The sequence below is a fragment of the Amycolatopsis sp. NPDC000009 genome (genome assembly GCF_055563465.1).
This window is the reverse complement of the sequence record NZ_JBVHDI010000010.1, coordinates 57505-281464: the sequence shown is the minus strand read 5'-3', so window position 1 is coordinate 281464 and position 223960 is coordinate 57505. Positions and strand designations below refer to the sequence as shown.

Sequence of the window (223960 nt, the reverse complement as noted above, 5' to 3'; positions counted from 1 at the left end):
GCCGCGTGTTCGCGGTCCAGGCCTGCCCGTCCCACCACCGGTACAGCCGGGGGTTCTGCCGGTCCGGATACCAGCCGGCGGGCTGTGGGGAGCTCGTCATGGCAGGTCAGCGTAATGCGCTCAGTGCCGTCTCGGGCTCGTCGACGGCAATTGCGTCGAATGTCCGTGTCCTCCCCCGCCCCGCCGCCCCGCACACTCGGACCAAGGGGAGAATCCGGGTGTGAACGAACGACCTTGGCCCCTTGGCGCGGCCACCGCGATCGGTTCCCTGCCCGGTACCGATCCGGTCGAGGCCGCTTCGATCGTGTTCGGCGAACTGCCCGAATTCCCCTGTATGCCCGAACTTCCCGCCCGTGGCGTCGGTGCCGACATGATCGGCCGGACGGCGGCACTGCTGGTCGACCTCGCGGTCGAGGTGGTGCCGAGCGGTTACCGGGTCGCCGCCCGTCCCGGGCACGACCACCGCCGGGCCGTCGACCTGATGAACTGGGACCTCGACGCGGTCCAGGAGGCGCGGGAAAAGGCGGGCGCCGCGCCGCCCGCCTTCAAGATCCAGGTCGCCGGGCCGTGGACGCTCGCCGCGAACGTCGAGCTCCCGCGCGGGCACCGGATCCTCACCGACAAGGGCGCGCTGCGCGATTTCGCCGCGTCGCTGCTCGACGGGCTGGCCGGGCACGTCGCGGAACTGAAGTCGCGGCTCGGCGCGCCGGTGGTGATCCAGTTCGACGAACCGTCGCTGCCGGAGGTACTCGCCGGTGATCTCCCGACGGCGTCCGGCTACGGCACCGTTCCCGCCGTGCCCGCGCCGGAGGCACGCGAACTGCTGTCGACGGTGATCTCCGGCGCGGAGCGGATCACCGGTCAGCCGGTCGCGGTGCACTGCTGCGCCGAAAAGCCGCCGATCTCGTTGCTGCGCGCGGCGGGGGCGCGGGCGATCGCCTTCGATTTCACTCTGCTGAGGGGCGCCTCGCCCGCGCAGCTCGACGAGATCGGCGAGACGCTGGACTCCGGGGCGACGCTGATGCTCGGGCTCGTCCCCACGACCGACCCCGGTGTCCCGGTGGAGCTGCGCGACGTGGTCACGCCCGTGTTCAACCTCGTCGACCGGCTGGGTTTCCGCCGCGAGATCCTCGCCGAACGGGTCGTGCCGACCCCGGCGTGCGGTCTGGCGGGCGCCACTCCCGACTGGATGCGCCGCGCGCTCACGCTCAGCCGTGAGTCCGGCAAGGCTTTCACCGAACCGCCTGAAGGCTGGTGAGCGGCGCGGTAGCGTGCCCGTCATGCGTTTGTTCCGCCGCTCCCGCAAGACCGAGGACGTTCCCGACCCCCGCACCGCCTGGCCGGAGCAGCCGGTCCCCGAGGACGCGGCCGCCGCGGCGGAGAAGTTCTGGGAGGCCTGGTTCGCGCTCCTGCCGGAGGTCAGCGCCGCGCTCGGCGATCGTGAACCGCATCGGGTGGAGCACGACCTCTGCACCATCGTCGAGGCGCTGCACCCCCGGCTGCACTTTTCCCTCGATCGTGGGCACCGGGCGATCTATTCGCTGGTGCTGACCGGCCAGGAGGACCCGGAACTGCGCCCGTACACCGACGCGTGGAAGGCCGCGGCGCCGCCGGAGGACGCGATCTGGGAGTACCACGACTCCGTGCCGCCGGTGCCCGATCCGAGTGAGGTCACCGTCAACCTCGGCGAGACCCGGATCGCGCTCGCCGACGTCCGGGTGACCGCGAAGGTGGACGAATCAGCCGGACGGGTGGACGTGACCGTGTTCCACCCGCTGATCGGCGAGCTCGCGCCGGAGACCCGGACGACCATGACCTTCCTGCCACTGGACGCCACGCTGGGTGAGCGGGTCGCGGCCGAACGGCTGGGCAAGGTCGAGCTGGTGGCCGAGGCCCAGGAGGGGCAGCTGACCCTGCCGGAACTGCGCGAGGTGGTCGGCAGGCTGTCCGGAAATGTCGGTACCTCGGACTAGGGTTACCCCCGTGAGCAGCGAACTTCCCGAAAACCCCGAGCCAGCCGAGGATTTCACGGACGTACCGGCCGACGTCCGTGAAAGGCATGCCGCACTGGCGGAGGAGATCCGCGGTCACCAGTTCCGGTACTACGTGCTGGATTCACCGATCGTGTCCGACGGCCAGTTCGACGAGCTGCTCAACGAGCTGCAGGCCATCGAGGACGAGCACCCCGGGCTGGTGACGCCGGAGTCGCCGACGCAGAACGTCGGCGGAACGTTCTCCACCGAGTTCGTCGCGCACGACCACCTCGAGCGCATGCTCAGCCTGGACAACGTCTTCGACACCGGCGAGTTCGAGGCGTGGGTCGAGCGCGTCCAGAAGGAGATCGGCGCGACGAAGTACCTCGCCGAACTGAAGATCGACGGGCTCGCGATCAACCTGCTGTACGAGAACGGCCGGCTGACCCGGGCGCTGACCAGGGGCGACGGTCGCACCGGTGAGGACGTCACGCTCAACGTCCGCACGCTGGAGCAGGTGCCCGAGCGGCTGACCGGGACGGACGAGTTCCCGGTGCCCGCGCTGGTCGAGGTCCGCGGCGAGGTGTTCTTCCGCGTGGAAGACTTCCTGGCCCTGAACGCGAAGATGGTCGAGGCGGGCAAGGATCCGTACGCCAACCCGCGCAACACCGCCGCCGGGTCGTTGCGGCAGAAGGATCCCAAGATCACGAAGTCCCGAAACCTGCGGCTGATCTGCCACGGTCTCGGCAAACGTGAGGGGTTCGAACCGAAGCGCCAGTCCGAGGCGTACGACGCACTGGCCGCCTGGGGCCTGCCGGTCTCGCCGCACAGCAAGGTGCTCGGTTCGGGCAAGGACCTGCTGGACCACATCGAATACTGGGGTGAACACAGGCACGACGCCGAACACGAGATCGACGGCGTCGTCATCAAGGTCGACGAGGTCGGGCTCCAACGCCGTCTCGGCACGACGTCGCGGGCTCCGCGCTGGGCGATCGCCTACAAGTACCCGCCGGAAGAGGCGATCACCACCCTGCTCGACATCCAGGTCAACGTCGGCCGCACCGGGCGGGTCACCCCGTTCGCGGTGATGGAGCCGGTGAAGGTGGCCGGGTCCACGGTGGCGATGGCGACGCTGCACAACCAGGAAGAGGTCAAGCGCAAGGGCGTGCTGATCGGGGACAAGGTCGTCATCCGCAAGGCGGGCGACGTCATCCCCGAGGTGCTCGGCCCGGTCGCCGACGCGCGCACCGGCGAGGAGCGCGAGTTCGTGATGCCGTTGCGCTGCCCCAACTGCGACACCGAGCTGGCGTATCAGAAGGAGGGCGACATCGACATCCGTTGCCCGAATTCGCGATCCTGCCCGGCGCAGTTGCGTGAGCGGCTGTTCCATTTGGGCGGCCGGGGCGCGTTCGACATCGAGGTGCTCGGCTACGAGGCGGCGGTCGCGCTGCTGGACGCCGGTGTCGTGCACGATGAGGGCGACATCTTCGAGCTGGACGAGGAAAAACTGCTCCAGGTGGAGCTGTTCCGCACCAAGGCGGGGGAGCTGTCGGCCAACGGGCGCAAGCTGCTGGACAACCTGGAAACGGTGAAGGACCGTCCACTGTGGAAGGTCATCGTCGGCCTGTCGATCCGGCACGTCGGCCCGACGGCGGCGCAGGCGCTCGCGCGGGAATTCGGTTCACTGGAACGGATCGAGAACGCCTCGGAGGAGGAGCTCTCCAGTGTCGACGGCGTCGGCCCGACCATCGCGCGCGCGGCGAAGGAGTGGTTCGAGGTCGACTGGCATCGCGAGATCGTCGAGAAGTGGCGCGCGGCGGGCGTGCGGATGGAGGAGGAGCGCGACGAGTCCATCCCGCGCAACCTCGAAGGCCTGTCCATCGTCGTCACCGGTTCGCTGAACGACTACTCCCGCGACGAGGCCAAGGAATTCATCATGGCCCGCGGCGGGAAGGCGGCCGGTTCGGTGTCGAAGAAGACGGCGTTCGTCGTCGTCGGCGACGCTCCGGGCACGAAGTACGACAAGGCCGTCCAGCTGAAGGTGCCGGTGCTCGACGAGAACGGTTTCCGCGTGCTGCTGGAAAGCGGCCCCGAGGCCGCGGCCGAGCTCGCGCTGCCGACGGAGGAGCCCGCCGGTGAGTGACCTGGAGATCCGTCCCGTCCGCTCCGAGGAGCTGACGGCGGTCGGAGAGCTCACGCTCGCCGCGTACTCCGCGGAGCGAAGCCTTGTCGACGGAGTCGGTTATGCGGCGGAGCTCGTCGACGCCGCCAAACGAGCGGAGCTGGCCGAGCTCCTGGTCGCGGTGGACGGGGACGGCACCCTGGTCGGCACGGTCACCATCGCCCGGCCGGGCACCGAGTTCGCCGAGCTGTCCCACGAGGGCGAATTGGAGTTCCGGATGCTCGGCGTGCTGCCCTCGGCGACCGGACGCGGTATCGGTGAGGCGCTGACCAGGGCGGTCATCGCACGGGCGCGGGAACTCGGCGTGGCGAGGGTGGTGCTGTGCAGCCTGGACACGATGGAGCGGGCGCACCGGCTCTACGAGCGGCTCGGCTTCGTCCGGCTGCCCGAGCGGGACTGGGAGCCGCATCCCGGGGTCACCCTGATCGCCTACGGCCTGGAACTCGCCTAACCTCCCGCATTTCGTCCTCTGAATGCGGTAGTTCGTAACGCCAACTACCGCATTCAGAGGACGAAACGCGAAGGTCAGCTGTCCAGGACGACGGCGACGATCCCCGCGAAGTGCGCCAAACGCGCCACCTCCGCGGCCCGGAAGTTCGGCCCGCCCGGACGCGCGACCAGCAGCGCCTTCCCGGGCTTCCCCAGCGGTGTCGCCGCGAGTTCGGTCCCCAGTTCCTTCCACGTCTCCGGCACCCAGGCCTCCTCGGCGTCGAGGATGGTGGCGCGTTCCAGCGGCAGCCACGGCAGGTCGGTGATCGGCGTCTCGGGCGCGGCGTTGGACGACGCGAGCCGGATCGCCCCGGCCTCGGCGTGCTCGACGACGACGGCCCAGCCCGCCCGGATGATCCGCGGCACCCCTTCGGCGAGGATCTCCAGCCCCGAAGCGGGCTTCGCGGCGATCTCCTCGACCAGTTCGAGCTCGCGGTGGGTGTCCAGGACCCCGGCGTACGGGCGGACGGCGTCGACCTCGACCCCGTCGACGCTTTCGGCGGCGGTGATGAGCGCGTCCGGCAGCCTGCCGGACGGGATTTCGACGACGAGGTCGTCGACGGCGACACCGCCGCCGCGTTCGACCACGTCCACGCTCAGGATGTCGGCGCCGACGGTGCCGAGCGCGGTGGCGACCGCGCCGAGGGTCCCCGGGGTGTCCGGTAATTGGACCCGGATCAGGAACGACACACGCGCCCCTCTCGCCTCAGGCGTCCCAGCCTCGCCGTGGAACGCGCTACGCCGGGCGCCGATTGTGACAGACCGGACGAGGTAATGGGGACCGACGTCCGGGGCGCGGGATAACGAACCAGGCACTCCTTACCCGACATGGGAGCGCAGGCCGCGGCATAACCCAGTCGAGTCCGCCGACGCCGCCACCATAGACTTGCAGCTTCCGACAGAACCCGCACAGCACACCCCGGGAGTCACCCGCGTGCCCAACATTTCCCGCGACGAGGTCGCACACCTCGCCAAGCTGGCCAGGCTTGCCGTCACCGAAGAGGAGCTGGACGTCTTCGCAGGCCAGCTCGACCAGATCCTGGACTCGGTGGCCAAGGTGAGCGAGGTCGCAGGCGAGGATGTCCCGCCCACGTCGCACGCCGTGCCGCTGACCAACGTGTTCCGTGAGGACACGGTCCGACCGGGGCTGACCCAGCAGCAGGCGCTGGCCGGTGCGCCGGCCAGCGAAGAGGGTCGTTTCCGGGTGCCGCGGATTCTGGGGGAAGAACAGTGACCGAACTCATCAAGCTGACCGCCGCCGAGCTGGCGGAGAAGATCCAGTCCCGTGAGGTCTCGGCCGTCGAGGTCACGCAGGCCCACCTGGACCGGATCGCCGAGGTCGACGACCACATCCACGCGTTCCTGCACGTCGACACCGAGGGCGCGCTCGACGCGGCCCGCGCGGTGGACGCCGACGTCGCCGAGGGCAACGCGCCGAAGTCGGCGCTCGCCGGGGTCCCGCTGGCGCTCAAGGACGTGCTGACCACCAAGGGCATCCCGACCACGGTCGGTTCGAAGACCCTGGAGAACTGGCTCCCGCCGTACGACGCCACCGTGACGCGCAAGCTGCGCGAGGCCGGTGTCGTGGTGCTCGGCAAGACCAACATGGACGAGTTCGCGATGGGCTCCTCCACGGAGAACTCCGCGTTCGGCCCGACGCACAACCCGTGGGACCACGCCCGGATCCCGGGCGGTTCCGGCGGTGGTTCCTCGGCGTCCATCGCGGCGTTCGAGGCCGCGATCGCGATCGGCACCGACACCGGCGGTTCGATCCGCCAGCCCGGCGCGGTCACCGGCACCGTCGGCGTGAAGCCGACGTACGGCGGCGTCTCCCGCTACGGTCTCGTCGCCTTCTCGTCGTCGCTCGACCAGGCCGGTCCCTGTGCGCGGACGGTGCTCGACGCCGCTCTGCTGCACGAGGTCATCGCCGGGTACGACCCGATGGACTCGACCTCGATCGACGCGCCGGTCCCGCCGGTGGTCGCCGCGGCCCGCCAGGGCCTGACCGGGGACCTCAAGGGCGTCCGTGTCGGCGTGGTGAAGGAATTCGCCGGCGACGGCTACCAGCCGGGCGTGTTGCGGTCGTTCGAGGCCGCCGTCGAGCAGCTGCGCGCGCTCGGTGCCGAGGTCGTCGAGGTCTCGTGCCCGAACTTCACCTACGCGCTGCCCGCGTACTACCTGATCGCGCCGAGCGAGTGCTCGTCGAACCTCGCCAGGTTCGACGCCATGCGCTACGGCCTGCGCGTGTCCGACGACGGCGAGCACAGCGCCGAAGAGGTCATGTCGCTGACCCGCGAGAAGGGCTTCGGCCCCGAGGTCAAGCGCCGCATCATGCTCGGCACGTACGCGCTTTCCTCGGGTTACTACGACGCGTACTACGGCTCGGCGCAGAAGGTCCGCACGCTCATCACGCGCGACTTCGAAGCCGCCTACGAAAAGGTGGACGTGCTGGTCTCGCCGACCACGCCGACCACCGCGTTCAAGATCGGCGAGCGCGTCGACGACCCGATGGCGATGTACCTGGCGGACCTCTGCACCATCCCGTCGAACCTCGCCGGCAACGCCGCGATGAGTGTCCCGAGTGGACTGTCGCACGAGGACGGCCTGCCGGTCGGCCTGCAGATCATGGCCCCCGCGATGGCCGACGACCGGCTGTACCGCGTCGGCGCCGCCTACGAGGTCGCGCGCGACGCCGCCAACGGTGGCTCGCTGGTGCACGAGGTTCCGGAGCTGGGAGGAAAGAAGTGACCGCCGTGGTTGAGTTGATGGACTACGCCGACGTCATCGAGCGGTTCGACCCGGTGCTGGGCCTCGAGGTGCACGTCGAGCTGAACACGAACACCAAGATGTTCTGCGGCTGCGCCAACGAGTTCGGCGGCGAGCCGAACACCAAGGTGTGCCCGACCTGTCTCGGCCTGCCCGGTTCGCTGCCGGTCGTGAACGGCAAGGCGGTCGAGGGCGCGATCCGCATCGGCCTCGCGCTCAACTGCGAGATCGCCGAATGGTGCCGGTTCGCCCGGAAGAACTACTTCTACCCGGACATGCCGAAGAACTTCCAGACCTCGCAGTACGACGAGCCGATCGCCTTCAACGGCTACCTCGACGTGACGCTGGACGACGGCGAGGTCGTGCGCGTGGAGATCGAGCGCGCGCACATGGAGGAGGACACCGGCAAATCGCTGCACGTCGGCGGCGCCACCGGTCGTATCCACGGCGCCGAGCACTCGCTGCTCGACTACAACCGCGCCGGCGTGCCGCTGATCGAGATCGTCACCAAGACGATCGAGCACACCGGCGGCCGCGCCCCCGAGGTCGCCCGCGCGTACGTGAGCGCCCTGCGGGATCTGCTGCGCGCGCTGGACGTCTCCGACGTCCGCATGGACCAGGGTTCCCTGCGCTGCGACGCGAACGTCTCGCTGATGGCCAAGGACGCGACCGAGTTCGGCACGCGCACCGAGACCAAGAACGTCAACTCGCTGCGCAGCGTCGAGCGTGCCGTGCGCTACGAGATGACCCGCCAGGCGGCGATCCTCGCCGAGGGTGGTTCGATCAAGCAGGAGACGCGGCACTTCCAGGAGGCCGACGGCACCACGTCGCCGGGCCGCACCAAGGAGACCGCCGAGGACTACCGGTACTTCCCGGAGCCCGACCTGGTCCCGATCGCGCCGTCGCGCGAATGGGTCGAGGAGCTGCGCAAGACGCTGCCGGAGATGCCGTCGGAGCGCCGCAAGCGCATCCAGCAGGAGTGGAGCCTGACCGACGAGGCGCTGCGCGACCTGCTCAACGTCGGCGCGGTCGACCTGGTCGCCGCCACCGTCGAGGCGGGCGCGACCCCGGACGAGGCCCGCAGCTGGTGGGTCAACACGCTCGCGCAGGAGGCCAACTCCCGCGAGATCGAACTGGCGGAGCTGGCGATCACCCCGGCGCAGCTGGCCGAGGTCATCGCGCTGGTCAACGCCGGCGAGCTGACCAACAAGCTGGCCAAGGAGGTCGTGCAGGGCGTGCTCGCCGGCGAGGGTTCGCCGTCCGAGGTCGTCGAGAAGCGCGGCCTGAAGGTCGTCTCCGACGACTCCGCGCTCATCGCGGCGGTCGACGAGGCGCTGGCCGCACAGCCCGACGTCGCCGAGAAGATCCGCGGCGGCAAGGTGGCCGCGGCCGGGGCGATCGTCGGTGCGGTCATGAAGGCCACCAAGGGCCAGGCCGACGCCAAACGCGTGCGCGAACTGATCGTCGAGCGAGTCGGTGCCTGATCTCGCTCTGAAGAAGGTCACCTGGCGTGAGTGGCTCGGCCTCGCGGCCGGGCTGCTCGCGTTGGTGGCCTTGTTCCTTCCGTGGACGACGCTGACCGCCTCGCGCCCGGAAATCGAGGACGTGCTGACGACGTTGCCCGCCGGCGACGTCACGCGCGACGCGTGGCACTCGGGTTTCCTCGCCTGGGCGCCGCTCTTCCTCCTGTTCCTGCCCGGCGTGGCCGTCGTGCTGTTCGGCCGCGTCGACACCGTGCGCCGCGCGGGCCTGCCCCACCTGTGGCTGATGGCGGCCATCGGCGCGCTGCTGCTGATGGTGCTCGGCTGGACCACCCTCGACTGGCAGTTCGACGCCGACCAGCGCGGGATCTTCTCCGCCGCCGGTATCGAGATCAGGACCGGCCTCGGCCGCTACCTCGGCCTGGTGGCGGCTGTCGTCTCCGCCGTCGTCGCGTTCTTGGACGTCCGCCGGACCCGTACCCGGCGCCGCTGAGGCCACCGTGTTCCCTCTTCCCGGAGGCATCGGCCTCTCCCATCTGTGCGCCTACGAATGGGAAGCCGCGGACGGGGTGTGCGGCGGCAGCCCGCATCTGCACCTCGCCTGCACCGAGGCCTACGTCGTCACCGGCGGCCGCGGCGCGGTGCAGACGCTCGACGTCGGCGGCTATCGGGAGACCGAACTCGAACCCGGTGTCGTCGCGTGGTTCGCGCCCGGCACGGTCCATCGGATGGTGCAGCGCGAAGAGCTGCGGATCACCGTGCTCATGCAGAACAGCGGGCTGCCCGAAGCGGGCGACGCCGTCTTCACCTTCCCGCCGCCGGTCCTCGCCGACCCGGCCGCGTACGCGGAGGCCGCCGCGATGCCGGAGGACGACGATGCGGCCCGCCGTCGCCGTGATCTCGCGATCGAGGGCTATCTCCCGATCCGGGACGCGCTCGTCTCGGGAGATCCCGGACCGCTGAGGGACTTCCACCGCGCGGCCGCCGCGCTGGTCGCGCCGAAGGTCCAGGCCTGGATCCCACGCTGGCGGGCCGGCGCGCTGGCCGCCGCCGAGTTGACCGGGGAACATCTGGAAGCGCTCGCGAACGGCGACGCGAGTCACCTCGAACGGTCCGGGGTCCGGGTCACCGGTCCGTCCGAAGTGGACGGTTACGGGATGTGCGGGCGGCGGACGGAATACCGCATGGACACCTGAGCCCGCTCAGTCCTTGCCGCTCCCGCCGGAGCTGGCCGACGGCGTGATGATGACGACGCGGTCGTCGCTCGAAACCGGGGTGCCGCCGTCCTTGTTGACCGTCCCGGCGAGCGCGATCTGCGGATTGACCATGCTCATCGCGGACAGCCTGCCGAAGGTCTTCGGCGGCTTGCCGACCTTGCCGTCCATGAAGACGTTCGGCTTGCCGGTCACCGCGCCGTCGGGGGTGACCGGCAGGTTCTGCAGGTTGCCCGCGATCGACGTCGTGACCGTGAGATAGCCGGTGGCGCCGACGAAATCCGCGCAGCCCGCCACGCCGGGTTTGTCGGTCCAGCTCCAGGCCGGGGCGGTCAGGGGCTGGCCGCCACGAAGCCGGTACAGCACGTCCTTGTCGGCCAGCCGGTCGGTCAGCCATACGCGGGAGCCGGTCTGGTCGCGGCAGATCCCGCCGGGGGAGTGCACGCCGGTCGAGAAGACCGCCGAACCCGGCGTGGGATTGCCCGACGCCGGTTTGCCCGACGTGTCGATACGCAGCACCTTCCCGGCGAGCGACGCGGGATCGGCCGCGAGCCCGGGGTTGCCCGCGTCGCCGGTGGCGACCAGGAGCGCGCCCTTGGCGTCGGTGCCGATCGCGCCGCGGTTGCCGGTGGGTCCCTTGGGAATGCCGGTCAGCACCGGTTTCGGTGCCTGGCCCTTCGCCAGCCGGACGACCCGGTTGTCGGTCGGGGTGGTGATGTAGGCGAAGACGAGCTGGTCCTCGGCGAAGCCCGGGGAGAGGGCGAGCGAGGTGAGGCCGCCGTCGCCGGAACCGTCCACGGGGACGGTCGCCCAGTCGGCCGGGTCCTTCTCCGCGGCGGCGAGCAGGATCCGGCCGCTCTTGCGTTCGCCTGCGAGCGCGCTGGGCGCGGTGCCGTCACCGGGGATCGCGGCCACGGCGGCGACGGTGTCGAGGCAGGTCGCGATGACGGCCTTGTCGAAGTCCTTGCACCCCTGCGGCGGCGGGACCGGCGTCGGCGCCCGGTTCGGCCCGTTGCCGCGACCGGGGCCGGTGTCGCCCGCTTCACCGCCGGGCCCGATCTGCGGCGGGACCTCGGGGGACGGCGGGTTGACCGGGGTGAACTTCTGCCCGGCGGCGGTGTTGTCGAACTCGGCGCATCCGGAGAGCATCAGCGCGCCGCAGGCCAGCATGGCCAGCGGCGCGGTCCATTTCCGCCGGTACCGGGTACGCACGGGGCAAGCCTAGGTGGGCGTACGTGAGCCACGGGTAAGAGCCTCTGGATACCGTGGTGATCATGACTGTGACCGTTCTCGTGCCCGACGAAGAGGGAGTGGCCGCGCTTTCGGAGATCGACGGCGTGCGTCCGGTGGTGTACCGCCGCGGGGAGCCGGTGCCCGCCGAAGCCACCGAGGCCCAGGTCCTCGTGACCGGTGACGGGCCCAGCGCCGAACTCTGGCGCGAACTGCCGAACGTCAAACTCGTGCAGCTGCTGGCGGCGGGTGCCGAGGACTGGGTCGGCAAGGTGCCCGACGGCGTCCTGCTCTCGACCTGCCGCGGCGCGCACGGCGGAAGCTCGGCCGAATGGGTGGTCGCGGTACTTCTCGCGATCTACCGCGGTCTCGACGGCTTCGCCGATGGCCTGCGGCGGAAACACTGGGAACGCCGGACCACCGACACCCTGCAGGGCAAGCGGGTCCTCATCATCGGCGCGGGCGACCTCGGCAGGCATCTGCGCCGCCGGCTGGAGACGTTCGACGTGCGCTGCACGATGGTGGGCGCGAACGCTCGCGAAGGTGTCCACGGCACCGACGAACTCCCCGCCCTGCTGCCGGACCACGACGTCACGGTGCTCATGGTGCCGCTCACGCAGCACACTCGGGGCATGGTCGACGCGGAGTTCCTGGCCGCGATGCCGGACGACGCGATCCTCGTGAACGTCTCGCGGGGCCCGGTCGTGGTCACCGGCGCGCTCGTCGCGGAACTCACGTCGGGACGGTTGCGCGCCGCGCTCGACGTGACCGACCCGGAGCCGCTGCCCGCCGGGCACCCGCTGTGGGACTGTCCGGGACTGCTGCTGACACCGCACGTCGCGGGCTCGGTGAGCGGGAGGCGGCAGCGCGCCTACGCGGTCGTGGTCCGGGAACTGAGCCGCTATCTGGGTGGGGAGCTGCCGAAGAACCTGGTCCACGGCGAATACTGAGCATCGTGGCGAATCTTCATGTCGGCTGCGCGATGTGGACGCACAAGGCGTGGGCCGGGCGGTTCGTCCCGCGGTCGCTGCCGCCGGGGGAGCGTCTGCGGGCGTACGCCGGCTGGTGCAACGCGGTCGAGGGCAACACCACCTTCTACGCGACCCCCGCACGGGACACCGTCACGGCGTGGGCGCGGCAGACCGGGCCCGGCTTCCGGTTCGTGGTCAAGCTGCCCAAGGTCGTCACCCACGAGAAACGCCTCGCCGGTGTCGAGACCGAGATGCGGGCGTTCCTGGACGCGGTCGAACCGCTCGGTGACCGGGCGGTCCTGTGGACTCAGCTGCCCGGCTCGTTCGGCCCGCCGGACGCCGAGGCCCTCGGCCGTTTCCTGCGCCGTCTTCCCGCCGGCCTCCGGCGCGCCGTGGAGGTGCGTCACCCGGCGTTCTCCACCGACGCCCAAGCGACGTCGCTGCTGGAGAGGACCCTCGCCGAGGCGGACGCCGAGTGGGTGCCGTTCGACACCACGGTCTTCTTCTCCAGCCCGCCGGTCAGCGAGGCCGAACAGGACGCCTGGGCCAAGAAACCCCGGCTGCCGCGGCGGACGCGGGCGCTGACCGACCGGCCGATCGTCCGCTACCTCGGCCGGGATTCCGCCGAGGAGACCGCGCGGGGATGGGAGCCGTGGACCGAGGTGGTCGCCGGGTGGCTGGGGGAGGGCCGGTCGCCGACGGTCTTCGTGCACACGCCCGACAACGACGACGCCCCCGCGCTCGCCCGCCGGTTCCACGACGACGTGCGTGCCCTGGTGCCCGGCCTCGACCCGCTGCCCGAGCCCGAGCCGATCGAACCCGCGACCCTGTTCTGAGCCGCCGCGTGATCGGACGGACGACACGCGTGTCCAGATGGACGACACGCGTGACTGGATGGACGACACACCTCGAGGTCGGTTCGGTCGCCTGACGGGCCGGTTTCCCCTACCCTTCGCGCGTGAGCGATGACTACCAGACCAGCATGATCTCGGACGTGGCCGACGCCGACAGCGGCCCCGGACCGGTGGAGACCAGGGGCGGGATCGATCTCGGTCTGCTCGTCCTGCGAGTGGTGCTCGGCGTGACCATGGGCGCGCACGGGCTCCAGCATCTCTTCGGCGCTTTCGGCGGACCCGGGGTCGGCGGTTTCGCCGACGTGCTCGGCGAATTCGGCTACACCAGCCAGACCACGCTGCTTTCGTGGATCACCGGGATCAGCGAGGTGGTCGGCGGCGCGCTCGTGCTGGTGGGGCTGTTCACCCCGATCGGTGCCGCCGCGCTCCTCGGAGTCTGCGCCAACATCGTCTACGTCAAGTTCGGTGGTGGGTTCTTCCAGAAACAGGGACAGGGCTTCGAGTTCGAGCTCCTGCTCGCCGCGGCCTCGCTGACCGTGCTGCTCGCGGGCTCCGGGCGGATCGCGCTGGACGTCAACACCCCGTGGCGGAAACGTCCGCTCTCGTTCGGGTTGATCGGGCTCCTGCTCGCCGCGGCCGCCTCGGTCGTGGTGATCGTCCTGTGCCGCTGACACGCGACGCATTCAGAGGACTAAATGCGCTTGAAGGGCGCATTTAGTCCTCTGAATGCGGGTCACTTGTTCGGGTCGCGGACGGCGCCGGTGTCGGCCGAAGTCGCCATCCGCGCGTAGGCGCGCAGCGCGGCGGTGACCTTCCGGTCCCGCGAGACCGGCTGCCACGGCCGCTCGCTCGCCTCCATCTTCGCGCGCCGCTCGGCGAGGACCTCCTCGTCGACGAGCAGTTCGAGACGGCGCTCGTGGACGTCGAGCAGGATCCGGTCGCCGTTCTGGACCAGGCCGATCGCGCCACCCGCGGCGGCCTCGGGCGAGATGTGCCCGACCGAGATGCCCGACGAGCCGCCGGAGAACCGGCCGTCGGTGATCAGCGCGCACTTCTTGCCCAGTCCCGAGCCCTTGAGGAACGCCGTCGGGTGCAGCATCTCCTGCATCCCCGGGCCGCCCGCCGGGCCCTCGTAGCGGATCACCAGTACCTCGCCGGGCTGGATCTCCTTCTTGAGGATGGCGGAAACCGCCTCCTCCTGGCTTTCCAGCACCCGGGCCGGGCCCTCGAAGTGCCACAGTTCCTCGTCGATGCCCGCCGACTTGATGACGGCGCCGTTCTCGGCGAGGTTGCCGCGCAGGATCGCGAGCCCGCCGTCCTTGGTGTACGCGTGCTCGACATCGTGGATGCAGCCGTCCGCGGCATCGGTGTCCAAAGAGGACCACCGGTTCTCGGTGGAGAACGCCTCCGTGGTGCGGACCCCGCCCGGCGCCGCGTGGAACAGCTCGATCGCCCGCTCCGACGGCTCCTCCGCGCGGATGTCCCAAGTGGACAGCCACGACTCGAGGTCCGGCGAGTGCACGGAGTGGACGTCGGTGTTCAGCAGGCCGCCGCGGTACAGCTCACCGAGGATGGCCGGGATTCCGCCCGCGCGGTGGACGTCCTCCATGTGGTAGTCCGAGTTCGGCGCGACCTTCGACAGGCACGGCACGCGGCGGCCGATGGCGTCGATGTCGTCGATGGTGAAGTCGACCTCGCCCTCCTGCGCGGCGGCGAGGATGTGCAGCACCGTGTTGGTCGAACCGCCCATCGCCATGTCGAGGGCCATCGCGTTCTCGAACGCCTTCTTCGACGCGATCGAGCGCGGGAGCACGGACTCGTCGTCGTTCTCGTACCAGCGTTTGCACAGCTCGACGACCGTGCGCCCGGCGTCTTCGAAGAGCGCCTTGCGGGCCGCGTGCGTGGCGAGGGTGGAGCCGTTGCCCGGCAGCGAGAGCCCGAGCGCTTCGGTGAGGCAGTTCATCGAGTTCGCGGTGAACATGCCCGAGCACGAACCGCAGGTCGGGCAGGCGGAGCGCTCCACAATGGACAGCCCGTCCTCGTCGACCTCGCTGCTGGCCGAGGCGGCGATCGCGGTGATCAGGTCGGTCGGCGCCTGCGCGACCCCGCCGACGACCACGGCCTTGCCTGCCTCCATCGGCCCGCCGGAGACGAACACGACCGGGATGTTCAGCCGCATGGCGGCGTTCAGCATGCCAGGGGTGATCTTGTCGCAGTTGGAGATGCAGACCAGCGCGTCGGCCTGATGCGCGTTCACCATGTACTCGACCGAGTCGGCGATGATCTCGCGCGAGGGCAGCGAGTACAGCATTCCGCTGTGCCCCATGGCGATCCCGTCGTCGACGGCGATCGTGTGGAACTCACGGGCGACCCCGCCCGCCTCCTTCACCGCGCCGGCCACGATCTCGCCGAGATCCTTGAGGTGCACGTGCCCCGGCACGAACTGGGTGTAGGAGTTCGCGATGGCGACGATCGGCTTGCCGAAGTCGCTGTCGGTCATCCCCGTGGCGCGCCAGAGCGAGCGGGCGCCCGCCGCGTTGCGGCCGTGGGTGGTGGTCCGGGAACGGAGTTGAGGCACGGCTGACTCCAAGGTTCGGGATGGGGACCAGGGCGAACGAGCGCCAAACTGGTCCTACCAATCCTACTCCCCGGAATCGCCGCTCTTCTCCGGAGCCTCGCCGATCTCGTCGGTCAGCCCGGAGGGATCGGCCATGCGGCCCGCGCTGACCAGCGAGATCACCGGCAGATGACGGGTGCGCACGGCGGGAAGGGGGATCTTGGACTCGTCCTTCAGCACCGCCTGCACCTTTGCCTTGTCGGTGATGGCGAGGCCCTTGAGCGAGGTCCACGGCAGGTCCCGCCGCCCGAACATCGTGCGGACCTCCAGCCCCTTGGCGGTCGCCGTCGTGCGGGTCCGGATGACGAACACCGCCAGCGCGATCGGGAAGATGTAGAGCCACTGGAGATACGGCACACCGCCGAACGCGACAGGCGTCACACAGACGACGAGGAAAGCGATCGCCAGCAACGCCGTGTTCGGAATCTTGAAGACGGCTTTGGGAGCCTCGTTCGCCTGTTCCTGCTGCTTTTCTTCTGCCACGTCAAAGATGGTGCACCGCCGCCTCGAAGGCTCCGAACGCGGGTCGCGTCACGCCCCGAAGGTGTCCAGCATGCGGAATCGCCGTCCCGCAGAGTTGACACTCTTGACGGCGACCGGCTAGCTTCACTCTCGTGACAACGCAGACCGGCCTCGTACTTCCCAAGCGCGTCGACGCTTAGGGAAGTCTCCGCTGCGTCGACGCGCGACCCTCGTGCGACCACTCCGGTCGGCGGGGGTTTTTTGTTGCCTGGAACAATTTCACTGCCGAACCAGCCAATGAATACCCGAACGAGTGACTAGACAAAGACGAGGCAAACAGCGATGACCAGTGCCACCTCGCGAGCTGATGCGAACACCGGTACCCCCGGTGCCCGACCCAAGCCGGCGCCGCCCGCCGGGACCCCGGTGCGGGTCACGGGCGCGCAGTCGCTCGTCCGCTCGCTCGAAGCGGTGGGCGCGGAGGTCGTGTTCGGTATTCCCGGCGGCACCATCCTCCCGGCGTACGACCCGCTGCTCGACTCGACGAAGGTCCGCCACGTCCTGGTCCGCCACGAACAGGGCGCCGGCCACGCCGCCACCGGGTACGCGCAGGCGACCGGCAAGGTCGGGGTGTGCATGGCCACCTCCGGTCCCGGCGCGACCAACCTGGTCACTCCGCTGGCCGACGCGAACATGGACTCGGTGCCGGTCGTCGCCATCACCGGCCAGCAGACCCGTGCGCTGATCGGCACGGACGCCTTCCAGGAAGCCGACATCTGCGGCATCACGATGCCGATCACCAAGCACAACTTCCTGGTCACCGACCCGGCGGACATCCCGCGCACCATCGCGGAGGCCTTCCATCTCGCCTCGACCGGCCGCCCCGGCCCGGTCCTGGTGGACATCCCCAAGGACGTCCTGCAGGAGATGACCTCCTTCTCCTGGCCGACGGAGATGCGGCTGCCGGGCTACCGGCCCACGCTGCGCCCGCACGGCAAGCAGGTCCGCGAGGCCGCCCGGCTGATCAGCAAGTCCCGGCGCCCGGTCCTCTACGTCGGCGGTGGCGTGGTCAAGGCCGACGCCTCGCGCCAGCTGATGGAACTGGCCGAGCTGACCGGGATCCCCGTCGTCACCACGCTGATGGCGCGCGGCGCCTTCCCCGACTCGCACCCGCAGCACCTCGGTATGCCGGGCATGCACGGTTCGGTCGCCGCCGTCGCCGCGATGCAGCGGGCGGATCTGCTGATCGCCCTCGGCGCCCGCTTCGACGACCGCGTCACCGGGCAGCTGTCCTCGTTCGCGCCGGACGCCGCCATCGTCCACGCCGACATCGACCCGGCCGAGATCTCCAAGAACCGCAAGGCGGACGTGCCGATCGTCGGCGACTGCGCGGAGATCATCACCGAGCTGATCGAGGCCGTCCGCGCCGAGACCGACAAGTCCGCGAAGCCGGACCTGGCGGACTGGTGGACGCAGGCGAAGGCCTGGCGCGACGACTACCCGGCCGGCTACGAATGGCCCGAGGACGGGACGCTCTCCCCGCAGTACGTCATCGAGCGCATCGGTTCGCTCGTCGGCCCGGACGCCGTCTACACCGCGGGCGTCGGCCAGCACCAGATGTGGGCCGCGCAGTTCGTGAAGTACGAGAACCCGCGCACCTGGATCAACTCCGGCGGCCTCGGCACGATGGGCTTCGCCGTCCCCGCCGCGATGGGCGCCAAGTTCGGCGTGCCGGACAAGCAGGTCTGGGCCATCGACGGCGACGGCTGTTTCCAGATGACGAACCAGGAACTGGCCACCTGCGCCATCGAAGGCGCGCCGATCAAGGTCGCCGTCATCAACAACGGCAACCTCGGCATGGTCCGCCAGTGGCAGAACCTCTTCTACTCCGAGCGGTACTCCAACACCGATCTCGGTACCCACAAGCACCGCATCCCCGACTTCACCCTCCTCGCGGAGGCGCTCGGCTGCGCCGGGCTCCGCTGCGAGACCAAGGAGGACGTCGACGCCACCATCCGGCGTGCCATGGAGATCAACGACCGCCCCGTCGTGATCGATTTCGTGGTGGGGAAGGATGCCCAGGTGTGGCCCATGGTGGCCGCGGGCACCGGTAACGACGAAATCATGGCCGTGCGCGGGATCCGCCCGCTCTTCGACGACGACGAGGTCGCCGCCGAGGCGGAGCTGAACGCCGCCACAGAAGGAGACGCCCGATGAGCGTGCACACCCTGAGCGTTCTGGTCGAGAACAAGCCCGGTGTCCTCGCGCGGGTTTCCGGACTGTTCTCCCGGCGTGGGTTCAACATCGAATCCCTCGCCGTCGGGCCCACGGAGAATCCCGAGGTGTCCCGGATGACGATCGTGGTCGCCGTTGAGGAGCTACCGCTCGAACAGGTGACCAAACAGCTCAACAAGCTGGTCAACGTCATCAAGATCGTGGAACTGGAAAAGTCCACCGCCGTGCAGCGTGAACTGCTGCTCGTCAAGGTCCGGGCCGACAACACCGTGCGCAGCCAGGTCCTCGAAACGGTGCAGCTCTTCCGCGCGAAGGTGGTGGACGTGTCGCCCGAGGCGCTCACCGTCGAAGCCACCGGCACCTCGGACAAGATCGGTGCCCTGCTGCGGATGCTGGAGCCCTATGGCATCCGCGAACTGGTCCAGTCCGGAATGGTCGCGGTCGGCCGGGGCGCCCGGTCCATCACCGCCACCTCCGCTCGATAACTTTGTAAGTCAGGAAAGGAAGTAGTACCCCTCATGGCAGTGGAAATCTTTTACGACGACGACGCGGACCTTTCGATCATCCAGGGTCGCAAGGTCGCCGTGATCGGCTACGGCAGCCAGGGTCACGCGCACTCGCTGAGCCTGCGCGACTCCGGCGTCGATGTCCGCATCGGTCTGCCCGAGGGCTCGAAGTCGCGGGCCAAGGCCGAGGAGCAGGGTCTCCGCGTGCTCACCCCGGCCGAGGCCAGCGCCGAAGCCGACCTGATCATGATCCTCGCGCCGGACACGAAGCAGCGCTTCATCTACGAGCAGGACATCGCGCCGAACCTCAAGGACGGCGACGCGCTGTTCTTCGGCCACGGCTTCAACATCCGCTACGACCTGATCAAGCCGCCGTCGAACGTGGACGTCGCCATGGTCGCCCCGAAGGGCCCGGGCCACCTGGTCCGCCGCCAGTTCGTCGACGGCAAGGGCGTCCCGGCGCTCATCGCGGTCGAGCAGGACGCCTCCGGCAACGCGCAGGCGCTCGCGCTCTCCTACGCGGCCGCCATCGGTGGCGCCCGCGCCGGTGTCATCAAGACGACCTTCACCGAGGAGACCGAGACCGACCTCTTCGGCGAGCAGGCCGTCCTCTGCGGTGGCGCGTCCGCGCTGGTGCAGACCGGTTTCGAGGTGCTCACCGAGGCCGGTTACGCCCCGGAGATCGCCTACTTCGAGGTGCTGCACGAGCTGAAGCTGATCGTCGACCTCATGTACGAGGGCGGCATCGCGCGTCAGCGCTACTCGATCTCCGACACCGCCGAGTACGGCGACCTGACCCGCGGCCCGCGCGTCATCTCGCCGGCGGTCAAGGAAGAGATGAAGAAGATCCTCGGCGAGATCCAGGACGGCACCTTCGCCCGCGAATGGGTCGCCGAGGACGAGGCCGGGCGGCCGAACTTCACCAAGCTCGAGGAGCAGGGCAACCAGCACCCGATCGAGGAGACCGGCAAGAAGCTGCGCGACCTGATGTCGTGGGTGGACCGGCCGATCACCGAGACCGCCTAGTTGTCGGGCCGAAGGGGCCCTTCACCGCATCTGATGCGGTGAAGGGCCCCTTCGTTTTGCATACCGGAAAGCGATAGCGTGGACACCATGAGTGAGCAGCCGGTGGACGACAAAGCTCATGTCAGGCCCGATCTGGACCTGAGCGACGCGGTGTGGATCAGGGCCGAACCCGAGGGTGCGAACCTCGAAGACCGTGCCGAGTACGCGCTGGTGCCGCATACCGACGGCGTCACCTACACCGCGATACGGCAAGCCTCTGATCCGGACGGCCACGTCCTCGTGTTCACGCCGACGGAATGGGACGCCTTCGTGAAAGGCGTGCGGGACGGCGAATTCGACCTTCCCGCCTGAACCCGGATCAGTAGGGCAGGACGTACGCGTGGCTCATGTCGGAGTCGTGCGTGGTGGCCGAGCCTTCCGAGTCGGTGAGTCCGGTGGCCGTTCCCTGGACGCCGGCCGCCTCGCCGCCCAGCCACTCGGCCTTGACGTAGGCGTTGAACCGGGGGACGCAGCCCGGTGCCTTGCTCACGGTGAAGTCCGCTTTGTTGAGCGGCACGTATTTGTGGTGCACCCAGTACGGCACCTCGTGCGTGACCTGGACGCTGCTGTCGCTCTTGCAGAGTGTGCCGTCCGCCTTCCACTGGTTGACGAAAAGCGTGAACTTCACCTTCGTGGACTTGTATTTGTCGCAGGTGATGCCCCGTAGGCAGACCTGCAGCTCGACGTCGCCCACCACGTTGAGGCCCTGCACGGTCGAGGGGAGGGTGAAGTGGTCGAGCGCCGGCTCCCACACCTTCGGGGAATCGGTGTGGAGACCACGGACTCCCGTGCTCACGCTGGACTGCACCGGTTGCCCGTCGGTGGCGTTGGTGACCGAGGTGTCGGCGAACGTGAGGTACCCGCTGACCAAGCGGTAGGTGGCGTCACTGGTCGGGCTGAGCGAGTTGCCCCGCACGTTCGCGGTGCAGGTGACCGTGCCCGCGACGCCGGGGTGGACGAGGAAGCGGGTGTAGAGCGTCACGTCCTGGTTCGGGGAGCCTGAGTTCACGTCGTAGACGTTCTGCCCGATCACCATGTTCTTGCTCCAGCCGCCCGGGCCCCGGCAGACGATTTCGTTGTCGAAAAGGCTGCGGATCGTGGCGGCGTTGACCCGCATTTTCGAGACCACGTACGCGGTCTGCGTGGCGGTCATGTCCAGCGAGACGGTGCCCACGGGGGTGACGCTGTGCACGACACCCGACTCCGGGAGCTTGGGTACCGAGATCGTTCGCGGGGTGAAGGTGACCGATGTCGCCGCTTGCGCGGGGGTGGCGGCCAGCAGGCAGGCGGTCAGTGCGAAGACCGCTGTCGCGGCGAGAGAACGGACTTTCAAGGGAAACCTCCTATGTCTGTGCTTCTTGCGGTGTGCCGCGCGGTCAGTTGTCCGGCGGCGTTCCCACGGAAGGACCGGAGCAAGCGCTCAAGGTGCGGAAGCAGGTGAAGTATTCGAGGCCCTTGGCGGGGTCCTCGGTGGTCATCCAGACGTAGACCTTGTTGGCTCCGCCGTCGATGTCCGCGCTGACGGTGAGGTGCGCCGGTCCGGACTCGTTGCACCAGGTGCTGGAGCTCTGCCAGCCCAGCCAGGCGCTGCCCGCCCTGGCCTCCGCGTAGATCCGGCGGCACCCGCTGGCTTTGAACGCTCCGTCGACGCCGACCGACCGGTTGTACCAGGTGACCGTGCCCTTGTAGTAGCTCGCTCCGACCACGATCGCGAAGGAACTGGTGGGGTAGGCGGTGACCGCGGCGCCGGCCGGCGCCGCCGCGAAGACCATCCCGCCCGCCGACGCGACCGCGGCCACCGCCGCGGCGGCTTTTCTCGTGCGGTTCTTCGCCTTCGATCTCATCATGACGACCACTCCTGGATTCTTCGAGTTAGGGGTGCACGAACGATGTGTTGCCGTCGCCACTCAACCGCTGGTGGACTCGCGCCGGAAAGAATTCGAGCCCGTTCGAATCCGCCGCGGCGACTGCTAGCGTCGGCGTAGTGCTCACATTGCGGGTCGACGCCGACACGGTGTCCAGGACGCGGTTGTCACCTTCCCCCGCGTCGGAGTCCATGGCGTGGCTGAAACTCGCCGCCGCGTCGGGACGGCACCCGGTGTTCGGCGACCCCGGACCGCTCGCCCGCGCGTCACTCGCCCATCCGGACGTCGCCCTGCTCACGGATCTGTTGCCGCGCAACGGCGACACCTACACACCGGACCTGCTCACCCCGCAGCCGGGCACGGGTACGCGGCGCCGCGACCTGATCGACGAGCAGATCGCACAGATCGAGGCGACGGCCCAGGACGACCTCGAGCAGCAGCTTTTCACCTACCCCCGGACCCACTGGAGCAGGCCGCTGCGGGCCACGACCCTCCGGATCGCGGAATCGGGACGGATGCAGAGGCGGCTCGCCAACGGTCTCGCCCGTTTCTGGCGGGACTCCCTCTCCGACGGCTGGCCGGAACTGCGCTCGATCCTCGACCAGGACATCGCCCATCGCGCGACGGCCATGGCCACCCACGGTGTCGGCCGGGCGCTCGGCGCACTCCACCCCGACATCGCCTGGACCGGCGACGCGATCAGCATCGCCAAGTCGTGGGACGGCGAAATCGAGGCCACCGGCCGGGATCTGGTCTTCGCGCCCAGCGTGCTCGGCCGGCCCGGCGTCATCATCCAAGTCGACACACCTGGGCAGCTCGTCCTCTACTACCCCGCCCAACGGATCGGAACCAGCCGGGACCGCCGGTCCGGAAACCTCGCGGAGGTGGTCGGCAACGCCAGGGCGGCCCTGCTCGCGGATCTCGAAACCGCCCGATCCACCACGGAACTAGCCACCCGGAGCGGCTACGCCCCGGGCACCGTCTCCTATCACCTCGGCGCCTTGCACCGCGCGGGACTCGTCACCAAGGTCAGAGCCGGACGCTATGTGCTGTACCAGCGGACCGCGGAGGCGGCGGCCATGCTGGAAGAAGCCCGCGGCTAGCCGCCGCGGAAACCGGACATGGACCGAATCCGGCCACCCGATCACTCCGCGACGGACAGCACGACCTTTCCCGTGGTCTTACCCGCCGCCACGAGTTCTTGCGCTTTTGCGGCCTCCTCCAGCGGGAACACCGTGTCGATGGCCGGTTTGAGGCGTCCGCTGTCGACGAGTTCGGCCAGTGCGAGCAGTCCGGCGCGGTCCGGCTCGGCGAGGGTGAACCCGGCGGTGACTCCGGCGGCGTCGGCGAGTTCCGGCAGCCGCTCGTCGTTCGTGCGGGTGAGCTGGACGAGCCTGCCGCCGCGGCGAAGCGTCTTGAGCGACCGAGGCCCGTACTCCAGGCCGATCGTGTCGAGGACGACGTCGACGTCACGGACCTCCTCGGCGAAGTCCGTCGTGCGATAGTCGATGAGCTCGTCCGCGCCGAGATCGCGAAGGAATTCGTGCTTGGCCGCGCTGGCCGTCCCGATCACGTACGCGCCGCGCGACTTGGCGATCTGGATCGCGAGATGCCCGACCCCGCCCGCCGCCGCGTGGATCAGAACCCGTTGCCCCGGCTGGATGTCCGCCGTGTCGACGAGGCTCTGCCAGACCGTCAGCCCCGCGAGCGGGACCGCGGCCGCGTGCAGGTGGTCCAAAGTGGACGGTTTGCGCGCGAAGTGACGGCTCGGCGCGGCGACGTACTCGGAATACGCGCCGGCCTGGAACGGGAACGACGGCATGCCGAAGACCTCGTCGCCGGGGGAGAACAGGGACGCGCCCGCGCCGACCTCCTCGACGACGCCGGACACGTCCCAGCCGAGGATGAACGGCGGATCGCCCATCGGGCCGATACCGCCGGTCTCGCGGGTCTTCCAGTCGACCGGGTTGACGCCGGCGGCGTGCACCCGGACCAGGATCTGGGCCGGGCCGGGGACGGGTCTTTCGACGTCGACGAGTTCGAGGACTTCGGGGCCGCCGAGGCGGTTCTGGCTGATCGCTCGCATGGGCGCCATTGTTCGGCGAGCGTCGTACTTCCGGCGAGGTTCCGGTGGGCCAAGTGTCGTCAGGATCGGGACAGCTGCTCATGCTGCCGGGGGCCAGGGCCGTCTCGCCTGCTGCAGGGGTTGCGAAAGCCACTTTCGCAACCTCCAACGTTGCGAAAGTGGCTTTCGCAACGCGGCGGCAGGTCGCGACACTCGTGCGGGCGGGTGCCCACATGCCAGCGCGCGCTCAGGCGCCCCGCAGCACCGCAGCGATCTCCGTCTGCTCGAAATGCTCGGCCCACCCCAGCGCCGACGACGAGTACAGCGAATCCTCCAGCGAAGGATCCGCCCCCACGTCGAGCAAGGCCCGCACCGCGTCGACGTGCCCGCCCTGCACGGCCAGGTGCAGCGCGGTGACACCTTCTCCGTGCGAATGCCCGCCGAAGGTGCCCTGACGGTTCACCGATGCGCCGAGCTCCGCCAAGGTCCTGATCGCCGAAGCCTTCCCCTGGGCGGCGGCCCACGTCAGCGCCGTGCCGCGGTAGACGTCGGCGTCCACCGCCGCGCCCCGCTCCACGAGGGTGCGCACAGCCGAGGACCGGTCGTTCCGCGCGGCCCACGCAAGCGCCTCGTCGACGATCTCGGCCGGATCGTCGCTCGGCCGCCATTCCGGGAAACCGCTGTGTGGCCGGTGGAACTCGCGATGCGCGCCCGCCGCGGGGGAGAGCGTGCCGTCCGGCGCGAGCAACTCGTCGAGCAGGTCCGCCCGGCCGAGCCCGGCGGCGACGCGCAGGTTGCCGGGGGAGACGCTGCGCGAAGCCAGCAGCTCCGCCGCCTCGCGATGGCCCCAGAACAGCGCGACCACCAGCGGTGTCCCGCCGTCGCCCCGGGCGGGAACGTCGACCGGCGCGCCCGCGTCGAGCAGCATCGTGACCAGCAGCGGCAGCCCGGCGTACCCGGCCTGGTGCAACGCCGTCCAGCCGTGCACGTTCGCTGAAGCAGGATCGGCGCCGTGGTCGAGCAGGATCCGGCACAGCCGCTCGTCGCAGGTCGCGGCGGCCATGCCGAGCAGGTCGTTCCCGTTCTTCCCGTGCGCGTGGACGAGCGTGGGCAGGTCACCGATCAGGCGCGCGAGCCCGGCGAGGTCTCGCGCGTCGATCAGTTCCCGTGCCTTCTCGAAGGCGAGTTCAGCCGGTGACGTCACGCTCCCGCACGCTACCCCCGACCCCCGACAGAATCCGCCATTCGGCCAGCGGGATCCGCTCGTCCCCGGTCAGGACCTGCAGGCAGACGTGATCCGCGCCCGCGTCCAGCTGCGCCCGCACCCGAGCGTCGATCTCGTCCTCCCCGACGGCGACCAGCGCGTCCACGAGCTTGTCGGAGCCGTAGTCCTCCTCGGTGAACCCGAACCGCCGCAGATTCGCCCGATGGTGGGCGGCGAGGTCCAGGTACATCGACACGTGCCGCCGCGCGATCTCCCGATCCGTCCCGAGGACGACGGCCTGCTCGACGGCGAGGAAGGCCGAAGGCCCCATGGCCTCCCGCGCCAGCGCCGTGTGCTCGACGGGGACGAAGTACGAATGCGCCCCATCGGTGCGTTCCGCGGCCAAGGCGAGCATCTTCGGCCCCAGGGCGGCCAGCACCCGCCGTCGCGGGGAGTCCGGTGTGGACAGTTCGGCCCCGTCCATTTCGTCGAGGTAGCCGCGCATCGCCTCCAGCGGCTTCGTGCCCGGAAGGTGCCCGCCCAGTCCTAGAACGAACCGGCCGGGATAGGCCTCGGCGAGGGTCCGCTCGGCGGCCGCCGCGGCGACGGGTGCCCGGTGCGAGAACCGCGCGATCCCGGTGGCGACGTTCAGCCGTGACGTCGCCGCCAGCAGCAGTCCCGCCTGCGTGAACGCCTCCCGCCCCAGGTACTCCCCGAACCACAGCGTGTCGAAGCCGAGTTCCTCGACCTCCGCGGCCGCCTCGCGGACTTCGCCGATTTCCTTGCCGTCGAACGAGAACGTCCAGATTCCCACGCTCATCGGGACACCTCCGCCAGCGCCGGGGCGAGCCGTTCCAGCTGGTCCACGATGGACGCGAGATCGTCCCCGGCGGGATGGAGGAGCACGGTGTCCGCGCCGGCGTCCACGAGTTCCTTGATCCGCCCGGCGATCCGCTCCTCGTCGCCCCACGCGGTCAGCCCGTCCACGAGGCGGTCGCTGACGTCGTCGATGTCGGCGTCGGTGTAACCGAGCCGCTTCCAGCCCTTGAAGTAGTGCTGGACGCCGTACTGCTTCATCAGCCCGATGTTCTTCGACACACTCTCCCGCGCTTGTTCGTGGTCGCCGAGCAGCACCGAATGGGTGGGGATGAGCAGCTTGTCCCTGCCGAGGATTTCGCGGGCATACGGCGTGTGCTCGAAGGGCTGGGCGAACGGATGCGCGCCGTCGGTGAGATCGCGCGCGAGTTCGAGCATCTTCGGCCCGACGGCGGCGAGGACGAGCGGAAACGGCACCGGCGAAGGGAATTCCTCCGCCGCCGCGGACATGGCCGTGAGGTAGTCACGGGTCTGTTCGAGCGGCCGGTAGTCCGAGCCCGCCTGCACCGCCTGATACGAGTGCCCGATCCCGACGCCGAGCACGAACCGGCCCGGGAAGGCCTGCGCGAGCGTCCGCCCGCCGCTGTGGGTGGTGTACGCGGGCCGCGACCAGATGTTCGCGATCCCGGTGCCGACCACCACCCGTTCGGTGGCCGCGAGCGTGATGGCGCTGTACGCGAACAACTCCCGGTTCCCCGGCCCCTCGCCACCCCAGACGGTGCGGTAACCCAGCTCTTCCAGGCGTCGTATCGCCCGCCGTTCCTCGTCGGGCGTCGGCGCGAACATGCCGACCGGCAGCCAGACACCCACCGGGCCCAGCCGCTCACGGGTTTCTTCGATCAAGGTCATTCTCTCGTCTCCCCAGCTAACATGAGGCACCCTCCGGTTACCTCGGCGACTATACGGAGGGTGCCTCCGATTTGTCGAGACTAGGCTCGGGAGCGCGATGGACACCCAGAAGAAGCCGCTGCGGGCGGACGCCCGGCGCAACTACGAGCGCCTCCTCGACGAGGCGAGGCGAGCTTTCGCCGCGCACGGGGTCGAGGCGTCGCTGGAAGAGATCGCCCGCCGGGCCGGGGTCGGTATCGGGACGCTCTACCGGCACTTCCCGACGCGGGAGGCACTCGTCGAGACGGTGCTTCGCGAAGGCTTCGACACGCAGGCCGCGGCGGCCCGCGAACTCCTGGACTCCCCGGAGCCGCTGGACGCGCTGAAGGCCTGGCTCGCCGGGATGGGTGAACAGTCGGCCCGCTACCGCGGACTACCCGAACTGATGGTCGACGTCCTCAACGACGAGACTTCGCCGCTCTACGCGTCCTGCCACGCCATGCGGGACCAGGTGTCCCACCTGGTGGAAAGGGCGAAGGCCGCGGGGGAGCTCCGGGCGGACGTCACAGTGCCCGAAATCCTGGTGATGCTGCACGCGCTTTCCTGGGCCAGCGAATATCTTTCGGGTGACAAGGGCCTCGAACGCCTCCTCGACCTCGTCTTCGCGGGATTACGGGCGAGTTAACAATCCCCTGTCACCAGGTCTAAACTGCGGCGCAACCGGGCACAACGGCGTGACCGTCAACCGCAACCCCGAGTCGCAGGCACAGACCAGATAGTGGGAGCCGTATCGTGACCAAGCCGAACAAGCCCGTCGTCCTCATCGCCGAGAAGCTCGCGCCCTCCGTGCTGAGTGTCTTCTCCGACGAGGTCGAGGTCCAGCATGTGGACGGCACGGACCGCCCCGCGCTGCTCGAAGCCGTGAAGACGGCGGACGCGCTGCTGGTGCGGTCCGCGACGAAGGTCGACGCCGAGGTCCTCGGTGCCACCACCTCGCTCAAGGTCGTCGCCCGCGCCGGCGTCGGGCTGGACAACGTCGAGGTCCCCGCCGCCACCGAACGCGGTGTCCTGGTGGTCAACGCGCCGACGTCGAACATCGTCTCCGCCGCCGAGCACGCCGTCGCGCTGCTGCTCGCCGTCGCCCGCCGGGTCCCGGCCGCGGACCAGAGCCTCCAGGGCGGCGCGTGGAAGCGCAGCGCCTACTCCGGCGTCGAGATCCAGGGCAAGACCATCGGTGTGGTCGGCCTCGGCAAGATCGGCCAGCTGTTCGCGCAGCGGCTCGCCGCGTTCGACACCAAGCTCATCGCGTACGACCCCTACGTCTCGGCCGCCCGCGCCGCGCAGCTCGGCATCGAGCTGGTCACCCTGGACGAACTGCTGGAGCGCGCCGACGCGATCTCCATCCACCTGCCGAAGACCCCGGAGACCAAGGGCCTGATCGGCGCCGAGGCGCTCAAGAAGACCAAGCAGGGTGTCATCATCGTCAACGCCGCGCGCGGTGGCCTGATCGACGAGCAGGCGCTGGCGGACGCGGTCAGCTCCGGCCACGTCGGCGGCGCCGGTATCGACGTGTTCGTCACCGAGCCCACCACCGAAAGCCCGCTGTTCGGCCTGCCGAACGTCGTCGTCACCCCGCACCTCGGCGCCTCGACCGCCGAGGCGCAGGACCGCGCGGGCACCGACGTCGCGAAGTCCGTGCTGCTCGCGCTGCGCGGCGACTTCGTGCCGGACGCGGTGAACGTCGCGGGCGGCGGCACGGTCGGCGAGCACGTCCGGCCGTACCTCTCGCTCACCCAGAAGCTCGGCACCCTGCTGACCGCGCTCAACCCGAAGGCCCCCGCCTCGGTCACCGTCGTGGTCAAGGGCGAGCTGTCCACCGAGGACGTCAGCGTGCTGCCGCTCGCGGCCGAGCGCGGCGTGTTCTCCGGCGTCGTCGAGGACCAGGTCACCTTCGTGAACGCGCCGCGGGTGGCCGAGGAGCTGGGTGTCCAGGTCGATCTGGTCACCGAGACCGAAAGCCCCAAATTCCGCAGCCTGGTCACCCTTCGCGCGGTCCACGCCGACGGCACGACCCTTTCGGTCTCCGGTTCGGTCACCGGCAAGGACGAGGTCGAGAAGCTCGTCGAGGTCAACGGCCGTCACTTCGACCTGCGCGCCGAGGGCAACGTGCTGCTGCTCGAATACCCGGACCGCCCGGGCATCATGGGCCGCGTCGGCACGCTGCTCGGCGAGGCGGGCCTCAACATCGAGGCCGCGCAGATCAGCCAGACCACCGACGGCGCGGACGCGGTGATGCTGCTGCGCGTGGACCGTTCCGTCGACTCGCACCTGCTGGAGCCGATCGGCGCCACCGTCGGGGCGCACACGATCCGCGCGGTCAACTTCGGCTGACCTCCAAGTACATGAAGGCCCCCTTCCTTGCGCCTAGGTACAGGAAGGGGGCCTTCATGTACTTCTTCGCAATTAGCCGACTAAATGCGGTCGTTGTGTGTGCAAGGTTCGCGAGATCGCAGAGCAAGATTCAATAACGGTGAAAAATGCCTACTGAAGTCGGGCTGGTCCCCGGATAGGTTCTTCCGGCGAGGCCGAACCATCGCGTCGTCAAGGGCACGGCGCGGCGCCGGGGCTCACCGTCGGGGGTGTGTTCGAGCGGTAGGCAGGTTCCGAGTCCAGGCCTCGAGTGAGGGCACGTACTCATGAACAGATCCCGCGTACCCCGATGGGCGATCCGCTCATCGGCCGCGGTCTTCGCCGCGTTGCTCGTGACGTCCGTGACCGGGGCGTCCGCTGCCGCGCAGGATGTCCCTCTCGCGGACGGCGTCACGCCGGCGAAGATCGACCGTAACGGATTCCAGGGGAAGGTCGAGCCGAAGCTCAAGGCCGCCCAAGGCAAGATCACCGCCTTCGTCGAGCTGGCAAAGCAGCCCGCCGTCGACGCCTTCAACGCCGAGCAGAACAAGGGCGCGGGCAAGGAAAAGGCGAAGAAGGCCGCGAAGGACGCCAAGGCCGACGCCGCCGCGACGGTGAACTCCGTCGTCGGGCAGCTCAAGGCCGCCGACGCCGGCACCCAGCTGGTCACGCAGACCGCCAACGCGGTCGCCGGCGCGGTCGTCACGGCCGACGCGGCGAAGATCCGCGAGCTGGCGAAGCGGCCGGACGTCGTCTCGGTCAAGAAGGTCGTGCCGAAGACCCGCACGAACTCCAGCGCGGTCCAGCTGACCAACACGCTCGCCTCCTGGCAGCAGACCGGCCGCTACGGCGACGGCATCCGCGTCGGCGTGATCGACGACGGCATCGACTACACCCACGCCACCTTCGGCGGTCCGGGCACGGCCGAGGCGTACAAGGCGATCAACCGCGACCAGGCCACCCCGGCCTTCCCGACCGACAAGGTCGTCGGCGGTATCGACCTGGTCGGCGACGCCTACGACTCGGGCAGCGACGACCCGGCCCTCAACACCCCGAAGCCGGACCCCAACCCCATCTCGTGCGGCCACCACGGCACGCACGTCGCGGGCACGGTCGCCGGATTCGGTGTGGACGAAGCGGGCAAGACCTTCACCGGTGACTACAAGAAGCTGAACAAGAAGAAGATCGAAGCGATGCAGATCGGCCCGGGCACCGCGCCCAAGGCCCTGCTGTACGCCATCAAGGTCTTCGGCTGCGACGGTTCGACCAACGTCACCTCGCAGGCGCTCGACTGGTCGCTCGACCCGGACGGTGACGGCGACTTCACCGACCACCTCGACGTCGTCAACCTCTCGCTGGGCGGCGACTTCGCCACCCCGGACGACCCGGACTCGCTGTTCGTGCGCAAGATCGCCGCGAACAACGTCGTCCCGGTGTTCTCCGCGGGCAACGGCGGCGACCTCAACGACGTCGGCGGCGCGCCGGGCAACACGCCCGAGGCGCTGACCGTCGCCAGCAGCCGTGACGCGTCCGTCCTGCGCGACGCCGTCGAAGCCGTCGCTCCCGACGGTGTGAAGGGCGCGAAGACCGGCCAGTTCAGCCAGAACTACGCGGCCTACGACACGCTCGACGTCACCGCGCCGGTGGTCACGCTGTCGGCCGACAACGCCGCCGGCTGCAAGCCGTACTCCGAAGCCGACAAGGCCAAGGCCGCGGGCAAGATCGTGTTCCTCGAATGGGACGACAACGACGCGACCCGCGCCTGTGGTTCGGCGGGCCGGTCGAACAACGCGCAGGCGGCCGGTGCCAAGGGCGCGCTGTTCTCCTCGACGCTGGAGCACTTCTCGGCGGGCATCGCGGGTAACGCGGCCGTGCCGACGTTCCAGCTGACCGGCAGTGCGACCGCCTCGGTCCGCCCCGCGGTGGCCGCGGGCACGCTGCAGATCCGCATGACCGGCAAGGGCCGCGTGTCCGTGCCGACCTTCGACAAGTCCATTGTGGACACCCCGAGCTCGTTCACTTCGCGTGGCGGGCGTGGTCCGGCCGTCAAACCGGACGTCGCGGCGCCCGGTGACTCGATCGCGTCCGCGCTGAGCGGCAGCGGGGCAGGCCGCCTGGTCATCTCCGGGACGTCGATGGCGGCCCCGCACACCTCGGGTATCACCGCCCTGATCCGTCAGGCGCACCCGGACTGGTCGGTCGAGGAGGTCAAGGCCTCGGTCATCAACACCGCCGGTCACGACATCCGTGACGCGTCGGGCCGGGTCTACGGTCCGCAGCGCGTCGGCAGCGGCCGGATCGACGCGAAGGCCGCGCTGGACAACCAGGTCCTGGCCTACGTCGTCGACAACCCCGGGTTCGTCTCGGTCAACTTCGGCGTCGTCGAAGCGGGCGGCCCGGTCACCCTGACCAAGACGGTCAAGGTGGTCAACAAGGGCATCAAGCCGGTCGAGTACTCGGTGGGCTACGAAGCCGTGAACGCGCTCCCCGGTATCGAGTACACAGTGGACAAGCCGACCGTGAAGCTGAGCCCGCGCGGTATCGCGCTGGTGAAGGTGACCTTGAAGATCGCCGACCCCAAGGCGCTCCGCAAGGTCATGGACCCGACCATGGCGGCCACGCAGGTCGGCCTCGCCCGGCAGTTCGTGGCGGACGCCTCCGGCCGGATCGCGTTCACCCCGAAGAGCGGCACGACCGTTCCGCTGCGGCTCTCGGTGTACTCCGCGCCGAAGCCCGTCTCGTCCATCAACACCCCGGGCAACGTCAACTTCGGTGCCGGCCAGACCCAGGCCGTGCTGAACCTGACCGGCAAGGGCGTGGACCAGGGCTCCGGTGCGCAGCGGTACCGCTCGCTGATCAGCGTGCTCGAACTGCAGGCGGAATCCCCGCAGCTGCCCGAGTGCGACGGTGACGTCACCACCGACTGCACCCTGAACCAGACGGCCAAGGGCGCCGACCTGCGCTACATCGGCGCGGCGTCGACGGCCCCGCTGGCCAAGGCGCAGGGTGAGCCGGAGAACGCGTTGCTGGCCTTCGGTCTCACCACCTGGAGCGACCTGGCCAACCTGGGCAGCAACACCTCGCCGTTCGTGGACATCGACACCACGGGCGACGGGCAGCCGGACTTCGAGACCTATGTGACCAAGGTGACGTCGACCGACGTCCTCGTGGCGGTCACCGTGGCGCTGAAGCCGGGCTTCCCGCAGGTGGACATCCAGCCGATCAACGGCCAGCTCGGCGACGTCGACACGAACGTGTACGACACCAACGTCGTCGTCCTGCCGGTGAGCATCGCGGCGCTGGGCATCGACCCGAACGCCGCGTCGCACAAGATCAGCTACACGGTCGGGACCTCCGGGTTCTACGCGGCACCGGGTGCGGACTCGTCGACGATCGACTACGTCGGCACGCCGCTCTCGTTCGACGCCTTGGCTCCCGCGTACACCGTCCAGGGCGGCGGCGACTCCGCGCTGGGCTACGTCGCGAAGCCGGGCACGGCGCTGGTGGTCAACCGCAACGCGGCCGCGCAGGACACCGTGCTGGGTCTGCTGGCGATCGAGCACCACAACGCCTCGGGCAACCGGGCGAACGTGGTGAAGATCCAGACGAACAACGGCAACGGCAACACGGGTGTCGACCGGCCGGGCAACGGCGGGCGGCACACCGGACGTCAGCCGATCGGTGTGGGCTGACGCGGTAGTGCGGTAATCCGCGTTCGATGAGGTGAGGGACGCCCTGGCGGCAGGCTTTCCGCCAGGGCGTCCCTTCTTGTTTTCACTCTTTCGGCTGTCTCGCTCTGTGGGAGATTCCGGCATAAGGGTGGTGCGGCTACGGCTACCGGGCTACGGCCGGTAACCTTCCGCTGCTGGCGTTTTCTTGCGGATGGGCCATCCGGACTGCCGGTGGCCTGGTCTACGGAGGTGTGTGGATGCGGCTCGCGGTGATCCCAGGAGACGGGATCGGGCCCGAAGTGGTCTCCGAGGCGCTCAAGGTGCTCGGTGAGGTCGTACCGACTGCGGAGATCACGAACTACGACCTCGGCGCCGCCCGGTGGCACTCCACCGGCGAGCTGCTCCCGGAGTCGGTACTCGGTGAACTCCGTCAGCACGACGCGATCCTGCTGGGCGCGGTGGGCGACCCGACGGTGCCGAGCGGCATTCTGGAGCGCGGGCTGTTGCTGCGCCTCCGGTTCGAGCTCGACCACCACGTGAACCTGCGTCCCGCCCGGTTGTACCCGGGGGTGCGCGGACCGCTCGCCGAGGCGGGCGAGATCGACATGGTCGTCGTGCGTGAAGGCACCGAAGGCCCGTACGCGGGCAACGGTGGCCTGCTGCGCAAGGACACCGAAAACGAGATCGCGACGGAGGTCAGCGTCAACACGGCGTTCGGCGTCCGGCGCGTGGTGACCGACGCGTTCAACCGGGCCGAGGCGCGGCCGCGCAAGCACCTGACGCTCCTGCACAAGACGAACGTGCTGGAGTACGCGGGTTCGCTGTGGTCGCGGATCGTCGAAGAGGTCTCATTGGAGCACCCGGAGGTGACCGTCGCCTACTCCCATGTGGACGCCGCGACCATCCACCTGGTGACCGACCCGTCCCGGTTCGACGTCGTGGTGACGGACAACCTGTTCGGCGACATCATCACCGACCTGGCGGCCGCCGTGACCGGCGGCATCGGGCTGGCGGCGAGCGGGAACCTCGACATCACGCGGCGGAACCCGAGCATGTTCGAGCCGGTGCACGGCAGCGCGCCGGACATCGCGGGCCAGGGTCTCGCCGACCCGACCGCCGCGGTGCTGTCGGTGTCGCTGCTGCTGGACCACTTGGGACAGAAGGAGGCGGCGCGGCGGATCGAGGCCTCGGTGGCCTTCGACCTCGCGACCCGCGACCAGGCGTCGCCCGGTGCGACGCACGCGATCGGTGACCGGCTGGCGGCCCTGGTGTCGTCGAACGTGCGCCCGGTCACTCAGTAGTTCTTGGAAGTACGTGAAGGCCCCCTTCATTGCGCTGGACGCAGTGAAGGGGGCCTTCACGTACTTCGGGGCTGGCGACCTGGGGGTGTCGCGAAAGCCTCTTTCGCAACGCCGGCGGCCCGGGAGCGCGTCCCGGAGTGTGGAATATTCCGCCCGGCTTGTGGACGACCGGCGAAGCGTGTGCCATGATGCGTCCGTGACCTCCTGCACCATCATTATCGCCGAGCGCGCCGGATAACAGCTCCACAAGAGCCCCCGGCGCGCAACCTCTCGCACCCATGCGGGAGGTTTTTTTGTTGCCTGAACACGTTTTGCCCCACCACGAGGAGATTCCCGTGACCCGCAAGGAGCCCGCCGATACGCCGCTCGGCGACGCCTTCCACCTGTACGACACGACGTTGCGCGACGGCGCGCAGCGCGAGGGGATCTCCTACTCCGTCACGGACAAGCTGGCGGTGGCGAGGCTGCTCGACGATCTCGGGGTCGGGTTCATCGAAGGCGGATGGCCGGGTGCGCTGCCCAAGGACACGGAATTCTTCGCCCGCGCGGCTTCGGGCGAACTGAAACTGCGCCACGCCGCGCTCGTCGCCTTCGGCGCGACGCGGAAGGCGGGCGCCAAGGCCGAGCAGGACCAGCAGGTGCGGGCCCTGCTCGATTCCCAGGCGCCGGTGGTCACCCTGGTGGCCAAATCGGATCTGCGGCACATCGAACGCGCGCTGCGGGTCGACGTCGACGAGGCGTGCGAGATGGTGCGCGACACCGTCGCGTTCCTCGTCGGCGAAGGACGCCGCGTCTTCCTTGACGCGGAACACTTTTTCGACGGCTACGCGTTCTCCCCGGACACCGCGCTGAAGGTGCTCGACGCGGGAATGAACGCCGGCGCCGACGTCGCCGTGCTGTGCGACACCAACGGCGGCCAGCTGCCGCTTGGGCTCGCGGAAACCGTCCGCGAGGTCAAGGAAAGGACCGGATTCCGGCTCGGAATCCATTGCCAGGACGACACTTCCTGCGCGGTGGCGAATTCCGTCGCCGCCGTGCAGGCCGGCGTGACGCACGTCCAGTGCACCGCCAATGGTTACGGCGAACGGGCGGGTAACGCCGATCTGTTCGCCGTGACGGGAAATCTGGTGACCAAGCTCGGTATGGAGGTGCTCCCGACCGGAGGCGCCGCCGAGCTCACCCGGGTCTCCCATGCCCTTGCCGAAATCGCGAACATCGCCCCCTACACCCACCAGGCTTACGTAGGGGCGTCGGCCTTCGCCCACAAGGCGGGACTGCACGCGAGCGCGATCAAGGTGGATCCGTTGCTGTACAACCACATCGATCCAGCTTCCGTCGGCAATGACATGCGGGTACTGGTCACCGAGATGGCCGGCAGGGCCAGCCTGGAGCTCAAGGGACGTGAGCTCGGGGTCGACCTTGCCGGCCAGCCCGAGGCGCTGACGAGCGCCGTCCGGAAGGTGAAGCGCCTCGAATCCGAAGGCTGGTCCTTCGAGGCCGCGGACGCTTCACTGGAACTGCTGCTGCGGCGAGAGGTCGACGGCCCGCAGAGCGACGTCCTCGACGAACCGCCGTTCGAACTCGAGTCGTACCGGGTCGTGCTGGACCACCGGTCCGACGGCGAGGTCGTGTCCGAGGCGACGGTGAAGGTGCACGTCGCCGGGCAGCGCGTGCTCGCGACCGCCGAGGGCAACGGCCCGGTGCACGCGCTCGACGCCGCCCTGCGCGAGGCGCTCAGCCCGCATCTGTCCTGGTTGGACAGTGTGGAGCTGGCCGACTACAAGGTGCGGATCCTGCCCGGCCATCCGGGCACCGACGCCGTCACCCGCGTACTCGTCGAGACCAGCGACGGCGAGCGCGAGTGGACCACCGTCGGCGTGCACGGCAACATCGTCGAGGCGAGCTGGCTGGCGCTGTGCGACGCGCTCGTGCACAAGTCCCTCAGGGAGGGCCCGGCGTGAGGAGTCGTACAGTGGGGGAGTGCGTCTAGCCCGAATTGCTCATCCCGGTGGTGTCGCGTTCGCTTCGATCGAAGGGGACGGCGACGACGCCCAGGTACTGGAAATCGCCGAGCACCCCTTCGGCAACCCCAACTTCACCGGCAAGCGCTGGCCGCTCGCCGACGTCCGGCTGCTCGCGCCGATCCTGCCGTCGAAGGTGATCGCGGTCGGCCGGAACTACGCCAAGCACGCGGCCGAGTTCGGCAACGAGGTCCCGCAGGACCCGATGCTGTTCATCAAGCCGTCGACCACGGTGATCGGGCCGAACGTGCCGATCCGCCGTCCGCGCGGCGTCGGCCGCGTCGACTTCGAGGGCGAACTGGCGATCGTCATCGGCCAGCCGGTCAAGAACGTGCCCGCCGCCCGCGCGGCGAGCGCGATCCTCGGCTACACCGTGGCGAACGACGTCAGCGCGCGTGATCTGCAGAAGTCCGACGGCCAGTGGGGCCGGGCGAAGGGGTTCGACACCTTCTGCCCGCTGGGCCCGTGGATCGAGACCTCGCTCGACGCGGCCGACCTCGCGCTCAAGTCCGAGGTGGACGGTGCCCTGAAACAGGACGGCCGGACGTCGGACCTGGTGCACAAGATCCCCGAGCTGGTCGAGTTCGTGTCCGGCGTGATGACCCTGCTGCCCGGCGACGTCATCCTGACCGGCACGCCCGAAGGCGTCGGCCCGATCGAGGACGGCCAGTCGGTCTCGATCACCATCGAAGGCATCGGCACGCTGACCAACCCGGTCCAGGACGTCTAGCGCGCTATGAACGGGCCGGTCCTTTCGCGAGGACCGGCCCGTTCACGGCGTTCGGGACCGATCAGCTCCCGGCCGGCTCCATCGCCCGCCGCGCGAAGGCCGGGGCGTGCTCGGGCCGCAGCCCCAGGCCCAGCAGCCGCGCGGGAACGTAGGACAGCACGGGGAACCGGCCGAACAGCCTCACCATCACCGCCGGCGGACCGTTGCGCCTGCCCTCCATGACCGGCTTCATGACGTTCTTGTGCAGCATCCGCTGCAGCCCCTGCACCAGCATCGTCGGCGCGAGACGGCGCTTGCGGACCTTCGCCAGATCCGCCACCGACGGCCTGCCCCGGCGCAGCGGCTCGGCGAGCAGGGTGGCGGCCGCGACCGCGTCCTGCACCGCGAGGTTGATGCCGACCCCGCCGACCGGCGACATCGCGTGCGCCGCGTCACCGATGCACAGCAGCCCGTCGACATGCCACTTCCGAAGCAGATTCATCTTGACGTCGAGGAATTTGACGTCGTCGGTCGTCTTCAGCTCGTCGACCCGGTCGGCCAGGTCCGGCAGGATCGCGGCCACGTTCTCCCGGAACGCCTCGATGCCGTTTTCGCGCAGATCCTGGCCCTTGGGGCTGAGATAGGCGACCTGGAAGTAGCCCTTGCGTGGCAGCGGCACGGCGAAGCGGCGATCCCGCATCTTCGGGGTGAGCATGCCCTCGCGTTCGCCGTCCCGCCGCGAGATCCGGAACCACCACGCGTCGAACGGGATGGGGTAGTCCTTCGTCATCAGCCCGGCCTCGCGGCGGGCCAGTGACCAGCGCCCGTCGGCGGCGATCACCAGGTCGGCGCGTAGTTCGCCGGTCTTCCCGTCGGCGGCGCGGTAGCGGACCCCGCTCACCCGGCCCTGTTCGAAGATCAGCCCGGTCATCTCCGTGCTCTGCCGCAGCGTGAACGTGGGCTCCTTCGCGCCGGCGTCGGCGAGCAGGTCCAGGAAATCCCACTGCGGGACCATCGCGATGTACGGGTGCGCCACCTTCAGCCGGGTCAGGTCGGCCAGGCGCATCATCGTGCCGTCCTCGGCCGGGAAACCGGCGTAGGAGATCTCGCTGTGCGGCAGGTTCAGGAACTTCTCCCCGAGGCCCAGTTCGTCGAGCAACGTCAACGTCGACGGGTGCACGGTGTCGCCGCGGAAATCCCTCAGGAAGTCCTTGTGCTTCTCCAGCACCGTGACCTCGACCCCGGCCCTGGCCAGCAGCAATCCGGCGACCATGCCCGCGGGGCCACCGCCGACGACCACGCAGTTCGTGCGTTCGTTCATCCGTCCCACCCCTTCGAAACCCTTATTCATCACTTGTTGAATAAGCTCAGCATGCACCTGCCCCGCCGGTGCGTCAAGCGCCATCCGGGCGGATACGCCGTTCGGGTTATGACCGGGGTCTCACCGGTCCGTGTGCCGGGCTGATCGTCCAAAAAGGACGAAAAACGGAGCGGGAAAAGTCCTGGAAGGACGGCGATCGCGGAAATGCCCTTGTGGACGGTCCGCGACTCGAAGCCGGGTAAGGATTTCGTTGTCGTCACAGGGTGTGCGCGCCGCGAATCGGACCGGGGGCGACGGGTTCGCATTTCACCCGGCCGCCCGCGTTAGCCGTTGTCCGGTAACTAAAACACGTCGTCTCACCAACTGGGAGTAGAGTGCCCGCGCCGGAACAGACCAGCCTTAATCACCTCATCGGCAGAGTCGCGATCGCGCTGAGTGCCCTAGCCTCACTTGGTGGATTTCGCTCTCGTGCCCCGGACCCCGTCACGAACCACGCCGGTCGCTCCGGAGGGAGCGCCGTGGGAGCCGCCTGAGTTGCGGTTGGTGTGCCTGGACATCGATGACACGTTGATCGACTGCACGGCGGCGATCCGGCTCAGCCTGAGCGCGCTCACCGGCCAGAACGACCTTTGGCCGCTGTGGGATCTGATCACCGAAGAGCATGTCGCGCTGGTGGTGGCGGGCGAAATCGATTACGCGACCATGCATCACAAGCGTACTGAATGTTTCCTGGCGGAGATCGGCATTTTGGCCGACGAAGACCAGGTCAAGGGCTTCGAAAGACGTCGCCGTGAAATTCTCACCCGTTCGTGGCAATTGTTCGAAGATGTCCTCCCCTGTCTGGAATGGTTGAGAGCCGCGGGCGTCCTCGTCGCCGCCGTCACGAACGCCTCCGGCGCGCATCAGCGCAAGAAGATCGCCGACCTCGGGCTCGCCCGGTTCTTCGACCACGTCGCCATCGCCGGTGAACTCGGAGTAGCCAAACCGGATCCGGCGATGTTCCACTCGGTCTGCCTCGGCCTCGGCTGCGACCCGGCCCAGGCGGTCCACGTCGGCGACAAACTCGACACCGACGCCATCGGCGCCCGCGACGCCGGCCTTGGCGCCGTCTGGCTCGACCGGGACGGCATCGCCGAGCGCGCCCCGGCGGGCGTGCACACCATCTCCGGCCTCGACGAGCTGCCTGAGCTGCTCGTTTCCGAGTTCGCGAAGCTCGGCGTCCCTGCTCAGCGCGCTACGGAGACCCCCGCTTTCACGGTGCGGAACAGCGTGCTCTAGTATTCTTTCTCGTGCGGCACCGAGCCGGTCAAGATCGGAACGGTACCTCACTGGGGTATGGTGTAATTGGCAGCACGACTGGTTCTGGTCCAGTTAGTCTAGGTTCGAGTCCTGGTACCCCAGCTGGAGAACTCTCCGGAGTGGAACACAGAGTGACCCCCCTGCGAAGGCGGGAAACCCGGTCTGGTAAGTTTCTCCGCAGCAACACAGCAGGTGAACAACTGAAAATCTCCTTCTGAAGGAGAAAGTTCCTAGCCCCCGTCGTCTAGCGGCCTAGGACGCCGGCCTCTCACGCCGGTAGCGTGGGTTCGAATCCCATCGGGGGTACGTACAGCTTCCACCCAAAAAGTCTCGACCGTAGCGGTCGGGACTTTTTGTATTTCGGTGGAGGTCATCGCGTCGTTGATCCTTTCTGCGGTGACGGCTGTCTCCGGTACCTGATCGACCGGAAGCTTTATGGTAATCGTCACTTGGTCACCAGTGCCATGGACCTTCACGGTGAGCTGGGTGATTTCGAAGAGTTGACGAAGCAGCGCCTGAGGTGCCTTGGCCAGATTGAGCTGGAGATGCGGGAGCCCTTCGAGGCGGTCCAGGTCTGACGAGGTGGGCTTCGCCGGCTGCTTCTCGTCCTCGGCGTCGAGATGCGCGATCGCGGCCAGCGCCGCGGACTTGTCGTCCTCCAGCTTGTTGTAGTTCTGGCGAAGTGCCTTGGCGAACGGATCGTCCGGGGCACCGTCCTGTGCTTGCCGAAGAACCGAATCCTGCCGTCTGGCCACATCGGCCAGTTGACGTTGAAGGCGCTCGCGTTCCGCTCGGCGCTCCTGAGCTGCGCTGTCGTCCACAGTGGCCAGATCGGCTTCGATGATGCCTCGCCGCTCCGGGCCGAAGAGGCGATCGGCATAGAAAGCTGAAACGGCTTCAAGAAGCTCGTCCTCGCGGAGCCGGATCGCCGCTGGAAGCCCGGCATGGGTTGTGTTTCGTGTCACCGGCCATGCGCCGTCCGCAGCTGTGGACGACCATACCGCGGAAGAGGTAGGTGCGCTCGGCGCTGGGGTTGCTGTTCGGTTGATCGTCCGCGCGGGACCCGCCGTCGATGCTCGAGACTTCGCCAAGCCGCTGGGCGAGACCGGCTACGTGATCGCCACCGTCAGCTGTGAGATCAGATTCGGCGACCTCATGATCCCGGGTTCTCGACTCGCGGCCGCGGAGTTCCGGTCACCGATCGATCGCTACGGAGCCCGCCGATGATCCGCTTGCGTGATGAACGCGGCTCTGTTTCGGTGTGGTTGGTCGGGCTGAGCCTCGCCCTGATCATCGCGATCGGGTGGGCGGTCGACGGCAGTCGTAAAGCCCAAGCCCATTCGGAGGCGACCTCGGTCGCCGAAGAGGCCGCGCGCGCAGCGGGACAGGCGTTGCGCACGCAGGCTCTCGCCTCGGGTCAAATCGCAGGCGTCAACCCGCAGCAAGCCGTCGCCGAAGCGGAGCGTTACCTCGCGGCGACAGGCATGGCCGGAACCGTTGTCGTGCAGGGTAACCGGATTGTCGTCGACACCGCGGTCACCAGGAGCACGATCTTCCTCGGCATCATCGGAGTTTCGGAGTTCTCCGTGCGCGGCCATGGTGTCGCTGATCTGGTTTCCGACGGATAGGAGCCCTGTTATGCGAAGGTTCCTGCGGCTCATCCTCGGCGTCCTGGGACTGGTTGTGCTCATCGTCGGGCCGCCGCTCCTCCTGTGGACGTTCAAGTCGGCGTTCGTGCCGGACCACGTGCCGGATTTCCGCGAAGTCATCGGCTGGATCACCGACCGAGACTCCGGGCAGGTGTTCCTCCTCGTGGTGGCGGCCGCCGGCCTGGTCGCCTGGTTGCAGCTCGTTGTCGCTGTCGTGCTCGAATGCGTCGCGCTTGCGCGTGGCGTGGCGGCGCCGCGGCTGCGTGGATTCCGCTGGGCGCAACGACTAGTGGCGGGTGTCCTCTTCGGGTTGGTAGTCGGTACGACGGTTGCCGAGGCCTCGCAACCTGCCGTCCCGGCTTCCATCGCCGCCCCGCAGGTCGCAAGGCAAAGTAGCCATCAGCCCCCGGTTCAGGCAGAGCCTTCGCCCTCAGGTGGTTACAGAGTCGTTCCCGGTGACTCGCTGATGAGCATCGCGGCTGAGCAGCTCGGCGACGAGAGCCGCTATCAGGAGATCTTCGATCTGAACCAGGGCCGGCGTCAGGCAGATGGAGAGGTGCTCCGAAGCGTCGATTTGATCAAGCCGGGTTGGCATCTTGCGCTGCCTGTCGAACCGCACTGTATCGAGGTCGTCGTCAGGGAGGGGGACACGCTGACGCAGATCGCTCAGACGCGCCTCGGCTCGGCTGCCCGGTACGTCGAGATCTTCGAGCTCAACCGAGATCGCCCGCTGCCTGGAGGCCGGATCCTCGACGACCCGGATCGGATTCATCCCGGCGATGTCCTTCGACTTCCGGGAGCGGCCACGCCTGCACACGGCGGAGGAGCAGCGGCTGGGGCCTCGGCTCCTGCTCCGGTCGCTTCACCTGGCTGTGAGCCCGAGCCTGAGCCTGCGCCACCAGCTGCCCGGCCGCAAGAACCGAATTCACCTGTGCCGGAGCGAGTGCCGGCACCAATCCCTGACCCGGCGCCCGCAGAGGTCGCTCCCGCCGTTGACGACAGCGTGATACCCCTGGTCGCCGTTGGGCTTGGAGGGCTGCTTGCCTCCGGCATCCTGGCGACCGTCGCTCGGCGCAGGATGCTTGCGCAACGACGTCGTCGGCCTGGGCAGCGAATTCGCCGCCTGCCGTCCACGGATCTGGAGACGGCACTCAGGAAGGCCGAGGAACCTGCCACTGCTGAGGCTCTTGACGTTCTGTTGCGCAGTCTGGCCCATCGTGCCGGAGAAGAGGGCACCTCACTGCCGACGGTCCGGTCCGCAGTGGTAGGTGGCCGAGGTGTCGTCCTGTATCCGCAGGGACGCAGCGAACCCTTCGCCGAGTCACTGGACGCCGAGGAGCTGGATGGAGTTCCCGCACCGTATCCGGCTCTCGTCACGGTCGGCCACGACCCTCGCCGTGACCTTGTCATGGCCAATCTCACCGAGATCGGCACGATCACGCTCGACGGAACCATGGAGGAAGTCGAGCCTGTCCTGTTGGCCATGGATTGGGAACTGGCAACGTCAGCTTGGACTGAGTCCGTGCCGGTGACTTTGGTCGGCTTTGGTCGATCAACTGCTGCGCAAAACCATGATCGATTCCGCCACTTCACATCGGTGGGCGAGTTGTCCGCGGCGGACCCGGTCCCGGCGGGTGTCATCCTGTCTGCTGAACCTTTCGACGTGGAGCAGCCTGAGTGCCTTGCCGCTGTGATCGCTTCCGGCTCGTCGGTGTCGGATGGCTGGAGGCTGGACGTATCCGGGAAGTCCACGTCGATCGACGAACTCGGCATCGAGGTCGAGCCCCAGCGTCTGACGGTCGATCAGGCGGAAAAACTCATCGCGACGCTCGCTGCCGAGGCCAACGCCGAGCAGGTACCTGCGGATGAGTTCCCGGCCGTTCCCTTCGTACCGCCGTCGGCAACGGGACCCGAGCTGAGACTGCTCGGTCCGGTCGGGCTGCACAACGTCGACCCGATGAACGTCGAGGGCAAGAAGATCAACCGGCTCACCGAACTCGCCGCGTTCCTGTTGCTTCACCCCGGCGCGACCGCCGACGAAATCTCCCGGCAGCTCGGAACGGACACGCGTCCGTGGTCCGCGGCGACGCGGCAGGGCTACATCTCCCGGTTGCGGACCTGGCTCGGCCACGACGGAGAACGGGGACCTCTACCTGCCGAACGTCGAGGCCAACGGAGGCGGCTACCGCCTGTCGAAGTCGATGAACAGCGATTGGCATCGGTTCCGGCAACTCGCCGGCTCCGGGCCGAACCGTGACGCGTCGGATCGGCGGGCTCGACTTGAAGCCGCATTGGAACTCGTCACCGGCATGCCCTTCAGCAATATCGGGCCGGGCCGATACGCCTGGAACTCGTGGCATCAGCGGGAAATGATCGACGCCATCATCGACGTCGCCCACTCGCTGGCTGAAATCTGCCAACAGGCCGGTGACCTGCCAGCGGCACGTCGCGCGATCTTGCGCGGTCTCCTCGCCGAACCCGTCAGCGAACTCCTCTACCGAGACCTTCTCCGCGTGGAGCACCGGGCCGGAAACCTCGTCGCGGTGAAAGCCACCGCCGAGAAGTTGGCTGACCTCGCGGCCGCACTCGATGTCGACCTCGACGAGGAAACCGCCGCGCTCGTGGGCACCCTGGTGGGCCCTGGTGAAGGCAGACTCACCAGGGATTTACGTTGCACTCACCCGAATACGTCGCGATAGGCATGGTCTTGCCTTCCCTCGAAGGCGAGAAACCTTTAGGAGAGAACATGTCTGTCGCAACAAAGATTCTGCCCATTGGCTTCGCTTTTGCGGCTGTCTTGGGAGTCAGTGAGGCCCAGGCTGCGGCCTCGCCGCGCGAGGAGCTCTATCAGTGCATCGTCCAGGACAACGTGCCGCTGTGGTACCACGGCGTAATTCTCCGGTTCGTCAACAAAGGGCAGGGACTGTACGACATACTCGACTTCGGTGGCCAGAGGATCTGGGGAACACTCTGGGGCGGTGGCATGTCGTACCAGATCGACCGGTGGAACGTCGGCTGGTGCTAGGAAGCGACGTTACGGGGGCTAGCTCCTGTGGCGGACGCCCGCTGGCCTTGTCGTGGCGAGCCGGGAGGCCATTTCAAGCGGGACGCGGACATGGGAAGGACCGCGGGTGCGCCAACCGCAGCGACAGGCGGCGACGAACTGACGGGTCATCATCAGTGCGCGGCGGGTGGCACAAGGGAAATGGCAGATCCGCTGAGACCTTCGACGCGCGGGTGGGGGTGGGCGGGTCACCATGTGACGGGGAGTGCGGTCAGGCCGCCGGTGAGGACGTCTCGTCGGATTTTCAGGTCTCCGACGGGTACGGCAAGGCGCATGGCCGGGAATCGTGGGATCAGCTGGCAGAACACGGCTTGGAGTTCCATGCGGGCCAGGGGGGCGCCGATGCAGTAGCGGACGCCGTGCCCGAAGGTCAGGTGCGCCGTGGCGTTGCGGGTGATGTCGACGTGGTCGGGTTCGGTGAAGACGGCGGGATCGTGGTTGGCGGCGCCGGTGTCGAGCAGTACGAGGTCGCCCGCGCGGATGCTGATGCCGTGGATCTCGAAGTCCGTTCGCGCGTAGCGAGGGATTCCGCCGCCGTTTTTCCCTGGTGCTCGGAGGAGTTCTTCGATCGCGTTCGGGAGGAGGCCGGGATTGTCGAGTAGGGCGTTCCATTGGCCGGGGGTGGTGAGCAGGAGCAGTGCGCTCAGGCCGATCTGGACCACGGTGGTCTCGTGACCGGCGAACAGCAGCGCCATCGACAGCATGGCGGCCTCTTCGTCGGAGACTCCGTCGGTCGCGCACAGCCGGGAGATCACGTCGTCTCCGGGTGTCTTCCGTTTGGCGGTGACGAGGCGCATGCCGTAGCCGAACAGTTCGCCCAGTCCTTGCTCGGATCGCGCCCGGTCTCGGATGTCGGCGGCTGCTTCGGACCAGGCGCGGAACTGGTCACGGTCCTCGTAGGGGACGCCGAGCAGGTCGCAGATCACCAGGATCGGCAGCGGTAAGGCCAGCGCGGTGTGCAGGTCGGCGGGGTGCGGGCGGCTGCTCAGGTCGTCGAGCAGTTGTGTGGTGAGTGCGTCGATGCGTGGTCTGAGCGCGCGCAGGTGTTTGGGGGAGAAGTGCGGTTGCAGCAGGGTGCGCATCCGGGCGTGGTCGGTGTGCTCGGTGTCGAAGGCGCCCTGCGGGCCACCGAACAGCGCCGACTCGCCGGTCCGCGCCGCGCTCTCGGGTTCCCGGTGGGATCGGCCCAGCCGGTCGTCGGTGAGCAGGCGTCGCACTTGCGCGTGGTCGGTGACCAGCCAGGCGTCGTCGCCGACGGCCGTGCGGATCCGGTGGATCGGTCCCTGGGCCTGCAAGGCGCGCAACTGGGGCGCGACCCCCAGCAGGTCCGGTTGGTCGAAAGGCAGCTGGGCTGGAGCGCTCACGATGAACCCCTTTGTGAACTCGTAGTTGTATATGTTGCTGTTAACAACCGTACTTGTATACTCTGGTGTTGACAAGTGGAGGTGTGATGGTGGCTGAACCGAAGACCGTCCGGCGCATGCCGCGCGCCGAACGGCGCGAGCAGATCCTGGACGCGGCGACCCGGGCGTTCGCGCGCAGCGGTTACGCCGCCACGGGTCTGGACGACGTGGCAGCCGAAGCGGGAATCACGCGTGTGCTGCTGTACCGGCATTTCGACTCGAAGAGCGACATGTATCGGGCCGTGCTCGACCGGGCGTGCGCTCGGCTCGGCGCCACGGTGGGGTCCGGGGACTACGACGAGGGCAGCCTGCCCGCGCTGCTGCGCAGCGCCGCAGACGATCCGGACGGTTTCCGGCTGCTGTTCCGCCACGCGGTGCGGGAACCTGAGTTCCGCGATGTGGTGGACGGCATCCGGTCCGGCTCCGCCGAGGTCACCCGCAAGGAGCTCGCCGCCGCGATCCCGGACGGCCCGTGGCTGGACTGGGCGGTCCAGGTGGTCCCCGCGGTCACGCTCGAGGCGGTGATCGCCTGGCTCGACGCGGGACAGCCGGATCCGGATCAGGCCGCGGGCCGCATCGCCCGGATCGTGCACACCATCGTCGACGTGGCCGGGGCTGTTGACCGGCCGGAGGGATCAACGGCATGAGTGACGAACACGGCACTGAACGACTTCGCGAGGCGTGGGATCGCTACGCGGGACGCTATGACCGGGATATCGGCGTGATGGAACGACTGCAGTTCGCCGGCGGCCGGGAGTGGGTGTGCGGTCAGGCGAGTGGCGACGTGCTGGAGGTCGCGGTCGGTACCGGGCTCAATTTCGCGCACTATCCGGCCGGGGTGTGGCTGACCGGTGTCGACCTGAGCCCCGGCATGCTGGAGATCGCCGGGGGTTCGTGCGCGTGAGGTCGGACTCGATGTCGATCTGCGGGAGGGCGACGCGCAAGCCCTGCCGTGTCCGGAGGGGTCCTTCGACACGGTGGTCTGCACGCTGGGGTTGTGCGGTGTCCCGGACGAGCGCGTCGCGGTCGCCGAGATGCACCGTGTCCTGCGCCCTGCCGGAACACTGTTACTGCTCGACCACGTCGGAAGCCAGCACAGGGTGCTCAGGTTCGGGCAGCGGCTGCTGGAGAAGTTCACCGTCCGGATGATCGGTGACTACCAGACCCGTCGTCCGTTGCCGCTGCTCGCTCCGGCTGGTTTCGAGGTGACGCGCAGCGAGCGGCGTAAGTTCGGCACGGTCGAGCGGGTCGCGGCGGTCAAACGCCGCGGCCCGGCCAGCTGACCGTCACCAGAACGCGGCCGGACGAGCCCAGATCCGGCGGCAGCGCGGGATCCACGCCGAGTTCGCGCACCGCGACGGCCACCTCGGACTCGGCGTCGGCGGGCAAACAGAGCCGCCTACGGGTGACGTCGACCAGTTCGGCGAAGGTGGCGTACTCCGCCTCCGGGAGGCGCCGCCACTGGGCGACCGCGGGTTCGATACCCAGTTCGCCGAGGACGGCGAGGAAGTCGTCGGCGGTGGGTCCGGTGGGGCGGTCGATGCCGTGGAAGTGCCGCCACAGCGGGTTCAGCTCGGTGAGCGGGTGTGCCGCGGCGACTTCGACGATCACTCGTCGCCGGGCGTGTGTGGTCAGCGCGTGCACGAAGGGAGCGAGGTCGGCGACGTTGTAGACGACGTTGCCGCACACCACGACGTCGGCGACCGGGGTCTCGTCGGCGAGGTCCGGCCATCGTCCGGAAAGGACGGTCGCGGGCAGGCCGAGATCGGCCGCCCGTGCGGCGAACCCGGCCAGCAGGTCGTCGTCCGCGTCGACCGCCGTCAATTCCCGGACCGGGCACCGGCTCAGGAGGGGCAGGCTCGTCGCCCCGGCGGCGGCGCCGACGTCGAGCACCGAGCCGGGTTCGGCCAGGGCCGCGCGGGCGGCGCTGTGTGTGGCGCCGGTCGGCGCGGCGATCTGGGTGTCGGCGCGCCGCTGGAACACCTGGCGGGGCAGGACCCACGGTGATTCCGGTGCTGCCGCGAGGATGCCGGGCGGGATGGCCCAGGAGGCGAGCGCGTCCGCCCATCGGTGCAGTGCGGTCACTCGGCCGTTCCTTTCCGATTTTCCTTGGCGGGGAGGAAGAACACGATGGTGAGGGCCAGAACGCCGCCGCTGACGGCCAGGAAGCCGAAGCTGGTCGCGGCGGTGACGATTCCGGAGGCCAGTCCGCCGGTGGCTCCGGCGATCGCGATCGAGACGTCGACCAGGCCCTGTGTCTTGGCGCGGGAGGCGAGGGGAACGGTGTCGGTGATGATCGTGGTGCCCGCGACGAGCCCGAAGTTCCAGCCCAGGCCGAGCAGCGCCAGCGCGAGCGCGAGTAGGGGGACCGACTCGGCGGGTGCGACGGCGGCGAGTATTCCGGCGGTCAGGAGCGTGACACCGGAGGACGCCGCGATCGCCATCGTCCCGAACCGGTCCACGAGCATTCCCGTGACCGGCGACGGCAGGTACATGGCGGCGACGTGGATCGCGATGACGAGCCCGGAGGCGGCGGTGCCGTGGCCGTGGTGCTGCATGTGAACCGGCGTCATCGTCATGATCGCCACCATGACGAGCTGGGTGAGCACCATGACCACCGCGCCGAATCTGACGCTGCCCGAACGCCTCGCCCCTGATCCCGGCCTCGCGGTGGCGGGTTGGGCTGGTCCTGAACCGGCGAGCTCGCGGGCGAGCAGCAGCGGATCGGGGCGGAGCCAGATCGCCAGGACCAGCGCGGCGGTCCCGTAAGCGGTCCCGGCCAGCAGGAACGGTCCGGCCAGATGCGGGATACCGAGCCCGTCGGCGAGCGCGCCCATCGGGGAGGCGAGGTTGGGCCCCACGACACCGCCGAGAGTGGTCGCGACGAGCACGGTGGACAGCGCCCGGCCTCGGCGGGCGGGGGTGGCCAGGTCGGCCCCGGCGTAGCGGGCCTGGAGATTCGTCGCCGTCCCGGCGCCGTAGACGACCAGTGCCGTGAACAGCAGGACGGGGGAGTCGAAGACGGCGGCGAGGACGACACCGGCGCTGCCCAGTGCCCCGGTCAGATATCCGGCGGCCAGTCCGGGACGACGGCCCCGGTACTGCGACAGGCGGCCGACTGCGACTGCGGCGACCGCGGAACCGGCGGTGTAGAGAGCGCTGGGTAGTCCGGCGAGGCCGGTTGTGCCGAGCATGTCCTGCGCCAGCAGGGCGCCGACGGTGATCCCGGCGGCCAGGCCGGCGCCGCTGAGGATCTGGGAGAGGAACAGGACGGTGAGGACACGCCGCTGCGACGGATTGTCCTGTGTGGACAGAGGAGTGAGGGGAGTGCCAGTGGTCATGAAGGATCTTTCAGCGAGTGGTCCGCCCGCCTCAGCCGAGACGGGCACCGGCGGATCTCGGGTGTCGATCGGCGGTGGAGCTGAAAGCGAACGTCGAACGGGTGCGAAGCGGGTTGCGGATGGCTCCCCCGGCGTTCACCGGCGTGCACGCTGGGAGTGGACGATCCCCGCGTCGTGGGCCCGGTCATCCCTCCTCCCGGTCGGTCGTGAAACCATCGGTGACCGCCTTGGCCAGTGCGGTCGCCGCGATCTCGATGTCGTCTGCCGTGCTCCAACGGCCAAGGGACAGCCGCAGCGCCGAGAGCGCCCGTCGAGGTTCGATCCCCATCGCGGTCAGCACGGGGGAGGGCGAGTGGATGCCGCTGTGACAGGCGGACCCTGTCGACGCGGCGATGGTGGGCGAAGCGGCGAGGATCTCGTGTCCCGCGGTTCCGTCGACGCTGATGTTGAGCGTGTTCGGCAGCCGGGCACCGACCGGGCCGTTGAGCTGCACCCTGCCGGGCAGCGCGCCGTCGAGACGGCGGTGCAGTTCGTCGCGCAGGGCGGCGATCCGGTCCGGTGAGCCGTTCGCGAGGTCGTCGGCGGCGAGTTCGGCGGCCGCTCCGAGCGCGACCGCGAGGGCGACGTTCTCGGTGCCCGCCCGCAGTCCGTGTTCCTGTCCGCCGCCGTACACCACGGGTTCCAGTCGGACGCCGTCGCGGACGTAAAGCGCCGCGGCGCCTTTGGGCGCGTACATCTTGTGGCCCACGATGGTCAGCAGATCCACCCCCAGCGCGTCGACGTCGACCGGGATCTTGCCGATCGCCTGCGCGGCATCACAGTGGACCAGGGCCCCGGCCCGCCGGGCGAGCGCGGCCAGCTCACGGATCGGTTGCAGGGCACCGGTTTCGTTGTTCGCGGCCATCACCGAAACAAGTGCGGTCTCGGCGGTCAGAGCGGCTGCGAGCCCGGCCGGGTCTACCCGGCCGTCGGCGTCGACCGGGAGCAGCGTGATCCGGGCGCCGTGCAGGCGTTCGAGGGCTTCGCAGGTCTGCAGGATGGCGGGATGCTCGGTGACCTGGGTGATGACGTGGGGACGCGGCAGGCCGGAGGCCAGGACGGCGCCGCGGACCGCGAGCAGGTCCGCTTCCGAACCGGACGCGGTGAACACGATCTCCCGTGGTGCGGCGCCGATCAGGCTCGCGACCTGCGATCGCGCGTGCGCCAGCGCGGCCTTGGGTGCGCCGGCGAACGCGTGGCCGCTGGAGGGGTTGCCGAAGTACTCGGTGAGATGCGGCAGCATCCGCTCGGTCACCCGGGGATCGACCGGGGTGGTGGCGTTGTAGTCGAGGTAGACCGGGCCACTCGCCAGGCCGGGGTGCGACGGGGTCACGCGGGCGCTCCCGCGTCCACGGGCAGATCCGCCAGGCGCCACTCCAGCATGCCGTCGTGGAGCCGGATCGCGCGGCGGCCCCGCTCGGTGAGCAGGCGGACCGCGTCGTAGGCGAGAACGCAGTACTCGCCGCGGCAGTAGACGACGATGTCGGTCTCGTCCGGAAGTTCGCCGATGCGGTCGGCGAGTTCGCCGACCGGGATCGAGATCGCGCCAGGGATATGTCCGGCCAGGTATTCGGCCACGGGCCGCACGTCGAGCACCACCACGTCACCGGCGGCGGCGCGCTCGAGAAGTTCCTCGCGGCTCAGTTCACCGCCCTCGTCCTTACCGAGGAAGGCCTCCCGCGCCGGCGCGACGGCGGCCTGGTGCGCCTCGGCGACCTTGCGCAGCAGCGCGAACAACCGGGCGACGTCCTCACCCGCCAGCCGGTAGTGGATCCGGACACCGTCCCGGCGGGTGACCACGAACCCGGCCTGCTTGAGCGTCTGCAGATGAGCCGACGCGGTGGTGAGGTTCAGCCCAGCCGCCTTCGCCAGCGCGTCCACGGTGCGCTCGCCCTGCGCCAGGAGATCCAGCAACTCCAGGCGTTTCCCGCTCGCCAGGGCCTTCCCGCTGGCCGCGAACGCGTCGTAGAGACCCGCCTTCGAGCCGGTCATGCTGTCCTCCACAAAAGACTCTTCCATTGATCTATGGATTATTGCATCTTGGCGCCACGCTCGGATGTGATGCAGGTCTCATTGAAGGTTGTACCGAGGTACGGGCTTAGCGTTGTGGTGTTGGTACCGGCCGCAGGGATTCCGAGGTGGGCGATGACGGTGGAAATCACGGAAGCGACGTTCGAGCACGAGGTCGGCGCGTCACCGGTGGTGGTCGAGTTCACTGCGACGTGGTGCGGGAATTGCCGCCGGATCGCGCCGGCTCTCGACGACCTGGCCGCGCAGTTCGAGCCCGGCGTGCGGCTGGTGAAGGTCGACGCGGACGAGAATCCGGGCCTGGTGGCGCGGTTCGGTGTGACGTCGACCCCGACCTTGTTCGTGCTCGCCGGTGGGGAACCGGTCGCGTCGGTGGTGGGCGCCCAGCCGATGCCTGTCCTGCGCGCGCTGTTCGAGACGGCGGCCAGATCCACGCCGGACACGGGCGGCGGGTGCGGTTGCGGTCCGGAACGCGAGGCGCCGGAGCTGCCGAACCCGACATCACGAAGTGCGGCTGGACCGCTGGCGGCTCGGCAGAGGCCGTGGTTTTGGGAAGGTGGTCGTCGGCGCGTGCCTGGAAGGTCGATCCTTGTTGTGGGGCAAGAACAACAGCTCCTAAAATACCCTACGGGGGTAATGTCACTGTGGCAGCGTGACGGCGAACGGATCGCCGCGAAGTGAGTTGTCGAACCGAACGGTGAGAGCTGATGGACAGCACTGTGTACACGGTCAAGGGCATGACCTGCTCGGGCTGCATGACCAAGGTGACGACGGCGGTGAGCGGTGTCGCCGGGGTCAGTGACGTGGACGCGGACATCGCGACCGGCGAAGTGACTGTCGTGAGCGAGGGGCCGGTCGACGAGCAGTTGGTGCGATCCGCGGTCAAAGAGGCGGGCTACGAGGTGGTCGGCTGACGTCGATGGCCGCGGAGAACGGAGCTGAACCAGCTGTCGTGATCAAGGTCGTGAACAACGGGCCGTATCAGGTGAAGGGGCCTGTTCGGCTGGTCGACCACGACGGCGAAGAATACGAACTGACCGGACGCACTCAATTGCTGTGCCGGTGCGGGAATTCGGCGAAAAAGCCGTTCTGTGACGGCGCGCATGCCCGGACCGGGTTCATGGCGACCAGGGCAGTCGTTGAGGCGGAATAGGAAGTGGGCGGGTGGCGAGGAGGTCACCCGCCCGCTTGTCGTGACGCAGAAGTCAGGAGCGCACCAGGCGTGCGATCGCTTCGGACGCTTCCCGGATCTTCCTGTCCGCCTCGGGGCCGCCTTTCGCGGCGGCTTCGACGACGCAGCCGGCCAGGTGTCGTTCGAGGAGTTCGAGGGAGAACGATTGCAAGGCGCGGGTCGCCGCGGAGACCTGGGTGAGGACGTCGATGCAGTACTTGTCCTCTTCGACCATCTTCTGCAGGCCCCTGATCTGCCCCTCGACGCGTCGTAGGCGTTTGAGCTGGCGCTCCTTGTCGTCGCCGTGATCGGCCACGCTCACTCCTCGAGTCGGGATTCCGCGTACCTCTCAATCATGCCCGGTCGGGAGTCGTACGTGCAGGCGGGTTTCAACGCTTTTGGTGGCCGCATGAGGTCCAGGGTGGCGTGGCATACGTCACGGGGGTATGCCCATTGCCCTACCCCCCTAGGGTATGTAAAGTCGGTCCCAGGAGGACACGAAATGCACGGATACACGCAAGGCAAAGAGGAATACCTGACCCGGCTGCGGCGGATCGAAGGACAGATCCGGGGTCTGCAGCGGATGGTCGAAGAGGACAAGTACTGCATCGACATCCTGACGCAGGTGTCCGCGGCCACCAAGGCGTTGCAGTCGGTGTCGCTGGGGCTGATGGACGAACACCTCAGGCACTGCGTTTCCGATGCCATCGCCAAGGGCGGCACCGAGGCCGACGAAAAGATCCAGGAGGCGAGCGACGTCATCGCCCGCCTGGTCCGTTCCTGAGACCACGTACCGAAATCGCCAGGAGAACCACGATGAGCGAGACCACCTACACCGTCACCGGCATGACCTGCGACCACTGCGTCCGTTCCGTCACCGAAGAGGTCGGCAAGATCAACGGTGTCACCGGCGTCCGGGTGGATCTGCCCACCGGCGCGGTGACCGTGACCAGCTCGCAGGAACCCGAGGTCGCGGATGTCCGTGCGGCCGTCGAAGAAGCCGGATACGAGCTGACCGCCTGATTCGCGGTCCGGCTCCCGATGGCGGGGATCACCCCGCACTAAGGACTTCACGATGAACACAGTTGCGAAGCTCTCCGCCTACGGTGTGGCGCTTGCCCTGGTCGCCGGTGGCGCCTGGGCCGCAGGCACCGCTGTCGGTCCTTTCGCCGGCGCTGCCGGCCTTCCCGGTGGCGAGGACGCCGGGGATGGGGACGCTCACAGCGGCACCGTCGCGGAGGCGGCGCCGACCGACGAGCCCGGCGGGCTCGCGTCGTCCAGGGGCGGCTACACCCTCACGCCCACCACCACGACGCTCACCGCGGGCACGACCCAGCCTTTCTCCTTCAAGATCCTCGGCCCTGGCGGCACGCCGGTCACCGCTTACGACGTCGAGCACGAGAAGCGGATGCACCTGATCGTCGTCCGCCGTGACACCGCCGGTTTCCAGCACGTGCATCCCGAACTCGCGCCCGACGGCGTGTGGAGCGTCCCGCTGGCCCTGCCCCAGGCGGGCAGCTACCGCGTTTTCGCCGATTTCAAGCCGACGGGCGGTTCGGCCACGACACTCGGTGCCGACGTCGCGGTGGCCGGCGATTTCACCCCCGCCGAATATCAGCCGTCGCGCGTCGCGGACGTCGATGGCTACCAGGTCCGCCTGGACGGCGACCTGGCACCGGGCAAGTCGTCGAAGGTGACCTTGACGGTGATCAAGGACGGCCGTGAGGTGACCGATCTGCAGCCGTACCTGGGCGCTTACGGGCACTTGGTGGCGCTGCGCGGTGGCGACCTCGCGTATCTGCACGTCCACCCGGACGGCGAGCCCGGAGACGGCCGTACGAAGCCCGGCCCGACGGTGACCTTCTTCGCCGAAGTCCCCTCGGCGGGGACGTACCGGCTGTTCCTGGACTTCCAGCACCAGGGCAAGGTCCGCACGGCCGAGTTCACCGTCGCCACCGCCGGCACACCTGCTCCGGCCCCTCCGGCGCCCCAGAACCAGACCCCACCCCCGGCGGCCGACGACGGCCACGGCGGACACGGCTGACCGCGAGCCGGAAAGGAGTGACCACGATGACTTCCGATCTGGACCAGGCCACCACGGCCGAGGTCGAACTCGCGATCACCGGGATGACCTGCGCGTCGTGCGCGATGCGCATCGAGAAGAAGCTGAACAAGCTGGACGGCGTCACCGCCACGGTCAATTACGCCACGGAGAAGGCGAAGGTCACCTACAGCGGGGACATCGAACCCCAGCGGCTGATCGAGCAGGTGGAGGCGGCCGGTTACGCGGCCGCCCTGCCCGCTCCGCCGAAGCAGGAGCAGCCGGACGGGCCCGCCGAGGAGGCCGATCCGATCGCGCCGTTGCGGCAGCGGCTGATCGGTTCGGCGGTGCTGTCGGTGCCGGTGATCCTGCTGGCGATGGTGCCCGCGTTCCAGTTCACCTACTGGCAATGGATTTCGCTGACGCTGGCCGCGCCGGTGCTGGTGTGGGCGGCGTGGCCGTTCCACAAGGCGGCGTGGGCGAATCTGCGCCACGGCGCGGCCACCATGGACACCCTGATCTCGATGGGCACGCTCGCCGCGTTCCTGTGGTCGCTGTACGCGCTGCTGTTCGGCAGCGCGGGAACGCCGGGCATGACGCACGCCTTCGAGCTGACCGTGGAGCGGATGGCCGGGGACGGCAACATCTATCTCGAGGTCGCCGCCGGGGTGACGACGTTCATCCTCGCCGGACGGTACTTCGAGGCGCGGTCCAAGCGCCGGGCCGGTGCCGCGCTGCGGGCCTTGCTGGAGCTGGGAGCGAAGGACGTCGCCGTTCTCCGTGACGGCAAGGAAGAGCGGATCCCGGTCGACCAGCTCGTCGTCGGGGACCGGTTCGTGGTCCGGCCGGGGGAGAAGATCGCCACCGACGGTGTGATCGCCGAAGGCAGCTCCGCCGTCGACGCGAGCATGCTGACCGGCGAGAGCGTCCCCGTCGAGGTTGGGCCCGGCGACGCCGTGGTCGGTGCGACGGTCAACGCGGGCGGGCGGCTCGTCGTCCGTGCGACGCGGGTCGGCGCGGACACGCAGCTGGCGCAGATGGCGAAGCTGGTGGAGGACGCGCAGACCGGCAAGGCGCAGGTCCAACGACTGGCCGACCGGGTTTCGGGTGTGTTCGTGCCGATCGTGATCGCGCTCGCCGTCGGCACGCTGATGTTCTGGCTCGGGGCCGGTGGCTCGGTGGCGGCGGCGTTCACCGCGGCGGTCGCCGTGCTGATCATCGCCTGCCCGTGCGCGCTGGGCCTGGCGACCCCGACCGCGCTGCTGGTCGGCACCGGACGGGGTGCGCAGCTCGGGATCCTGATCAAGGGCCCGGAAGTGCTGGAGTCCACGCGTTCGGTCGACACGGTCGTCCTCGACAAGACGGGCACCGTGACCACCGGGCAGATGTCGCTGGTGGCGGTCCACGTCGCCGAAGACGTCGACGAGGAGAAGACACTGCGCTTGGCCGGTGCGCTGGAGAACGCGTCGGAGCACCCGATCGCGCAGGCCATCGCCCGCGCGGCACGGGAACGGGTGGGCGAGCTGCCCGCCGTCGAGGAGTTCACCAACGTCGAAGGCCTTGGCGTGCAAGGGATTGTCGACGGAAAGGCGGTGCTGGCCGGACGCAGCGCGCTGCTGGAGGAGTGGGCGCACCACCTGCCGGCGGACCTCGCCGAGGCGAAGGCGGCCGAAGAGAAGGACGGCCGTACCGCGATCGCCGTCGGCTGGGATGGGAAGGCCCGCGCCGTACTCGTCGTCGCCGACACGGTGAAGCCGACCTCCGCCGAAGCCATCACGCAGCTGCGGGCGCTCGGCCTGACGCCGGTCCTGCTCACCGGGGACAACGAGGCCGTGGCCCGTGCGGTGGCCGCGGAAGTCGGGATCACCGAGGTGATCGCGGAGGTCCTGCCCAAGGACAAGGTCGACGTGGTCAAGCGGCTGCAGGGCGAGGGCAAGGTGGTCGCGATGGTGGGCGACGGCGTCAACGACGCGGCCGCGCTGGCACAGGCCGACCTCGGCCTGGCCATGGGCACCGGCACGGACGTCGCCATCGAGGCGTCGGATCTCACCCTCGTCCGCGGCGACCTGCGGGCGGCGGTGGACGCGATCCGGCTCTCGCGCCGGACGCTGCGCACCATCAAGGGCAACCTGTTCTGGGCCTTCGCCTACAACGTCGCGGCGCTGCCACTGGCCGCGGCGGGGCTGCTCAACCCGATGATCGCCGGCGCCGCGATGGCGTTCAGCTCGGTCTTCGTGGTCACGAACAGCCTGCGGCTCAAGGGATTCCGCAGCACAGCGAGCTGACCCTCGCCCGATTCGAGGCGCTCGCGCGACACTTTCCGGTGCCGCGCGAGCGCCTCTTGTGGCGTCAGGGCCAACGATCCTGTCCTTAGTGGACGGTCCTGGCCACTCCGCCACCGAAGCGTGCCGCGAAAGCCACTTCCGCGACGTCTGAGGTCCCGAAAGTGGCTTTCACGACGGGGCGGAGCCGCCAGGCTGTTCTAGGAACCGTGGTGATCAGCGAGGAACCGGCGGATGGCGGGCGCGAACGCGTCGGCGAGGTCGTCGGCGGTGCGCAGGGTATCCGACAGGGAAACGGGCGCGAGATGGCCGTTGGGCATGACATGGGCGGCGTTCTCCGCCAGCGCGGTCGGATGCCGCTGGTCCATCCCTGGGAAGACCAAGGTGGGTGTGGTGATCGCGGCGAGCTCGTCTACGAAGCGGAACGAGCGATCGTGGCCGATGGCGGCCGCGGCGGCGATACTCGCGGGGTCGGAGCGGGGGATGGCGTCACGCACCAGCGCGCCGATGACCGGAGCCAGGTCAGGCAGGACGGGCGCCCAGGCCGCATCGATACCGTCGGTCCGGATTCGCTCGGCGAACGCGTCCATGAACGCGATCTCGGCCTGCTTGGCCTCGTCGTCTTCGATGTCTTCGACGCTGATGAGAAGGGCGGCGCGGACGCGGCCGGGATGTTCGAGGCAGGTGCGCTGGGTGATGGTGGCACCGAGCCCGGTTCCGCCGACGACGGCGCGCTGTTCGCCCAGGTGGTCGAGAAGCGCGGCAACGTCGGCGGCGTAACGGCTCCAGGTGTGCCGGCCGGGATCGGTGCAGACCGATCGACCGTAGCCGCGCACATCCGGCAGGATGACCGTGTAGCGGTCCGCCAGCTGCTCGGCCAGCGGGATGAGACTGTGATGATCCGGGCCGCCCCCGTGCAGAAGCACAAGGAGCGGCCCGGATCCGATGGAGATCGCGTAGAGCGGGCAGCCGTCGCCGTCGTACGTGAAGGTCTCCATTCTCGAAACTGTCAGTGGTGGTAGGCGTGCACGACCGCGTGCCCGGAGCCACGGCCGATGAGCCACTTGTTCACCGGCGTCGTGAGAACGAAGGCCACGAACAGGGCGAAGGCGAGCGCACCCCAGAACAGCCAGCTGGCGAGCCCGGCTTCCATCGCACCGGGAACGGCGATCATGACCCCGTTGTCGACGATCTCCATGACGAGGATCGACACGGTGTCCGCGGCGAGGGCGATCTTGAGCGCCTGCTTGAAGCCGACGCCCGCGCGCAGCACGCCGCGCATGGTCAGCGCGTAGCCGAAGACGAACGCCAGCGCGACGGCCAGCACGATGGTGGCCACGTTGCCCCAGCCCAGCGCGGTGCCGATCACCATGCCGAGCACCTCGCCGATGGCACAGCCGGTGAGGCAGTGCAGGGTGGCCGACGCGGCCGTTCCCCACGAGGCCTTGGCTGCGTGGTGCTCGTGACCGCCGTGGTTTCCGTGGCCGTGGTGTTCGTGCTCAGTGGACATGAGCGGGTTTCTCCTTTGTGGACTGCTCGGCAGGCGCGGGTTCGAGTCCTGCGACGAGATTGAACGAACCGGTCAGCAGGTTGAGCGCAACCAGTCCCACCGTGTCGGCGATGATCTGATCGCTCCAGCCGTGCGCTCGCAACTCGGCGACGTCTTCATCGCCGAGTGAAGCCGGTTCGACGAGAATCCGGACCGCATAGGCGATCAGCGCGGCTTCCCGCTGGTCGGTCGAGGTGCCTTGCCGGGCGAGGGCGACGTCGGTCTCGCTGAGCCCGGCTTTGCGGCCGGCCAGGGTGTGCGCGTCCAGGCACAGGGCGCAGCCGATCCACTCCTGGAGAGCGAGAGAGATCTTTTCGCTGAGCGCACGGGGAATCTTGACGCGTTTCATGGCCCGCGAGAAGTCGAGGTAGCCCTGGAGGAGTGCCGGGGAATGGGCCATCGCGGACACCATCGGGCCTACCGAGCCGCGACGGCCGATGATGTCGCCGAGCAGTTCGGCGGACTTGGCCGGCGCGTCTGCCGGATCGAGCGACTCAAGACGCTGCACGACTCCTCCTGGCGTTCCCTGACTGCGGCGCGAACTGAACAATATACCCGTATGGGGTACCTGTCCAGTGTCGGCGGTTCCGCTGGTGAATGACCGAGGACGGGCCCGACATTCCGGGCGGGCTTCGCACTTGTACGCGACGACTTCCCGTTGGGCAAGCGGTTTTGCGGCGGTCGGCGAAACTTGTGACAAGCGCGACATGTATACCCCCTAGAGGTACTTGCGCGGCGAGGTTCAAGCATCTACCTTCAAGTTCCATCACATACCCCTTGGGGGTAATGTGTTCTCGAAAGGACGGTCGTCATGGCGGAGACAACCCCGGACCCACGACGGTGGTGGGCGCTGGGACTCATCGCGCTGGCCCAGTTCATGGTCATCATGGACACCTCGATCATCGGCGTCGCACTACCCGCCATGCAGCAGGACCTCGGGTTCTCCCCGGGCGACCTGTCGTGGGTGTTCAACGCCTACGTCATCGCGCTCGCCGGGCTCCTGCTGCTCGGCGGACGCCTCTCGGACCTGTTCGGCGCGCGGAAGATGCTCACCGCCGGCTGGGTCGTCACCCTCGGCGCTGACCGGACTCGCGCACGACGAGGCGATCCGCGCCGTGGTCGTCACCGGCGCGGGCCGTGCGTTCTGCACCGGCATGGACCTGAGCGCGTTGGACGAGATGGCGCCCATGACCATCGAGGCGCAAACAGCCTGGATGCGTGATCTCATGCGCAGTGCCACCGCGCTCCACGCGCTGCCGCAGCCCACCATCGCCGCGGTCAACGGGCCCGCGATCGGCGGCGGGTTCGGCTACGCGGCGAGCTGCGACATCCGGATCGCGGCACACAGTACGGTCTTCGCCGCCACCTTCGTGCGCATGGCGATGGGTCCCGACGCCGGGTTGTCGCATACTTTGCCGCGGATTCTCGGCTACGCCCGTGCCCTCGAACTTCTGCTCACCGGCGACACGCTCGACGCCGAACAGGCCCTCGCGCACGGACTCGTGTCTCAAGTGACCGAAGACCCCGTCACCGCGGCGATCGAGCTGGCCGCTCGGATCGCGGCGGTACCCGCGCACGCGAGCCGGAAGATCAAGGACACTCTCCGTCGTGCGTCCGACGCGGACTTCCACACCACTGTCAACGACATCGAATCGCCTGCCCAGGCGGAGTTGATCTGCCACCCTGACTGGCTGGCGAACGCCAACTCCTGGATCGACAGGCACAGTTCAGCCCGGACGCCCGGAGCCGCACCGCGGACGGACGCCTGACCGACGGCAGGGGTTTCTTTCGTCAACGCGCCAGGCCCGCCAGAACCTCCTTGGCGGCCCGTTCGCCTGATGAGGCGGCGTCGGCGAGGGAGGGCATGTCGAGCTGGTAGTCACCGGCCAGATAGATGGGGCCGAGGTGTTCGCGCAGCGTCGGCAGTGAAGCGCGTCCACCGGGCGCCCAGAACGGCACGACCCGGTGGTGGCGCCGGACGATCCCCTCGCCGAGCTTCCCCTCGAGTTCGGGGTAGAGCGAGAGAAGGTCCGCGGTGAACCGGGTGACGATCTCCTCGTCGGTGAGCTTGAAAAGGTCGTCGGCCACGGCGCCGCCGGCGAAGCAGGCGAGCGCACCGCCCGGTTGGCGTGGGCCGGGGCCGCGCAGGGCGGCGGCGTGGTTGAACATCGCCTGAAACGACAGCTGGGGCGTCGACACGGCGATGTAGTCGTCCCACTGTTGCGGGCCTTCCTCGCTGGTGAAGAAGCCCACCACCACGTACCGGCCGTAGTGGATGTCGTCGAACGCCGTCCGGTACTCGGCCGGGAGGCCTGGCAGGATCTTGATCGCGACATCGCTGGGAACGGCCACGATCGCGCGACGGGCTCGGATACGCGCGGGTCCGCTCTCGTCGTGGTAGTCCACGACGACGCCGTCTTCTGTTCGCTCCACCGAATTCACCGGGGAGTTCAGCCGCAGCCGATCGCCGAGGTCGTCGGCCAGGATGTCGGTGAGGGTCTGGTTTCCTCCTTCCGGCAGGGAGAAGTTGGGCACCTTCGCCGGGTCGGTCAGGAGGATGCCCATCGAGATGACGAACTGGGTCGCGGCGGTCTCCTCGGGCTCGCAGCCCATCCATTGCCCGGACCAGGACCGGACCATGTCCCGCGCGACGTCGGACTTGATCCCTCGGAGCACGTATGACGCGGAGAGTCCGTCGAGCTTCGCCCGCACTCGCTTCGCCAGGCGATTGTCCGGGTTCAGCTGCAGGAATGGTGCCGCCGCGAGGATGCGCGCGCCGACGGCCGCCAGTGCGACCCGGTCCCGCAAGGTCATCCGGGAGCGGAACATCAGGGCGAACGGATTCGAGGTGTCGACCTGTTTTCCGTGGAGCGCGAGGGCCACCTTCTTGCCGGCCAGTGTCCCCATGTGGACCTGGTGGCGTTCGAGGGCTTCGATCAGCGGGCCGGTGCCCTCGGTGAACTGGGTGCCGAGATTGATCCAGTAGTCGCCCTGCCGGACCGACTCCACGCGTCCTCCGGCCCGGCCGCCGGCTTCGAGCACGACGACGTCCTGATCGGACAGTGTGGTAGCCGCCATCAACCCGGCGATACCGGCGCCGACCACGATGACGTCCGCCGTGTGCTCGTGGATGGATTCGGTCATGATGTGCTCCGTTCAGATGTCGACGTCAGCGCCGCGGAAATGGTCCGTACCAGCCGTCTCGTGGCTGCCTTGCTGCTCGGACTGATCGCGGTGAAGGCGATGTAGCCGTGCACGAGCTCGCGTTCGTGGATCACCTCCGCCGGTACTCCGTTCGCCGTGAGCGCGGCGGCGTAGGCGAGTCCGTCGTCGCGGAGCGGGTCGAACCCGGCGACAGCGACGATGGCCCGGGCAAGACCTGCCAGGTCTCGGGCGAGCAAGGGGGAAACCCGTGGGTCGGAATGGTCGGTCCCGTCGGGGAGGTAGTGGTCCATGAACCAGGCGATCTGCTTGGCCGACAACGCGGGAGATCCGGCGAACTCCGTCTGGGAGGGCCGTCGTTCCGAGATGTCGGTGACCGGCTGGATGAGCACCTGCATCATGGGTCGGATCGCTTCATTGCGAAGCTGCTGGCAGAGCACGGCGGCGAGGTTGCCTCCGGCGCTTTCACCGGCGACGACGATCCGGTGCGGGTCGGCTCCCCAAACGGCGGCGTGGTCGACGGCGTACCGCCACGCGGCGAGTGCGTCGTCGTGCGCCGCAGGGAACGAGTGCTCGGGCGCGAGCCGGTACTCGACGGACAGGACGTCGGCGCCCGTTCCCAGGGCGAGCATCCGCGCCGGCGCGGCGTAGCTGGCGCGGCTGCCCAGCACGAATCCGCCACCGTGGAAGAAAAGGATCAAACCTCGGCCCGGAGTGCCGTAGCTATAGCGGGTCGCCCACCGTCCGCCGCCGAGATCCACGTCCTGCTCGACCGGACAAGGCGCGATCCGGTCGGAGAACAGCGCCGCGTCGCGTTCGGTCATCTCCCGGGCGGCGGACACCGGCAGGTCGCTGTAGTCGCCACCGGTTTCCGTGAGCTTCATCAGGAGGGCGACGTCGGGCGCCATCCGATCACCGGCGCTGTTGACCGGAGGGCGTGCCAGCAGCCTGAGGAGCGGGGGAGGCGTGCGGCTCAAGGCGATGACGAAGGCCCGCTGGAGACGCTGGCGTGCCGTGGTCATGAGTCGGCCGCCGCGCCCGTGAGGTCGGCGGCGGGTGCTCGGACGGAAAAACGAATGTTCCGGTCGACGAGCCGCCCTTTGAAGAGCCGGTTGTCCTTGACGAAGGTCGTGTGCATCTGCCACGGCAGTTCGGTGCCCTGGCGGGGAAGTTCGGGTTTGGCTCGTTGCATGTAGCCCGCGGTGAGGTCGAGGAGGTCCGTGGTGGCGAGTCCGTCCGGGACGACCGGGACCGCGATGTCGTACCCGTTCGCGTCCATGCGGCGGATCACGTCGCCGACCAGGCGGCACACGTTGCTCAGCCGGAGCGTCCACGACGCCTTCGTGTAGCCGAGCATCATGGCCCAGTTCGGGATGCCGGAGATGAGGGCGCCGCGGTAGAGGAGGGTGTCGGACATCTTCACCGGAGCACCGTCCACTGTGGGCTGGATACCGCCCAGCATCTGCATGACGAGGCCGGTCGCCGTGACGATGAGATCGGCTTCCAGGGTCTTGCCCGACTTCAGCAGGACACCGTTCTCGGTGAAGCGGTCGATCCGGTCGGTGACCACGTCGGCGTTCCCGTCTCGGAGTGCCTTGAAGAACTCGCCGTCCGGCGTGACGCAGAGGCGCTCGTCCCAAGGGGCGTACGGCGGATTGAAATGCGTGTCCACGTCGATGTCCGGCGGAAGCTCCTTGAGCGTCCACTTGCGAAGCGCTTTCCGCCCGAAGTCGGGGAACTTGCGCAGGGTGCTTACGAGCAGGAAGTCGATCCAGACGTTCTTAAGGCGCGTGGCCGCGTAGCCGCGCTTGGCTCCGAGCAGCTTGGTGAGCTTGACGGCGATGTTGTCGACCCGTGGCTGCGAGGCGATGTAGCTGGGAGTGCGCTGGAGCATCGTCACATGGGCCGCGGCGTCGTCGCCCATCAACATCGCCGGGAACATCGTCACCGCCGTCGCGCCACTCCCGATGATCACGACGCGTTTGCCGCGGTGGTCGTAGTTTTCGGGCCAGTGCTGGGGATGCAGGATGTCGCCCTGGAAGTCGTCACGACCCTCGAAGTGGGGTGTGTATCCCTCGTCGTATCGGTAGTACCCGGTGGCGCTGAAGACGAAGCGGGTCTTGATGGTCTTCGTGTGTTCGGTGCCGGCGTCGTCGGTCACGGTCACTTGAAGCGTCCACTGCGCCTCGGCGCTCGACCATTCTGCGGAGGTCACCCGATGCCGGAGCCGCAGGACGTTGTCGAGGCCGAACTCGTTCACCGTCTCGTCGAGGTATTCGCGGATCAACGGCGCCTCGGCGATCGCGCTCCGATGCCGCCACGGCTTGAACTCGTAGGCGTAGGTGTGCAAGTCGGAATCGGACCGGACGCCCGGATAGCGGAACAGGTCCCAGGTGCCGCCGATCGAGTCGCGGGACTCCAGGAGGATGACCTTCTTGTCGGGGAAGTCGTTCCTCAGGTGCTGGGCCGCGCCGATACCCGAGATGCCGGCGCCGATGACGACGATGTCGGCGGATTCCGTCGCGTCTGGGTCCTTCATGCTGCACTTCCTTCTCGGTTGGCGGGGATGACGCCGGTCCCGCGGGCGCGGGTGGCGACGATGGGTTCGGCGAGGATTTCCGCTCCGCCCGTGCCGTCGACGGACCGGGCGATGACGCGCAGCTCGAAGTCGATCGTCCGGCTCCGGGTGCCTTTCGCCGCGAGCCGTGCCTCGACCTCGATGACGTCGCCACCACGCACCGGCGCCAGGAATTCCACGGACGAGTAGCCCGCGAAGAGACCCTCGTGGCCGTCCGTGACGATCGCGAGATGAGTTCCGGCGTCGCCGAACAGCGCCAGGCCGTACGCGCCGTCGACGAGATTTCCGGCGTAGTGAGCCTCGGAGTAGGCGACATAGCGCTGGTGGATGACGTGCATCAGAACTCCTAGTAGGTCATCCGATTAAGTCATGTGATCGAGTGTGTGACAACTTCGACCCCTCGTCAAGGGGCTGTCCCGGGCGCTCGCCCGAAAGGGGCTGTTGACAAAGGTCGAGGGGGCGCCCATCATCTTCGTCAATTGATCGAGTCATTTGACTAACTCTGGCGCGATCGTCGCCAAGATCGGAAGGGCCGCGGATGGCCGAGATCATGACGTTCCCCGAGGCGCCCGTAAGGGAGGGCCCGCCCTTTCCCGTCACCATCGACGACGATGCGAGCCCGGTCGTCCGGCTGATCGGACGCACGTTGCGTGATTCCTCGCGGATCGGTCACGCACAGGAGGTCTTGGACCGATCCGTCGGCACCGTGGCGGTCCGCTCCCACGACACACCGCAGGCCGCGACGATTTCCTTCGAGGGTAAGGCGATCACAGTGACCGGTGGAGTCTTGGGCGAGCCCGACGCGACGGTCGTCGTCGATCTGCTGGCGCGCTTCGCCGCGGTGGGGGAGCCCGCCGGTGACGTCGTCCTGGCCGCCGGAGTCCTGCGCGCGTTGACGCCGCCGCTGCCGCACTGGCGCGAGGCCGCCCAGAATTTCTGGGCGGTGACAAGAAAAATCCCCGGCATTCCCGATGTGTTGATCGTCGACGCGGATGGCCCCGGCGGCCCGGAGCGGCAACGGTTCGGCGATGGGCCGACCGAGTACCTGATGGCGGGACCACCCGACGTGCTCGCCGGTGTCCTCAGTGGAGCGGACGACTTCGCCGCTTCCTTGGCGGCCGGCCTTCAGGTCAAAGGCACGCTGTCGCAACTGTCGGTCATGACGGCCGCTTCCTGGAGGGTTCGTTTCGATGTCTGATCTCAAGCACCGCGCCGTGCGCCTCGAAGCGACGAACCACGACGGAAGCTTTCTGGGCAAGACCGTGTCGAGCACGAAGTTCGCGTCAGGGAGGAACAGCGGCTTCGCTTTCGCCGACCTCTTGTTCGCGATCGACCTCGGCAACGAGATCGTCCTCGGAGACGCCTTCCCGGACTGGCGCGGCAACCTCTACGACATCCAGATGATCCCCGACATGTCGACCCTCGTCGAATGGAAGCCGGGTCTGGACTCGGTCATCGGCGACTACTGGCTGAAGGACGGCACACCCGTGCCGATCTGCCCGCGGAACCTCGTGCGGAAGCTGGTGGCCCGGCTCGCCGTTCTCGGGTACAGCGCGATCGTCGCCGTGGAGATCGAAGCGACCCTGTTCGAGGAATCCGTTCAGGAGGCACGAAAACGCGGGTACCGGGATCTCACGCCGTTGGGCGGTGGCACCGGGGCCACGTATCACCTGGCGAGGTCCAAGGACTGGGTCGACTACATGGAAGCGGTCGTCGACCGCCTCGATCGGCTCGGCATCGCTTGGGAGGCCTGGACCGACGAGGCCGCCGCCGGGCAAACGGAGCTGAATCTGCCGCCGGCGGACCCGATCACGCTGGCCGACTCCTGGGCACGGACCCGGCAGGTCATGCGTGAGGTCGCGTTCGAGCAGGACCACACGGTGACCTTCATGGCCAAGCCGACGGCGGGCTATGGACAGGGCGCCCACATCAACCTGTCGCTCCAGAGCGACGGGGTGAACCGGTTCTTCGCCGAGGACGGGCCGTCTCCGCTGATGCGGCACGCGGTCGGCGGGCTGCTGGCCACGATGGCGGGAAACACCTCGCTCGCGTTGCCGCAGATCACGTCCTACCGGCGGCTGGTCGACTTCACCGGACCGCCCACCGTCGTCAGCTGGGGTGAGAACAACAAGACGGCCGCGGTCCGGGCCATCACCGGCCACCCCAAGTATTCGCGCCTCGAGTACCGGCTTCCCGGTGCCGACGTGAACCCCTATCTCGCGCTCGCCGGAGTGCTCGCCGGGGTGCTGGCGGGTATCGAGCGGGAGATCGAACCGCCGGAGCAGGTCACGGATATGGCCTGGTGCCTGCCCGACAGCGCAGGCGTGCCCCGGATCCCCGACACGATGTCGAAGGCGAGCGCGGCCCTGGACGCCGACCCGCTTCTGCGCGAGTACCTCGGTGACGAGTTCGTGGACTTCTGGGTCGCGTCGCGGCGCTGGGAGTGGATGGAGTTCCACACCAAAGGCGGCGACCCGTACGCCGAACTCTCCCAGTGGGAGTCCACGCGTTATTTCGAGTTCCCGTGAGCGCGCGTCCGCTGATCGGCATCACCGGCAGGCGGTTCCGGCTGGAGCTGCTCAAGGGAGCCGACGAACGCTACGGAGACCGTTGTCTCGACAGCTACATGTCGGACTTCGCGAGCCGGACCGCGCATGCCGGTGGGCTTCCGGTGCATCTCTCCTACGACACCGACGTGACGGCCGTCTGCCACTGGCTGTCCGGGGTCGTGATCACCGGTGGGCAAGACGTCCATCCGGCGTTCTGGGGCGGCGACCCGGGTGTGGTCCGCGACATCGATCCGCGGCTGGACCCGATGGTCCACGACAGCGCGCGGGACGAATACGAGCTCGGGCTCGCCCGGGCCGCGCTCGAGGCAGGGATTCCCATCCTGGGCGTGTGCCGCGGCATGCAGGTGCTCAACGTCGCGCTCGGCGGCACCCTCGTCGACGACCTGCCGACCGGGCCGGTGAGCCATCTGTCGGCGGAGACCGCGCCGACCGACGGCACCGCCGATCACCTCGTGTCCTTCGAGAAAGGCTCGATCGCGGCCGGCCTGTTCGGCGAGCACGTGATGACCAACTCGTGGCACCACCAGGCCGTCGACCGCTGCGGCACCGGCCTGGTCGTGACCGGACGGACGAGCGATGGCGTGATCGAAGCGATCGAGCTTCCGGGTGCACCGGTGCTCGGCGTCCAGTGGCACCCGGAGTGGATGAAGAGCGACGACCCGGCGATGACGTGGATCGTCCAGACCGCGGCGAAGAGGCGAAGGAGCTTGCCATGAGCGCGAAAGTGGCGCCCGGACAGGCGGGTGACGACCCCGCCACCCCGACCCTGACGGAACTGCTGTCGGAACGCGCGAAGGACTCGCCGGAGCGGGAGTTCCTGCGTTTCGGCGAGTGGTCGTGGAGCTTCGCCGAGATCGACGACTGGACCTCCAGGCTGGCGCACCGGCTGATCGAGGTCGACGGTGTCCGGCCGGGCGAGCGTGTCGCGATCATGCTGCCGAACGTCGTGCACTGGCCGGTGGTCTGGCTCGCCACGCTGAAGGCGGGCGCGGTCGCCGTACCGATCAACAGCTCGTACCAAAGGGCCGACCTCGACTTCGTGCTGCGGGACTCCGGGGCACGCGTCGTGTTCACCGACGCCGACCGCTCGGAGCTGATCGCGGGGGTCGTCGCCGGTGAGGACGTCCGCGTCTTCGACGTCGCCGATGACGGGTCGGAGTCGTTTCCGGCGACGCCTCCGCCTGTGCCGATCGAAGGTAGGTCGCTGGCGAATCTGCAGTACACGTCGGGAACGACCGGATTCCCCAAGGCGTGCATGCTCACCCACGACTACTGGGTCCGGCTGGGCTGGATCTGCGCGTCGGCGACCGGGCTCGGGCCTGACGACGTTCTCCTGACAGCCCAACCTTATTCCTATATGGACCCACAGTGGAACACCGCACTCGCCCTCACGATCGGCGCGCCACTGGTTGTACTGCCACGATTCTCCGCGTCGACCTTCATGGCGGACGTCCGGCGGCACTGTGCGACCTTCTTCTATGTCCTCGGGTCCATGCCGACGTTGCTGTTCAAGCAACCGCCCTCTTCCGAAGACCGTGACAACGACCTCCGCCTCGTCTTCTGCTCTGGAATCCCGAGCGGACTCCACGCCCGGTTGGAGGAACGATGGGGTGCTCCGTGGCGCGAGGTCTACGGAATGACCGAGTCCGGCATCGACCTGTTCAGCCCCTTCGATGACGCCGACGCGGTGGGGAGCGGGAGCCTGGGGCGGCCGGTACCGACGAAACAGATCCGCGTCGTCGATCCCGACGGCGCAGAGGTGCCCGACGGCGAGGCCGGCGAGCTGATCATCGCGGGCACACCGATGATGAACAGCTACTGGAACCGCCCTGAAGACACCGCCCGGGTGATGCGGGACGGCTGGCTCCACACCGGCGATGTCGTCGTCCGCCGCCCCGACGGAATCCGGCTGGTCGGCCGGATCAAGGACATGGTGCGGCGCGGCGGCGAGAACGTCGCGAGCGTCGAAGTCGAGACCGCACTGGAGCGCGACGACCTGGTGGTCTCAGCAGCCGTCGTCGCCGAACCCGACGAGACCCTCGGCGAGGAGGTCAAGGCGTTCGTCCGGCTGGCGGCCAGTGTTCCCGCCGAACTGGCGACGGCCGAGCGGATCGTCGAGCGGGCAGGCAAGGAACTCGCGCGGTTCAAAGTGCCGCGCTACATCGAGTTCGTCAGCGATTTCCCCCGCACGCCGTCCGAACGCATCGCCAAACCGGCACTCAAGGCCCGAGCCGCGGCCGACCCCGGCGTGACCTACGACCTCGGCGCACGACGGGGATCCCTCGGCATCGAAGTCGTCCGGGACGTCGCAGTGCTGACCCTCCGGCGCCCCGAGAAGCTCAACGCCATGGACGTCGCCATTCGGCGGCGGCTGGCATCCGTCATCCGCGAGTTCGGCACCGGCGAGAGCGTGCGCGGGATCGTGCTCACCGGAGAGGGCCGGGCCTTCTCCGCAGGCGAGGATCTCCACAGCGCACCGTCGACAGAAGCCGGGATGCGTGAGGCGTTCGCGAGTTTCCACGACATCACCAGGGCGATTCTGGAGACGAGGGTTCCCGTGATCGCGGCCGTCAACGGAATCGCGGTCGGCGGAGCCTCGGAGATCACCCTGTGCTGCGACACCCGCATCGGCACCCCGGAAACCGTGTACTACCAACCGGAAAACGGCCGGGGCATCACGATCTCGAACGCGTCCAGCCTGCTGCTGAGGCGGCTCGTCGGGAACCACGCGATGCGAGTCGTACTCGGATCCCCTCGCATCCGGGCCGACGAAGCGCTGCGGATCGGCCTGCTCGACGAGATCGTCGAGCCCGGCGCCCTGATCGGCCGTGCCATCGACACCGTCGTCGAGTGGACGCCCCAGGGCAACACGACGGCCCTGCATCTCGCGCTCCTGCGCCCACCGGCCGAGGACGTCGAAGCGGCCTTCACTCGGGAAGACCTCGCCGCGGCACGGGCGTGGGAGAGCGGAGTTCTGACGGCGGGCATTCAGGCCTTTCTGTCCACAAGGGACACCGAAAAGGAGACCTCCACATGATCGACACCCAGGCCGCGGTGCTGACCGCCGTCGGCGAACCGCTCGAACTGACCACCATCCGGGTGGACGATCCGGAGCCGCACGAGGTGCGGGTCGCGGTCACCAACGTGGGGCTGTGCCACAGCGACCTGCACTACATGACCGGAACGGTCCCGACCGAGCTGCCGGTCGTGGTCGGTCACGAAGTGGCCGGCGTGGTCGAAGAGGTCGGCTCACAGGTATCCGGGCTACGCCCCGGTGACCGTGTGGTCGGCGCGCTGACCCCGTCCTGCGGCCGCTGCGCGAACTGTGAGGCGGGGCGGTCGACCCAGTGCGGGCGGGTGGGGGAGATCCGCCGCCGTCCCCGGCCCGCGTTCCAGACCACGGCAGGTGAGCCGATCGAGCGGCTCGGTGACATCGGGGCGTTCTCCCGGCACGTCCTCATGCGCGAGAACTCCCTGGTGAAGCTCCCCGACGACGTTCCACTACACGTCGGATGCCTCCTGGCCTGCTGCGTCATCACCGGTGTAGGCGCGGTCTTCCGCGGCGCCAAGGTGCGCCCGGGCAGCACGGTCGCGGTCATCGGCTGCGGCGGCGTCGGATCGGCCATCGTCCAAGGCGCCCGGCTCGCCGGCGCCTCGGCCATCGTCGCGATCGACCTGGACGACGCCCGCCTCAAGGCCGCGCGTGGCTATGGCGCCACCCACGTCGTCAACGGTGGGGACGACGACCTGGTCGCGGAAGTTCACCGCCTGCTCGGTGACGGAGTGGACTACGCCTTCGAGGCGGTCGGCTCGGCCCGCACCGCCGCGACGGCCCTCGCCCTGGTGCGCCCGACGGGGACCGCGTGCCTGGTCGGGATCGCACCTGGAGGCACCGAACTCAGCGTCCCGGCCTCGGACTTCTTCTTCGAGGAGAAGCGGCTCATCGGCTCCTACATGGGTTCGGGTCAAGCGCGGCAGGACATCCTCCAGCTCGCGCGCCTCTACCAGCAGGGACGTCTGCTGCTCGACGAGATGGTGACGCGCGTGCTCCCTTTCGGCGAGATCAACGAAGGCTTCGAAGCGATGAAGTCCGGCGACGTCACCCGCGTCGTCGTCGATCTCCAATCCTGACCGGCGAAGGAAACGTGAAGATGAGCAACCAGATTCCCCGGCCGGCGAACTACATCGCCGATGCCTGGAGCGAAGCCGAGACGATCCCCGACACATGGAACGTCGACCCCAACACACGCGAACCCGTCCACCGCTCCGTCACGACGGCACCCGACGAAATCGAGCGGGCGCTGCGGCACGCGGAGCGCGTGTACGACATCGGCCGCTGGGACGAGGAGGCGCGGCGTGAGCGCGCCTCGATACTCGAACGCGTCGCGGACATCGTCGAGACCCGGGCCGAGGACATCGCCCGGACGGACTCGTTGACCAGCGGCACGCCGATCAGCGTCACGCGGAAGGTCGCGGCCTTCCTGCCTATGAGGATCCGGGCGTCGGCGGCGGACCTGGTGAACATCCCGCGCGTCACCGCGCTGGCCGCAGGCGGCCGCGACGTCCGCCTCCACAAGGTGCCGTGGGGGCCCGCCGCGATCCTCACGCCGTGGAACGGCCCGAGTTTCATCCCCGCGGCCAAGCTCGCCAGCGCCGTGGCCGCGGGCTGCCCGGTCATCCTCAAACCCTCGGAGCACGCGCCCGGCAGCGCACAGATCATCGTCGAGTGCTTTGTCGAGGCCGGCTTGCCCAGCGGCGCGCTGCAGCTCGTGCACGGCGCCGGCGACGTCGGCGCCCGGCTGACCACCGACCCCCGCGTCAAGATCGTCTCGTTCACCGGCGGGCCCGCCGCCGGGCGTGCCATCGCACGGGCGGCCGCGGAAGACTTCAAGGTCCTGCAGCTGGAGCTCGGCGGGAACAATCCGGTGCTCGTGCTGGACGACGCCGACCTCGACGTCACCGCGGACGGCATACTCGACGGCATGACCAAACTCAATGGTCAGTGGTGTGAGGGACCAGGCAAGATCCTCGCGCACCGCAGCCTGATCGCCCCTCTCCTCGAAGCCTTGACCGAGCGGATCTCCAAGCTCGTCGTCGGCCACTCCCTCGACGAGGACGTCCAGATCGGGCCGATCTCCAACGCACCGCACTTCGAGACCCTCAAGAGCAGGATCGACGGGTTGCGCGACCTGGGGGCGAGTATCCGGCAGCCCGCCCGCCTGCCCGAGCTCGACGGCTACTTCCTGTCGCCCGCCATCGCGGTCGGCGCAGACCCGGCTCAGGCCACCGCCGAGCTGTTCGGCCCGGTTGTCTCGCTGCACGCTGTGGACTCCGACGAGCAGGCGCTGCGCGTCGCCAATGCCCATCCGTCAGGGCTCGACGCGTACGTGTTCGGCGCCGACACGGACCGGGCGATCGACGTCGGCTCCCGCATCCTGGCCGGCGAAGTGCGCGTCAACGGCGCCAAAGTCGCCGACCTCGGTGACGACTCGGCGCAGAGCTTCTGGGGTCCGGCGGGCATCGGCGGCCACGGCCCGGCGGAGTCGGTGCGCGTCTTCTGCGGCGACCGGGTCGTCGGTGTCGATTCGCCCGACTTACTGCTGTGACGTCATCGCCCGACGGCGGTGGATCCGAGCCGGGCCGCGAGCCAGCTGTCGAGGACCGATGTGGCGATTTCCATCTGCCCCAGCGCGGCGGTCCGATCCCCGTAGGTCAACCAGTTCGCGGCGAAACCGTCGGCCAAGGTGGCGAGGACGAAGGCGATCTCGTCGATGACTTCCGGTTCGATCGGATGGTCCGGCTCGGCGTCGCGAAGTGCGGCGCGCACCGTTTCGAGAGCCTTGTCGTACACCGCGATGCCGCGGTCTCCGTGCTGGCGCCGTGCCCAGCTGATGAGTTCCACCGTCGCCGCGGTGAAGCTGGCCGACTCGAGGTAACACTCCATGACCCCGCGCAGGAGTCGTCGAGCCGTCTCCCGCACGTCACCGGGGGAGTCGTCGCCCTCGAGCGCGTCGCGGTACCGGCCCGCCACGAACTCGTAGACATCGGCGAAGAGATCCTCTTTGGAGTCGTAGCAGTAGTGCAGCATCGCCAGATTCGCCTGCGCCTGCTCGGCGATCCGTCGGGTCGTCGCGCCCTCGATGCCGTAGGCCGCGATGACCTCCACCGCGGCCTTGATGAAGTCGCTACGCCGTTGCGCGGCGGAGATCCGTGGCACGAAGTCCTCCCGGTGCACGTAGTTGGACGCTTGATTAAGTCAACGCAAGCCTAGCAGCGAGACTACTTGGGCAGATGACTTGATCGGATGACTAAGACCGGCGTAGCCTATGGGTCGGATCACAAATCCGCGCAGCGTCCCCAGGGCTTCGGCCGCCGGCCCGAACTCCGCCTTCTGCTCAGAGGCGAAGGCATGACCGAAGGAAACATGACATGAAGGACCTGCTCTTCATGCTGGCCGATCTCTGGATGATCTTCGCCGGCTTCTGCTTCGGCTGGAAATTCATCCGGCGCTACGGCAATTACCTGCTCGGCCTGGAATGGATGATCGTCGCCACCTCGGGATCGAACTTTCTTCTCTGGGCACTTCTCGGTGGAGACGAAAGCGGCCCGTTGTACAGCATCGCGTACTTCTTCGACGCCTTCTCGCGCTCCGTCGGCATCACCCTCATTCTCGTCATGGGCCTGATGCGCGTGACACACCGGTACAAGCCCTCCGTCGCGGCCGACGTCGGAGTATTCGCTCTCGCCACCGCCGCCGGGCTCTACCTGCAACAGTTCCGCGCCGGTCAGCTGCACGTCGGTCCGGCGACGTTCTTCGTCGTGGTCAACGTGCTCACAACGGCGTTCCTCGCCTACTTCGTCTGGCGGCTCTGGCGTATCGGTGCCACAAAGCAGGCCGTGAGCGCCGCGCTGGTCACCATCGCGGGCTCCGTCATCGCGATCACCTACGACTTCTTCCCGCTCCCGGGCGACGACGCACACCGGACGCTCTTCTACAGCGCCGCGCTGGCCACCTGGGGATTCCAGATGTTCGTGTACTACTTCGCTTACCGCGCCCTGCACGACCACAACGTGAAGACCGGTGCCGAACCGGCCGCGGGCAAACCCAGCGTTGCCCGGACCTGAGCATCGAATCGAACGACGACAGCCAGGTCGGCTTCCGGAATGGACGTACGGTCAGGACCGAAGAACCGTCCGACGGCGTCCAGAAGTTCGTCATCGCGGATGCGGACCGCGGTGGGCAGATCGGCATGAGGGGTCGGCGACGCCGCGATCGAGTTTCACGCCATCACTGCTCGCGACCTTGCCGACCGGCTCAACAAGTTCTACAGCAGCTGGCTACACGACTGGACGTCAGGCGCCCCGGCCCCGCGACGGACGTCGGGAAGGGGCTGGCTGGTCTCAGCGGTCGTCTCGAGTTGGTCGCACGAGTCAGCTCGGTGGCTTCGCGACGTTGATGCTCACGACCGAGCGAGACCGGGACGCCGACTTTCGTGTTGTGCCGCAACCGTTCCCACAGCGCGGTCCTGATCGCTACGGACAGCGGGGCCGAGGAGCGCGTCCACGCACCGCTACCGGTAGCGCGGTCAGTACGCGACTGTGACGACCTTCCTGCTCGCCTCGGGCTGGTCGATCAGCCGCAGCATGAATTCGGCCGCGTCCGCGGCCGCGATGCGGAGGGCGGCGCGCAGGGTGTGCCCGTAGGCCGTCCGGTAGCGGCCGGTCGGCGGTCGGTCCATCACGTACGGCACCCGCATGACCGTCCAGTCCAGGTCACAGCCGCGCATGAAGTCCTCCATCAGCGCGACATCGATGAAATGAGCGCCGAGCACCCGCTTGGCCACCGGTGTGGCGAAGTACTGCATGATCAGCCCCGCGCCCGGTTCGCGTTTGGGCGGGTGCGGGCGGCCGGGCGTCGGCACGGTCGAGACACCGACCCCGCTGACGACGAGCAGGCGGGGTACCGACGCGGACTCCACCGCGGCGGCGAGCGCCCTGGCACTTTTCGAGACGATGCCGTGCTCGGCTTTCTTGCGCGGTCCGATCGCCGACAGCACCGCGTCAGCGCCGTCGACCGAGGCCTTGAGCGGGCCCGGATCCGCGTGGCTCAGGTCCGCGGTCACCACCCGCACGTTCGGCGCACTGTGCACCTGGGCCCCGAGTTTCGCCGGATCGCGGGCCACCGCCGTGGTGTCGTGGCCCGCGGCGATGGCCTGAGCCAGGATCTGCTGTCCGACCAGGCCGGTCGGTCCGAAGATGGTCAGTTTCATTTGCTGCTTCCGTTCTTGTCTGCGGGAAACAGGGCGAGGGCATCAGCCTGCGAGACGAGGCGACCAGACCTGCGCGACGAGCACGGTGCTCGCCCCGAACAACGCCACCCCGAGCGGCACGTGGACGGCGAGGTCGCCGCTGCCGCCGACCACGAACTGGACGCCGATCAGCACCAGGAGGATCGCGCTGATGGCCGGGTATCGCGCCGATCCCCGGCCCACCCGCCACACCAGGAGCGCGGCGACGAGCTGCACGACCATCGCGACCGTGACGAAGGGGCCCGTGGCGTGATGCACCGAGCTGCCGCCTTCGCCGGACAGGAGCTGCCCAGCGGTGATTCCCTGCACCAGCAGCGTGGCCGCCAGGAACACCGTGCTCGCCTTCAGCAGGCCGAAGAACTTGGGACGCCGGATGTCGCTCACCAGGTCACCCGCAACGCGCGCACGCCGTACACGAGGCTGAAGACACGGAAGTCCATCGGTTCTTCCGTGTCGGCCAAGGCGAGGCCGGGGAAGCGCCGAAGCAGCGCCGGGAGGGCGATGCGCAGCTCCATTCGCGCCAGTGGCGCCCCGAGACAGTGGTGCGGGCCATGCCCGAAGGCGACGTGGCCGGTGGTTCCCCTGGTGATGTCGAACGTCTCGGGATCGTCGATCAGGGCGGGGTCGCGGTTGGCGGCCGGAAGGGAACAGATCACGAGCGATCCCGCCGGGATGCGGTGCCCGCCGATCTCCACGTCCGTCGTGGTCGTCCGCGGCGGCAGCGACTGGACGACGGACAACCAGCGCAACAACTCCTCGACGGCGGGCTCGATCAGCCCGGGATCCTCGCGGAGCATCGCCAACTGGTCCGGGTGCCACAACAGGGCCAGGGTGCCGAGGCCGAGCATGTTCGCGGTCGTGTCGTGCCCGGCGAGCAGCAGAAGGCCCGCGATGCCGGTCAACTCGTCCGAGCCGAGTTCGTCGCCGTGTTCCCGCACCAGCATGCCCAGCATGTCCTCGCCGGGATCCGCCTGGGCGCGGGCCACCAGGCCCGCCATGTAGTCGTGGTCCTCCCGTTGCGCCGCGACCCGCTGGTCCATCGGCAGCGAGGTGTCGAGAATCCGCACGGCACGCTGGTGGAACTCGCCGCGGTCGGCGTACGGGACACCCAGCAGCTCGCAGATCACCAGCGACGGCACCGGCAACGCGAAGTGCGTCACCAGATCGGCCGGTTTACCGGCTCGCTCCAGATCGTCCAGGGCCGCTTGGACGATCTCGGTGATCCGCGGTTCGAGCCTGCTCATCCGCCGGACGGTGAATTCGGGGGTGAGCAGCCGCCGCAAGCGCGTGTGGTCGGGTGGGTCGAGCCTGATCAGTTGTCCCGCCGTGGGGCCGTTCCCCGGCACCGGCGTCAGTGCGCTGCTGAACCGGGCCGGATCCGCCAGCACCTGGCGGACGTCTTCCTTGCGGCTGACCAGATACGCGGGCAGGCCGAACGGAGTCTCGACTCGCACGACGCCCTCGCCGTCACGGGCCTTCGCCAGCTCCGCGACCGGGTTGAGACCGTTCCTTCGCATGTGAAGCGGCATTGCCTCGGTCATTTTCAGCCTTTCCGGGCGTCGAGCCACTCGGCGAACGTGGGGCCCGTGAGCTTGGCGTGCGGGCTCGGCAGGAAAGCGCCGGCGGCCGCGAGTTCGGCGTCGGGCATGCCGGAGCCGTCGACGCCGACGACCTCGATGCCCCGGCGGGCGGCGAGGAGGCGGGCCGCGTCGGCCATGATTTCCTTGCGGGGCCCCGCGATCTCGGGGATCGGCGGTCCCGGATCCTGCTGGGCGACGGCGAGGTCGGCCAGTTCCTCCGCGACGATGCGGCAGGCCACCAGCTGGGTGGGCAGGGCGGGCAGGTGGACGACGTCGCCCTGCTGCCAGTCCAGGAGCTGGCCGACGAACTCGTGGAACTGCGCGGCTCGCAGGAGGCGAACGGGGAGAGGGCCCGCCAGGAGGAGTTCCTCGTGCACCTTCTTGGCGGCGAGGAAACCGGCGGTGGCCTTGTCGGCGCCGATGATGGACGCCGCGGTGATCCGGGCGACCCCCGCCTGGCGGCCGGCTTCGTGCAGATTGCGGGCCGATGCGCGGAAGAATTCCGCCGCCGCTTCCTGTTCGGAGCCGTGCCACGAGGCGACGTCGATGATGCCTTCGGCTCCGGTGAGCGCGTCGGCGAGTCCTTCGCCGGTGACGATGTCCACGCCGGTGGCCCGGGACATCGGCACGACGTGGTGTCCTCGTTCGGTGAGCACGTCGACGACATGCCGTCCCAGCCGGCCGGTCGCTCCGGCCACTGCGAACTTGCTCATGGTTCGAACCTTTCGGGAAAGTCAGTCGGTGTAGTTCTGGCCGGGCGGCATTCCCGGAATCGGCTTGGCGATGAGCGCGGCGGGGGCGAAGAAGCCGATATGCGCGATCGCCATGACGAGCGTCCAGAGCGCTTTGGCGTCGTAGCAAGCGGATGCCTTGGCGTACAACGAATCGGGGACCCGCTCGCCGGACGGATTCGGGGTGAGGACGGCCTCGACGAGTTCCAGCGCGATCCGCTCCGGGTCGGTGAAGCAGGTGGCGTCCTGCCAGGTCGCCACCGCGGTGATGCGTTCCTCGGGCTCCCCGGCCTGCCGGAGAGTGCCGGTTTCGCGGATCGTGAAGTACGTGCTGCCGAGCAGCTGCCCGGCACGCAGCTGCAGCAGCGCGATGGTCGTCGGGGGAATCGCGCCGTTCTTGAGGACCTTGTGCAGACCGCCCGCGACTTCGGCCATCTCGGGGACGAAAGGGATCGGGTTGGGCATGCGTGAACGCGGGCCCGTCGTCGTCGCCATGGGTGGGCTTCCTTTCTCTTGGCGTCGTGCCCAAGAGATCCCGGCGACCCGATTCCCGTGACAGAACGGGCTTGTGACACAGGCCACTGGGCTTCGGTGTCACAACGGGAGGAGTGCCGTCGCCGCCGAGATCCGGGCGCGGCTGGCACTGCCGTTCAGGCGCCCAGGCGGTGGTAGATCCGGCTGGCCAGGGGGCGGCCAGCCGGTTCAACGCGCTCCATGGCTCGCTGAGGGCGAACCGGCCGAGCAGCTCCGCCGCCGCGTAGGCCTCGGCTTCCGAGAGCAACGTCGCGCGCTCGTCTCGCTGCGAGGGCCGCCACGGCGACGATTTTCACGAGGTGTGGATGGAGTACTAGGCGGTCCCGTCATTGCTGACCAGCCATACCGCGATCTGTGCCCGGGAATGGAAGCCGAGCTTGGTCATGATGTGCTGGACGTGGGTCTCGGCCGTGCGTGGGGAGATCACCAGTTTCGTGGCGATGTCGCGGTTGGTCAGTCCTTGGGCGATGAGTCCCGCGATCTCGGTTTCCCGTGGGCTCAAGGGGCCTGCGGGTTTCCCTGCTGTCGGCGCGGGTTCGGGAACATGCTCGTGGAGGGCGTAGCGGAGGCCCTCCTCGGCGGGGAGTGCGCGGCCGGCGGTGAACGCCTCGTCGAACCTGGCGTCACCGAGTTCTTGCCGGGCCTGCTTGAGATGCCGGCGGTGGGGGACGGCGACGGCGAAATCGGGTGAGGTCCCGATGCGGTCCCAGACCGTGGCGGCGATGCCGAACAGTGTGGCCGCACGGGTGTGCTCGCCTTGCCGGGTGGCGATCCAGGCCAGCGTGTCGATCCGGTAGGCACGCCCATGGAGGTCACCGGCGAGCACGTCGAGCCGTAGTGCCTCGGCCGCCGCCTCGGCGGCGGCCGCGGTGTCGCCGAACTCGACCTCGACGATGGCCAGCCCGAACAGGGACATCGCCTGGTAGAACGTCGCCCCGTGCTCGGCGGTCACGGCGTTCATCCTGGACAACAGGCGGCGCGCGGTGGCGAGGTCCCGGTCCCGGTAGGCGACCGAGACACCGTGGATGAACAACGGGTGCAGCTCGGCCCGCACGAGGCCGTGCGCCTGGAAGATCGCACAAGCCTCGGCCGCGAGATCGACGGACTCGGGTTTGGCCGCCATCATGGCGGCGAAGGCGCGGACGTGCAGGATGCGCGCGGTCAATTCCTCGTCCGTGCCCGCGGCCGCCAGCCGCTCGACCTCGTCCAGAAGTCTGTCCAGATTCTCCTGATCTCCTTGCCAGAGGGCGTGCAGTGCGGCGACGCAGAGCGCGAACGGCCGTTCCGGGTCGTCGGACGCCGCCGCGGCCAGAGCGCGGTCGAGCCACATGCGTTCTTCGGAGGAGAGCCCGCGCAGCAACCAGTACTCGAAGGGGCGCGAAGCCATCACCAGCGCCACACCCACCTCCTGGCCCCGGGTGAGCGACCAGTCGAGCGCGGCGCGCAGGTTCGCGTGCTCCTGGGTCAGCCGTTCGATCCAGTACAGGTGACGGCTCAGCCATTCTTCGTCGGCCAGGGTGACGAGCCCGCTGTACCAGTCCCGGTGCCGTTGGGCGGTCTCGTCCTGCTCACCGCATTTCGTCAGTTGCTCGTGGCCGTACTCCCGCAGCACTTCCAGCATCTGGTAACGAACGGCGCCGTGTTCGTCGCGGCGGACGAGGACCGACTTGTCCAGCAGGCTGTCGATCAGGTCGAGGACCGCGTCAGACGCGATGTCGCCGTCGCCGCACACCTGGACGGCGGCGTCGAGATCGAAGGAGCCGGCGAAGACCGAGGCGCGCCTCCATACCGTCCGCTCGGCAGGCGAGCACAGTTCGTGGCTCCAGTCGATGGTGGCCCGCAACGTCTGTTGCCGGAGCGGCGCGAGGCGTGGGCCGGTGGTCAGCAAGGTGAGTTGCCCGGTCAGCCTTTCGAGGATCTGTGCCGGTGAGAGAGAGCGGATCCTGGCCGCGGCGAGTTCGATCGCCAGGGGGAGCCCGTCCAGCCGTCGGCATAGCTCGGTCAGCTCGTCTTGCGCCGCTTCCCCGTCGACGGCGTCCGGCCAGATCGAGGCGGCGCGGTCCAGGAACAACAGCACCGCGTCCGCGGTCGGCAGCGGCTGGACCGGGACCAGTCGCTCACCGGCGACGGCGAGCGACTGCCTGCTGGTGGCCAGCACCACGACCCGCGGGCATTCGGCCAGGATCGTCGCGACGAACCCGGCGCAAGCGTCGATGACGTGTTCGCAGTTGTCCAGTACCAGCAGGCATGCCTGGTTCCGCAGGTGCTCGATCACCGTACGGGTCGCCGACGCGTCGGACCGATCCTGAAGACCGAGCCGGTCCGCCGCCAGGTTCGCCACGAGCGCGCCGTCTCGCACGGGGGCCAGTTCCACGAACACCGCGCCGTGTTCGAAGGCCCGGACCGAGTCCTGCATGACCCTGGCCGCCAGCCTCGTCTTGCCCACCCCGCCGGGACCGGCGAGCGTCACCAACCGTGACCGCCCGAGCAACCGGCGAATCTCGGCACCCTCTTGGGTGCGGCCGATGTAGCTGGTCGGTTCCGCCGGGGGCGGTGTAGTGCCGGCGGGCCGCCCAGCGCCGGAAGGAACGGAGTACAGCACGTGCACCTCGCATCCGGCTCCACGACACGGATGATCAGTTTAACGTGCTTTCGTCCATTCGGGCGTACGAGCCGTTTCGCGACGATCCGCGAAGGTCACGACCGCCACCACACGGTCGGGGAGGTCCGCCGGTGACGACGGCGCCGGGGAACTCCAGGAAGCTTGACGGTGCACGGGGTCAGTGGCGGCTTTGGACGAGTCCGGCGGTGATGATGTCGATGAGGAGGTCGAGGATCTCGGGGTAGTCGGCGGGGTCTCCGAGTCGCTCGGCGTAGAGCGGTACGAGCAGTACGGTCTGCAGGACGCCGACGATGACGTCGGGGTCGGCGTCGACGAGCTCGCCGTCGCGGTGTTTCTCGGTGACGTAGTGGATGAGCGCGGTGGCGGGGTTGTCGCTCATGGCGGCGGCTCGCTGGGGGTCGGCCTTGCGAGCGACGGCCGTCATCTCCTCGGGGTGGGTCATGAGCCGGCGCCACAGCGGGTTGGTGGACAGCTCGTCGAGGGTGGCGCGCAGGAATCGGCGTAGCGCGTCGCGGGTGTCGTCGGTGGTGTGCAGCGCGTTTTCGATGACCTTCTTCTTGATGGTCCCGGTTTCGTGCAGCATCAGCTCGAGGTAGAGGGCTTCCTTGGAGTCGAAGAACTGGTAGAAGCTGCTCTTGGCCATACCGGTCGGGGCGACCAGCTCCTCGAGCGAGGTTTTGCGCAGGCCTCGCCGGGTGAACAGCTCGTAGCCGTTCTTCAGCAGCAGCTGGGTGATACGGGCCTTTTCCTCGGACGAGAACGCGGGCGGCATCGGGGGAACCTTCCTGGTGAACGATCTGGGCACAGGGTCGCAGGGCGGCCGGGCCGTCCTGCGACCAGCCGGCGGCTATTCCGGCCGGGCGTGGCGACGGTGTTCGTCGAAGAGCCGGGCGAACCGGTCGATGCGCCAGAGCTGGCCGAGGGTCAAGATGGTGACCCCGAACAGCGTCGGCCAGATCTCCAGTGCCGACAGGCCGTATCCGATGAGCAGGAAGCCGGTGATTCCGACGGCCATCAGCAGCCGGTTGAGCCTGCGGTGCTCGGGGGTGACGGACGCGGTTCCGCTGACCCAAAGTCCTTCGCCGTAGATCCCGCGGGAGCTCCAGGCGACTGGTTTCTCGATCGGGGCGAAGACACGGGTGTTGAGGAACAGCCACGCGGCGACCAGGGCGATCGGGGCCAGGCACCACCAGCCGATCCAGGCGCGGCTCCAGACCGCGAGGATCATCAGCGGGATCGCGCCGAAGCGGGTCCACACACTCCAGGGATTGGCGTGACGCCGCCAGGTGTCGTCGCTCATCAGCATCGCGCGAGCAACGGATTTCTTGCCCGTCATGGGAATTCCTTTCGCTGGTTCAGATCGCGGCGGCTTCGGTCAGGTCGTGGTCCGTGGTCGTCATGTCCACTCCTCGGTCCCGGGTGAACCCTGTGTCCAAAATATAAAAACATTTTTAGAATCTGTTTTCAATGGGTGCCGTGGGTGACCTCGGGCACAGGCGGCCGTCGACGGTCGCGATGTGGGGGAAGGGACCGCCCTCATGGCGCGGCCCGCCCGTAGGTTCCCCACGGGCGGGCCGGTCACCTTTGTCGCGCGGTCCGACGGCCGCGTGACGGAACATCACGGTGCGGAGATGCCCTGCCCGAGTCCGCCGTCGACGGTCAGCCTGGCGCCGGTGGTGAAGGTGGCGTCGAGCGGATCACGGCCACCACCCGGCGAGCGCTGGGGGAGCAGGACTTCGTCGCCGCGTTCGAACTCGGCGTAGAAACGACCTTCGACGACCTGTGACCTCGCCGTCAGGCCGGCGTCCGCCGCGTGATCCGACCTGGTGCCGCCCACGTCTCCGGCGGGAACCAGGCCCGCAGGGTTTCCCCGTCGATCGGGAGCGAGATGTGTTCGTGCGTGATCAGCCACGCGCCGTTCGATCGACGGCAACCGACGGTCGAACGCACCCAGATCGCGGACTCGAGGCCGTTCGCGCGTTTCCCGGAATCCAGGTGAAGCATGTGTGCGAAGGCGACGTCGCCACTCACCTCGACGGTCAACTCGTGCGTCCGCAGGCTGATGGGTCCGTCGTAGCCGTCGAACCACCGCACGAAGTTTCCGCGGACCTCGTCGGTTCCGGTGAACCGGAGCGGGGGAACGACGTCGTAGTAGACGATGCCGGGCGAATAGTGGGACATGAGCCGATCGATGTCTTTCGCTTCGGCGGCACCGACCCGGCTCTCCAGGAATTCCCTGACATCGGAATCGATCGCGGTCATCGTGTTCTCCCTTTTACCGTCCGGGAATTCCGGCCTCGCCGGTTCGGCGGGTGACGGTCCCGGTGGTCCGACGACGCGACCCCCCGGATTGTCAGGCGCTTCGGATCGCTAGGCCGAGCGGAGGATGGCGACCACGTCGGCCAGGCGCTCCGCCTGCTGCTTGAAGTCCCCTGTCGGCGTGAGGTTCATCGAGGTGAATCCCAGCCCGGTGAAGGTGAGCAGCCGCTCGGCCACCTCTTCGGCGCTGCCCGACACGATTCCTTCCGGCATCTGGGAGCCGCCGACGTGGACCGGGACGTTGTAGACGCAGTTCACCGTCCGCCCGCTCGCCTCGGCCGCGGCCAGGACCCGTTCCCTCAGGCGCGCGGCGTGCGCCGGGGGCGCGAATCCGTACGACGGGATCCATCCGTCGGCGAGGCGGCCGGTGGCTTCCAGGGCACGGGCGCCGTACGTCCCGAGCCAGATGGGGATCGGCCGCTCGGGTTTGGGCTCCAGGTCGGCGTTCTCCGTGTGGTATCGGCTGCCGCGGAACGTGAAGGCGGGCTCCGACCAGAGCCCGCGGATGATGCGGATGCCCTCCACCATGCCGTCGACCTTTTCCGGCGGCGAGGGCACGCCGAGCCCGAAGGCGCGGAATTCGTCGTCGGAATAGCCGCCGCCGAGGCCGAGGATGAGCCTGCCGCCGGAGAACCGGTGCAGGCTCTCGGCCATCTTCGCCACCATCGCGGGAGGCCGGTACGGCATGCCGAGCACCCTGGTGGCCACCTGGACGCGCGAGGTGGCGGCCGCGACCCAGGTCAGCAGCGTCCACACCTCGTACGTCGGCTCGGTGCCGCAGGGATGGTCGGAAGCCGACACGAAATCGACCCCGAGTTCCTCGGCCGCCCTGGCGTCACCGACCGGGTCCGTACCCGGTGCGGCCGAAGTGGACAGGCTCAGCCCGAACATGCGCATATCCGTCCGTCCTTCGTCGTAGATGTTTACATGTAACCCAATCAGCCAAGTCGTGTACATGTCAACCAACCCGCTAGGATCCGGGGATGGCTGAGCCGAAATGGCTGGACGACGCCGAATTCCGCGCCTGGATCGGCTACCGGCGGATGCGGTTGCTGCTGGACGCCGAGATCGGCCGCGACCTGCTGGCCGACTCGGGGCTGTCCATGCCCGACTACGACGTGCTGTCCGCCCTGACCTCGTCCGAGGGGCACCGGCGACGGCTCACCGACTTGGCCGACCGGATGCTCTGGTCCAAGAGCAGGCTCTCCCGCCACATCGGCCGGATGGAGCAGCGTGGGCTGGTCGCCCGTGAGGAGTGCGAGAGCGACGCCAGAGGCGCGGTCGTCGTGCTGACCCAGGACGGGCTGCGCACGATCCAGCTGGCCGCGCCTTCGCATGTGGAGTCCGTCCGGCGGCATTTCCTCGACCTGCTGTCGCCCGAGCAACTCGATGCCCTCGGCGCCATGGCCGAGCGCGTGCTGGACCACCTGGTCCCTGACGGCGCCTCGGGGCTGGAGCGATAGCGAGATGAAGGCCTTACCGTCCCCCTGCGAGTGTTAGCTTCTTGACCGTGAGCCTTGATCCGGCCAGTGGCATCGAGCAGCGCCCGTCCGATTCTCCGTACGTGGAGCGGGTCTACCGGGCCGGGGCGGGTGCCGTCGCGGTGCCGGCGCGGATGCGGTCCATCGCGAACTCGAACTGGGAGCTCGTGGTGTGGCGTGACCGGGGCGAGACGCACGTGGCGGTACGGGGCCCCGAGACGAGCCCCACGGTGCTGGACCTGGGGCCGGGCGAGGGGGAAACGGTCGGGATCATTTTCCGCCACGGCGCGTTCCTGGCACCGCTGCCGGTGCCGGAACTGGTCGACACCGCCGTGACGAGCCCGCACACCACGGCCCGCTCGTTCGTCCTGCACGGCGAGGAGTGGGAAACGCCCTCTTACGACAACGCCGACGTCTTCGTGGATCGGCTGGTCCGTGCCGGATTGCTGGTCCGTGATCCGCTGGTCACCGCCGTTCTTCGCGGCGAGGCGGCCACGCTGGTCACGCCGAGGTCGGTACAGCGGCGGGTGGCCGCGGCCACCGGGCTGACCCAGGGCGCGATCCGGCAGATCGAGCGGGCCAGGCAGGCCGTGATGCTGCTGGGGCAGGGGATGGCCCCGATCGAGGTCGTGCAGCTGGCCGGGTACCACGACCAGCCGCATCTGGCGCGCTCACTGACCCGGTTCACCGGTTGCACGGCCTCCCGGCTGCGGCGGGCCGACGGCGACGAGATGCTGTCGCTTCTGTACAAGACCGAGGTCGCGGTCCGCCCCTAGATTCGTGGTGACGCCGGGAGCACCCGGCACCCGGAACATCCTGGAGGGCATGTCATGGCCATCACGCAGATCTACGTCAACCTGCCGGTCACCGATCTGGACGCGAGCACGAAGGTCTACCTGGCGCTGGGGGCGACGGTCAATCCCGATTTCAGCGGGGACACCTCGGTCCAGATGGTGTTCGCCGACACGATCATGGTGCAGCTGATGACCCGCGAGACGTTCGCGTCGTTCACCAAAAGGTCCACATCGGACGGCCCGATCGAGGTGATCAACGCCCTGGCCGCCGGATCGCGCGAAGAAGTGGATCGCCTCGCCGAGGCGGCCTTGGCCGCCGGTGCCACCGAGCCACGCGCGGCCCAGGACATGGGCTGGCTGTACAACCGCGCGATCGACGACCCGGACGGCCACTCCTGGGAGCTGCTGGCCTACGACCCCAGCGCCATGTGACAGGGGTTGACCTCCAGCCGGATCGAGGTCCGACCATGGGGCCATGACTCTCGAAGCAGACGAAATGCTCCTGTTCCGGAACACCATGCGGATCACCGACGGCCGGCTGGAGGAGTTCACCGCCGCCGTCCGGGAAGCCATCGACTTCGTGGAGCGCAACGCGCCGCAGGTGATGGTGCAGACGTTCGTGGACGCCGACCGGATGCTGGCCTACAGCTACCAGATGTACGCCGATTCGGACGCGGTCCTCGAACACTGGCGGGTTTCCGGGAACCACATCAACGCCGTGTCGGCGCACTGCACGGTGGTGGACTTCCAGGTGCACGGCTCGCCGGACGAACGGGTGCTGGCGGGGATGCGGGAGATGATCGACGACGGCACCGCCGTCGTCACGCCACGGATCGCGGGGTTCGTGCGGCAGCGGGCTTGAACCCGCCTGCCTGGTCGAGTTCACGGCCGCCGGTTACCGGCCGGCTCCGGAAAATAGGGTGATCGACCATGGACGACTCCTACCGCCTGGAAGCGGGCTCGCCGTCGGTCGACGACTATCTGCGGCTGCGCCGCGAGGCGGGGCTCAGCGAACCGCCGCGGGACCAGGCCGAGCGTGGGGTCGGCGGTGCTTGGGCGGCGGTCCAGGTGATCCACCGGGCCACCGGCGAGACCGTGGGGATGGGCCGGGTGATCAGCGACGGCGGGTGGTACTTCCACATCGTCGACATGGCCGTCCTCCCCGCTCATCAGCGGCGCGGTATCGGGGACGCCGTCCTCGGCGCCCTGCTCACCGAGATCGACGCCGCGGCCCCGGGCGCGTACGTCAATCTGCTCGGCGACCCGCCCGGGTGGCGGCTGTACGAACGGCACGGGTTCGTCGAGACGGCTCCCGGGACCGTCGGTATGCGGCGGGTACTCGGCTCCTGACGTCGGCCGTTGCCGGGCGTCGCGAAAGCCGCATTCGCGACGCTGCCACTCAGCTTTCGTCCAGCACCCGCTCGACGAAAGCTCCGGCCGCCAACAGTTTCCTGTCTTCGCCGATGGCGCCGTCGAGGGCCAGCCCGGCCGGCAGGCCGTCGCGGTCGCGGCCCATCGAGACGGTCAAGCCCGGGAAGCCCGCGATGCTGCCGGGCTGGCAGTTGCGGATGAAGGTCGCGAAGGTCGGGACCGCGCGCCCGCGGTGGACGAACTCCTCGACGGCCGAGAAATCCCGGGCCGTCGCGGGGGTGGTGGGGAAGGCCAGCGCGTCGATCCCGCTGTCCGCGAAGATCTTCGCGTAGGCGTCGCGCAACGCGGAGCGAGTGGCGAGGGCCGCCTCGTAGACGGCGGGCTCGAGGCCCGGCACGACCGCCTCGGCGAAGATCGCGCGGACGTCGGCCGCGGCGACCTCGGCGACGAGACGCTCGAACGAGACCTCGGGCACGTATTCGGCGAGGTAGGACCGTAACGCGACGCCCGCCTCGTGGATCACCAGCGGCATTCCCTGGTCGGCGACTAGTTCGGCGAGGGGCGTGTCGTCGATCGCCACCAGTTCCACGCCCGCCGAACGCAAACGGGCGAGCGCGGCGTCCCAAAGTTCTTCGACCTCCTCGGCCAGGTCGCCGGTCAGGAAGCCGTGCGGCACGCCCAGCCGGATCGGTGAGCTCTCGATCAAGGGCTCCGGCTCATCACCCGCGAGCACCGCGTCGAGAAGGGCGAGCTCGGCGACCGTGCGGGCGATCGGCCCGGCCGTGTCCCTGGTGGTGCTCAACGGCGTCATACCGCCGGACGGATAGCGGCCCGAGGTCGGCCGGAAACCGCAAACGCCGTTGAGCGCGGCGGGAACCCGCACCGAGCCTCCGGTGTCGGTCGCCAGGCCGGCCGGAACGATGCCCGCCGCGACGGCGACCGCGGTCCCGCCGCTGCTTCCCCCGGCGAACCGGGACGGGTCGCAGGCGTTGCGCACCGGCCCCAGCGGGGTCGTGTCGCAGGTGATGCCGAACGCGAGTTCGTGCATGGCCGCCTTGCCGACGACCACGGCGCCCGCGTGGACCAGGCGCCGGACCACCTCCGCGTGCTCGCGTGGAACGTGGTGCGCCAGCGCCGGGGTGCCCGCGGTGTTCGGCATCCCCGCGACGTGGATGTTGTCCTTGACCACCAACGGGATCCCGGCGAGCGGGCCGCTCGTCTCCGGTGCGCCGTCTTCCGGCGCGAGATGGCTGATCGCGTTGAGATGCCGGACTTCTTCCGCGCGCGAGCGGCTTTCCGAGGCGCTCCAGGGTCCACTCACGATCGCCAGCTTAGCGTGACAAGGAGCACGGGCGCGGGACGAGCGACCCTGACCGTGGCGGCCGGTACGGCTGTCCTTTGTGGACTGTCCGTGTTGCCGTTGCCCGGGCGGCGGTTCGCCGCTCACGGGTCCGGTTCGGCGCGGTAGCGGTCGATCCGGCGGAGCAGGTCGCGGGAGGCGGGGTCGGTCGCGTGTCCGCGCAGGAGCGCCGCCAGCGGCGCGAGCCGGTCCTTGGTCCGGGTGGAGCCGAGGCCGTGTGCCAGGTCCAGTGCCTCGGAGCCGGTGCGGACGGCTTCGTCGAAATCACCTTGGAGCGCGTGGTTCTGCGCGAGCATGATCAGCGTGAGCGCCAGGCTGCGGGACATTTCCGAGCCGTAACCGCCGACGGCGTCGCGTAGCCGCGCGATCGCCTCGTCGCTGTGACGCGAGGTGACCGTCCGGGCCAGTTCGGTCAGGACGGTCCCTCGCATCGCGGCCATGTCCGTGGTGCCGAAGAAGGCTTCCCAAGGGCGCGCGGGTGCCCAGGTTTTCGCGCTCTCGAACTGGCATTCCGCCCGCGCGAGGCACGCGAGGGTGGCGCGTTCGTCACCGGTCTTGGCCAGCGCCCACGCCTCGTTGACGGTCAGGATCGCCCGTGCCCGCCGGGACCCGGACCGGTCGGCCGCGGCCTGGCCGTGGCGGAGCTGGCTCAGCCCGTCCTCGACGTCGTCGTGGTGCAGCGCCAGCCTGCCGAGGCGGTAACGGATGTTGGCGACGAGATTGTCGTTTCCCGCTTCGGCGGCGAGACCGAGCGCGCGGTCGAACCGGATCCGCGCCGGGATCCGGCGGCCGATGTCGAATTCCGTCCAGCCGAGCAGATTGTGCAGATCGGCGAGCACGGTCAGCAGCCGTGGCCGCAGCGCACCGGGGACCGAACCCCAATTGAGCAGCAGGCTGACCGATTTCACGACGCGCACCGCGTCGTGGGAAAAGGCGCCGCCCTGCCGGTAGTCCAGCGCGCGCAGGACATCGACGGCGTTTTCGAGACAATCGACGTCTTCGGTGCCGATGCGACCCGGCGGTCCGCCTTTTCCGGTCGTTGTCATGAACTCACCTCACGCAAGTCATGGCCCGGTCACCGGCTACCCGGAGCCGCCCCCGCCGAAACCGGCCGTCACTCCTCGGGGGCCTTGATTTGACCGGTTCCAAAGACGCTCTTATGGTCCATGGTGATGTCCGACTTCGAGGCACAGCTGCGAGCGGTTTCGCTGCGCGTGACTCGGCCCCGGCTGGCCGTGCTCGCGGCGCTGCGCGATCATCCGCACGTCGACACCGAAACGGTGATAGCGCTGGTGCGGGCCGACCTTCCCACGGTCTCCCACCAGGCGGTCTACGACGTGTTGCGGGCGCTCACCGAAACCGGTCTGATCCGGCGTATCCAGCCCGCCGGCGCGCTCGCCCGGTACGAGACCCGGGTGGGCGACAACCATCACCACGTCGTGTGCCGGTCCTGCGGTGCGATCGCCGATGTCGACTGCGCCGTCGGCCATGCCCCCTGTCTCACCGCCTCGGGCGATCACGGATTCGTGATCGACGAGGCGGAGGTCGTCTACTGGGGCCTGTGCCCCGGCTGCGCGGCCGAACCCGTCCAGTGATGAATTCGCCTGCCCCGGAAGGAAAGAAATGAGTGACAACCCGGAGAAGGGCTGCCCCGTGGCCCACGACTCCGTGACCGCGCACGGTAGCGAGAGCGAGAACCCGGCGATCGATTCGCCGACGCCGAAGACGGGCGGCCGCCCGCGTACCAACAAGGACTGGTGGCCCAACCAGCTCGACCTGTCGGTGCTGCACGCCCATTCGCCGAAGGCCGATCCGCTCGGCGAGGACTTCAGCTACGCCAAGGAATTCGCCAAACTCGACGTCGAGGCCCTCAAACGGGACATCGTCGAGGTGCTCACCACCTCGCAGGACTGGTGGCCCGCCGACTTCGGCCACTACGGCGGCCTGATGATCCGGATGAGCTGGCACGCCGCGGGCACCTACCGCATCCACGACGGCCGCGGCGGCGCCGGTGACGGCGCGCAGCGGTTCGCCCCGCTCAACAGCTGGCCCGACAACGCCAACCTCGACAAGGCACGGCGGCTGCTGTGGCCGGTCAAGGAGAAGTACGGCCAGCAGATCTCGTGGGCCGACCTGCTCGTGCTCGCCGGGAACGTCGCGCTGGAATCGATGGGATTCAAGACCTTCGGCTTCGGTTTCGGCCGGGTGGACACCTGGGAACCCGAGGAGATCTTCTGGGGTCCGGAAGACACCTGGCTGGGTGACGAGCGCTATGCCAGTGACAGCGAGATGGTGCCCGACGTCGGCGCGACCGAGATGGGTCTCATCTACGTCAACCCCGAGGGGCCCCGCGGCAACGCGGACCCGGCCGCGGCGGCGCATTTCATCCGGGAGACCTTCGCCAGGATGGCGATGAACGACGAGGAGACCGTCGCGCTCATCGCCGGCGGTCACACCTTCGGCAAGACCCACGGCGCGGGTATCGCCGACGACCACGTGGGCCCGGAGCCCGAAGCCGCCCCGCTCGAGACGCAGGGTCTCGGCTGGCTGAGCACCCACGGCAGCGGCAAGGGCGCCGACGCGATCACCAGCGGTCTCGAAGTGACGTGGACCGACAAGCCGACGCAGTGGAGCAACCGGTTCTTCGAGATCCTCTTCGGCTACGAATGGGAGCTCACCACGAGCCCCGGCGGCGCGAAGCAGTACGTCGCCAAGGACGCCGAGGCGATCATCCCGGACGCGCACGACCCGGCCAAGAAGCACAAGCCGACCATGCTCACGACGGATCTGGCGCTGCGCGTCGACCCGGCCTACGAGAAGATCTCGCGCCGCTTCCTGGAGAACCCGGACGAGTTCGCCCTCGCCTTCGCCAAGGCCTGGTACAAGCTCCTGCACCGCGACATGGGCCCGGTCAGCCGCTTCCTCGGCCCGTGGGTGCCCGAACCGCAGCTGTGGCAGGACCCGGTGCCGGACGTCGACCACGAGCTCGTCGGGGACGCCGACATCGCCGCGCTCAAGAAGAAGGTGCTCGAATCCGGGCTCACGGTCGCCCAGCTGGCCGGCACCGCGTGGGCGTCCGCGGCGAGCTTCCGGTCCACCGACAAACGTGGCGGCGCCAACGGTGCGCGGATCCGCCTGGAACCCCAGCGTGACTGGGAGGTCAACCAGCCGGAGCAGCTCAGGACCGTCCTGGAGACCCTGGAAGGCATCCAGCGCGAGTTCAACGACGCCGGTGGGGCCAAGATCTCACTGGCCGACCTGATCGTGCTGGCGGGCACGGCCGCCGTCGAGAAGGCCGCGCGTGACGCGGGCACCGAGGTGAGCGTGGCGTTCCGCCCCGGCCGCACCGACGCCACGCAGGAGGACACCGACGTCGAGTCGTTCAAGCTCCTCGAACCGCGTGCCGACGGGTTCCGCAACTACCTGCGTCCCGAGGAGAAGCTCCAGCCGGAGGTCCTGCTCGTCGAGCGCGCGTACATGCTCGACCTGACCGCCCCGGAGATGACCGTCCTCGTCGGTGGCCTGCGTTCGCTCGGGATCACCGCCGGCGAAAGCCGCCACGGTGTCTTCACGGATCGGCCGGGCGTGCTCACCAACGACTTCTTCACCAACCTCCTCTCGCCGGGGACCAAGTGGAAGGTGTCGGAGTCCGAGGAGAACGTCTACGAGATCCGCGACGTCACCACGGACGCGGTGAAGTGGACGGCCACCGCGGTCGACCTCGTCTTCGGCTCGAACTCCCAGCTGAGGGCGCTCTCCGAGGTCTACGCGGGGCAGGCCGCGCGTGAGCGGTTCGCCGCCGACTTCGCCAAGGCCTGGACCAAGGTCATGGAGCTGGACCGGTTCGACCTCGACTGAGGCCGTTGCGCGGAGCGTCGCGAGTCGCGTCTGCGTGCCCAGTCCGTGAAGGCCTCCTTGAGGGACCCAGAGTCCCTCAAGGAGGCCTTCACGGACTTCGGACCCAGCCGGGGCCAGGGCTCCCTTCGCCGCACCAGACGCGCGTCACGGGGTGTCGAGTTCCGTGTGCCGGCTGGCCAGGGTGCGGGCGAGTTCGGCGAGTTTGACGTTGAGGTCCTGGGAGGTGCGGCGCAGCAGGTCGAAGGCCTCGTCGGCGGTCAGGCCGCGTCGTTGCATGAGGATCCCCTTCGCCTGGCCGATCACGTCGCGCGATTCGACGGCCCGCCGGAGATGGCCGGCTTCCAGCTCCGCCCGGCTCACGGCGTTGGTGGCCGCCAGCGCGAGCGAGCCGTGGGTCGCGAGCAGCAACGCGGAGTCCTGTGCTCGCGAATCGAGCGCGCCGGGGCGGCGGCTGTAGATGTTCAGCGCTCCGGGCAGCCTCGGCGGAGCCGCGTCTGGAACCAGTACGGTCGACAGGATCGCGGTGTAACCGTGCCGCACGGCGGCCTGGGAGAAGTCCGGCCACCTCTTCTCCGCCTTCAAATCCTCGCTGCGGATGTAACCGGGGCTTCCGCTGTCGGCGGCGTCGACGCAAGGTCCGGTGCCGGCGCGGTACTGCACCTCGTCGAGTGCCAGCGCCACTTCACCGGTCGAGACGGGGGTGTGGAAGGTCCCGTCCGGGGCCCGCAGGGTGACCGACACCAGGTCCGCGCCCGGGACGACCCGGTACGCGGCGGCGACGACCTGTTCCAGTACCTGGGCGGGGGTGGAGGCGGCCAGCAGCAGGCGGGTGAGTTCGGCGAACTGCCCGGCCAGCGGGCCCGTGGACATGCTGTCGCCGGAGCCGAATCCGATCTTGTCACGCTGCCACAGTCGTTCGTCCACCATCGCTGACCATCCACTCGTGTCCGCCGTCCCCTGCCGGGTACCCTGCGGCGGCACCCGCCAACCGAGAGTCCGATGTGGACAGTCTCTCAGGGGTCGACCCGGGCGCGGAGAAGGCAGAACACGTTTCCCTCGGGGTCGGCGAGCACGTGCCACGACTCTTCCCCCGTCTGGCCGACGTCGGCGGGCCGCGCCCCGGCGGCGAGCAACCGCTCCAGTTCCGCGTCCTGATCGCGGTCGGTGGGGTTCACGTCGATGTGCAGGGGGAGCTTGCCCGGCTTCGGGTCATCGCTGCGGCTCAGGATCAACGTGGGCTGGGGTCCGCCGAAGCCCACGCCGGGCGGCCCGATCTCGATGTCGTCGCCGTCCTTGCCGATTTCGACGTACCCGAGCACTTCGCACCAGAAGTCCGCCATCCGGACCGGGTCGGCGCAGTCGAGGATGAGTTCGGTGATACGGCAGGCCATGCGGCGAGGATAACCCGGTTTCGGCGCATGAATCCGCGGAGAGTGGGTATCCAGGGGCCGAAATCGTCCTGAGCGGACTGTCCTGTCGCGACGGTTGCGGTCCCGGCCGCACCCTTCTACCTTCGATGGATGGCCATCGATACCGAAGCAGGGCAGGCCGCTCCTCTCGTCGTGGTCCAGACGGCCGGCTCGGAAGACACGATCACCGTCGAGGTGGCGGGTGATATCGATATTTCGACCAGTTCCCGGCTCCGGACCGAGCTCTTCGAGCTGCTGGCCGACGCGCCGGACGTCGCGGTGATCGACATGACCGGCGTCGGCTTCTGCGATTCTTCGGGACTTTCCGTGCTGGTGCGGCTGAATCGGCACTGCCAGGAGGCCGGGATCGACCTGAGTTTCGCGCCGTCCAAGGTCCTGCACCGGGCACTGGAGCTCACCGGCCTGCTGCCCACCCTGACGGTGGCCGGCGCTTAAGCGACGACGCGGACCGTGCCCAGCTCCGGATCCGCGGCGTCGTAGACGAACATGCCCGAGCGGATGCCGGTGTGGAGATAATCGATGATCGCGTCGGTGAACACCTCACCGGGAGCGATCGCGGGGACACCCGGCGGGTAGGGGCTGACCATCTCCGCGCTGACGCGGCCCTCGGCCTTGTCGAGCGGCACATGCTCGGCGTCGGCGAAGAACGCGTCGCGGGGCAGCATCCGCGTTTCCAGGGTCAGCTCGGCGGCGGAGTGCAGGTCGATCGCCGGCCGCCGCTCGAAATCGTGGCGGGTGAGCCCGCGTAGGCCGCGTACCAGGGCGGACACCGTCTCCTCGTCGTCGGCGTGGGTGATCTGCACCGCGATCCGCCGGTGATCGGACAACCCGGTGTGTAGATGACGTTCGGCGAGATGGTCGGCGGCCTGGTAGCCGGTGATGCCGAGCCCGGCGACGTCGATCACGATCTTGAGGGGGTCGTGTTCGAAAGCGAGCGGGTGGAATTCCCCGGCGAGCGCGTGCAGCCCGGGGATGTCTTCGATCTTCGCCCGCACGCGGGCGGCCAACGCCAGCGCGTCGCCCAGTAGTTCCTCACCGTGCTCGACCATCTGCCTGCGCCAGCCGTCGAGGGAGGCGTACAACAGGGCGGAAGTGCTCGTGGTGCCGAGAAGGTCCTCCCTGGCCTTGAGCACGTCGGGTGAGACCCGCTCGCCTCGCAGGTGGAACACCGACGCCTGTTCGAGCCCGCCGCCCATCTTGTGCGTGCTCGTGACGCAGAGATCGGCTTCGCCGTCCATCGCCCAGGTCGGCAGGTCGTCGTGGAAGGGGTAGTGGGCGCCCCACGCCTCGTCGACGATCAGCGGCTTGTCCGCGGCATGGCAGACGCGGGCGACACCGCGGATGTCGGCGCAGGTGCCGTAGTCGGTCGGGGTGATCAGCAACATGCCTTTGACGTCGGGCGCGTCCGCCAGCGCGGCCTCGACCTCTTCCGGGCCGGGAGGATGCGCGAGATGGTGCTCCTCGTCGTAGCGGGGGCGGACCCAGACCGGGTGCACACCGCTGATCACCAGCCCGGCGACGACCGATTTGTGGGCGTTGCGGGACACCAGGAGACGTTCACCCGGAGCGGCGACGGCGAGCATGGCGCTCTTGACCGAGAGTGAACTTCCGCAGGTGGAGAAGAAGGTGTGCTCCGCGTCCACCGCGTCGGCCATCAGTTCCTGTGCCTGCCTGAGGATGCCGCGCGACATCCTGCGGTCGTCCAAGCCGTTGAGGGTGAGCAGATCCGACGCGAACGCGGCACGGCCGAGCAGTTCCAGCACGCGCGGATCCGCGCCACGGCCCTGTTTGTGACCCGGTGGGGTGAAGGCGAGCCCGCCCGCGCGGCGGTAGGCGTCGATGGCTTCCAGCACCGGAGCGCGCGAGTGGTCCATCCTGTCTCCGATCAGCGGCCGAGTGCGTTCTGCAGTTCCTTCTTGGTCATGGTGGACCGGCCTTTGATGTTGCGCTTCTTCGCTTCGTTGTAGAGCTGGTCCTTGGTCGGCCCGCCGGGACCCTTCCGGTTGCCGGACCGTTGGCCGCCGCGTTTCTGTGGCGAGGTGTCCTTGGTCGAACTCTTGCTCGCGGTCTTGGACTCACCCGATTGCGCGCGGTTCTTGTTCACCGTGCGTGCGGCGATCTCCTCGGCGCGGCCGGTGCTCGCGCCGCGTTTCTTCTGAGAGGACTTGATGTGCTCGTACTGACGTTCGCGTTTGCCACTCCAGCTTTGTTCAGGCATGGTTCCTCCTTCGTCGTGCCCTGCGGATACCCGTTCGGCCCCCCGGCCAATCGGAAGATCACCCGTCAGGGCCGGGGCGATGTTTGCCGTCCCCGATCGCCGGGTATCGGTACGGCGACACGGACACGGGGAGAGGTGACTTTGGTGAACGCTGCGTCGCTCATGGAAGACATCGACCACGTCGTCCTACGGGACGACGTGGTCCAGGCCCCTCGCGCCCGCCGTACGCGGCGCAGGGACGATTACTCCCACTGCCGTCCCCTGTTCGACGAAATGGCCGCTTTGCCCGCCGGTCACCCGGAACGGGGGCGGCTGCGGGAACGCCTGATCCTCGAACTGCTGCCGATCGCCGAGCACATCGCCGTCCGGTTCAGCGGACGAGGACAGCCGAGGGAAGACCTGATCCAGGTGGCGAGGATCGGTCTGATGAAGGCCGTGGACCGGTTCGATCCCGGACAGGGCGGGGAATTCCTGGCGTACGCCGTGCCGACGGTGATGGGCGAGGTGCGGCGGTTCTTCCGTGACACCGGCTGGGCGGTCCACGTCCCGCGCGGGATGCAGGAACTGCGCACCCGGCTTTCGCGGGCGACCACGGAACTGACCCAGACCCTCGGCCGCGCGCCGACCCCCAGCGAACTCGCCGGGCATCTCGACGTGCACGTCGACACCGTGCGCGAAGGCCTCCTCGCCGCGAACAGCTACCAGACGTCGTCCCTGGACCGGCCGGTCAACGACGGCGATGGTTCGCTTCCGCTGTCCGATGTGGTGGGAGAACTGGATTCCCGCTTCGAACACATCGAGGACCGGCACACCGTGGTCCCGCTGCTCGAACGGCTGCCGGAGCGGGAGCGGGCGATCGTCACGATGCGGTTCTTCGACGGGATGACCCAGTCTCAGATAGCCGAACGCATCGGTATCTCCCAGATGCACGTTTCGCGTCTGCTCACGAAGATCCTGCAGGATCTGCGCGGCAGGCTCAGCGGCTGAACAACTCGCCGAGCCCCGGCCGGATCGGCGGGGTGCCCAGTGCGTGCAAGGAATCCCAGAGGGTGACGGCGGTGGCCGTCAGGACGGGTTTGCCGAGGGCCGTTTCGAGGTCTTCGAGCAACGGCGTCGTGTGCAGGGCCGTTTCGGGGATCAGCAGGGCCTCGGCCTCGTCGTGGTCGGCCGCCGCGGCGAGTTCCGTGATGCGGCGGCCGTCCCAAGCCGCGAGCGCCCGGTCCGAAGGCGCGTCGGCGGAGACCGAATGAACGGTGGAAACACCGGCCTCCGCGAGGAAATCGGCGAAACTCGCGGTCGTGTCGCGGTGGTAGACCGAGGCGAGCGCCACGCGCGCGGTGCCCAAGTGGGCGAGCGCGGTGAGGTACGCGAGTGAAGTGCTGCGCGCGGGAACGCCGAGCCCTTCGCGGAGCACGCGGGACTGTTCGAGCGCGCCGTCGAGGCCGCGCGTGAAACTGCAACTGGAACAGGCCCAGCTGACGACGTCCGGCGCCGTGCCGAACCGCGCTGCGGCTACGAGCCGGCCCGGCGCGCCGAGTTCGCGCACGGCTTCGTGTTTTCCGGCCGCGTCGAGGTCTTCGACGCGACCGACGCTCTCGCCCCACGGGACATAGGCGAAGTCCACGGTGAGGTCTGGACTCAGTTTTCCCGCGAGAGCGAGGAAATCGTCTTCACCACGGTCTCGCGTCGGGTACAGCAAGCCGATCCTGGGCACCCTTCGGAGGTACCCGACGCGAGCCGCGGTCACTCGTGCGAGGCCGGCCGGATGTCGAAATCCGGCGGGGTGAGCTGCCCGACGCTGTGGTCGTCCTCGCGGACGGCCGTGACGAAACGCGCGACCTGGGCGGGGCGCGGGGTGGCGCTCTTCCCGCCCAGGTAGCGAAGGACGATGAGATCCTCGCCGGAGTGGGTCTCGATGGCCACGGCCCAGCCGTGGGTCTCGTCCCACAGCAGGGCGACGTCGCGCTCCGGATGGGTGGGGAGCCGCTCGTCGAGCGCGACGTACGCCGAGACCGGGCTGTCGTGGTCGACCGTGCAGGATTCGAGGCCGACGCCGAGAACCTCGGTGACTTCGGCGAGATAACCCCACACGGCGTCGCGGGTGTGCGGGTGGCGGACCGGCATGGTGAGCAACGAGGATTTCCCTTCTTCCCCGGCCTCGTCCGGTGCGGGCCCCTGCCCGCACCGGACGGGACACTCAGGCCTGGATCTCCTTGCGGTCGGACGCGGAACCGGTGATCTCGATGCGCCGCGGCTTGGCCTTCTCGGCGATCGGGATGCGCAGGGTCAGCACGCCCGCTTCGTAACCGGCCGCGATGTTGTCGGTGTCGAGCGCGTCGCCGAGGAACAGCTGGCGGGAGAAGACGCCGAGCGGACGTTCGGAAACCTGCATCTGGACGTCTTTTCCGGCGAACGGCCGCCGCTCCGCCTTGACCGTCAGGACGTTGCGTTCGACGTCCAGCTCGATCGCGTCGGCGGAGACGCCGGGAAGGTCGAAGCAGACGACGAACTCGTCGCCTTCGCGGTACGCGTCCATCGGCATGGTGGCCGGCTTGGACCAGGTGCCCGGATTCGCGGCGCCGAACATGTGCTGGGTCAGCCTGTCCAGCTCGCGGAACGGGTCGGTGCGCATCAACATCGGGTTCCACCTCCTGGGTCGTCGTCTCTGGTGTCAACACGCACTACTGTTCTAACATGTCATCTAAACGATGACAACCATCAAGTCGTCGATTGGATGACAATCATGGACGAAGACCCCGCCCAGACCGTGCGCGCCGTACGCGACGTCGTGGCCGAGGCCCGCTCCGGCGTCTCGGAACCGGAGAGGCTCTTGACGGCCCTGGTCGCTTTGAAGGCGGTCCGCGAGCAACTGGCGGCATGGGAGCCGGAGCTGATCGCGGCCGCTCGCGCCGGCGGCACCAGCTGGACGGCGCTCGCCCCCGCGCTGGGGGTCGCGAGCCGTCAGGCGGCGGAGCGGCGGTTCCTGCGGTTGCGGCCGTCCGACGGTGGGGAGAGCACGGGGGAGGCGCGGGTCGACGCGGAACGGGACCGGCGGGCGGGTGACCGCGCGGTGGCCGAGTGGGCGCGGCGCAACTCGGCGATCCTGCGGCAGCTGGCCGGTCAGGCGGGCGCGCTGGACGGGTTGAACGCCAAGGCCAGGGAAAGCGCCGAGCGGGTGAGCGCGGTGCTGGGTGAGGACGACGTCACCGGTCTCCTGGCGCCGCTGGCCGACCTGCGCGCCCAGCTGCCCCGCGAGCACACCGGCTTCGCCGAACGGCTCGGTGAGATCGGCATGCACACCGAGCGGGTCCGGCGGTCGGCCGTCGACGACCGGAGGGATCGTCACTCTTCACGGTGAGGTGTGAACGCGGTGCGGGGTGGGTATCCGGTGCCGTCCGCCGAGTGAGCCGGAGGTCTCCGATGCTGGTCCGACCCGATTCCCAGCCGGCCGCCGACGTCGTCGAGCTGGCGCTGAAAGTGCTTGCCGCGGAAGGGTTGCACGGGCGAGCCGCGCAGGCGGCCCTCGAAGCGATGGCGCGGGAACGAGGACTGCCGGTCAAGCGGTGCGCCGCGCTGATCGTGGCGGCCGTCGATGGGCGAGTGAACTGAGGCCTGGCCTGCTGCCGTCGTCGGTGTCGCGTTGCGTGTTGCGTGTTGCGAAAGCCACTTTCGCAACCTTCGTGTGAGCCCTCCGGTCGAGGCGCGCGGGCGGCCGCCGGTGCCCGGCCGGCCGACTCGCCTCGGGAACGCCGTGAAGGCCTCCTTCCCTACCCTGAAGGTAGGCAAGGAGGCCTTCACGGACTACGCGGCTGACAGCGCTACTGGCAGGCTTCGCAGTCCGGGTCGTCGATGCGGCACGCGGCACCGTCGGTGAGCGGGAAGTCGAAGTCGTCGAGCGCGGGGACGGCCAGAGTGGTTTCTTCCGGCGTGGCGGTGGCGGACATGTCACTCCCTTGGTACGGAACGGGTCTTACTTCTCTGTAGCGCTGAAGATCGCCGGTCATTCCGTGACGCGCGCCACAGGACTCAGACCGCCGCCAGGAGCAGCGCCTCCGCGTCGTCCACCGCCTTGGCGAGGGCCTCCGGATCCGCGCGCAAACCCGCGACGACCGTGTCGATCTCGCGCAATCCCGCGCGCAGCAGCAGACGTTTCTCGTTGGTGACCCACTCGCCGCGGGCCGCGAGGACCGCGTGCGCGGTCTCCATCGCGGCGGTGGCCAGCGCGCCCGCGACCTCCGTGGCCTGCCCGCGCGGGACGAAGGCGCCGCGGGTGTACCGCAGGGTCAGGCCGGCCCGGCCCCGCCACATCGCCGGAGCCGCTTCCCGTAGCGCTTCCGGGTAGTCCGGCCGCGGCAGGTCGCCACGCAGCACGCGGTTGACCGCGAGTTCGGCGACGGGCAGGTAACTCGGGACGCCCGCGAGGTGGAACATCAACGGCTCCCAGTGGAACCGGCCCTCGCGGGCTTCGGCGAGCTGGTGCTCGACGGAGCCGAGGTCGCGGTAGTGGATGTCCACCTGCCTGCCGTCGATCGTGAGCCAGGCGCCGCCGTTGAACACGCCGCCGCCCCACGCGCCGAGTTCGGAAACCTCGCCGTCCCAGCCGACGGCGCGCAGGTCGGCCGGGTCGAAGGCCTCGCGGTAGTAGACGGCGAAATCCCAGTCGCTGCCGGGGCCGTGGGTGTCCTGCGCACGCGACCCGCCGAGGGTGACGGCGTGCACAGAGGGAAGCGCGGCCAGCGTGTCGGCCACGTGGGCAAGGAAAGTGTCGTCGTTCATCGCGCGGAGGAGTTTAGGGCCGTGGCCGCGCGGACGCGACCGGTTTTGAGCGCGCGAGAGCGTGTTCCCGGCCTTACGCTCGAAAGATGACCGTGATCCCAGGACGATTCCGCGCGCCGCTGGCGTTCCTCCCGTTTCTGGCCGCGGTCGCGGTGGTCGCGCTCGTCGGCGGGCTCGCCGCGGCCGGTGCCCGATCTGTCTATAGTGGACTCGACCTGCCGTCGTTCGCCCCGCCCGCCTGGTTGTTCGGTCCGGTGTGGACGGTCCTGTACCTCGTCATCGCGGTGTCCGGCTGGCTGTACTGGAAGTCCGGTGGCGAACGCCGGGGGCTGATCTGGTACGCCGTGCAACTTGCCCTGAACGCCGCGTGGACGCCACTGTTCTTCGCGGCCGGTGCCTACGGCCTGGCGCTGGCCGACATCGTCCTGCTCGACGTCGCGATCGTCGTCACCGCCCTGTACTTCCACCGGTCTTCCCGGGTTTCGGCCGCGTTGTTGCTGCCGTACCTCGCCTGGACGCTGTACGCGACCGCGCTCACCGCCGCGATCGTCGTGCTCAACTGACCCCGAGCGGCAGCGTGGCCGCCACTCCCTTGGCGTGCCTGCCGTCGAGCCGGTCCAGGGTCAGTCCGCCCCGGCGGGCGGCGAGTTCCAGGTCTCGCACCGCGTGTTCCACCGCCTGCGCCCCCGCGGCGGCGATCCGGATCGAGGCACTGACCTGAGGTTCGGCCTCGGCGGCACTCCGGCGGGCGGTCACGGCGAGCGTCACCGCGGACCCGGGGGCGGCGGCGAGCAGACGGCGCGAGAGATCCGCCGTGAGTGCCGGGGAAAGCGCGTCCCAGCCGTCGAGGCGGAACGTCGCCTGGCAGATCGGGCCGCTGTGCCAGTACCGCCAGTCCTCGCGGATACGCGCCCGGCCCGCCGTGACGTGCGCCAGCGAGGCGAGTACGCCGAGCACCTCGTTTTCGGCGAGTGCCCGCACCGGCAGGCCGTCGCGACGGAGTTGCCGCCGCACCCGCCGGACCGTGTTCCCGAGCGCCTGCCGCACGTCCGCGTCGCGGTGGAAGTCGACGGTGCGCAGCGCCTGCAACGCCACCCAGCCCCGCGGCGGCCGTGAACGGTCCGCGCCGACGTGGTGGATGACCTGCGCGGCGACGTCCGCCGCCTGCTCGCGGGCAGGCGGCAGCAACGTCGGCGGTGACGGCATCGGCAGCTCGCGTGTGGCCGATTTCGGTTGCAGCACAGCGGTGATCCCGTCGGCGCGGCTGACCATGAACACCGTCTCGTCGCCGATCTCGCCGACGGTCCCCGTCGCTTCCGGCGACAGCAGGCGCAGCAGCGCCCGGCCCGCCTCGCCCGCGTTCCGGAGATCCCGGTCGCGGTCGCGCGTCAGATAGCCGGACGCCGAACCGAGCCAGGCGTAGAGCCAGCGTCCGCGGATCCGCACGGTGGTCAGCGCGAGGACCACGACGGCGGCGGTGAGCACCGCGGCCACCAGCGGCCATGGCCGCCCCGCCACGAGGACGAGCGCGACGAGGATCAGTTGCCAGCAGACGATCTGCGGCACCCCGATCCCCCCGAACCGGCCGGAACGCCGCCCTGGGACGGGCGCCGGTGGATTCGGCCGTGGCGCACCGGGTACCGGGGCGGGGACGGGTACGGCCGCGAACCCTGACGGCCGCTGCTCCGCCTGGCGAGCGGCGGTGAGCGCGGCCAGCGCGGCCTCACGGGCGGCGGCCCGCGCGGCGGGCGCGGCGTAGGCGAGCGGATCGGAGACGGCCGCGGCCCGCGGTGTGGCAGGCCCCGCCTGGGGAAGCGGTGGAGGCGGCGCCTGGTACCGCCCGCCCGTCCTGGCCGCGCCGAGATCGGTCATCGTCGTGCCTCCTCAAACCGTGTCGCCTCAGCGTCCCCGGCGAACATGAGGTTTCGATGACAAACGCCCGCGAGGCCTCCGACAGGCTGTTTCATCGAAATTTCATGGTGGCTCTCTAGCTTGATCGCGTGAACACCGAGAAGCGGTTCAGCGCGGTGGCCAGGACGAGAACGGCCGTGGCGCTGGTGGTCGCGGGCTGCCTGGCGCTGGTCGGCCTCGCCGTGACCGGACAGGCGGCGACCCCCGAACGGCTGGAGTTCGTCCAGGTCGGGCACTGGGTCTACAACGACGCCGCCCAGTCCGCGTTCCACGTCGACGGTTCGACGAACCGCGTCGACGCGCGCGCGGACGTGCCCGGCGCGAACGGCAGCCAGGTCGCGCAGGGGGACGGTTCCGGTTACGTGGTCGAACGGAACCGCATCACGGAGTTCGACAAGGCGACCTTGAGCGTGGCGGAGTCCGTGCCGCCGCCCGCGCCGGAAACCCCGTTCGTGCTGGAGATCGCGGGCGGTCCGTACCTGGTCTACCGCAACGCGGGCCAGATCGTGCGGCTCGGGGACCCGGCCGCGACGGTGCCCGCAGGGGGGCCACTGTCCCGGCCGGTCGCGACGACCGAGGGAACCGTCTGGACGCACCGCGTCGACAACGGGTCGGTCTGCGAACTGCCCAAGGGCGCCGCCGTGATGGCCTGTCCCGCGCAGCTCCCGCCAGGGCACGGCGGCGGGCTCACGCTCGTCGGCGACCGCCCGGTCGTGCTCGACACCACCGGCGACAGCCTCCACCGCGTCGGCCCGGACGGGCTCGGCGACGGTCTTCCGCTCGGTATCAAGCTTTCGCCGTCGGCACAGGTCGCCAACAGCGCCGTCGGCGACCGGCTGGCCATCGCCGACCCGGAGCGCAACCAGCTCCATCTCATCGACATCAGCGGCCTCGACCAGGATCGCCCGTCCGCGAAGCCGATCTCGGTCGAGCTGTCCAAGGGCAGCCGGTTCAACGGCCCGCTCTCCTCGTCGAACGTCGTCGCCATGGTCGACGAGACCCGCGGAGAGGTGCTGACCTACGACGCCGCCGGCAAGCTGAAGTCCACCACCAAGGTGCCGGGCCATGGCACGGCGCCGAGGCTGGCCAAGGGCGAGGACAACCGGATCTACGTCGACAGCTCCGACGGCTCGCACGTCCTGGTCGTCAACGGCGACGACGGCACGGTGGTCGACGTCGACGTCGACAAGGCGGCCAACAGCCAGACCGCGGGCGCGCCGTCGGCCGAACCGGAACCGTCCGGAGACCAGCCCGCGCCGCCGCAGCAGCAACAAGCTCCGCCGATCACCCAGAAGGCGCCCCCGCCGGTGGCGAAGGCCACCCCGCCCGGCGCGCCGAGGAAGGTGAGCGCGTCGTCCGGGGACGGCTCGATCAAGGTCTCGTGGAGCCCGGCCGCGGAGAACGGCGCGCGGATCACCGGCTACCGGGTGACCTGGACCGGAGGGTCGACGCGGGTCGGGGGATCGTCACGAGGCACGACGATCTCCGGGCTGCGCAACGGAACCCCGTACGTGCTCACCGTGGTCGCGGAGAACTCCGCGGGGATCGGCCCCGGCGTCAGCGCCAAGGCGGTCGTCCCGGGACCCGCGAACCGGCCCGCCGGGGCACCTGTCGTCACCGCGAACGCCACCGCGGCGGGCAACGTGTCGGTGAGCTGGACCCAGCCCGACCTCCGCGGCGGCACGCTGGTGCATTACCTCGTCAGCGTGACGGGCAAGGGGCAGCGCACGGTTTCGGGCACGTCCGCGGACTTCACCGGGGTCACCGGCACCGCGACCGTCACGGTCCGCGCGGTGACGAAGTTCGGTTCGGGCTCCACGCTCACCGGTGCCACCGGCAGCAGGAAGGTCACCGTGCCGGTCGTTTCGGGGCCGCCGACGATCACCATCACTCAGGTGCGGGGTAAGGACAGCACGCTGTTCGTCTCCGTGAAAGCCGACGGTAAGGGCGCCCCCGCGACCTGCACCGCCGAATTCTTCAGCGAGAACAAGCCGAAGGCCTGTTCCGGAGCCACCACCCTGACCATCACCGAGGTCGTCTGGGTCGGTGCCATCACGATCACCGCGACCATCAAGACCTCCGCGGGTACCGCCACGGACACCTGGCGAGGTGCGCCCACGGTGAACGGTGGCGCGCTGGTGTGGCTCGGCCCGCTGGCATTGGTCGGCCTGCGCCGACGAAAGGAAAAGGAAATTCTGTGACGCTCACACCCAGGGTCGCCTACGAGCAGATCGCCGAGAACGTGCAATCGGTGGTGCGCGGTAAACCGGAGGTCGTCCGGCTCACCGTGGCGGCGCTGTTCGCCGAGGGGCATCTGCTGATGGAGGACGTGCCCGGCGTCGGGAAGACGACGATCGCGCGCTGTGTCGCCGCCAGCATCGGCGGCCGGTGGAGCCGGATCCAGTTCACCCCCGACCTGCTGCCCGGCGACATCACCGGCGTGATGGTCTACCACCAGAACGCCGAACGCTTCCAGTTCCACCCCGGCGGCATCTTCGCCAACGTGGTGCTGGCGGACGAGATCAACCGGGGTACGCCGAAGACGCAGGCCGCGCTGCTGGAGGTGATGGCCGAACGCCGCGTCACCGTCGATTCGGTCGGCCAGGCGGTGCCGAGGCCGTTCCTCGTGGTGGCCACGCAGAACCCGATCGAACTGGAGGGCACCTACCGGCTGCCCGAGGCGCAGCTGGACCGGTTCCTCATGCGCATTTCGGTCGGCTACCCGGATGTGGAATCCGAGATGCGGGTGGTCATGGGGGACTGCGCCGGGGTGACGCCGGACGAACTCAAGCCCGTGCTGAGCATCGCCGACGTCCAGTCGGTCATCGACGAGGTCCGGAAGTCCCACCTGGCACCGGAAATCGTCAACTACGCGGTCCGGCTGGCCGCGTCGAGCCGGTCGCATCCGGACGTCCGCTACGGCGCGAGCCCGCGGGGCAGCATCGCGCTGATCCGTGCGGCGCAAGGGCTCGCCGCCACCTTCGGCCGCGACTTCGTCACCCCCGACGACGTCAAGGACGTCGCGCATCCGGTGCTCGACCACCGGCTCGTGCTGACCCCCGACGCGGAACTCAACCAGCGGCGGACCGCCGACATCGTCGACGAACTCCTGGGCGCGACGGCCGCTCCCATGGCCGCGATGGGGAGGTAGGCGTGCGGCTCACCCGCCGCGGCGTCATCGTGCTGATCTTCGCCGCCGGGTCCTACGCCCTCGGCGAACTGGCCGGGTACACGTTTTTCCGTGCCTTCGCGGGGATCGCGGCGGGCGCCGTGCTGGTCGCGCTGGTCACCACCAGGTTCCGGCCGCGGGTGGAGATCGGCCGGACCGTCCAGCCGGACCGGGTCGAACGGGGGAAACCCGCGCTGGCCTCGCTCGTCGTGCGCAACACCGGTTCGCGGCGGCACGGCGGTTTCGCCGCGGGGGACGGGATCGGGACCGAAACGCACCGCCTGCGGGTCCGCCCGCTCGCGCCCGGCGCTGAAGCGACGTACCACTACGAGCTTCCGACGACGAAACGCGGGAAACTGCGCGTCGGCCCGCTCCTGGTGCACCGGCCCGACCTGTTCGATCTCGCCCGCGGCGACCGGACCGTCGGGGATTCCGCGTGGCTGTGGGTGCACCCGCGACGGCACGCGGTACGCGCGGCGCAGGCCGGGCACCCGAGGCACCACCACGAAGGCCCGATCACCGACCCGCCGCTGCGTGGTTCGGCGGATCTGCGCGCGGTGCGGGAGTACGTGATCGGCGACGAGGTCCGGCATCTGCACTGGAAGGCGACGGCCAGGACCGGACGGCTCATGGTTCGCGAGTACGCCGACCCCGCCCAGCCCCGGTTCACCACCGTGCTCGACACGCGGCCCGCGTCGATGACGCCCGCCGTCTTCGAAGAGGCCGTCGAGGTGGCGGCCTCCCTGTTCTACGCGTCGGCGTCGTCGGGGCAGCATTGCCGCCTGATCACCTCGGCCGGTGCGGACACGCTGACCGACAGCGGGGTGCGCGCGGCGAGGACGCTGCTGGACGAACTGGCGCTCGTCACGCAGGACGCGGCGGACGACGCCCCGTTGCTGCCCTCGGCCCTCGCGGCCGCCGAACGCCCCGGCGGGGTGCTCGTGGTGGTCACCGGCCCGGACGCCGACCTCGGCCACGCGGCCCGCTGGCGGCCCGACACCGTGGTCCGGCTCGGTGACCTCCGGCCGTCGGCGGGCTCCGGTGGCCTGATCGTCGCGGTCGACGCCGCCGGTGCCGCGGCCCAATGGAACACCTTGGCAGGGAAGGCATGAGCGCCCGGTTCGATCGGCTCGCGGTCGCCGGGCTGCTCGGCGCGACGGGGGTCGCCGGGCTGTTGTTCGCGCCCGTGTTCGGCTGGGCGGAACTGCTCGTTCCGGTGCTGGTGGTCGTCGTCGTGGCGTACGGCTGCGTCGAACTGACCGCGAAGTTCCCCAAGCTGACGCCGTATCGGCCACTGCTCGTCGCGGTGCTCGCTCTGCTCGGGCTGATCGAGACGGTCTTGACGTCGACCACGATCGCCGCGCTGCCGACCGGCGCGTCGTTGAGCGGGCTGGCGCGCGGCTTCACCGAGGGCTGGCGGCTCACGTTGCAGTCCACCTGGCCCGCGCTGCCGGTCCCCGAACAGCTGCTGTTCGTCCCGCTGTCGGTGCTGCTCGCCGTCGTGCTCGGGCTGGAAGTGTTGCTGCGGCTGGACAAGCCGCTCGTGGCACTCTTGCCGAGCCTGGCCGTCGCCGGGCTCGCGCAGGCGTATCAGGCGTCGACGGGACTCGTCGCGGTGGCGGCCGCGCTGGGGTACGCGCTGCCCGCCGGACTCCTGCTGTGGTCGGGGCGCCGCGTCCGGTCCGTGAGCCGGGCACCCGGCGTGCCGCGCTCCTGGCGGGTGACGGGGTCGGCGGTCTGGCCCGCACTGTCCACTGTGGTCGCACTGATCGCCGGGGCGGTCGCGTTCGCCGCGCTCGATCCGGTCGGCCGGGATCCACTGACACTCAAGGACACCCAGGCCGCGCCGCCGCCGCGGAGCAGGGTCGGCAACCCGCTGGACGAGATCGCCCAGCGGCTCATCCGGCCCGGCGAGGAGGTGTTCCGCTACCGCGGCGACACCCCGGTCGATCAGTGGCGCCTGATCGTGCTCACCGGTTTCGACGGTGCGAACTGGCTGTCCGATTCCCGGCTCCACCGGCTCGGCGCGGGTCTGGAGGGCGCACCCGGCGGCAGCGCCGAACTCCAGGTGCGCGGGCTTTCGGGACCCTGGCTGCCGAGCCATCAGGATCTGACCGGAGTGGACGGTCTGACCCCGCTGGTGGACCAGGCCGCGGACACGCTGATGCTGGAATCGCCGTCGGCGGCCCCGGTGCGGGACTACCGGCTCAGCTGGTCCTCACCCGAGGTCGATCTCGGTGCCGGCGAAGTCGACGCGCGCGCACCGGGCGGGCTCGGCGGACTCGGCACGGTGCCGCCCGACGTCGAGCAGGTGGCGAAGGACGCCGTGCGCGGGCTGCGCCCGACGTTCCAGTCCGCGTTGCAGCTGGAACGGTTCCTCAGCACGAACTATCAGGTCGCGACGGGTACGGAGGAGCTGCCGACCGGGCACGGCTGGCCACAGCTCCGGCACTTCCTGCTGGAGAGCAAGCGGGGGACGAGCGAGCAGTTCGCCGCCGCGTACGTGGTCTTGGCGCGGATGAGCGGTATCCCGGCGCGGCTCGTCGTCGGGTTCCGCGGTTCGGCCGAGAAGGACGGCGACGCGCACGTCGTCCGGAACCGCGATGTCCTGGCGTGGCCCGAAGTCGCGGTCGCCGGGGCGGGCTGGGTCCCGCTCGACCCCACCGCCGCGGCGGCCGGGTCGAGCCGGAGCCAGGCCGGCCCCGGCAAGGCGGTCGCCAAGGCGAGGGCCCAGCTGCCTGCCGAACAGCAACTGCGGCCGCCGCAGCTGCCGCCGGGCACGCAGCCGGATTCCGCCGAAGACCAGAGCGCGGAAGCGGGGGTGAGCTGGTGGTGGCCCGCCCTCGCCGGCACGATCGTCCTTTTCGGACTCCTGTGGCTCGTGGGGGTTCCGGCGGCGAAGGTGATCCGCGCACGACGGCGCCGCCGCCGGTCCGGTGAGGAAGGGGTGCTCGGCGCCTGGGACGAGATCCGCGACCGGCTGCGCGCGCACGGGGTGCCGTTCCGGATCGGGATGACCCCGCGCGATCTCGCCGAATCGGCCGGAGCGCTTGCCGGGGAGGGGATCCGCGAGCCGGTCGCCAGGCTGGCCAAGGTGCTGGACGTGACGCTGTGGTCCGGCGTCCCGGTCGGCGACGGCGCGGTCCGGAGGGCGTGGCAGGAGGTCGGCGAGGTCCGCCGGGGCCTGGCCACCAGACCGTTCGCGGCTCGGGTGCTGGCGGCACTCGAGCCGCGGACCCTGGTGCCGGTCAAGGGCCGTAAAGAGGGGTCCAATGCCTCGTGAGTGGTAAGGACGGTTAGAACCGTCCTTGTTACTAGTCAGGTGGTTGCGGGTCTGGTTGGTAGCCAGGGGTTTCCGGTGATGGCGTCGCGGAGCGCGGTGAGGGTGTTGAGGCCGTGTTTGCGGATGGTGGAGATGTAGGAGCGCACGGTGAGCCAGGTGGTGGCGCCGTGGTGGGTGCGCCATCCGCCGGTGATTTTGAGCTGGGTTTTGGTCATGCGGATGTCGCGTTCGGCCTGGTTGTTGGTGAAGGGAACGGTCAGGTCGAACGCGAACCGCAGGGTGTCGCCGCGGTATTTCTCGAGTCGTTCGAGCAGGCGGCGGGCCTGGGATTGGGTGGGTCTTCCGCCTTTGGGGTGGCCTCGTTGGTTGCGTGGATGCAGGTCCAGGCCGGTGCGGACGTGGGTGTCGTAGCGGCCGGTCATCGGCGTGAGGACGTCGTCGGGGATCTCGGACAGGCCCAGGTCGCGGGCGGTGTGGGCGGCGGCGTTGAGTTCGTCGAGGACATCACTGAGCCCGGTGGGCCAGGCCTGATCGGGATGAGTCTCCGCCGCGGCTTGGAGCTCCCGCAGGTGGTGGGCGTTGCAGAGGGCGTGGGTGAGGTCGTAGGTGCGGTAGGAGTGGTAGCCGTCGTGCACCGCGATGCCGGTGAAGCCGTTCAGGATCCCGAACGCGTCGATCGCCTCGCGGCCGCGTTTGTCATGCAGGAAATAGACGGTCAACCACAGCGTGCTGGCCGAGTGGAGCCACCTGTTCTTGCCGAGCACCCGGACACCGGTCTCGTCGAAATGCGCCAACGGCGCCGCCACGATCGCTGCCTGAACGGCCTCGACGAACGGGGCCAGCCCGGGCGCGAGACGCCCCAGCACCGAGCTGACCCAGCCGGTGGACACCGCCATGCCGGTCACCTCGGCCAGCAGTTCAGCGGCACGGGAGATCGGAAGATGCTGATAGGTCAGCAGATACGCGGCCAACGCGGTCACATTCGGTCCATAGCAGGCCGCAGCGGTGGCCTCGGCCGGGGCAGGCGCGGTGGTCAGCACCCCGCACCGGCAGCGACGTTGATACAGACGATGCTCGGTCACCACCGGGACGATCTCGGGCAGATCATGCACCTGACGGCGCACCACACCCACATCCGGACGGCACGACAGCCCTGTCCCGCAGCCAGCACAGGCCGACGGAACATGATCAACCACGGTGCCGGGATTATCGACCAGTGTCAGGCTCGCACCCGGCGCCCCGGGTTGTTTCCCTTGCCCACGACCGGTTTTCCGACGCAACGACTTCGGCGCCGGCTTGACATACACATCCTGCGACGGCGGCTTCGACGAATTCCGCGACGTGGTCTTCAGCTGCCGTTCCAGCTCCCCGACCCGCGCGGACAACCGCTCCACCTCGGCCCGCAACACCCGGATCGTCTCCGCCTGAGACACGACCAGAGCAGCCAACTCGTCATACGACGGACGCTCACCCCCGGCCACGTGATGATCATCGCAGAACCATGATCACCACGTCACCGGGACCTGACTAGTTACCCGTCCTTACCACTCACGAGACGAAACGCTCACGGGTTGCAGCGGGCGCCGCGGATCGCGACCGGCTCGGTGGTGTAGATGTGGCGGCCGTCGGTCGCCCTGAGCTGGAAGCAGTACCGGCGCGCCGGGTCGACCGGGACGTCGAGGCTGCGCTGGCGGTGGGCGACGAGCTGTTTCGTCTCGAGCCGCTCGCCCGCCATGATCACGACGAAATCCAGTTCGCCTTCCGCCGTCCACGTCAGCTCCACGTGATCGCTCTGATCGCGCGGCGGGGCGAGCGCCAGTTTGACGTCCGGCGCCGGAGCGGAAGCCGGTGCGGGCGGCGGGATCGCGGCCGCGGCCGGGACGGCCTGCCCGCCGATCTCCGCCGGGCCGACGATCAGCGGCACCACGGCCAGCCCGGCGGCGAGCACTCCGGCGCCCGTCAGCGCGATGGGCTTCCAGGGAAGGCGGCGCTCGGTCTTGAGCGGGCCGCTGAACTCGCGGATCAGGGTCCGGCCGCCCGAGGGCGGCGCCTGCACCACCTGCACCGGTGACGGGTCGGCAGGCTGCCGGACCACGGCGAAGTCGTCGAACTCGACCTCTTCTTCTTCCGCCGGAACGTCGACGGGTTCCCCGGTGACGACCTCGCCGCCGGGCTGCCGAAGCTTCGTGAACAGCCGGGCCAGCGACGCGACGTCCTGCGGCCGGTCGGCCGGTTCCTTGGCCAGCAACCGGAGGATCGTGGCGGAAAGCTCCCTCGGGACGCCCGGGTCCTGGATCGGCGCGACCGGTTCCCGCAGCACCTGGAGGATCCGTTCGCCGGGCTGTTGCCCGGTGTGCCGGGGAAAGGGCGGTGTGCCGGTCAACGCGGCGTAGAGCACCGCGCCGAGTCCATAAAGGTCGGACGCGGGGGAAAGCGTGTCGTCGCGCAGGGTTTCCGGCGCGGTGTACTCGACCGAGTACATCGGGTCGCGCGGGAATCGCCGCCGCAGGGCCACTCCGAAGTCGGCGAGCACGAATTCACCGGAAGCGCGGTACAGCACGTTGTGCGGGCTCACCCCGCCGTGCAGCACGTCCGCGCCGTGCGCCGCGGCGAGCGCCGACGCGATCGCGGCGCCGAGCGCGAGCACGTCGGGAACACCCAGCCTGGCACCGGAATCCAGCAGACCCGCGAGTGAACCGGGGCACAGTTCGCGGCGGATGCCGGACCGGCCGCCCGCGTCGGTCAGGACGTCGTCGATCTGCAGCACCGAACGCGTCAAACGCACGGCGGCCAGCGCCTTCCGCTCGCGTTCCAGCCACGCGGAGGTCTCGCGGTCGAAGGCGCCGGGGAACATCTTGATCGCGAAGTCGTTGCCCCTGGCGGGATCCCGGCCCGCGTAGACGGTGGCGATGGGGCCCTGGGCGAGCAGCCTCGGTCCGCCGACTCCTGTCTCGATGCTCATGACCCCATTGTCGCGCAAGAAGACCGGATCCGGAGTACTTTCCCGGCGGCAGGTTCCTGCCGCCGGGGCCCGGCGGGCGGGCCGCTGGCCGACCCTTTTCCCATGCAGACTGCCGGCCTGGTCAGGGTCACCATCACCACTCCGCACCGGCGCATCGACATGGCGCTGCCGGAACACGCGTCCGTCGCCGAAATCCTTCCCGGCCTGCTCGCGCGGGCGGGCGAAGGAATGGCGGACGACGGGGTCGCCGGCGGCGGCTGGCAGTTGCGCCGTGCCGACGGGACACCCTTCGATCTGGACCGGACGCTGGGCGCGCACCGGGTCCGGGACGGGGAGATCCTCCATCTGACGCCGCGCCGCGCCGAATGGCCGGAGCCCGAGTACGACGACCTGGTGGACGCGATCGCCACCGGTTCCGGCCGCGCCGGAAAAGCCTGGGGGCCACGGCACACGCGGCAGGCCGGACTGGCCGTCGGCGGGGTGGCGATGGCCTTCGGCCTGCTCGCCGTCCTGCGGGCCGGCCCGCCGTGGACGTCACCGGCGTCCTGGGCGCTGGCCGTCTCGGCGTTGCTGCTGGCCGCCGGCGTCCTGCTCGCGCGGGCGCTGCGCGACGCCGGTGCCGGGGCGGTGCTCGCCGCCGTCGCGCTTCCGTTCGCCTTCGCCGGCGGCGGTCTCCTGCTGGCGGGCGACGACCCGATCGGCGCGCTGTCCGCCGGCCATCTGCTGCTGGCGAGCGCGACGCTGCTGCTCGCGGCCGTCGTCGGCCATCTCGGGGTGATCGCCGCACCCGAACTGTTCTCGGGCGCCGCCACCGTCGGCCTGCTCGGGGTGCTCGGCGGCTGGCTGGCCACCTTCGACGACCTGGCCGGGTACCGGTCGGCGGCCGTGATCGGCGGTGGGGTCCTCGTGCTCTCGACCACGTTCGCGCCGCTGGCGCTGCGGCTCGGCCGGGTGCCGATGCCGGTGCTGCCACGCTCGACCGCCGACCTGGTCCGCGACGATCCCCAGCCGCCGCTCGATCTCGTGCACGCCGCCGTCGCCAGGGCGGACGCGCTGCTCACCGGGATGCTGGGCGGCGCCGCGATCGTCGTCATGTACTGCCAGCTGCAGCTGATCCGCAGCGACAGCGAGGCCGCGGTCGTGCTCGTCGCCCTGCTCGCGGCCGGTTTCCTGGTGCGGGCGCGGTTGTACCCGATCCTGCGGCAGCGGCTGCTGGTGCTGGTGACCGGGATCTTCGGCGCCGGCTGCCTGCTGGCGGGCCCGCTCATGGCGGACCGTTCGCTGCTGCTCGTCCTGGCCGGGCCGCTGTCCTTGGCGGTGGCGGCGGCCGTGATCGCCTCCGGTGTCGTGCTGAGCACCCGCGCCGCCAACCCGTATCTCGGCCGGATCGCCGAATACTTCGAAATCCTGGTGACGATCGCCGTCGTCCCGGTGGCGTGTTCGGTGCTCGGCCTGTACGGCTACGTGCGCGGGCTGGGGGGCTGAACCATGGCGTCCAAACGGGATCAACTGCAGGCGTATCAGTTCCTGGTGCAGCGCGCGATCTCCGCGCTCGTGACGAGGGAAACCGATCCGGAGCAGCCGCCGTTCCGCCGGCCGTCCGGTGCCGCGTTCGCCAGTGTCGCGCTGGCGATCGTGGCGCTGGCGTGCGTCGGGGTCTACGGGATGATCGTGCCCGGAGGGAACAACGCCTGGCGCAAGAACGCGGCCGTCATCGTGGAGAAGGAGAGCGGGACGCGGTACGTCTACCTGGACGAACGGCTGCACCCCGTCGCGAACTACGCGTCCGCGCTGTTGCTGCTCGGCGAACACGGCACCACGGAACGGGTTTCGCGTGCTTCGCTCGCCGGAGTCCCGCGCGGGCCCAGGATCGGCATCGCCGACGCGCCGGACGGCTTGCCCGGCCCCGAAAAGCTGCTCACCGGATCGTGGTCGCTGTGCTCGGCGCCCGCGAGCGACCTGGCGGGCAGCCGGATCGAGGAATCGGTCCTGCTGGCGGGCGCGTCGCCGTCCGGCGGCGCGGAACTGGGCGACCAGGCGCTGCTGGTGGAATCGACGTCGACCGGCGAACGCTTCGTCGTATGGCGCGGGCACCGGCACCGGATCACCGACTACGGCGCCGTCGGCACCGGGCTCGCGCTCACCGCCGAACCGTGGGCGCGGGTGGGCCGGGCGTGGCTCGACGTGCTCCCGGAAGGCACACCGATCGGTCCGCTGCCGGTGGCGGCGGCGGGCGAGGTGTCCACCGCGGTCCCGGGCCGGACCGACATCCGGAACGGGATGCTGCTGATGGTCCAGGCCTCCGGCGGCGGGCAGCAGCACTACCTCGCCGAGCGGGATGCCCTGCGCCCCATCACCGAACTGCAGTACGACGTCCAGCGCGCGAGCGCCCAGATGATGGCGGCTTATCCCGGCACGGAGCCGAAAACCGTGCCGCTGCCGCCTTCGCTGGCGACCGCGTCCCGGCAGCTGGACCCCGTCCGCGCCGACGCGGGCGCGGCGCCAGCCACTCGTCCGGCCATCGCGCGCCTGCGCGACCAGGACGCCACCGTGTGCGCCACCTTCGGCGACGGCCCCGCGGCCCCCGCGCTGACCGTCGACCCCGCACTGCCCGCCGCGGACCCGATGTCCACCACCGCCCGCCGGACCGCCGCCGGGACCCCGCTCGCGGACCGCGTCCACGTGCCGCCCGGCAGCGCGATCGTCGTCGAGGCGATGCCTTCCGCGCAGGCCCCGGCCGGGACGCTGACCGTCGTGACCGACATGGGGCGCCGTTATCCGCTGGCTTCACCCGACGTGCTGAAGATGCTCGGCTACCCGTCCGCGCGCCCGGTGCGGCTGCCCGCCGGCCTGGTCGCGCGGCTGCCTGAAGGCCCGAGCCTCGACCCGGCCGCCGCCCGGCGCCAAACCCTGGGCGGCTGACCGGCCGTAACTCGCGTGATCAGGCACGTAACTCGCGTGATTGAAGGCGTAACTCACGAGTTACGCCTCTGATCACGCGAGTTACGGGAACGACGTGAAGGCCCCCTTCACTGCGACCAACGCAGTGAAGGGGGCCTTCACGTACAAGGAGTTCAGCGCGAGGTCGGCCGCCAGAGGTCTTCGTCGAGCATCTGCACTGAACCCGACTCCGACTCACCCGACCGGCCGCGCGCCAGCGTGAACCCCGCGTCGGGATTGCCGTTGGCGGCCCGGCCGCGCAGCTTCGCCGGAACGCCGTCGCTTCCCCCGGAGGAGGCCCGGCGACTGGACCCGTTCCGCCCGACCGGCTGGTCGTTCGACGACGGCCGGAGCGTGCTCGCCGTGTTCTGCCCGCCGGCGTGCGGCGGCGTCATCGGTGACATCGGGCCTGTCGCCGCCTTCGCGGTGGACGGGCTCGCTGCCGCCGGCTGGATTTCGGCAGCCAGACTGGGCGCCTTCTTCGTGCCGACCGGCTTCGCCGCGACCGGGAGACCGGCCAGCCCGCCCGCCGCGCCGATACCGCCGAGCAGCCCCGTCGGGACCGGCGGCGCACCCGAGCCGCCGGGGATCCCACCGAGGCCAGGGACCGCCCCGGCCGCGGTCGGCAGGGGGGCGAGCCCGGCGAGCGAAACACCCGACGTCCCGTCGTAGCCGGGGATTTCCGGTATCGAGACGTCCGTCCCCGTCCCACCGCTCCCGCCGCCGACACCGAGCGACTCGGCCAGCCCCTGCACTTCCGTCAGCGCGTTCATTCCCGCTTCGGCCGCCTTGATGAAGTCGGCGGGCGAGTTCCCCTCCGCGGACGCCTGCGGTGTCTCGGGCATCAGATGGTCGGGCTGCTGGATCCCGGAAGCCGAGACGACCTTGAGCATCGACATGTCGAACTGCGCGCCGAGCGCGGTCATCCGCGCGCCGGAGGCCTGCTGGATGAGCGGAGCCGCCCAAGCGGTCAGCGGGTTGGCGATCGCCGCCATGTACTGGCTGTGCAGAAGCGACACCTCCTGCATCGTCTCCTGGATACCGCTCGCCAGCGTCGTCAGCGTCTCGGCGGGCTGGGCCAGATCGATCCGCTCACCCCAGAACCGGAGCTCGGCGAGTGAGCGTTGCGCCCGTTCTTCGTGGGCGCGGCCCGCGTCGTCCTGCCACGTCGGCGAAAGCTCGCCCACCCGGGTGTGCAATTCGGCCGACGCGTTTTCGATCCAGGCACGGGATTCGGTCCACATGCGGGCGGCGTCGGTGAGAACGGCGACGTTGGCCTGCTCGGCGGTGATCATCGCCAGATGCGCCTCGATCGGCAGCAGGTTGTAGGGAACAGCCATGATCAGCTCCTCAGACCAGGTCCTGGTCGGCCGGTTTTTCGGTGGTGGTGGACGGTTGCTGCGCGGAGCCCGCGGTCTGCTTCACCAGATCGATGCCCTGTTTGAGCACCTTGGTGGCGGACGTGGCCAGTTCGAGCGCGCTGGTGACGTCCGCCGCGCTGTAGGTGATCGCGGCGGTCTTGACCTTCGTCGAGTCGGTGACCATCTCTTCGGTCATCTTCGCCATGAACGCGGCCATACTCGCGGTGGCGGCCTTGTCCAGCACCGACATCGCGATACCTTCGAAGAGACCGGTCAGATTCGGCGGCGTTCCCAGCCGGGCCAGCGACGGCGGCATTTCCGGGGCGGTGAGCTTGCTCGAGTAAGCGCTCATCGACTCGGTGTCCGCGTTGATTTGATCAGGCATCTACCCCTCCTCACTGTCCGGCGCGATAGCGCGGACCGTTGTCTTCCTGGTTGACCTGCCACAGCTCCTCGTCGAGCAGCTGGACCGTGTCGTTCTCCCGGTCCCACCGCCGCGGCGCGGGAGCCGGTTCGGCGGACCGGCTGACCGGACGGCCGCGTCCGGACCGGCCGAGCAGCGAAACCCCTGGCGTCGCACCGGGTTTGCGGTCCCGGGGCCGTCCGGTGGCGGCGTGCTCGGCCGCGCCGGGTTTGATGCCGTTGCCGTTCCTCGCTTCGCCGCGCTGCGGTTGCTGCTGCGCCGGCGGCATCGCGCCGGGAGTCCCCGCCGCGCCGGTGCCGCCGGAACCCGTGGCCGAAAAGGAAGCCGCCGCCGGGAAGGCGGCGTTGCCGGCGCCGCCGGGAGACGACGGGTTCATCGGCGCCGTCGGGGAAGGCACCCCACCGGCCGCGCCCGCCGGAGCGCCGACCGGGCTCACCCCGCCCCCGGCGAGGCTCGGCAGGCCCGAACCACCTTCGAGCCGGGCGAGCCGGTCCGCGACCTCCGCGGGGGTGAGCGAGTCTCCCGGGCCGAGCGGATCGATCGGGCCGAGCGGCGTCGGACTGGGGGAGCCCGTGCCGCCGCCCAGCAGCTGTTGTGCCGACTGCATCGCCTGGCTCAACGCGTCCAGGGCACCGGGTGCCGCTTCGAGTGCGTCCTTGACCGGATCCGTCGGCTCCGGGGTCTCTTCCTCCGTGGGGCTGGGTTCCTGCGGCTGCGGGGAAGAAGGCGAGGGGGCGGCGCTGGGAGACGCCGCGCCGGATGCGGGAACGCCGTTCGTGGCCGGCCCGGGGGTTCCTTGCCCGGACGTCGCACCGAGCGGACCTTCCCAAGGCAGGCCGACGGCATTGTGCATGGCCAGCGCCGCTTCCTGGTACTTCGGGCCGAGCTTGGTGATCTCGTCGGCGATCTTCGCCTCGATGTCCGGTCGCTGTTTACCCCGGTCCTCTTCGGACAGTCTGTTGTAGTGGTCGACCTGGTCTTTCGCGGAGTTCTGGGCCGCGCAGAGCGCCAGGTTCAGTGCGTTGACCTTCTCGAGCACCTCCGACGCGGTGGTCTGCTTCTGCGGTATCGGAAGCCCGATGGTCATCATCGACGTGACCATCCCGCTCGGGTCGAGCCAGCTCCGCATGACGGTGGTGTCCCGGGTCACCCGCGCCATGAACTGGCGTCCGGCCTCGTCGGGCCAGCGATCCTGGGTGACGAGCTGATTTGCCTGCTGGTGGAGGAGAGTCGCCTGTCCGTCGATCCAGGCCCTCGCTTCGCGCCACAGATAGCCGATGGCCACCAGCTTGGGGACGTGGGTATGCGTCTCCGTCGTGAGCTGCCCGTACATTTCCTCGAGGGACGCCATGAGATCCCCTCAGCGCTGCCCGGCGCGCGGTGCGCCGAGCCGGGGGTCGATCTCCGTGACGGCCCCCGGAATCCGCGAGACGAAGGTGTTCAAGATCTCCTGGCGGGCGGTTTCGTCGGCGCGGAGATAGCTCGCGGCCGTTTGCTGGACGAAGGCGCTGTACGCCGCGAATCCCTCCTCGACCTGCGTGATGAAGGTCTGGAGTTGGTGGACACTGTGGTTTTCCGCGGCGGTGAGATGGATGCAGAGGTTGTCCAGCCCACCGGCGCACGCTGTCGTACTGTCGATCCGGGAAATGTTGCTGACCGGCGGCTGCTCGAGGCTGCCCATGATCCGGGACGCGAACTCCCGCATGGCGTCGGTGTCACCGTTGATCTCGTCACCGCTCATCGTCACTCCTCACGTTGTTTTGGGGAAAGGCGACCACTTCCGGGCTCCCAGCCGGGGGTGGCGACAGGAACAGGTCATTCCCGCTCCGGGAGCCAGGCGAGTTGCACCAGCCCCTTCTGACCGCGGCGGTCCACCAGCCAGCCCCGTCCCGGGGGCAGGACCTGCGGTCGCATTCCGCCCAGCAGCGGGCCTTCGTCACGATCGCCGGACATCATCAGACCGGGCGTACCCACTTCCCGCAGCCTGCCGAGGAAAGGCTCGAACAGGCCGCGGCCCGCGCCACCGGTCCGGCGGGCCAGCACGACGTGCAGCCCGATGTCCGAGCCCTGTGCGGCCAGCGGCAGCAACGCCATCAGCGGATGTTCCTTGTGCGTGGCCACCATGTCGTAGTCGTCGACGAGCACGAAGATCTCTGGCCCCTCCCACCAGTTCCTCTTCCGCAACTGCTCGGGGGTGACGTCCTGGCCCGGCAGCCGTTTCGACAGGGCCTTCGCCGTCTCGAGGAGCATTCGCCCGCTCTGCTCGTCGTTGGTGCCGTAACCGAGGAGGTGTTCCTCGCCCACTTCGCCGAGCAGGCTCCGGCGATGGTCGACGAGGATGATGCGGGCTTCGTCCGGCCGGTAGGCCTTCTGGATCCGTTTGGCGAGCACCCGGAGGAACGAGGTCTTGCCGCTTTGGGTGTCGGCCAGTACGAAGAAGTGCGGGTCGGTGGCGAAGTCGAGCCGCATCGGGGACAGGTCGCTTTCGTGGATCCCGACCGCGAGCCCCGGCGCCTCGCCATCCGTGCCATCGCTGGGAGGAAGCTCCTCGTACGGCAGGATTCCCGGCAGCAGCCGGACCGACGGCGCGGGCTCGCCCGGCCACGCCGTCTTCACCGCTTCGACGAGCGCGCCGATGCCGTCGGCGAGGTCGTCCGCCTCCGTGACGCCGTCGATCCGGGGCAGCGCGATCAGCATCTGGTGCCCGCTCATGGCGATCCCGTGCCCCGGCGCGTCGGCCGGAACGCTCATCGCGGCACGCCGGTCGATGACGGAGTCGATCGGATCGCCGATCTTCAGCTCCAGCCTGCTGGCGAACAGGTCACGGACGTTCATCCGCAGATCGAACGAGCGGGAGCACCCGGCCACGACGTGGACGCCATAGGAAAGGCCGCGCGCGGCGATGTCGCCGACCGTCTCTTCGAGTTCCGGGAAATCGCCGCGCAGTGTCTGCCAGCCGTCGATGACGAGGAAGACGTCGCCGTGCTGTTCCGCGGGGAACCGGTTTTCGGCACGCAGCCTGCGATAGGTGACGATGCCGTCGATCTGCTGTTCGGCGAACAGCCGTTCCCGCTGGGCCAGGATCGTCGACACCTCGGCCACCGTCCGCCGGACGGCGCCGGTGTCGAGCCTGCCCGAGACGCCGGCGACATGCGGCAGGCCCGCGATGGAGGCGAGCGTCCCCCCGCCGAAATCGAGGCAGTAGAACTGGACTTCGCGTGGCGTGTGCGTGAGCGCCAGGCTGGCGATCAGCGTCCGCAGCACCGTGCTCTTCCCGGTCTGCGGAGCCCCGATGACCAGCACGTGCCCGGCGGCGCCTGCCAGATCCAGTACCAGCGGGTCGCGTCGCTGCTCGAACGGCCGGTCCACGATGCCGAGCACCGGCCGCAGCGAACCGCTCGCACCGGTGGACAGGCCGCGCCGGGAGTCGGTGACCAGCGGGGGCAGCAGCGCGTCCAGGGTCGGGGACTCCGCCAGCGGTGGCAACCAGACCTGATGCGCCGGGGTTCCCCGACCTTCGAGCCGGTCGACCAGGATGTCCAGCAACGTTTCGCCCACGGCGGTGTCGTCGTCCGGCTCGGTGGACTCCTCCGGCTCGATGTCGAATTCCTCGGCGACGTAAGCCGTCGTGTACTCCTGCAGCACCAGGCGTTCCCCCGGGTTCGTGGGCACGCCGCCGCCGGTCGCCCGCTGATACACCCCGGAGACGTAGGCGGAGCGGAACCGGTCCATCGGCTCGGTGCCGACCTTGAGGAACCCGTGCCCGGGCGCGCGCGGCAGTTTGAAGGCGTCGGTGACCCCGAGTACGGCCCGGCTCTCCATCTCGGAGAACGTGCGGAGCCCGACCCGGTAGGACAGATGGGTTTCGAGGCCACGCAGCCTGCCTTCTTCGAGGCGTTGCGAGGCGAGCAGGAGATGGACGCCGAGCGAGCGCCCGACCCGTCCGATTTGGACGAACATGTCGATGAAGTCGGGCTTGGCGGACAGCAGTTCGGAGAACTCGTCACAGATCACCAGCAACGTCGGCACTTCGGGCAGCGGCGCGCCCGCGGCCCGCGCCTTTTCGTAGTCGCGCAAGGAGGAGAAGTTGCCCGCCGCCCGCAACAGTTCCTGACGGCGGATCAGCTCGCCGTTGATCGCGTCGGTCATCCGGTCGACCAGATGCAGTTCGTCGGCGAGGTTCGTGATCACCGCGCTGGTGTGCGGCAACGCGTCCAGCCTGGCGAAGGTGGCGCCGCCCTTGAAGTCGACGAGCGCGAAGTTCAGCGAACTCGGCGGGTGGGTGACCGCCAGCGCGAGGACCAGCGTGCGCAGCAGTTCCGACTTCCCGGAACCGGTGGCCCCGATCAGCAGGCCGTGCGGTCCCATGCCGTCCTGCGCCGACTCCTTGAGGTCGAGTTCGATCGGGGCGCCGTCGGCCTGGATGCCGAACTGGACCCGGAGCCGGTCCCGGTTCGGCCTGGGCTCCCAGGTGTCGGCAGGATCGAATTCGTACGGATCGCCCAGTTCCAGCAGTTCCGCCAGCCCGAGTTCGGTGCTCATCGGGGCCTCGCCCCGCAGCCCGGCGGTCAGCCGCAGCGGCGCCAGTTGACGGGCGAGCCCTTCGGCGGCCACGGGACCCAGCAGGTCGGCTTTCCCCAGCGGGGCCTCGCCGTCGATCGTCTCGCTGAGCAGTCCACCGTCCGCCTCGACGGCGAGCACGACGGTGGTCCGGTCCAAGGCCCTCGGTGGCATCGTGGTCAGGTCGACGACGGTCACGCCTTCGACCCCGCCACCGGTCATGAGATGGGATGAGCCGGCGACCGCGCCGCCGTCGAGCACCACCACCAGATGCGGTCCGGCCAGCCGGACATCCGCTTCGGGGTCGAACCTTGGCCGCTTGGCCAGTTCCTCCTCCAGCGTCGATTCCAGTGCCGGGATGCTGGGCGCCACCAGGCGAAGCGGGCCGAGCGCGTCCGAACGCTCGGGGTGCAGCGCGTGGGGCAGCCACTTGGTCCACTCCCAGGCAGGCCGGTGCTCCTCGTTCACGCAGACCGCGACGCGCAGGTCGTCGGGGGAATGCAGGGTGACCAGCTGCGCCAGCGTCGCGCGTAGCATGCCGAGCGCGCCTTCCCGGTCTCCGCGCAGGTAGATCCGGCTGAAGCCGTTGATCGCGATGGCGATCGGCAGTCTGTCCACAGTGGAATAAGTGGTGATGAACCGGCGCAGCGCCAGCGCGGACAACGGCTCCAGCTCTTCGAGTGGTTTGGTGTCGGGAGTGACCAGGGTGGTCGCCGGGTTCTGCGCGCTCCGCCCGATGCGGGCGACACCGAAGTCGGCGTCCTCCTTGCGCCGCTCCCAAAGGCGGTAGCTTCCCGCCAGCGACCACAACGAGGCCGGGTCCGGGTGGAGGTACTCCATCGCCTCGCGCTGCTTGCGGATCGAACGCCTTAAGCGCAGCCGGTGCTGGGCCAGATGCCGCAGGTATTTCCGGCGGGCGTGCCCCATTTCCCGTTTGCTCGGCCCACCGCCCTGGAGGAAACCCATGACGACCATGCCGAGCATGCCGATGCCCATGATCCCGTAGATCGCGAAGCGCATCGACCCGTTCATGCTGCCGGAGTACATCAGGAGCATCCCGGCCGTCATCGCCACCATCGGCAGCACCATCAGCACCTGGGCCCACTGCCGCGCGGGCGGGGGCGGGATCTCCGGCGGCGGCTGAAGGATCAGCTCACCGGACGGCATCTCCGGGCCCGGCCTGCGGGTGGGGCGCTTCACCACGACTGTCGACACGACATCGATCGTCGGCCACCGCGGCGGCCCCGGGACCGCGCTGGCAGGAAGCTGCCGACCACCGGAAAGTGCCTCTGTCGCTCACTAACTTGGCCGAGGTAAGGAACACCTGTGTCGTGGAATGGAGGATGAAATGAGCTTCGATCTCTACGGCGAAACCGCGGCGATGGCCGCGTATGCGGCGAAGACGCGGGCTATCGGTGAGGACATCAACGCTCAGCTCCAGTCGAGCCTCAGCAGTGTCCAAGGTTACAGCGCGAGCTGGAAGGGGCAGGCGGGCCGGATGTCGGAGGCCGGTGAGATCACCAGGCACGAGAGCTGGGGGAGGAACACCCAGAACGTGGACCTCATGTCCGACAAGATCACTCAGGTGCACGTCAATTACGACGACGTGGACAACGAGTGGGGTAACGCCATCGGCTCGGTCATCGGCTGACGTACCGGTTGAAAGGAAGAGCGAATGCCTGACGGACTCATCTCGGCGAGGTTCGAAGACCTGCGTGCGATCGCGGGCAACCTGCAGAGCACGATGGCCCAGCACGGCCAGTCGCTGGACGACCAGCGCCACGAGGCGCTGCGTGCGGAGGACTACTGGCAGGGCCAGAACAACACCGACGGTTACGCGGCGCTGATGTGCGACCAGAAGCTCGCCGGCGAGGACATCGAGCGCGGCCAGCAGAAGGGCGTGGTCACCAATGGAGCGGCCGACGGCTTTCACGACACCGTCATGAAATGCAGTGCCTTGTTCGGCCAGCGGTGAACCCTCGCCCATGAAGAATCCCCGGAGCACACCGCTCCGGGGATTCTTCATGGGGGGATCACGGTTCGGAGATCAGGAAGACCTGTTCCGGCGGTTCGACGACAGCGGGCCGATCGGGCACCGTCTCCGCACGGGCCGGCCGCCAGCGACGGCGGCGCCCGCGGGGCACGACGACCGCGAACAGCACGGCCAGCACGATCCCGGTCACCGCGGCGATGGTGAGCCACTTCGCGATCTCGGCCGCGCGCTCGTCGGCGGCTTCCCGGTCGAGCCGCGCCTTGTCGGGTGGTGACGGGACGAAAGCGGGCAGGGCCGCGGGTTTCTGCGGATCGAGCCCGTCGGTCACCGCCCGATACGGATCGACCAGGCCGGCTCCGTAGGCGGGGCTGCCCTGTCCGCCGCGGGCCGGGTTCGCCGTGGCCATCAGCCGTTGCGCGACTTCGGCGGCGCTGAGGCGGGGCCAGGCGGACCGCACCAGCGCGGCGGTGCCGGTGACGAACGGGGCGGCGAAACTCGTGCCGTCGACATAGGCGTGGCCCGCCACTCTCGTCGCGGCCAGCACCTTGGCTCCGGGAGCGACGAGGTCGACATAGCGGCCGATCTGGGAACCCTGGATCCGCGCGCCGTCGATGTCCACCGCGCCCACCGCGAGCACACCGGGGTAGGAGGCGGGATACGACGGCAGTTCGGTGTTCGCGTCCCGCTGTCCGTTGCCCGCCGCGGCCACCACCAGGACGTCTCTCGCGACCGCGTAGGCGACGGCCTCGCGGATGACGGCGAAGTCCTCGTGTCCCGACAGCGAAAGGTTCATCACCCTGGCGCCCTGGTCCGCGGCGTACCGGATCCCGTTGGCGACGACCTGGGGGTCGATCCGCAACGACTCGCCCTGGTCACCGACATCGCGATCGCTGATCCGCACCGGCAGGATCCGCGCGTCCGGCGCGACTCCGTGGAAACCGATACCGGGCACGGGATCCGCGGCGGCGATGGCGGCCACCCCGGTGCCGTGGGAGACGCAGTCGAACGCGCCGGGAAAGCTGCCGGCGAGATAGAAGTCCCGGCCGGGGAGAACCTTTCCCGCCCGTTGGAGCTGCGGATGATCGGCGTCGACGCCGGAGTCGACCACCGCGATGAGGACCCCGCCGCCCCGGCTGTGCGGCCATGCCCGCTGCGGATCGAGCACCTGCTGTGCCCAGGGCTGGGCCGGTACGGCGGACCTCGCCGGTTCCGGGTTGTGACAGGCACCCGGCGGGGGCGCCGCCTGAGCGATAGGGGCGGACACGACGAACTGGGCGGTCACCGCTAACGCGGCGGCCGCGAGAGTGCGTTTCATGGGTTCAGCTCCCGGCGGGCGTCGCGTAGTGGTGGAGGATGTCGGTGAGTTGCTCGAACGGCGCCGAAGCGCCCCCGTCGAACCGGCACCAGACGGCTTTGCGGTCGCCGGCGCCCAGGAGCCGCACCCGCGCGGCCGGAGTCCGGTGCGCGTGGGCGACTCCGACGGCGGAGACGAGTTCATGTCCGAAGAGGACTCCGTAGGGCAGCGCGGGCGGCGCCGGGGTCGTGGAACGTACGCCGTCGGTCCGTCCTGGTGCCGCGCCGACGGTCATCCGCCTCGCGGTGCCCGCGCATCCGGCGGCCAGATCCTCGATGTGGCGGGTGTCCACGGATCCGGCGGCCGGTCCGCTGATCCGCAGCTCCTCGACGACGTCGTCGTCCACTCGGGACACTCGCAGCCGTCCGGTCACCCCCGCCCCGACGACGACCAGCGAAACGGGTCTTGGCGCCCGGGCGAGGCAATGGGCCGAGACGTCGGCGGCGGACCAGGGTTCCGTGACCGGTTCCGCGACACCCCAGCCGAGCGGTCCGGCGCCGGTGAGCGCACGCATCGCGATTTCGGTGCTCCTGCCGAGCCGGAGCGGTTCCCCCGCCGGGAACGGGGTGCTGATCTGGACTTCGAGGTCCCCGCTGCCCGGTGAGTACTCACGCGGTGGAGGGATCGTCGCGCCGGCCTCGGGGACGAACCTGGTGCCGTTCCAGTCCAGGGGAAGTCCCAGGAAGCCGTCGCGATGCCCACCGCTTCCGTCACGGACGACCCAGCCGGCGCGCGCGTCGCCCAGCAGCGACTCCAGCGGGAAGGTGAGGCCGCTTCGCTCACCGGTGACGAGTTGCAGCACTCGCCCGCTTTCGACGGCCGTCTTGGCCGCGTCGACGAGCCAGGTGGAAGCCGGGACCACGGCCCGGAACTGTTCGACGACGATCGCTTCGGACGTGGCGCGGTCGGCGGCGGGAGGACCGTTCATCGGCTCGACCACGACGATCCGCCGGTCGCGGCGACCAAGGCGGCGGTGAATTCCCGCGCGGCCGTCTCCGCTTCGGCGTCGTTGTCCGGGGCCCGGCTTTCCACCCACCACACCGGCGGCGGCACGTCGATCCCGAGCAGCCGCCGCGCTTCTCCCGGCACCCGGACCGACCTGCCGTTCTCGATGGTCAGCACCACCCGCCCGCCGGGATTCCGCAGCAGGAAGAGCATGCGGTCCTCGTCCACCTCCACTTCGGACAGTGGGCTCGCGGCCCGGATCGCCGAGATCAGCGTCTCGGCATCGGGTTCCCGGCGGCACAGGCCGACGACGTCGAAGGTCATCCGGTCGGCTCCTTTCCTCGTCCCCATGGTCGTGCGCGAAGCGACGCGACGAACCCGCGTGACAGCAACAGGTCACGCGGCCCCGTGCGGCGCCGGACGCGGACAAGCTGATCCGGACGCGAACAGGGGAGGTGCCATGGATTCGCCGTTCCAGCTGGACATGCGGGCCGAGTACGGGCGACTGGCCAAGGACATCCGTTCCACGCGACGGAGAATGGCCGAGATCCGGGCCACCGCCGAATCGGACGACGGACTGATCGGCGTCACCGTCGGCGGGGCCGGTGAGCTCATCGAACTGTGGCTGGACCCGCGGATCTACCGGGCACCCGATTCGGTCGCGCTGGCGCGGGAGATCACTGGGACCTTCCATCGGGCCGTCGAACGCTCCCAGGAAGAGGTCATGGAAATCGTCGCGGGCTTTCTTCCCGCCGACGCCACTCCCGAGACGACGGACCTGCGCTTCGACCCGCTGCTGCACGAACTGGACCGGAGGCTTCGATGACCGGCATCGACCGCGACGGCGACGGCAAGATCGACATGCTCCCCGAAGAAACGGTGGGACAGCTGAACAGGCTGCGCGCCGCGGGTGACGATCTCGAGCCGGCCTGGCTGCTCCAGCGGGGCAAGATCGACGCTCCCGGGCAGATCGGCACCGGCCCCCTGGGGCGCGCCTTCACCGCGCTCTACACGACACCGAGGACCGCGGTGGCCTCCGCCATGGACCAGGTGCCGGGGATCTACCGGCAGCTGGCGGACAACGGCGGCCAGGCGGTGCAGGCCTACCAAGCCGCCGACAGCACCATCGCCGGCCGGTTCGACCGGTGACATGACCGATATCGTCGAGCCGGACGGGGACCTCTGGGACTGGGTGGTCCAGAACGGCGGCCAGACCAAGGAAGCCATCTGGCCATCGGACAGCGAGACCGCCGCCTGGGATCTGGCGACGGCGTGGACCGCGTCCGCGACCGCCCTGCGTGCCGCCGTCCAGCTCTCCGGCAGTGCCGCGGCGGAGCTGCGCAAGGTCTGGACGGACGCCGCCGGTTTCGAACTGTTCTACGCCATCCATTCCTTGAACAAGGGTTCGCTCGGTGAACCGGGGGTCGAGGAGATGGCGGTCATGATGGACAGCCTGTCCGCGGCCTGCCGGGACTACGGAAACCTCGTCGTCTCAGCGAAGCACGCGATCAGGAAGCACATCTCCGACAACAACGAACTCTTCGACCGGTGCACCAGCTGGGCGTCGCGGACGGTTTTCGCCATCCAGGTCGCCCATCAGCTCAGCACCCTGCTGACCGAGTACGCGGGCAAGGTGGGTAAACCGGCCGGCGAGGAGACCAAACCGCCGAAGAAGCCGCGAGAGGGATTCCTCGGCGGACTCGTCGACGGCTTGGAAGAAGTCGGTTCGTTCTTCGTCGGCATGTGGGAAGGCGCGGTCGAGATGTTCGTGGGCTTCGCCGCGTTGGCGGGCTACGGCGACGGCCATTTCTCCTGGTCCACCTTCGGTGACGCGTGGAAGGGGCTGGGCAAGTTCGGCCTCGCCGTGGCGACCTACTCGACCCCGGGTCTGGCGCAGCTCGACCAGACCGTCGGGCTCCCGGGGTTCGACCGCGGTGAAATGGGCTCGACGCTGGTCGAAGCGGGCAAGACGATGGTCGCCTGGGACACCTGGAGCGAGGATCCGTCCCGGGCGGCGGGCAAGACCACCTTCAACATCGCCAGCGCGGTGCTCGGTACCAAGGGCGCGGGCGCGGCGATCCGCGGCGCGGGCACCGCGGCGGCCGGGAGCAAGGTCAGCGCCGTCGCGGCCGCGGGCCGCGTCGCCGAAAAGGCGGGGACGGCGATCACGAAGATCCCCACCGGGACCGAGCTGGCGGCCAAGGCGGTCCGCAAGATCCCCGGTGTCGACTCGCTGCTCGCGAAGGTCGGCCTCGGGCAATCGCCCGCCGGGGTTCCGGCGCACGCCGGGGACACCCCGCCGCCACCGCACACCCCGCGTACCCCCGACGAGACACCACCGGCGAATCCGCCGGGTGACCGGAGGCCGGACGGACCGCCGCCCGAGGGGCCGCCGAACCGGCCGGCCGGTGACCGGACACCGGACCATGTGCCCGACGAGCAGCGGCCGAGCAGGGCGCCCGACGAAAGAGCCCCTGTACGGCAGCCCGAACCCTCTGTGCGTCCTGAACCTTCGACCCGCCCCGACCCGCCGAACCCTCCCGACCCGCCGACCCGCCCCGACTCTCCGGCGCGGCCCGAGCCCGTCGCCCGGCCCGAGCCTCCGGCACGACCCGGTTCGGTCGGTGAAGCCATGGACCCCGGCTCGCACCGCACGCCCGGAACCGAACAGGGTTCCCCCGCTCCCAAGGCGAACGAGGCCCCGAACCCGGCCGCTTCCGAAGCGCCGTCTCATCACTCCCAGGCGGGGAGCCCCGAAGCGACGGGACATCGCGCGCGGGACGCCGACGAGCCGACGGCCACCATCGATCGCGAGACCGGTGAGGTCAGGATGTCCGACCGGGTCGACCCGGCCGACACTCGCGAACACCTGGGACTCCCGGAGAAGGAAACCGTCCGGAAGGCGCAGGAGGATTGGGCGGGGAGCACGCCGGTCAACCCGCAGACGCCGAGGCAGAAGGGTCTTTACACGGTCGCCAGGGTGCTCGGCCTCGTGCACACCGTCGAAGATGCCGCCACCGGGCACACCGCGCTGCCCACCAGCAAGGTGACGGATACGCCTCCGCCCAAGGAATCCACCCCGAAGGACCCCGCCGCCAAGGACCCCGCCGCCAAGGACAAGGACAAGGCGCCCGAGGAGACGGCCCCGCCCAAATCCCTGCCGGACGGTGATCCCGGACTACCGCCGCGGCGTGACCCCACCCTCGTCGACGTCGACCTGGACGCCGGTAAACCTCGCCCGGCCGGGCATCCGGACCCGCCGCCCCCGAAGGGCGAGCCCGAACTGGCCGGGCAAACGCCTTCGGCCGGACCGGCGGCACGCGCGGAAGGCGCGGTGCCGGAGACGCCGCGGCCGCCCACTCGCTCGCCCCAGGGCTCGGGAGGCCTGTGGCCGGAACCCGGGCCGCGCCTCCCGGGGTCGAGGATGCCGATGGGCGATCCCTTCCAGGACCTGCATTCCGGGCGGAGGAGGCCCCCCATTCGAGGCGGCGACCATCCCCGGCATCCGCAGCCGGCACGCACACCCGACGGGGACGTTCCCCCGCCACGGACGCCGGAGGAGCACGTGCCTCCGGTTCGCGACATCGACTCCGCCATCAACCCGGAGCCGGCGCGGGCGCATCCCGATGCAGAGGGACCGCACGAAGGCGGCCGGCGCGACGACCACGGCGATCACGAGGACCAGCACACTCCGCATGAGGACGCGCACGTCCCCGATGACACCGGGAGCGTGCCGTACGACGACGTACCGAAGCCCCGGACGATCGACCCGGACTCGCCGGAGTTCTCCGAGCGGTTCGCGGAGTGGAATCGTCCGGACGACTCGACGTTCGACGGGCCGAGGGAACGGCCCGATGGGCACGGGCCGATCGACTCGCCCAAGGTCATCGACGAGGTCAACCCGCGTAGACAGACCCGCGAGCCGGATCCCGATGGGGTTCCGCATGCGCTGCGTCGTGAAAAGCCGCTGGCGATGAACGCCGAATACAAGGTGGCGTACAAGAACGGTGCCACCAGCCGGTTCTTCACCGACGACGCCGGGAAGGTGACGCACGTCGAGACGACGCTGCCGACCTCGAAGCCCTTCCACAACCCCGACCTGCGCTACCCCCTGCAGCCCAACACGCAGTACCGGGTCCCCAACTTCCACGACCCGAGCAAGCACTGGACCTTCGAAGTCGGTGACAACGGGAAGCCGAGCGCGATGACCGGTGACCCGGTCTTCAAGGGAAAACACGACGACTTCCGCGACGACACGTCGCAGGGCAGGTCGGGCAGGGAAGGTAAGGCGGCTTACCAGGATCACCCGGTGTACAAGGACAAGTACGCACACGTCGAATGGGCGGGCGGGCACTTCTCGGCGCATGAGATGGGTGGCCCCGGCGAATACGTCAACATGCATCCGCAGATGGCCGCTTCCAACAGTGGTCACTACAAGGACGGCTGGATCCATGACGCGTCCTGGCGGGCGCAAGAGGCCGAACTGGGCAAGTTCGCCGACGTGCCCGGCCAGAGCGTCGAGAACTATCAAGTCCGGATGGAAGGCGACAGCAACGGCATCCCGGAGAACGTGGTCATGCGCTGGCAAGAAGTCGTGCACAAGGTCGACGATCAAGGCAACCCCGTCCTCGGCGCGGACGGGAAACCGGTCGAGCTTTCCAGGGTGACCAGGCAGCGGGACTTCCCGAACGATCCTTCCAACGTCAACTACGGCCCACGCACGCGTTACGGAGAAGGCGAATGACGGACGAACTCACCGACGGCATCGTGTCCGCGCTGGCGACGGCCGCGCCGGACGACTGGGCGCGGATCAGCCTCACGGTGTCGGCCACGGTGGTGGCCTACGACTACGCCACCGAAATCCGGTTGGCCGATGGCGGAAACGGGGACGTCGACCTGCCGGCCGAAGTGCGCGGCGGCTTCCGGGAACTGCGCGCTCGGATGTACGAACCGGATCGCGGGACCTGGTTCTCGGCGACGGTGGTGCTGGAAGACGGTGCGCCCCCGAAGTTCTCGTTCACTTTCGACGAGGCCCCGCGGTGGTGGCCTCCGTTGCACCCGGCCGCCTTCACCCGGGATCTGGAAGCCTTTCCTCGTGACGAGGCACATACCCCGCCGTGGTTGCGGGATCTGCTCGTCCAAGGCGCCCGACTCGACCGGGAATGAGCGTTCCCTCCTCAGTTCGGGCTGACCGGGAACCGCAGTTCGAAGATCGCGCCGCCCTCGTCGGCGTTGTACACCGCGAGTGTGCCGCCGTGCGCCTGTGCGACCCACCGCACGATCGACAGCCCGAGCCCGGAAGATCCGCCGGTGCTGGCGAACCGGTCGAAGGCGTCGCCCGCCATCGTGGTGTCGATACCCGGGCCGTGGTCCGCGACGGTCACGGTGCCGCCGGCGACGGTCAGGTGCACGAACGCCTTCGAGCCGGGGTGGCGGCCGTAGCGCATGGCGTTGTCGAGAAGGTTGCCGATCGCCCGTTGCAGTAGCGCGGGATCGGCGTTGATCTTGGTCGGCGCGGCGGTGACGGTGACTTCGGCGCCTTCGGTCGCGGTGTCCTCGACGATGCCCACCACGAGCTGATCGAGCCAGATCGGCTGGATGCTCAGCTGTTCCACCCCGGCGGCGAGCCGGGCACGGACGAGGAGGTCGTCGATGATCCCGCCCATTCTCGCGGCGAGCCGGACGGTGCGCGGCAGGAGTTCCGCAGACTGGGCGGGGTTGGCCATCGCGGTTTCGGCGAGCGCGCGCAGGGCGGCGACCGGGGTCCGGAGGTCGTGCGCGGTTTCGGCGAGCAGGACCTCTTGCTGCTGCAGGGCCGCGGCCGCGGGGCGGATCGAGCGGCCGGACAGCAGGTGGCCCGCGAAGCCCAGTATCGCGACCAGCAGCACGGTGCCGCCGATCACCAGCAGCGTGAAAGTGGTGTGCGCGGAATCCTCGGCCTCGGTGGACTGCACCGCGACCACGGCCGCGAAGGTCTTGCCGTCGCTGTCGCGCAGCGGCTCGGCGCGGACCTTGACCAGGTCGCCGTCGGTGGCCTTTTGATGCCCTTGCACCAGCTTGCCGGTCTTCACCGCCTCGGTGGCGATCCCGTTCAGCAGTTGCATGTTCATCGGGACGCAGTTCGCCCGCGAAAAGTGCGGCTGGAACGCGGGCGCCCCGCCGGGCAGGATCGCGAACTGGGGGCAGCGGTCGTTCAGCACGTCGGTGTTGACCAGGCCGAAGCCGACGGTGCCGTCGTCGTAGGCGACCAGCCTGCTGACCGACGAGGTGACCTGGGTCAGCGCGGCGTCGATCCGTTCGTCGCCCTGGTCGCCGTCCTCGTTGATGAGCAGCCACGCGAAGACGACCAGTCCGAGGGTGTTCATCACGGTGAACAACGCGGTCAGCGTCCAGCGCAGCCTGCGCAGCCGATCGGCCGAGGAGTGGGTGTTCACCGCGAGCCCAGCCGGTAGCCGAGGCCTCGGACGGCGTGGATCAGTTCGGGTTCCTTCAGCTTGCGGCGCAACCGCTTCACCACCACATCGACCACATTGGACATCGGATCGGCCTGCGCGTCCCAGCAGTGCTCGATCAGGTCGGCCCGCTGCACCGGCAGGCCCGCCCTGGTCAGCAGGTATTCGAGCACCGCGTACTCCTTGTTGGTCAAGGTGAGCAGCACGCCCGCCCGGCGCACTTCGTGCCGCGCGCAGTCCATCACCAGGTCTTCGTGATGCAGCACCGAGGGCCGGTCGAACGCCGACCGGTGACACAGGTTGGCCACCCGCTCGGTCAGCTCGGCCATCACGAACGGCTTCACGAGGTAGTCGTCGCCGCCGTGCTCGAAACCGGCCACCCGGTCGGCGAGCGCGTCGCGCGCGGTGAGGAACAGCACCGGCGCCCGCCAGCCCAGCTGCCGTCGCATGTGGACGTAGGAGATGGCGTCGCCGTCCGGCAGCATCCGGTCCAGCACCACGCAGTCGTGGTGCGTTCCGCGCAGCAGGCGGTCCGCGGTCGCGATGTCACCCGCCTCGTCGACGACGTAGCCGGCCGCGCGGAGCTGCGTGACCAGCGCGAGCCGCAGATTCTCGTCGTCTTCGACGACCATCACCCGTGTCATCAAAACCTCATGTTCGGACAGCGAAAGTAGACGCGTGCAGTTCCCGGAGCCCCTGAACGCTAACGCGTCGGGTGCCCGCGGCCGCCCTGGCGGCGGGGAACTGGCATGAACAGGACGTCGTCGGCGGCTCCGCGCCGGGGGAAGAGGGAGGTACCTGCGATGACCGTGCAGACCGGCCAGCTCAGCCTGGTCACGGGAACGGGCCCGGGCAGCGACCGGGCGGGGCTCGGCGAGCTGCTCGCGGAAGCGACCGGCGAGGTGCTCGTCATGAGCACGGGAACGGACACCGCGTTCCAGCGGATCGCGCTCGGCGGCGTGCGCCCCGGCGTGCGGCACAAGGTGCTCTTCCCCGACTCCGCGCGGATGTCCGGCGCGCTCAACCGCATGGCGCGGGCGGGCGCCGAGGTGCGGACGGACGCCGAGATCCCGATGGACGCGCTGGTGATCGACCGGACCTCGGTCGTGCTCCCGGCGGAAGGCAGGCAGGCCGGTTCCGCGGTGTTCCGGCTGCCCGGTGTGGTCACCGCGACGGTCGGCCTGTTCGAGCGGATCTGGCAGGCCGCCGCCCCGCTCGTCCCGCTGGATCTCCCGGACGACGGGAACGCCTCGATCCTGACCTGCCGCGAGCAGGAGTTGCTGACACTGCTCTTCTCCGGCACCACCGACGAATCCGCCGCCGCCCGCCTCGGTGTCTCGGTGCGCACGGTGCGCCGGATGGTCGCCGACATCATGAACCGGCTCGGTGCCCGCAGCCGGTTCCAGGCCGGCGCCAAGGCCGTCGACCGCGGCTGGCTGATGGCGAAGGCGGGCTGATGACGACCTCGACTCCCGGCCGTGTCCTGCTGGTGGCCCAGCGGCCAGGCGCGTACCCGACCATCGGTGACGCGTTGACGGAAGCGTCCGACGGCGCCGTCATCACCATCGCGGGCGGTGAATACGCGGAAACCGTCGAGCTGACCGGCCTCCGGGTGACCCTGGCCGCGGCGGACGGCGCCACCGTCGTCGTCGACGGCCGGGGCGCGGACCGGCCCGTTTTCCGTGTCACCGGCGGAGCGCTCGTCCTCGAAGGGATCGAAGTCCTGGCGGGCGGCGCGTCCGCGATCCAGGCCGACGACACCGAACTCGCGGTCCGCGACTGCACCGTCTCCGGCGGACGCGGTCCGGCGATCGCGATCCGCGGCACGACGGCGTTCACCGTGAGCGGGTGCGTGATCTCGGGCGCGGAACAGGGAATCCTCGTCGACGGCTCGCCAGGGCGGATCGAGGACACCACCGTCGAAGACGTGACGGGCGACGGCATCACCCTCGGGCAGGGCGCCGATCCGGTCGTGCTCCGCTGCACGGTCACCGGTTGCGGGCTGCGGGGAATCTACGTCTACCAGTACGCCCGGCCGGTCGTCGAAGGCTGCACGGTTTCGCACACCGGTCACGAAGGCATCGCCGTCGCGCACCACGGGGTGCCGGTTCTCAACCGCTGCACGGTCACCGACACCCGGGGCCCGGGGATCGCCTTCGCGTCCGGTTGCGGTGGCGAGATCTCCGGTTGCCGGGTCTCGAACACCGCGGAACCGGGTATCGCGATCGCCGAAGGGGCGACGCCGACGATCGGTGACACCGCGGACCCCGGCACCGTGGGGGACAACGCGCTGGACGAGATGCTCGCCGAACTCGACGGGATGATCGGCCTCCCCGGCGTCAAGGAAGAGGTCCGCTCGCTGGTCGACGAGTTGCAGGTCAACGAATGGCGCCGCCGGGCCGGGCTGCCGGTCGGCGCCGCCGGGCACCATCTGATCTTCGCGGGCGCGCCCGGCACCGGGAAGACGACGGTCGCGCGGATCTACGGCAAACTGCTGAAGGCGCTGGGAGTCCTGCCGGTCGGCCAGTTCCGCGAGGTGTCCCGCCGGGATCTCGTCGGGCAGTACATCGGGCACACCGCGGAGAAGACCGCGACGGTGTTCGAGGAGGCCAAGGGCGGCGTCCTGTTCATCGACGAGGCGTACACGCTCACGCGGCTCGCCGGCTCCGGCGGCGATTTCGGCCAGGAGGCGATCGACACCCTGGTCCCGTTGATGGAGGAACATCGCGACGAGGTGGCGGTGATCGTGGCCGGGTACACCGGCGAGATGGTCGACTTCCTCGCCGCCAACCCCGGTCTCGCGTCCCGCTTCGGCAAGACGATCGAGTTCGAGAACTACAGCCCCGACGAGCTGCTCGCCATCTTCGGGCGGATGGCGTCGGCGGGCGACTACGAACTCGATCCCGCCGCGGGCCCGGTGCTCACCGGGCACTTCCGGCGCGTTTCCGGCGACGTCAACTTCGGCAACGCCCGGGACGCGCGCCTGCTGTTCGAGAAGGCGCGCACGGCTCAGTCACAACGTTTGCGGCTGCTGGGCCGGATGCCCGCGATCGAAGAACTGCGCGGGTTGCACGTGGCCGACGTGGAGGCGGCCATCGCGCGCTAACGTTCAAGTGTGCGGGTGCTGGTGACCGAGGACGACGAAAACTTGCGGGTGGCGCTGGAATTCGCGCTGCGCGGGGACGGGTTCGCGGTGGACACCGCCGCCGACCTGCCGGGCGCGGACGAGGCGCTGATGGTGAACGCCTACGACTGCGCGGTGTTCGACCGGATGCTGCCTTCGGGCGACTCGCTGGCCTACGTGCGCAACCGGCGCAGCGCCGGATGGCCGCTGCCCGTGCTGTTCCTGACCGCGCGCGACAGCGTCGCCGACCGGATCGACGGCCTGCGCGTCGGCGGCGGTGACTACCTGGTCAAACCCTTCGCGATGCCGGAACTGATCGCGCGGGTGCGCAGCCTGTGCCGCCGCGACATGGCCGGGCAGGCGGTGGTCCTGCGGTGCGCCGACGTCGAACTCGACACCGGCAGGCACCAGATCTCGCGGGCGGGCGTGCTGCTCACCGTGACGCGCAAGGAGTATCTCGTCATGGAGCGGCTGATGGCCGCGACCGGGCGGCCGGTCTCGCGGCGGGAACTGATCCGGTACGCGTGGGACGAGATGGCCGATCCGGCGTCCAACGTGCTGGACGTCGTGATCGCGCGGCTGCGGCGGAAGCTCAAGGACCCGCCGCTGATCCACACCGTGCGGGGGTCGGGTTACCGGATGGCGCCGCTCTGACTCGACGGACGGGAAGCGTTGCGCCGCTCAGGTGGCCCTTGGTGAACTCCGTGGTCGAGGTGAGTCGCGAACGTGGCTTTCGCGATACGGCCACGAGTGCGGCCACGCCCTCCCGGGCCGGAACCGCCCCCGAACGAGACCATCGCCACTCCGTTCGTCCCGGATGTGCCATGCTCGACAGCGCACGAGGCGGCGAAACCGAGAGGTGACGAGGGTGTCCATCTGGGCAGGCGTGATCAATTTCGTCCGGGCGCGGTACGAGGTGCTCGAAGAGCGGGACGGCTGGCTCCGGTTCCGGGTCGACACCGGCGACGGCCGCGGCCAGCAGGTGTCCTTGCACCACTTGCCCGACCACGACGGCGCGGAGTGGGTGGAGATCTCGTCCCCGGTCGGCTGGGCCGACAAGATCGATCTGCGGCGCCTGCTCGAACTGGCGGGCGGTGATTCGGTCGGCGGCGCTGCGGTGGTGGACGGTGTCGCGCTGCTCAAGCACACGATCCCGCTGGTCGACCTCAACCTGGTCAGCGAGTTCGAACACCCGCTGAAGGCGCTCGTCACGCGCGCCGACACCTTCGAACACGAACTCACCAAGGCCGACGAGTTCTGATCGTTCCCGTCCTTCCGGGACGGGAACGGTGAAGGCCCCCTGCGCCGCAGGGGGCCTTCACTCGTTTCGGCTCAGAGACGCTCCTGCAGCGCGTCCGCGGCGGCGAGGAGGTCCGCGGCCCAGCGCGCCCCCGGCTTACGCCCTATACGTTCGATGGGCCCGGAAACCGACACCGCGGCGACGACGGTGCCCGTCGAATCCCGTACCGGCGCCGAGACACTCGCCACACCGGGTTCCCGCTCCGCCACGCTCTGGGCCCAGCCGCGGCGGCGGACTTCGAGCAGCGTGCGCTCCCCGTACACCGCCTCGGTGAGGATCGTGCGCTGGGTGTGCGGATCCGACCACGCGGCGAGCACCTTCGCGCCGGAGCCCGCGGTCATCGGCAGCCGGGAACCGATCGGCACCGTGTCCCGGAGCCCGCTCGGCGGCTCGGCGGTCGAAACGCAGACACGCTGGACGCCGTCGCGGCGGTACAGCTGAACGCTTTCGCCGGTGATGTCACGCAATTTCGGCAGCACCGAACTCGCCGCGTCGAGCAGCGGGTCGGTCGAACCGCCCGCCAGTTCCGCGAGCGCGGTACCCGGGCGCCAGCGCCCGTCGGGGCCCCGGCGCAACAGGCGATGCACTTCGAGGCCGACCGCGAGCCGATGCGCCGTCGCGCGCGGCAAACCGGTCCGCGTGCACAGTTCCGCCAGGCCACAAGGATCTTCGGCCACGGCCTGAAGCACGGCCACGGCCTTGTCGAGTACTCCGATACCGCTATGCTGTCCCACAAGCCGATACTATCTTCCCGAAGTTTGAGATGTCCAGATGGTGGGAAGTACCGATTTCACCGCATGTGAGGAGCCGGAAATGCCCCGGACACTGGCCGAGAAAGTGTGGGAGTCGCACCTGGTGCGGCGCGGCGAGGGGGCCGAGCCCGACCTGCTCTACATCGATCTCCACCTGCTGCACGAGGTCACCAGCCCGCAGGCGTTCGACGGACTCCGCCTGGCGGGCCGGAAACTGCGCCGCCCCGACCTCACCATCGCCACCGAGGACCACAACGTCCCGACGATCGACATCGAGCTGCCGATCGCGGATCCCGTGTCCCGCACCCAGGTCGACACCCTTCGCGCCAACTGCGAGGAGTTCGGCGTCCGGCTGCACCCGATGGGCGACGCCGAGCAGGGCATCGTGCACGTCATCGGCCCGCAGCTGGGCCTGACCCAACCGGGAATGACCGTGGTGTGCGGCGACAGTCACACCTCGACGCACGGTGCCTTCGGCGCCATGGCGTTCGGCATCGGCACCTCCGAGGTCGAACACGTGATGGCCACGCAGACCCTGCCGCTCCGTCCATTCAAGACGATGGCGATCACGGTTGAGGGCACAGTTGGCGAGTCCGTGACGGCCAAGGACATCATCCTCGCGGTGATCGCGAAGATCGGCACCGGCGGCGGGCAGGGCTACGTCCTCGAGTACCGCGGCGAGGCCATCGAAAAGCTGTCGATGGAAGCCCGGATGACGGTGTGCAACATGTCCATCGAAGCCGGCGCGCGCGCCGGGCTCATCGCGCCGGACGAGACGACGTTCGAGTATCTGAAGGGCCGTCCGCACGCTCCGCAGGGCGCGGACTGGGACGCCGCCGTCGAAAACTGGCGCGAACTGCGCACCGACGACGACGCCGTCTTCGACGCCGAGGTGCGCCTGAACGCCGACGAGCTCACGCCTTTCGTGACCTGGGGCACGAACCCGGGCCAGGGTCTCCCGCTGGGCGCCGAGGTGCCCGACCCGGAGCGCATCGGCGACGAGAACGAGCGCATCGCCGCTGAGAAGGCCCTGTCCTATATGGACCTGAAGCCGGGCACGCCGCTGCGTGAGATCGCGGTCGACACCGTCTTCCTCGGCTCGTGCACGAACGGCCGGATCGAGGATCTGAGGGCCGCCGCGGACGTCCTGCGCGGGCACAAGGTCGCCGATTCGGTCCGGATGCTCGTCGTCCCCGGCTCGATGCGCGTCCGCCAGGCGGCGGAAGCCGAAGGGCTGGACCGGGTCTTCACCGAAGCGGGCGCGGAATGGCGTCAGGCGGGCTGCTCGATGTGCCTCGGCATGAACCCGGATCAGCTCAAGCCGGGCGAGCGCAGCGCGTCGACCTCGAACCGCAACTTCGAAGGCAGGCAGGGCAAGGGCGGCCGGACGCATCTGGTCTCGCCGCTCGTGGCGGCCGCCACGGCCGTGCGGGGCACGCTGTCCAGCCCCGAAGACCTCCAGCCCGCCGTCGCTCGCTGACATCGCTGACATCCGCGAAGGAGTTCCCAACATGGACGCGTTCACCCACCACACCGGCGTCGGGGTCCCGCTGCGCAGGTCCAACGTGGACACTGACCAGATCATCCCGGCCGTCTACCTCAAGCGCGTGAGCCGCACCGGCTTCGAGGACGGGCTCTTCGCCGCCTGGCGTTCCGACGAGTCGTTCATCCTCAACCAAGAGCCCTTCAAGACCGGGTCGGTCCTGGTCGCGGGCCCGGACTTCGGCACCGGTTCCTCCCGCGAGCACGCGGTGTGGGCCTTGATGGACTACGGATTCCGGGTCGTGATCTCCTCCCGGTTCGCGGACATCTTCCGCGGCAACTCGGGCAAGCAGGGCCTTGTCGCCGCTCAGGTCGAGCAGGCGGACGTCGAACTGCTGTGGAAGCTGCTCGAAAACGAGCCCGGGACGGAGGTCACGGTGGACCTCGAGTCGAAGACGGTACGAGCCAAGGACTTCACCGCGCCCTTCCAGATCGACGACTACACCCGCTGGCGGCTCCTCGAAGGGCTCGACGACATCGCCCTGACACTCCGCCACGCGGAGGAGATCGACACTTTCGAGACCCAGCGCCCCTCCTGGAAGCCGGTGACCCTCCCGGCCGCCTCCTCCTAAGGCCCGCCGAAGGGGGCGGATTCCCTTGCTGAGCAGGGAATCCGCACCCCGGCCGGGGGTCCTCACAACAGCCCCGAAACCACACCGAACGGCACCTCGAGAGGCCCCGAAGGGGTCCCTCGGGAGGCGGAACAGCCCCCGAGACAAGGGAAATTTCCGCGCGTCGTTTGGAATTTGTGCTGCATTGGTAATACCGTGTGCGCTAAGTCGGCCGACGGGGCCGTGTACAAGTAGTTCTTCTTGGAGGACTGGAATGGCCAACAAGGCCCAGCTGATCGAGGCGCTGTCGGAGCGCCTGGGCGACAAGAAGGTCGCGTCGGAGGCCGTCGATGGCCTTGTCGACATCATCATCCGGACGGTCAACAAGGGCGAGAAGGTGAACATCACCGGCTTCGGTGTGTTCGAGAAGCGCGCCCGCGCCGCCCGCACCGCGCGGAACCCGCGCACCGGTGAGACCGTTCGCGTCAAGAAGACCAACGTGCCCGCGTTCCGCGCCGGCACGACCTTCAAGGACGTCATCAGTGGTTCGAAGAAGCTGCCGAAGGCCACCGCTGTGAAGCGCGCGACCGCCGGCACCGCCACTCGCACCACCGCCACCCGCGCGACGACGACCCGGACGGCCGCCAGCCGCCCGGCCGCGACGCGTTCCACGACCACGCGGACCCGCGCCGCCGCCACGACGACGCGTGCCGCCGCGAAGCCGGCCGCCAAGGCGACCGCGACCAAGGCGGCGGCCAAGACGACCGCCACCAAGGCCGCGCCGAAGACCGCCGCCAAGGCCACGACTCGCGCCACCACGGCCAAGAAGGCGACCGCCACCAAGGCCGCCGCGAAGCCGGCCGCCAAGGCGACCGCCGCCAAGGCTCCCGCGAAGAAGGCTCCGGCCAAGCGGACTTCGGCTGCCGCGAAGAAGAAGTAAGCTCCCTCCTGAGGAGAGAGCCAACGGCAGGGCCCCGCGTTCCGCGCGGGGCCCTGCCGCATTTTCAGGGCCTTGATCGGCGCTGACGCGCTCGCGCGCGGCCTGCGGGGATCTTTGTCCCGCTTCGGATCCGCGGCTCCCCAGTGGCGTCTGTGACGTGATTCTCGTGCCGGTGGGCGAAGTCGCGGAAAAGAATCCGCTTCGACCTGTCACCCCGATGGAGGCGCCGTCCCGGTAGTGGCTCCACAGTGGAGCGATGAGTGCGGGTCCGTATCGACACAGCCGGAGTAGGCGTGTCACCCACGTGGGGGAGCGGCGCCCCCGGATTTCCTTTGGGGGCCAAGCCTGACGCGAGGGGTTGCGAAAGCCACTTTCGCAACGTGGGCTCGGCCGATGCGGGGGCGCCGTGGCAAGTCGCGAAAGCCACTTTCGGGACATCAGACGTCGCGAAAGTGGCTTTCGCGACACCCGAGAGTCCCAGGCGGTAGCAAAGGTCCCTTGCTCCCGCGCGCGCGTCCGAAGTCCGCACTGTCAGTCAGCATCGCTACGCACGGTGAGGGGTGTGCGGAAATAGGGACAGTCAACGTCTCTATTCCCACACACCCCCGGGAGACCCAGGCGGTAGCAAAGGTCCCTTGCTCTCTTTCCGCAGGTCAGTTGGCGTGCAGGGCCGCGTTCAGCTCGATGCCGACGCCGGTGCGCGCGACGACCTCGACGGCGCCGGTCCCGGAGTTCCGCCGGAACACCGCGCCCGAGATACCGGACAGCTCCATCGCCTTCACGACCTTGCCCTCGAAGGTCACCTTCGTGCCGGCCGTGACGTACAGGCCCGCTTCGACGACCGAGTCGTCGCCGAGCGAGATGCCGACGCCGCCGTTCGCGCCGATCAGGCAGCGCTCGCCGATCGAGATGGTCTCCTTGCCGCCGCCGGACAGCGTGCCCATGATCGACGCGCCGCCGCCGACGTCGGAGCCGTCGCCGACCACGACGCCCGCCGAGATCCGGCCTTCGACCATGGAGGCGCCGAGCGTGCCGGCGTTGAAGTTGATGAAGCCCTCGTGCATGACCGTGGTGCCGTTGGCCAGGTGCGCGCCGAGCCGGGCGCGGTCGGCGTCGGCGATGCGGACGCCGGCCGGCACGACGTAGTCCACCATCCGCGGGAACTTGTCGACGCTGTACACGGTGACGTTGCCGCGCGCCCGCAGCCGCAGCCGGGTCGCTTCGAAGCCCTCGACGGGGCACGGCCCGTGGTTGGTCCACACGACGTTCGCCAGCAGGCCGAAGATGCCGTCGAGGCTCGCGCCGTGCGGCCGGATCAGCCGGTGCGACAGCAGGTGAAGCCGCAGGTAGACGTCGTGCGTGTCGCCGGGGGCGTCGGCGAGCCGGGCGATGGTCGTGCGGACCGCGACGACCTCGACACCGCGATCGGTGTCCGGGCCGAGCTGGGCGGCCGCGGCCTCGCCGAGGGCTTCGGAGGCCTCTTCGGCGGTCAGCCGCACCGTGCCGGCCTTGCTGTCGGTGCCGTCGGTCAGCTTGGGCAGCGGGAACCAGGTGTCCAGTACCGTGCCGTCCGTCGTGACGGTGGCCAGTCCGACGCCGGTGGCGCCGGTCGTTTCGGGGTCAGGGGTCTGCTCGCTCACGACCTGAACGGTAACCCAGAGAGCCTCCTCAGCCGCCGACGAGGCTCTTCACACTGGTCAGCGCCGCCGCCATGTCGCCGAGCGCTTGGCCGCACGGGCCGCCGGAAGCCGCCTGGTCCTGGCAGTTCGCGGTGCGGTAGGCGGCGATCGGGCGCTCCAGCGCGTCGGCGTGCGACGACAGGTCCGGGCGGCGCTTGCGGATGGTGCCCGCCGCGCTGAAGAGCTCGGTCACGTACTTCTGGCAGCCCTTGGGCGATTCGGTCCCCGGTGCGACGTAGCACTGATCGGTGGTCAGCGCCTTGAGCTTGATCGGCAGCACGTCCGGCCCGGTGCTCTGGGTCGGCCGGACCGTCACCGGGACTTCGTTCGATCCGCACCCGCTGAGCACCAGGAGGAGGGCGACCAAGATCGTTCGCATGCGCACTCCTTCACGGTAGTCCTGGGCCCCCGGCGGTACGGTGCGGGCATGCCTTCGCTCGACTTGCACGCCGATCCCGTCGACCTCACCGCCGCGCTGGTGGACATCTTCAGCGTCTCGGAGCAGGAGAAGGTGATCGCGGACACCGTGCAGGCCGCGCTCCAGGCGCAGGCGCCGCATCTCGAGGTGATCCGCAACGGTGACGCGGTCCTCGCCCGCACGAACCTCGGCCGTCCGTCGCGGGTGCTGCTGGCCGGGCATCTCGACACCGTTCCGGTGAACGAGAACCTGCCCGTGCGCCGCGAGGGGACCGGTGACGACGAGATCCTGCACGGTCTCGGCACCGTCGACATGAAGAGCGGCGACGCCGTCTTCCTGCACCTCGCCGCCGCACTCCGGGAGCCGAGGCACGACATCACCTTCGTGTTCTACGACTGCGAAGAGATCGAAGCGACGAAGAACGGTCTCGGCCGCATCGAGCGCGAGCTGCCCGAGTGGCTGCGAGCCGACCTCGCGATCCTCGGTGAGCCGTCGAACGGCGGAATCGAGGGCGGCTGCCAGGGCACGATGCGGATCGAGATCCGCGTCGACGGCGTCCGGGCGCACACCGCGCGCGGCTGGATGGGCGTCAACGCGATCCACGGTCTCGCCGAACCGCTGCGCAGGCTGGCCGGGTACACGTCGCGGGTGGTCGACATCGACGGCCTGACCTACCGCGAAGGCTTGCAGGCCACGAAGATCGGCGGTGGCGTCGCGGGCAACGTCGTCCCGGACGAGGCCGTGCTCACGATCAACCACCGGTTCGCGCCCGACAGGAGCGCCGAACAAGCCGAGGCGCACCTTCGAGAGGTCTTCGAGGGTTACGACGTCAAGATTGTCGACTTGTCGCCTGGCGCGCTGCCCGGGCTGAGCGCTCCCGCCGCGGCCGAGCTGGTCGCCGCGGCCGGGGGCAAGGCGGTCGCGAAGCTGGGCTGGACCGACGTCGCGCGCTTCGCGGCTCTCGGGATTCCGGCGGTGAACTTCGGCCCCGGCGACCCGACGCTCGCGCATACCCGCCAGGAGAACGTTCGAGCGGGTGAGATCCGACAGGTCTCCGCGGTGCTGCGCGAATTCCTCAGCTAGCCAGGGCGAGCCATTCGACGAGGGCCTGCTCCGGGCCGCCATAGGTCAACTGCGAGATGGCGAACATCGGGGCGACCACGCGGCTCCAGGCGTACAACCGGTCCTCGTCGAGCCCGCACGCGTTCGCCACCGAGCGGCAACGGGCCTCGACACCTTCGTACCCGGCGCCGCTCACCACGTAGTCGACGGCGTCGAAGCACGGATCACCCACGCACGCCTTCGGATCGATCGCGATCAGACCGCGCGAGCCGCCGTCCAAGGCGTTGCCGAGATGCAGATCGCCGTGGAGCAACACGACGCCGGCCTGCGTGTCCAGCAGCTTCTCGCAGCGCTCGATCGCCCGCCGCCAGGTGTCCGGGCCGATCCTGGCGGCGATGGCCGGTTCGGTGATCCGTTTGCCGATCCGGTCGAACGACTCCTCGAACCGGCCCCGCAGGGTCCAGGGCCAGTCCGCGGGCGGGGCGACGGAATGCAGGGCGGTGAGCAGTTCTCCCCACTGTCCCGGCAGGGGCGACAGCGGCAGGTCTTCGGCCGGGGTGCCCGGCCGGATCTCTTCCAGCACCATCGCGCCGGCGTCCGCGTCGGCGGCGAGGACGGCGGGCACCCGGCCCGAGGGCGCGAACACCCGCAGCATTTCGAGCTGTTTGGTCAGCAGCGCGCCGTCCGGGCTGAGTTTGAGCACCGCCGGCGTCCCGTCGGACCAACGGCAGCGCAGAACGACGGACGAAGCCCCGCTCTCGAACAGTTCGCCGAGCTCGAAGTCCCATCGAGAGGCCAGCCGCGCGGCTAGGGCGGGGACCCCGGCGAGCCATCCGTCGGCGTCGGCACCGAACCGGCTCACCAACCGGGCACTGATGTCTTCCAAGTCCACTTCGGTCACTGGGAAACGTCCTCCTCGGCTCCGAGAAGGAGCAGTCCATGCCGCAGTAGGTCCGCAGCCTCTTCGAAGCGCCCCTGGTCGCGAAGGAGCTCTCCCGCTTTGTCGATCGAAGCAGCCAAGACGCCACGAGTGTCGTGGAGGGCGGCTACGTCGATGGCGTGCGCGAAGCCTGCTTCGGCTGCTTCGAGGTCTCCACGGGCTAGAGCCAGTGAGCCCTGTTGGAACGTGAGTGAAGCAGACAGCGGCGAGTCCTCCGAGATGGCTTCGGTTGCTTCGGAGAGTAGCGCGGCGGCGTCGTCGAGACGACCGAGTTCACGGCAGACGTCGGCGAGCTCCAGCGTGACGGTCTGATCGGGCGCGGCCGCGCGTGACGCGCGAAGATCCGCGAGAGCGCCTTCGAGGTCGTCAGCCCGCCGGTGCAGCGCCCGCGCGAACAGGCACCGCGCCAGCACCGGCCGCAGGGCGCGTTCGTGGAGCAGGTCGTGCAGCGCGGACACGGCGACGACGGCGTCGGCCAGCCGCCCTTCGCTGAGATAGGACTCGGCCAGCCGTCGCTGGTTCTCGGCGAGTTCTGCCAGGATCTCCTCGCCGCCGCGAGCCAGCCGAAGTGCCTCGACCGCGTGATGCGCGGCCTGGGTGTTCTCGCCGAGGCGGAGCTGCCCGTCGGCGAGGTACGCGTGCAGGGTCAGCAGGAGCACCGGATGCGGGTGACGGCCGCGGCTCGCGTCGAGCGCGGTCCGGAGCAGGTGCATCGCGTGATGCGGCTCGCCCCGGTCGAGCAGGACGTTCGCCCGCGACGCGGCGGCCAGTTCGCGGTACGGCGGGATGTCGTCGGTGAGCGCGGCTTCGGCGGCGGCCACCGACCGCGCCCTGGCGTCGCCCTCGGTGGACCGCGCGAGCCACAGCCAGGCGAGGCCGGCCTGGCGGTCGCGGCCGATCTTCTCGGCCCGCCGGGCCAGCCGCCGCATCTTCGGCGGAGAACCGTTCCCCGCCAGGAAGTCCGCGGCGGCGGCCGCGATGTCCAGATCGAGCCGGACGTCGTCGCGGGGCGACGTCACGCCGAGCAGTTCGCCGGTGTCCACGCCGAGCCGCGCGGCGAAATGGCGCATCGCGTCACCGGAGGGCGTCCGCGCGCCCGTCTCGACGGACGAGACGTACGCGGCGGTGTAGTGCGGTTCGGCGAGTTCACGCTGGGTGAGGCCGCGTTCGGCGCGGAGCCGCCGCAGCCGTCCGCCGACCTCCTCGCCCATGACCGAGAACGATACGTGCGGACGTGCCGAAAGGTTGCGCGCGCGGTCCCACAACCTCTCCTGGCCCCTGCTCGTACTCCTGGACGTGACCGAAGATCTCCGGAGGGACCGATGACCGCGCGCCGGGCGCTGGCTCTCGCCGTGTGCGCCTTGATGGTGGCCGGCTGCGAAAGCCATTCGGTCGCCCCTCCCGCGGTGACACCGGTCGTCGTTCCCTCGACGACGCCGTCCTCCACGCCGAAGCCCGTGCTGGCACCGCCGTCCGCCGAAATCACCTACCCACAGGCGGGATCCGGCCGATGGCTGTTCCCGCCCGGCGAAGGTCCGGTCGCCGGGCAGACCGGGAGGCTGCTGCGGTACCGCCTCGCCGTCGAAGCCGACATCGCGGGTGTGAGCGTCGACGCCTTCACCAAGGCGGTCGAGCTCACTTTGGCGGATCCGCGCGGCTGGACCGCCGGCGGGCGATGGCGGTTGCAGCGGGTCGGCCCGGACGGTCCGGCGGATTTCACGATCCACCTCGCCACACCGGGGACACGGGACGTGCTGTGCGGCAGGCCCGACGGCTACACCTCGTGCCGCAATGGCAACAACGTCGTGCTCAACGTCGCGCGCTGGGCGAACGGCGTGCCCGGTTACGGCGCGCCGCTGACCGTCTATCGGCAGTACATGGTCACGCACGAGGTCGGGCACCGGCTCGGGCGCGGCCACGAGAAATGTCCCGCGCCGGGCGCGCTCGCGCCGGTGATGCAGCAGCAGACGCTCGGCCTACACGGCTGCACCGCGAATCCGTGGCCCTACCCCGACGGGAAGCAGCACTCGGGCCCTTCGGGGGAGTACGACGACCCGATCCCAAGCGGCGAATCGTGAGTTACGCCCCCAATCACGCGTGTTACGTCTCTGATCACGCGAGTTCCCCGGTTCCGCACGGCGAGCCCGCGTGACGGAACTCGTAACTCGCGTGATTGGACGGCGAACTCGCGTGATTGAAGGCGTAACTCGCGTGATCAGACGGACGACACGAGGGATCAGCGGCCCTGCAGGGACTTCACGTTCTGCCCGAAGGTCCAGTTCCGTGAGCCGTCCCAGTTGATCGACCAGGTCATCAGGCCCTTCAGGGCCGGAATGCTGCGGTACGCCTGGGAGACCAGGCTCGGCGACATGTAGCCGCCGCCGGCACCCGCCTGCGCGGGCAGGCCAGGGGCCTGCTTGTCGTAGGGGACGCGGATCGTCTGGCCCTGGATCACCAGGCCCTTGTCGAGGCAGTTGGTCTGCGCGACGAAGCCCTGGACCGTCCCCGCCTGGTACGAATCACCGGAGCAGCCGTACATGCTTCCGTTGTAGTACTGCATGTTCAGCCACCACAGCCTGCCGTTGTCCGCGTACTTCTTGATGATCGGCAGGTACGCGCCCCAGATCGAGCCGTAGACGACGCTGCCGCCGGTGACGTACGCGGTCTCGGGCGCCATGGTGAGCCCGAAGTTCGGCGGCATCGCGGCGAGCACACCGTCGATGATGCGGATGAGGTTCTTCTGCGACGCGGAAAGCGTCGCGATGTTCCCGCTGCCGACCAGGCCGGTTTCGATGTCGATGTCGATCCCGTCGAAGTTGTACTTCTTCAGGATCGGCACGATGGTCGCGACGAATTTGTCCGCCACGGTGGCCGAATTCAGATCGATTCCCGCGGTGGCACCGCCGATGGACATCAGGATGGTCGCTCCCGCGTCCTTCGCGGCGCACATTTCGGACGGGGTCGCGACCTTCACAGTCGCGTCCATCCCGTCCTCCCATTTGACCGTTCCGTCGGACAGGATGACCGGAAAGGCCGCGTTGATCACGTTGTACCCATTGGCTTTGATGCGGGCGTCGGTGATCGGGATCCAGCCCATCGGGGGATGGACGCCGTTCGAAGCGCCGTCCCAGTTCTCCCAATAGCCCTGCAGGACCTTGCCCGCGGGCTTCGATTTGACCGCGCAGACCTCGGCGTCGGGTGACGCCTGCGCCGAGCCCAAGGCGACGAGGGTGGTGACGGCGAGTACCGCCGCGCCGGTGATTGCGAGCAGCCGTGAGACGCGACCGAACATACCCAGCTCCCATCTCGAAAGCGGTTGGAACGAACAGGAAGCGGCCGTTCGGCTCAACATAGGTCGCGGTACCAGGCCCACGCTACCGACGATCGGGTGGTCTAGACCAGATATCGATAAGTTGTCCGCAAATCTCCCTCACGTACGAAGGCCATCCCACGAGGCCGGGTGTCCTCGTGAGATGGCCTTCGCCATTCGGATGGTCAGACGGTGATGGTCCAGCTGTCGAGCGTGCCGGTGTCCTGCGAGTAGGCGTCGTAGACCACGAGGGTCCAGGTGCCCGCCGCGACCTCGTTGGTCACGTTCACCGAGTAGTTCCGCGTGCCCAGGTCGGTGCACGGCAGGTATCCCGTGGGCTTGACCGAGTACGTGCTGCCGTCGGGGGCCCGCAGGCTGATGCGGAGGTCCTCGGAGCAGGTGTGCGTCCCGGTGACCGTCACCTTCACCGGGGACACCGCGTTGCCGGTGGCGGTGGAGGTGATCGGGCTGTTGACCGTCGCGTAGTCGTTCAGCGCGTAGTCGGTGCCGTTGGTGAACGTGCGCACGCTGACGTCGCCGACGGTGAGCGTGTACTGCGCGGTGCGGTCCACCGAGGTCCCGTCACCGGTCACCGTGATCGTGCTGGTGCCGTTGGGAGTGCTCGCCGACGTCGCGATGGTGAGCGTCGAGGATCCGCCGGACTGCACCGAAGCGGGGTTGAACGTCGCGGTCGCTCCCGCGGGGAGGCCGCTGGCGCTCAGCGAAACCGATTGTGCCGCACCGGAAGTCGTCGCGGTGTTGACCGTGACGGTCGCCGACTGTCCCGCTTGGACGGTGCCGGAGGACGGCGAGAGGCCGAGCGAGAAGTCGGGACCCGTCGACGTGCCGACGGCGAGCTTCCAAAGGGCGTACGCGATCGCGTCGCTGTTCTTTTCCAGCGGGGTGTCCGGGATGTTCGACAGCGTGTCGCACGCGCGGTGGTAACAGCTGTCGAACGCCCGTCCGGCGGTGCCGCCCCACTTCTGTTGCTGCGCCGCGCTCTTCGTGTACCCGGCGCCGGTCGCGAGACCGCCGACCGGGATACCGGCGCTCTTGAACGACGCGTGGTCCGAACGGCCGTCGCCTTCGGTGTCGCCCTCGGTCTGGATGCCGATCGTCCGGAAGTACTCGTCGAACACGGCCTTGACCGAAGCGACGTCGTCATAGACGAAGTAGCCCCAGTTGTCGGAGCCGATCATGTCGAAGTTCAGGTAGGTCTTGATCTTCGTGCGCTCGGTCTGCGGAAGGCTGTTGACGTAGAACCTGGACCCGCGGAGACCGGACTCCTCGTCGGCCCACCAGCCGAAGCGGACCCGCTTGGCCATCGTGGGATTCTCGCGGGCCAGGGTCAGCGCGACTTCGAGGATCGAGGCCGAGCCCGAGCCGTTGTCGTTGATGCCGGGGCCGGCGCTGACGCTGTCGAGGTGCGCGCCGAGCATGATGACCTGGCTCGCGTCACCCTGCGGCCATTCCGCGATGATGTTCTGGTTCGAGCCCGCGCAGCTCGTGCAGGACTGCAAAGTGACGTTGTAACCCGCGTCGCGCAGCTTCTGCGCCACATAGGACACCGACGCCGGGTAGCCCGGCCGTCCGGCGGCGCGGTTGCCGCCGTTCTGGTTGGCGATGGTCTGCAACGCGCTCAAATGCGCCTTGACGTTGGCGAGCGAGATGTCCGGTGCGGCGGCGGCCGTGACCGCCTGCGCGGGCGCCGTGACGACACCCAGTACGGCGGCCATGCCGACGATGGCCGCTCCTATTCGCTTTCCCCACTTCATGCCGGGGTCTTCCTTTCCGAGGTGATGGTCCGTGAAGGCCTCCTTCCCTACGCTGAAAGTAGGGAAGGAGGCCTTCACGGAACGGGAATCAGACGGTGATGGTCCAGCTGGAGAGCGTGCCGGTGTCCTGCGAGTAGGCGTCGTAGACCACGAGGGTCCAGGTGCCCGCCGCGACCTCGTTGGTCACGTTCACCGAGTAGTTCCGCGTGCCCAGGTCGGTGCACGGCAGGTATCCCGTGGGCTTGACCGAGTACGTGCTGCCGTCGGGGGCCCGCAGGCTGATGCGGAGGTCCTCGGAGCAGGTGTGCGTACCCGTGACCGTCACCTTCACCGGGGACACCGCGTTACCGGTGGCGGTGGAGGTGATCGGGCTGTTCACCGTGCCGTAGTCACGCAGCGCGTAGTCGGTGTCGTTGGTGTAGGTCCGCACGTCGCCGCCGCTGCCGACGGTCAGCTTGTACTGCGCGGTGTGCGTACCGCTCGCCGCGGTGCCGGTCACCGTGATGGTGCTGGTGCCGTCAGGGGTGTCCGCCGACGTCGCGATGGTGAGCGTCGAAGACGACCCGGACTGCACGGTGGCCGGGTTGAACGTCGCGGTCGCGCCGGCGGGCAGGCCGCTGGCGCTGAGCGACACGGACTGCGCCGCACCGTTGACGGTCGCGGTGTTCACCGTGACGGTGGCCGACTCGCCCGGCTCGACCGAACCCGACGCCGGGGTGACGCCGACCGAGAAGTCGTCGCCCTGCGGGGTGCACGAGGTCGGCTCACCGGTCGCCGCGGGAACGCTGATCGCGTTCCACGCCGCCTTGGTGGTGTTGAACTCGGTGCAGGTACCCGGGTACAGCGCGAGCGCCGCTTCCAGGGTGGCCTTGCGAGCCGCGCGGTGGTTCCAGCTGGAGGTCTTCTTCAGCAGGCCGTTGTAGAAGATCTTCGCGGCCTTCTGGATGCCGATCCCGGTGATCGAGGTGTTGTTGCAGGTCGGGCTGGCCGGCTTGCCGGCCGGCGCGGTGCCCTCGGCCAGCAGGTAGAACCAGTGGTTCTGCGGGCCCGCGGCGGCGTGCACCTCGGTGTTCGGGATGGACGACGAGTAGCAGTCGGGGTTGCCGGAGATCCGGCTCGGCTGGTTCATGTAGCGGATCGGCCCGCGGCCGACCAGGTTCACGCCCTCGCCGACGTCGTAGTCGGGGACGTCCTTGGCGTTGTTGGCGTAGTGCTCGGTGATGGCGCCGAAGATGTCACCGGTGGACTCGTTGAGGCCGCCGTTCTCGTTGCCGCTGCCCGCGCCGCCCGGCGTGGTCTGGAAGATGGCGTGGCCGTACTCGTGCGCGACGACGTCCATCGGGGTGGCTTGGCGCTGGCTGTCCGACGAGCGGCCATAGGTGGTCGACGAGCCGTTCCAGTACGCGTTGGCCTGGTTGAGGCCGACGTAGGCGGGGAAGCCGCCGCCGTTGCCGTTGATGCCGTTGCGGCCGAGCCATTCGCCCAGCATCTTCCACTCGGTCTGCACGCCGAAGAGCGCGTCGACACAGGCGGTTTCCAGGTCGGTGCCGGAACCGTTGCCCCAGTTGTCGTCCGGCCCGCTGTAGGGGGAGCCGTTCTGGCGGGCGCAGCTGATGTTGGTGCGCTGCGGGTCGCGCATCGTGTACGTGCCGCCGGAGTTCGTCGTGTCGATGGTGACGTTGCCGGCGTAGTAGCTGTTCCCGGCGCCCAGCGTGCCGACGTCGTTCGATGTCGCCTTCGGTGCGGCGGCGGGGAAGTTGGACATCTTGACGTCGTCACGGGTTTCGAGTACCGCGCCGGTGACGCCGTCGACGAAGACGTGCAGGTTGCTCGGGTTCGCCGCCTTGGTGCCGGCGACGACGACCTCGTAGGCGAGCTTGGGGGAGTTCCCCGCCAGCACGACGAGCTTCGGCGCGACCACACTGTCTACTTTGGACAGCTGGCCGCGCGCGACCTCGGTCGCCTTCGCCGCGGAGATCCTGGCCTTGGTGTCGACCGAGATCGCCGCGGTCTCGGCGGCGCTGGTGCCGCGGACGCGCCCGGCGCCGTCGGCCACCACCACCGCGTCCCCGCCCACGACGGGCAGGCCACGATAGGTTCGTTCGTAAGCGGCGTAGAAGAGTCCTCCGCCGCCGGGGGTCATCCCGACGCGGCGGAAGTCTTCCTGCGCCCCCTTTCGCAGCTGGTCTACCCCGGTCGCGGCGGCCCGGTCGGCCGCGCTCGCGGCCACGGCGTCCGGGCTCGCGGGCTGGATGGTGGCGGTGGTCGCGTTCGCCGGGGTCACCGGGAACGTCATGCTCAGGGCAAGGCCGGCGACGGCCGCCAACCCTGTTCTGAGCCCTCGCTGAACGGTCATGTGAACCTTCCATGGGCAGGACCGTGTACCCGTCCGGCCTTCAGGCGTGGCGGGGAATTCGACCTGGCGGGCGCACGGCGGGGACGGGGAGCGTGCCCATTCGGATAACTGGAGTTATCCCGATGGACACGTCCGAGTAAAGGAGCCGGTCACAAGGTGCGTCAATGCGCCGGATGGCCTAGCGGGGCGGGTGAAGATCCACATGCGAGGAATGAAATGCCTGTGTAGTAAGAGTTTTTCGCGCCATGTGCGATATATGGCGACTTTCGTATGGTTTTCAGCCGGTCGGCCCGAAATCGGACATAGCGGCCGCGCGTACGCCGCGACGGTAGGCCTCGGCGGCTTTTTCGATTAATCCGCGGGCGCGCAGCGTGTCTCCCAAATGCAGTGAGGTGGCGACCAGGGCGCCGCGCAGTTCGGACTTTTCCTGTGCCGTGGCGGCTTCTTCGAGTAGTGCGGTCGCTTCGGGCAGGTCGCCGCGCGCGCGGGCGATGAGTCCCAGTAGCCGGAGAACCTCGGCCCTGGCCTCGATATCGGGGGATCGATCCAGAAGCGGGCGGATCTCTTCGGCGAGTTCGGCCGCCTCGTCGAGCTTCCCTTGGCGGCGGCGGACATCGGCGAGTTCGATGGTCGCGCCGAGTACGCCCTCCCGGGAGCCGGCCTTGGCCAGGAGGTCGCGGGCGAGCCGCAGTTCGGCGTGCGCCTCGTCGAGTTTGCCCAGCCGTCGCCACAGGAAGCCGCGCGCCCATCGGCTCCGGGCGGCGTCGCGGTCGTAGCCGAGGGAGGTGAAAAGGCGCAGTGCCCGCGAAAGGTCCTTCTCCGCGCGCTCGACCAGTCCGATCTCCTGCCACAGTTGCGCGGCCTGCCGGTGATAGCGCGCGGCGATTTCCGCATGGCGGGTGGACGGTAGGACGCGTCGGCCTTCCTCGGCGGCCCGGCGGGCCCGGCGGAGCGCGCCCATTTCGATCAGCGGGTGGATCAACGCGGTCACCAGCGCCAGCTCGGCGTCGGGCTCGCTCGCGCCGGTGGCGCGGAGATCGGCGAGCGCCTTCTCCACAAGGGCGACCGAAGCGCCCAGGTCGCCCGAAAGTGCGCGGCAGGCGGCGACACGGTTGACGATCATCGCGCGCAGCCGGGGCGATGCGGCGTCGGCGAGTTCCATGGCGTACGCGAATCCCTTGTCCGCCAACGGGATGTCGTAGCGCTGCCACTGGACTTCGCCGAGGTGGAACCGCGCGTGGCATTGGACGTCCGGCAGCCGGTACTCCGCCGCCCGGCGTTCCACCCGGGCGAACTCGCGCTCGGCGGCTTCGAGTCCGCCCTTCTGCAACTCGCGATACGCGGCCTCGAGCGCGTCGGTGAGTTCTTCGGCGGCGCCCGGTGGCCGGTCGAAGCGGAGTTCGTCCGCGGTGAGGCCGAGCCGTCCCGCGAGGTGGGAGAGCACGTCGTCCGAGGGCAGGCGGCGGCCCGACTCGACCTTGGCGAGGAAGCCGCGGTCGTAGCGCGGCTCGGCGAGCTCACGCTGAGTCAGCCCGCGTGCCCGGCGCAGCCGCCGGATCCGCGCGCCGAGTGGTTCCGCCCTGGACGGCACCGAACCACGGTAGACGATTTCCCGGCGGGTATCCGGCTGAGCTGGGCGGATATCCGCCAACAACGGCCGGATCCGGTGACTTCCGACCGGCGAAACGGACATATTGACTGGTGGCGCTCGGGGAGCTAGCGTCGTGCGCAATAAAAAGGAAACTTTCTTAACTAAATGTGAGCGGGGCGCCGATGATGGTGAGTTCCTGGTCCCGGACGGTGGCCGCGATGTCGGCACTGGTCCTCGGGGGTTTGACGGTTCCGGCGGTTTCGGCCGCGGCGGCGGTGCGGGGTGAGGTCCGGGTCGACCAGGTCGGCTACGGCATCACCGAGACCAAACACGCCTATCTCCTGTCCAGCGCGCCGGGTTCGTTCTCGGTGGTCGACGAACGCGGCCGGACCGTCCATCGTGGACGGACCGGTCAATCGCTCGGCGCCTGGAACGCGAAGTACCCGGCGGTGTACCAGCTCGACCTGTCGAAGGTCTGGCTGCCGGGCAAGTACCGGATCGAGGTCACCGGCGAGACCAAGGCGACGTCGCCGACGTTCCGGGTGGACACCAAGGACCGGCTCTTCACGCCGCTCGTCCGTGCCACCAACGAGTTCTTCCAGGCGCAGCGCGACGGCGACGACATCATCCCCGGCCGGCTCGACCGCAAACCCTCGCATCTGGCGGACAAACAGGCCACGGTCTACGAATGGCCCGCGTTCGGCGGCGAATTCGGCGACGAGATCACCGAACCGCTGAAGCCGGCGGGCGGGCCGGTCGACGTCGAGGGCGGCTGGGTCGACGCGGGTGATTTCGTCAAGTTCACGTCGAACACGGCGTACTCGCTGACCGAGCTGGGTTACGTGCTCCGCGAGGACTACGACCGGGCGCTGGCCGCGGAGGTCAAGCTCGGCCTCGACTGGCTCGACAAGATGTGGGACGAGAAGAGCAAGACGCTCTACGCCCAGGTCGGCATCGGGACGGGGAGCGACAAGTTCGGCTTCCTCGGCGACCACGACGTCTGGCGGAACCCGCACGACGACGATCCGCTCGACGTGAAACCCGGTGACCCCAAGTACTTCGTGAAGCACCGGCCCGTCTTCCCGGCGAACCCCGGCGGTTCCGCGCTCAGCCCGAACCTCGCCGGCCGCGTGGCCGCCGCGTTCGCGCTCGGCGCGCAGGTCGAGTCGAGGCGGAACCCTTCGCTGGCGAAGAAGTACCTCGCCGAAGCCGCTTCGGTGTTCGCGCAGGCCAAGACCGAGAACGTCGGCGAACTGGTCACCGCGTTCCCGCACGCGTACTACCCGGAGTCGTCCTGGCGGGACGACATGGAGCTCGGTGCGACGCAGCTGGCCCTGGCGGCCAAGGCCCTGCGCGACCCGCGGTCCGCCGAGTGGACGCGGCAGGCGGCGCACTGGGCGAAGGCCTACATCGACGTCGAAGAGAAGAGCACGCTCAACCTGTACGACACCAGCGCGCTGGCGCACGCCGAACTGGCGAAGCTCCTGCGGCACGGCGTCCCGGGTGCCGCGCTCGGTCCGAAGGAACTGATCGGCGATCTGCGGCGTCAGCTCGACGAAGGTGTCGCGAGCGCGGCTCAGAGTCCTTTCCGGACCGCCGTCTCGGTGAAGGAATTCGACGCGGCCAGCAAGAGCTTCGGGTTCGCCGCGACCGAGCGGCTGTACGCGGACCTGACCGGTGACCGCCGGTACGCGGCGTTCGGTTCGCAGCAGCGGAATTTCACCCTCGGCGCGAACGCCTGGGGCGTCTCGCTGGTCGTCGGTGTCGGCACCACGTACCCGCGGTGCCCGCACCACCAGGCGGCGAACCTAGCCGGCGAGGAGAAACTGCTCTACGGCGCCGTCGTGAACGGCCCCAACGGAGCGGAGAACTTCGAGCACATGGAGCTCCCGCCCGGTTCGAAGGACTGCAAGAAGCCCTTCGAAGCCTTCGACACCCCCGAGTCCCGCTACGCCGACGACCTCGCGTCGTGGCCGAGCAACGAGCCCGCCATCGACTTCACCTCGACGGCCATGCTCGCGTTCGCGCTGACCGGACGTTCCTGGTGATCGTGGGGGCCCGCTCACGGGCGGGCCCCCGCGTTCGCGTATCCGACAACTCCTGTTCGCGGCGATGCAGCCGCTCCGGACGGTGACGACGTCGTAGGCTTGGCGGGGTGAGTGAGACAAGCGAGTTCCCCGACGGCCAGTACCCGGAACGTCCGATCGAGCGCCACAAGGGCCCGGTCGTGCTGCGGCGGGATCGCCGTGACCAGGGCAGCACCACCGACCAGCGCCTGCTGGACTCGCGGGGTCCGAGCGACTGGGTGCACACCGACCCGTGGCGCGTGCTGCGGATCCAGGCGGAGTTCGTCGAAGGTTTCGGCGCGCTCGCCGAGGTGCCGCGCGCGGTGACGGTGTTCGGTTCGGCGCGGACCAAGCGGGACCACCCGGAGTACGAACTCGGCCGCAAGATCGGCGGCGCGCTCGCGAACGCGGGCTTCGCGGTGATGACCGGCGGCGGCCCCGGCGCGATGGAAGCGGTGAACCGCGGCGCCAACGAGGCGGGCGGCTTCTCGGTCGGCCTCGGCATCGAGCTGCCGTTCGAGCAGGGCCTGAACCCGTGGGTCGACCTCGGCGTCAACTTCCGGTACTTCTTCGCGCGCAAGACCATGTTCATCAAGTACTCGCAGGCGTTCATCTGCCTGCCCGGTGGCTTCGGCACGCTCGACGAGCTGTTCGAAGCGCTCACCCTGGTGCAGACGAAGAAGGTCACGAAGTTCCCGGTCGTGCTGTTCGGCAGCAAGTACTGGGGTGGCCTGTACGACTGGATCGCCAGTTCGCTGCTCGCCGAGGGCAAGATCGGTCAGAAGGACCTCGACCTGCTGCACGTCACGGACGACATCGACGACGCCGTGCGTGTCGTCCAGGAGTCGTACCAGGCATGGGAGGACACCCACTGATGGCGGCGCCGCGCCGGGTCTGCGTCTTCTGCGGCTCTTCGATGGGCTTCGACCCCCGGTATGCCGAGGAGGCTCGTGCCCTGGGCACGTTGCTGGCCTCGCGGGGGATCGGGCTGGTCTACGGCGGCGCGTCGGTCGGGACCATGGGCGTCGTCGCGGACGCGGCGCTGGCCGCGGGCGGCGAGGTGATCGGCGTGATCCCCGAGGCACTGGGCAGCGTCGAGATCGCGCACGCCGGCCTGACCGAACTGCACGTCGTCGCCGACATGCACCAGCGGAAGGCGAAGATGGCCGCGCTGTCCGACGGCTTCCTCGCGCTGCCCGGCGGGGCGGGGACGCTGGAGGAGCTGTTCGAGGTGTGGACGTGGGCGCAGCTCGGGCTGCACGAGAAGCCGATCGGGCTCGTCGACGTCGGCGGGTACTACGCGCCGCTGCTGAAGTTCGCCGACCACATGGTGTCGGAGGGCTTCCTGTCGGCGGGGTACCGGGACATGCTCTCGATCGACTCGGACGCTTCGGCACTTCTGGACGGCTTCGCGGACTACGCGCCTCCGCCTCGGCCTAAGTGGGCTAAGTAGGGCTTTGGGCTGGTTTGCGGCGCGCGTGAAGGCCCCCTTCCCTCGGCTCAGCCGAGGGAAGGGGGCCTTCACGCTTGCCGCCCTGTGACTTGCGGGGCTATCGGGGCACACGTGGCGAATCTCTAGTCCGTGAAGGGCACCTTGAGGGACCCAGAGTCCGTGAAGGCCTCCTTCACTACCTTGAGGGTAGGTAAGGAGGCCTTCACGGACCGGAAGGCGACGGAGCGCGAGCAGGAGGGAGCAAGGGACCTTTGCTACCACTTCGGCCCGGCAAGATCGTCAGGCAGCGCTCTGATCAGGCCGTTTGTGGTACGAGTCGACGTATTCCTGCCCCGAAAGCTCCAGGATCGCGTACATGATCTCGTCGGTCACCGAGCGCCGGATCGCCGGCGACGAGTCCTGCCCCTCGTATCGCGAGAAGTCCAGCGGCGCACCGTAGGTGACGGTGATCTTCGCCCGCCGCGGGATCCGCTTCCCGGCGGGCTGCAGGTTCTCGGTCCCGGAAAGCGCGACAGGCACGACCTTCGCGCCGGTCGCCAGCGCGAGGGCCGCGACTCCGGTGTGGCCACGGTGCAGCCGGCCGTCCAGCGAGCGGGTGCCTTCGGGGTAGATCGCGAACGCGCCGCCCGCGTCGAGCACCTTCCGCGCCGCTTCCAGCGCGGCGAGGCCGGCCTGCGCGTTGCCGCGTTCGACCGGGACGTAGCCGAGGCCGCCCAGGAAACCGGCCATCAGTTTGCCCCTGAGCCCGCGGCCGGTGAAGTACTCCGCCTTGCCGAGGAACTTGACCTGCCGCATCGCCGTGAAAGTGATCACGCCGGTGTCCAGCGCCGCCCGATGGTTGGGTGCCAGCAGCACCGGACCGGTGGCGGGGATGTTCTCCACGCCGCGGATCTCGGGGCGGTACAGCGCTCTGACCAGCGGTCCGAGCACGAATCGGACGAGTAGCGGTAGCAAGGTTCCTCCATCGACTCCGGTGTCGGACTCCAGCATGGCACGATCACTACTCATGAGTTGGTTCGAGCGGCGTACGTGGCAGAACCCCGGCTGGACGGTCGAAGACATCGTCGCCGCGAAGGGTGACCGGACGGTTTCGGTCGTGCTACCGGCACTCGACGAAGAGGACACCGTCGCCGAGGTCGTCGGGACGGTCCGGCCGTTGCTGGGTACGGTCGTCGACGAGCTGGTCGTGATGGACTCGGGGTCCACCGACGCCACCGCCGAACTCGCCGCCCGCGCCGGCGCGCGCGTGGTGCACCGAGAGGACGTGCTCCCCGACCTGCCGCCGGTGCCGGGCAAGGGCGAGGTGCTGTGGCGGTCGCTGGCCGCGACGACCGGTGACGTCGTCGTGTTCCTCGACTCCGATCTCGTCGATCCGGATCCGGCGTTCGTGCCGACCCTGCTCGGTCCTCTGCTTTGCGAAACCGGCGTCCATCTGGTCAAGGGGTTCTACCGGCGGCCGCTGCGGTTGGAGAGCAGCGGAGGCGGCCGGGTGACCGAGTTGCTGGCGCGACCGGTCCTGTCGGCGCTGCGCCCGTCGCTCTCCGGGCTCATCCAGCCCCTGGGCGGCGAGTACGCCGCGACGCGCGATTTTCTCGAGTCAGTGCCCTTCGCGGCCGGGTACGGCGTCGAGATCGGGCTCATCCTCGACGCCGAAGCGCGCTACGGCCTTGAAGGGCTCGCCCAGGTCAACCTCGGCGTACGCAAGCATCGCAACCGCTCGCTGCTTCAGCTGGGGGTGATGGCGCGCCAGATCCTCGGGACGGCGCTCGCGCGCTGCGGCATCAAGTCCGACGACCCGGCCCAGCTCACCCAGTTCGCGCAAGTAGGTGACGAGTGGCTGCCGGAGGTCGCCGAGGTCTCGGTGAGCGACCGGCCGCCGATGCGGGACGTACGCGGTTTAACCGAGTCGTAGGACCTCGTCGAACCCGGCCACCTGCGACTCGCGATGCGTCACCAGGACGACGGTGCCGCGCGCGGCCGCGAGCACGTCCGCCAGGACGGCGTCGCCGTGCTCGGGATCCAGACCCTCGACAGGTTCGTCCAGCACGAGCACCGGCGGCGCCGAGAGCACTGCTCTCGCCAGGATGAGTCGCTGACGCTGCCCGCCGGACAGCGCGTCGCCGTCGGAGCCGACCTCGCGATCCAGCGGTAGGTCGAACCCGGCCGTTTCGCACGCGGCTAGCAATTCGGCGTCCGAAGAGCCGGGCTTCGCGAGCAGCAGGTTCTCCCGGACCGTCGTGTGGAAGACGTGCGCGTCCGCGAGCGCGCCCGTGATCACCGACGGCAGCAGCGCCGGATCGTAGGTCTCCAGTGGTTTCCCGTTCAGCAGAGCGCGCCCGGACGTCGGCGCCACGGCACCCAGCAGCACGTTCAGCAGCGTCGTCTTCCCGGCCCCGCTCGGCCCCACGATCCCGACGCGTTTGCCCGGCGGGAGGTCGAGGTCGACGCCGTCCAGCGCCGGGGCCCTGCCCTCGAACCGGACGCCGACCCCTTCGAGCCGCAGATGCCCCGGCTCGGGTACCTCGGTGCCGCGCGCGGGCGGCGGTTCCGTCAGCAGCGCGCGCACCCGCTCGGCCGACGCGCGGACCTCGACCCAGCGCTGGGCGGCCGCGGTCAGGGGGAGGACCAGCTCGAACACTGCCAGCGCGCCCAGCGCCAGCGCCGCGGTCAGCGGCGGCGAAACCCCGGCGGTCAGGGCGATCGCGACGCAGGTCAGCAGTTGGACGAGGATCCCGGCCGCCGTCAGCAGGCTCGTGCGGTTGGCTGTCGCGCGGTCCCGCACCGCCAGCGCGTCGACAGCGGCGTGCGCGGCGTCCACAGTGGACTCGTGGACGCCGTAGGCGATCAGCTCGCGTCGCCCGGTGATCAGTTCGACCGATCGTTCGGCGAGATCCGCGCGGGCCGGAGCGCTCTTCTGCGCCGCCGCCCGGGTGATCCGCACGCACAGCCACGGCAGACCGATTCCGGCGACGGCGAGCCCGAGCGCCAGCACGAGCCCGGCGGCCGGGCTGACGATCAGCGCGACCGTCGTCGACATCGCGCCGACGAACGCGGCGACACCGGCGGGCAGCAGGCAGCGGAGGATCGCGTCCTGCACCGCGTCCACATCGGACACCAGCCGGGTGACGAGATCACCGCCCGAATGCCGCGAGACCCGGTGCGGCAGCAGCGACGTGTACACGCGGGTCCGCAAGGCGCCGAGATACCGCAGGACGACCTCGTGCCCGGCGAGCCGTTCCGCGTAGCGCAGCCCGCCACGCAGCAAGGCCAGCGTCCGGACGGCGACGATCGCCACCGTGAGCGACGCGAGCGGCGGCTGCTCGGCCGCCTTCAGCAGCAGCCACGCGGCGGTGGCCATCAACGCCAGCCCGGCGAGCTCCGCCCCGGCCCCGATCAGCCCGGCCCGGGCCAGCCGCACGACATCCTTTGTGGACACTCCCCAGCCGTTCACACCAGTTCCCGTTCTCGTACGGCGCCGTCGTGGACTTCGAGGACGCGGGTGGCCAGCGCGGCCATCGCGGGCCGGTGGGCGACGAGCACCGCGGTCCGGCCGGTGAGCAGTTCGCGGGTCGCGCCGAGCACGGCGGCTTCGGTGCCCGCGTCGAGCCGGGCGGTCGGCTCGTCGAGCAGCGCCAGACCCGCCTCGGTGCGGGCGAGCGCCCTGGCGAGGCCGAGGCGTTGCCGCTGCCCGGCCGAAAGCGGCGCGCCCAGTTCACCGATCCGTGTCCGGTAGCCGTCGGGCAATCCGCGCACGACCTCGTCGAACGCCGCCGCGCGCGCCGCCGCCTGGACGTCCGGCACCTGGCCCATGGCGATGTTCTCCTCGACGGTCCCGGTGAACAACGTCGGCCGTTGCGGCACCCACGCCGTCCCCGCCCGCCACGCGGCCGGATCCAGTTCGCGAAGGTCGACGCCGTCGACGAGGACCCGGCCGGACGTCGGCGTGACGAAACCCAGCAGGACCGCCAGCAGTGTGCTCTTCCCGGAACCGCTGGGCCCGACGAGTGCGACGTGCTCGCCCGCCTCGATCGTCATGTCCACTTCGGACAGTACGGTCTCGTCGCCGTACGCGACGCTCACCTGCTCCAGCACGATCCGCGGCGCACCGCGGCGAGCCACCCGCGAACCCGCGGCTACCTCCTCCGAACGGACGGCGAGCGCCTCCCGCAGCGTGGCGAGCCCTTCCGCGCTGGCGTGGAACTTCGCCCCGGCCGCCCGCAGCGGCAGGTACGCCTCGGGAGCGAGCAGCAGGACCAGCACCGCCGTGTGCACGACCATGCCGCCTTCCAGCAGCCGGAACCCGATCGGCACCGCCACGAGCGCCACCGAGAGCGTCGCCACCAGTTCCAGCACCAGCGCGGACAGGAACGCGACCCGCAGGGTGCGCATCGTCGCGTCGGTGTGCGCGTCCGCCATCGCACGCACCGTCTTCGCCTGCGCCTCCGCGCGGCCGAACACCTTGAGCGTGCCGAGCCCGCGCACGACGTCGAGGAAATGTCCGCCCAGCTTGGAAAGCAGCGACCACTGCTTGGCGGTCTTCGCCAACGCGAGCTGCCCGACCAGGATCGCGAACACCGGGATCAGCGGCAGCGTCGCGAGGATGATCAGCGCCGACGACAGATCCGCGGCGAACAGCCGGACCAGCACCGCGACCGGCACGATCGCCGACAGCACCACCGTCGGCAGATACCCGGTCAGGTAGGCGTCGCTCGCGTCGATGCCTTTGGTCACCAGGGTCGCGACCTTGCCGGGGTTCTCCGCCTCAGCGCCGAGAAGCCGTTTGCGCAGCCCGGATTTGACCGTCGCCGCGAACCGGCCGCCGAGCGAACCCTGGGCGCCCGCGAGCAACGCCCGTACGGCGATGGCGGCCACGAGCGTCCAGGTCACGCCGCCGCCGGTGAGCAGCGTCGCGAGGCCGTCGGCCTGGACGAGGATCGCCGCGGCGGTCAGCGTCCCGAGGACGGCCAGCACGCCGAAATGGCGGCGCAGTCCGGGAAGGGGAGGCATCTCAGGCTCCTAGAAGTGCAGCAGCGAGCGCTGGTCGACGCGGGTGTCGTGCCTGCGCCAGGTCACCCACTGCACGGCGGCGATCGCCACCAGCGCCGGGGGCAGGACGAACGTGAGAAGGCTGAGCATCTCGGGGCTGGTGGCCGCATCCGTCAGGCTCAACGAGAAGCCTCCGTCCACAGAGGACACCAGCGTGTCGGGCAGGCGCAGGGTTCCGACCGCCAGCACCGGCGACGCGGACAACGTCATCGTGGCGACCAGCGCCGCCTTGTGGCGTCCGGCGCGCAGAGCCGCGGCCGCGACGCCCAGCGCGCCGAACGCCAGCACGATCGCGGGCAGCACGGACCACGACACCGTGGTTTCGACGGCACCCCAGGCGACCGCCACGACCAGGAACGCGAGCGCCGGCGCGAGCAGCGCCTTGGCGATCCGGTTCGCGCGGGCGGTGAACTCCGCCGGTGCCCGGACGGCGAGGAAAGCCGCTCCCTGCAGGGCGAACAGCGCGACGAAGCCCGCTCCCCAGAGCAGCGCGTACGGGCTGAACACCGCGAGGACGTCGCCGGTCGGTTTCCCGGCCGAGTCGAGCGGGAGCCCGAGGACGAGGTTGCCGAGGAACACGCCCCAAGACACCGCCGTCACCCAGGCGCCGACGGTGATCGCCAGCGTCCAGGCACCGCGGCCCGCGTCCGGCCGCCTGCTGCGCAGCTGCACCGCCGCGGTGAAGGTGACCAGCCCGAGCAGCAGGGTCACCACCGGGATGTACGCCCCGGCGAACACCTTTCCTTCCAGATGCGGGAAGGCGCCGAACAGGACACCGACCGCGGCCACCAGCCACACCTCGTTGGCCAGGAAGAACGGGCCGAAAGCGCCGAGTACGCGCCGCCGTCCGGCCTCGTCACGCCCGAGCCTGCCGAGCAGCATGCCGACGCCGTAGTCGTAGCCGGCCAGCGCGAAATAGCCCGCGGTCAGGAAACCGAGTACGCACCACCAGAGGATCACCATCGGTCAGACTCCGCTCAGGACGGGAAGTTCGGCACGGGGCGCGGCGGCCTCTTCGCCCACGTCCGGACCGCGTTTGGCGACCCGCGACATCAGCACCCAGTCGGCGATCGCGAGCACCAGGAACAACAGCGTGAAAGCGATGAAGGAGAACAGGATCTGCCCCGCCGGGATCGCCGCGACGGCGTCGGCGGTGGTCAGTTGCCCGCGGATCAGCCACGGCTGGCGGCCGATCTCGCGAACCAGCCAGCCGAGGATCGCCGCGACGAACGGCAGCGGGATGGCCAGCACCATCACGTACAGCAGCGGCCGCACCTTGGTGATCCAGTTCCGGAACAGCAGCAGCGTGCCGAGCATCGAGGCGAGGAACGCGATGAACCCGATCTGGATCATGAAACCCAGCGACGCGCCGACCAGCGGATCAGGCGACTTGAGCTTGTCGGGGTGATACTCGCCCAGCGGACCGAACTGGCCGAAGCCGAAGCCGATCACCAGCGTGCTGCCGGCCAGCGAGGCGAGCACACCGATCCGCATCGAGCGCTGGAAGAACTCGATCTCCTTGGTGCGCTTGATGAAGTGGTACGCGCTGACACCGACCACGAAGAAGCCGCCGGTCATGAGCGCCGCGCTCAGCACGTGCGGCAGCGAGCTCGTCAGCGCCGGGTTGGTGAACAGCGCGCCGAAGTCGTCGAGTTTCAGCACGCCGTTCTCGGCGTGCGTGCCGACCGGGTTCTGCAGGAACGAGTTGGCCACCATGATGAACAGCGCCGAGGCGTACGCGGTCAGCGTGACCAGCCAGATCAGCGCCAGGTGGATCCATTTGTTCAGCCGCCCCCAGCCGAAGATCCACAGCCCAAGGAAGGTCGATTCGGCGAAGAACGCCACCAGCGTCTCGATGGCCAGCGGTGCGCCGAAGACGTCGCCCGCGACCGCGGACAGGCCGGTCCAGGTGAGTCCGAACTGGAATTCCATCACGATTCCGGTGACGATTCCCAGCGCGTAATTGATCACGTAAAGCTTGCCCCAGAAACGAGTCATCCGCGTGAGTTCCGGCTTGCCGCCGAACGCGGAGCGTGTCTGCATCACCGCGACGAGTGTCACGAGCCCCAGTGTGAGCAGCACGAACAGGAAGTGGAACGAGGTCGTCGTCGCGAACTGGAGTCTCGCGATCGGGAGTGCGTCCATGTCGAGGCACTGTATACGTAGGCTGGCTACATGTAGCCGCTAAATCTATGAAATCGGGGTGATCTCGGGGACATTCCCTGAGGCCGGTCCGGGAAAGTCCCGGCTACCCTGGTATGCGGCGATGTGTAGACTGTCTATCTATGAAGGCCGACAGCCTGCGCGGGCACCTCGACGCGCTGCTCCTCGCCGTCCTCGACGGCCGGAAGCTGCACGGGTACGCCATCATCGAGGCGCTCCAGCTCCGCAGTGACGGCGCGCTCGACCTGCCGACGGGCACCGTCTACCCGGCGCTTCGCCGCTTGGAGCGCGCCGGATTCCTCGCCAGCGAATGGGACGTCGTGTCCGGCCGTAAACGTCGTACGTACAAGCTCACGCGCTCAGGGCAGAAGGCGCTGGCCGCGGAACGGGCGGAGTGGCAGGAGTTCACGAGTGTGATCGGCGGTGTACTGCTCCAATGAGCCCTCGCCGGGAAAGAGAAGCTCGAGCTTGGGGGAGCACGGCATGAGCGCGATCGAGGCCTATATCGGCGATCTGGACGCCCGGTTGCGCGGGCCGTCGTCGGCGAAGACCGATCTGCTCACCGAGGCCAGGGACGGTCTGGTCGACGCGGCCGAGGCGTATCGCGAAGGCGGTGTCGACGAGGCGGAAGCGGAACGCCGCGCCGTCGCGGACTTCGGCCCGGCCGCCGTGATCGCGCGTGACTACCAGGCCGAGCTGGCGATGCGCGGCGACATCGGCACCCTGTGGAAGGTGATCGTCGGTGTTCCGCTGATCCAGGTGGTCTGGGAGCTGGCGCGGATCTGGACCTACGGCGACTGGAGCCGATCGGGAAAGCCGAACCCGGAGTGGTACTTGGCCGTCATCGAACTCTTCGGTGTCCTGGTCCTCGTTCCGGCCGTGATCGGAGTCGTGGCGCTCTTCGGGGCCCGGCGGCTGGGACGCAGGCTCGACAGCGTGAGCCTGGGGAAGGTGACGCGGTGGACGGTGGGTGCCGCGGCCGGCACGAACCTGCTGGCGCTGCTGCTGCTCACGGTGAGCACCACGGTCCTCGATCCGTCGAGGATGAACGTGAGCCTCGTGTGCAACATGGTGGCGCTCGGCTGGGTCGCCTTCAGTTTCTGGCTGCTCGCGCCGGCTTTCCGGTCCCGGCCCGCGCTCACCGCATGAACGCGATCGAGGCCTACATCGGCGATCTGGACGCACGCTTGCGCGGGCCGTCTTCGGTGAAGACCGATCTGCTCACCGAGGCCAGGGACGGTCTGATCGACGCCGCCGAGGCCTATCGCGAGGGTGGTACCGACGAGGCGGAGGCCGAACGCCGTGCCGTCGCCGACTTCGGCCCGGCCGAGCTGATCGCCCGCGACTATCAGGCGGAACTGGGACTGCGGCGCGACATCCGTGTCCTGTGGGAGCTGATCGTGGGTGTCCCGCTGCTGATCCTCGGGTGGGATCTCGCGCGGGTTTTCGGTGATTGGTCGGGTTTCGGTGACTCGCCGTCCTGGTACCACCGCGCGATCGGCACGGCCGACACGCTGGCGGTGCTGTCCCCGGCCGTCGCGGTCGCCGGGCTGCTCGCGGCACGGCTGCTCTCGCGGCGCGAGGGTGGCCCGCTCGCCGCTCGCGCGGTCTCGTGGTCGCTGGCCGGGGCGGTGGGGCTGAACCTGCTCGCGGTCGCGACGTACGGCGGCGCGACCGGGCTGCTGGAACCCGCCCGCATGCTCGTCAGCGTGCCGTGCGCGGTCATGTCCGGAACCTGGATCCTGTTCAGCATGCGGCTCACGGTCGCCGCGCGGAGTCGGAGAGCCACGGCATGACGGTGATCGAGGCGTACCTGGGGGAGCTGCGCGCGCGGCTGGACGGCCCGGCGTCGGCGAAGCGGGATCTGTTGCGTGAGGCACGGGACGGGCTCAACGACGCCGCGGACGCGTATCGCGACGGCGGCTGGAGCGAACACGAGGCGCAGCGGCGCGCCGTCGAAGACTTCGGGCCGGTGCAGCTGATCGCGCGGGACTATCAAGCCGAACTCGGGATGCACAGCGGCACCCGCACCCTGTGGAAGCTGATCCTCGGCGTGCCGATGATGCAGCTCGCCTGGGAGTTCGCCCGGAAATGGACCTTCGGCGAGTGGTCGCAGCTCGCGCCGACGCCGGGTTGGTACAAGTACATCGCCCAGTTCACCCACGGTTCGGTCTTCATCGTGCCGGTGCTGGGCGTGATCGCCCTCGTCTCCATGCGCTGGCTCTCCCGGCGGCTGGACGGTGCCCGGCTGGTCAAGACCGCCGGCGTGCTGATCGGCGAGGCCGTCGGCCTGAACCTGCTTTCGGTGGCGCTGCTGGTGATCGCCACCGGGGTGATCGACGCGTCGAGGCTGTTCCTGTCGGTGCCGTGCGGGATCCTCATGGTGCTCTGGGTCGTGCTCAGCGTGCGACTCGCCTTGCTGGCGCGACGATCGTGGCGTTCGTGTGCCACGATCGTCGCGTGACGACCGCCCTGATCTATCTCGTAGTCATGCTGCTGGTGGCCGCGGTGGTGTTCCTGCTGGCCGCCGTGGTGTTCGGCCGGGGCGAGGAGCTGGCCCCGCTGCCGCCCGGCAGCTCGCCGACCAGGCTGCCCGCCGAGGACATCACCGCCGAGGACGTCCACGCCGTCCGCTACCAGATGGTGCTGCGCGGCTACAAGATGTCCGAAGTGGACTGGGTGATGCGGCGGCTCGGCGTCGAGATCGAGGAGCTGCGCGCCAAGGTGGCCGAACTGGAGGCCGAGCGCGAGGGCGCCAGGTGACCGATGTCGTCGTCTCCGTCGACGTCGCGGTACCGGCCGGGACGGCTTGGCTCGCCCTGACCGATTGGGAACGCCAGGGCGAATGGATGCTCGGCACCGAGGTCGAGGTCGTCGAAGGCAACGGGCGCAGCGTGGGTTCGAAACTGTCGGCGTTCACCGGCGTGGCCGGGATCGGGTTCACCGACACCATGGAGATCACCGGCTGGGAACCGCCGCTGCGCTGTGTCGTGCGGCATACCGGCAAGATCGTGCAGGGCACCGGGGTGTTCCAGGTGATCGAGAAGGGGCCGCACGCGTCGACGTTCGTCTGGGCGGAGCATCTGCGGCCGCCGTTCGGCGTCGTCGGGCGGCTCGGCTGGCCGGTCGCGAAGCCGGGCTTCGAACTGGGGCTGCGGCTGTGCCTGCAGAGATTCGTGAAATACGCGGAGGGGTACCGGGTTGGCTGAGGCGGGTCTGCTGGGCGCGGACGGGATCAAGCGGTGTTCGTGGGGCAACTCGGCCCCGGACTACGCCGAGTACCACGACACCGAATGGGGTTTCCCGCTCCACGGCGACGAGGAACTGTACGAACGACTGTGCCTGGAGTCGTTCCAGTCCGGGCTTTCGTGGATCACGATCCTGCGGAAACGCGAGTCGTTCCGGAAGGCGTTCGCCGGATTCGTGCCGGAGAAGGTCGCCGTCTTCACCGACGACGACGTCGCTCGTCTCATGGACGACGCGTCGATCGTGCGGAACCGGGCCAAGATCCTGGCGGCGATCAACAACGCGCGGGCGATCGAAGAACTCGACGGTTCGCTGGACGACCTGCTGTGGTCGTTCGCGCCTTCCTCGCACACCCGGCCACGGCGGATGGCCGACGTCCCGGCGATCACCGACGAGTCGAAGGCGATGGCGAAGGCACTCAAGAAACGCGGCTTCGTGTTCCTCGGGCCGACGACCTGTTACGCGCTGATGCAGGCGACGGGGATGGTCGACGACCACGTGAAGGACTGCTTCCGGGCCGGCTCGTGAGTGGTTAGGACGGTTAGAACCGTCCTAACCACTCACGAGGGGTTACTTGCCCTGGAAGTTCGGCTTGCGCTTGCCGACGAAGGCCTCGACGGCCTCGGTGTGGTCGGCGGTCGCGCCGAGCGCGGTCTGGGCCTCGTCCTCGGCCGCCAGCGCGGTTTCGAGGGACGACTCGGCGGCGACCGACAGGACGTTCTTGATCTTCGCGTACGCGACCGTCGGCCCGGCCGCGAGCTTCGCGGCGACCTTCTGCGCGCGGGCGGCCAGTTCCTCGTCCGGGACGACCTCGCTGACCAGGCCCAGCGTCAGCGCTTCGGCCGAGTCGACCGTGCGCGCCAGCAGCATCAGCTCGGCAGCGCGGCCGAGACCGATCAGCCGCTGCAGCGTCCACGACGCGCCGGAATCCGGGCCGAGGCCGACGTTCGCGAACGCCATCAGGAAGTTCGCCGACGTCGCGGCGATCCGGAGGTCGCTCGCGTACGCGAAGGCCGCGCCCGCGCCGGCCGCCGGGCCGTTGACCGCCGCGATGACCGGCTTCGGCATCCCGACGATCGTCTTGACGATCGGGTTGTAGTGCTCCTTGACCGTGTGTAGCGGCGCGGGGTCACCCGCCTGCAGCAGCCCGACGTGCTCTTTCAGGTCCTGCCCGGCGCAGAACGCCTTGCCCGAACCGGTCAGCACGACCGCGCGGACGCTGTCGTCGGCCGCGGCCTCGGTCAGGCCCGCCAGCAGCAGTTCCTTGAGTTCGACGGTCAGCGAGTTGTACGCCTGCGGCCGGTTCAGCGTGAAGGTGCGCACGCCGTCGGCGTCGGCGGTCAGCAGAACGTCGGATGTGGTCACGGGATCTCCTAGTCGGCGAAACTGCGGTCGATACAGAGTCTTTCAGCCTCGCGAGCCGCATACCAGCACCGATACGGCGGCAAAAGATCGGTCCGCGTTCGCGCTCGGCCGCTGATGAGGGACAATGGACAGTAGACCCGGCTGGCTTTGACGAGCGCGACCCGGGCGCGCCGGTTGAGACGGAGGGAGCACGCTATGGCGGCCATGAAGCCCCGGACCGGAGATGGTCCCCTCGAAGTGACTAAGGAGGGGCGGGGCCTCGTGATGCGCGTACCACTCGAAGGTGGTGGGCGTCTCGTCGTCGAACTCTCCGCGGAAGAAGCGAAGGATCTCGGCGCGGCCTTGCAGGAGGTCACCGGCTGAGCCGGACCGCACCAACGTTCAACCATCCGCACCCCGGTCTCCCTTCGGAGGCCGGGGTCGCGGTTCATCTGCGCCCGGAGGTCGCTCACTGTGCGTAACCCGCTACCCCCCGTTCCGGGGAAGCTGCTCGAACTCGAAGTCTCGGACGACCTCAGGCGCGGTACGCCGCTGGCCACGCTGATCGCCGCGCCGTCCGAAGAGGACGGTGACGCCGGACTCGCGGAGATCGGCGGCGTGCGGCCCACCGGCAAGGCCGGCGACGTGCAGACCGTGCCGGCCGGCGGCGTCCGCTGGCTGGCGGGTGTCGGCGACGGTGAGCCGAAGCAGTACCGCAAGGCCGGTGCCGCCCTGGTCCGCGCCGTTTCGTCGGCGCTGGAGGAAGACGTCAAGGCGGGCCAGAAGGCGTTCCGCGCCTTCGCCGTCGAGCTGCCCGAAGACGCGGGCGCCGAGCACGTCGAGGAACTCGCGTTCGGGCTGCTGCTCGGCGGTTACCGGTTCACGGTGACGGCCGAGGAGCCGAAGCCTTCGCTGCGGGCCGTGCGCTTGATCACACGTCACGAGGACGCTTTGGAGCGGGTCCGCGAACTCGCCGCGGCCGCCGCGTTCGCGCGCGACCTGGCGAACACGCCGTCGAACGTCAAGACCCCGGCCTGGCTCGCCGACACGGCCGCCCGGGTCGCCGGCGGCATCCCGAACCTGACCGTGACGGCACGGGACGAGAAGTGGCTGGCGGAGCAGGGCTTCGGCGGTGTTCTCGCCGTCGGTGGCGGCTCGGCAGCGCCGCCGCGGCTGATCGAACTCGAGTACCGGCCGCGCGGGGCGACGACGCATCTGCTGCTCGTCGGCAAGGGCATCACCTTCGACACCGGTGGCCTTTCGATCAAACCGGCCGACGGTATGCACCTCATGCGCACCGACATGGCGGGTGGCGCGGCGATCATCGCCGCGGTCCGCGCGATCGCGGCGCTGCGCCTGCCGGTCAAGGTGACCGGCCTGGTGCCCGCCGCCGAGAACCACGTGTCCGGTTCGTCGTACCGGCCCGGTGACATCGTCCGGCACTACGGCGGCAAGACCACCGAGGTGGGCAACACCGACGCCGAGGGCCGCATGGTCCTGGCCGACGCGCTCGTCTACGGCATCAAGAAGCACAAGCCGGACGCGGTGATCGACGCGGCGACCCTGACCGGGGCCATGAAGGTCTCGCTCGGTGTCCGCACCGGCGGCGTCTTCGCCACCGAAGACGCGCTCGCGGAGCGGGTCACGAAGGCGGGCGAGCGGGTCGGCGAGGCGTGGTGGCGGATGCCGCTGCTGGAGGACCTGGCCGAGACCGTGCAGGGCTCGCTCGGTGACGTCCGGCAGGCGCCGGGTGGCCCCGGTGGCATCGTCGCGGCACTGTTCCTGCGGGAGTTCGTCGGCGACGTGCCGTGGGCGCATCTCGACATCGCCGGCCCCGCGCGGGCCGACAAGACCTACGCCGACGTCGTGCCCGGGGCCACCGGTTTCGCGGCGCGGACGCTGGTCGAGCTGGTCGCCTCGTACGCCTGACCTGGGGGGGCAAGGCCCGGTGGCACGTTGCGAAAGCCACTTTCGCAACGTTGAAGGTTGCGAAAGTGGCTTTCGCAACGTCGGCCGAGCGGTCGACCCAGGGCGTCCGACGGATTCGCCTACCTGCGGGGAGGGAGCAAGGGACCTTTGCTACCACCCCGCAGGTCGACCCTGGGCATGGGCTGGGTCGGCGCGTCCCCGGCATGGGCGGTGAGCCTGCGGGCGATGCCGGTCGCGGGACCGGTCAGATACCGGAACACGAGCCACGCCGTGACGGAGCCGAGGACGAGTCCGGCGAGCACGTCGTGCGGATAATGCGCGCCGACGAAGACCCGCGAGAAGCCCATCAGCACCGCACCCGGGAGCACCCACGGCGCCAGCCGCCGCCAAGTGAGTGCCAGGCCGACGGCGGCCGCCGCGCCGATCGTGGAGTGGTTGCTCGGGAAGGACCAGTCGCCGATCGGTGGGCAGTCGACGAGCGTGACCAGGTTCCGGCACGGCCGGTCCTCCTGGATCACGCTCTTCAGGCCCTCGCTGATCAGGTACGCGATCGCGGTCGCGGCGGGCGGTAGCAGCGCCACAGCGATCCGGACGGGCGAAGTGCGCGCCCGCCACAACAGCCAGGCGAATAGCGCCGCGAAGGCGAGCAGTCCCGCTTCCGTGAACAGGATCCCCGTCGCCTGAAGCCAGCTCGGGCTCTCCCCCGCCAGCTCCACGATGTCGTCGTACATTCACCCGAAGTTAGCGAAAACGACGCGCCCGGGGGGTGGACGAACGGCAGGGATCGACCCTGACGATCGTCACCAGGGCTGCGCGCGGACCTGCTCCCGGAACCGCGTGACGGCGGGCGGCAGGACCACATCGCGACGCCAGGCCAGCCCGATGGTCCGGCCGACCGGCGGCACCAGCGGGACTTCGACGACCCCCGCCGGGCTGCCCGGTTCGAAACGGGGGAGCAGCGCGACACCCAGCCCGGCCGCGACCAGCCCGCGGACGGTGTCGGATTCCTGGCCCTCGAAGGCGATCTTCGGCTCGAAGCCGGCCGCGGCGCACAGACCGTCGGTGATGGTGCGAAGGCCGTAGCCGGTTTCGAGGAGCACGAATTCCTCGTCCTCGAGGTCTTCGATGGCGGCGCTTGGGCGGTCCGCGAGGCGGTGCGACGTCGGAACGGACAGGAAGATCTCCTGCTCGGTGAGTACGGCGGTGTCGAGCAGCGGATCGTCGACGGGCGCGGGTGCGAGCAGCGCGAGATCGAGTTCGCCGCTGGTCAGCCTGTCGACCATGTCCTGGCGTGACCCCTGGACCAGGGTGAACCGGACCCCGGGATGGTCCGCGCGATAACCGCGGAGCAACGTGGGGACCAGCGACCTGCCGAGCAGGTGCAGGAAGCCGAGGACGACGTGCCCGGATTCGGGGTCGACCTCTTCGCGGGCTTGGCGGACTCCGGTGTCGACGGCGGCGAGGGCGCGTTCGGCGGCATCGGCCAGCAGCTCGGCGGCCCGGGTGAGCCGGATGCCGCGGCCGTCGGGGACCGTGAGCGGGGCGCCGAGGGCCTCGCCGAGCGCCGAGATCCGGCGGCTTACCGTGGGCTGGGGGACACCGAGCAGCTCGGCCGCGCGTGTGACGTTCGTCGTGCGGCGGAGTGCGGTGAGCAGAGCGAGCTGGGGGGCTAGCTGGGCGGTCATCCTTTCATTCAGCACGGTATCGATTGTGGCAGGTGGCCGTATTAGACGTATCGTTTAGCCAGGCTTAGCTTCGGGACCGTGTCTGGCACCGGAACCACCCGCCGCGTGACGATCGCCGTGGCCGCGGCCGGGATCTCCTCGTTCGCGCTGCTCTACGCGCCGCAGCCGGTGCTGCCGCAGCTGGCCGAGCAGTATCACCTCGACCCCGGTGGCGCTTCGCTCGCGGTGAGTGTCGCGACCGGCGCGCTCGCGATCGCCGTCCTGCCCATCGCGGCGCTCTCCGAGGTCGTGGGACGGCGCCCGGTGATCATCGCTTCGGTGGTCGCGTCGGTCGTGTTCGGTTTCCTGCTGCCACTGGCGCCCAGCTATCCGGCGCTGATCGTGCTCCGGGCGCTGCAGGGGGTCGCGATCGCGGGATTCCCCGGGGTGGCCGCCGCCTACCTCGCGGAACGGCTCGGCAAGGCCGGGCTCGCGGCGGCGGTGGGCGCGATGATCGCCGGGAACACCATCGGCGGCATGATCGGACGGCTCGCGGCCGGGTTCACGGCCGGACCGTTCGGGTATCACGGCGCGCTGATCGTGGTCGCGGGGATCGGGCTGGTCTGCACGGTGGTCACGGTGCTGGCCCTGCCGCCGGGGGAGCAAGGGACCTTTGCTACCACTTTCGCGGATCGCCGCAGGTCAGAGCGGTTACGCGAGCTGGGCAGGGCGGTGCTGGCCGGGCTCGGCGCGGCGGTGCGGAAGCCGGTCCTGCTGGTCCAGTACGCGGTCGCGCTGCTGGCCATGGGCTCGTTCGTCGCGCTGTACAACGCCGCCGGATTCCGGCTGACCGGCGAGCCGCTGAACCTCTCGCCCGCGATCGCGTCGCTCGTTTTCCTCGCCTACGCGATGGGCTCGGTTTCGTCGGCGACGGCGGGCAAACTCGTCGGCCGGTTCGGCCGCCGCCGGGCGCTCGCCGGTGCCCTGGTGCTCACGATCGCCGGCGCCGCGCTGACGCTGTCCGACTCGTTGCCCATGGTCGTCGCCGGGTTCGTGGTGCTGACCGGCGCGTTCTTCGCCGCGCACGCCGTCGCCAACGGCTGGGCCGCCGCGGAGGCGCCCGAGAACGCCCGAGGCCAGGTGGGCGGGCTCTACACGCTTTCGTACTACCTCGGCAGCAGCGTCGGCGGCGCCGTCGGCGCGACCGTCTACGGGCACGCGGGCTGGACCTGGCTGATCGTGCTCACCGGCGCCTGGCTCGCCTTGGCCGCGGTGGCCGTGGTCGCGGTGGTCCCCAAGTCCGTGAAGGCCTCCTTGAGGGACTCTGGGGCCCTCAAGGAGGCCTTCACGGAACGGGTCTGAAAAGCGGTAGCAAAGGTCCCTTGCTACGCGATCGCGGCGACCAGCAGCCCGCCGCCCACCGGCAACAGCGCCGGGACCAGCCGCTCGTCCTCGCGGAAGGCCCGCGCGACCTCCCGCAGCGCGAGCGTGTCCGGATCGCGTCGTGAGGGATCGGTCACCCTGGTCCCCGAGACGTTGTGGAACGCCAGTATCCCGCCGGGTCGCAGCAGCGAGACGGCCTTCTCGTAGCAACTCGGGTACTCGACCGGAGCCGAATCGACGAACACCAGGTCGTAGCCGCCGGGGGTGAGCCGGGGGAGGACGTCGAGCGCGCGCCCCATGATCAGGCGGGTCCGTCCCGGCGCGTAGCCTGCCTCGCGGAACGCCGCCCGCGCCGCCCGGTGGTACTCCGGTTCGATGTCGATCGAGGTGAGGATCCCGTCGTCGACCATGCCGCCGAGCAGGCACAACCCGCTCACCCCGGCCCCGGTCCCGACCTCGACGACGGCCTTCGCCCGCAGCGTCGTGGCGAGAAATCGCAGAGTCGCACCCGCGCCCGCGCTCAGCGGACCGCATCCCAGGTCGGCCGAGCGCGCCCGCGCGGCGGCCAGTACCTCGTCGTCGGGGACGTAGCCGTCGACGAGGTCGGCGTCGGCGGCCTCGGCGGGCGAGCCCGCATGCGTCCCGGAATTCACACGCGGAGGTTAGCGCTGCCTATCGTCAAAAGAGCGAAGACTCCCTGGTACCGACTTCTCAGCCTCCTCTCAGTCCAGTCTCACTAGAAACATAAGCAGGCCGGACAGACTGGTCCTCGACAACGGGAACACCGTGCTCATCGCCCGCGTTGGGTGGAGTAGTTGGGAGAAGACGCTGATGGAGGTGCCTACTTCCCCGATGCAGGAAACGATGCAGGACCAGCACGCGGACCAGGTCACGCCGGTGACGGTGGACGAGGCCGCATGGACGCCGCCCTCGTGGGACGAGGTCGTGCGTGAACACGCCGACCGCGTGTACCGGCTGGCATACCGCCTGACCGGTAACGCCCACGACGCCGAGGATCTGACGCAGGAGACCTTCATCCGGGTCTTCCGCTCCCTCGCGTCCTACAAGCCCGGCACGTTCGAAGGCTGGCTGCACCGCATCACCACGAACCTCTTCCTCGACATGGCCCGCCGCCGCTCGCGCGTGCGGATGGAAGGCCTCCCCGAGGACACCGACCGCATCGTCGGTGACGACCCGAGCCCCGAGCAGGTCTACTCGGACACGCATCTCGACCCGGACTTGCAGGCCGCGCTCGACGAGTTGCCGCCCGAGTTCCGTGCCGCGGTCGTGCTGTGCGACGTCGAAGGCCTCTCGTACGAGGAGATCGGCGCCACCCTCGGTGTCAAGCTCGGCACCGTGCGCAGCCGGATCCACCGCGGGCGCCAGGCTCTTCGCGCTTCTTTAGAGCGCCGTCGCGCCGCGGCGCAGGAGTCTGCGAAGGTGGGGGTATGACCGCACCGCGAGGTTGGGGGCTCCCCGAGTCGCATCTGCTTCCGGACGCCATCGTCGCCTTCGTCGACGGCGAGCTGTCCCTCGGCGCCCAGGACAGGGCCTCGGCGCATATCGCCCGCTGCCAGGCGTGCGCGGCCGAGGTGACCGCGCAGCGCCAGGCCGTCGCGGCCGTGAAGCAGGCGGGAGCCCCGTCGATGTCGGCGGGTTTCCTGGCCAGCCTGTGCTCCATCCCGCAGAACACCGAACTTCCCGGCACACCGGACAACCTGGCGATGACCGCCGACGGTCAGCTGGTGGCCATCCAGCGGCCCGACCGGGTCGCCGGCCTTCGCGACACCGGGGTTTTGGGCGGTACCGCGCCGTTGGGATCAACGACGCCGCTGGGCCAGTCGCCGAACGTCCTCGGCGCCGGGCGGGTCGGCCTCGCCCGGCGGAAGTACGCGCAGGGCGCCGGAGTGGTCGTTTCGGGCCTGGTGCTGAGCGCGCTGGCCCTCGTCGCCACCTCGGGTGACGGCACCGACGAACGGCCGAACACCGGCTTGACCCCGCCGCAAGGCGTCAACGCCGGGCTGCTGCCCGCGCAGCTGGGCGGCGGCGCCCAGCCGGAGCCGCCGCGCAGCACCACGCCGAGCCCGAGCACGTCCAGCGTGCCCATGCCGGTGTCCGCCCGCTGAGCAGCTTCGTCAGGGTTTGACGAAGCAGATCGTCGCGCTCTTGAAATTCGAAGTCCCGTAGCTGGCGTAGGAGATGACGTCCGCGGTGCCCTCCGCGCACGGGCTGTTCACGATGCTCATCTGAGGAAAGACCTCACTGATCCTCAGCCGCGCCGAGCCGCAGTCCTTCAACGGCGGCGGCGTCTTGGTCTCGATGTCGTCGAAACACAAGCCGACCTTGGCGTTGATCGCCAGGCACAGGGCGACGCCGTCCCCGCGCGCCCCCCTTGGGACGGCGTACTTGTAGAAACCGTCCTTGCAGTCCCACTCGCCCTTGTCGACGCCGGTGAGGCTCACCGCGTAGGGCGCTTGCGGTGAATCGCACGGCGTCTTGACCGCGTCGGCCTCCTTGCCGGATCCGGTCAGCACGACACAATCGCCCTCGGTGAGCGCCTTGGCCTGCTTCTCCGGCCCGGCGGCCGCCTTCATCACGAAGATGAAGCCGACCCCGCCACCGACCACGACGAGCGCGGCGACGAGCAGCAGCACTTTCACCTTGGTGGACAGACCCTTCTTCTTGGGCGGCTGCTGCGGCCAGCCCTGCTGTTGAGGCCACTGCTGTTGTGGCCATTGCTGGTGAGGGACGTTCTGGGGCGGAAAAGGAGCCCCCGGGTTCTCCGACATGCCCGTTAGACTGCCAGACGTGAGACATGGTTGCCTCAAGTGTCACATTTCTCGCCGGGTTCGGGGAATCAACGCGCACTTCACCGTGGTCACGGCAGAATCCCGGGTGAGGCTTGGCGTACTCTCGCGTCCGGCCAACCTGATCTCAGCCCCGGGGAATGATGACCGAGCAGCCGAACGCGAATCCGCAGCAGCCTGGTGACCCGGCGGGGGATCGGCTGGCACCGCGCCCGCTGGCCAGGCCCGCCGTCGATCCGGCGCAGGCGGCCACGTTCGGCAGGCCGCGCGGTGTCGACGGTGCCTTCGACAAGCTGTACCAGCCCGGAACCAACGGGCAGTCCGCGCCGGGCCTGAACCTCGCACCCCCGACGCCGGAGTCGCTCGCCGAAGCCTTCCGCCGCCCGCCGGGCGCCGAAGGTGTCGTGCTGGAGCGGCCGAACGGGACCAACGGCTCCGAACCGTCCGCGAACGGCGCCGAAGGCCCGCTGTGGACCACGACCTCGGATCCCTGGCGCGACCCGTCGTCCGGCGCGGTGCTCGCCGGGCCCGCCGTGCACCAGGACTCGGAAGAGGAGAAGGACGCGAAGCGCCCGCAAGGTGCGCTGCTGAGCCTTCCGGAGGTCCTTTTCGGGCGGCGTGTGCAGACGAAGGCGCTGGCGATGCTCGCCGCGGTCGCGGTGGTCATCGGCGCCGCCGGCGGGCTGATCGGCTGGTGGTTCGCCGACACCGGAACCGAACTGACCGGACAGGCCAGCATTTCCGAAGCCGACGCGGCCAAGGAACGCCCAGCCGGCTCGATCGCGGACATCGCCCATCGGGTGGCACCCGCCGTCGTCTCGCTCGAGGTGTTCAAACCCGGCGCCGACGCGGGCCAGCAGGGCTCCGGTGTCGTCATCGACACCCAGGGCTACGTGCTCACGAACGAACACGTGATCTCCGCCGCGACGGCCGACGCGGCCACCAAGGTCACCGCCGTGTTCTTCGACGGCAGGCGCGTCGAGGCGAAGGTCGTCGGCGCCGACCCCAAAACCGACCTCGCCGTGGTCAAGGTCGACGTCAAGAACCTGACCGCGCTGCAGGTCGGGAAGTCCTCCGAACTCGCCGTCGGCGACTCGGTGATCGCCGTCGGTTCGCCGCTGGCGCTGCAGAACTCGGTCACCGCGGGCATCGTGAGCGCGCTCAACCGCCCGGTGACCGCAGGTGGCGACGGCGGCAGCGCGCCGGTGATCTACGAGGCCATCCAGACGGACGCCGCCATCAACCACGGCAACTCGGGCGGCGCGCTCGTCGACGCGACCGGAGCCCTGGTCGGGATCAACTCCGCGATCCGCTCGTCCAGCGCCGAAGGCGGCAGCATCGGCATCGGGTTCGCCATCCCCAGTGACTACGCGGTGAAGATCGCGAAAACACTGATCAAGGACGGCAAGGTCGTCCACCCCGACATCGGCATCAACGCTTCGTCGACCGTCGCGGGCTCCAGCACCATGGGCGCACAGGTCCGCAACGTCGCCCCTGGTGGCCCCGCGGCCTCCGCCGGGATCAAAGAAGGCGACGTCATCACGGAGGTCGGCGGACGGCTCGTGCGCGACTCGGCGGAACTGCTCGTCGCGGTCCGCGCCCGCGAAGTCGGCGAAGTGGTCCCTGTCCGCCTTGTCCGGGATGGGTCTTCTCTCGTCGTGGACGTGAAACTGGCCTCGGACTAGCGGGTTCGGGCCGGGTACCCTGAACGGGGAAGACGCCGAGGCGGAGGTTCACACGGGTGTTCGAGAGTGTCGGCTGGGGAGAGATCCTCATCATCGTCGTCGCGGGTCTTTTCATCCTCGGTCCGGAACGGCTGCCCGAAGCGGCGTCCTGGGTGGCGAAGAGCGTCCGCAAGGTCCGCGACTTCGCGACCGGGGCCAAGACGCAGCTGCGCGAGGAGATGGGCCCGGAGTTCGATCAGCTGCGCAAGCCGCTGGAGGACCTGAGGGGCCTGCGGAACTTCGACCCGAAGCGGGTCGTCACCCAGCACCTGTTCGACGGCGACTCGGATCCACTGGGGATCAACAACATCAACGGCACCAATGGCGCCAACGGGACCAACGGCGCCGCCAAGCCCAACGGCCACCCGGCGACCGCTTCGCAGCCGGAGCCGCTGAAGCCGGGCGAGCGCCCTCCCGTCGACCCGGACGCCACCTGACGACCACCCCACGCATTTAGTCCTCTGGATGCGGTCCTTGCACACGCAAGTACCGCATCCAGAGGACTAAATGCGTAAGAACGGGGTGCTCAGCGGCCCGCGGGAGTGACGTTCAGCATCATCCCGGCCAGCCCGCGCGCCCGGACGGTCAGCTTCTTCGCCGCCTCCTTGAGCACGAGCGACGCCGGCGCGTCCGGCTCGGCCAGCACGATCGGCGTCCCGGCGTCGCCGTTGGAGACCACTCGCGGGTCCATCGGGACCTGCCCGAGCAGCGGCACGGTCGATCCGACCGACTTCGACAGCGAGTCCGCGACGGACTGCCCGCCGCCGGAGCCGAAGATCTCCATCTTCTGGCCGTCGGGCGTCTCCAGCCACGACATGTTCTCGATGACCCCGGCCACCCGCTGCCGCGTCTGGAGCGCGATCGCGCCCGCACGCTCGGCCACTTCGGCGGCCGCCTGCTGCGGGGTGGTGACGACCAGGATCTCCGCGTTCGGGATGAGCTGCGCCACCGAGATCGCGATGTCGCCGGTGCCCGGCGGCAGGTCCAGCAGCAGGATGTCGAGGTCGCCCCAGAACACGTCGGCGAGGAACTGCTGCAGCGCGCGGTGCAGCATCGGCCCGCGCCACACCACGGGGGTGTTGCCCGGGGTGAACATGCCGATCGAGATGACCTTCACGCCGTGCGCCTGCGGCGGCATGATCATGGTGTCGACCTTGGTCGGCTTCTCCCGCGCGCCGAGCATCCGCGGCACCGAGTGCCCGTAGATGTCCGCGTCCACCACACCGACGGAAAGCCCGCGTTCGGCCATGGCGGCCGCGAGGTTCACCGTCACCGAGGACTTGCCGACGCCGCCCTTGCCGGACGCGACGCAGTAGACCCGCGTCAGCGAACCAGGCTGCGCGAACGGGATCACCGGCTCGGCGGCATCACCGCGCAGCGATTTTCGCAGCTCCGTGCGTTGCTCGTCGCTCATGACGTCGAGTTCGACCCGGACGTCGCTGACGCCGGGGAGCTTCTTGACGGCTTCGGTGGTGTCGTTGGTCAGCGTCGCCTTCAGCGGGCAGCCGGCGACCGTCAGGTAGATCCCGACGGTGACCACACCGTCCGAGCCGACCTCCACGTCCTTGACCATGCCGAGTTCGGTGATCGGTTTCTTGATCTCCGGGTCGTACACGGCCTTCAGCGCGGTGCGGACATCGTCGACGCTGGGGAGTTGCTGCGTACTGGTCACAGGTCCATGTTACGTACCGGTAGGCGTGCGGTCGGGTTTGGCCTTGCGCGGCTTGGCGTCAAGATCCTCGCGGAGCCGGTCGAGTTCGCCCCGCAGGAAGTCCCGCGTGGCGACCTCGCCGAGCGCGATCCGCAGCGACGCCAGCTCCCGCGCGAGGTATTCGGTGTCGGCCTTGGTCTGCGCGGCGCGGTTCCGGTCCTCCTCCAGCGAGACGCGGTCGCGGTCGTCCTGCCGGTTCTGCGCCAGCAGGATGAGCGGCGCGGCGTACGCGGCCTGTGTCGAGAACGCCAGGTTCAGCAGGATGAACGGGTACGGGTCCCACCGCAGCGAGACCGCGACCAGGTTCAGCACGATCCAGATGATGACGATCAGCGTCTGCCAGAACAGGTACTTGCCGGTGCCGAGGAACCGCGCGATCCGTTCGGTGAACCGGCCGAAGGAATCGGGGTCGATGTTCAGCCTGAACCGGCTCTGGCCGCGGGGCTGGTCCAGCCGCCGCCCGGGCAAAAGTTCAGGCACGTTCGGCCTCCTCGGTGATCTCGCCGGTGATGTCGTGCAGCCCGGTCTCGCGCCAGTCCTCCGGGAGCAGGTGGTCGAGCACGTCGTCGACGGTGACCGCGCCGAGCAGGTGGTCTTCGGCGTCCACCACCGGGCCGCAGGTGAGGTTGTAGGCGGCGAAGTACCGCGTGACCTCGGACAACGAAGCGTCCGGCTTCAGCGCGGGCAGCTGGGTGTCGACGGCGCTGGCCACCATCTCGGCGGGTGGTTCGCGCAGCAGCCGCTGGAAGTGGACGACACCGACGAAGCGCCCGGTCGGCGTCTCGGTCGGTGGACGGCAGACGAACACCATGCTCGCCAGCGCCACCGGCAGGTCCGCGTTCCGGATGTGCGCGAGCGCCTCGGCGACCGTGGCGTCCGGCGTCAGCACCACCGGCTCGGGCGTCATCAACCCGCCCGCGGTGTCGGAGGAGTACTTCAGCAGCCGCTTCACCGGTGCCGACTCCTCGGGTTCCATCAGTTCCAGGAACCGGTTCTGCTCGGCGGGTGCCAGCTCGGCCAGCAGGTCGGCGGCGTCGTCGGGGTCCATCGCTTCGAGGATGTCGGCGGCGCGTTCCTCGGCGAGGTAGGACAGCAGTTCCTTCTGATCGTCTTCGGGAAGCTCCTCGATGACGTCGGCCAGGTGCTCGTCGTCCATCGCGTCGGCGACCTCGTGCCGTCGTTTGAGCGGCAGGTCGCGGACCGTGGCGGCGACGTCGGCCGCGCGCATGGTGTCGAACAGCATCAGCAGCTGCGCCGCGCCCTGGGTCTGGCCGGTCAGGTCGGTGAGCCCGAGCCCGGACACCTCCGCCCACGGCAGCACCTGCATCGGCGAACGCCGTCTGCCGAGGCCGAGCCTGCTCGACCGTTCCCGGATCGCGAGTTTCGCGAGCACCCAGTCCCGCGTGCGCGTCGGCTCCATGCCGGCGTCGACGACGGTGACCCGCGTGTCCGAGCCGGCGAGGGTGGCGTGCGCGTCGAACAGCTGCCCGACCACCAGCACCTCGTTGGGCCGCTGATGGAACCGCCGCATGTTCACCGATCCGGTGGCGAGCGTGACCGCGCTGGGTTCGATCGAGGTCACGCGCAACATCGGCACGAACACGCGGCGCCTCGTCGTCAGCTCGACCACGATGCCCAGGATCCGCGGCGGTTGCTGGTCCAGGCGCAGGCCCGCCACGAGGTCCCGCACCTTGCCGATCGATTCGCCATCGGGACCGAAAACCGGCAAACCGGCCAGCTGAGCTGCGAATACCCTGTTCACGGCTGCCATGCCCGAAGGTTATCCGCTCCCGGGGCCGGAGACGATTCGTGTGATCACCGCAATGCCCAGGCGGCGATTCCGGGGACGGCGGCGTAGGCCGGGTCTTCGGCGAGACTTTCGGGCGAGGCGCCCTCGGCGAGGTCTTCGTACAGCCAGGTCCAGTTCTGCACCGCGCGGACCAGCGTCCACGCCCGCGCGCGTTCGGCGTCCACCCCGGCGGCCGCGGCGAACCACGCGATCTTTTCGTCCATTGTGGACTCTTCTGCCCGGTTCCAGAGGATCGAGATCGCGCCGAACTCCAGATCACCCGAAAGCGGCTTCGGGTCGATCACCAGCCACGGTTCGCGTTCCCCGGCGAGGACGTTCTCGAAGTGCAGGTCCTCGTTCACCATCAGCTCACCGGCCTCCGGTCCGAGGTGCACGCAGATTTCCACGGCGGCGTCGAGGTACTTGCGATCGAAGGGTTCGCCCAGTTCGCTCCAGGTCTCCGGGAGTTCGGTGACCAGCTCCGCGGCTTCCTCGCGAAGGGATCGCCGCAGCGTCGCGGGAGCGGGGACGGCCAGCCGTCGCGCCAGGGCGCCGACGGTCTCGACGGCCTCCTGGATCGGCTCCGTTTCGAGCGACCGGCGGGCGTCGAGCCGCTCCAGGAGCAGCACGCCGTCCTCGGGCACGTTGTCGTACATCAGGACCGCGCCCTGACCGGCCCAAGTGGACAGTGCGAGCGGTTCGTCGGCGGATTCCTCGTGCGGCCAGCCGAGTTTGAGGATCGCGGGGGAGCCGTCCGCGCGGCGCACGGGCTGCGCGACGCCGACGAAACCGTGCATGGCCTCGCCGTCGTATTCGAGCTGCCATTCGGCGGTGTACTTCTGGGCGAGGAACGGGAGGGAATCGAGCCACTCGGCGGCTCCCGGTCCGAGGTCGGCGGCACGGTCGAGGAACTTGGGCGGGATCTTGAAACCGGTCACGAGCCCACCTTGGCAGGCCTGTCCACCGTGTTTCCCTCGTGACCAGCCGGGCGTACCGTGAACAGCGAGAACAACCCCGGGAGCAGCCATGGTGGTGGAGATTCTCAGTGCGGTCGCGGTCGCGGGCGGTGCTTGGCTCGCGACCAGCCTTCGCGTGGTGAAACAGTACGAACGCGGTCTCGTGTTCCGGTTCGGGCGGGTGCGCCCCGCGATCCGGGAGCCGGGGCTCGCGCTGCTGGTGCCGATCGCGGACAGACTGCAGAAGGTCAACATGCAGATCGTCACGATGCCGATCCCCGCACAGGACGGCATCACCCGCGACAACGTCACCGTGCGGGTGGACGCGGTCGTGTACTTCAAGGTGATCGACCCGGTGCTGGCCGCGGTCAACGTGCAGGACTACCGGTCGGCCGTCGGCCAGGTCGCGCAGACCTCGCTGCGGTCCATCATCGGCAAGAGCGACCTGGACGACCTGCTGTCGAACCGCGAACGGCTGAACGAGGGCCTGGAGCTGATGATCGACAGCCCGGCGTTGGACTGGGGCATCCACATCGACCGCGTCGAGATCAAGGACGTCGCGCTGCCGGAGTCGATGAAACGCTCGATGTCGCGCCAGGCCGAAGCCGAACGCGAACGGCGGGCACGGGTCATCTCGGCCGACGGGGAGTTGCAGGCGTCGCACAAGCTTTCGCAGGCGGCCGCGACCATGGCGGACACGCCGGCGGCGTTGCAGCTGCGGCTGCTGGAGACCGTCGTGCAGGTTTCGGCGGAGAAGAACTCGACGCTGGTCTTGCCGTTCCCGGTGGAGCTGCTGCGCTTCCTCGACGCGAACACGCCGAAGCGGGAGCCGGACGTTTCAGAGGGCAACGGTCAGGTGGCGCCGGCGCCCAGGGAGCCGGGCGACGTCGGTCAGGTCTCGTGAGTGGTAAGGACGGTTCTAACCGTCCTTACCACTCACGAGACCCAACGCTCACTCAAGCTCGCCGTTCACCCCGAGGATGATCATCGTCCCGCCGAAACCGACGTACAGCGCGATCACGACGTAGGCGATGATCACCGCCGCGAGCGCCATGCCGCGCCCGCCTGCCTCGCCGCGGTTCGCCCGCGCCAGCCCGATGTGTCCCAGGATCAGCCCGACGATCACCGTCACACAGGAGCAGATCCCGACGAGCGAGCACACCAGCCCGGCGATCGCCATCCCGTTGTCCTGCGAGCGCGGGGGAGCGACCGCCGCGTACGGGTTGTACGGCTGCGGCGACGGGTACGCCGCGGGCAACGGCCCGGGCGTGTACACCGGCGGGGCCAGCGGCTCCGGGGCCGCGTAGGGCGGGGGCACGGGTTCGGCGGTCAGCGGGTCGATGGCCTGCCCGTACGTCTCGACCGGAACCGGAACGGAAGCCGGCTCGGGAGCGGGATCCGGGGCGGAAGCCGAAGGCGGCTCGAACGGAGCGGGCGGCTCGAACGGCGGGGGTGGACTGAAGGGCTCAGGCGGCTGAAAGGGCTGCGGGCCCGACACGGTTTCGGGCGCCGAAGACACCACAGTCGGGTCCGAGAAGGTGTTCGAGTCGGTGTAGGACGACGTCGACGGTGTGTCCTGCGAGTCGGAACTGCTCATCCGGTTGCCCCCTGGTTCGTGCGGGACACCACCGTATCGTCCGAACGGGTCACGAGACTCCCGCGGCTCCGATCGCGAGCACCACGAAAACGAACCACAGGATGACCGGGATCAGCCAAAGCGCGGTCACGACGTACCCGATGATCATTCCGGCCTGCGCCATGCCCTGGCCGCCGGCTTCACCGCGTTTGGCCTTCGAGAGCGCGATGTGCCCGAAGATGATCCCCAGGATCGCCGGGAAGCACATGACGAGCCCGATCAGCGAGCACACCAGCGACGCCACGGCCATGCCCTGATCCGGCGGTCGCACATAGGTCTGCTGGACGTAGTACTGCTGTGGCGGCGGCTGATACGGCTGGAGTCCGTAGGGCTGCTCGAACTGCCCGGACGGCTGTCGGCCGTACGGGTCGTGCGGATTCGTCATGGTGGTCCCCTCGTAGGCGAGGACCGTAGCGTTACTGGAAAGCGCCGTGTTCCGCGGCGATGTCCATCGCGACCGGGATCGCGATGGCGTACAGGCGACGTGGCCCAGGACGATCCCCGGGATCACGGACACCAGCCCGAAGAGTGAAAGATCAGGGCCATCGCCAAGCCGGATTCCTTGCTCCGCGCCGGAGGCTGGTTCGGGACGGCGTACTGCTGCTGCGGCGGGAACCGCCAAAGGGCGGCTGGGCCACCTGTCACCGTAGTGCCATGGTCACGGATGGCGTACGCGTGACTGCGCTCATAGCGAGGTCCCACGCCAGGCGTCATACTCACCGGTAACCCAGCGCCGGGAGCCCGGCGCGCGCGAATTTAGGGAGCAGCGATGGCTCGCCTCGCCCAGACCGCCGGCTTGACCGACGTGCAGTCCGAAATCCTGGCCACGGTCCGCCAGTTCGTGGACAAGGAGGTCATCCCGCGCGCGCAGGAACTAGAGCATTCCGACACCTATCCCGCCGACATCGTCGAGGGGATGAAGGAGATGGGCCTGTTCGGGCTCACCATCCCGGAGGAGTACGGCGGCCTCGGCGAATCGCTGCTGACCTACGCGCTCGTGGTCGAGGAGATCGCGCGCGGCTGGATGAGCGTCTCCGGTGTCATCAACACGCACTTCATCGTCGCGCACATGATCAAGCAACACGGCACGCCGGAGCAGAAGCAGCACTTCCTGCCGCGGATGGCGACCGGCGAGGTCCGCGGCTCGTTCTCGATGTCCGAGCCGGACCTCGGCTCCGACGTCGCCGCGATCAAGACCCGCGCCCGCAAGACCGACGACGGTTACGTCATCGACGGTTCGAAGATGTGGCTGACCAACGGCGGCAGCTCCAATCTGATCGCGCTGCTCGTCAAGACCGACGAAGGCGCCGAGAAGGCCCATCAGAACCTGACCACGTTCCTGGTCGAGAAGCCCGAGGGCTTCGGCGAGGTCGCGCCCGGCCTCACCATCCCCGGCAAGATCGACAAAATGGGCTACAAGGGCGTCGACACCACCGAAGCCGTGTTCGACGGCTACAAGATCGGCGCCGACAAGGTCCTCGGCGAAGCTCCGGGCAAGGGTTTCGCGTACATGATGGACGGTGTCGAGGTCGGCCGCGTCAACGTCGCCGCCCGAGCCTGCGGCATCGCGATCCGCGCCTTCGAGCTCGCCGTCGAGTACGCCCAGCAGCGCAAGACCTTCGGCAAGGCCATCGCCGAGCACCAGGCGGTCGCGTTCAAACTCGCCGAGATGGCCACCAAGGTCGAGGCCGCGCATCTGATGATGGTCAACGCCGCCCGCCTCAAGGACTCCGGCGAACGCAACGACGTCGAAGCCGGCATGGCGAAGCTGATCGCCAGCGAGTACTGCGCCGAGGTCACCCAGGACTCGTTCCGCATCCACGGCGGCTACGGCTATTCGAAGGAGTACGAGATCGAGCGCCTCATGCGCGAGGCGCCGTTCCTGCTCATCGGCGAAGGCACCAGCGAAATCCAGAAGACCATCATCAGCCGCGGCCTGCTCCGCGAGTACAAGTCCCGCTCCTGAGGGAGCTGAAGGACCCTTTCGCCGCGTCCTATGCGGGGAAGGCGTCCTTCAGCTCACATTCGCGCCTTTCGCCCGTCCTTGAGAAGATGGACCAGGACGGGCGAGAGGTGATTACGTGAGTGCTCCCTTTGGCGGAAGCGGCCGGGCCGCGGGTGGGCTGCCCAGGCTGCCGACACCGCCTTCCGGCTGGCCGATCGGTTCCTACGCGACGTACGGCGAAGCCCAGCAAGCCGTCGGTTTCCTCGCGGAGAAGGAGTTCGGAGTCTCCGACGTGACCATCGTCGGTGTCGACCTGATGCTCGTCGAGCGCGTCGTCGGGCGGCTGAGCTGGGGCAGGGTGCTGGGCACCGGCGCGGTGTCCGGCGCGTGGTTCGGCCTGATCATCGGGTTGCTGCTGGGGATGTTCAACAACCAGGGTTTCGCCTGGCAGCCCATGCTCGGCGGGCTCGTGCTCGGCATCCTGGCGTGGACGGTCTTCGCGGCGATCAGCTACAGCATGTCCCGCCGCGACTTCTCCTCCGCGAGCCAGCTGGTCGCCGGCCGTTACGACGTGCTCTGCCAGCCGCGTTCGGCCGAACAGGGACGAGAGCTCCTCGCCCAGCTGGCGTTGGGCGGCCGCCCCACCGGATGACATTCGGCGGTACTCGTTCACCTGTTCGTCGTGCGGTCCGCTGAATCGTTACCGATACTGCTTGCGGGCGGTGATCGCCCGGAATAGGTTGCACAACACCAGTCGGGCGGTCGCGTACTCCAGCGTGTCCGCCCGAGCACTAGCACGTCGGGGTGCTGGCGCGCGGGCTTCTTCAACGCGTCCTAGTGCCGCCGCTCCCCGAGCGTGCGCGGGTGAGGAGGCCTCATGGGGAAGAGGATGAGCGCGAGCCGGAGGGGCCGCTCACCAGGCCGCACCGGCTCGCTACTCGGCGCGGTGGCGCTGACGGCCGGTTTGCTGGCGGGTTGCGGTTCGGATGCCGGGCTGAAGATCAACGTCTACTACGCGCCCGAAGACAATTTCCAGTCCGTTGTGGACGATTGCACCAAGGCATCGGGTGGGCGCTACGAGGTCGTCTACAACAAGCTGCCGCGAGGAGCCGACGGTCAGCGGGAGCAGATGGTCCGGCGGCTGGCCGCCGGGGACGATTCACTCGACGTGCTGGGGCTGGACGTCACGTGGGTCGCCGAGTTCGCCGAAGCGGGCTGGGCCGAGGAGTGGACAGGGGCGGCCAAGGCCGAGGCGACCGAGGGTGTCCTGCCGGGACCGCTCGAAACCGCCACGTGGAACGGAAAGCTCTACGCGGCGACCAAGAACACCAACGTCCAGCTGCTCTGGTACGACGACCGGCTGACCCCGACGCCGCCGAAGACCTGGGACGAGATGATCCAGCAGGCCCAGGCGCTCAAGGCGCAGGGCAAGCCGGCGAACGTCGTGTTCACCGGCGCGCAGTACGAAGGCCTGGTCGTCATCTACAACACGCTCGTCGAGTCCGCGGGCGGCAGGATCCTCTCCGACGACGGCAAGTCGGTCGTGATGGACGAGGGCGCGGTCAAGGCGCTGGAGATGCTCAAGAAGGTCACCACGGCCGGGATCACCGACCCGTCGCTGACCAACATGAAGGAGGACGACGTCCGCCAGGCGTTCCAGCGCGGCAACGCCGCCTTCGAGCTGAACTGGCCGTTCGTCTACGCCTCCTACGCCAAGGAGAAGAAGGACGAGCTGCAGCACTTCAAGTGGACCACCTATCCGGAGTTCGAAGCGGGCAAGCCCGCCAAGACCACGATCGGTGGTTACAACCTGGCGGTCAGCTCGACCTCGAAGCACAAGGCGGAGGCCTACGAGGTCGCGCTGTGCCTGCGCAGCGCGAAGAACCAGAAGTTCTCCGCGCTCAAGGACGGTGTCCCGCCGACCATCGAATCGCTCTACACGGACACGCTGCCCCTCGACGCGACGGCGCCGCAGAGTGACGACAACCCGAGTATGGAAACGAAGTACCCGATGCGGGAAACGATCCTGGAGGCCCTCAAGGACGCCGCGGTGCGTCCGCTGACCCCGGCCTACCAGAACGCCTCGACGGTGTTGTCGAAGGTGCTTTCCCCGCCGTCCGAGATCGATCCGCGGAAGACGGCGGAGAAGCTGAAGGAAGAACTCGCCGACGCGCTCCAGTCGAAGGGGGTGATCCCGTGACCGTGCAGGAAACCACCGGTTCCGCGACCGCGGCCAAACCGGGCAAGAAGGCGAAACCCGTCCTCAGTGAAGGAAAGAAGGCCGAGCGCAGACTCGGGCTGTGGCTGTGCGCCCCGGCGGCGATCGTGATGATCGCGGTCACCGGGTACCCGATCATCTACTCGATCTGGCTCTCCCTGCAGCGCTACGACCTCAGGTTCCCGGCGCAGCAGGAGTTCGTCGGCCTCGACAACTACATCGCGGTGCTGTCCAACGGTTATTGGTGGACGGCGTTCGGGACGACGATGGGCTTGACCATCGTTTCGGTGGTGATCGAGTTCGTCCTCGGGATGGGGCTGGCGCTGATCATGCACCGGACGCTCGTCGGGCGGGGCCTCGTGCGGACGGTCGCCCTGATCCCGTACGGCATCGTGACGGTGGTCGCGGCGTTCTCCTGGTATTACGCGTGGACGCCGGACACGGGCTACCTGGCCAACCTGTTCTTCCCGGACAGCGCGCCGCTGACCGAGTACTGGCCGTCGCTGGCGATCATCGTGCTGGCCGAGGTGTGGAAGACGACGCCGTTCATGGCGCTGCTGCTGATGGCGGGCCTGGCGCTGGTGCCGGACGACCTGCTGAAGGCCGCGGCGATGGACGGCGCGACGGCGTGGCAGCGGTTCACGAAGGTGATGCTGCCGGTGATGAAGCCGGCGATCCTGGTGGCGCTGCTTTTCCGCACCCTGGACGCGTTCCGCATCTTCGACAACATCTTCGTGCTCACCAACGGCGCGCAGGACACGTCGTCGGTGTCGATGCAGACCTACAACAACCTGGTCAAGGGGTTGAACCTCGGGATCGGGTCGACGATGGCGGTGCTGATCTTCATCACGGTGGCGATCATCGCGTTCATCTTCATCAAGGTGTTCGGCACGGCCGCACCCGGCAGTGACAATGGGGGTAAGCGCTGATGGCGATCGGTGGAGCGGTCACTCCCGGCCGCAAGTTCAAATGGGGCCTCGTCGACATCCTGGTCCTGGTGTTCGCGCTGTTCCCGGTGCTGTGGGTGGTCTCGCTTTCGTTCAAGACCAAGGAGACCCTGGCCGACGGGAACTTCATCCCGTCGGAATGGACGTGGCAGAACTACGCGGACATCTTCGAGACCACGGAGTTCATCAGGGCGCTGGTGAACTCGATCGGGATCGCGATCATCGCGACGGTGATCGCGGTCGTCCTCGGCACGATGGCGGCGTACGCGATCGCGCGGCTGGACTTCCCCGGCAAGCGGGTGCTGGTCGGGATGTCGCTGCTGATCGCGATGTTCCCCCAGGTGTCGCTGGTGACGCCGCTGTTCAACATCGAACGTGAGCTGGGGTTGTTCGACACCTGGCCGGGGCTGATCCTGCCCTACATCACGTTCGCGCTGCCGCTGTCGATCTACACGCTGTCCGCGTTCTTCCGGGAAATCCCGTGGGAGCTGGAAAAGGCGGCGAAGATGGACGGCGCGACCCCGGCGCAGGCGTTCCGCAAGGTGATCGCGCCACTGGCGGCACCGGGGGTGTTCACCACGGCGATCCTGGTGTTCATCTTCTGCTGGAACGACTTCCTGTTCGCGATCTCGCTGACCTCGACCGAGGCCTCGCGCACGGTCCCGGCGGCGTTGTCGTTCTTCACCGGGTCCTCGCAGTTCGAAGACCCCACCGGGACGATCTCCGCGGCCGCCGTGGTGATCACCGTCCCGATCATCCTGTTCGTGTTGTTCTTCCAGCGTCGCATCGTGGCGGGGCTGACGTCCGGTGCGGTGAAGGGCTGACCCATGGCTGAAATCGTTCTCGAAAAAGTGTCCAAGAAGTACCCCGACGGCGCCCTCGCGGTGTCCGAAGTGGACATCACGATCGCCGACGGTGAGTTCATCATCCTGGTCGGCCCATCCGGCTGCGGGAAGTCCACGACGCTGAACATGGTCGCGGGCCTGGAGGACATCTCCTCCGGCGAACTGCGCATCGACGGCCAGCGCGTCAACGAGAAGGCGCCGAAGGACCGTGACATCGCGATGGTGTTCCAGTCCTACGCGCTGTACCCGCACATGAGCGTGCGGGAGAACATGGCGTTCCCGCTGCGGCTGGCCAAGGTCGACGACAAGACGGTGCGGGCGAAGGTCGAAGAAGCCGCGAAGATCCTCGATCTGACCGGGCATCTGGACCGCAAGCCGGCGAACCTCTCCGGCGGGCAGCGGCAGCGCGTCGCGATGGGCCGCGCGATCGTCCGCAACCCCAAGGCGTTCCTGATGGACGAGCCACTGTCCAACTTGGACGCCAAGCTCCGCGGCCAGATGCGGACCTCGGTGTCGAAGATCCAGAAACAGCTGGGCACGACGACGCTCTACGTCACGCACGACCAGACCGAGGCGATGACCCTCGGCGACCGGGTCGTCGTGCTGCGGGGCGGCCACGTGCAGCAGATCGGGTCGCCGCAGTTCCTCTACGACAACCCGGCGAACCTGTTCGTGGCCGGATTCATCGGTAGCCCGTCGATGAACTTCGTGTCCGCGACGCTGGAGAACGGGGCGGCCCGCAGCGCGCTGGGCGACATCCCGCTCACCGACCGGGTGCGGCAGCTGGTCGAGGCCGCCGACGCGCCGCGCGACGTCATCGTCGGCATCCGGCCGGAGCACTTCGAGGACGCCGCGCTGGTGGACGCCGCCGCCCGCCAGGGCGCGACGTTCACCGCCCATGTGGACGTCCTCGAGTCGATGGGTTCGGAGAAGTTCGCGCACTTCTCGGTCGAAGGTGAGGCCGCGTCGTCGTCCGACCTCGCGGATCTCGCCGCCGACAGCGGTTCCTCGGACGTTCCCGGTTCCGAGTCGCAGATCGTGGCCCGCCTCTCGGCGGCCTCGTCGGCGGCGGAGAACCAGGACGTCCAGCTGTGGTTCGACGCGGACAAGATCAAGTTGTTCGACGGGGCCAGCGGCAAGAACCTGACCTACACCGACTAACCCTTCCTGTAGCGCGTGAAGGCCCCTTCCCTCAGCTCAGCCGAGGGAAGGGGCCTTCACGCGCTCGGCGGTTTACGTCACATGCGGTGATCGGGAATTCTGCCGGTACCTAGAGAAGGGCGCCTGCCTTGCCGAAGAAGCTGACACGCCGTCTCCTGCAGGGCCTGGCCGGAGCGGTCCTCATCACCACGCTCGCCCCGGCCGTCGCCTGGGCCGAACCCCCGCAGGCCTTGCCGTCGAACGCGACCGAGGCCGACCGCAAGTGGCAGCCCGCGTTCGACTACGACACCGACGGCTGCTACCCGACGCCCGCGATCTCGCCGACCGGCGCGGTGGCCACCGGGCTCAAGAACTCCGGAGCCCTCAACGGTCAATGCCGCGACCGGTCGGACCTGGACAACACCAACTCCTACGCGCGGTCGAAGTGCAACAACGGCTGGTGCGCCCACCTCTACGACCTGTACTTCGAAAAGGACCAGGCCGTCCCGCTCATCGACTGCTGCGGGCACCGGCACGACATCGAACACGTCGTCGTCTGGGTCAACGAGGGCCAGGCCCGGTACGTCTCGACGTCGGCGCACGGTAACTACTCGACGTACGACCGCTCCAAGGTCTCCTGGGAGGGGACCCACCCGAAGATCGTCTATCACAAGGACGGCGCGAGCACCCACTGCTTCCGCATCGCGAGCGCGACCGAACCGCCGGAGAACCACTACAACGCCTGGCAGTACCCGGACCTCGTCAGCTGGGACGGGTTCCCGCCCGGTATCCGGGACACGCTCGTCCGCGCCGATTTCGGCAGCGCGAGCCTGGCGATCAAGGACGGCTCCTTCGAGTACAACCTGGGGAAGGCCAAACCGGCGGGTATCCCCTTCGATCCCAACGCCTGATCAGTACTCGCTCTCGGGCAGGGCGAGCCACAGCACGAGATAGACGATGAACTGCGGCCCGGGCAGCAGGCAGGACAGCACGGCGAGCAGGCGGACCTTGCCCGGTGTGGTGCCGAAACGTTTGGCGATCCCGGCGCAGACGCCGCCGATCATGCGGCCCTGGCGCGGTCGGGTCAAGCGGGCGGCTACGGGGTTCGTCACGGGTCTTCCCTCTCTGTCATCACGGTGTGTGAAACCCATTCTCGTCTCGTGACGGCCCTGCCGCATCCCACCGCGGAACGAAACGCACCCTTAAGGGCGTGAAATCACGGTAAAGCGGTCACCTGGGAAAACGTGGCGGACCCTGTGTTCTTCGCCCGTAGGGGCTGGCGTTCCGCGATCTTTTGACGATACTGCTCCGGTGCCCCTGAAGAGACTCAGCGCGGTGTTCTGCGGTTTGTTCCTCGTCGCGGCCTGTGCCACCCCGGAACCGGCGGTGACGCCGTCGACCACGGCGGGTGAGGAGGCCCTGACCGCTTCCGAGGCGCTCGGGGAATACTCGTCGCTCGATTACTGCAGCCTCGTCGACCAGCGAAAAGTGATCGGCGGTGGAAACGCGGTCAAACCGCCGTTGACCTCTTTCGAGTTCTGCCGTCTCGAATTCGTCGAGGGCGCGAATCGCTACACCGTGACCACCGGCCCGATCACTTCCGGGCAGGATCCGAACAATCAGCCGTACGAATACGCCGGGCCGTTGCCGGAAGGCGTCAGCGTCCAGCGGTCGACGTTCAACGAGGACACCGCCTGCACCCGGCTGCTCACCTTCGCCGACGGGATCAGGCTGTCCATCACGGTGACCTCCGACGACACGGCGCCCGCCGATCAGGCCGACCGCTGCCGGATCGCCGACGCGACGGTCGACGGCGCGGCCGGGGTGATCGGCGCGCGCAAGGCCGGGCGGCTGAACCTGGACCAGCGTTCGTGGGGCCGCGTCGCCCCGTGCGCGCCGCTCGACCAGCACGAGCTCGACGCCGCCGCCGGCCCGGAGACGAAGCCGGCCCCGGCGCTTTCCGGGCACAGCTGCATCCGCGGCAAGGTCAGCTTCTCGCTGTCGGTGGGTGCGGACACCACGCCGGGCGCGACGGAGGCGCTGGGCGGGCGGCAGGTCCAGGTCACCACGTCCGGCGCGTTCTGCCAGGTGACCACGCACCGGCCGATCCCGGGCACCCCGGACCGGGTCGAGCAGGCGATGCTTTCGGTGGTGGGCGTCGACGGGGCGTCGGAGGACGTCACCTGCGCGGCGGCGCGAGAGGTCGCCGTCGCCGTTTTCCCGAAGCTCCCCTGACGCATTTCGTCCTCTGAATGCGGTCCTTGCGCGTGCAACTACCGCATCCAGAGGACTAAGTGCGGGGCTTGGGCTCCGGGGCGCGTGCACGAAGCCGGAACTCACGTGCTTGGAGGCGTAACTCGCGTGACTGAAGGCGTAACTCATGTGATTGGGGGACGACACGCCTGACGTCGGGTTCGGCGCGTGTCGTCCGTCTGGACACGCGAGTTCGCCGTCTGAACACGGGTGTTGCGCTCCCAACCACGCGAGTTACGCCTTCGAGCACGCGAGTTTCGTCCTCAATCACGCGAGTTACGCCTTTGAGCACGTGAAGGCCCCGCATTTAGAGGACTAAATGCGGAGGCTAGCGCAGCCGGGGCAGCCGGAAGGAGCACATCGCCTCGTCCAGCGCCTCGAAGTCCAGGGGCGGGTGCGGCAGTGGAGTGGCGCGGCCGGGTTCGGCGCGCAGGCCGTCGAGCAGCATCGCGAGGCATCGGCGCCACAGGTCCGGCTGGATACTGTGCGTGAACTCGATGACCGAGCCGAGCATCTGGTGCAGGAGCGGTATGTCCGTCGGCATGAAGTCTGCGCGGAGGGCGCCTGCCGCCTGAGCCCGTTCGACGAGCTCTGTGATCAACGGCACCATGCGGGATTTCGCCTCGGCGACGCGCTCCTGGCCGAAGGCGTTCGACAGCATGACTTCACGTAACCCGCGGTCACCGGCGTGCAGCTCGGCCGCGCGCCACGTGAAGCCCGCGAACCCTTCCCAGGGATCTTCGGCGCGAAGCGCTTCTTCGGCGAACTCGCGGATCGTCTCGAACTGGTCGACGAACATGGCCTCGACCAGGTGTTCCTTGCTCGGGAAGCGGCGATAGACGGTGCCGACGCCGACGCCCGCGTGATGCGCGACATCGTCGAGAGTCGCTTCGAGCCCGCGCTCGCCGAAGACAGTGTGCGCCGCCGCGATGATGCGCTGCCGATTGAGTTCGGCGTCGCGCCGCAGCGGCCGCGCCGGTGCGGCGGGAGCGAGTTCCCGAGCCATTCGTCCAGCTTAACAAACGAAGTAGAGGACACTTCTCCACTTCTTGTGTACCTTGGGCGCGGAAAGGGGAGATACCTACTCCACATAGCTTCTTCGTCACTATCGGTGAGGAAACCGCCCGTATGCCTGATTCATCCACCGCTGTCGCCACGCCGCCGGGGGACGCGGCCGCGCAGCACACCAACCCGCACCACGCCAGGAGATGGCTGATCCTGGTGATGATCGGCCTCGCTCAGCTGATGGTGGTGCTGGACGCCACCGTCGTGAACATCGCGCTCCCGTCGGCGCAGCAGGACCTCGGCTTCTCGAACGACGCCCGCCAGTGGGTCGTCACCGCCTACGCGCTCGCGTTCGGCAGCCTGCTCCTGCTGGGCGGGCGGCTCGCGGACCTCTTCGGCCGCAAACGCGCGTTCCTCGTCGGGCTCGCGGGCTTCGCCATCGTGTCCGCGATCGGTGGCGCCGCCACCAGCATCGAAATGCTGCTCGTCGCCCGTGCCGCACAGGGCGTCTTCGGCGCGCTTCTCGCGCCGGCCGCCCTTTCGCTGCTGACCACGACGTTCACCGACCCGAAGGAACGCGGCAAGGCGTTCGGCGTCTTCGGCGCGATCGGCGGTGGCGGCGCGGCGATCGGCCTGCTGCTCGGCGGCGTGCTGACCGAGTACCTCGACTGGCGCTGGTCGATGTACGTCAACATCATCTTCGCGGTGATCGCGTTCGCCGGTTCGGCCGTGCTGCTGAAGAACTCCGAGACCGATGGCCCGCGCCCGAAGCTCGACATCCCGGGCACGATCACAGCGTCGGCCGGTCTCTTCGCGCTCGTCTACGGTTTCGCGAACGCCGAGCGCGACTCGTGGTCCTCGGTGTCGGTCTGGGGTTTCCTCGCCGCCGGTGTCGTCCTGCTGGCCGCGTTCGTCGTGATCCAGCAGCGTGCCGAACACCCGCTCCTGCCGCTGCGCGTGCTGCTCGACCGCGACCGCGGCGGCTCCTACCTCGCGATGTTCCTGCTCGCCATCGGGATGTTCTCGATCTTCCTGTTCCTCACCTTCTACATCCAGCTGAACCTCCAGTTCACGCCCGTGCAGAGCGGTGTCGCGTTCCTGCCGATGGTGGCCACCCTGATGGCCAGCGCGACCTCGGCCACGGCCGTGCTGCTGCCGAGGTTCGGCGCGAAACCGTTGGTGTCACTGGGAATGCTGATCGCCGGCGCCGGCCTGTTCTGGCTCTCGGCCATCGACACCACCAGCACGTACGCCGGCGGGGTGCTGTTCCCACTGATGATCATGGGCGTCGGCATCGGCCTCGCCATGGCGCCCGCGATGAGCGTCGCGACCTTCGGCGTCGACACGCACGACGCCGGTGTCGCGTCGGCGGCGGTCAACACCGCGCAGCAGGTCGGCGGCTCGATCGGGACCGCGCTGCTGAGCACGCTGGCCGGTAACGCGGCGACGTCGTTCCTGGTGGGGAAGGCGCCTTCGCCGCAGCTTGCGGCCGAAGCGGCTGTGCACAGTTACACGACCGCTTTCGTGTGGGGCGGGTGGATCTTCGTGATCGGTGCGGTGATCTGCGGGCTGCTGCTCCGGTCGGGTGCTCCGGCGAAGGCTCCCGAAGATACTTCTTCGGATGCTGCGCCGGTCGCCGTGCACATGTAGTCAAGTACATGAAGGCCCCCTTCCTTGCGCCTAGGTACAGGAAGGGGGCCTTCATGTACCTAGGTGGGCCGCGACTGCGATCGCACGGCCTCGAAGACCTCGTCGTCCCACCGGTGCGTCCGGATCAACCGGTACCGTTCGCAAGCCACCCACAGATACGCCTCGGCATCCGTGCGCGAGCCGATCAGGTCCGCCTGCCGCAGCATCGCCACCACCGGCACGAACTCCTCGTCGAACCACCGCTGCGCCAGCGTCGCGCGGTCCGAGTACGCGCCTTCGTCCTGCATCAGCCGGAAACCCCACGCCTCCACGTGTTCACCGAGCCGCGCGTAGTCCCACGGATCCGTGAACACCACCGAAGCCCGCGCGTGCCCCGAAAGCGGGACGCGTTCCAGGAACAACCGCCGGTAGTCCTTCACGATCAGGTCGCCGCGGTACCGGATCCCGCTCGGGTCCAGTTCGGTCCGCACCTCGGTGACCATCGCCTCTATTGTGGACAGTCGCATCGCGTGCGCCACCGAAACGCGGTGGTGGCCGTCGATGATGAAATGCAGTTCGCCGACGCGGTACACCTCGATCGGCGGAATCGACTCGCCGCGCCGGGTGGCGAGCGCCAGCCGCTCCCAGCGTTCGCGAACCCGCCCGGACGTCGGGCGGAAGCGCCGGTCGAAGTCGCGGCCGCGGTCGACGCTGCCGACGATCGAGTCGAGCCGGATCACCCGCGCCCCGATCTTCCGTTCGCCGAGATAGCCGAGCGCGTCGACCACCTCGTGGAACGGCAGCATGATGTTGACGTCGTCGGGTTCGCGGCGCAGCCAGTTCGCCAGCCGGGACAGCACCTGACGCCGTCGCGCGCGGAGGAAGTCGTGCTCCGCGTCCGCGCGGGGAAAGCCCGTGTCCTTCATGAGAACTCCATGATCCGGTGCCCGACCACGTTGCGGATCGTGGTCCCGCCGACCACCCGGTCCGGCACGGGTTCACCGTGCGGGTGGATATGCCCGTGCAGCAACCACTTCGGGCGCAACAACTCGATCGTGCGATGGAGACAGTCGAATCCGCGGTGCGGCGGATCCTCGCGGTCGCCACAGTGCCGCGGCGGCGCGTGCGTGAGCAGGACGTCGACGCCTCGTCCGTCCCGCCAGCGGCGGAGCCGGGCCCGGCGCACGAGCCGCCGGGCACGCCGCGCCTGCTGGCGTTGCGTCCACTGGTTCGGGCCGTCGTTGTAGCGCACCGAACCGCCGAGCCCGGCGAACCGGAGCCCGCCGACGTCGACGATCCGGCCGTCCGCGTTCACCCCGCCCGCCGGCCCGGGCCACACGGTGGGAAAACCGTCCTTCATGGACAGTCCGCCGTAACGGGTGTAGCCGGACAGATCGGGGTCGTGGTTTCCGGGGACGAACACGCACGGCACGTCGAGCGCGCCCGCCAGGAACTCGAGGTAGTCGTACGGCAGGTCGCCGGCGCCGATCACGAGGTCGGCCGGGTGGTTGCGGACGGCGGACGTCCACAGCCGCTCTTCGACCTCGTCCGCGACCACCAGCGCTTTCACGCGCTCCAGGGTAAGCCCGGTGACGCTACTTCGGGCCGTGCGCGAACGCGGGGTCCTTGGCGATGATCGCGACGACGATGCCGAGCCAGACGACGCAGAACGCCAGCGCCCAGAACTTGAGGTTGGTCAGGATCCTTGGCATGGGGAACTCCAGGTACTACCGAAAGCGGGAAGAGGTCAGAGCCAGCGGTTCTTCCTGAATATTCGGTAGAGCAGGATGCAGACGCCGAAGATGACCGTCATCGCCACGGGGTAGCCGAACCGCCAGTGCAGCTCGGGCATGTAGTCGAAGTTCATCCCGTAGATGCCGGCCAGCGCCGTGGGGACCGCGATGATCGCCGCCCACGCGGTGATCTTGCGCATGTCGGTGTTCTGCTGGAGCGTGATCTTCGCCAGGGTCGCGTCGACCAGGGTGGTCAGCAGTTCGTCGAAGTTCGCGACCCGCTCCGCCACGGTCGTCAGGTGGTCGGAGACGTCACGGAAGTACGAGCGGACCTCGTCCGGGATCAGCCGCGTGTACCCCTCGGCGAGGCGCTGCAGCGGGGTGCCCAGCGGCATGACCGCGCGGCGCAGCTCCAGCACCTCGCGCTTCATGAAGTAGATCTGCTCGGCGCTCACCTTGGACCGCGGCGCGAAGACGTGCGTCTCCATCTCGTCGATGTCGGCCTCGATCGCGGTGGTGACGTCGAGGTAGTGGTCGACGACGTGGTCCGCGATCGCGTGCAGCACCGCGGACGGCCCCAGGTCGAGCCGCTCCGGGTCCTGGTCGAGTTCGCGGCGCAGCCTGGCGAGCCCCGAGTGGTTCCCGTGCCGCACGGTGATCACGAAGTCGCGGCCCAGGAAGGCCATCAGCTCGCCCGTCTCGACGATCTCGTTCGCCGTGGCGGGCGACTCGTGCTCGACGTACCGGACGGTCTTCAGCACCATGAACAGCGTGTCGTCGTAGCGCTCCAGCTTCGGCCGCTGGTGTGCTTCGAGCGCGTCCTCGACGGCCAGCTCGTGCAGGCCGAACGTGTCCGCGATGCCCTGGATCTGGACCGCGTCGGGCTCGTGCAGGCCGATCCAGACGAACCCGGCGTGCCGTTTGCGCACCTCTTTGATGGCCTCGGCGTGCGTCCAGCGGCCGGGCAGGCGCTTGCCCTCCACGTACACCGCGCAATCGACGACGTACGCCGACAGGGGGACGGGCAGCGGGCGCTGGGGGACGCTCTTGGCGCGGCCGTTGCTCCGGCCGCGAAGGCCGCCGAGCGAGGGAATGGCAGGCATGGGATCTCCTGGGCAGACGTCGTGCGTTGATGCGCGAAGACGACGGGCCAAGCGGTCGGGGGGCCGCTCGGCTAGGCCAGCGTTCCCGGTTTCGTCAGCCCTGCCAGGTGGGGATCCGGCGAGATGTGAAGGCGGAAACGCTGCGACTACTAGGAAGCGGACTATCGCCACTGGACATCGGGTTCCTCACCTCCTTCGGCTCGGCGGACGGTTACGCAGTGGTGTGGGTCGCGTTGACGACCTGACACCAATGGTCGAGGGTACTCCTCAACATGAAGGCCTGTCGTTCCAGGCTCACGCCGCGTTACTCGTGCAGGAGGAATGGGTGCAGTTCGGTCGCTATTACGAAGAGTTCGAGGTCGGTGCGGTCTACAAGCACTGGCCGGGCAAAACGGTCACCGAGTACGACGACCACCTGTTCTGCCTCATCACCATGAACCACCATCCGCTGCACCTCGACGCGCACTACGCCGGGGAGACCACCGACTTCGGCAAGAACGTCGTGGTCGGCAACTACATCTACTCACTGCTGCTGGGGATGTCGGTGCCGGACGTGTCCGGCAAGGCGATCGCGAACCTCGAGGTCGAGTCCCTGAAGCACGTGAAGCCGACCTTTCACGGTGACACCATCTACGGCGAGACCGAGGTGCTGGACAAGACGCCGTCGAAGTCGAAGGACGACCGGGGCGTCGTCTACGTCGAGACCCGCGGCTACAAGCAGGACGGCACGATCGTGTGTGTCTTCCGTCGCAAGGTGATGGTGCCGAAGCGGTCTTACGGTGACAGCAGGGGTGGTGAACAGCCCGGCCGCCCCGTCCCGCACGAATAATAGGTGCCACGAACGGGAAGAGGGAGCGCGTCGATGCCCATCGGGCTGGATGAGATCAAGAGCCGTCTGCGGAAGTTCGCGACGGTCGAGGCGGCCGGTGTTTCGCCGCTGTACGAGCACTTGGCGGCGAAGGCGGCCGAGGACGACGACGTCGCCGGTCTCCTGACCGGCGCACGTGGCGGTGAAGCGCGCGGAACGCTGCTCATGGCGACGGCGCACCGGCTCATCCAGGCCGACCCCATCCACCCGCTCTCGCGGTACTACCCGTCCGTCGGCGGTTTCGACGGCGTGGACTCGGAGACGTGGCCGTTGTTCCGCTCGTTCCTGCTGGAACGGGCGGACAAGGCCCGGGCGATCATCTCCTCGCGGTACACGCAGACCAACGAGGTCCGCCGTGCCGCGCTGCTCTACCCCGCGATGACGACGGCCGCGAAGGAGGCGGGCGGGAAGATCGCGCTGCTCGAGGTCGGCTGCAGCGCTGGGCTGCTCCTCGGCATGGACAAATACGCCTATCGCTACCAGTGCGACGGCGGCGAACAGCTCACCGCCGGGCCCGCGAAGACCGCGGTCGGCCTGCACTGCGCGCTGGACCTCGCGCCCGGCGCCGTCACGCCGAAGGTGCCGAAGAAGCTGACGATCACCGCCCGCGCCGGCCTCGACCGCGCCCCGGTGGACCTGGCCGACGAGGACGAACTGGCCTGGCTCGAAGCCTGCGTCTGGGCCGACCAGCCGGACCGGATCCGGCTCCTGCGCACGGCCGCGGCGGCACAGGGCAAGCAGCGGCCGGACTTGATCGCGGGCGACGCCGTCGACGATCTCGCCTCCGCGGCGGCCACCCTGCCCGCCGACGCTCCGCTCGTGGTCTTGACCAGTCACGTGCTGGCGTACCTGGGGGAGCGGCGGGCGGACTTCCTCGAGGAGCTCCGGAAACTGGCCGCGGACCGGCCGCTGTGGTGGGTCAGCGAGGAGTTCTACGCCGCGGCGCTGGAACCCCTGGTGCCCGGCAGGACCGAACTGGCCGAACCGGTGGACCAGGCCGTGCTCGGGCTCGTCCGCTGGGACGCCGGTGTGCCGGACGTGCGAGCGCTGGCCCGGACGGCCCCGCACGGACAGCGGATGACCTGGTTGCCGGTTTAGCGTTCCGCTCTCTCGCGAGATGTCGGGAATGTGTCGGCGAGGATAATTTTCACCTCTTCCGCTGCTTTATCCTCGCGGCTTTTGCCGAGTCGTGCACAGCGGGTGTCAAGGTGACGGCGCGACCTCGGACGGCAGCACTCCCCAATCGCGGAGAGTGACGAACAGGAGTTCGGCCAGGTGACCGTCTTCGTCGAGTTCGATCAAGGTTCCGGCGTCGATCCACCGGGCGTCGGTGGCGTCGTCCCCGGCACGGAGAGTGCCGCCGGTGACCGCGCAGGCGTAGTCGTGGATGTCATAGGAGCCGCGGCGGACGTTGCCGACGAGTGTGCCCGGTATCACGTCGAGCCCGGTCTCTTCGCGCATCTCCCGGATAACGGCCGCTTCGTCCGTTTCGCCTGGTTCGACACGCCCGCCGGGGACCGACCAGAGTCCACGTCCGGGTTCATTCGCGCGGCGGATCAGCAGAATCCGCCCCAGTTCGTCGTAGACGATGCCGCCTACACAGCGGACGGTGCTGTCCGAAACGGTGTTCATTCCCGAATGGTAGACGCGGGCTTCCTGACAATGGCTGTCCTGTACACGGAGAGTAGCCGTACGGTACACTTCTCCTCGCCGGCTGACCCAAGCGCGGGACTTCCCTCCCGCGCCGGTGGAAGGTGCGGTACAAAATGAATGGTCAGTATCCGCAGTCAGTCACCGTAAGAGACAGGATTGATCGCTGTGAACGCGAAAAAGCTCCTCACTTTCGCAGGAATCGCGTTGGTGCTGTTCTTCGTGATCGCGCAGCCAGGTCAGGCCGCGGGCCTCGTGGGAAACATCATCGGCTTCCTGCGTGACTCGGCCGAATCGGTGATCACCTTCGTCAGCAACGTCTTCAGCTAGCGGGGGAGCGGATACTCTATCGGTATGTTCGCCCCACGCGATCCAGACGAGTATCTCCTCGACACCGAGCGGCGGGTCATCAGGATCCGCCGGCACTGGGCTGTGCTGTTGTGGGAAACCTTCGAGACGGCCGCGTTGCTGGCCGTCTGCGTCCTGGTCTCCTACCTGTTGCCGCCCGCCGCGTGGGTCATCCAGAACATCCTCTGGTATGCCGCGTTGCTCATCATCCTGCGCTTCGCGTACGTGGTGATGGAGTGGTGGGTCGAGCGCCTGGTGGTCACGGACAAGCGGTTCGTCATGACCACCGGTGTCTTCACCACGAAAGTGCTGATGATGCCGATCACCAAGGTCACCGACCTCACCTACGAGCGTTCGGCGTGGGGCCGGATGATGGGGTACGGGACCATGGTGGTCGAGTCCGCCGGTCAGATCCAGGCGCTGAACCGCATCGACTACCTGCCCAAGCCGGAAGAGTTCTACGACACGATTTCCGAGCTCGTCTTCGGCGACAAGCAAAAGCAGGCCGAGCGCTTTTCGATGATCAAGGCGCAGCGTGCGGCGCGCGGCAAGAAGAAGGTCGGTTAGCGCAGGTCCCGGGGTCGCTGTGACCTGGAGCATCGTCGATACTGAGCGGCGATGCGCATCGACCTGCACGCCCACTCCACCGCCTCCGACGGCACCGACAGCCCTGCCGGGCTGGTCGCCGCCGCCGCGAAGGCGGGCCTCGACGTAGTCGCGATCACCGATCACGACACCACGGCCGGCTGGGCCCCGGCCGCCGAGGCACTTCCGCCGGGACTGACGCTGGTCCCCGGCGCCGAGCTGTCCACGATCTCCGTCGATCCGGTGACCGGGCGGCATATCAGCGTTCACCTGCTCGCGTACCTCTTCGACCCGGCGTCGCCGTCGGTCGTCGCCGAACAGACCCGGCTCCGGTCGGAGCGGCGGTGGCGGCTGCGCGTGATGGCCGAGCGGATGGCCGCCGACGGACTCCCCGTCGATCCCGACGAGGTCATGTCGCTGCTGCCGGAGGACGGTTCGGCCGGGCGGCCGCATCTCGCGCAGGCCCTGGTGCGGGCTGGCGTCGTCTCGTCGGTGAACGAGGCCTTCGCGAGCTATCTCGGCAACGGCAGCGGCTACTTCGTGGCGCGGCGGGACACCCTCGTGGAGGACGCGATCGACATGATCGCGGAGGCGGGCGGCGTCACCGTCATCGCGCACCCCTTCGCCTACACGCGCGGCGCGACCATCACCGTCGACGTGCTCGCCGGGCTGGCCGCGCACGGGCTCACCGGCGTCGAGGTCGACCACCCTAACCACGACGAGGAGACGCGCGTCCGGTTGCACGGGCTGGCGGGGGAGCTGGGGCTCGTGCGCACCGGTTCGAGCGATTACCACGGCACGAACAAGACCATCGATCTCGGCGACGAGACCACCGACCCGCTCGCGCTCGAAGAACTCGTCGCGCGGTCGACCGGCTACCAGGTCGTGACGCGGTGACGATCACGGACTTCTTCGACGCGCGCCTGTTCATGAGCGCGACGATCACGCTGATCGTCATCATGGACCCGCCCGGCACGGTTCCGGTGTTCCTGAGCCTGACCGGCCGCAAATCGGTGGCCTTCCGCGCCAAGGCCGCGCGGCAGGCGGTGCTGGTCTCCTTGCTGGTGATCTCGCTGTTCGCCGTTGCGGGACAAGCGATCCTGTCGTATCTCGGCATCGGGATCCCGGCGCTGCAGGGTGCGGGCGGGCTGTTGCTGTTGCTCATCGCGCTGCAACTGCTGACCGGCAAGACCGGCGGCGAGGCCGAGGCGGCAGGCGACGACGTCAACGTCGCCCTCGTGCCGCTCGGGACCCCGCTGCTCGCCGGCCCGGGCGCGATCGCCGCGACCATCGTCTTCGTACGGCAGGCTGATGGGCACGTCGGCGCGTACGTGGCTCTCGCGCTTTCGATCGTGACGGTGCACTTCGTGCTGTACCTGTGCATGCGGTATTCGGGCGTGGTCATCCGGCTGATCAAGGAAAGCGGGATCACGCTGCTGGCGAAGATCGCCGGCCTGCTGCTGGCCGCCATCGCGGTCGAGCTGGTGGCGAACTCGGTGAAGGGCTTCATCTCGGGCACGTGACCGGCCGCGAGTGGTAGCAAAGGTCCCTTGCTCCCGGCGATAAGGTCCGGGTCCCGGTTCGTCCGGTGTCCCCAATGTGGCATTGGAGACACTGAGCGTCTCCAATGCCACGTTGGGGACACTCAACCCTCCACGGGCTTCGCCGGATCGCAGAACCGGCGATAGCAAAGGTCCCTTGCTCCCTTCCTGGGGATCCCCTCGAAAAGTGTCGGTGGGGGTGCGTAGCGTTGCGCGCGGGGTGATCCGATGGAGCAGATTGGTTTCGACTTCGGCGTCGAGGCGCCGCGCAAGCTGACGAAGGTCTCGCCCGCGCGCCTCGCGACGTTCGAAGACTGCCCGCGCCGCTACCGCATGGCGTATCTCGACCGCCCGTCGCCGGTACGCACCGGCGCGTGGGCGCACAGCACGCTGGGTGCGGTGGTGCACAACGCTTTGCGGGCGCTGTTCGACCTGCCGGTGATCAAGCGCGTGCCGCAGCGGGCGATGGCGCTCGTCGCCGAACACTGGAAGGACGCCGGGTTCGAAGACGCCGACCAGGCCGCCCGGTACCGCGCCAGGGCCAAGGCATGGGTCGCGGAGTACGTCGAGCACAACGACGTCAGCGTCGATCCCGTCGGGCTGGAGCGCTGGGTTTCGGCGCCGGTCACGCTCGAGCCGGGCAGCGGGCCCAGCCTCATCATCGAAGGCCGCGCGGACCGGATCGACCAGCGCGGCCGGGAATTGGTGATCATCGACTACAAGACCGGCCGCCGCGAGCCGGACGAGTACGAGGCCCGTTCGTCGCAGGCCTTGGCGCTGTACGCGGTCGCGGCCGCCAGGACACTGCGGACGCCGTGCTACCAGGTCGAGCTGCACCACGTGCCCACCGGGACCATCGCGGCCGCCGAGCACACCGAAGAGAGCCTGAAGCGGCATCTCCAACGCGCCGACGAGACCGCCGGGGATCTGCGGCTGGCAGCGGATACCCTGGACGCCGGCGGCGACGAGGACGTGTTGTTCCCGGCGCGCCCTGGCCGTCGTTGCTCATGGTGCGACTTCCGGCCCAGTTGCGCGGCAGGCCAGGAGGCCGGGCCCGCGGCTCAGCCGTGGGAGTTGCTGGCGCCCTAGATTCTCGAAACCCGACGATTGGACAGGCGAGGACGTGTCGTCACCGGACACCGAAGAGCTCGCGATCATTCCGCCCGCGGACGAACCCGTGACACCCGAAAGCGGCCGGTTCTGGCGCGGGCTGACCGGATCGCTCGCGGCCGGTATGGCCGTGCTGGCGGCGTGTGTCGTCGCGATCGCTTCGCTCTGTCTGTTCACCGGCGCGCCGGGGCCAGGGCTCCTGATGCTGATCGGCCACCCGGTCGCCGCGGTCGTCGCCCTGCTGGCACAACGGGTCGCCGACTCGCGCAACGGCCGCGCCGCGGGCTGCGCCGGTCTCGTGGTCGTGGTGAGCGTGACGGCCGCGCTGAGCCTGTTCTGGTGGAGCTGACACGGCAGGAAGGTGTCATTGACCCGAAAAAGCGTCCCATCTCCGCGAAAATGTGGCTCACTGGGCATGTCGTGGATGAACACGCTGCCCCGCAGCGAGGACGAAGGGCACTGTCGATGACCTACCCACCCCAGCCAGGACAGCCCGACCACGGTCAGGGCGGGCAGCAGTACCCAGGGCAGCAGCCGGGGCAGCCGTATCCGGAGCAGCAGCCGGGCCAGCAGCAGTACCCAGGGCAGCAGCCCGGCCAGCCGTATCCGGACCAGCAGCAGTACCCGGGACAGCCGCAGTACCAGCAGGGCGGCTACGACCAGAGCGGCGCGTACCCGCAGCAGCAGTACCCCCAGCAGCAGTACCCCGGCTACGGCCAGCAGCAGTATGGGCAGCAGCAGTACGGACAGGGCTTCGGCGGGCCACCCGCGCCCCCGAAGAACAACAAGACCGGCCTGATCGTGGGCATCGCCGCCGCTGCCGTCGTGGTGCTCACGCTGGGTATCACCGGATTCGTCGCTCCCGGGTTCTTCCTCAGCGACGACAAGGCCGAAAAGGCGTCCGGCCCGGAAGGGACCGCGCAGGCGATCATCGACGGCATCAACACCAATGACAGGGCCGCGTTGACGGCGCTCAAGTGCGGTAGTGCCGAAAAGGACATCGACCAGATCATCGATCGGGTCAACGAAGCTTCGGACGCTTCGCTCGGCCCGGTCACGAAGGTCTCCGAGACCAAGTACACGGTCGCCGTCACGCTGACCGTCTCTGGGCGGCCGGGCACCGCCACCGGCACACTCGTCAGCGAAGGCGGCAAGTGGTGCTGGAAGGAAGTCAGCAGGCTGCGTACTTCCAGGACTTCGACGACGCGCTGACGGCCGGCGGGAGCAAGGGACCTTTGCTACCGCCTGCCGGTCACTTGAGGGCGACGAGGGTGGGGCCGCGCTGCTCCAGCAGCACCGGCCCGACCGAGGAAAGCGACACCGGGCCGGTGTAGCCGCGCCGGTCGACGCCGACGGTGCGGATCGTGGCGCCGGTCGTCTCGTCGAGCACGGCGAGCCCGCCCTGGATCGGCACGACCAGCTGTTCCCCGAAGGTCACCCCGGCGCCGGTGGAGTTGTTCAGCGTCCAGCGCGGCGTGAGGTCGTCCCGTGAGAACGCCATGGTCTTCGAGCCGGTGAACCAGTAGACGCCCTGCGCGGTCCACGAGGTCGTCATGACGCCACCCACCGGATCCTGCGAGATCTCCGCCTCGGGCAGGTCGAGCGGGTACGCCGACTTCTGCAGGCCGTCGCCGCCATAGATGACCAGCAGTTTCTGTTCGGGCAGCACGATCAGCGCGAGATCGCCGGACATCGCGACGACTTTCGCGTTCTTCCCGGCGAGCACGGTGCTGTAGTCGACCTTCGGGTCGTCGGCCTCGTCGTTGGTCGCGCGGTAGACGGTGAAGCGGTCGGCCGGATCGCCGGGGCAGCGCTCGATCACGCCGATCTTGCCCGCCGCGGCGGCCACCGTGCCGTAGGTGCAGCCGGTCCTCGGCTGCTTGTTCGGGTTCACGATGGCGGGGACCTGGCCGTACTCCATGCTCTTGACGAGGTCGTCGCGCCAGGTGTTCAGCAGTTTCTTGCCGGTCGTGGTGACGTGCGATCCGTCGACGACCAGCCGGGTGCCGAGCTCGGCGTCGCCGTTGCGCTGTGCCGTGCGGCGCCCGGTGCCCGCGTCGAGCTGGGTGACCTCGCTGCAGCCGGTGTCCTTGCGGTACACCGCGTCCACCTTGATCCCGGCGAGCGCGACGGTGCACAGTTCGAGATCGCGTGAGTAGCGCCACCGGACATCGCCGGTGTACGGGTCCCGGCCGAGGACTTCGCCCTTGTCCGCGGTGACGACATTGTTGGCTTCGCCGATCGGGACCGGTGTCGACGAACTCGGCGCCTGCCACAGTTCGCTGAGGGAGCCGGGAACCTGCGCCGGCGCGGGCGGGAGCCCCGGCGGCAGGGTGGTGGCGACCTGCGCGACCGTCGCCGCGTTGTCGCTGGTCACGCCGATGACGACGCCGGTGACCGCGACGACCACCACGATCGCCGCGGCGATCACGCGATCCCGTTTGCGGTTCCACGGCGAGGGCCGGGCGCGTTTCCCGCCCAGCGGCGGCTCGGTGGCCACCGGCTGGGCGGGATCGGCGTCCAGCACGTCCTCGGTGCCGATCGCGTTTTCGGCCGTCTCCGGCTCGCTGCCGTCCGGCTGCCCGGGATCGGCGGGCACGGGCCGCGCCGGTTCGTCGTCCGGCGCGGCGTCCCAGCGTTCGCTCACGTGCCCCTAGCTCCCCATGTCCGCAGTATGAAAGCTCAGTCTGCCGACGCAGGTGTATCAGAAGTCGCCGAGGGACGGCGACGGCGGCGTCGGCGAGCCGGACGCTCGGCGCTGTCGCCTGCCTCCTTCTCGACCGCCGGGCCGCTGACCTCCGGGCTCGGCTTCGCGGCGCCACGGCTGCGGCGGCGGGTCCGCGTGCGGCCCTCCGAAACGGCTTCGCTCTGGCCTTCCGCGCTGTCCGCGGAAGCGCTCGCGGCGGCGTCGGCGGCCTCGATCTTGGCGGCCGCGTCGGCGCCACCACGGGTCCGCTTGCGCGGCGCGCGGTTGCGCTTGCGGGGCGCTTCTTCGTCCTTCGCCGGACCCTGTCCACGGCCGCGGCGCTTGCCGCCCAGGTCTTCCTCGACCTCGGCCGAAAGACCGGCGCGGGTCCGCTTCGACAGCGGGAGGCGCCCGGTGGTGCCCTCGGGGATGCCGAGGTCGCTGAACAGGTGCTTCGACGACGAGTACGTCTCGGCGGGCTCGGGCATGTCGAGCCCGAGGATGTCCGAGATCATCTTCCAGCGCGGCTCCTCGTCCCAGTCGACGAGGGTGATCGCGACGCCGGTGCGCCCGGCGCGGCCGGTGCGGCCGATCCGGTGGACGTAGGTCTTCTCGTCCTCCGGCGTCTGGTAGTTGATCACGTGCGTGACGTCGTCGATGTCGATACCGCGGGCGGCGACATCGGTGGCGACCAGCACGTCGACCTTGCCTGCCCGGAACGCGCGCAGCGCCTGTTCGCGGGCGCCCTGGCCGAGGTCACCGTGCACCGCGGCGGCCGCGAAGCCACGCTCGACGAGCTCGTCGGCGACCTTCTGCGCGGTGCGCTTGGTGCGGGTGAAGATCATCGTCAGGCCACGGCCTTCGGCCTGCAGCGCGCGGGCGATCAGCTCGGGCTTGTCCATCGAGTGCGCCCGGTAGACGAACTGGGTGGTGCGCTCGTGGATCGCGCCGGCGTCGTTCTCCTCGGCGCGGATATGCGTCGGCTGGGTCAGGAACGTGCGGGCCAGCGTGATGATCGGGCCCGGCATGGTCGCCGAGAACAGCATCGTCTGGCGCTTGTCCGGGACCATCCGCAGGATGCGCTCGATGTCGGGCAGGAAGCCCAGGTCGAGCATCTCGTCGGCCTCGTCCAGCACCAGCCCGCGGACCTTGCCCAGCACGAGGTGCTTCTGCTCGGCCAGGTCCAGCAGGCGGCCGGGCGTGCCGATGACGACGTCGACGCCGTTGCGGAGCGCCGCGATCTGCGGCTCGTAGGGGCGGCCGCCGTAGATGGCCAGCGTGCGGATGCCGAGGTGCTTGCCCGCGCCCTTGAGGTCGTTCGCGACCTGGATGCACAGCTCACGCGTCGGCACGACGACCAGCACCTGCGGGGTGCCGTCGCCGGGGACCTCGACGCGGTGCAGCAGCGGGACGCCGAAGCCCAGCGTCTTGCCCATACCCGTGCGGGCCTGGCCGATCAGGTCGTCGCCGGCCATGGCCAGCGGCAGCGTCAGCGCCTGGATGGCGAAGGTGCGCTCGATCCCGGCCTCGCCCAGCGCCTTCACGATCTCCGGCTTGACGCCGAAGGAAGCGAAGGTGGGGGATTCGGGCTCCACCGGCGCGCCCGCCTGCAGCGGGTGTGAGGTGTCCAGCGCGGCCGGGCCTGTCTCGCTGTGCTCCAGCGCGACGGCCTCCGGGACGCCGGTGGTGGTGTTCTCTTCGGTTGTGGTTTCGTTCGTGGTCAGGGTGCTCGCCTCTCTCGTGACCAGCGCGCACTGCCCTGGTCACCGATCGACACTCGACCACGAAAATTCGCTCGGGCTCCGCGCTACTGGCGCTGAAGCGGCCCTTCGTGGGAATGCCGCAGGATGGCGTGCACGCACATCATTCTTGTGCTGACCAGGGCCACACCGGCTGTCCTTCAGCCGCAGCGGCGTCCCGGTCCGGACGGAAGATCCGTCGTTTCCGTCGGCCAGTCTACCTGATCTGCGGTTTTTCGATACCCCCGCCGCGCCGGGGGCGTATGGGATCGGTCTCTTCCCGGCCGGTCGGGTGTGTTCGGCGATACCCTTTCCGCCGTGACGGAGGCAAAGCAGATCAGTGAGGGCGTAGTCGATTTGCTCGGCGTACTCGCCTACGGGGAATTGTCCGCATTCGATCGCATGGCCGAGGACGCGCGCACCGCGCCGACGCTGTCCGGCCGGGCCGCGCTGGCGTCCATGGCGGCCGCCGAGATCGGGCACTACGACCTGCTCACCAAGCACCTGGCGGGGCACGGCGTCGCGATCGAGGACGCGATGCGGCCGTTCGTCGGGCACATCGACGCCTGGCACGCCTCCACGGCGCCGCGTTCCTGGCTCGAGTCCCTGGTGAAGGCTTACGTCGGAGACGGGCTCGCGGCCGACCTCTACCGCGAGATGGCCAGCTGGCTCGACCCCGAGACCAGGGATCTGGTCCTCACCGTGCTCGCCGACACGGGGCATTCGGCGTTCGCCGAGCGCGAAGTCGCGGCCGGTATCGAGGCCGACCCGAAGGCGCGGGACAAACTCGCGCTGTGGGGCCGCCGTCTGCTGGGCGAGGCGTTGACGCAGGCCCAGTACGTCGTCGCCGAGCGGGACGGGCTCGCCGAGCTGATCGTCGAGGGCTCGGGCGACCTTTCGGGAATCGCCGCGCTGTTCCGCCGGTTGCAGCAGGGGCACACCAAGCGCATGCAGGTGCTGGGCCTCGGCTGAGGTCACTTCGGCTAGCCTTGGCGCACCAGTAAATTTCGAACTTTCAAGCGGAGGTCCCACGTGGAGGTCAAGATCGGCATCAAGGACACGCCGCGGGAGCTCGTGGTGTCCAGCAGCCAGTCGCCCGACGAGGTCGAGGAACTGGTCGCGAACGCCTTGAGGGCCGGCGACGGGATCTTCCGCCTCGACGACGAAAAGGGCCGTAAGTACATCGTGCCCACCGACCGCATCGCCTACGTCGAGATCGCGCCGTCGGATGTTCGCAAGGTCGGCTTCGCTGTTGGTGGTTAACCCGATCGGGTTGTAGTCGGATGTCACAGTGGCGTCACCGCCGCGTCTCAGCCAGCTCTCAGATTTGATCGTCACGCTATGGCGGGGACGGCAGGGGGTTAGCCGAGAAATGAGGTGGACGGCGTCACTGTGATCGACCGCGCGCTGCTCGAAGGCGTGCGCACAGTTCCCGAACAAGGCGAACGGCTCGCGAGTCGGCTGACCGGCATCGATGTCGCCCGTGGCTTGGCCGTCCTCGGCATGTACGCGGTGCATGTCGGCCCCGATCCGGCCAAAGGCGGCGTCGGGGTGCTGTTCAAACCGTTCGAAGGCCACTCCGCGGCGTTGTTCGCGGTGCTGGCAGGCGTCTCGATCGCGCTGATGTCCGGCGGACGCCGTCCCAAACAGGGCCGCGACCGGACCCGCGTCGCGCTCAAACTGGCGACCCGCGCCCCGCTCTTGGTGGCGCTGGGGCTGTGGCTGACCAGCCTCGAGACCGGCTACATGGTGATCCTGGCCTACTACGGGGCCTGTTTCCTCTTCGCGATCCCGTGGCTGCGCGCGGGCGCGAAGGCGCTGGCGATCGCGGCGGTCGTCGTCGCCGTGGCGGGCCCGCTGCTCTCGCATCTGATCAGGGCGCAACTGCTGCCCCGCGACCTGCTCTTCTTCGCGCCGGACCTGACCGCGGACGACGTCACGTCGACCGGGCTGCTGAAGGCCGCGACCGTTCTCGTCCTGACCGGGACCTTCCCGGCGTTGACGCTGATGGCGTACGTGTTCGCCGGGATGGCGATCGGGCGGATGGACCTGACCTCACGCAGTGTGTGCCGGCGGCTGTTCTTCGGCGGCTCGGCGCTCGCGGTGGGCGGGTACGTCGTGTCCTGGATCGCGACCGGGCCGCTCGGCGGTATGCAGGCCGTGTACCGCTCGCTGGAACCGGCGGCCGCGCAGATGGGGATGACGCCGCCGGAATTCCTGCGGCTGCACCATACCTGGATCCACGGCACGCCGCCGACCACCAGCTGGGCCTGGGAATTGCTGCCGACGGGGACCTCGTACACACCGTTCGACCTGCTGATCTCGATCGGGATCGCGGCGGCGGTGATCGGTGGCTGCCAGCTGCTGATGCCGAAGTTCGAACGCGTGCTGCGGCCGCTTTCGGACCTGGGCGGGCGGGTGCTGAGCGCGTACGTGCTGCATTTCGTGGCGATCGCGCTGCTGTGGGACGAGAGCGACGGCGACTCGATCTTCAGCGTGCTGCACTTCGTCGAGTTCTCCGTGGTCGCGCTGACCGCCGCGGTGCTGTGGCGGAAGTTCGTCGGGCGCGGGCCGCTGGAATGGGCGATGAACAAGCTGTCGAGCTGGCCGAAGTACGTGGTGCCGCGGACTAGGGTGCCCGCTCAACGGCAGGGCTGACCTGCGGAAAGAGAGCAAGGGACCTTTGCTCTCGTTTGTTAGCGTGCTAACGGATGAGAGCAAAGGTCCCTTGCTGTCGCCTCAGTGGTCAGGCGTTGAGCTCGTTCAGTTCTTCGAGGCTGGTCGGCACGTGGAAGGGCGGCGTGCTGGTGCCCATGATGCGGTAGCGGTCCCACGGGTCCGGGTCGGAGAGCTCGCCCTTCGCGCTGTATTCGCCCGCGCGGATCTCGACGGCGGTCTTCTTGCCACCGGCCGCCGCGGACACCTGCTCGTTGGTGGCGACCCGGCCGTACCAGCGGTAGTACCCGTCGATGGGCTGGAAGTAGCCCCTCAGTTCCACCGTGGTCGCGATCTCGGTCCCGTCGATCACGAGAACCGCTTCGCCGGAGTAACCGTCTTCGTCGTGCTCGCTCATTGCGCCTCCGATTCCTTCCGCATCTGGACGACCTTGTTCTCTTCGAGCGGCAGGTTCGGGTCGATGACGATGCCCTGCTGCCGGGAGAGGCCGTCGATCGCGGCCCAGATGATCTGTGTCAGGTACTCGACGACGCTGTCGCGGCCCATCGAGCGCCGGTCCAGCCACCATTCGCCGGTGCTCTGCACCATGCCGACGATGCCGTGCGCCCACGGTTCGGCGGCGCCGGAGTCCATGTTGAACATCCGCATGTAGTCGCCGAGCAGCGCGGTCAGCGCGGTGGCGATCAGTTCCTTGTCCTCGGCGACGACGTCGGCTTTGACGACCACCTTCTCCTGAAGGCCGCCGCGCGCGAGCAGGCGGTACAGGTTCGGGTGCTCCTCGATGACGCTGAAGAACGCGTCGAGCGCCATCCGGATCCGGGGGACCGGGGCGAGCTCGGAGTTGATGGCCGGGATCAGCCGCTGGAAAAGGATCTCCGTGCCGCGCTGCCCGAGCGCGACGTACAGATCCGCCTTGTCGTCGAAATGCCTGTACAGCACGGGTTTCGTGACGCCCGCTTCGGCGGCGACGTCTTCCATGCCGAGGTCCGGCCCGTGGGTGTCGAGCGCGCGCAGGGCGGCCTCGACGAACTCCGCGCGGCGCGCGATCCGGTGCTTGCGCCAGCGGTCGCGACGGGCGTCACCCGTGTCGGCCTCACCCGCCGTGGGGTGCTTGCTCGACTGCTTGCTGTTGCGCTTGACACGTTCGATCACCCAAGTCATGCTACCAGAGGTAACTGTTACCACGAGTTACAGATAGGGGTGTGTCGGCAATGACGCGGGCGCTGAAAGAAACAGACCGGGAGAAGACGGCCGAGCGGCTGCTCAAGTCCTCCGCGAACAAGTTCTACGATCCCGACGTCGACATCGACTGGAACGCCCCGCTCGTCGACGGGAAGCGCTTCATCCCGGCCCACCGTTCTTCGCTCTACGGCACCGAGTTGTGGGACTCGCTGTCCGAAGAGCAGCGCATCGAACTCGGCAAGCACGAAGTCGCGAGCGTCGCCACGACGGGGCTGTGGTTCGAAATCCTCCTCATGCAGATGCTGCTCAAGGAGGTCTACGAAGAGGACCCGACCAGCTCGCACGCCCAGTATGCGTTGACCGAGATCGCGGACGAATGCCGTCACTCGACGATGTTCGCGCGGATGGCTTCGCGGATCGGCTGCCCGAACTACGGGCCGGTGCCGTGGCTGCGGCGGCTGGCGAAACTGATGCCGAGCATCAGCTACGGCCCCGCGCGCTACGGCGCGATCCTCGTCGCCGAAGAGGTCCTCGACCGGCTTCAGCGTGAGCAGATGAACGACCCGGACATCCAGCCGCTGGTGCGTATGGTCAACCGGATCCACGTGCTCGAAGAGGCCAGGCACGTCACCTTCGCCCGCGAAGAGGTGACACGCGGGATGGCGAAACTGTCGAAGAAGGAAATCCTCTACCAGCAGTTCATCATCGCGGTCATTTCCTACTTCGTGACGCGGGCCTTCATCAACCCGAACGTCTACAAGGCCGTCGGCATCCGTCCGCGAGACGGCGTCGAAGCCGCGCTGAACAACCCCAACTGGCGCGAAAGCATCCAGTGGGCGGGCGAGAAGATCATGCCGTTCCTGCAGGAATCCGGTCTGGTCGGCAAGCCGGGCATGTACTTCTGGCGCAAGTCCTTCCTGCTGCCGGGGAAGCGATGAGGAGCGTCAAGCAGCGCGACGCCGTCTCATGGGACCCGTCGCGGCAACACCGGTTCGTGACGGGGGACGGCACCGCCCTGCACATCGAGACGAGCGGCCCCGCCGACTCCGAACTCACGCTCGTGCTCGTGCACGGCTGGACCCAGGACCACCGGACCTGGGACGGCGTGGTGTCGCGGCTCGGCGACTCCGTCCGGACCCTGCGCTACGACCTGCGCGGCCATGGCGGTTCCGCGCCGGCGAAACCGGGGACGGCCACGATCGCCACCCTCGCCGACGACCTCGCCGAGCTGATCCAGGACCACGTCCCGGACGGGCCGCTCGTGCTCGCCGGCCACTCCATGGGCGGCATGACGATCATGGAACTTTCCCGCAGGCATCCCGATCTCGTGGCCCGGCGCGTCGCAGGGGTCGCGTTCGTCGCCACATCGTCCGGTGAGATGGACCGGATCACCCTCGGCCTGCCGGGGATCGCGGGCAGCGGCGCGGCGAGGTTCGAACGGAGGCTCGCGAAGCTGCTCGCGAAGAACCGCCGTGACGCCTTGCCGCTGCCGCTGTCGGTGGTGCGGCCGGGTGCCCGGCTGCTCGTCTTCGGGCGGCGGCCCGCGCGAGCCGACGTGGACTCGGTCGCCGAACAGCTGCTGTGCGCGCATCCAGCGAGCGTCGCGGGTTTCCAGGACGCGATCTCGCGGCACGACTGCCGGGTCACGCTGGCCGCGCTGCAGGGAAAACCGGTGGTCGTGCTCGCGGGGGAGCGGGACCGGCTCTGTCCGCCGCCGCACGCCAAGGTCATCGCCGACGAGCTGCCGGAGGCGGAGTTCGTGCGCTATCCGGGCGCCGGGCACATGCTCCCGCAGGAACGGGCGCAAGAGGTTTCGGACCGCATCGCCGCCCTCGTCCGCCGCGCCGCGAGGGCTTGAAAGGGGAGCAAGGGACCTTTGCTACCGCTTCTCTCGGCATTGAGACAAGTGGAAGCAAAGGTCCCTTGCTCTTTTCTTGCAGGTCAGGGCTTCGGATGGCGCACTCGAGGACGTCGCGAAAGCCACTTTCGGGACATCAGACGTCGCGAAAGTGGCTTTCGCGACGTGGGACGCGGCGAGGCGGTAGCAAAGGTCCCTTGCTCTCCTCAGAGGTTCGTGTAGCCGTGCTCCAAGAGGCGGACACCGGTCTCCCGGTAGGCGTCCTGGTCGTCGACGGCGACCGTGGCCAGCCCGTCGACGTAGCGGTTGAACATGCAGAACGCGGCCGCGATCAGGACCGTGTCGTGGATTTCGACGTCCGTCGCGCCCGCCGCCCGAGCCGACTCGATCAGGTCTTCGCCCACGGACTTCCCGCTGTCGCGGACGGCGAGCGCGACGTGCAGGAGCGCCCTCACCTTCGCCGACACGGGTGCGCCGTCGACGTCCTTCCAAGCCGCTTCGACGACGGGCATGCCGCCTTCGAGCGCTTCGGCGGCGACGGCGGCGTGACTGCGTGAGCAGAACGTGCAGTCGTTACCGCGCGAGACGACCGCGCCGATCAGTTCGCGCTCGCCCACGCTGAGGCTGCTCGGGCCGCGAAGCAGGACCTCGGCGAGCTGCCCGAGCGGCGCGGCCGTCTCCGGCCGGTAGGCGAACAAGGCGGTGATGCCGGGAAGGTTCTCGTCGAGCGCGATATGGGGCATGGTGACTCCTCGCGGATCGGCAACGCGGTCAACTCGATTCATAGCCGAAACCCGGCTCGGCGCGCTGCCGCTGGATTGCTCGACAAGGTGAGCGAGGGGGCATGGTGATCATCAGGGTCCGGGGGCGCGCGCTTCCCGATGGCGAGTACGTCGATCTCTACGCCGACGGCGACCGCTGGACGTCCGCGGTCGTCTATGCGGAGGATCCGCGCCAAGACCTCGGACAGCTGGAACATCCCGTCGCGGTAATTCTGCGGGGCGTCCGCGTCAGGTGAGCTAACGTGATCTCATCGACTGGGGAGTTGAAACGATGAAACAACGTGGATCGATCCTGTCCGTCTTCACCCTCACCCTCGCCGTGGTCCTCGGCGCCGCCCTGCTGACGAACCTCGGCGGCGAGACCACCGAAGCCGGGAGCGATGCCGAATTCGCCGGGTCCGGCCGCGTCGTCATCCGTGACGCCGCGATGGTGCTCACGATGGATCCGGCCCTCGGCGAAGGACCGCTCGGCGCCCTCGCCGACGCCGACGTCGTGCTGGAAGGCACCAAGATCAAACAGGTCGGCAAGGACCTCGACGCGGGCTCCGCGAAGGTCGTCGACGGCCGCGGCAAGATCGTGCTGCCCGGCTTCGTCGACCTGCACAACCACCTCTGGCAGTCACTCATCCGCGGCTGCGCGGCCGACAAGGAACTCATCGGCTGGCTCGGTAAATGCGTCATCCCGTTGTACCGCGCGCCGGTGACCGACGCGGACGCGTACGCGGGTACGAAACTCGCCGCGGCCGACGTCGTCTCGACCGGCATCACCACGGTCACCGACTGGTCGCACGCGTTCAACACCGACTTCGCCAAGGGCGGTCTCCGCGCGCTCGGCGAGTCGAAGCTGCGGTTCCTCTACTCCTACAACGGCACCACCGATCCCGCGCTGCAGAACGAGATCCGCCGCGTGAAGCGCGAGGTCATCGATCCGAACCCGCTGGCGCGCCTGCAGATCGGCACCCATCCGTCCACGGGGAACTTCCCGAGCGTCGAGGCGTCGGAGAAGCTCGCGCGCGAACTCGGCGTCTCGCTGAACGTCCACCTGCTCGAATCGAAGGCCGATCTGACCGCGGGGCAGATGGACGCGCTCCGGCGGGCGAACGCGCTGCACCCCGGGCTGGTGGCGAACCACGTCATCCAGACCACCGACGCCGACCTCGACGAGCTCGCGGCCGCCGGCGTCAGCGTGGCGCACAACCCGCTGTCGAACATGCGGCTCGCGTCGGGCGTGATCCGGCTGCCGGAGATGAAGAAGCGGAACATGAAGGTCGGGCTCGGCCTCGACGGCGGCACCAACGACACGAGCGACATGTTCAACGTGATGCGCGCGGCCGTCGGCCTCCAGCGGGCGACCACGACGGATCCGGCGGTCTATCCGACCACCGCGGACGTCCTGCGCATGGCGACCCTCGGCGGCGCGGAAGCGCTCGGCATGGACAAAGAGATCGGGTCGCTGACGCCGGGCAAGCGGGCGGATCTCCAGCTGGTCGACGCCCAGGCGGTCAACTTCGCGCCGAAGGTGGACTGGGTGAATCAGCTGGTCTTCAACACCCAGCCCGCGAACGTCTCGTGGGTGTTCGTCGACGGCCGCGCCCTCAAGCGCGAAGGACGGGTTGTCGGTATCGACACCGCGAAGGTCGTCGCCGACGCCCAGGCAGCCGCGGACCGGATCAAGAAGCTCCTGCCTTGACGCAATTCGTCCTCTGAATGCGGTAGTTGCACGCGCAAGGGCCGCATTCAGAGGACGAAACGCGGGGTCAGTGCTGAAGGGGGAAGCCACCGCCGATGCCCCGCCAGGCGAGGTTGGCGGTGAGGGCGACGGCCTCTTCGCGGCTCATCGACTTGTGGTGCGCCAGCCAGAACCGCGCGCTGACCTGCGAGAGACCCACAAGGCCGACGGCGAGCAGCCGGGCCTTGTCCTCGTCGAGGCCCGCGTCGGCGGTGATGGTCTCGGTGATCGCGTCGACGCTGGCCGACGTCGCCCGGTCCACCGCTTCCTGCACGGCGGGCTCGCCGCGCAGGTCGGACTCGAAGACCATGCGGAACGCGCCGGCGTCGTTGTTGACGAAGTCGAAGAACGCGCCGACGGTCGCCGGCACGCGCTGCTTGTTGTCCGTCGTGGAGTCGAGCGCGTCCTTGACCCGCCGCACCAGTTCGTCGACGTGGCTCTCCAACAGCGCGATGTAGAGGTCGAGCTTGCCGGGGAAATGCTGATAGAGGACCGGCTTGCTGACTCCGGCCTCTTCGGCGATCTCGTCCATCGCGGCGGCGTGGTATCCGTTCGCGGCGAACACCCGCTGCGCGGCGGCCAGCAGCTGGGCGCGGCGTTCCGTTCTGGGCAGGCGAACACCTCGGGCCTGCAGTCGCGCCATGTCTGTCATCGTTCCTCCAGTTCGAGGCACTCGTCTCCGCCGAGAACGCATAGCGCAGTCGAGCGGGCCTTCCCGGGGCGGGGTCACCACCGCGTGAAGTGAGGTCGAGATTACTCGCCGGTACAGCCGGACCGCCAAGGGTCAGGCATCCTTGATGCTGTGTCTTCTCCAGTTTCCCGGGCCGCCGGGGGTCGTCCGCCGCTGACCCATGTGCCGCTTTCGCGCAGGTCGTTGCCGTCGCTGGACCCCGCGCCGCCCCCTTGGCCCGGGGAAACAATAGGTGTCGCCGGGGTGAAATTGCACATCCGCCGGACCCCGGGCGGCCCGGAGACGGCCGTCTACGTCCACGGGCTCGGCGGTTCGTCCACGAACTGGACCGACCTGGCCGCGCTGCTGGCGCCCCAAGCGAGCGGCACCTCGGTCGATTTGCCGGGTTTCGGCTATTCGGAGCCACCCGACGGGTTCGACTTCAGCCTCGACTCGCACGCCGAGATCGTCGCGAGTCATATCGAGAGCCTCGAAGCGGGGCCGGTGCATCTGTTCGGCAACTCGATGGGCGGCGCGGTCGCCCTGCTCGTCGCGGCCCGCCGTCCGGAGCTGGTGAAGACGCTGACGTTGATCTCGCCCGCGATGCCGGACCTGCGGCCCAGTATGAAACGGCTGTCCGACCCGCGAATGGCGTTCGCGTACCTGCCGCTGATCGGTCCGAGGGTGCGACGGCAGCTGGCCGCGCTCGGCCCCCGTGAACGTGCCATGCAGGTGATCAAGCTGTGTTTCGCCGATCCGAGCCGCTTCGCCGACAGCAGGCTGGACGAGCTCGAAGAGGAGCACAGCGCGCGCGCCGCCTTCGCGTGGGCCGCCCCCGCGCTGGCCCGCAGCACCTTCGGCATCTTCCGGACGTGGTCCGCCCGCGGGCCCGCGTCGCTGTGGGCGGTCGCGCCGAGCGTCGACGCGCCGACACTCGTCGTGTGGGGGCAGCACGACCGGGTGATCTCCGTCCGGCGCGCCGAGCGCACCGCCCGGCTGCTCCCGCACGCGCGGTTGCTGGTCCTTCCCCGAACCGGCCACGTGGCGCAGATGGAACGCCCGAATGTCGTAGCGAAGGCGGTTTTGGGGATGTGGGAATCGGTCGAATCGGGCACCTGGTAGCCCATTCGGGTGAGGAGGACACGCCGCGCGAAGCGCCGGTCGCTCACAACATCACAGTTCGGTTATGGCACCCTGGTGCGCGTGGATCGGGTAAAGCAAGGCGCGCAGGGCGAAGGTCGGCGGTCTCAGTACTCCGCCTCCGCCCGTCGTCCACCGCGCGCCCAGCCCCGGACCACCGACGTGCCGCGCACCGGCCAGTACCGGCCGGCGCCGCCGCCGTCGCAGCGGCTCGACGAAGACCGTTACCGCCCCGGTGGCCGCCGGACCAGCGCCCAGCCGCTCAGCGCGTCCTGGAAGCCGCACGAGACCGGCGCCGCCAAAGCCGCCGCCAAGCGCAAGAGCAAAGGCGGCATCGGCCAGTTCGCCAAGACCTACGGCTGGCGCGTGTACGCGTTGCCGATCCTCGTGGTGATCACCGCGCTGGTCGTGTTCAACACCGCCACCGGCCCGCCCGAGCCGATCGCCACCGACGGGGCGAGTCTCGCTTCCGCCGACGGCTCCGCAGGCAATGGCGGCGAGCCGGGAGCCGGTGTCGACGGGGGCGGCGACGTCCTCCCGGAGAACCCGGCCAAACCGGTCGACCTCAAGATCCCGACCGCGGACCTGCCCAAGGGCGGTCCGTTCACCGAGTCCGGCCAGGGCACCTTCCACGTGGTGCCGGGCAAGGGCGAAAAGGTGGGCACGGGCCAGCTGTACACGTACACCGTCGAGGTCGAGGACGGCATCGACCCGGCCAGCTACGGCGGTGACGACAGCTTCGCCACGATGGTTCAGGGCACGCTGTCCAACCCCAAGAGCTGGACGTGGGACGGCAAGAAGGCGCTCCAGCGCGTCGACGCGAGTTACCCGAACCCCAGCTTCCGGGTGAGTCTCACCACACCGAACACCACGCATCGCGCGGACGTCTGCATGTTCCAGATCACCTACGAGACGTCTTGCTACCGCTCGAGTTTCGACAAGCGTGTGGTGATCAACCTCGCCCGCTGGGTGCGGGGGGCGCTGGCCTTCGAGAGCGACATGACCGGGTACCGCCAGTACGCCATCAACCACGAGGTGGGGCACGCCCTCGGCGGAAAGCACGTGGGCTGCCCGGAGAACGGCGCGGTCGCGCCCGTCATGATGCAGCAGACCTTCGGCGTCTCCAACGACTTCGTGGCGCAGCTGAACAATCTCCCGGGCGGTGACCGCGGCAGGGTGCCCGCGGACGGCAAGGTCTGCAAGCCGGGCTCCTGGCCGAACCAGACACCCTAGGCCACGCCGTCTCACCTGCTGGGCCGGTCCCATGATCTGGGACAGGGGAAGGCGTCCGGGCCTTTCCGTGTTGTAGATACTGGGATGCGACCCGCGATCCACGCGAGATGGAGGACCCGATGTCAGGCACGCTGCCGCCGCTCGTCGAGCCGGCCGCCGAGCTCACCAAGGAAGAGGTGGCCCGGTACAGCCGTCACCTGATCATCCCGGACGTCGGGATGACCGGGCAGAAGCGGCTGAAGAACGCCAAGGTGCTGGTCATCGGTGCCGGTGGCCTCGGCAGCCCGGCGCTGCTGTACCTCGCCGCGGCCGGGGTCGGCACGCTCGGCATCGTCGATTTCGACGAGGTCGACGAATCCAACCTGCACCGCCAGGTCATCCACGGACAGTCCGACATCGGCAAGCTGAAGGCGGCGTCCGCGCAGGAGTCGCTCGCCGAGATCAACCCGTTCGTGAAGGTGCACCTGCACACCGACCGGCTCGAGTCGTCCAACGCGCTGGAGCTGTTCGAGCAGTACGACCTGATTCTCGACGGCACCGACAACTTCGCGACGCGGTACCTGGTCAACGACGCCGCCGTGCTCACCGGCAAGCCCTACGTGTGGGGCTCGATCTACCGGTTCGAGGGCCAGGCGAGCGTGTTCTGGGAGGACGCGCCGAACGGCAAGGGCCTCAACTACCGCGACCTCTACCCCGAGCCGCCGCCGCCCGGCATGGTCCCGTCGTGCGCCGAGGGTGGCGTGCTGGGCGTGCTGTGCGCGTCGATCGGCTCGATCATGGTCAACGAGGCGATCAAGCTGATCACCGGTATCGGTGAGCCGCTGCTGGGCAGGCTCGTCAGCTACGACGCGCTGGAGATGAAGTACCGCGAGGTCAAGATCCGCAAGGATCCCGAGACCCCGAAGATCACCGAGCTCATCGACTACGAAGCGTTCTGCGGTGTTGTGTCCGACGAAGCCGCTTCGGCCGCTTCGGGCCACACGATCACTCCGGCGGAGCTCAAGGCCAAGTTCGACAACGGCGACAACTTCGCCCTCATCGACGTCCGCGAGCCGCACGAGTACGAGATCGTGAACATCAAGGGCGCGACGCTGATCCCGAAGGACAGGATCCTCTCGGGCGAGGCGCTGTCGGAACTGCCGCAGGACAAGCCGATCGTGCTGCACTGCAAGTCGGGTGCGCGTTCGGCGGAGGCGCTCGCGGCGCTGCACCAGGCCGGGTTCAAGGACGCGACCCACCTCGGGGGCGGCGTGCTGGCCTGGGCGCGGCAGATCGACCAGAGCCTGCCGACCTACTGACGTCTCGCGGATGCGCGTGAAGGCCCCCTTCCCTCGGCTCAGTCGAGGGAAGGGGGCCTTCACGCGCGAGTGGTAGCAAAGGTCCCTTGCTCTCTTTCCGCAGGTCGGCGCGGTGACTGTGTGGGAGTCGGGACATCTGACGTCCCAAAATCCACACGGTCGGTAGGCGCCGCTACGCGGAGTGGGGGGTGTGTGGAAATAGGGACGTTGAGTGTCCCTATTTCCACACGCCCCCGGTCAGGGCGCCAGGCTTGACGGTTCACGGACTCGAGAACACGTCCAACGGGGCTTATTCGGACAAACTGCCCAAGTTTTGGTGCCTTGTGGATGGTGGAGCACCTTTGGGCCTCAAGGTAGTGAAGGAGGCCTTCACGGACTCTGGCTCCCTCAAGGGGTCCTTCAGGTACCGAGGCGGTAGCAAAGGTCCCTTGCTCCCCTCAGTACCCGACGGACCGGCCCACGAAGATCGCCCGCACGAAAGCACCGAACCCCGCGACGACGTCCGTCCGGTTCCCGCGCGGTGACTTCGGCACGGCGGCGATGATCTCGGCGTCGGTCAGCGGGTGGGTCTTCCCGGCGAGTTCGCGTAGTTCCTCTGGCTTCCAGTTGTGGTTCCCCGCGAGGTGCACCGACAGCGCGCCGCGCCGCTGGATGAACTCGATCCGGTCCGCGTTCCGCCGGATGAACTCGCCTTCGCCGACTTGAGCGCACGTCGCGTTTTCCAGGCGCCAAGCGGTCTTCACCGACGTCTCGCAGCTCTCGACGGGGTCGGTCGCGAAGGTCCAGACGGGCGAGATCCACAGCTGCGGCGCGTACTCGACGATCAGCGATCCGGAGTCTTCGGTCGTCTTGGTCGGGAGTCGCCGTGGGCCGAGGTCCACCGCGAGGGTGCGATCGTGCGGGACGCCGGTCGAGGCGAGCCGCCGGGCGGGGGTGTCCAAAGGCAGCGAGGCGGGGACGGCGATCCCACCCGCGATCAGGGCGGTCAACAGGACACCCGCGCCTACCCGCATCCCGAGATCACGCGTGAACAGCCCCGCGACGAGCAGTACCGGCACGCCGAGGAACGGCACCGCGAACCACGGGTCGAACGCTTCCGCCACCTCCAGCACGAAGATCGCGCCGAAGACGCCGCAAATCCCGGTGAGAAAGGCCCACGCCAGCCGCGGCCAAGGTTTCGCGACGGACGGAAAAGCCTCCGGTGCCGCGAAACCGACGAGGTAGACCACCCCGATCGAGACGAGCGGCACCGGCAACGCGATCCAGGGGACGTGCAGGAAAGCGGCGAGCGGGAGCAACAGGCCCACGGTGAGCGCCCCCAGCGTGGCGAGCAGCCACAGTGAGCCGAGCGCGAGCGCGGTGAGTTGGCCTGCGGTGAGGCGACGCTGAGCCGTTCGGGGGACCACGGTCGAAGAATGGCAGGTCAGCGGCGATCCTGTCTTGAGTATCGCTACTCAAGTCCAGCGCGTCTTCTCGTTCGTGGCGCGGAAGACGGGGTAACGTCCCGAGCCGTGCGTGCCACCCTTGAAAGCCCTCCGGAACACGTCTGTTCGGCGTTCGGCGGACGTACCGGTGACGCGGAACCGCTGCCCGGCACCAACGCCTGGCGCTACAACGATCTCGTGCTCAAACCCGTCGTCGACAAGTCGCGGACCCTGTGGACGGCGCGGGCGCTGGAAGCCATCGACGAGCCGGGCCTGCGGGTCGCGAAGCCGGTCCGGTCCAGCGACGGCCGTTGGGTGGTCGGCGGCTGGTCGGCGAACCGGTTCGTGTCCGGTACGGCCGAGCACCGGTACGACGAGGTCGTGCACGCGGCGGTCAAGCTGCATCGCGCCACGGCCGGGTTGCCGCGGCCGGATTTCCTGGGACGGCGCACCGATATCGAGGCACTCGCGGACAAACTCGCCTGGGGCGAGGCGGAAATGTCCCTCGACGAGAACAAGGGCGGCCGCTGGTTCGAGGTGCTGGCCGGTTCACGAAGACCGGTCAAACTGCCGGACCAGGTCGTCCACGGGGAGCTTCTCGCCGGCGTGCTCTTCGACGGCGACGCGCCCCCGGGCATCGTCGATTTCGTGCCGTACCACCGGCCCGGTGAATGGGGCGCCGCGATCGTCGCGGTCGACGCGCTGGCCTGGGGCGGCGCCACCATCGATCTCCTCGAACGCTGGGCCCATCTGCCCGAATGGCCTCAGCTTCTCCTGCGGGCGGTCCTCTTCCGTCTGGCCGCCAACGCCCTCGACCCGCGGTCGACCCGGGCGGCGCACGACGGACTCCGTGCCGCCGCCCGGGACGTGAGCGCCGTTCTGTAGGTCACTCGGTGCGCAGGTTCTCCGTCTTCGCGGCCGCGAAGACGGACGGCACCGTCGACGCCGTCACCAGCAGCACCATCGCGATCGCCGCCGCGGCGAGCATCCCGACCGTGGACCAGTCGATGTACAGCCCGTCCCAGAACAGCCGCCTGCCCAGCACGGCGACGGCGATCCCGGTCGCCGTCGCGACCACGATGCCCAGCAGCAGCGGAATCCCGTTCTGCCACAACAGGGACCGGACGATCACCCGCA

Annotated in this window: 228 protein-coding genes, 2 tRNA genes and 1 pseudogene (2 of these 231 running past the window's edge); 131 read left to right on the top strand and 100 right to left on the bottom strand. The window is 69.1% G+C overall.

What is annotated here, in order from left to right; all coding sequences use genetic code 11:
• On the bottom strand, positions 1-100 hold the 5' portion of the coding sequence (locus ACZ3HL_RS26240; protein ID WP_465534399.1) for an LURP-one-related family protein. The gene continues 710 nt to the left of window position 1, outside the view; only the first 100 of its 810 coding nucleotides appear in the window; the start codon lies at positions 98-100; its stop codon lies beyond the left edge, outside the window.
• A 120-nt stretch (positions 101-220) separates the two neighbouring features.
• On the opposite strand from ACZ3HL_RS26240, the gene ACZ3HL_RS26235 reads away from it, so the two are divergent.
• From ACZ3HL_RS26235 to ACZ3HL_RS26220, 4 genes are read left to right on the top strand one after another with little or no spacing between them, the layout of a single operon-like run.
• Positions 221-1258, top strand: coding sequence for a methionine synthase (locus ACZ3HL_RS26235; RefSeq protein ID WP_465414021.1), 1038 nt, complete (start codon positions 221-223; stop codon positions 1256-1258).
• 22 nt (positions 1259-1280) lie between these two features.
• Entirely contained in the window at positions 1281-1973 is a 693-nt protein-coding gene (locus tag ACZ3HL_RS26230; protein WP_465534397.1) for a hypothetical protein, read from the top strand.
• A 10-nt stretch (positions 1974-1983) separates the two neighbouring features.
• A complete protein-coding gene (gene ligA / locus ACZ3HL_RS26225; RefSeq protein ID WP_465534395.1) occupies positions 1984-4116 on the top strand; it encodes an NAD-dependent DNA ligase LigA in 2133 nt (710 codons plus the stop codon).
• Complete coding sequence (locus ACZ3HL_RS26220; protein ID WP_465534393.1) at positions 4109-4606, top strand: GNAT family N-acetyltransferase; 498 nt, start codon at positions 4109-4111, stop codon at positions 4604-4606. The genes ligA and ACZ3HL_RS26220 overlap by 8 nt, the downstream gene beginning before the upstream one ends.
• Before the next feature lie 74 nt (positions 4607-4680).
• Here the strand turns inward: ACZ3HL_RS26220 and ACZ3HL_RS26215 are convergent, their stop codons facing one another.
• Entirely contained in the window at positions 4681-5334 is a 654-nt protein-coding gene (locus ACZ3HL_RS26215; protein WP_378443154.1) for an ACT domain-containing protein, read from the bottom strand.
• A gap of 244 nt (positions 5335-5578) precedes the next feature.
• On the opposite strand from ACZ3HL_RS26215, the gene gatC reads away from it, so the two are divergent.
• Genes gatC through ACZ3HL_RS26190 form a run of 5 tightly spaced genes read left to right on the top strand, consistent with a single transcriptional unit; the run spans position 5579 to position 10087 of the window.
• Positions 5579-5878, top strand: coding sequence for an Asp-tRNA(Asn)/Glu-tRNA(Gln) amidotransferase subunit GatC (gene gatC / locus ACZ3HL_RS26210; RefSeq protein WP_005162012.1), 300 nt, complete (start codon positions 5579-5581; stop codon positions 5876-5878).
• Positions 5875-7392: an Asp-tRNA(Asn)/Glu-tRNA(Gln) amidotransferase subunit GatA gene (gene gatA / locus ACZ3HL_RS26205; RefSeq protein WP_465534391.1), complete on the top strand. Its 1518-nt coding sequence runs from the start codon at positions 5875-5877 to the stop codon at positions 7390-7392. The genes gatC and gatA overlap by 4 nt, the downstream gene beginning before the upstream one ends.
• Positions 7389-8894, top strand: coding sequence for an Asp-tRNA(Asn)/Glu-tRNA(Gln) amidotransferase subunit GatB (gatB, locus tag ACZ3HL_RS26200; protein WP_465534389.1), 1506 nt, complete (start codon positions 7389-7391; stop codon positions 8892-8894). The genes gatA and gatB overlap by 4 nt, the downstream gene beginning before the upstream one ends.
• Positions 8887-9384, top strand: coding sequence for a hypothetical protein (locus ACZ3HL_RS26195; protein ID WP_465534387.1), 498 nt, complete (start codon positions 8887-8889; stop codon positions 9382-9384). The genes gatB and ACZ3HL_RS26195 overlap by 8 nt, the downstream gene beginning before the upstream one ends.
• A 7-nt stretch (positions 9385-9391) precedes the next feature.
• Positions 9392-10087: a cupin gene (locus ACZ3HL_RS26190; protein ID WP_465534385.1), complete on the top strand. Its 696-nt coding sequence runs from the start codon at positions 9392-9394 to the stop codon at positions 10085-10087.
• Positions 10088-10093: 6 nt separating this feature from the next.
• On the opposite strand, the gene ACZ3HL_RS26185 is transcribed toward ACZ3HL_RS26190, so the two are convergent.
• The gene (locus tag ACZ3HL_RS26185; RefSeq protein WP_465534383.1) at positions 10094-11317 is read right to left on the bottom strand and encodes a PQQ-dependent sugar dehydrogenase; all 1224 of its coding nucleotides are present in this window, start codon (positions 11315-11317) and stop codon (positions 10094-10096) included.
• Positions 11318-11379: 62 nt separating this feature from the next.
• Between ACZ3HL_RS26185 and ACZ3HL_RS26180 the strand changes: the two genes are divergently transcribed.
• The 3 genes from ACZ3HL_RS26180 (at position 11380) to ACZ3HL_RS26170 (ending at position 13831) form a co-directional block, all read left to right on the top strand.
• On the top strand, positions 11380-12285 hold the full coding sequence (locus ACZ3HL_RS26180) for a 2-hydroxyacid dehydrogenase (protein WP_465534381.1): 906 nt from the start codon (positions 11380-11382) through the stop codon (positions 12283-12285).
• A gap of 32 nt (positions 12286-12317) precedes the next feature.
• Entirely contained in the window at positions 12318-13142 is an 825-nt protein-coding gene (locus ACZ3HL_RS26175; protein WP_465534439.1) for a DUF72 domain-containing protein, read from the top strand.
• Positions 13143-13288: 146 nt separating this feature from the next.
• The gene (locus ACZ3HL_RS26170; RefSeq protein WP_465414153.1) at positions 13289-13831 is read left to right on the top strand and encodes a DoxX family protein; all 543 of its coding nucleotides are present in this window, start codon (positions 13289-13291) and stop codon (positions 13829-13831) included.
• Positions 13832-13893: 62 nt separating this feature from the next.
• Here the strand turns inward: ACZ3HL_RS26170 and ilvD are convergent, their stop codons facing one another.
• Positions 13894-15738, bottom strand: a complete 1845-nt coding sequence (gene ilvD, locus ACZ3HL_RS26165) for a dihydroxy-acid dehydratase (protein WP_465534379.1) — start codon at positions 15736-15738, stop codon at positions 13894-13896.
• Between the two features lie 63 nt (positions 15739-15801).
• Positions 15802-16260, bottom strand: a complete 459-nt coding sequence (locus ACZ3HL_RS26160) for a PH domain-containing protein (RefSeq protein WP_465534377.1) — start codon at positions 16258-16260, stop codon at positions 15802-15804.
• Positions 16261-16581: 321 nt separating this feature from the next.
• Here ACZ3HL_RS26160 and ACZ3HL_RS26155 point away from each other — a divergent pair, with 321 nt between their 5' ends.
• The 4 genes from ACZ3HL_RS26155 (at position 16582) to ACZ3HL_RS26140 (ending at position 20357) form a co-directional block, all read left to right on the top strand.
• On the top strand, positions 16582-18456 hold the full coding sequence (locus tag ACZ3HL_RS26155; protein WP_465413994.1) for an acetolactate synthase large subunit: 1875 nt from the start codon (positions 16582-16584) through the stop codon (positions 18454-18456).
• Entirely contained in the window at positions 18453-18959 is a 507-nt protein-coding gene (gene ilvN / locus ACZ3HL_RS26150; RefSeq protein WP_034315713.1) for an acetolactate synthase small subunit, read from the top strand. The genes ACZ3HL_RS26155 and ilvN overlap by 4 nt, the downstream gene beginning before the upstream one ends.
• A gap of 33 nt (positions 18960-18992) precedes the next feature.
• Positions 18993-20006 (top strand): ketol-acid reductoisomerase, encoded by a 1014-nt coding sequence (ilvC, locus tag ACZ3HL_RS26145; RefSeq protein ID WP_016336537.1) that lies wholly within the window; start codon positions 18993-18995, stop codon positions 20004-20006.
• A gap of 87 nt (positions 20007-20093) precedes the next feature.
• Positions 20094-20357, top strand: a complete 264-nt coding sequence (locus tag ACZ3HL_RS26140; RefSeq protein WP_465413992.1) for a DUF397 domain-containing protein — start codon at positions 20094-20096, stop codon at positions 20355-20357.
• Between the two features lie 7 nt (positions 20358-20364).
• Here the strand turns inward: ACZ3HL_RS26140 and ACZ3HL_RS26135 are convergent, their stop codons facing one another.
• Both ACZ3HL_RS26135 and ACZ3HL_RS26130 read right to left on the bottom strand, forming a co-directional pair.
• A complete protein-coding gene (locus ACZ3HL_RS26135; RefSeq protein ID WP_465534375.1) occupies positions 20365-21378 on the bottom strand; it encodes a hypothetical protein in 1014 nt (337 codons plus the stop codon).
• 43 nt (positions 21379-21421) lie between these two features.
• The gene (locus ACZ3HL_RS26130; RefSeq protein WP_465413988.1) at positions 21422-21892 is read right to left on the bottom strand and encodes a hypothetical protein; all 471 of its coding nucleotides are present in this window, start codon (positions 21890-21892) and stop codon (positions 21422-21424) included.
• Positions 21893-22029: 137 nt separating this feature from the next.
• Here ACZ3HL_RS26130 and ACZ3HL_RS26125 point away from each other — a divergent pair, with 137 nt between their 5' ends.
• On the top strand, positions 22030-23013 hold the full coding sequence (locus ACZ3HL_RS26125; RefSeq protein ID WP_465534373.1) for a helix-turn-helix domain-containing protein: 984 nt from the start codon (positions 22030-22032) through the stop codon (positions 23011-23013).
• Between the two features lie 41 nt (positions 23014-23054).
• Here the strand turns inward: ACZ3HL_RS26125 and ACZ3HL_RS26120 are convergent, their stop codons facing one another.
• The 4 genes from ACZ3HL_RS26120 to ACZ3HL_RS26105 all read right to left on the bottom strand — a co-directional run bounded on the left by ACZ3HL_RS26120 (position 23055) and on the right by ACZ3HL_RS26105 (position 26904).
• Positions 23055-23996 carry an NADP-dependent oxidoreductase gene (locus tag ACZ3HL_RS26120; RefSeq protein WP_465534371.1) on the bottom strand — a complete coding sequence of 314 codons (942 nt, stop codon included), beginning with the start codon at positions 23994-23996 and terminating at the stop codon, positions 23055-23057.
• Between the two features lie 226 nt (positions 23997-24222).
• Positions 24223-25179 carry an ankyrin repeat domain-containing protein gene (locus tag ACZ3HL_RS26115; RefSeq protein ID WP_465534369.1) on the bottom strand — a complete coding sequence of 319 codons (957 nt, stop codon included), beginning with the start codon at positions 25177-25179 and terminating at the stop codon, positions 24223-24225.
• Positions 25163-25999, bottom strand: coding sequence for a TIGR03620 family F420-dependent LLM class oxidoreductase (locus tag ACZ3HL_RS26110; protein ID WP_465534367.1), 837 nt, complete (start codon positions 25997-25999; stop codon positions 25163-25165). The genes ACZ3HL_RS26115 and ACZ3HL_RS26110 overlap by 17 nt, the downstream gene beginning before the upstream one ends.
• On the bottom strand, positions 25996-26904 hold the full coding sequence (locus ACZ3HL_RS26105) for a TIGR03620 family F420-dependent LLM class oxidoreductase (protein ID WP_465534365.1): 909 nt from the start codon (positions 26902-26904) through the stop codon (positions 25996-25998). The genes ACZ3HL_RS26110 and ACZ3HL_RS26105 overlap by 4 nt, the downstream gene beginning before the upstream one ends.
• A 97-nt stretch (positions 26905-27001) precedes the next feature.
• Here ACZ3HL_RS26105 and ACZ3HL_RS26100 point away from each other — a divergent pair, with 97 nt between their 5' ends.
• The 6 genes from ACZ3HL_RS26100 to ACZ3HL_RS26075 all read left to right on the top strand — a co-directional run bounded on the left by ACZ3HL_RS26100 (position 27002) and on the right by ACZ3HL_RS26075 (position 37015).
• A complete protein-coding gene (locus ACZ3HL_RS26100) occupies positions 27002-27568 on the top strand; it encodes a TetR/AcrR family transcriptional regulator (protein ID WP_465534363.1) in 567 nt (188 codons plus the stop codon).
• Positions 27569-27675: 107 nt separating this feature from the next.
• Positions 27676-29274, top strand: coding sequence for a phosphoglycerate dehydrogenase (gene serA, locus ACZ3HL_RS26095; RefSeq protein WP_465534361.1), 1599 nt, complete (start codon positions 27676-27678; stop codon positions 29272-29274).
• A 305-nt stretch (positions 29275-29579) separates the two neighbouring features.
• Positions 29580-32984 carry a S8 family peptidase gene (locus ACZ3HL_RS26090; protein WP_465534359.1) on the top strand — a complete coding sequence of 1135 codons (3405 nt, stop codon included), beginning with the start codon at positions 29580-29582 and terminating at the stop codon, positions 32982-32984.
• Positions 32985-33220: 236 nt separating this feature from the next.
• Positions 33221-34264: a 3-isopropylmalate dehydrogenase gene (locus tag ACZ3HL_RS26085; protein ID WP_007031599.1), complete on the top strand. Its 1044-nt coding sequence runs from the start codon at positions 33221-33223 to the stop codon at positions 34262-34264.
• Positions 34265-34599: 335 nt separating this feature from the next.
• On the top strand, positions 34600-36225 hold the full coding sequence (gene cimA, locus ACZ3HL_RS26080; RefSeq protein ID WP_465413970.1) for a citramalate synthase: 1626 nt from the start codon (positions 34600-34602) through the stop codon (positions 36223-36225).
• Between the two features lie 19 nt (positions 36226-36244).
• Positions 36245-37015, top strand: coding sequence for a fumarylacetoacetate hydrolase family protein (locus ACZ3HL_RS26075; RefSeq protein WP_465534357.1), 771 nt, complete (start codon positions 36245-36247; stop codon positions 37013-37015).
• A 61-nt stretch (positions 37016-37076) separates the two neighbouring features.
• Here ACZ3HL_RS26075 and ACZ3HL_RS26070 read toward each other — a convergent pair whose 3' ends face one another.
• Positions 37077-38315 (bottom strand): FAD-dependent oxidoreductase, encoded by a 1239-nt coding sequence (locus ACZ3HL_RS26070; protein ID WP_465534355.1) that lies wholly within the window; start codon positions 38313-38315, stop codon positions 37077-37079.
• Between the two features lie 543 nt (positions 38316-38858).
• Here ACZ3HL_RS26070 and ACZ3HL_RS26065 point away from each other — a divergent pair.
• From ACZ3HL_RS26065 to ACZ3HL_RS26030, 8 genes are all read left to right on the top strand, one after another.
• Positions 38859-39593, top strand: a complete 735-nt coding sequence (locus ACZ3HL_RS26065; protein WP_192744081.1) for an HAD family hydrolase — start codon at positions 38859-38861, stop codon at positions 39591-39593.
• Positions 39594-39644: 51 nt separating this feature from the next.
• Positions 39645-39716 (top strand) — tRNA-Gln (locus ACZ3HL_RS26060).
• 131 nt (positions 39717-39847) lie between these two features.
• A tRNA-Glu gene (locus ACZ3HL_RS26055) sits at positions 39848-39920 on the top strand.
• A 314-nt stretch (positions 39921-40234) separates the two neighbouring features.
• Positions 40235-40504, top strand: a complete 270-nt coding sequence (locus ACZ3HL_RS26050) for a hypothetical protein (RefSeq protein WP_465534353.1) — start codon at positions 40235-40237, stop codon at positions 40502-40504.
• A gap of 333 nt (positions 40505-40837) precedes the next feature.
• Positions 40838-41242: a pilus assembly protein TadG-related protein gene (locus tag ACZ3HL_RS26045; RefSeq protein WP_465534351.1), complete on the top strand. Its 405-nt coding sequence runs from the start codon at positions 40838-40840 to the stop codon at positions 41240-41242.
• A gap of 10 nt (positions 41243-41252) precedes the next feature.
• On the top strand, positions 41253-43520 hold the full coding sequence (locus tag ACZ3HL_RS26040) for a LysM peptidoglycan-binding domain-containing protein (protein ID WP_465534349.1): 2268 nt from the start codon (positions 41253-41255) through the stop codon (positions 43518-43520).
• Between the two features lie 34 nt (positions 43521-43554).
• Complete coding sequence (locus ACZ3HL_RS26035; RefSeq protein WP_465534347.1) at positions 43555-43962, top strand: bacterial transcriptional activator domain-containing protein; 408 nt, start codon at positions 43555-43557, stop codon at positions 43960-43962.
• A 47-nt stretch (positions 43963-44009) separates the two neighbouring features.
• Positions 44010-44288: a hypothetical protein gene (locus ACZ3HL_RS26030; protein WP_465534345.1), complete on the top strand. Its 279-nt coding sequence runs from the start codon at positions 44010-44012 to the stop codon at positions 44286-44288.
• A gap of 227 nt (positions 44289-44515) precedes the next feature.
• Here ACZ3HL_RS26030 and ACZ3HL_RS26025 read toward each other — a convergent pair whose 3' ends face one another.
• Positions 44516-45691, bottom strand: coding sequence for a cytochrome P450 (locus ACZ3HL_RS26025; protein WP_465534343.1), 1176 nt, complete (start codon positions 45689-45691; stop codon positions 44516-44518).
• 86 nt (positions 45692-45777) lie between these two features.
• Between ACZ3HL_RS26025 and ACZ3HL_RS26020 the strand changes: the two genes are divergently transcribed.
• The 3 genes from ACZ3HL_RS26020 to ACZ3HL_RS26010 are packed head-to-tail and all read left to right on the top strand — an operon-like array spanning position 45778 to position 47013.
• A complete protein-coding gene (locus tag ACZ3HL_RS26020) occupies positions 45778-46377 on the top strand; it encodes a TetR/AcrR family transcriptional regulator (protein ID WP_465534341.1) in 600 nt (199 codons plus the stop codon).
• Positions 46374-46634, top strand: a complete 261-nt coding sequence (locus tag ACZ3HL_RS26015; RefSeq protein ID WP_465534339.1) for a class I SAM-dependent methyltransferase — start codon at positions 46374-46376, stop codon at positions 46632-46634. The genes ACZ3HL_RS26020 and ACZ3HL_RS26015 overlap by 4 nt, the downstream gene beginning before the upstream one ends.
• Before the next feature lie 19 nt (positions 46635-46653).
• Positions 46654-47013 (top strand): class I SAM-dependent methyltransferase, encoded by a 360-nt coding sequence (locus tag ACZ3HL_RS26010; protein WP_465534438.1) that lies wholly within the window; start codon positions 46654-46656, stop codon positions 47011-47013.
• Here ACZ3HL_RS26010 and ACZ3HL_RS26005 read toward each other — a convergent pair.
• The 4 genes from ACZ3HL_RS26005 to ACZ3HL_RS25990 all read right to left on the bottom strand — a co-directional run bounded on the left by ACZ3HL_RS26005 (position 46988) and on the right by ACZ3HL_RS25990 (position 51102).
• Positions 46988-47815, bottom strand: a complete 828-nt coding sequence (locus ACZ3HL_RS26005; RefSeq protein ID WP_465534337.1) for a class I SAM-dependent methyltransferase — start codon at positions 47813-47815, stop codon at positions 46988-46990. The genes ACZ3HL_RS26010 and ACZ3HL_RS26005 overlap by 26 nt on opposite strands.
• Positions 47812-49071, bottom strand: coding sequence for an MFS transporter (locus ACZ3HL_RS26000; RefSeq protein ID WP_465534335.1), 1260 nt, complete (start codon positions 49069-49071; stop codon positions 47812-47814). Before ACZ3HL_RS26000 ends, ACZ3HL_RS26005 begins: the two co-directional genes overlap by 4 nt.
• Before the next feature lie 184 nt (positions 49072-49255).
• Positions 49256-50443 (bottom strand): cysteine desulfurase family protein, encoded by a 1188-nt coding sequence (locus ACZ3HL_RS25995; protein WP_465534333.1) that lies wholly within the window; start codon positions 50441-50443, stop codon positions 49256-49258.
• A complete protein-coding gene (locus tag ACZ3HL_RS25990; RefSeq protein ID WP_465534331.1) occupies positions 50440-51102 on the bottom strand; it encodes an ArsR/SmtB family transcription factor in 663 nt (220 codons plus the stop codon). Before ACZ3HL_RS25990 ends, ACZ3HL_RS25995 begins: the two co-directional genes overlap by 4 nt.
• A gap of 153 nt (positions 51103-51255) precedes the next feature.
• Here ACZ3HL_RS25990 and ACZ3HL_RS25985 point away from each other — a divergent pair, with 153 nt between their 5' ends.
• Genes ACZ3HL_RS25985 through ACZ3HL_RS25975 form a run of 3 tightly spaced genes read left to right on the top strand, consistent with a single transcriptional unit; the run spans position 51256 to position 52291 of the window.
• Positions 51256-51819 (top strand): thioredoxin family protein, encoded by a 564-nt coding sequence (locus ACZ3HL_RS25985; RefSeq protein ID WP_465534329.1) that lies wholly within the window; start codon positions 51256-51258, stop codon positions 51817-51819.
• A 26-nt stretch (positions 51820-51845) separates the two neighbouring features.
• Positions 51846-52052 (top strand): heavy-metal-associated domain-containing protein, encoded by a 207-nt coding sequence (locus ACZ3HL_RS25980; RefSeq protein WP_465534327.1) that lies wholly within the window; start codon positions 51846-51848, stop codon positions 52050-52052.
• Positions 52053-52090: 38 nt separating this feature from the next.
• Complete coding sequence (locus ACZ3HL_RS25975) at positions 52091-52291, top strand: CDGSH iron-sulfur domain-containing protein (protein ID WP_465534325.1); 201 nt, start codon at positions 52091-52093, stop codon at positions 52289-52291.
• A 52-nt stretch (positions 52292-52343) separates the two neighbouring features.
• On the opposite strand, the gene ACZ3HL_RS25970 is transcribed toward ACZ3HL_RS25975, so the two are convergent.
• Complete coding sequence (locus ACZ3HL_RS25970) at positions 52344-52625, bottom strand: metal-sensitive transcriptional regulator (protein WP_436459109.1); 282 nt, start codon at positions 52623-52625, stop codon at positions 52344-52346.
• A gap of 186 nt (positions 52626-52811) precedes the next feature.
• On the opposite strand from ACZ3HL_RS25970, the gene ACZ3HL_RS25965 reads away from it, so the two are divergent.
• Genes ACZ3HL_RS25965 through ACZ3HL_RS25950 form a run of 4 tightly spaced genes read left to right on the top strand, consistent with a single transcriptional unit; the run spans position 52812 to position 56635 of the window.
• Positions 52812-53093, top strand: coding sequence for a metal-sensitive transcriptional regulator (locus tag ACZ3HL_RS25965; RefSeq protein WP_465534323.1), 282 nt, complete (start codon positions 52812-52814; stop codon positions 53091-53093).
• A 32-nt stretch (positions 53094-53125) separates the two neighbouring features.
• The gene (locus ACZ3HL_RS25960; protein ID WP_257484960.1) at positions 53126-53332 is read left to right on the top strand and encodes a heavy-metal-associated domain-containing protein; all 207 of its coding nucleotides are present in this window, start codon (positions 53126-53128) and stop codon (positions 53330-53332) included.
• Positions 53333-53384: 52 nt separating this feature from the next.
• Positions 53385-54353, top strand: coding sequence for a hypothetical protein (locus ACZ3HL_RS25955; RefSeq protein ID WP_465534321.1), 969 nt, complete (start codon positions 53385-53387; stop codon positions 54351-54353).
• A gap of 26 nt (positions 54354-54379) precedes the next feature.
• Positions 54380-56635, top strand: a complete 2256-nt coding sequence (locus ACZ3HL_RS25950; RefSeq protein ID WP_465534319.1) for a heavy metal translocating P-type ATPase — start codon at positions 54380-54382, stop codon at positions 56633-56635.
• 197 nt (positions 56636-56832) lie between these two features.
• On the opposite strand, the gene ACZ3HL_RS25945 is transcribed toward ACZ3HL_RS25950, so the two are convergent.
• The 3 genes from ACZ3HL_RS25945 to ACZ3HL_RS25935 are packed head-to-tail and all read right to left on the bottom strand — an operon-like array spanning position 56833 to position 58689.
• A complete protein-coding gene (locus tag ACZ3HL_RS25945; RefSeq protein WP_465534317.1) occupies positions 56833-57630 on the bottom strand; it encodes an alpha/beta fold hydrolase in 798 nt (265 codons plus the stop codon).
• A gap of 11 nt (positions 57631-57641) precedes the next feature.
• A complete protein-coding gene (locus tag ACZ3HL_RS25940; RefSeq protein ID WP_465534315.1) occupies positions 57642-58142 on the bottom strand; it encodes a DUF4396 domain-containing protein in 501 nt (166 codons plus the stop codon).
• The gene (locus tag ACZ3HL_RS25935) at positions 58132-58689 is read right to left on the bottom strand and encodes a carboxymuconolactone decarboxylase family protein (protein WP_465534313.1); all 558 of its coding nucleotides are present in this window, start codon (positions 58687-58689) and stop codon (positions 58132-58134) included. Before ACZ3HL_RS25935 ends, ACZ3HL_RS25940 begins: the two co-directional genes overlap by 11 nt.
• A 303-nt stretch (positions 58690-58992) precedes the next feature.
• Here ACZ3HL_RS25935 and ACZ3HL_RS25930 point away from each other — a divergent pair.
• Positions 58993-59286 (top strand): annotated as a pseudogene (locus ACZ3HL_RS25930) (MFS transporter); the annotation flags it as partial.
• A 10-nt stretch (positions 59287-59296) separates the two neighbouring features.
• Complete coding sequence (locus tag ACZ3HL_RS25925; RefSeq protein WP_465534311.1) at positions 59297-59950, top strand: enoyl-CoA hydratase/isomerase family protein; 654 nt, start codon at positions 59297-59299, stop codon at positions 59948-59950.
• 22 nt (positions 59951-59972) lie between these two features.
• Here ACZ3HL_RS25925 and ACZ3HL_RS25920 read toward each other — a convergent pair whose 3' ends face one another.
• Genes ACZ3HL_RS25920 through ACZ3HL_RS25905 form a run of 4 tightly spaced genes read right to left on the bottom strand, consistent with a single transcriptional unit; the run spans position 59973 to position 64259 of the window.
• Positions 59973-61325, bottom strand: coding sequence for a flavin monoamine oxidase family protein (locus tag ACZ3HL_RS25920; protein WP_465534309.1), 1353 nt, complete (start codon positions 61323-61325; stop codon positions 59973-59975).
• Positions 61322-62365, bottom strand: coding sequence for an alpha/beta hydrolase (locus ACZ3HL_RS25915; protein ID WP_465534307.1), 1044 nt, complete (start codon positions 62363-62365; stop codon positions 61322-61324). The genes ACZ3HL_RS25920 and ACZ3HL_RS25915 overlap by 4 nt, the downstream gene beginning before the upstream one ends.
• Positions 62362-63882, bottom strand: coding sequence for a flavin-containing monooxygenase (locus ACZ3HL_RS25910; RefSeq protein WP_465534305.1), 1521 nt, complete (start codon positions 63880-63882; stop codon positions 62362-62364). Before ACZ3HL_RS25910 ends, ACZ3HL_RS25915 begins: the two co-directional genes overlap by 4 nt.
• On the bottom strand, positions 63879-64259 hold the full coding sequence (locus tag ACZ3HL_RS25905; RefSeq protein ID WP_465534303.1) for a hotdog domain-containing protein: 381 nt from the start codon (positions 64257-64259) through the stop codon (positions 63879-63881). The genes ACZ3HL_RS25910 and ACZ3HL_RS25905 overlap by 4 nt, the downstream gene beginning before the upstream one ends.
• Before the next feature lie 200 nt (positions 64260-64459).
• On the opposite strand from ACZ3HL_RS25905, the gene ACZ3HL_RS25900 reads away from it, so the two are divergent.
• The 6 genes from ACZ3HL_RS25900 to ACZ3HL_RS25875 are packed head-to-tail and all read left to right on the top strand — an operon-like array spanning position 64460 to position 72097.
• A complete protein-coding gene (locus ACZ3HL_RS25900; protein ID WP_465534301.1) occupies positions 64460-65119 on the top strand; it encodes a hypothetical protein in 660 nt (219 codons plus the stop codon).
• Entirely contained in the window at positions 65112-66449 is a 1338-nt protein-coding gene (locus ACZ3HL_RS25895; RefSeq protein ID WP_465534299.1) for a glutamine synthetase family protein, read from the top strand. Before ACZ3HL_RS25900 ends, ACZ3HL_RS25895 begins: the two co-directional genes overlap by 8 nt.
• A complete protein-coding gene (locus tag ACZ3HL_RS25890; RefSeq protein ID WP_465534297.1) occupies positions 66446-67207 on the top strand; it encodes a gamma-glutamyl-gamma-aminobutyrate hydrolase family protein in 762 nt (253 codons plus the stop codon). Before ACZ3HL_RS25895 ends, ACZ3HL_RS25890 begins: the two co-directional genes overlap by 4 nt.
• Positions 67204-69528 carry an AMP-binding protein gene (locus ACZ3HL_RS25885; RefSeq protein WP_465534295.1) on the top strand — a complete coding sequence of 775 codons (2325 nt, stop codon included), beginning with the start codon at positions 67204-67206 and terminating at the stop codon, positions 69526-69528. The genes ACZ3HL_RS25890 and ACZ3HL_RS25885 overlap by 4 nt, the downstream gene beginning before the upstream one ends.
• Positions 69525-70622: a Zn-dependent alcohol dehydrogenase gene (locus ACZ3HL_RS25880; RefSeq protein WP_465534293.1), complete on the top strand. Its 1098-nt coding sequence runs from the start codon at positions 69525-69527 to the stop codon at positions 70620-70622. The genes ACZ3HL_RS25885 and ACZ3HL_RS25880 overlap by 4 nt, the downstream gene beginning before the upstream one ends.
• Positions 70623-70642: 20 nt before the next feature.
• Entirely contained in the window at positions 70643-72097 is a 1455-nt protein-coding gene (locus tag ACZ3HL_RS25875) for an aldehyde dehydrogenase family protein (RefSeq protein ID WP_465534291.1), read from the top strand.
• 2 nt (positions 72098-72099) lie between these two features.
• On the opposite strand, the gene ACZ3HL_RS25870 is transcribed toward ACZ3HL_RS25875, so the two are convergent.
• The gene (locus tag ACZ3HL_RS25870) at positions 72100-72708 is read right to left on the bottom strand and encodes a TetR/AcrR family transcriptional regulator (protein WP_465534289.1); all 609 of its coding nucleotides are present in this window, start codon (positions 72706-72708) and stop codon (positions 72100-72102) included.
• Positions 72709-72920: 212 nt separating this feature from the next.
• Here ACZ3HL_RS25870 and ACZ3HL_RS25865 point away from each other — a divergent pair, with 212 nt between their 5' ends.
• Entirely contained in the window at positions 72921-73616 is a 696-nt protein-coding gene (locus ACZ3HL_RS25865; protein WP_465534287.1) for a transporter, read from the top strand.
• Between the two features lie 461 nt (positions 73617-74077).
• Here ACZ3HL_RS25865 and ACZ3HL_RS25860 read toward each other — a convergent pair whose 3' ends face one another.
• The 11 genes from ACZ3HL_RS25860 to ACZ3HL_RS25810 all read right to left on the bottom strand — a co-directional run bounded on the left by ACZ3HL_RS25860 (position 74078) and on the right by ACZ3HL_RS25810 (position 83478).
• Positions 74078-74761, bottom strand: coding sequence for an NAD(P)-dependent oxidoreductase (locus ACZ3HL_RS25860; RefSeq protein WP_465534285.1), 684 nt, complete (start codon positions 74759-74761; stop codon positions 74078-74080).
• A gap of 42 nt (positions 74762-74803) precedes the next feature.
• Complete coding sequence (locus ACZ3HL_RS25855; protein WP_465413964.1) at positions 74804-75184, bottom strand: hypothetical protein; 381 nt, start codon at positions 75182-75184, stop codon at positions 74804-74806.
• Entirely contained in the window at positions 75181-76317 is a 1137-nt protein-coding gene (locus ACZ3HL_RS25850; protein WP_465534283.1) for a cytochrome P450, read from the bottom strand. The genes ACZ3HL_RS25855 and ACZ3HL_RS25850 overlap by 4 nt, the downstream gene beginning before the upstream one ends.
• A gap of 26 nt (positions 76318-76343) precedes the next feature.
• Positions 76344-77093, bottom strand: a complete 750-nt coding sequence (locus ACZ3HL_RS25845) for an SDR family oxidoreductase (protein WP_465534281.1) — start codon at positions 77091-77093, stop codon at positions 76344-76346.
• 21 nt (positions 77094-77114) lie between these two features.
• The gene (locus ACZ3HL_RS25840) at positions 77115-77606 is read right to left on the bottom strand and encodes a carboxymuconolactone decarboxylase family protein (RefSeq protein ID WP_465413957.1); all 492 of its coding nucleotides are present in this window, start codon (positions 77604-77606) and stop codon (positions 77115-77117) included.
• A gap of 352 nt (positions 77607-77958) precedes the next feature.
• Positions 77959-80253: an ATP-binding protein gene (locus tag ACZ3HL_RS25835; protein WP_465534279.1), complete on the bottom strand. Its 2295-nt coding sequence runs from the start codon at positions 80251-80253 to the stop codon at positions 77959-77961.
• Between the two features lie 172 nt (positions 80254-80425).
• On the bottom strand, positions 80426-81040 hold the full coding sequence (locus ACZ3HL_RS25830) for a TetR/AcrR family transcriptional regulator (protein ID WP_465534277.1): 615 nt from the start codon (positions 81038-81040) through the stop codon (positions 80426-80428).
• Positions 81041-81115: 75 nt separating this feature from the next.
• Complete coding sequence (locus tag ACZ3HL_RS25825; protein WP_465534275.1) at positions 81116-81604, bottom strand: DUF6653 family protein; 489 nt, start codon at positions 81602-81604, stop codon at positions 81116-81118.
• Positions 81605-81886: 282 nt separating this feature from the next.
• Positions 81887-82105, bottom strand: a complete 219-nt coding sequence (locus tag ACZ3HL_RS25820; protein ID WP_465534273.1) for a hypothetical protein — start codon at positions 82103-82105, stop codon at positions 81887-81889.
• Positions 82063-82530 carry a YybH family protein gene (locus ACZ3HL_RS25815; RefSeq protein WP_465413944.1) on the bottom strand — a complete coding sequence of 156 codons (468 nt, stop codon included), beginning with the start codon at positions 82528-82530 and terminating at the stop codon, positions 82063-82065. Before ACZ3HL_RS25815 ends, ACZ3HL_RS25820 begins: the two co-directional genes overlap by 43 nt.
• A 108-nt stretch (positions 82531-82638) precedes the next feature.
• Positions 82639-83478: an LLM class flavin-dependent oxidoreductase gene (locus ACZ3HL_RS25810; protein ID WP_465534271.1), complete on the bottom strand. Its 840-nt coding sequence runs from the start codon at positions 83476-83478 to the stop codon at positions 82639-82641.
• Positions 83479-83570: 92 nt separating this feature from the next.
• Here ACZ3HL_RS25810 and ACZ3HL_RS25805 point away from each other — a divergent pair, with 92 nt between their 5' ends.
• The 5 genes from ACZ3HL_RS25805 to ACZ3HL_RS25785 all read left to right on the top strand — a co-directional run bounded on the left by ACZ3HL_RS25805 (position 83571) and on the right by ACZ3HL_RS25785 (position 86212).
• Positions 83571-84050 carry a MarR family winged helix-turn-helix transcriptional regulator gene (locus ACZ3HL_RS25805; RefSeq protein ID WP_465534269.1) on the top strand — a complete coding sequence of 160 codons (480 nt, stop codon included), beginning with the start codon at positions 83571-83573 and terminating at the stop codon, positions 84048-84050.
• A gap of 47 nt (positions 84051-84097) precedes the next feature.
• On the top strand, positions 84098-84844 hold the full coding sequence (locus ACZ3HL_RS25800) for a helix-turn-helix domain-containing protein (RefSeq protein WP_465534267.1): 747 nt from the start codon (positions 84098-84100) through the stop codon (positions 84842-84844).
• Between the two features lie 54 nt (positions 84845-84898).
• Positions 84899-85294: a VOC family protein gene (locus ACZ3HL_RS25795; RefSeq protein WP_465413936.1), complete on the top strand. Its 396-nt coding sequence runs from the start codon at positions 84899-84901 to the stop codon at positions 85292-85294.
• A 43-nt stretch (positions 85295-85337) separates the two neighbouring features.
• On the top strand, positions 85338-85724 hold the full coding sequence (locus ACZ3HL_RS25790; RefSeq protein WP_465413933.1) for a hypothetical protein: 387 nt from the start codon (positions 85338-85340) through the stop codon (positions 85722-85724).
• 68 nt (positions 85725-85792) lie between these two features.
• Entirely contained in the window at positions 85793-86212 is a 420-nt protein-coding gene (locus tag ACZ3HL_RS25785) for a GNAT family N-acetyltransferase (RefSeq protein WP_465534265.1), read from the top strand.
• 49 nt (positions 86213-86261) lie between these two features.
• Here ACZ3HL_RS25785 and ACZ3HL_RS25780 read toward each other — a convergent pair whose 3' ends face one another.
• Entirely contained in the window at positions 86262-87554 is a 1293-nt protein-coding gene (locus ACZ3HL_RS25780) for an amidase family protein (protein WP_465534263.1), read from the bottom strand.
• Between the two features lie 122 nt (positions 87555-87676).
• Positions 87677-88639 (bottom strand): hypothetical protein, encoded by a 963-nt coding sequence (locus ACZ3HL_RS25775; protein WP_465534261.1) that lies wholly within the window; start codon positions 88637-88639, stop codon positions 87677-87679.
• 120 nt (positions 88640-88759) lie between these two features.
• Between ACZ3HL_RS25775 and ACZ3HL_RS25770 the strand changes: the two genes are divergently transcribed.
• Together ACZ3HL_RS25770 and katG are read left to right on the top strand one after the other, a co-directional pair.
• Positions 88760-89188, top strand: coding sequence for a Fur family transcriptional regulator (locus ACZ3HL_RS25770; RefSeq protein ID WP_465413925.1), 429 nt, complete (start codon positions 88760-88762; stop codon positions 89186-89188).
• A 28-nt stretch (positions 89189-89216) separates the two neighbouring features.
• Positions 89217-91451: a catalase/peroxidase HPI gene (katG, locus tag ACZ3HL_RS25765; RefSeq protein ID WP_465534259.1), complete on the top strand. Its 2235-nt coding sequence runs from the start codon at positions 89217-89219 to the stop codon at positions 91449-91451.
• A 144-nt stretch (positions 91452-91595) separates the two neighbouring features.
• Here the strand turns inward: katG and ACZ3HL_RS25760 are convergent, their stop codons facing one another.
• Both ACZ3HL_RS25760 and ACZ3HL_RS25755 read right to left on the bottom strand, forming a co-directional pair.
• On the bottom strand, positions 91596-92378 hold the full coding sequence (locus ACZ3HL_RS25760) for an ANTAR domain-containing protein (RefSeq protein WP_465534257.1): 783 nt from the start codon (positions 92376-92378) through the stop codon (positions 91596-91598).
• An 86-nt stretch (positions 92379-92464) separates the two neighbouring features.
• The gene (locus ACZ3HL_RS25755; RefSeq protein ID WP_465534255.1) at positions 92465-92842 is read right to left on the bottom strand and encodes a VOC family protein; all 378 of its coding nucleotides are present in this window, start codon (positions 92840-92842) and stop codon (positions 92465-92467) included.
• Between the two features lie 129 nt (positions 92843-92971).
• Between ACZ3HL_RS25755 and ACZ3HL_RS25750 the strand changes: the two genes are divergently transcribed.
• Positions 92972-93316: an STAS domain-containing protein gene (locus tag ACZ3HL_RS25750; RefSeq protein WP_465534253.1), complete on the top strand. Its 345-nt coding sequence runs from the start codon at positions 92972-92974 to the stop codon at positions 93314-93316.
• On the opposite strand, the gene ACZ3HL_RS25745 is transcribed toward ACZ3HL_RS25750, so the two are convergent.
• Both ACZ3HL_RS25745 and ACZ3HL_RS25740 read right to left on the bottom strand, forming a co-directional pair.
• Positions 93313-94755 (bottom strand): aminotransferase class I/II-fold pyridoxal phosphate-dependent enzyme, encoded by a 1443-nt coding sequence (locus ACZ3HL_RS25745; RefSeq protein ID WP_465534251.1) that lies wholly within the window; start codon positions 94753-94755, stop codon positions 93313-93315. The two genes, ACZ3HL_RS25750 and ACZ3HL_RS25745, sit on opposite strands and share 4 nt — an antisense overlap.
• Before the next feature lie 11 nt (positions 94756-94766).
• On the bottom strand, positions 94767-95099 hold the full coding sequence (locus ACZ3HL_RS25740; RefSeq protein WP_465534249.1) for a plasmid stabilization protein: 333 nt from the start codon (positions 95097-95099) through the stop codon (positions 94767-94769).
• Positions 95100-95261: 162 nt separating this feature from the next.
• Here ACZ3HL_RS25740 and ACZ3HL_RS25735 point away from each other — a divergent pair, with 162 nt between their 5' ends.
• Positions 95262-96086, top strand: coding sequence for a SigB/SigF/SigG family RNA polymerase sigma factor (locus ACZ3HL_RS25735; protein ID WP_465534437.1), 825 nt, complete (start codon positions 95262-95264; stop codon positions 96084-96086).
• Here ACZ3HL_RS25735 and ACZ3HL_RS25730 read toward each other — a convergent pair.
• From ACZ3HL_RS25730 to ACZ3HL_RS25720, 3 genes are all read right to left on the bottom strand, one after another.
• Entirely contained in the window at positions 96076-96813 is a 738-nt protein-coding gene (locus tag ACZ3HL_RS25730) for a maleate cis-trans isomerase family protein (protein ID WP_465534247.1), read from the bottom strand. The two genes, ACZ3HL_RS25735 and ACZ3HL_RS25730, sit on opposite strands and share 11 nt — an antisense overlap.
• A 29-nt stretch (positions 96814-96842) precedes the next feature.
• The gene (locus ACZ3HL_RS25725) at positions 96843-97223 is read right to left on the bottom strand and encodes a DUF6292 family protein (protein WP_465414150.1); all 381 of its coding nucleotides are present in this window, start codon (positions 97221-97223) and stop codon (positions 96843-96845) included.
• Between the two features lie 73 nt (positions 97224-97296).
• Positions 97297-97737: an Hsp20/alpha crystallin family protein gene (locus ACZ3HL_RS25720; protein WP_257485008.1), complete on the bottom strand. Its 441-nt coding sequence runs from the start codon at positions 97735-97737 to the stop codon at positions 97297-97299.
• A 105-nt stretch (positions 97738-97842) separates the two neighbouring features.
• Between ACZ3HL_RS25720 and ACZ3HL_RS25715 the strand changes: the two genes are divergently transcribed.
• Together ACZ3HL_RS25715 and ACZ3HL_RS25710 are read left to right on the top strand one after the other, a co-directional pair.
• Positions 97843-98457 carry an HSP18 transcriptional regulator gene (locus ACZ3HL_RS25715; RefSeq protein ID WP_465413907.1) on the top strand — a complete coding sequence of 205 codons (615 nt, stop codon included), beginning with the start codon at positions 97843-97845 and terminating at the stop codon, positions 98455-98457.
• A 62-nt stretch (positions 98458-98519) separates the two neighbouring features.
• A complete protein-coding gene (locus ACZ3HL_RS25710) occupies positions 98520-98708 on the top strand; it encodes a hypothetical protein (protein ID WP_192742834.1) in 189 nt (62 codons plus the stop codon).
• A 209-nt stretch (positions 98709-98917) separates the two neighbouring features.
• Here ACZ3HL_RS25710 and ACZ3HL_RS25705 read toward each other — a convergent pair whose 3' ends face one another.
• Complete coding sequence (locus ACZ3HL_RS25705; RefSeq protein WP_005159680.1) at positions 98918-99043, bottom strand: hypothetical protein; 126 nt, start codon at positions 99041-99043, stop codon at positions 98918-98920.
• 82 nt (positions 99044-99125) lie between these two features.
• Complete coding sequence (locus tag ACZ3HL_RS25700; protein ID WP_465534245.1) at positions 99126-99875, bottom strand: nucleotidyltransferase domain-containing protein; 750 nt, start codon at positions 99873-99875, stop codon at positions 99126-99128.
• An 86-nt stretch (positions 99876-99961) separates the two neighbouring features.
• Here ACZ3HL_RS25700 and ACZ3HL_RS25695 point away from each other — a divergent pair, with 86 nt between their 5' ends.
• Positions 99962-100438: a TspO/MBR family protein gene (locus ACZ3HL_RS25695; RefSeq protein ID WP_465534243.1), complete on the top strand. Its 477-nt coding sequence runs from the start codon at positions 99962-99964 to the stop codon at positions 100436-100438.
• Here the strand turns inward: ACZ3HL_RS25695 and ACZ3HL_RS25690 are convergent.
• Complete coding sequence (locus ACZ3HL_RS25690; RefSeq protein WP_465534241.1) at positions 100431-101747, bottom strand: type VII secretion protein EccE; 1317 nt, start codon at positions 101745-101747, stop codon at positions 100431-100433. The genes ACZ3HL_RS25695 and ACZ3HL_RS25690 overlap by 8 nt on opposite strands.
• A gap of 128 nt (positions 101748-101875) precedes the next feature.
• Between ACZ3HL_RS25690 and ACZ3HL_RS25685 the strand changes: the two genes are divergently transcribed.
• Genes ACZ3HL_RS25685 through ACZ3HL_RS25670 form a run of 4 tightly spaced genes read left to right on the top strand, consistent with a single transcriptional unit; the run spans position 101876 to position 108238 of the window.
• Entirely contained in the window at positions 101876-103987 is a 2112-nt protein-coding gene (locus ACZ3HL_RS25685) for a fibronectin type III domain-containing protein (protein ID WP_465534239.1), read from the top strand.
• The gene (locus ACZ3HL_RS25680; RefSeq protein ID WP_465534237.1) at positions 103984-104937 is read left to right on the top strand and encodes an AAA family ATPase; all 954 of its coding nucleotides are present in this window, start codon (positions 103984-103986) and stop codon (positions 104935-104937) included. Before ACZ3HL_RS25685 ends, ACZ3HL_RS25680 begins: the two co-directional genes overlap by 4 nt.
• 2 nt (positions 104938-104939) lie before the next feature.
• Positions 104940-106067: a DUF58 domain-containing protein gene (locus ACZ3HL_RS25675; protein WP_465534235.1), complete on the top strand. Its 1128-nt coding sequence runs from the start codon at positions 104940-104942 to the stop codon at positions 106065-106067.
• The gene (locus tag ACZ3HL_RS25670; RefSeq protein WP_465534233.1) at positions 106064-108238 is read left to right on the top strand and encodes a transglutaminase TgpA family protein; all 2175 of its coding nucleotides are present in this window, start codon (positions 106064-106066) and stop codon (positions 108236-108238) included. The genes ACZ3HL_RS25675 and ACZ3HL_RS25670 overlap by 4 nt, the downstream gene beginning before the upstream one ends.
• A gap of 35 nt (positions 108239-108273) precedes the next feature.
• On the opposite strand, the gene tnpC is transcribed toward ACZ3HL_RS25670, so the two are convergent.
• Both tnpC and ACZ3HL_RS25660 read right to left on the bottom strand, forming a co-directional pair.
• Positions 108274-109719, bottom strand: coding sequence for an IS66 family transposase (gene tnpC / locus ACZ3HL_RS25665; RefSeq protein ID WP_465534231.1), 1446 nt, complete (start codon positions 109717-109719; stop codon positions 108274-108276).
• Positions 109720-109802: 83 nt separating this feature from the next.
• The gene (locus ACZ3HL_RS25660) at positions 109803-111200 is read right to left on the bottom strand and encodes a serine/threonine protein kinase (RefSeq protein WP_465534229.1); all 1398 of its coding nucleotides are present in this window, start codon (positions 111198-111200) and stop codon (positions 109803-109805) included.
• A 102-nt stretch (positions 111201-111302) separates the two neighbouring features.
• Between ACZ3HL_RS25660 and eccD the strand changes: the two genes are divergently transcribed.
• Both eccD and eccB read left to right on the top strand, forming a co-directional pair.
• Entirely contained in the window at positions 111303-112685 is a 1383-nt protein-coding gene (gene eccD, locus ACZ3HL_RS25655; RefSeq protein WP_465413886.1) for a type VII secretion integral membrane protein EccD, read from the top strand.
• A 3-nt stretch (positions 112686-112688) separates the two neighbouring features.
• Positions 112689-114122 carry a type VII secretion protein EccB gene (gene eccB / locus ACZ3HL_RS25650; RefSeq protein ID WP_465534227.1) on the top strand — a complete coding sequence of 478 codons (1434 nt, stop codon included), beginning with the start codon at positions 112689-112691 and terminating at the stop codon, positions 114120-114122.
• 152 nt (positions 114123-114274) lie between these two features.
• Here the strand turns inward: eccB and ACZ3HL_RS25645 are convergent, their stop codons facing one another.
• From ACZ3HL_RS25645 to eccCa, 5 genes are all read right to left on the bottom strand, one after another.
• Positions 114275-115480: a hypothetical protein gene (locus tag ACZ3HL_RS25645; RefSeq protein WP_465534225.1), complete on the bottom strand. Its 1206-nt coding sequence runs from the start codon at positions 115478-115480 to the stop codon at positions 114275-114277.
• 10 nt (positions 115481-115490) lie between these two features.
• Positions 115491-115886, bottom strand: coding sequence for a hypothetical protein (locus ACZ3HL_RS25640; protein WP_465413880.1), 396 nt, complete (start codon positions 115884-115886; stop codon positions 115491-115493).
• 10 nt (positions 115887-115896) lie between these two features.
• Complete coding sequence (locus ACZ3HL_RS25635; RefSeq protein WP_465534223.1) at positions 115897-117276, bottom strand: hypothetical protein; 1380 nt, start codon at positions 117274-117276, stop codon at positions 115897-115899.
• Between the two features lie 9 nt (positions 117277-117285).
• Complete coding sequence (locus ACZ3HL_RS25630) at positions 117286-117666, bottom strand: hypothetical protein (protein ID WP_465534221.1); 381 nt, start codon at positions 117664-117666, stop codon at positions 117286-117288.
• A 74-nt stretch (positions 117667-117740) separates the two neighbouring features.
• Complete coding sequence (gene eccCa / locus ACZ3HL_RS25625; RefSeq protein ID WP_465534219.1) at positions 117741-121700, bottom strand: type VII secretion protein EccCa; 3960 nt, start codon at positions 121698-121700, stop codon at positions 117741-117743.
• A gap of 133 nt (positions 121701-121833) precedes the next feature.
• Here eccCa and ACZ3HL_RS25620 point away from each other — a divergent pair, with 133 nt between their 5' ends.
• Both ACZ3HL_RS25620 and ACZ3HL_RS25615 read left to right on the top strand, forming a co-directional pair.
• A complete protein-coding gene (locus ACZ3HL_RS25620) occupies positions 121834-122136 on the top strand; it encodes a hypothetical protein (RefSeq protein ID WP_465413870.1) in 303 nt (100 codons plus the stop codon).
• 24 nt (positions 122137-122160) lie between these two features.
• Positions 122161-122460, top strand: coding sequence for a hypothetical protein (locus ACZ3HL_RS25615; protein WP_465413869.1), 300 nt, complete (start codon positions 122161-122163; stop codon positions 122458-122460).
• 58 nt (positions 122461-122518) lie between these two features.
• Here the strand turns inward: ACZ3HL_RS25615 and mycP are convergent, their stop codons facing one another.
• The 3 genes from mycP to ACZ3HL_RS25600 are packed head-to-tail and all read right to left on the bottom strand — an operon-like array spanning position 122519 to position 125101.
• Entirely contained in the window at positions 122519-123793 is a 1275-nt protein-coding gene (gene mycP / locus ACZ3HL_RS25610) for a type VII secretion-associated serine protease mycosin (protein WP_465534217.1), read from the bottom strand.
• Between the two features lie 4 nt (positions 123794-123797).
• Positions 123798-124760, bottom strand: coding sequence for a DUF6177 family protein (locus ACZ3HL_RS25605; protein WP_465534215.1), 963 nt, complete (start codon positions 124758-124760; stop codon positions 123798-123800).
• Positions 124757-125101 carry a hypothetical protein gene (locus tag ACZ3HL_RS25600; protein WP_465534213.1) on the bottom strand — a complete coding sequence of 115 codons (345 nt, stop codon included), beginning with the start codon at positions 125099-125101 and terminating at the stop codon, positions 124757-124759. The genes ACZ3HL_RS25605 and ACZ3HL_RS25600 overlap by 4 nt, the downstream gene beginning before the upstream one ends.
• A gap of 136 nt (positions 125102-125237) precedes the next feature.
• Between ACZ3HL_RS25600 and ACZ3HL_RS25595 the strand changes: the two genes are divergently transcribed.
• From ACZ3HL_RS25595 to ACZ3HL_RS25580, 4 genes are read left to right on the top strand one after another with little or no spacing between them, the layout of a single operon-like run.
• Positions 125238-125603 (top strand): YbaB/EbfC family nucleoid-associated protein, encoded by a 366-nt coding sequence (locus tag ACZ3HL_RS25595; protein ID WP_465413864.1) that lies wholly within the window; start codon positions 125238-125240, stop codon positions 125601-125603.
• Positions 125600-125926 (top strand): hypothetical protein, encoded by a 327-nt coding sequence (locus ACZ3HL_RS25590; RefSeq protein WP_465413863.1) that lies wholly within the window; start codon positions 125600-125602, stop codon positions 125924-125926. The genes ACZ3HL_RS25595 and ACZ3HL_RS25590 overlap by 4 nt, the downstream gene beginning before the upstream one ends.
• 1 nt (position 125927) lies before the next feature.
• Positions 125928-129521 carry a WXG100-like domain-containing protein gene (locus ACZ3HL_RS25585; RefSeq protein ID WP_465534211.1) on the top strand — a complete coding sequence of 1198 codons (3594 nt, stop codon included), beginning with the start codon at positions 125928-125930 and terminating at the stop codon, positions 129519-129521.
• Complete coding sequence (locus tag ACZ3HL_RS25580; protein ID WP_465534209.1) at positions 129518-129943, top strand: hypothetical protein; 426 nt, start codon at positions 129518-129520, stop codon at positions 129941-129943. The genes ACZ3HL_RS25585 and ACZ3HL_RS25580 overlap by 4 nt, the downstream gene beginning before the upstream one ends.
• Positions 129944-129954: 11 nt before the next feature.
• Here the strand turns inward: ACZ3HL_RS25580 and ACZ3HL_RS25575 are convergent, their stop codons facing one another.
• Positions 129955-131211: a sensor histidine kinase gene (locus tag ACZ3HL_RS25575; protein ID WP_465534207.1), complete on the bottom strand. Its 1257-nt coding sequence runs from the start codon at positions 131209-131211 to the stop codon at positions 129955-129957.
• On the bottom strand, positions 131208-131873 hold the full coding sequence (locus ACZ3HL_RS25570) for a response regulator transcription factor (protein ID WP_465413855.1): 666 nt from the start codon (positions 131871-131873) through the stop codon (positions 131208-131210). Before ACZ3HL_RS25570 ends, ACZ3HL_RS25575 begins: the two co-directional genes overlap by 4 nt.
• Positions 131874-132032: 159 nt before the next feature.
• Between ACZ3HL_RS25570 and ACZ3HL_RS25565 the strand changes: the two genes are divergently transcribed.
• The 4 genes from ACZ3HL_RS25565 (at position 132033) to ACZ3HL_RS25550 (ending at position 135614) form a co-directional block, all read left to right on the top strand.
• On the top strand, positions 132033-132686 hold the full coding sequence (locus tag ACZ3HL_RS25565) for a helix-turn-helix transcriptional regulator (protein WP_465413853.1): 654 nt from the start codon (positions 132033-132035) through the stop codon (positions 132684-132686).
• Positions 132686-134335, top strand: coding sequence for a right-handed parallel beta-helix repeat-containing protein (locus ACZ3HL_RS25560; protein ID WP_465534205.1), 1650 nt, complete (start codon positions 132686-132688; stop codon positions 134333-134335). The genes ACZ3HL_RS25565 and ACZ3HL_RS25560 overlap by 1 nt, the downstream gene beginning before the upstream one ends.
• A 9-nt stretch (positions 134336-134344) precedes the next feature.
• Positions 134345-135007 (top strand): winged helix-turn-helix domain-containing protein, encoded by a 663-nt coding sequence (locus tag ACZ3HL_RS25555; protein ID WP_465413849.1) that lies wholly within the window; start codon positions 134345-134347, stop codon positions 135005-135007.
• 214 nt (positions 135008-135221) lie between these two features.
• The gene (locus ACZ3HL_RS25550) at positions 135222-135614 is read left to right on the top strand and encodes a hypothetical protein (protein WP_465413847.1); all 393 of its coding nucleotides are present in this window, start codon (positions 135222-135224) and stop codon (positions 135612-135614) included.
• Positions 135615-135685: 71 nt separating this feature from the next.
• On the opposite strand, the gene ACZ3HL_RS25545 is transcribed toward ACZ3HL_RS25550, so the two are convergent.
• Positions 135686-136387 (bottom strand): IclR family transcriptional regulator, encoded by a 702-nt coding sequence (locus ACZ3HL_RS25545; protein WP_007031477.1) that lies wholly within the window; start codon positions 136385-136387, stop codon positions 135686-135688.
• 79 nt (positions 136388-136466) lie between these two features.
• Between ACZ3HL_RS25545 and leuC the strand changes: the two genes are divergently transcribed.
• From leuC to ACZ3HL_RS25530, 3 genes are all read left to right on the top strand, one after another.
• On the top strand, positions 136467-137885 hold the full coding sequence (gene leuC, locus ACZ3HL_RS25540; RefSeq protein ID WP_465413845.1) for a 3-isopropylmalate dehydratase large subunit: 1419 nt from the start codon (positions 136467-136469) through the stop codon (positions 137883-137885).
• A 31-nt stretch (positions 137886-137916) separates the two neighbouring features.
• On the top strand, positions 137917-138519 hold the full coding sequence (gene leuD / locus ACZ3HL_RS25535; RefSeq protein WP_465534203.1) for a 3-isopropylmalate dehydratase small subunit: 603 nt from the start codon (positions 137917-137919) through the stop codon (positions 138517-138519).
• A 253-nt stretch (positions 138520-138772) separates the two neighbouring features.
• A complete protein-coding gene (locus ACZ3HL_RS25530) occupies positions 138773-139438 on the top strand; it encodes an HU family DNA-binding protein (protein ID WP_125673387.1) in 666 nt (221 codons plus the stop codon).
• A 653-nt stretch (positions 139439-140091) separates the two neighbouring features.
• Here the strand turns inward: ACZ3HL_RS25530 and dapD are convergent.
• Together dapD and ACZ3HL_RS25520 are read right to left on the bottom strand one after the other, a co-directional pair.
• Positions 140092-141078, bottom strand: coding sequence for a 2,3,4,5-tetrahydropyridine-2,6-dicarboxylate N-succinyltransferase (gene dapD / locus ACZ3HL_RS25525; RefSeq protein WP_465534201.1), 987 nt, complete (start codon positions 141076-141078; stop codon positions 140092-140094).
• A gap of 28 nt (positions 141079-141106) precedes the next feature.
• Positions 141107-141496, bottom strand: a complete 390-nt coding sequence (locus ACZ3HL_RS25520) for a hypothetical protein (protein WP_465534199.1) — start codon at positions 141494-141496, stop codon at positions 141107-141109.
• Between the two features lie 48 nt (positions 141497-141544).
• Here ACZ3HL_RS25520 and dapE point away from each other — a divergent pair, with 48 nt between their 5' ends.
• Positions 141545-142618, top strand: a complete 1074-nt coding sequence (gene dapE, locus ACZ3HL_RS25515) for a succinyl-diaminopimelate desuccinylase (RefSeq protein WP_465534197.1) — start codon at positions 141545-141547, stop codon at positions 142616-142618.
• Here dapE and ACZ3HL_RS25510 read toward each other — a convergent pair.
• Positions 142611-143498, bottom strand: a complete 888-nt coding sequence (locus ACZ3HL_RS25510; protein ID WP_465534195.1) for an aminoglycoside phosphotransferase family protein — start codon at positions 143496-143498, stop codon at positions 142611-142613. The two genes, dapE and ACZ3HL_RS25510, sit on opposite strands and share 8 nt — an antisense overlap.
• Positions 143495-144748: a helix-turn-helix domain-containing protein gene (locus ACZ3HL_RS25505; protein ID WP_465534193.1), complete on the bottom strand. Its 1254-nt coding sequence runs from the start codon at positions 144746-144748 to the stop codon at positions 143495-143497. Before ACZ3HL_RS25505 ends, ACZ3HL_RS25510 begins: the two co-directional genes overlap by 4 nt.
• A 111-nt stretch (positions 144749-144859) precedes the next feature.
• Between ACZ3HL_RS25505 and ACZ3HL_RS25500 the strand changes: the two genes are divergently transcribed.
• Entirely contained in the window at positions 144860-145615 is a 756-nt protein-coding gene (locus ACZ3HL_RS25500; RefSeq protein ID WP_465534191.1) for a DUF3152 domain-containing protein, read from the top strand.
• Positions 145616-145773: 158 nt separating this feature from the next.
• Here the strand turns inward: ACZ3HL_RS25500 and ACZ3HL_RS25495 are convergent, their stop codons facing one another.
• The 4 genes from ACZ3HL_RS25495 to ACZ3HL_RS25480 form a co-directional block, all read right to left on the bottom strand.
• Positions 145774-146829: a chitinase gene (locus ACZ3HL_RS25495; RefSeq protein ID WP_465534189.1), complete on the bottom strand. Its 1056-nt coding sequence runs from the start codon at positions 146827-146829 to the stop codon at positions 145774-145776.
• Between the two features lie 203 nt (positions 146830-147032).
• A complete protein-coding gene (locus ACZ3HL_RS25490; RefSeq protein WP_465534187.1) occupies positions 147033-148622 on the bottom strand; it encodes a M28 family peptidase in 1590 nt (529 codons plus the stop codon).
• Positions 148623-148710: 88 nt separating this feature from the next.
• A complete protein-coding gene (locus ACZ3HL_RS25485) occupies positions 148711-150978 on the bottom strand; it encodes a M4 family metallopeptidase (protein WP_465534185.1) in 2268 nt (755 codons plus the stop codon).
• A 277-nt stretch (positions 150979-151255) separates the two neighbouring features.
• The gene (locus ACZ3HL_RS25480; protein ID WP_465534183.1) at positions 151256-152569 is read right to left on the bottom strand and encodes a helix-turn-helix domain-containing protein; all 1314 of its coding nucleotides are present in this window, start codon (positions 152567-152569) and stop codon (positions 151256-151258) included.
• Between the two features lie 182 nt (positions 152570-152751).
• On the opposite strand from ACZ3HL_RS25480, the gene ACZ3HL_RS25475 reads away from it, so the two are divergent.
• From ACZ3HL_RS25475 to ACZ3HL_RS25465, 3 genes are all read left to right on the top strand, one after another.
• Positions 152752-154617 carry a glycoside hydrolase family 9 protein gene (locus ACZ3HL_RS25475; RefSeq protein WP_465534181.1) on the top strand — a complete coding sequence of 622 codons (1866 nt, stop codon included), beginning with the start codon at positions 152752-152754 and terminating at the stop codon, positions 154615-154617.
• Positions 154618-154724: 107 nt separating this feature from the next.
• Positions 154725-155510: an LOG family protein gene (locus ACZ3HL_RS25470; protein ID WP_465534179.1), complete on the top strand. Its 786-nt coding sequence runs from the start codon at positions 154725-154727 to the stop codon at positions 155508-155510.
• Positions 155510-156088 (top strand): LOG family protein, encoded by a 579-nt coding sequence (locus tag ACZ3HL_RS25465; RefSeq protein WP_465534436.1) that lies wholly within the window; start codon positions 155510-155512, stop codon positions 156086-156088. Before ACZ3HL_RS25470 ends, ACZ3HL_RS25465 begins: the two co-directional genes overlap by 1 nt.
• Before the next feature lie 279 nt (positions 156089-156367).
• Here the strand turns inward: ACZ3HL_RS25465 and ACZ3HL_RS25460 are convergent, their stop codons facing one another.
• Positions 156368-157042: a lysophospholipid acyltransferase family protein gene (locus ACZ3HL_RS25460; protein ID WP_465417349.1), complete on the bottom strand. Its 675-nt coding sequence runs from the start codon at positions 157040-157042 to the stop codon at positions 156368-156370.
• A gap of 52 nt (positions 157043-157094) precedes the next feature.
• Here ACZ3HL_RS25460 and ACZ3HL_RS25455 point away from each other — a divergent pair, with 52 nt between their 5' ends.
• Complete coding sequence (locus tag ACZ3HL_RS25455; RefSeq protein WP_465417023.1) at positions 157095-158000, top strand: glucosyl-3-phosphoglycerate synthase; 906 nt, start codon at positions 157095-157097, stop codon at positions 157998-158000.
• Here ACZ3HL_RS25455 and cydC read toward each other — a convergent pair.
• From cydC to ACZ3HL_RS25435, 4 genes are read right to left on the bottom strand one after another with little or no spacing between them, the layout of a single operon-like run.
• Positions 157986-159539: a thiol reductant ABC exporter subunit CydC gene (gene cydC / locus ACZ3HL_RS25450; protein ID WP_465534177.1), complete on the bottom strand. Its 1554-nt coding sequence runs from the start codon at positions 159537-159539 to the stop codon at positions 157986-157988. The genes ACZ3HL_RS25455 and cydC overlap by 15 nt on opposite strands.
• Positions 159536-161095, bottom strand: coding sequence for a thiol reductant ABC exporter subunit CydD (gene cydD, locus ACZ3HL_RS25445; protein ID WP_465534175.1), 1560 nt, complete (start codon positions 161093-161095; stop codon positions 159536-159538). The genes cydC and cydD overlap by 4 nt, the downstream gene beginning before the upstream one ends.
• A 9-nt stretch (positions 161096-161104) precedes the next feature.
• On the bottom strand, positions 161105-162097 hold the full coding sequence (locus ACZ3HL_RS25440) for a cytochrome d ubiquinol oxidase subunit II (protein ID WP_465534173.1): 993 nt from the start codon (positions 162095-162097) through the stop codon (positions 161105-161107).
• A gap of 3 nt (positions 162098-162100) precedes the next feature.
• The gene (locus tag ACZ3HL_RS25435) at positions 162101-163279 is read right to left on the bottom strand and encodes a cytochrome ubiquinol oxidase subunit I (RefSeq protein ID WP_465534171.1); all 1179 of its coding nucleotides are present in this window, start codon (positions 163277-163279) and stop codon (positions 162101-162103) included.
• A gap of 140 nt (positions 163280-163419) precedes the next feature.
• Between ACZ3HL_RS25435 and ACZ3HL_RS25430 the strand changes: the two genes are divergently transcribed.
• Genes ACZ3HL_RS25430 through ACZ3HL_RS25400 form a run of 7 tightly spaced genes read left to right on the top strand, consistent with a single transcriptional unit; the run spans position 163420 to position 167071 of the window.
• Positions 163420-163737 (top strand): helix-turn-helix transcriptional regulator, encoded by a 318-nt coding sequence (locus tag ACZ3HL_RS25430; protein WP_360095741.1) that lies wholly within the window; start codon positions 163420-163422, stop codon positions 163735-163737.
• A gap of 43 nt (positions 163738-163780) precedes the next feature.
• Positions 163781-164446, top strand: coding sequence for a permease prefix domain 1-containing protein (locus ACZ3HL_RS25425; RefSeq protein ID WP_465534169.1), 666 nt, complete (start codon positions 163781-163783; stop codon positions 164444-164446).
• Entirely contained in the window at positions 164443-165093 is a 651-nt protein-coding gene (locus ACZ3HL_RS25420) for a permease prefix domain 1-containing protein (protein ID WP_465417010.1), read from the top strand. The genes ACZ3HL_RS25425 and ACZ3HL_RS25420 overlap by 4 nt, the downstream gene beginning before the upstream one ends.
• On the top strand, positions 165090-165761 hold the full coding sequence (locus tag ACZ3HL_RS25415) for a permease prefix domain 1-containing protein (protein WP_465534167.1): 672 nt from the start codon (positions 165090-165092) through the stop codon (positions 165759-165761). The genes ACZ3HL_RS25420 and ACZ3HL_RS25415 overlap by 4 nt, the downstream gene beginning before the upstream one ends.
• Positions 165758-166060, top strand: a complete 303-nt coding sequence (locus ACZ3HL_RS25410; protein ID WP_039917099.1) for a DivIVA domain-containing protein — start codon at positions 165758-165760, stop codon at positions 166058-166060. The genes ACZ3HL_RS25415 and ACZ3HL_RS25410 overlap by 4 nt, the downstream gene beginning before the upstream one ends.
• A complete protein-coding gene (locus tag ACZ3HL_RS25405) occupies positions 166057-166506 on the top strand; it encodes an SRPBCC family protein (protein ID WP_034324054.1) in 450 nt (149 codons plus the stop codon). Before ACZ3HL_RS25410 ends, ACZ3HL_RS25405 begins: the two co-directional genes overlap by 4 nt.
• Positions 166499-167071 carry a DNA-3-methyladenine glycosylase I gene (locus ACZ3HL_RS25400; RefSeq protein WP_465534165.1) on the top strand — a complete coding sequence of 191 codons (573 nt, stop codon included), beginning with the start codon at positions 166499-166501 and terminating at the stop codon, positions 167069-167071. Before ACZ3HL_RS25405 ends, ACZ3HL_RS25400 begins: the two co-directional genes overlap by 8 nt.
• Positions 167072-167113: 42 nt before the next feature.
• Here the strand turns inward: ACZ3HL_RS25400 and ACZ3HL_RS25395 are convergent, their stop codons facing one another.
• Positions 167114-167908, bottom strand: a complete 795-nt coding sequence (locus ACZ3HL_RS25395) for an enoyl-CoA hydratase/isomerase family protein (RefSeq protein ID WP_126736366.1) — start codon at positions 167906-167908, stop codon at positions 167114-167116.
• Between the two features lie 195 nt (positions 167909-168103).
• On the opposite strand from ACZ3HL_RS25395, the gene ACZ3HL_RS25390 reads away from it, so the two are divergent.
• Positions 168104-168271 (top strand): DUF3117 domain-containing protein, encoded by a 168-nt coding sequence (locus ACZ3HL_RS25390; RefSeq protein ID WP_005155393.1) that lies wholly within the window; start codon positions 168104-168106, stop codon positions 168269-168271.
• Between the two features lie 90 nt (positions 168272-168361).
• Positions 168362-169816 carry a leucyl aminopeptidase family protein gene (locus ACZ3HL_RS25385; protein WP_465534163.1) on the top strand — a complete coding sequence of 485 codons (1455 nt, stop codon included), beginning with the start codon at positions 168362-168364 and terminating at the stop codon, positions 169814-169816.
• A gap of 119 nt (positions 169817-169935) precedes the next feature.
• Here the strand turns inward: ACZ3HL_RS25385 and ACZ3HL_RS25380 are convergent, their stop codons facing one another.
• Both ACZ3HL_RS25380 and ACZ3HL_RS25375 read right to left on the bottom strand, forming a co-directional pair.
• Complete coding sequence (locus ACZ3HL_RS25380; protein WP_465534161.1) at positions 169936-170547, bottom strand: phosphatase PAP2 family protein; 612 nt, start codon at positions 170545-170547, stop codon at positions 169936-169938.
• 69 nt (positions 170548-170616) lie between these two features.
• Positions 170617-171501, bottom strand: coding sequence for a LysR family transcriptional regulator (locus ACZ3HL_RS25375; RefSeq protein ID WP_465534159.1), 885 nt, complete (start codon positions 171499-171501; stop codon positions 170617-170619).
• Positions 171502-171606: 105 nt separating this feature from the next.
• Between ACZ3HL_RS25375 and ACZ3HL_RS25370 the strand changes: the two genes are divergently transcribed.
• A complete protein-coding gene (locus ACZ3HL_RS25370) occupies positions 171607-172842 on the top strand; it encodes an MFS transporter (RefSeq protein WP_465534435.1) in 1236 nt (411 codons plus the stop codon).
• Between the two features lie 23 nt (positions 172843-172865).
• Here ACZ3HL_RS25370 and ACZ3HL_RS25365 read toward each other — a convergent pair whose 3' ends face one another.
• Positions 172866-173516 (bottom strand): O-methyltransferase, encoded by a 651-nt coding sequence (locus ACZ3HL_RS25365; RefSeq protein ID WP_192746594.1) that lies wholly within the window; start codon positions 173514-173516, stop codon positions 172866-172868.
• Positions 173517-173715: 199 nt separating this feature from the next.
• Here ACZ3HL_RS25365 and sigE point away from each other — a divergent pair, with 199 nt between their 5' ends.
• Together sigE and ACZ3HL_RS25355 are read left to right on the top strand one after the other, a co-directional pair.
• A complete protein-coding gene (gene sigE, locus ACZ3HL_RS25360) occupies positions 173716-174315 on the top strand; it encodes an RNA polymerase sigma factor SigE (protein ID WP_016331450.1) in 600 nt (199 codons plus the stop codon).
• On the top strand, positions 174312-174989 hold the full coding sequence (locus ACZ3HL_RS25355) for an anti-sigma factor family protein (RefSeq protein ID WP_465534157.1): 678 nt from the start codon (positions 174312-174314) through the stop codon (positions 174987-174989). The genes sigE and ACZ3HL_RS25355 overlap by 4 nt, the downstream gene beginning before the upstream one ends.
• A gap of 9 nt (positions 174990-174998) precedes the next feature.
• Here the strand turns inward: ACZ3HL_RS25355 and ACZ3HL_RS25350 are convergent, their stop codons facing one another.
• Positions 174999-175652: an LppU/SCO3897 family protein gene (locus ACZ3HL_RS25350; RefSeq protein WP_465534155.1), complete on the bottom strand. Its 654-nt coding sequence runs from the start codon at positions 175650-175652 to the stop codon at positions 174999-175001.
• A gap of 161 nt (positions 175653-175813) precedes the next feature.
• Here ACZ3HL_RS25350 and ACZ3HL_RS25345 point away from each other — a divergent pair, with 161 nt between their 5' ends.
• A complete protein-coding gene (locus ACZ3HL_RS25345) occupies positions 175814-177355 on the top strand; it encodes a S1C family serine protease (RefSeq protein ID WP_465416992.1) in 1542 nt (513 codons plus the stop codon).
• A gap of 56 nt (positions 177356-177411) precedes the next feature.
• On the top strand, positions 177412-177831 hold the full coding sequence (tatB, locus tag ACZ3HL_RS25340; RefSeq protein ID WP_465416990.1) for a Sec-independent protein translocase protein TatB: 420 nt from the start codon (positions 177412-177414) through the stop codon (positions 177829-177831).
• A gap of 89 nt (positions 177832-177920) precedes the next feature.
• Here the strand turns inward: tatB and ACZ3HL_RS25335 are convergent, their stop codons facing one another.
• From ACZ3HL_RS25335 to ACZ3HL_RS25320, 4 genes are read right to left on the bottom strand one after another with little or no spacing between them, the layout of a single operon-like run.
• Positions 177921-179066, bottom strand: a complete 1146-nt coding sequence (locus ACZ3HL_RS25335) for an Mrp/NBP35 family ATP-binding protein (protein ID WP_340684453.1) — start codon at positions 179064-179066, stop codon at positions 177921-177923.
• Between the two features lie 9 nt (positions 179067-179075).
• Entirely contained in the window at positions 179076-179585 is a 510-nt protein-coding gene (locus ACZ3HL_RS25330) for a DUF1003 domain-containing protein (protein WP_457957937.1), read from the bottom strand.
• Positions 179578-180876 carry a magnesium transporter MgtE N-terminal domain-containing protein gene (locus ACZ3HL_RS25325; RefSeq protein WP_465416987.1) on the bottom strand — a complete coding sequence of 433 codons (1299 nt, stop codon included), beginning with the start codon at positions 180874-180876 and terminating at the stop codon, positions 179578-179580. Before ACZ3HL_RS25325 ends, ACZ3HL_RS25330 begins: the two co-directional genes overlap by 8 nt.
• A gap of 44 nt (positions 180877-180920) precedes the next feature.
• Complete coding sequence (locus tag ACZ3HL_RS25320) at positions 180921-181832, bottom strand: aminoglycoside phosphotransferase family protein (RefSeq protein ID WP_465416985.1); 912 nt, start codon at positions 181830-181832, stop codon at positions 180921-180923.
• 88 nt (positions 181833-181920) lie between these two features.
• Here ACZ3HL_RS25320 and ACZ3HL_RS25315 point away from each other — a divergent pair, with 88 nt between their 5' ends.
• Complete coding sequence (locus ACZ3HL_RS25315; RefSeq protein ID WP_465416983.1) at positions 181921-182754, top strand: slipin family protein; 834 nt, start codon at positions 181921-181923, stop codon at positions 182752-182754.
• Positions 182755-182802: 48 nt separating this feature from the next.
• Here ACZ3HL_RS25315 and ACZ3HL_RS25310 read toward each other — a convergent pair whose 3' ends face one another.
• Positions 182803-183447, bottom strand: coding sequence for a DUF4190 domain-containing protein (locus tag ACZ3HL_RS25310; protein ID WP_465534153.1), 645 nt, complete (start codon positions 183445-183447; stop codon positions 182803-182805).
• A 49-nt stretch (positions 183448-183496) separates the two neighbouring features.
• Positions 183497-183871 (bottom strand): DUF4190 domain-containing protein, encoded by a 375-nt coding sequence (locus ACZ3HL_RS25305; RefSeq protein WP_465416979.1) that lies wholly within the window; start codon positions 183869-183871, stop codon positions 183497-183499.
• Positions 183872-184255: 384 nt separating this feature from the next.
• Between ACZ3HL_RS25305 and ACZ3HL_RS25300 the strand changes: the two genes are divergently transcribed.
• From ACZ3HL_RS25300 to ACZ3HL_RS25270, 7 genes are all read left to right on the top strand, one after another.
• Positions 184256-185452, top strand: coding sequence for an acyl-CoA dehydrogenase family protein (locus ACZ3HL_RS25300; RefSeq protein WP_465416977.1), 1197 nt, complete (start codon positions 184256-184258; stop codon positions 185450-185452).
• A gap of 115 nt (positions 185453-185567) precedes the next feature.
• Entirely contained in the window at positions 185568-186083 is a 516-nt protein-coding gene (locus tag ACZ3HL_RS25295; RefSeq protein WP_465416975.1) for a YflT domain-containing protein, read from the top strand.
• A 225-nt stretch (positions 186084-186308) separates the two neighbouring features.
• Positions 186309-187631 (top strand): ABC transporter substrate-binding protein, encoded by a 1323-nt coding sequence (locus ACZ3HL_RS25290; RefSeq protein ID WP_465534151.1) that lies wholly within the window; start codon positions 186309-186311, stop codon positions 187629-187631.
• Positions 187628-188578, top strand: coding sequence for a carbohydrate ABC transporter permease (locus ACZ3HL_RS25285; RefSeq protein WP_465416971.1), 951 nt, complete (start codon positions 187628-187630; stop codon positions 188576-188578). The genes ACZ3HL_RS25290 and ACZ3HL_RS25285 overlap by 4 nt, the downstream gene beginning before the upstream one ends.
• Positions 188578-189420, top strand: a complete 843-nt coding sequence (locus ACZ3HL_RS25280) for a carbohydrate ABC transporter permease (protein ID WP_465416969.1) — start codon at positions 188578-188580, stop codon at positions 189418-189420. Before ACZ3HL_RS25285 ends, ACZ3HL_RS25280 begins: the two co-directional genes overlap by 1 nt.
• A 3-nt stretch (positions 189421-189423) precedes the next feature.
• Positions 189424-190602 carry an ABC transporter ATP-binding protein gene (locus ACZ3HL_RS25275; protein WP_465534149.1) on the top strand — a complete coding sequence of 393 codons (1179 nt, stop codon included), beginning with the start codon at positions 189424-189426 and terminating at the stop codon, positions 190600-190602.
• 128 nt (positions 190603-190730) lie between these two features.
• Positions 190731-191492, top strand: coding sequence for an NPP1 family protein (locus tag ACZ3HL_RS25270; protein WP_465534147.1), 762 nt, complete (start codon positions 190731-190733; stop codon positions 191490-191492).
• Here ACZ3HL_RS25270 and ACZ3HL_RS25265 read toward each other — a convergent pair whose 3' ends face one another.
• The gene (locus ACZ3HL_RS25265) at positions 191493-191732 is read right to left on the bottom strand and encodes a PspC domain-containing protein (RefSeq protein ID WP_465416962.1); all 240 of its coding nucleotides are present in this window, start codon (positions 191730-191732) and stop codon (positions 191493-191495) included.
• Between the two features lie 160 nt (positions 191733-191892).
• Here ACZ3HL_RS25265 and ACZ3HL_RS25260 point away from each other — a divergent pair, with 160 nt between their 5' ends.
• Complete coding sequence (locus ACZ3HL_RS25260) at positions 191893-192816, top strand: hypothetical protein (RefSeq protein WP_465534145.1); 924 nt, start codon at positions 191893-191895, stop codon at positions 192814-192816.
• A 346-nt stretch (positions 192817-193162) separates the two neighbouring features.
• Here the strand turns inward: ACZ3HL_RS25260 and ACZ3HL_RS25255 are convergent, their stop codons facing one another.
• Positions 193163-193840, bottom strand: a complete 678-nt coding sequence (locus tag ACZ3HL_RS25255; RefSeq protein ID WP_465534143.1) for a TetR/AcrR family transcriptional regulator — start codon at positions 193838-193840, stop codon at positions 193163-193165.
• Positions 193841-193962: 122 nt separating this feature from the next.
• Here ACZ3HL_RS25255 and ACZ3HL_RS25250 point away from each other — a divergent pair, with 122 nt between their 5' ends.
• The gene (locus ACZ3HL_RS25250; RefSeq protein WP_465534141.1) at positions 193963-195489 is read left to right on the top strand and encodes an MFS transporter; all 1527 of its coding nucleotides are present in this window, start codon (positions 193963-193965) and stop codon (positions 195487-195489) included.
• 59 nt (positions 195490-195548) lie between these two features.
• On the opposite strand, the gene ACZ3HL_RS25245 is transcribed toward ACZ3HL_RS25250, so the two are convergent.
• The 3 genes from ACZ3HL_RS25245 to corA all read right to left on the bottom strand — a co-directional run bounded on the left by ACZ3HL_RS25245 (position 195549) and on the right by corA (position 198304).
• A complete protein-coding gene (locus tag ACZ3HL_RS25245) occupies positions 195549-196394 on the bottom strand; it encodes a chromosome partitioning protein ParB (protein ID WP_465534139.1) in 846 nt (281 codons plus the stop codon).
• Positions 196391-197038 (bottom strand): metallophosphoesterase family protein, encoded by a 648-nt coding sequence (locus ACZ3HL_RS25240; protein WP_465416952.1) that lies wholly within the window; start codon positions 197036-197038, stop codon positions 196391-196393. Before ACZ3HL_RS25240 ends, ACZ3HL_RS25245 begins: the two co-directional genes overlap by 4 nt.
• A 177-nt stretch (positions 197039-197215) precedes the next feature.
• Positions 197216-198304, bottom strand: coding sequence for a magnesium/cobalt transporter CorA (corA, locus tag ACZ3HL_RS25235; RefSeq protein ID WP_465416950.1), 1089 nt, complete (start codon positions 198302-198304; stop codon positions 197216-197218).
• A 250-nt stretch (positions 198305-198554) separates the two neighbouring features.
• On the opposite strand from corA, the gene ACZ3HL_RS25230 reads away from it, so the two are divergent.
• Entirely contained in the window at positions 198555-199133 is a 579-nt protein-coding gene (locus ACZ3HL_RS25230) for a MaoC family dehydratase (protein ID WP_465416948.1), read from the top strand.
• 33 nt (positions 199134-199166) lie between these two features.
• Complete coding sequence (locus ACZ3HL_RS25225; protein ID WP_465534137.1) at positions 199167-200270, top strand: DUF2332 domain-containing protein; 1104 nt, start codon at positions 199167-199169, stop codon at positions 200268-200270.
• Positions 200271-200375: 105 nt separating this feature from the next.
• Here the strand turns inward: ACZ3HL_RS25225 and ACZ3HL_RS25220 are convergent, their stop codons facing one another.
• Complete coding sequence (locus ACZ3HL_RS25220) at positions 200376-200804, bottom strand: NUDIX hydrolase (RefSeq protein ID WP_465534135.1); 429 nt, start codon at positions 200802-200804, stop codon at positions 200376-200378.
• Positions 200805-200990: 186 nt separating this feature from the next.
• Here ACZ3HL_RS25220 and ACZ3HL_RS25215 point away from each other — a divergent pair, with 186 nt between their 5' ends.
• The 7 genes from ACZ3HL_RS25215 (at position 200991) to ACZ3HL_RS25185 (ending at position 205618) form a co-directional block, all read left to right on the top strand.
• On the top strand, positions 200991-201152 hold the full coding sequence (locus ACZ3HL_RS25215) for a hypothetical protein (protein ID WP_005167589.1): 162 nt from the start codon (positions 200991-200993) through the stop codon (positions 201150-201152).
• 24 nt (positions 201153-201176) lie between these two features.
• Positions 201177-201737: a PH domain-containing protein gene (locus ACZ3HL_RS25210; protein ID WP_034313292.1), complete on the top strand. Its 561-nt coding sequence runs from the start codon at positions 201177-201179 to the stop codon at positions 201735-201737.
• Between the two features lie 51 nt (positions 201738-201788).
• The gene (locus ACZ3HL_RS25205; protein WP_465416942.1) at positions 201789-202652 is read left to right on the top strand and encodes a PHP domain-containing protein; all 864 of its coding nucleotides are present in this window, start codon (positions 201789-201791) and stop codon (positions 202650-202652) included.
• Positions 202649-203278 (top strand): MarC family protein, encoded by a 630-nt coding sequence (locus ACZ3HL_RS25200; RefSeq protein ID WP_016331481.1) that lies wholly within the window; start codon positions 202649-202651, stop codon positions 203276-203278. Before ACZ3HL_RS25205 ends, ACZ3HL_RS25200 begins: the two co-directional genes overlap by 4 nt.
• A 246-nt stretch (positions 203279-203524) precedes the next feature.
• Entirely contained in the window at positions 203525-204385 is an 861-nt protein-coding gene (locus ACZ3HL_RS25195) for a RecB family exonuclease (protein ID WP_410651995.1), read from the top strand.
• 34 nt (positions 204386-204419) lie between these two features.
• Positions 204420-204755, top strand: a complete 336-nt coding sequence (locus tag ACZ3HL_RS25190) for a hypothetical protein (protein WP_465534134.1) — start codon at positions 204420-204422, stop codon at positions 204753-204755.
• A 116-nt stretch (positions 204756-204871) separates the two neighbouring features.
• Entirely contained in the window at positions 204872-205618 is a 747-nt protein-coding gene (locus tag ACZ3HL_RS25185; RefSeq protein WP_465534133.1) for a hypothetical protein, read from the top strand.
• A gap of 40 nt (positions 205619-205658) precedes the next feature.
• Here ACZ3HL_RS25185 and ACZ3HL_RS25180 read toward each other — a convergent pair whose 3' ends face one another.
• Both ACZ3HL_RS25180 and ACZ3HL_RS25175 read right to left on the bottom strand, forming a co-directional pair.
• Complete coding sequence (locus ACZ3HL_RS25180; protein ID WP_465416936.1) at positions 205659-207053, bottom strand: Rv3212 family protein; 1395 nt, start codon at positions 207051-207053, stop codon at positions 205659-205661.
• A 35-nt stretch (positions 207054-207088) separates the two neighbouring features.
• A complete protein-coding gene (locus ACZ3HL_RS25175) occupies positions 207089-208687 on the bottom strand; it encodes a DEAD/DEAH box helicase (protein ID WP_465416934.1) in 1599 nt (532 codons plus the stop codon).
• A gap of 462 nt (positions 208688-209149) precedes the next feature.
• Here ACZ3HL_RS25175 and ACZ3HL_RS25170 point away from each other — a divergent pair, with 462 nt between their 5' ends.
• The 3 genes from ACZ3HL_RS25170 (at position 209150) to ACZ3HL_RS25160 (ending at position 211489) form a co-directional block, all read left to right on the top strand.
• On the top strand, positions 209150-209803 hold the full coding sequence (locus tag ACZ3HL_RS25170) for a ferritin-like fold-containing protein (RefSeq protein ID WP_465416932.1): 654 nt from the start codon (positions 209150-209152) through the stop codon (positions 209801-209803).
• 60 nt (positions 209804-209863) lie between these two features.
• Positions 209864-210094 carry a DUF3107 domain-containing protein gene (locus ACZ3HL_RS25165; protein WP_005167610.1) on the top strand — a complete coding sequence of 77 codons (231 nt, stop codon included), beginning with the start codon at positions 209864-209866 and terminating at the stop codon, positions 210092-210094.
• A gap of 114 nt (positions 210095-210208) precedes the next feature.
• Complete coding sequence (locus ACZ3HL_RS25160; protein ID WP_465534132.1) at positions 210209-211489, top strand: heparan-alpha-glucosaminide N-acetyltransferase domain-containing protein; 1281 nt, start codon at positions 210209-210211, stop codon at positions 211487-211489.
• 88 nt (positions 211490-211577) lie between these two features.
• Here ACZ3HL_RS25160 and ACZ3HL_RS25155 read toward each other — a convergent pair whose 3' ends face one another.
• A complete protein-coding gene (locus ACZ3HL_RS25155; RefSeq protein WP_410652001.1) occupies positions 211578-211904 on the bottom strand; it encodes a DUF4873 domain-containing protein in 327 nt (108 codons plus the stop codon).
• Positions 211901-212668, bottom strand: a complete 768-nt coding sequence (locus ACZ3HL_RS25150; RefSeq protein ID WP_034313272.1) for a TetR/AcrR family transcriptional regulator — start codon at positions 212666-212668, stop codon at positions 211901-211903. The genes ACZ3HL_RS25155 and ACZ3HL_RS25150 overlap by 4 nt, the downstream gene beginning before the upstream one ends.
• A 50-nt stretch (positions 212669-212718) precedes the next feature.
• On the opposite strand from ACZ3HL_RS25150, the gene ACZ3HL_RS25145 reads away from it, so the two are divergent.
• Both ACZ3HL_RS25145 and ACZ3HL_RS25140 read left to right on the top strand, forming a co-directional pair.
• On the top strand, positions 212719-213627 hold the full coding sequence (locus ACZ3HL_RS25145) for an AurF N-oxygenase family protein (protein ID WP_465416926.1): 909 nt from the start codon (positions 212719-212721) through the stop codon (positions 213625-213627).
• On the top strand, positions 213624-214547 hold the full coding sequence (locus ACZ3HL_RS25140; RefSeq protein ID WP_465534129.1) for an alpha/beta fold hydrolase: 924 nt from the start codon (positions 213624-213626) through the stop codon (positions 214545-214547). The genes ACZ3HL_RS25145 and ACZ3HL_RS25140 overlap by 4 nt, the downstream gene beginning before the upstream one ends.
• A 206-nt stretch (positions 214548-214753) precedes the next feature.
• On the opposite strand, the gene ACZ3HL_RS25135 is transcribed toward ACZ3HL_RS25140, so the two are convergent.
• Entirely contained in the window at positions 214754-215290 is a 537-nt protein-coding gene (locus ACZ3HL_RS25135; RefSeq protein WP_465534127.1) for a carboxymuconolactone decarboxylase family protein, read from the bottom strand.
• A gap of 101 nt (positions 215291-215391) precedes the next feature.
• On the opposite strand from ACZ3HL_RS25135, the gene ACZ3HL_RS25130 reads away from it, so the two are divergent.
• Positions 215392-215565 carry a hypothetical protein gene (locus ACZ3HL_RS25130; RefSeq protein WP_465534125.1) on the top strand — a complete coding sequence of 58 codons (174 nt, stop codon included), beginning with the start codon at positions 215392-215394 and terminating at the stop codon, positions 215563-215565.
• Between the two features lie 35 nt (positions 215566-215600).
• Positions 215601-217019: an amidohydrolase family protein gene (locus tag ACZ3HL_RS25125; protein ID WP_465534123.1), complete on the top strand. Its 1419-nt coding sequence runs from the start codon at positions 215601-215603 to the stop codon at positions 217017-217019.
• Between the two features lie 67 nt (positions 217020-217086).
• Here ACZ3HL_RS25125 and ACZ3HL_RS25120 read toward each other — a convergent pair whose 3' ends face one another.
• On the bottom strand, positions 217087-217710 hold the full coding sequence (locus ACZ3HL_RS25120; protein WP_125680286.1) for a TetR/AcrR family transcriptional regulator: 624 nt from the start codon (positions 217708-217710) through the stop codon (positions 217087-217089).
• Between the two features lie 282 nt (positions 217711-217992).
• Between ACZ3HL_RS25120 and ACZ3HL_RS25115 the strand changes: the two genes are divergently transcribed.
• The 3 genes from ACZ3HL_RS25115 (at position 217993) to moeZ (ending at position 221399) form a co-directional block, all read left to right on the top strand.
• Positions 217993-218850 carry an alpha/beta fold hydrolase gene (locus tag ACZ3HL_RS25115; RefSeq protein ID WP_465416915.1) on the top strand — a complete coding sequence of 286 codons (858 nt, stop codon included), beginning with the start codon at positions 217993-217995 and terminating at the stop codon, positions 218848-218850.
• Positions 218851-218931: 81 nt separating this feature from the next.
• Positions 218932-220101, top strand: a complete 1170-nt coding sequence (locus ACZ3HL_RS25110; protein ID WP_465534121.1) for a DUF3152 domain-containing protein — start codon at positions 218932-218934, stop codon at positions 220099-220101.
• Positions 220102-220220: 119 nt separating this feature from the next.
• Positions 220221-221399 (top strand): adenylyltransferase/sulfurtransferase MoeZ, encoded by a 1179-nt coding sequence (gene moeZ / locus ACZ3HL_RS25105; protein ID WP_465416911.1) that lies wholly within the window; start codon positions 220221-220223, stop codon positions 221397-221399.
• Positions 221400-221836: 437 nt separating this feature from the next.
• On the opposite strand, the gene ACZ3HL_RS25100 is transcribed toward moeZ, so the two are convergent.
• Positions 221837-222805: a hypothetical protein gene (locus ACZ3HL_RS25100; protein ID WP_465534119.1), complete on the bottom strand. Its 969-nt coding sequence runs from the start codon at positions 222803-222805 to the stop codon at positions 221837-221839.
• 105 nt (positions 222806-222910) lie between these two features.
• Here ACZ3HL_RS25100 and ACZ3HL_RS25095 point away from each other — a divergent pair, with 105 nt between their 5' ends.
• Complete coding sequence (locus tag ACZ3HL_RS25095; RefSeq protein WP_465416907.1) at positions 222911-223708, top strand: TIGR02569 family protein; 798 nt, start codon at positions 222911-222913, stop codon at positions 223706-223708.
• A gap of 1 nt (position 223709) precedes the next feature.
• Here the strand turns inward: ACZ3HL_RS25095 and ACZ3HL_RS25090 are convergent, their stop codons facing one another.
• Positions 223710-223960, bottom strand: partial view of an FtsX-like permease family protein gene (locus ACZ3HL_RS25090; protein ID WP_465534117.1) — the 3' end only. The gene runs 1984 nt beyond the window's last position; only the last 251 of its 2235 coding nucleotides appear in the window; its start codon lies off the right edge, out of view — the gene reads right to left on this strand; it ends in the stop codon at positions 223710-223712.

Coding starts and splice junctions, on each gene's coding strand:
- ACZ3HL_RS25915 (WP_465534307.1), bottom strand. CDS start 62,365: ATGACCACGGCACGCCAGCGTCTCCAGCGGGCCTTCGTCATCGCCTTG.
- ACZ3HL_RS25865 (WP_465534287.1), top strand. CDS start 72,921: ATGAAGGACCTGCTCTTCATGCTGGCCGATCTCTGGATGATCTTCGCC.
- ACZ3HL_RS25735 (WP_465534437.1), top strand. CDS start 95,262: ATGGAAGACATCGACCACGTCGTCCTACGGGACGACGTGGTCCAGGCC.
- ACZ3HL_RS25420 (WP_465417010.1), top strand. CDS start 164,443: ATGAACGCGATCGAGGCCTACATCGGCGATCTGGACGCACGCTTGCGC.
- ACZ3HL_RS25830 (WP_465534277.1), bottom strand. CDS start 81,040: ATGCCGCCCGCGTTCTCGTCCGAGGAAAAGGCCCGTATCACCCAGCTG.
- ACZ3HL_RS25530 (WP_125673387.1), top strand. CDS start 138,773: ATGGCCAACAAGGCCCAGCTGATCGAGGCGCTGTCGGAGCGCCTGGGC.
- ACZ3HL_RS26000 (WP_465534335.1), bottom strand. CDS start 49,071: ATGACCACTGGCACTCCCCTCACTCCTCTGTCCACACAGGACAATCCG.
- ACZ3HL_RS25845 (WP_465534281.1), bottom strand. CDS start 77,093: ATGAGCAAGTTCGCAGTGGCCGGAGCGACCGGCCGGCTGGGACGGCAT.
- ACZ3HL_RS25500 (WP_465534191.1), top strand. CDS start 144,860: ATGACCGCGCGCCGGGCGCTGGCTCTCGCCGTGTGCGCCTTGATGGTG.
- ACZ3HL_RS25230 (WP_465416948.1), top strand. CDS start 198,555: ATGGTCGAGGGTACTCCTCAACATGAAGGCCTGTCGTTCCAGGCTCAC.
- ACZ3HL_RS26105 (WP_465534365.1), bottom strand. CDS start 26,904: ATGACCTTGATCGAAGAAACCCGTGAGCGGCTGGGCCCGGTGGGTGTC.
- ACZ3HL_RS25375 (WP_465534159.1), bottom strand. CDS start 171,501: ATGACCGCCCAGCTAGCCCCCCAGCTCGCTCTGCTCACCGCACTCCGC.
- ACZ3HL_RS25920 (WP_465534309.1), bottom strand. CDS start 61,325: ATGACCGAATCCATCCACGAGCACACGGCGGACGTCATCGTGGTCGGC.
- ACZ3HL_RS26130 (WP_465413988.1), bottom strand. CDS start 21,892: ATGATGAGATCGAAGGCGAAGAACCGCACGAGAAAAGCCGCCGCGGCG.
- ACZ3HL_RS25660 (WP_465534229.1), bottom strand. CDS start 111,200: ATGAGCATCGAGACAGGAGTCGGCGGACCGAGGCTGCTCGCCCAGGGC.
- ACZ3HL_RS25875 (WP_465534291.1), top strand. CDS start 70,643: ATGAGCAACCAGATTCCCCGGCCGGCGAACTACATCGCCGATGCCTGG.
- ACZ3HL_RS25790 (WP_465413933.1), top strand. CDS start 85,338: ATGACTCTCGAAGCAGACGAAATGCTCCTGTTCCGGAACACCATGCGG.
- ACZ3HL_RS25850 (WP_465534283.1), bottom strand. CDS start 76,317: ATGCGAAGGAACGGTCTCAACCCGGTCGCGGAGCTGGCGAAGGCCCGT.
- ACZ3HL_RS25750 (WP_465534253.1), top strand. CDS start 92,972: ATGGCCATCGATACCGAAGCAGGGCAGGCCGCTCCTCTCGTCGTGGTC.
- ACZ3HL_RS26030 (WP_465534345.1), top strand. CDS start 44,010: ATGTCTGTCGCAACAAAGATTCTGCCCATTGGCTTCGCTTTTGCGGCT.
- ACZ3HL_RS25565 (WP_465413853.1), top strand. CDS start 132,033: ATGACCGTGCAGACCGGCCAGCTCAGCCTGGTCACGGGAACGGGCCCG.
- ACZ3HL_RS25345 (WP_465416992.1), top strand. CDS start 175,814: ATGACCGAGCAGCCGAACGCGAATCCGCAGCAGCCTGGTGACCCGGCG.
- ACZ3HL_RS26170 (WP_465414153.1), top strand. CDS start 13,289: ATGATCTCGGACGTGGCCGACGCCGACAGCGGCCCCGGACCGGTGGAG.
- ACZ3HL_RS25585 (WP_465534211.1), top strand. CDS start 125,928: ATGACCGATATCGTCGAGCCGGACGGGGACCTCTGGGACTGGGTGGTC.
- ACZ3HL_RS25195 (WP_410651995.1), top strand. CDS start 203,525: ATGGAGCAGATTGGTTTCGACTTCGGCGTCGAGGCGCCGCGCAAGCTG.
- ACZ3HL_RS25945 (WP_465534317.1), bottom strand. CDS start 57,630: ATGGAGACCTTCACGTACGACGGCGACGGCTGCCCGCTCTACGCGATC.
- ACZ3HL_RS25135 (WP_465534127.1), bottom strand. CDS start 215,290: ATGCCCCATATCGCGCTCGACGAGAACCTTCCCGGCATCACCGCCTTG.
- ACZ3HL_RS25720 (WP_257485008.1), bottom strand. CDS start 97,737: ATGTTGATGCGCACCGACCCGTTCCGCGAGCTGGACAGGCTGACCCAG.
- ACZ3HL_RS25840 (WP_465413957.1), bottom strand. CDS start 77,606: ATGGCGACGACGACGGGCCCGCGTTCACGCATGCCCAACCCGATCCCT.
- ACZ3HL_RS25985 (WP_465534329.1), top strand. CDS start 51,256: ATGACGGTGGAAATCACGGAAGCGACGTTCGAGCACGAGGTCGGCGCG.
- ACZ3HL_RS25640 (WP_465413880.1), bottom strand. CDS start 115,886: ATGCCTGATCAAATCAACGCGGACACCGAGTCGATGAGCGCTTACTCG.
- ilvC (WP_016336537.1), top strand. CDS start 18,993: ATGGCAGTGGAAATCTTTTACGACGACGACGCGGACCTTTCGATCATC.
- ACZ3HL_RS25880 (WP_465534293.1), top strand. CDS start 69,525: ATGATCGACACCCAGGCCGCGGTGCTGACCGCCGTCGGCGAACCGCTC.
- ACZ3HL_RS26100 (WP_465534363.1), top strand. CDS start 27,002: ATGGACACCCAGAAGAAGCCGCTGCGGGCGGACGCCCGGCGCAACTAC.
- ACZ3HL_RS25955 (WP_465534321.1), top strand. CDS start 53,385: ATGAACACAGTTGCGAAGCTCTCCGCCTACGGTGTGGCGCTTGCCCTG.
- ACZ3HL_RS26140 (WP_465413992.1), top strand. CDS start 20,094: ATGAGTGAGCAGCCGGTGGACGACAAAGCTCATGTCAGGCCCGATCTG.
- ACZ3HL_RS25255 (WP_465534143.1), bottom strand. CDS start 193,840: ATGGCTCGGGAACTCGCTCCCGCCGCACCGGCGCGGCCGCTGCGGCGC.
- moeZ (WP_465416911.1), top strand. CDS start 220,221: ATGTCAGGCACGCTGCCGCCGCTCGTCGAGCCGGCCGCCGAGCTCACC.
- ACZ3HL_RS25965 (WP_465534323.1), top strand. CDS start 52,812: ATGCACGGATACACGCAAGGCAAAGAGGAATACCTGACCCGGCTGCGG.
- ACZ3HL_RS26120 (WP_465534371.1), bottom strand. CDS start 23,996: ATGCGAGCGATCAGCCAGAACCGCCTCGGCGGCCCCGAAGTCCTCGAA.
- ACZ3HL_RS25265 (WP_465416962.1), bottom strand. CDS start 191,732: ATGGGTTTCACACACCGTGATGACAGAGAGGGAAGACCCGTGACGAAC.
- ACZ3HL_RS25670 (WP_465534233.1), top strand. CDS start 106,064: ATGAGCGCCCGGTTCGATCGGCTCGCGGTCGCCGGGCTGCTCGGCGCG.
- ACZ3HL_RS25770 (WP_465413925.1), top strand. CDS start 88,760: ATGGTGATGTCCGACTTCGAGGCACAGCTGCGAGCGGTTTCGCTGCGC.
- ACZ3HL_RS25520 (WP_465534199.1), bottom strand. CDS start 141,496: ATGCGAACGATCTTGGTCGCCCTCCTCCTGGTGCTCAGCGGGTGCGGA.
- ACZ3HL_RS25740 (WP_465534249.1), bottom strand. CDS start 95,099: ATGCCTGAACAAAGCTGGAGTGGCAAACGCGAACGTCAGTACGAGCAC.
- ACZ3HL_RS25305 (WP_465416979.1), bottom strand. CDS start 183,871: ATGACGAATCCGCACGACCCGTACGGCCGACAGCCGTCCGGGCAGTTC.
- ACZ3HL_RS25475 (WP_465534181.1), top strand. CDS start 152,752: ATGATGGTGAGTTCCTGGTCCCGGACGGTGGCCGCGATGTCGGCACTG.
- ACZ3HL_RS25755 (WP_465534255.1), bottom strand. CDS start 92,842: ATGGCCTGCCGTATCACCGAACTCATCCTCGACTGCGCCGACCCGGTC.
- ACZ3HL_RS25145 (WP_465416926.1), top strand. CDS start 212,719: ATGACGCGGGCGCTGAAAGAAACAGACCGGGAGAAGACGGCCGAGCGG.
- ACZ3HL_RS25645 (WP_465534225.1), bottom strand. CDS start 115,480: ATGGCTGTTCCCTACAACCTGCTGCCGATCGAGGCGCATCTGGCGATG.
- ACZ3HL_RS25440 (WP_465534173.1), bottom strand. CDS start 162,097: ATGGTGATCCTCTGGTGGTGCGTACTCGGTTTCCTGACCGCGGGCTAT.
- sigE (WP_016331450.1), top strand. CDS start 173,716: ATGCAGGAAACGATGCAGGACCAGCACGCGGACCAGGTCACGCCGGTG.
- ACZ3HL_RS26180 (WP_465534381.1), top strand. CDS start 11,380: ATGACTGTGACCGTTCTCGTGCCCGACGAAGAGGGAGTGGCCGCGCTT.
- ACZ3HL_RS25415 (WP_465534167.1), top strand. CDS start 165,090: ATGACGGTGATCGAGGCGTACCTGGGGGAGCTGCGCGCGCGGCTGGAC.
- ACZ3HL_RS25300 (WP_465416977.1), top strand. CDS start 184,256: ATGGCTCGCCTCGCCCAGACCGCCGGCTTGACCGACGTGCAGTCCGAA.
- ACZ3HL_RS25715 (WP_465413907.1), top strand. CDS start 97,843: ATGGACGAAGACCCCGCCCAGACCGTGCGCGCCGTACGCGACGTCGTG.
- ACZ3HL_RS25605 (WP_465534215.1), bottom strand. CDS start 124,760: ATGAACGGTCCTCCCGCCGCCGACCGCGCCACGTCCGAAGCGATCGTC.
- ACZ3HL_RS25690 (WP_465534241.1), bottom strand. CDS start 101,747: ATGACCGATCTCGGCGCGGCCAGGACGGGCGGGCGGTACCAGGCGCCG.
- ACZ3HL_RS25940 (WP_465534315.1), bottom strand. CDS start 58,142: ATGTCCACTGAGCACGAACACCACGGCCACGGAAACCACGGCGGTCAC.
- ACZ3HL_RS25465 (WP_465534436.1), top strand. CDS start 155,510: ATGGCGGCGCCGCGCCGGGTCTGCGTCTTCTGCGGCTCTTCGATGGGC.
- ACZ3HL_RS25425 (WP_465534169.1), top strand. CDS start 163,781: ATGAGCGCGATCGAGGCCTATATCGGCGATCTGGACGCCCGGTTGCGC.
- ACZ3HL_RS25290 (WP_465534151.1), top strand. CDS start 186,309: ATGGGGAAGAGGATGAGCGCGAGCCGGAGGGGCCGCTCACCAGGCCGC.
- ACZ3HL_RS26110 (WP_465534367.1), bottom strand. CDS start 25,999: ATGAGCGTGGGAATCTGGACGTTCTCGTTCGACGGCAAGGAAATCGGC.
- ACZ3HL_RS25960 (WP_257484960.1), top strand. CDS start 53,126: ATGAGCGAGACCACCTACACCGTCACCGGCATGACCTGCGACCACTGC.
- ACZ3HL_RS25355 (WP_465534157.1), top strand. CDS start 174,312: ATGACCGCACCGCGAGGTTGGGGGCTCCCCGAGTCGCATCTGCTTCCG.
- ACZ3HL_RS25980 (WP_465534327.1), top strand. CDS start 51,846: ATGGACAGCACTGTGTACACGGTCAAGGGCATGACCTGCTCGGGCTGC.
- ACZ3HL_RS25815 (WP_465413944.1), bottom strand. CDS start 82,530: ATGACCGCGATCGATTCCGATGTCAGGGAATTCCTGGAGAGCCGGGTC.
- leuC (WP_465413845.1), top strand. CDS start 136,467: ATGCCCCGGACACTGGCCGAGAAAGTGTGGGAGTCGCACCTGGTGCGG.
- ACZ3HL_RS25380 (WP_465534161.1), bottom strand. CDS start 170,547: ATGTACGACGACATCGTGGAGCTGGCGGGGGAGAGCCCGAGCTGGCTT.
- ACZ3HL_RS25485 (WP_465534185.1), bottom strand. CDS start 150,978: ATGACCGTTCAGCGAGGGCTCAGAACAGGGTTGGCGGCCGTCGCCGGC.
- ACZ3HL_RS26085 (WP_007031599.1), top strand. CDS start 33,221: ATGCGGCTCGCGGTGATCCCAGGAGACGGGATCGGGCCCGAAGTGGTC.
- ACZ3HL_RS25315 (WP_465416983.1), top strand. CDS start 181,921: ATGGTGGTGGAGATTCTCAGTGCGGTCGCGGTCGCGGGCGGTGCTTGG.
- ACZ3HL_RS26090 (WP_465534359.1), top strand. CDS start 29,580: ATGAACAGATCCCGCGTACCCCGATGGGCGATCCGCTCATCGGCCGCG.
- ACZ3HL_RS25245 (WP_465534139.1), bottom strand. CDS start 196,394: ATGAAGGACACGGGCTTTCCCCGCGCGGACGCGGAGCACGACTTCCTC.
- ACZ3HL_RS26045 (WP_465534351.1), top strand. CDS start 40,838: ATGATCCGCTTGCGTGATGAACGCGGCTCTGTTTCGGTGTGGTTGGTC.
- ACZ3HL_RS25630 (WP_465534221.1), bottom strand. CDS start 117,666: ATGAGCGGTGACGAGATCAACGGTGACACCGACGCCATGCGGGAGTTC.
- ACZ3HL_RS25635 (WP_465534223.1), bottom strand. CDS start 117,276: ATGGCGTCCCTCGAGGAAATGTACGGGCAGCTCACGACGGAGACGCAT.
- ACZ3HL_RS25350 (WP_465534155.1), bottom strand. CDS start 175,652: ATGTCGGAGAACCCGGGGGCTCCTTTTCCGCCCCAGAACGTCCCTCAC.
- ACZ3HL_RS26020 (WP_465534341.1), top strand. CDS start 45,778: ATGGTGGCTGAACCGAAGACCGTCCGGCGCATGCCGCGCGCCGAACGG.
- ACZ3HL_RS25595 (WP_465413864.1), top strand. CDS start 125,238: ATGGATTCGCCGTTCCAGCTGGACATGCGGGCCGAGTACGGGCGACTG.
- ilvN (WP_034315713.1), top strand. CDS start 18,453: ATGAGCGTGCACACCCTGAGCGTTCTGGTCGAGAACAAGCCCGGTGTC.
- ACZ3HL_RS25205 (WP_465416942.1), top strand. CDS start 201,789: ATGCGCATCGACCTGCACGCCCACTCCACCGCCTCCGACGGCACCGAC.
- ACZ3HL_RS25990 (WP_465534331.1), bottom strand. CDS start 51,102: ATGACCGGCTCGAAGGCGGGTCTCTACGACGCGTTCGCGGCCAGCGGG.
- ACZ3HL_RS25120 (WP_125680286.1), bottom strand. CDS start 217,710: ATGACAGACATGGCGCGACTGCAGGCCCGAGGTGTTCGCCTGCCCAGA.
- ACZ3HL_RS25570 (WP_465413855.1), bottom strand. CDS start 131,873: ATGACACGGGTGATGGTCGTCGAAGACGACGAGAATCTGCGGCTCGCG.
- ACZ3HL_RS25615 (WP_465413869.1), top strand. CDS start 122,161: ATGCCTGACGGACTCATCTCGGCGAGGTTCGAAGACCTGCGTGCGATC.
- eccD (WP_465413886.1), top strand. CDS start 111,303: ATGCAGACTGCCGGCCTGGTCAGGGTCACCATCACCACTCCGCACCGG.
- ACZ3HL_RS25185 (WP_465534133.1), top strand. CDS start 204,872: ATGACCTACCCACCCCAGCCAGGACAGCCCGACCACGGTCAGGGCGGG.
- ACZ3HL_RS25805 (WP_465534269.1), top strand. CDS start 83,571: ATGGCTGAGCCGAAATGGCTGGACGACGCCGAATTCCGCGCCTGGATC.
- ACZ3HL_RS25785 (WP_465534265.1), top strand. CDS start 85,793: ATGGACGACTCCTACCGCCTGGAAGCGGGCTCGCCGTCGGTCGACGAC.
- ACZ3HL_RS25495 (WP_465534189.1), bottom strand. CDS start 146,829: ATGTTCGGTCGCGTCTCACGGCTGCTCGCAATCACCGGCGCGGCGGTA.
- ACZ3HL_RS26070 (WP_465534355.1), bottom strand. CDS start 38,315: ATGAACGAACGCACGAACTGCGTGGTCGTCGGCGGTGGCCCCGCGGGC.
- ACZ3HL_RS25900 (WP_465534301.1), top strand. CDS start 64,460: ATGGCCGAGATCATGACGTTCCCCGAGGCGCCCGTAAGGGAGGGCCCG.
- ACZ3HL_RS25250 (WP_465534141.1), top strand. CDS start 193,963: ATGCCTGATTCATCCACCGCTGTCGCCACGCCGCCGGGGGACGCGGCC.
- ACZ3HL_RS26155 (WP_465413994.1), top strand. CDS start 16,582: ATGACCAGTGCCACCTCGCGAGCTGATGCGAACACCGGTACCCCCGGT.
- ACZ3HL_RS25695 (WP_465534243.1), top strand. CDS start 99,962: ATGACCGTGATCCCAGGACGATTCCGCGCGCCGCTGGCGTTCCTCCCG.
- ACZ3HL_RS26050 (WP_465534353.1), top strand. CDS start 40,235: ATGCGCGATCGCGGCCAGCGCCGCGGACTTGTCGTCCTCCAGCTTGTT.
- ACZ3HL_RS25125 (WP_465534123.1), top strand. CDS start 215,601: ATGAAACAACGTGGATCGATCCTGTCCGTCTTCACCCTCACCCTCGCC.
- ACZ3HL_RS25910 (WP_465534305.1), bottom strand. CDS start 63,882: ATGAAGGACCCAGACGCGACGGAATCCGCCGACATCGTCGTCATCGGC.
- ACZ3HL_RS25885 (WP_465534295.1), top strand. CDS start 67,204: ATGAGCGCGAAAGTGGCGCCCGGACAGGCGGGTGACGACCCCGCCACC.
- ACZ3HL_RS25280 (WP_465416969.1), top strand. CDS start 188,578: ATGGCGATCGGTGGAGCGGTCACTCCCGGCCGCAAGTTCAAATGGGGC.
- ACZ3HL_RS25710 (WP_192742834.1), top strand. CDS start 98,520: ATGCTGGTCCGACCCGATTCCCAGCCGGCCGCCGACGTCGTCGAGCTG.
- leuD (WP_465534203.1), top strand. CDS start 137,917: ATGGACGCGTTCACCCACCACACCGGCGTCGGGGTCCCGCTGCGCAGG.
- ACZ3HL_RS25150 (WP_034313272.1), bottom strand. CDS start 212,668: ATGACTTGGGTGATCGAACGTGTCAAGCGCAACAGCAAGCAGTCGAGC.
- ACZ3HL_RS25620 (WP_465413870.1), top strand. CDS start 121,834: ATGAGCTTCGATCTCTACGGCGAAACCGCGGCGATGGCCGCGTATGCG.
- ACZ3HL_RS25590 (WP_465413863.1), top strand. CDS start 125,600: ATGACCGGCATCGACCGCGACGGCGACGGCAAGATCGACATGCTCCCC.
- ACZ3HL_RS25310 (WP_465534153.1), bottom strand. CDS start 183,447: ATGAGCAGTTCCGACTCGCAGGACACACCGTCGACGTCGTCCTACACC.
- ACZ3HL_RS25325 (WP_465416987.1), bottom strand. CDS start 180,876: ATGGCAGCCGTGAACAGGGTATTCGCAGCTCAGCTGGCCGGTTTGCCG.
- ACZ3HL_RS25220 (WP_465534135.1), bottom strand. CDS start 200,804: ATGAACACCGTTTCGGACAGCACCGTCCGCTGTGTAGGCGGCATCGTC.
- ACZ3HL_RS25210 (WP_034313292.1), top strand. CDS start 201,177: ATGTTCGCCCCACGCGATCCAGACGAGTATCTCCTCGACACCGAGCGG.
- ACZ3HL_RS25745 (WP_465534251.1), bottom strand. CDS start 94,755: ATGGACCACTCGCGCGCTCCGGTGCTGGAAGCCATCGACGCCTACCGC.
- ACZ3HL_RS26040 (WP_465534349.1), top strand. CDS start 41,253: ATGCGAAGGTTCCTGCGGCTCATCCTCGGCGTCCTGGGACTGGTTGTG.
- ACZ3HL_RS26175 (WP_465534439.1), top strand. CDS start 12,318: ATGTGGACGCACAAGGCGTGGGCCGGGCGGTTCGTCCCGCGGTCGCTG.
- ACZ3HL_RS25275 (WP_465534149.1), top strand. CDS start 189,424: ATGGCTGAAATCGTTCTCGAAAAAGTGTCCAAGAAGTACCCCGACGGC.
- ACZ3HL_RS25700 (WP_465534245.1), bottom strand. CDS start 99,875: ATGAACGACGACACTTTCCTTGCCCACGTGGCCGACACGCTGGCCGCG.
- ACZ3HL_RS26230 (WP_465534397.1), top strand. CDS start 1,281: ATGCGTTTGTTCCGCCGCTCCCGCAAGACCGAGGACGTTCCCGACCCC.
- ACZ3HL_RS25860 (WP_465534285.1), bottom strand. CDS start 74,761: ATGAAACTGACCATCTTCGGACCGACCGGCCTGGTCGGACAGCAGATC.
- ACZ3HL_RS25810 (WP_465534271.1), bottom strand. CDS start 83,478: ATGTTCGGGCTGAGCCTGTCCACTTCGGCCGCACCGGGTACGGACCCG.
- ACZ3HL_RS25775 (WP_465534261.1), bottom strand. CDS start 88,639: ATGACAACGACCGGAAAAGGCGGACCGCCGGGTCGCATCGGCACCGAA.
- eccB (WP_465534227.1), top strand. CDS start 112,689: ATGGCGTCCAAACGGGATCAACTGCAGGCGTATCAGTTCCTGGTGCAG.
- ACZ3HL_RS25505 (WP_465534193.1), bottom strand. CDS start 144,748: ATGGGCGAGGAGGTCGGCGGACGGCTGCGGCGGCTCCGCGCCGAACGC.
- ACZ3HL_RS25430 (WP_360095741.1), top strand. CDS start 163,420: ATGAAGGCCGACAGCCTGCGCGGGCACCTCGACGCGCTGCTCCTCGCC.
- ACZ3HL_RS25760 (WP_465534257.1), bottom strand. CDS start 92,378: ATGGTGGACGAACGACTGTGGCAGCGTGACAAGATCGGATTCGGCTCC.
- ACZ3HL_RS25130 (WP_465534125.1), top strand. CDS start 215,392: ATGGTGATCATCAGGGTCCGGGGGCGCGCGCTTCCCGATGGCGAGTAC.
- ACZ3HL_RS25725 (WP_465414150.1), bottom strand. CDS start 97,223: ATGCCGGTCCGCCACCCGCACACCCGCGACGCCGTGTGGGGTTATCTC.
- mycP (WP_465534217.1), bottom strand. CDS start 123,793: ATGAAACGCACTCTCGCGGCCGCCGCGTTAGCGGTGACCGCCCAGTTC.
- ACZ3HL_RS25390 (WP_005155393.1), top strand. CDS start 168,104: ATGGCGGCCATGAAGCCCCGGACCGGAGATGGTCCCCTCGAAGTGACT.
- corA (WP_465416950.1), bottom strand. CDS start 198,304: ATGCCTGCCATTCCCTCGCTCGGCGGCCTTCGCGGCCGGAGCAACGGC.
- ACZ3HL_RS25155 (WP_410652001.1), bottom strand. CDS start 211,904: ATGAGCGAGCACGACGAAGACGGTTACTCCGGCGAAGCGGTTCTCGTG.
- katG (WP_465534259.1), top strand. CDS start 89,217: ATGAGTGACAACCCGGAGAAGGGCTGCCCCGTGGCCCACGACTCCGTG.
- ACZ3HL_RS25895 (WP_465534299.1), top strand. CDS start 65,112: ATGTCTGATCTCAAGCACCGCGCCGTGCGCCTCGAAGCGACGAACCAC.
- ACZ3HL_RS25950 (WP_465534319.1), top strand. CDS start 54,380: ATGACTTCCGATCTGGACCAGGCCACCACGGCCGAGGTCGAACTCGCG.
- ACZ3HL_RS25600 (WP_465534213.1), bottom strand. CDS start 125,101: ATGACCTTCGACGTCGTCGGCCTGTGCCGCCGGGAACCCGATGCCGAG.
- ACZ3HL_RS25490 (WP_465534187.1), bottom strand. CDS start 148,622: ATGAAGTGGGGAAAGCGAATAGGAGCGGCCATCGTCGGCATGGCCGCC.
- ACZ3HL_RS26015 (WP_465534339.1), top strand. CDS start 46,374: ATGAGTGACGAACACGGCACTGAACGACTTCGCGAGGCGTGGGATCGC.
- ACZ3HL_RS25140 (WP_465534129.1), top strand. CDS start 213,624: ATGAGGAGCGTCAAGCAGCGCGACGCCGTCTCATGGGACCCGTCGCGG.
- ACZ3HL_RS25560 (WP_465534205.1), top strand. CDS start 132,686: ATGACGACCTCGACTCCCGGCCGTGTCCTGCTGGTGGCCCAGCGGCCA.
- ACZ3HL_RS25795 (WP_465413936.1), top strand. CDS start 84,899: ATGGCCATCACGCAGATCTACGTCAACCTGCCGGTCACCGATCTGGAC.
- ACZ3HL_RS25435 (WP_465534171.1), bottom strand. CDS start 163,279: ATGGACGCACTCCCGATCGCGAGACTCCAGTTCGCGACGACGACCTCG.
- ACZ3HL_RS25905 (WP_465534303.1), bottom strand. CDS start 64,259: ATGCACGTCATCCACCAGCGCTATGTCGCCTACTCCGAGGCTCACTAC.
- ACZ3HL_RS25580 (WP_465534209.1), top strand. CDS start 129,518: ATGACGGACGAACTCACCGACGGCATCGTGTCCGCGCTGGCGACGGCC.
- dapE (WP_465534197.1), top strand. CDS start 141,545: ATGCCTTCGCTCGACTTGCACGCCGATCCCGTCGACCTCACCGCCGCG.
- ACZ3HL_RS25705 (WP_005159680.1), bottom strand. CDS start 99,043: ATGTCCGCCACCGCCACGCCGGAAGAAACCACTCTGGCCGTCCCCGCG.
- ACZ3HL_RS25225 (WP_465534137.1), top strand. CDS start 199,167: ATGCCCATCGGGCTGGATGAGATCAAGAGCCGTCTGCGGAAGTTCGCG.
- cydD (WP_465534175.1), bottom strand. CDS start 161,095: ATGCCTCCCCTTCCCGGACTGCGCCGCCATTTCGGCGTGCTGGCCGTC.
- ACZ3HL_RS25455 (WP_465417023.1), top strand. CDS start 157,095: ATGAGTTGGTTCGAGCGGCGTACGTGGCAGAACCCCGGCTGGACGGTC.
- ACZ3HL_RS25825 (WP_465534275.1), bottom strand. CDS start 81,604: ATGACGGGCAAGAAATCCGTTGCTCGCGCGATGCTGATGAGCGACGAC.